The organism is Streptomyces sp. NPDC052023, from assembly GCF_044548465.1.
GTDB lineage: Bacteria > Actinomycetota > Actinomycetes > Streptomycetales > Streptomycetaceae > Streptomyces.
Map to the genome: position 1 here is coordinate 56,312 of NZ_JBIUBW010000005.1, position 202,468 is coordinate 258,779.

The window sequence follows — 202,468 nt, forward strand, 5'->3', positions numbered from 1 at the left end:
AGCGGGAGACGCCCGGCACGAGTGCCATGGCCTGGCAGATGCCGAAGATCAGGCCGTCCCGCACGCCCAGTTCCTTGAGCGTCTTGCGCTCCTTGGCCGCCCGGTGCCGTCCGCCGGTCTCGTCGCGGGCGGCCATCCGGTCGGCGACACCCATGATCACGCCGACCACGATCAGCATCGTGGCCGTGATGCGCAGATCACGGAACGGGCCGACGATCTGGTCCTTCAGCGTGACGCCGAGCACACCGATCGGGATCGAGCCGACGATCACCAGCCAGCCCATCCGGGCGTCGTGGTCCTTGCGCCACGCCTTGTCGTACAGCGAGCGGGTCCACGCCGACAGGATGCGGCCGATGTCCTTGCGGAAGTAGATCAGCACGGCGGCCTCGGTGCCGATCTGGGTGATCGCCGTGAAGGCGGCGCCGGGGTCCTCCCAGCCGGAGAAGGCCGCGGTCAGGCGCAGGTGTGCGCTGGAGGACACGGGAAGGAACTCGGTCAGCCCCTGGACGAGTCCGAGGATGAGTGATTCGAACCAAGACATGAAGTACGGAGTCCAAGTGCCGATCGTGGAACGGACGAAGGACACGCCCCGCCCGCGCGCGCGGTGATCGGGTGTGTTGAGGGGCAGCGTAGCGTCCCGCGCCGACACGCCCGACACAGGGGTTTCCCAGCCGATCGGGGTGATCGGCCCGGAGTGTTGACCCGCCGACGGGGCAGGCCTACTTTGCACACTGGGGAAAGCGCTTGCTATCAGCTTGCCGCGTGCCAAGACCCCGGAGGAGTGTTGATCAGGTTCATGCCCACACCCTCGACGACCACCGCAGCCGGCCACCTTCTCGGCCCCGAGACCCTCCGAGCCCCCTCCGCCCCCGTCCCCGCCCGTCCCGTCAGAACCGCCGTCATCGGCACCGGCGGCATCGCGCGCGGCCGTCACCTCCCCGCGCTGACGCTGCTCGCCGCGGAGGGCTGGACGGAGGTCGTCGCGGCGGTCGACATCGACCGTGCCGCCGTCGAGGCGTTCTGTGCGGAGGGCGGGATTCCGTACGCGTACACCGACATGGGCCGGATGCTGCGTGAGCAGCGGCCCGACCTGGTGACGATCTGCACACCGCCCACACTGCACCGCGAGCAGACGGTCGCCGCGCTGCGCGCCGGTGCCTGGGTGTGGTGCGAGAAGCCGCCCGTGCCCACGCTCGCCGACTTCGACGCCGTCGAGGCCGCCGAGGGCACAGCCGGTGGGCCGTACGCCGCGTTCGTCTTCCAGCACCGGTTCGGCTCGGGCGCCGCCCATGTGCGCCGGCTGCTCGCCGAACGGGCCATGGGCCGGCCCCTGGTCGCGCACTGCCAGACCACCTGGTACCGCAACGCCGCCTACTACGCCGTGCCTTGGCGTGGCCGCTGGCACACCGAGGGCGGCGGGCCCGCCATGGGGCACGGCATCCACCAGATGGATCTGCTGCTCGATCTGCTCGGGCCGTGGAACGAGGTGCGCGCGATGGCCGGCCGGCTGGTGCACGACGTGGAGACCGAGGACGTCTCGACCGCCCTGGTCCGCTTCGGGAACGGCGCGCTGGCGACGGTCGTGAACTCCGTCCTCAGCCCCGACGAGGTGAGCCGTATCCGGGTCGACTGCGAGCGCGCCACCGTCGAACTCACCCACCTGTACGGGCACGCCAACGCCGACTGGCGGATCACGCCGGCACCGGACGTGCCGGCCGAACAGGCCGAAAAATGGCGTGACTTCGGCGTCGACGTGCCGAGCTCGCACCTGGCGCAGCTGCGTGAGCTGATCGCCAGCATGCGGGTCGGCGAACGGCCGCGCAGCAGCGGCCCGGACGGGCGCAAGAGCCTGGAACTGATCACCGCGCTGTACAAGTCGGCCTTCACCGACGCGACCGTCCGGCGGGGCGAGATCGGGCCCGGCGACCCGTACTACACGGCCCTGCACGGGGGCGCGCCCGCCTGGGCGCCCGTCGCCGGCCGGGCCGCCGCGCATCAGGAGGTGCCCGCATGACCGGTCCGCGCATCGCCCACGCGCACGGCGACCGGATCACGGTCACCGAACCCGCCACAGGCGTCGCCCTGTTCAGCTATGTCTACCGGCCCGAGGCGGCCTGGGAGGCGCCGAAGCCCTACCTGCACCCCGTGCGGACCCTGGGCAACGCCGTGGTCACGGACTACCGGCCCCACGACCACCGCTGGCACAAGGGCCTGCAGCTGACGGCCTCCCACCTGTCCGGCCAGAACCTGTGGGGCGGCAACACCTACGTGCACGGCGCGGGCTATCTCGCCCTCCCGGAGCGCGTCGGTTCCATGGCGCACGCCGGTTTCGACGAGGTCGCCTCGTACGGCACCCACGCAGTGATCGAGGAACGGCTCACCTGGCATCCGTACAGCGGCGAACTGTGGGCCGACGAGCGGCGCCGCATCGAGGTGCACGACATCGACCCGGCGGCGGGCTCGTGGGCGCTGACCTGGAGCAGCGCCGTCACCAACCGGCGCCACGAGCCGTTGTTGTTCGGCAGCCCGACCACCGAGGGGCGTGAGAGGGCCGGCTACACGGGCCTGTTCTGGCGGGGACCGCGCGCCTTCCGCGAGGGGCGCGTCCTCGGGCCGGACGGCGAGGGTCCCGGTCTGATGGGCCGGCAGGCGCCCTGGCTGGCGTACACGGGCGAACACGACGGCATCGACGGCCACGCCACCGTCGTGTTCGCGCACGCCCCGGAGAACGACCACACCGGTGCCGGCGGTGGCCACCCCGCCCACTGGTTCGTCCGCAGCGAGCCGTTCGCGGCCGTCGCCCCCTCCTGGGCGTTCCACGACGAACTGGAACTCGCCCCGGGCGACACCCTCGCCCGCCGCTACCGGATCGTCGTCGCCGACGGTGCCTGGGAACGCGATCGGATCGCCAAGTACCTGGAGGAGCACCCGTGGTGAGCACCGAGGGGATGCCCGACGCGTTCGCCGGACTGCCGGGCGGCGTCGCCGTGTCGCACCTGTCCGTCTACGACTGGCAGGCCGCGGACGGGGTGTGCGGCGGAACTCCCCACCTGCATCTGGCCTGTTCGGAGGCGTACGTCGTCACCGGCGGCCGCGGCGCGGTCCAGACGCTCACGGCGTCCGGGTACGGGGTCACACCGCTGGCCGCGGGGACCGTCGCCTGGTTCACGCCGGGCACGATCCACCGGCTGGTCGACGACGACGGCCTGCGTATCACCGTGCTGATGCAGAACAGCGGGCTGCCGGAGGCGGGCGACGCGGTGCTCACCCTGCCGCCGCCCTACCTGACCGACCCGGAGATGTACGCAGCCGTCACCACGATCCCGGCGGACGCGTCCGTAGCCGAGCAGGAGCGCGTCGCCCGCGCCCGGCGCGACCTCGCCCTGGAGGGCTACCGCGTGCTGCGCGCGTCCGGCCCCGAGGCGCTTGCCGAGTTCCACCGGGCCGCGGGGGCGCTGGTACGGCCCCGGCTCGCCGAGTGGCGCGAGCGCTGGCGGCGGGGTGCAGCCGCGGCGGCGACGGCGACGGGGGAGCAACTCGACCGGCTGGAGCGGGGTGACGTGTCCCACTTGGCGGACGCCCTGGTGAGGGCGGAGCGGCCCGTCGGGCGAGGGAGGTTCGGGATGTGCGGGCGGCTCGACGTCTACGACGTCCCCCCGGCCGCCGGGTGAATTGCTCACGAGTGTGGGCGACCCCGGCCGGGGCCTACGCCGTCGCCGGGCCCGTGACGGTCCAGCCCGGGGACTGGGGGTGGGGGGTCAGGTCGCCGTGCTGGACGGTGTCACCGCAGGACCGGCAGGTGACCTGGGGCACCAGTTCGTGTCCGCAGCTGTGCTCCAGGACCATGGGGCGGTCGCCCCTCCTGAGGTGGCGGTCGCCCCAGTCCATGAGGGTGATCAGGACCGGCTGCAGTTCGAGACCCGCCTGGGTGGGCAGGTACTCGAAGCGCTGCGGGCGCTCGCTGTAGGCGCGCTTGGTCAGGATCCCGGCCTCGACCAGGCGGCGCAGCCGGGTGGCCAGGATGTCGCGCGGGGCGCCGATGTTGCGCACGAGCTGGTCGAAGCGGCCGTTTCCCAGGCACACCTCCCGCAGCACCAGCAGGGAGTACTTCTCGCCGACGAGCGCCAGGGCGTCGGCGATCGAGCAGGGGCGGGGGTCCTTGGTGGCGGCCATGCGGCTCAGTCTACGTGAGGGTTTGATTTTCCAACTGGCGGAGTTATGGTGAGTTCGGAATTCCTACTCACTGGTAATCGAGCCGTTGCTCGCCCCGGCGGCCAAGGAGGCCCGCAGCATGCGTGACGCAGTCATCGTCGAAGCCGTACGCACCCCGATCGGCAAGGGCAAGCCGAACGGCTCGCTCGCGCACGTCCACCCCGTCGAACTCCTCGCCCACACCCTGCGCACCCTTGTCGAGCGCTCCGGCGTCGACCCGGCCCTGATCGACGACGTCATCGGCGGCACCGTCGACCAGGTCGGCGAGCAGGCCATGAACACCACCCGGTACGCCGTGCTGTCGGCGGGCTTCCCGGAGAGCGTTCCCGCGACCACCGTCGACCGGCAGTGCGGCTCCTCCCAGCAGGCCGTGCACTTCGCGGCGCAGGGTGTCCTGTCGGGTGCTTACGACATGGTGATCGCGTGCGGCGTCGAGTCCATGAGCCGCGTCCCGATGTGGTCGAACGTCCCGCCCGGCAAGGACCCGTTCGGCCCCGGCGTCGCCGAGCGCTACCCGGAGGGCCTGGTCCCGCAGGGCATCAGCGCCGAGCTCATCGCCGCCAAGTGGTCCCTCACCCGCGCGCAGATGGACGCCTTCGCCGTCTCGTCGCACCGGAAGGCGGCCGAGGCCTGGGACGCCGGCCTGTTCGACGCCGAGGTCGCGCCCCTGGACGGGGTCGCGCGCGACGAGTGCGTACGGCCGGGCAGCAGCACCGAGGTCCTGGCCGGCCTCCGGCCCGCCTACCACGACCCCGGCTTCGCCGAGCGCTTCCCGCAGATCGAGTGGAACGTCACCGCGGGCAACGCGAGCCCCGTCAACGACGGCGCCTCCGCCGTCCTGATCACGTCGGGGGAGACCGCCGCCCGCCTCGGTCTGCGCCCCCTCGCCCGGCTGCACAGCTTCGCCGTCACCGGTTCCGACCCGCTGCTGATGCTCACCGGCGTCGTCCCGGCGACCGAGAAGGTGCTGCGCAAGGCGTCCCTGACCCTGGACGACATCGACCTCTTCGAGGTCAACGAGGCCTTCTCCAGCGTCGTGCTCGCCTGGCAGCAGGAGACCGGTGCGGACCTGGCCAAGGTCAATGTGCACGGCGGCGCCATCGCCCTCGGCCATCCGCTCGGCGCCAGCGGCACCCGGCTGACGACCACGCTGGTGCACGCCATGCGGGAGCGCGGCGCGCGCTACGCCCTGCAGACGATGTGCGAGGCGGGCGGGCTGGCCAACGCGATGATCCTCGAAGCCCCGTAGCCTCCGGGAAGGCGTCGGGCGCGGCAGGGCTTCCGGGAACGCCTCGGCCGAGGTGGGGCTTCCGGGAACGCGTCAGCCGAGGTGGGGCTTCCGGGAACGCGTCAGCCGAGGTGGGGCTTCCGGGAACGCGTCGGCTGCGGTAAGCCTTCCCAGCTTGCGTCAGCCGCGGCGCCCAAGGGCGCGTCAGCCGCGGTGCTCCATCTGAGCGTGCGTCAGCCGCGCAGGTGGTGGCGCTTGCGCCAGGCCACCACCGCGCCCGCCAGCCCCGGAATCGCGATGGCGGCCATCGCGATCAGGAACACCGGCGACGTCGGCGTCGAGGCCCGGGCGCCGGCGACGACGTACGCGGCGGTGTTCGGCAGCGAGCCGAGCGCCGTCGCGAGCAGGAACGGCAGCCAGCCCATCTTCGAGACCGCGGCGCAGTAGTTCGCGGCCCAGAACGGCACGCCCGGGAAGAGCCGCACCGCGAGCATCGAGCGGAAGCCGTGCCGGCTGAACTGCCGGTCGACGGTCTTCAGGAACTTGCCGCGCAGCAGCGGACGCAGTGCGTCCTGACCCAGGAACCGGCCCAGTCCGAAGGCGATCCCGGCGCCGATCACCGAGCCGCCGATCGCCGCGGCGATGCCCAGCTCGGAGCCGAACAGCGCCCCCGCCGCCAGATTGAGCAGCGGACGCGGCACGAACGCCACGGTGATCAGGCCGTAGGCGACCGCGAAGACCATCGCCGCCACGACGCCGCCGAGCTGGGGCGGCCAGCCGTGCGCGAGCAACCGCTGCGGCTCGAAGAGCAGCACCGTCGCCGCGGCCCCGACCAGCAGCGCGACCAGCACGGAGAAGCGGGCCCAGGGCGACAGCAGGAGTCTCGCGCACCGGGCGGCGAAGCCGCGACGGACGGCCGCGGCGCCCCCGGGAACAGGGACGGCGGCGGCGAGGTCGGTGGCGGTGACCGCGAGTTCGGTGGCAGTGGCCCGGGGAGAGGCCGGTGCGGTGCCCCCAGAGCGGGTGTGGGCATCGAGCATTCGGCGACACTAACCGACGGATATGTGTGATCGCCGTATGGTTCGTCTCATGAGCGTCACAGGTGCGCGAACGGCGGGTGTCCCGCGCAGCCCCCTCGCCGACACGCTGATGCAACGGCTCACGGCCACGTACTCCGCCGCGGCCGACCCGGCGCGCGCGGCGCCCATGCAGGCGTACATGAAGGACGTCGCGCCCTTCCTCGGTCTGGCCACGCCGGTGCGCCGCGCCCTGTCCCGCACGGTCGTCGAGGGCACCCCACGCCCGGACGAGACCGACTGCACCGCCGTGGCGCTGCGCTGCTGGCAGTTGCCCGAGCGCGAGTTCCACTACTTCGCCGTCGACTATCTGCGCCGTCATGTGAGCCGCTGCTCGTCCGGTTTCCTGCCCGTCGCACGGCACCTCGTCACCACCGTCCCGTGGTGGGACACCGTCGACCTGCTCGCCGCGCATGTGGTGGGGCCGCTGGTGGCCGCCGACGCCGGGCTCAAGGCCGACATGGACGCGTGGATCGCCGACGACGACCTGTGGGTCGCCCGGACGGCCCTGCTCCACCAACTGCGCTACAAGGAGCGCACGGACACCGAGCGCCTCTTCGCCTACTGCCTGCGCCAGTCCGGGCACCCGGACTTCTTCATCCGCAAGGCGATCGGCTGGTGCCTGCGGGAGTACGCCAAGACCGACCCCGACGCCGTACGAGCCTTCCTCGCGCGGGAGTCCGGGCGCCTCGCGCCGCTGTCGGTGCGGGAGGCCCTGAAGAACATCGGGCCCTGACCCGTGGCGCCCGCCTCCCGCCCAGGCGCGTGCGCCGCCCGATAAATCGGTCGACGCGCGAGACGGTGTCGGCGAGTATCGACCTCATGTTCCGGCACGCCTTCCACCTCGCAGCATCCGCGGTCGCGGATGCCCCGAAGGCTGCCGTCCTGAACCTCCCGGCCGCTGTCGACGGCGCCCGAAGCTGACCCTCCCCGGATCGTCCGGCGGACCCCGCAGGGGGAGGGTCGGCCGGTCACCGGGGTCCCCGCCACCATCGAGACGCTTCGAGGTATCGCCATGCCCAAGACGGCTTACGTGCGCACCAAACCGCACCTGAACATCGGCACCATGGGTCACGTCGACCACGGCAAGACCACCCTGACAGCCGCCATCACCAAGGTCCTCGCCGAGCGCGGCACCGGTACGTTCGTTCCCTTCGACCGCATCGACCGGGCCCCCGAGGAGGCGGCGCGCGGCATCACCATCAACATCGCGCACGTCGAGTACGAGACCGACACCCGGCACTACGCGCACGTCGACATGCCCGGCCACGCCGACTACGTGAAAAACATGGTCACCGGCGCGGCGCAGCTCGACGGGGCGATCCTCGTCGTCTCCGCGCTCGACGGGATCATGCCGCAGACCGCCGAGCACGTGCTGCTCGCCCGCCAGGTGGGCGTCGACCACATCGTCGTCGCCCTCAACAAGGCGGACGCCGGCGACGAGGAGCTCATCGACCTCGTCGAACTGGAGGTGCGGGACCTGCTCACCCAGCACGGCTACGGCGGTGACTCCGTCCCGGTCGTACGGGTCTCCGGGCTACGGGCGCTGGAGGGCGACCCGCGGTGGACGGCGTCCGTCGAGGCGCTGCTGGACGCGGTGGACACCTACGTGCCGATGCCCGAGCGGTACCTGGACGCGCCGTTCCTGATGCCGGTGGAGAACGTGCTCACCATCACCGGGCGCGGCACGGTCGTCACAGGGGCCGTGGAGCGTGGCACGGTGCGGGTCGGAGACCGGGTCGAGGTGCTCGGGGCCGACGTGGCGTCCGTCGTCACCGGCCTGGAGACCTTCGGCAAGCCGATGGACGAGGCGCAGGCCGGGGACAACGTGGCGTTGCTGCTGCGCGGGGTGCCCCGGGACGCCGTGCGCAGGGGGCATGTGGTCGCCGCGCCGGACAGTGTGGTGCCGCGACGGCGGTTCTCCGCGCAGGTGTACCTGCTGTCGGCGCGTGAGGGCGGGCGTACGACGCCGCTCTCCACCGGGTACCGGCCGCAGTTCTACATCCGTACCGCGGACGTGGCCGGTGACATGGACCTCGGTGAGGTGGGAGTCGCGCGGCCCGGCGACACCGTCACCGTGACCGTGGAGCTGGGGCGCGCGGTGCCGCTGGAGCCCGGCCTCGGCTTCGCGATCCGCGAGGGCGGGCGGACGGTCGGCGCGGGCACCGTGACGACGGTGGGCTGAAGCCGCCCGCAGCGTGCGGGGCCGCCTTCGAGGAGGCGGCCCCGTAACGTTCACAGACTCGCGTCGCGGTGGGCCGGCCGGCCGTCCAGGACGGTCAGCAGCACCGGTACGCCGGGCAGTTCGGTCGCCGGCGTGGTGAGCGGGTCCGCGGCGAGGACCGTCAGGCCGGCGCGCTGCCCGAGGGCGATCCGGCCGGCCTTCCGCTCCACGCCGGCGTCAGCACCCTCTACACCGGACCGGTCGCCCACGCGCTCGGCGGCGTGGCCTCGCCGTGCCCGCCGGCCTCGTCGCCGCCTCCGCCCTCTACGCGACGTTCGCGCGCACCGCTCGCTCCCGCGCGTGATCGCGTCGCCGCACACCCCGGCACAATGGAGCCCGTGAGTGAGTCGATACCCGTCAGCCGACCCGTCGATCACGGCACCGCCAAGCTGATGCCGGACGTCGACCGGGAGCGGGCCTGGCTCCTCACGGTCGACGGGGCGCCGCAGTCCTACGTCGACCTCGACGAGCCGACGCATCTGGAGTTCGAGTACATGCGGCGGCTCGGCCATGTGCTGGACGGTGTCGCGGAGGCAGGCCGGCCGCTCGACGTGCTGCACCTCGGAGGCGGCGCCCTCACCCTGCCGCGCTACGTGGCGGCGACCCGGCCCGGTTCGCGACAGGACGTCGTGGAGGCCGACCGGGGGCTGGCGGCGCTGGTCGGTGAGCATCTGCCGGTCGGCGAGGGGTCCGGGATCGCGGTGCACGTCGCCGACGCCCGTGACTGGCTGGCCGGTGCCCCGGCGGACTCGGCGGACGTGATCGTCGGTGACGTCTTCGGCGGTTCACGGGTGCCGGCCGGTTTCACCTCCGTCGGCTACGCCCGGGAGGTCGAGCGGGTGCTGCGTGCCGACGGGATCTACCTGGCCAACCTGGCCGACGCCGCGCCCTTCGCCTTCCTCCGCTCCCAGCTGGCCACGTTCGCCACCTTGTTCCAGGAACTCGCGCTGATCGCGGAACCGGCCGTGCTGCGCGGGCGCCGGTTCGGCAACGCGGTGCTGGTCGCCGCCCACCGTCCGCTCGACACTGCCGCCCTGGCCCGGCGCACCGCCGCCGACGCCTTCCCGGCCCGCGTCGAACACGGGCCCGCCCTGCGCGCGTTCATCGGGCAGGCCCGGCCGGTCAGGGACGAGGACGCCGTACCCTCACCCCAGCCCCCCGACGGGGCGTTCGGCCTCGGCTGAGCCGGCGGGCGCGCCCTTGGCCGCCACCTGGTGGGTACGGCGACGCAGGTTCCGTACGTCCGGGACGCACAGCACCGCCGCCGTGACCACCACCACGAGCGTCGCGCAGCCCCACAGCGCCGCCGTCCGTCCGAACGCCACCTCGGCGGGACCCGCCATGGCCGTCGCCAGCGGCACCATGGCCACCGAGCCGAACCAGTCGTACGCCGTGACGCGCGAGAGCTTGTCCTCCGAGATCTCCTGATGGAGGGCGGTCATCCAGGAGACGCCGAAGATCTCCAGGGTCACCCCGGTCAGGAACATCACCGCACACAGTCCCCAGACCGGCACCGGCACCGCCAGCGCGGCGGACGGCAGCGCCAGCGGGAAGACCCCGAGGGTGCCCGCGAGGAGCAGCCGGCGTGGCTTCCAGCGAGTCATCAGCAACGCGCCGACGACCGTGCCCCCGGCGAAGAAGCCCAGTGCCAGGCCCCAGGGCGCCGCCCCGCCCAGATGGTCCCGGGCGACCAGCGGGCCGTAGACCGCTTCGGCGGCGGCCACCACCGCGTTCGCGATCGAGAACTGCACGACGACGCCCCAGAGCCAGGGCCGCCCGGCGACCTCCCGCCAGCCCTCCCGCAGATCGGCGATCAGCCCGCCGCCCCGCTCGCGCGGCGGGATGTGGCTGACGTCGAGGAACGCGCGCAGCGCCCCGGCGACGGCGAACGCGGCCGCGTCCGCGGCCAGCACCCAGCCGGGGCCGATCGCCGCCACCATCGCACCGCCGAGGGCGGCACCACCCAGGGCGGCGCCCTGCATCGCCATCCGGAACACCGCGAACGCCCGGCTCACCTGATCGCCCTGCACGGAGGACATCAGCATGCCCTCGGCGGCCGGGCTGAAAAACGCCTGTCCCGTTCCGCCGAGCGCGCTCAGCAGCATCATGTGCCACAGCTGGGCCTCGCCGGCCAGGACCAGTACGGCGAACAGCGCCTGCGAGACACAGTTGAGGGCATTGGCCGCGACCATCACGTGGTGCCGGGGCAGCCGGTCCGCGACCGCGCCGCCGATCAGCAGGAAGAGCACCAGCGGCAGGGTGCGGGCGGCGGCCACGAGGCCCACGTCACCGCCGTCGCCGCCCGCCTCCAGCACCGCGAAGGCGGCGGCGACCAGCGCGCCGTTGCTCCCGAGGTGGGTGACGACCGCGGCGGCGGTCAGCAGGCTGTAGTTGCGCCCCGCCCAGGCGGGTCTGCGGGGGCGGGAAGCTCCGGCTGCGGTGTTCACCGGCCGACTATCACCGCCCGACCCCCGACTTGCCAAACCGATTGTCCGTCAGCCTCCGGTGGGCTCCCCGTGCAGCCGCACCGTGCTCAGGATCTGCATGATGGTCGCCTTGGGCACCTCGCCCGTCACGCCCTTGGCGCCGTAGAAGTTCCACGACACGAAGTCGCCGGCGGAGTTCTTGAAGCCGAACGTGACCGCCTTGCCGTCGCTGGCGCACTTGCCCTTCTGGGGCGTGTTCGTCGACTCGGCCCAGGCGATGCTGCCCTCGATGCCCGACTTGGTGGTGTAGGGCTCGGCCTTCTCCTCGAACTTCATGCTCTTCTTGTCCGGCTGGGTGTAGCCGCCGTAGACCCACCAGGGCACCGTGTTGATGGCGACCTCGTCGGTGTCCTTGGCGCCGTCGGCACCCTTGGTGCCCACGGCGGCCAGGTGGGTGTCCTCGGTCCGGCCGTCCTTGTTCTCGTCGGTCGTGCACCACTTCGACTTGTAGTACGCCGGTGCCGACATCACGATCAGCGGTTCGCCGCTGTCGGACTTGTCGTCCTCGAAGCCGATGGTCACCCCCGGCGACTCGACCTCCCAGTCCGCCGGCACGTCGAAGGCGACGCCGCGCTTGGGGTTGATGACGACCTTCCAGCCGTCGATCGTCGGCTTCTCGGTCTCGCTGCTGCGCGGGTTGTCGTCCGACCCCGGCGCGGAGTCGCTCGGCTCCGCGGAGTTCGACGGCGACTGGCTCGTCTTCGCCTTGTCGCCGCCGTCGGCCTTGTCGTCCTTGTCACCGCCGAGGACCAGGAAGCCGGTGACACCGGCGGTCACGACCACGGCGGTGGCCGCGATGATCGCTACCAGCTTCGTCCGGTTGCCGCCGCCGCTCCCGCCGGGCTGCGGCTGCGGCGGTCCCATCGGCGCGGGCGTGCCCCACTGCGGCTGCTGCGCATACGGGTTGGGCTGCTGGTATCCCGACTGCTGATACGGATTCGGCTGCTGGTACCCCGGCTGCTGGTACGGGTTGTTCTGTCCCTGCGGGTTCTGCTCGCCCCCGGGCGGCTGCTGTCCTGGCCACATGAGCGGTAACCCTAGTGGGGCCGGGGACACGATTCGGTCACCGGGTTTTGTCAGGGACGTAGCAATTCAGGATTCGGGGGGCGTGGCGTACGGCCGTTACCGCGCCGAGGACCTGGCGGACCGGCACCTCCGGCACCTCCGGCGTGCCGGGCTGCGGTGGTGGATCCAGGACCTGGGTCGTCGTGACCAGCCCTGGCCTGGGACCCCTCACTCTGGTCAGTCTGCACTACTCGTGGGTAACATGCGGCCATGAGCGCAGATCAGATGTCGATCGGCGAGTTGCTCGCCGCCACGGTGCCGATGGTTCGGACGCTGAACCTGGAGTACCTGGAGACCACTCCGGAGAAGGCCGTACTGGCCCTGCCGGATCAGAGCGAGTACCGCAATCACGTCGGCGGGCCGCACGCGGGTGCCATGTTCACGCTGGGTGAGTCGGCCAGTGGCGCGATCGTGCTGGCCGCGTTCGGCGACCAGCTCTCACGCGCCGTGCCGTTGCCGGTGCATGCCGAGATCGCGTTCAAGAAGATCGCCCTGGGCCCCGTCACGGCCACCGCGACCCTCGGCCGCCCCGCCGCCGAGGTCGTAGCCGAACTGGACGAGGGCAAGCGCCCCGAGTTTCCGGTGGCCGTCGCCATCCAGCGGGAGGACGGTGCGGTCACGACGGAGATGACCGTGGTCTGGACGTTGCGTCCCAACGGCTGACGGGGCTCCTGAAAGGGGGCGGAGCTCCCTGGCGTCATGGCGAAGTGGGCGTCAGGGATTGCTGCGAGAGGCTCTTGCCGACGGCAGGAACAGCTGGGGGACGAGCCCTTCTGCGAGGGCTTCTTCCTGCTCCTGGCGGGATGGCGTCGACGCGAAGGAAAAGGTGAGCAGCATGGCCGTACTTCTCTTGTCCCTCGCCCTCCTGCTCGTCGTCGGCGGATGCGTCTGCATCGTCCGGGCGGCGCGGGGCGGCCCACGCTGGGTGCGCGTGGTGGCCGCCGTGACCGTCGGGGCGGGCGAACTGGTCAGCCGGTCGGGACGATCGCGTCAGCGGTGGGGTGGGGATTCGGGCTCGGGCGACTAGACGCCGTCCGGCGGTCCCAGGCGGCTCGGCTCCTGCATGCCCGGTCAGCGTCTGTGGCTGCACGGCCCGGAAGGGGACGGCATCGCGGCCAGGGGCGATCGTGCCGCCGGCCTGTCCGGGAGCGAGCGGCGGCTCGTGGCACCGATGAGTCCTGTGTTCCGTTGCGGTCTATGTGTCCAGTGGCCGGGCCGTCGGGCGGTCACGCCGGACATCACCCTCAGGTGAGTAGCCGCGATGCGAGGAGTAACCGTGATCATCATTGCCGGGAAGTTGTGGGTGGACGCCGCGGACCGCGACGCCTATCTGGCCGGATGCTCGAAGGTCGTCGAGCAGGCCCGTGCCGCCGCAGGTTGCCTTGATTTCGCCCTGTCCGCCGACCTGATCGAGCCGGACCGGATCAACGTGTACGAGCGTTGGGAGACCGACGAGGCTCTCACCCGCTTCCGTGGCGCGGGTCCGGAGCCCGAGCACGCGGCTCAGATCCGCGACGCGGAAGTGAGCAAGTACCGAATCTCCGCGGTCGAGGCCCCGTAGCCCTTGCGGCCGTCCAGCACGATCTGGACGGGAAGTTGGAGATCGTGTGTGACAACGGGGCTGCTGCACACACAAGTTGGGGGCAAGTCAGGCATCTGTCTTCGAATGCAGGTACGGATACCTTGGGTAACACCCGGCAATTTCCGGCCCATTGAATCCCGGGCTTTCGGACTCCTTGTTTCCAGTACGGCGCATGTGCAAAGGTGTGCCACCCGCGGGCAGCAAAGGCACAGGTCAGACCATAAGTACGCACCAATAGGCACCTGCTTTCCGAAGGAAGCGCATTCCATGCGCTGTCCTCGGCTCGGAAGGAAATGGTTCAGTGCTGCCTCCTTACCCCCCACGCCCGCCGTATCCGCCCCACCTCGGATCACCCCCAGGGGAGTCCGACCGCGATCTCCTCGCCCGCTTCGCCGACCCGGAACCGGACGCCAGGGCCGTCGCACTGCTGATGGCCCGGCACTGGCGCGCGGTCCACGAATACGCCGTCATCTGCCTCGCTGCGTCGACCGTTTCGGCGTCGATGGCCGCGAGCGCGGCGTTCCAGCAGGTGCTCGGCCGCCGGACGGCGGTCGGCGCGTTGCGACCGCAGTTGCTGGTGACCGTCAGGAACACAGTCAGGGAATGGGCCGCCGAGGATGACGTGACGGCTCTGATGCCGGAACTCGGCAAACCCACCGGAGGTCGCGGACTGCGTGCGGTGAGGTCCGTGACGCCCGAAAAGCGACGCCTCGCCGAGCGCGCTTTCCATGCCCTTCCGTCGGCCTCCCAATGCCTGCTCTGGCACACCGAGGTGGAGACGGAACCGATAACCGTACCGGCTGGTCTGCTGGGCATTGACGCCCTTACCGCGTCCTCCGCCCTGGAGCGGGCGCACGAGGAATTCCGGGCCGGGTGCGTGCGCGCCCACCGGGAACTCGCGCCCACCAGGGAATGCCGTTTCTACAACCGTCTCCTGGACGTCCCCATGCGACGCGGCGGCGCCCTGCTGCCCGACGTGCAGCACCATCTGATGCGCTGCCGGTACTGCCGACTGGCCGCTGAACAACTCAGCCACTTCGACGGGGGTCTGGACGCGCTGCTCGCCGAGACCGTGCTCGGCTGGGGCGCGCAGCGCTATCTCGACTCCCGCCCCGGCCGCACCCCGGCCGCGTCGCCCCCGCCGCGTCGGTTGTCCGCCGTCCGTCCACCCGGCGCCGCCCGCCCGGGCGCCGGCGGCCGCCACCGGCCCGCTCAGACCGGTTTCCTCACCATGCCCCGACGGCACGCCAGGGCAGTGGCCGTCGGCGTCGGCCTTGCTTCCCTCGCGCTGCTCGCGACGGTGCTGGCGGCCAGGGGCTGGAGTGATGACAACGGTGTCCCGGGACCCGGCGCCACCTGGGGAGCACCCAGCAGCCGCACCGTCCGCCCCGGCCCGCCGTCCGTTGAGCCGACCGTCGGAACGCCCTCCGCGGTCTCCGTGGAACGCCCTGTCGAGGTCGCCCGGGGTCGTCTGCGCAACCTCGCGGCCGGCCGCTGCCTCGACGGGCGGGGCACCGTCGCCGTACTGGCGGTCTGCACGACCGCCGGCTCACAGCAGTGGTCGTACCAGGACGACGGGCAACTGCGCAGTGTTGCCGCCCCTTCGCTCTGCCTCGGCTCCGGCACCCGCGACGCGGTGGTCGGGCTGGCCGACTGCGGGGCGCGCGCCGGGCAGGTGCAGTACGACCTGACCGTGCGCGGCGAGCTGCTCCTCCGCTGGGCCGGGGGCAAACTCGTCGCCCCCGGCGCGGACGGGGAGTTGGTCGTTGCCGTGCGGGACGGGTCCGCCGAGCAGCGGTGGCGGCTGGAGGCGGTGGGCGAGGAGACGCGCGAGTCCGGCGGGGCAGGGGACGCAGGTGTGCCGGGGGAATCCTCGCTCCGGAGCGCGGACGACCGGGAGCGCGACTCACGCGGTGAGCGGCCGGACGAGCGGCGCGGAGACTCTGATCGGCGCGGGGCCACTCCTCGGCGCGGAGATTCCGACGCGCGCGGCGGCTCTGAGCGGCGGGCGGACTCCCGTGGCGAGTGGCGGGACGACCGGCCCCGAGGCTCCGACCGGCACCGCGGCTCCGACCGGCACCGCGGCTCCCACGGGTACCAGGGCTCCGACCGCAGCCACCCCGAACGGCCCCGAGGCTCCGACCGGCACCGCGGCTCCCACGGGTACCAGGGCTCCGACCGCAGCCACCCCGAACGGCCCCGAGGTTCCGAGGGGCGACACAGAGGCCCTCACCGAAACGCAAGCCCCGACCCCCGCCACAGCGACGACCGCCGTCACAGCGACGACGATCACCACGACAACACCCCTCACGCCGACGCCCGGCACCGAGACGACAACCCACGGCGCCGGGCGCCAGGCAACCCGCCGGACGCCCACGAGACCCGGCTCGCCCAGGCCCGCCGCGTCGGCGACGCGCGGCCCCAGCCCGCCGGTCCGCCCACCCCGCCGCGGCTGGAACCCGCGGGATCCGTGCGACCCGGGACGGTCATCGTGACCCGGTAGGCTCGCGGCGTGCGCCGGGCCTGCGGCGCACGCCGTCCGCACGCGGGGACGCGAATTCGGGAGGAACCGGCCGTGCACGTCCAGGAGTGGCTCGAGACCGTACCCGCGGTCGCCATCTACGCGCTGGTGGGAGTGGTCATCGGCCTGGAGAGCCTGGGCATCCCGCTTCCGGGCGAGATCATCCTGGTCTCCTCGGCGCTGCTCGCCTCGCAGCACGGCGACATCGATCCGTTCGTCCTGGGCGCGTGCGCCAGCGCCGGCGCGATCATCGGCGACTCCATCGGCTACGCGATCGGCCGCAAGGGCGGGCGGCCGCTGCTCGCCTGGCTCGGCAAGAGGTTCCCGAAGCACTTCAGCGAGGCGCACATCGCCACGGCCGAGCGCTCCTTCGAGAAGTGGGGCATGTGGGCCGTCTTCTTCGGCCGCTTCGTCGCCCTGCTCCGCATCTTCGCGGGCCCGCTCGCGGGGGTGCTGCGGATGCCGTACTGGAAGTTCCTGATCGCCAACGTCTTCGGCGGCATCCTGTGGGCGGGCGGCACCACGGCGGTCATCTACTACGTGGGGGTCGTCGCCGAGGCCTGGCTGAAGCGCTTCTCGTGGGTGGGGCTGGTGCTGGCGGTGCTGGTCGGCGTCACCTCGATGCTCGTCATGAAGCGCAAGGCCAAGAAGGTCTCGGAGTCGAGGACGGTGGCCGCGCCGGAGCCCGTCGGCGCCGTGGAGTAGGGCGACGGCCACAGGCGTGGGGGTTGCGTCGTGCTGCTCCCGCGCGGGAGAGCGATCCTCCCCCCGAGCCCGTGCCTGGCCCGCGGAGCGCCCGTCGCCGTCACCCCTCGTGCGTCTCGCGGTGCGCCTTGCCCAACTCGGCGTACATGGTCCCGTTCAGCGTGACCCCCTCCCGCTCCTCGGTGCTCAGTTCCCGCCGCACCTTCGCCGGCACCCCCGCCACCAGCGACCCCGGCGGCACCACCATCCCCTGCGGCACCAGCGCCTGAGCCGCGACGAGTGATCCCGCCCCGATCACCGCGCCGTTGAGCACGGTGGCCCCCATCCCGATCAGGCAGTCGTTCTCGACGGTCGCCCCGTGCACCACGGCGTTGTGCCCGATGGACACCCGCTCACCGACGCTTACCGGGTACCCGGGGTCGGCGTGCAGCGTGCAGTTGTCCTGCACGTTGCTGCTCGCACCCACCGAGATCCGCTCGACGTCCCCCCGCAGCACGGCCCCGTACCAGACGCTCGCCCCGGCCCCCAGCGTCACGTCCCCGATCACCGCGGCCGTCGGGGCGACGAACGCCTCCTGATCGACCCTCGGCTCCTTGCCGCCGATGCCGGTGATCAGCGCCTGGTGCGTCATGCTCAGCTCCCTCGTCGTCGAGTACGAGGGAACGGTACGCCACGCCGTGGGGCGAAGATCACAGGCCCGTGCCCTCATGGCCGCACCGCGCGCTGAGTACCGTGAGCGGGTGCCGAAGCGCAAGAACACGTTCTCATCCTGGCGCCGCCGCCAAGTGCAGCGGGCCCTCCACGCGGGCTGGGCCTGGGTGCAGCGCACGGCGTCCGTCACCGCGGAGCACCCGGGACGGTTCCGCTTCGGTGCGATGGGAACCGGTACCAGGCTCGCCTTCCCGCTCGGCACGGTCTTCGGCGAACCCTGGATCCACCTCGGGGCCCACTGCATCGTCGGCGAGCAGGTCACCCTGACGGCCGGTCTGATGCCCGACCTCGACCTCGGCCCGGAACCGATCCTGCGCATCGGTGACGGGGTGGTCCTCGGCCGGGGCAGCCATGTCATCGCCGACACGACGGTCACCATCGGCAGCGACTGCTACTTCGGGCCGTACGTCTACGTCACGTCCACCAATCACTCGTACGACGATCCGCACCAGCCCATCGGCAAGCAGTGGCCCCGGATGGAACCGGTGGAGATCGGCCCGGGCTGCTGGATCGGCACCGGCGCGGTGATCCTGCCGGGCGCGCGGCTCGGGCGGAACGTGGTGGTGGCCGCGGGTGCGGTGGTACGGGGCGTGGTGCCCGATCACGCCGTCGTGGCGGGGGCGCCCGCCCGGGTCGTACGGCGCTGGACGGCCGTCGACGGCTGGCAGCCGCCGTTGCGGACGCCGGCGCCGGTGCCGATACCGGACGGCGTCACCCCGGAGCAGTTGCGGGCGCTCGCGGATCTCGACGAGGAGACGGTGGAGCGGCTGGCCGAGCTGGAGCCGGAGGCCTGACTAGCCGGTCGCCAGCAGCAGGGTGCCGGCCAGGGCCAGTCCGGCGCCCGCCGCCTGGATCGCGCGCAGCCGTTCGCTGAGCAGGCCGCGTGCGGCCAGTGCCGTCACCACCGGGTACAGCGAGGCGAGTACGGCGGCGACGGTGACGGGGCCTTGCTGGGCGGCGATCGAGTACGTGCCGTTGGCCGCCACGTCCGCCAGTCCGACGAAGGCCAGCGCCGGAAGCGCGCCCCAGGGGAAACCTTCGGCCGGGAGGGCGGGAGAGCCTCGCCGCACCGAGACGTACAGGGCGGTGCCGCCCGCGAGGACGTTGGTGACGCGCTGGACGAACAGGGCGAGGAACAGTCCGGTGAGCGTCGTGGACGCCTCCGCGATCAGGGCCATCACCGCGCCGAAGCCGAACGCCGCGAGCAGGGTGAGCAGGACGGCCTGCCGCTGCACCGGCGCCCCCCTGAACTGCGGCCCGCCCGCGAGCACCACCCCGGCGACGGCGACCACGATGCCGGCGACCTGCAGCAGGCCCGGACGCTCGCCGAGGACCAGACCCACGCCCACCGGCACTGCCACGCCGAGCGACCCGAGCGGTGAGACGACCCCCATCGGGCCGAGGGCGAGCGCCTTGTAGAAGGAGAGCATCGCCACCGGGCCGACGAGGCCGGCGGCCACCGCGAACCAGAGCTGCGCACCCGCCTCGCTCCAGGCCCCGGTCGCGACCACGATCGCGCCGAGCACCACCACCGCGATCGACTGCGAGACGACGACGACCGTCAGCGCGGGTGTACGCCGGGTCAGCAGGCCGCCGCCGAAGTCGGCCAGGCCCCACAGGAGGCTGGTGGCCAGGGCGAAGAGTGCCGTCATCGAGTCGCCTCGCAGTACAGTTCAGTGAACGATTTGGTGCAGCACACCATAGTTCATTCTGTTGAACCCTGTCATCCAAAATATTTGACCGCCTCACTGATGGACGGAATGTGTCGGACCTCGACCTGCTGACCCAGTCCCTGGCCCGGAACGTCAAGCGCTGGCGTGCCGAGCGCGGGTTCACCCTGGACACCCTCGCCGCCCGCGCCGGGGTCAGCCGCGGCATGCTGATCCAGATCGAGCAGGCCCGCACCAACCCCAGCCTCGGTACCGTCGTCAAGATCGGCGATGCGCTGGGCATCAGCATCACCACCCTGCTCGACTACGAGCAGGGCCCCAAGGTCCGTGTCGTCCCCGCCGATCAGGCCGTCCGGATGTGGCACACCGAGGCGGGCAGCTACAACCGGCTGCTCGCCGGCACCGAGGCCCCGGGCCCGCTGGAGCTGTGGGACTGGCGGCTGATGCCGGGCGAGAGCAGCTCCTCCGACCCGCACCCGTCCGGCACGGTCGAACTCGTGCACGTCACCGCCGGCGAGCTGACGCTCACCGTGGACGGCGTCGACCACGCCGTACCGGCCGGCGCGAGCGCCTCCTTCGACGCCTGGTTGCCGCACGCGTACGGCAACCAGGGCGCCGTACCGATGGAGATGGTGCTGGCCGTGTCGGTGCCGCCCGTGCACTGAGACGCGCCGTGGCCGGTCCGGCGGGGGCTGTTAGCGTGCCGCCATGCGCGCACCCATCGGACGCTTCGACCAGGCGACGCCCGCGCCCGACTGCCTCGACGAGCTGACCGGCCCGGTCGCCGAGGCCGTGCGGAACTGGCGCGGCAGCGTACCCGCCGAGCAGATCGTCTACGTCGAGACCGACCCGCAGTGGGCCGACACCGACGTCTTCGTGGAGCACTACGGCCGCGAGCTGCTGGAACAGTCCGCCAACTGCGTGGTCGTCGCGGGCAAGCGCGGCGGCGAGACCACGCTGGCCGCCTGCGTCGTGCTCTCCACCACCCGCGTCGACGTCAACGGTGTCGTCCGCCGGCAGCTGGGCGCCCGCAAGGCCTCGTTCGCCCCGATGGACACGGCGACCGGTGAGAGCGGCATGGAGTACGGCGGCATCACCCCGATCGGGCTGCCCACCGGCTGGCCGGTGCTCGTCGACTCCGCCGTGGTCGACCTGCCGTACGTGCTGGTCGGCAGCGGCAGGCGGCGCGGCAAGCTGCTGGTGCCGGGCAAGGCCTTCGCGGAACTGCCGGGCGCGGTGGTCCTGGAAGGACTGGGCGCGGCCTGACCCGGGCCTCACGCCGAGGCGTGGTGGGCCAGCGGCAGATGCGGGTCCGCCGCACCGGGCGTGTGCGCCGGATCGGCGTGCACAAGGGCCGCGGTGAGATGCGGAACGGCGTGCAGCAGGGCGTGTTCCGCCTCGACGGCGATCGCGTGGGCCTGACGTACCGTCACCTCACCGTCGACCACCAGCGCCACCTCGGCCCGCAGCCGGTGGCCGATCCAGCGCATCCGCAGTTCGCCCACCTCCTGCACGCCCGGCACGGTGCGCAGCGCCTGCTCGGCCCGGTCCACCAATGCCGGGTCGACGGCGTCCAGCACGCGCCGGAACACTTCCCGGGCCGCGTCGCGCAGCACCAGCGTGATCGCCGCCGTGATCGCCAGCCCCACCACCGGGTCGGCCGCTTGCCAGCCCAGGGCCGCGCCACCGGCGCCCAGCAGCACGGCCAGTGACGTGAACCCGTCCGTCCGCGCGTGCAGTCCGTCGGCCACCAGCGCGGCCGAGCCGATCGAGCGGCCGACGCGGATCCGGTAGCGGGCCACCCACTCGTTGCCCGCGAAACCGGCCAGGGCCGCCACGGCGACCGCCGGGATGTGCTGCACCGGACGCGGGTCGAGCAGCCGGTCGACGGCCGTCCATCCCGCGAACGCGGCGGACGCGGCGATCGTCAGCACGATCACGATGCCCGCCAGGTCCTCCGCGCGCCCGTAGCCGTAGGTGAACCGCCTGGTCGCCGCACGACGGCCCAGCACGAAGGCGATCCCGAGCGGTACGGCCGTCAGCGCGTCCGCCGTGTTGTGCACCGTGTCGCCGAGCAGTGCGACCGATCCGGACGCCACGACCACGAGCGCCTGGGCGAGCGCGGTCGCGCCGAGCACCGCGAGCGAGACCCACAGCGCCCGCATGCCGCGTGCCGAGGACTCCAGGGCGGAGTCGACCTTCCCGGCGGTGTCGTGGGAGTGCGGCGTGAGGAGATGGCCCAGGCGGTGCCTGAGGCCGGTGGGCGAGTGGTGATCGTGCTCGTGGTGGTGCCGGTCACTCACGGCGATCCCCTTTCCGGTGCGCGGCGGTGACGGGCGCGCGGCCCTGGTGGTGGACGTACCCGGGCCGGGCCGCCATTATGTGCGTATGAGCGCACGCATGCACCTGTCATCTGCGCACGATGCGCACCCGCGCAGCCCGGGCGAGGAACAGTTCGCGCTCGCCGCCGAACTCCTCTCCCTGCTCGGCGACCGCACCCGCCTCACCCTGCTGCACGCGCTGAGCACGGGCGAGGCCGACGTCTCTACGCTCACCAAGACCTGCGGTGCGGCGCGGCCCGCGGTCAGCCAGCACCTGGCGCGGCTACGGCTGGCAGGGCTGGTGACCACGCGCAAAGAGGGCCGCCGGGTGATCTACTCCCTGCGTGACGGTCATGTGCGCAGGGTCGTGGACGAGGCGCTGAACCACGCCGACCACCGGCTCACCGGACGGCCGGAGCACGACTGACGCCCGGCTGACATCCCGGACGGGCTCAGAGCCCGGGGTCCCTGCCGAGGTACTGCTCCGCGAACGCGGAGGCGGCGGCCGGTGAGGTGAACAGGCGGCGCAGCCGGGCGAGAGTGGTGCCCGCGTGATGGGGGTCGCCGGAGGCGGTGCCGTGGAACACGTCGGACAGCCAGCGGGAGAACTCCTGGTAGTCCCAGACCCGCCTCAGGCAGTCGGCCGAGTAGCCGTGCAGCCCGCTCGCGTCGCCCTTGGTGAGGTGGGCCACGAGCGCGTCGCCGAGCAGGAACGCGTCGTGCAGGGCGAGGTTCATGCCCTTCGCGGCGATCGGGGCGGTGAGATGGGCCGCGTCACCGGCCAGGAACAGCCGCCCGGACGCCATCGGCTCGACCACGTAGTTGTGCATGTCGAGCACCCGCTTCTCGATCAGCCGGCCCTCGGTGAGCGGCGGGGTGTCCCGCGCACCCAGCCGTTCCTGGAGCTCGGCCCAGACGCGCTCGTGAGGCCAGTTGTCCGGGTCGTCGCCGGGCGGGCACTGGAGGTAGTACCGCGTGACCTCGGGGCTGCGGGCCATGTGCCCGGCGAAGCCACGGGGGTGGATGCCGAACACCACGCAGCCGGACGACGGCGGAGCCTCGGCGAGCAGAGCCAGCCAGCCGATGCCGTAGTCGTGGCGCGCGACGCGGACCCGCTCCGGCGGCAGCGCCCCGCGCGTCACGCCGCGCGCCCCGTCGCAGCCCGCCACGAAGTCGCAGCGGATCACCCGGCGTTCGCCGGTCTCCGGGCACACGTACGACACCGCCGCGCGGTCCGAGTCCAGGTCGTGGAGCTGGACGTCCCGCACGCCGAACCGGATGTCGCCGCCGCGCACGTCGGCGTACTCACGCACCAGATCCGTCACGAGCAACGGCTGCGGATAGATCCAGTGGTGCTGCCCCGTCAGTTCCGCGTATGACAGCCGGTGCCGCCCTCCGCCGAAGCGGAACTCGCACTCGGTGTGCCGCTGGGCCCGCTCCAGCAGGTTCCCGGCCAGGCCCCGCCGCTCCAGGCCGCGCACGGCCCACTCCTCCAGCACCCCGGCCCGTGGCCGCTGTTCGATGAACGCCCTGCTCTCCACCTCCAGCACGACACAGTCGACGGACGCGGCCCGCAGGATGTTGCCGAGCGCCAGTCCGGCGGGCCCGGCGCCCACGATGACGACCGGACGCCGTTGCGACGCGGGGGAGTTGGGGTGGGGGGAAGCTATGGCCACGCCGAGCATTATGACGGTGGCCTGTCAGGCAGGCGAGGAGTGGGAGGAGGGGTGCGCCGGGCGGGCTGCCGCTGCCCGTGAGCTCGGGCGCCGCTCGGGCCGGGTACGGCGTGGGCGCCCGCGACGTGGGGCGGGCTATCCGAGGCGCGGTATCTCGATGGCGGGGCAGCGGTCCATCACCATGTCGAGGCCGGCGGCGCGGGTGCGCTCGCAGGCGGCCTCGTCGACGACGCCGAGCTGGAACCAGACAGCCTTGGCGCCCTTGGCGACCGCCTCGTCGGCGACGGCGCCCGCGACGTCGCCGTTGACGAAGACGTCGACCACGTCCACGTCGAAGGGGATGTCGGCGAGGGAGGCGTAGCCCTGCTCGCCGTGCACCGTCTCCGCCTTGGGGTGCACCGGCACGACGCGCTTGCCGAACCGCTGGAGCACCTCGGCGACGCCGTACGCCGCCCGCGCCTGGTTGGACGACAGGCCCACGACGGCCCAGGTGTCGCCGAGCTCGGTGAGAATCCTGCGGACCGTCGCGTCGTCGCCGTACACCAGGGGCCTCCTCGGGCCGAGTCGTCTTCTCGTCACATCGTGCAACGGACGGGCGCACGCCATGATTCCCGCGGCCGTACCGGTCAGAGGAAACCCTGCGCTGTCCGGAACGCGTGCCGTGCGACCGGCCGTGGCTCCGCCTAGGCTCACTGCGTGCTGCGCATCATCGACGCCCGGACCGGAGAACCCGTCGACGCCTCCACGACGCGGCGGGGACTGACCTGTGTGGAGGCCCACGCACCCGCCCACGACGCCACCGCCCTGCGTGTGCTGCTCGTCGCGGACGTGCTGGTCCGCGCCCTGGAACTGGGCGGCACCCCGGTGTGGGGGCTGCTGTCCGGGGCGCGCGGCCGGGCGGAACTGAGGTCGGCCGCCGCCGCCCTGGGAGTCCGGCCCTTCGAGGACCGTTACGACGCCGGGGCCGGACTGGGGGAGCGGCAGGTCATCCATGTGGTGGGGGAGGGCGGGGTGAACCCCGACGGGGTGTGCGTCGCGGTGGCACCCGTGTCCGGCGGTTCCGGGATGCCGCCGGGTGACGACCCCGCGGTGCTGCGCATGGCCTTGCTCCTCCGGCGCCGCGGCGCCCCCGCGCGCGTGGACGACCCGGCCCTCGCCGAGGCCCGTGGCACGCTGGCCCGCTGGCGCAGGGCCGTCGCCGACTGGGCGCGGCGCCCCTCCCGGCCGGTTCCGGAGGAGGTGCGCGGACAACTGCGCACCGCCTGGGAGGACGACCTGGACGTGCCCGCCGTGCTCGGCGTCCTGCACCGGGTGGAGACCGATCCGGGACTGCCGGACGGTGCCCGCTTCGAGACCTACGCGTACGCGGACCGGCTGCTCGGGCTCGAACTGACCCGTGACCTGGGAGCCCCGGCGTGAAGCCGCGCGCGGGAGGCGGCCCGCTGCGCCGGCTGGTCGTGCTGCGGCACGCCAAGTCCGCCTGGCCGCCGGACGTCGACGACCACGAGCGCCCGCTCGCGCCCCGGGGCCGCAGGGACGCGCCGGCCGCCGGTCGCGCGCTGGCCGAGAGCGACTGCCTGCCTGACCTCGCCCTGTGCTCCACAGCGGTACGCGCCCGCCAGACCTGGCAGCTGGCGTCGGCCCAGTGGGCCACCCCGGGACCCGTCCGGTACGACCACGGGCTCTACGGGGCGGAGGTCCCCGACCTGCTGGCGGCCGTGCACACGGTGCAGCCCGAGGTGCGGACACTGCTTCTCGTCGGGCACAACCCCGGCCTTCAGGAACTGGTTCTCGCGCTCGCCGGGGACGGTGTCGGTGACACGCTGGACCGGGTGCGGGTGAAGTACCCCACGTCGGCGATCGCCGTACTGGCCTGCCACGGAAGCGCCTGGGACGCGATGCGGCCCCGGGCCGCGGTGCTGACGGAGATGCTGGTACCCCGGGGGAAGAAGAAGTAGGACGGGCCCCGGGGTGCGATTCCGGGAGACCGGCGTGCTTCCGCCCCGCTCCGCGGTGGGATCGAGGGGGACGCGCGCGTAGCGCTTAGGCTGGCCGGATGCAGGACGAGTACCACACGGTCGCCCGCGCGGGCGTGCACGAAACCGAGGTCAACCGCTCGCGCTTCCTGTGCGCCCTCGCCCCGGCCGCCACCGAGCGGGAGGCACAGGACTTCGTCGCCGCCGTGCGCAAGGAGCACGCCGACGCCACGCACAACTGCTGGGCCTACGTCATCGGCGCCGACGCCGCGATCCAGAAGGCGAGCGACGACGGCGAACCGGGCGGCACCGCCGGCGTCCCCATGCTCCAGATGCTGCTGCGCCGCGACATGCGGTACGTCGTCGCCGTCGTCACCCGCTACTACGGCGGGGTCAAGCTCGGCGCGGGCGGACTCATCCGGGCATACGGCGGCGCGGTCGGCGAGGCCCTCGACGCCCTCGGCACCCGCACCAGGCGCCGCTTCCGGCTGGCCACGGTGACCGTCGACCACCAGCGCGCGGGCAAGGTCCAGAACGACCTGCGCGCCACCGGGCGCGACGTGCGGGACGTGCGGTACGAGGAGGCGGTCACGATCGAGATCGGTCTTCCGGACACCGACGTGGAAGTCTTCCGGGCCTGGCTCGCGGACGTGACCGCGGGAACGGCGGGGTTCGCATTGGGCGGGGAGGCGTACGGGGACGCCTAGTTCGGGGCGCTTTCCGTGTAAACGAGGGGCAAATGCCCGTAACGGACACGGTCGTAGGTCGGCATGACGGGGCGATACGGGAGTAACCGCCCGTGGTGTCAGACCCGGCCGTTAGTCTCGGGGATCATGAGACTGCTGCACACTTCCGACTGGCATCTCGGCCGGGCGTTCCACCGGGTGAGCATGCTCGGCGCCCAGGCCGAGTTCATCGGGCACCTCGTCACGACCGTGCGCGAGCGCGACGTCGACGCGGTGGTCGTGTCGGGAGACGTGTACGACCGGGCGGTGCCGCCGCTGGCCGCGGTGGAGCTGTTCGACGACGCCCTGCACCGGCTCGCCGACCTCGGTGTGCCGACGGTGATGATCTCCGGTAACCACGACTCCGCCCGCCGCCTGGGCGTCGGCGCCGGGCTGATCGGGCGCGCGGGCATCCATCTGCGCACCGAGCCCGCGGCCGCCGGCACACCGGTGGTGCTCCGGGACGCCCACGGCGACGTGGCGTTCTACGGGCTGCCGTATCTCGAACCCGCCCTGGTGAGGGACGAGTTCGGAGTGGAGAAGGCAGGTCATGAGGCGGTGCTCGGCGCCGCCATGGAGCGGGTCCGCGCCGATCTCGCCGCACGCGCGCGCGGCACGCGGTCGGTCGTCCTCGCGCACGCCTTCGTCACCGGCGGTGAGGCCAGCGACAGCGAGCGGGACATCACCGTCGGCGGGGTGGCGGCCGTGCCCTCCGGTGTCTTCGACGGTGTGGACTATGTGGCGCTGGGGCACCTGCACGGCTGCCAGGCCATCACCGAGCGCGTGCGGTACAGCGGTTCCCCGCTCGCGTACTCCTTCTCGGAGGCCGGGCACCGCAAGAGCATGTGGCTGGTCGACCTCGACGCCGAAGGAGCCGTCACCGCCGAGCGCGTCGACTGCCCGGTGCCGCGGCCGCTCGCCCGGATCAGCGGCCGGCTGGAGGAACTGCTCGCCGACCCGGCGCTCGCCCCGCACGCGCAGGCATGGGTGGAGGCGACCCTCACCGACCCGGTGCGGCCGGCCGACCCCATGGCCCGCCTCACCGAGCGCTTCCCGCACACCCTCAGCCTCGTCTTCGCCCCCGAGCGCGCCCCGGAGGATCCCGGGGTGTCCTACGCCAGCCGCCTCGCGGACCGCACCGACCAGCAGATCGCCGAGGACTTCGTGGCGCACGTGCGCGGCGCGGGACCCGACGGCCGTGAACGGGTCGTGCTGCGGGACGCGTTCGACGCCGTCCGTGCCGACCGGACCCTGCGGGAGGTGGCCCGGTGAGGCTGCACCGCCTCGACATCACCGCCTTCGGCCCCTTCGGCGGCGCCCTGAGCGTGGACTTCGACGCACTCTCGGCGGCGGGCCTCTTCCTGCTGCACGGGCCGACGGGCGCGGGCAAGACGTCCGTCCTGGACGCCGTCTGCTACGCCCTCTACGGCTCGGTGCCGGGCGCCCGGCAGACCGGCCAGGGCACCGCCCTGCGCAGCGACCACGCCGCGCCCGGCACGCGCACGTCCGTGACGCTCGAACTGACCGTCGCCGAACGCCGGTTGGAGATCACCAGGCAGCCGCCCTGGGAGCGCCCCAAGAAGCGCGGCACGGGCACCACGCTGGACAAGGCCCAGACCTGGCTGCGGGAGCACGACGCCGGCTCCTGGAAGGATCTCAGCCGATCCCACCAGGAGATCGGCGAGGAGATCACGCAGCTGCTCGGGATGAGCCGGGAGCAGTTCTGCCAGGTGGTCCTGCTGCCGCAGGGCGACTTCGCGCGGTTCCTGCGCGCCGACGCCGAGGCCCGCGGCCGGCTGCTCGGCCGCCTCTTCGACACCCAGCGCTTCGCCGACGTCGAGAAGCGGCTCGCCGAGCGGCGGCGCGCCACCGAGGAGGACGTGCGCGAGGGCGACGCCGAACTGCTCGCCGACGCCCACCGCATGCATCAGGCGGCGGACGGCGCGATGGAACTGCCCGAGCTGACGCCCGGCGATCCGGGGCTTGCCCAGGCTGTGCTGACGGCCGCCGCCGTCGCCCGGAGCACCGCGCGGGAGCAGCTGACGGTGGCCCGATGCCGGCTCGCCGCCGCCGAGTCCGCCCAGGCTCTGGCCGGCCGCGCGCTGGCCGACGTACGCGAAGTCGCCCGCCTCCAGCGGAGGTTCGCCGACGCCCGGGAGCGGGCCCGGGGACTGGCCGAGCGGGGCGAGGCGCACCGGGCGGACCAGCAGCGTATGGAGCGGAGCCGGAAGGCGGAGGCGGTCGCGCCCGCACTGGAGCTGCGGGAGTCGGCCGACGCCGAGCACCGTGCGGCGGCCGCGGCGGAGGCACGCGCGCGTGCCGCGCTGCCCGACAGCTTCGCCGACGCGGACGCCACCGGGCTCGCCGCCGCCGCCCGGCGGACGGCCGAGGAACTGGGCGGGCTCGACGCCGCCCGCCGGGCCGAGCGCAGGCTGGCCGACGTCCGCGCGGAGCGCGCCGACCTGGACCGGCAGGAGCGCGCCGACGAGGACGTGCTGCACGAGGCAGGGACGTGGCTCGCCGGGTGGGACGCGACCCGGGCCGGGCATCAGGACCGTGTCGAGGCCGCCCAGGAGGCGGCCTCGCGCGCCGAGCAGCTCGCCGTGCGCCGCGAACCGGCCCGAAGGCGGCTCGGCGCCGCCCGGATGCGCGACCAGCTGGCCGGGGACACCGAGCAGGCCCAGAAGCAGGCCCTCGCCTCCGGGGAACGCGCCCTCACGGCCCGCGCCCACTGGCTCGACGTCAAGGAACAGCGTCTGAACGGTATCGCCGCCGAGCTGGCCGCGGGCCTGGAGGACGGCGAACCCTGCGCCGTGTGCGGGGCCACCGAACACCCCGCCCCGGCGCGGAAGGTCGCCGGGCACGTCGACCGGGAGGCCGAGGAGCGGGCGCTCGCCGCCTACCAGCGCGCCGAGGAGGCACACGCCGAGAACGAGCGTCGTCTGGGCGTCGTCCGCGAAGCCCTGGCCGCCGCGACCGCCGAGGCGGGCGACACACCTACCCGCCAACTCGCGGAAGAGGCCGAGGAACTGGAGCGGCTGCATGCCCAAGCCCGGCGGGAGGCGTCCGGGCTGCATGCCGCGCGCGAGGAGCTGCGCCGGGCGGAGCAGGAGCACGAGCGCAGGACCGCCGCACGCCGGGAGGCCGAGCTGAGGACGGCGTCCCGGCTGGCCCGCCGTGACGCCCTGGAGCGGGAAAGGACCGCACTGGAAGGAGAGCTGGCGCAGGCTCGCGGCGCGTCGGGGAGCGTCGCCGCGCGCGCTGCCGAGCTGGAGCGCCGGGTGGCGCTGCTCACCGAGGCCGCCGAGGCCGTACGGCTCGCGCAGGACGGCGCCCAGCGCCTCAAGGACGCCGACGCCCGCCTCGCCGACGCCGCCTTCCGCGCCGGTTTCGACACCCCGCAGGCCGCGGCCGCGGCCCTGCTGGACGCCGCGACCCATCGCGAGCTGCAACGACGCTTCGACGCCCGGCAGGCCGAGGAGGCCGCCGTCCGCGCGGTGCTCGCCGAGAGCGACACCGCGACCGCCGCCCAGCGGCCGCCCGCCGACCTCACCGCGGCCGAGGAGGCCGCCGCGCTGGCGGACCAGCGGGTGCGCGACGCCGCGTCCGCCTGCGACGCCGCCGTCCGCCGCTGCGCCGAGCTCGACCGGCTCTCTGCACGCGCCGCCGCCGGGGTGCGACGGCTGGGGCCGCTGCGTGAGGAGTACGACCGGGTGGCACGGATGGCCGGGCTCGCGTCCGGCACCTCCGCGGAGAACGCACGCCGGATGCGACTGGAGTCGTACGTCCTCGCGGCTCGTCTGGAGCAGGTGGCGGCCGCCGCGACCGCACGGTTGCAGCGGATGTCGTCCGGGCGTTACACGCTCGTCCACTCCGACGACCGGTCCGGACGCGGGCGCAGCGGGCTGGGGCTGCATGTCGTCGACGCCTGGACCGGACGGGAGCGGGACACGGCGACGCTGTCGGGCGGCGAGACGTTCTTCGCCTCGCTCGCGCTGGCCCTCGGCCTCGCGGACGTCGTCACGGACGAGGCCGGCGGGGTGCGGCTGGACACCCTCTTCATCGACGAGGGGTTCGGCAGCCTGGACGACCAGACGCTGGACGAGGTGCTGGACGTGCTCGACTCACTGCGTGAGCGGGACCGGAGCGTCGGCATCGTGAGTCATGTGGCCGATCTGCGGCGCCGGATCCACGCGCAGCTGGAGGTGGTGAAGGGGAGGTCGGGGTCGGTGCTGCGGCAGCGGGGCACGGGCTGAACCGGCCTCACTGGCCCAGGGGACGCCGGGGAAGGGGCGAGGAGTAGACGATGCTCGTGGTCACCGAGCCCAGAGCGCCGATCTTGCCGGACACCTCCTCGAGGTGCCGCATGGAGCGGGCGGCGACCTTGATGACGAAGCAGTCGTCGCCCGTCACATGGTGTGCCTCGAGTATCTCGGGCGTCGCGGCGACAAGGTCGTGGAACGGCTTGTAATTGCCGGTCGGATAGCGCAGGCGGACGAACGCCAGGATCGGCAGTCCCAGCCGCTCGGGGTCCACGACGGCGGCGTACCCCTGGATGACGCCCGCCTCCTCCAGCCGCCGCACCCGTTCGGTGACCGCGCTCGCGGACATGGAGACGGCACGTGCCAGCTCGGCGAAACTGGCACGGCCCTCACGCTGGAGGACGTCGAGGATGCGCCAGTCGGTGGCGTCCGGGGAATACGCGGTCATCCCGGATGGATAGCAGGGGAAACCCCGGCCGATCAAGGGATATGCCGGGGATCGCTCCTTCAGGGAGCTGATCGACGGGACGTACATTTCAGGCAGATCCAGCCCCGCCCCGTCCCGGAAAGGCCAAGCCGATGAGCAGCGTCCCGACCGCCGGCCACCCCGTCCTGCGCGTCGCCCCCGCCACACCCGCCGCGGCGGCCGCCCACTTCCGTGCGAGCCTCGCCTTCCACGCGGACGTCTCGGACGTGGCCGCCGCGCTCGCGGCCGACCGCGATCCCGGTTTCGTGGTCGTTGACTCCCGTTCGACGGAGTCGTGGGACCAGGGCCACATCCCCGGCGCCGTCCACCTCCCCACCGCGCTGATCCCCGGGCGGGCCGGGCGGCTCCTCGACAAGTCGGTGCCCGTCGTGACGTACTGCTGGGGTCCCGGGTGCAACGGGGCGACGCGCGCCGCGCTCGCCCTCGCCGAACTCGGCTACCACGTCAAGGAGATGCTCGGCGGCTTCGAGTACTGGGTCCGGGAGGGCTTCGCGTTCGAGACCTGGCAGGGCCGTGAGCGCCGGGACGCCGACGCGCTGACGGCACCGGTGGGGGACTGCGGCTGCTGAGTGGTGGACACCCGCCGGGCGGGCGGGAGCCGGTCGACCAGGAGGGTGGCCCCAGGGGCCGGCGGTGCCGAAAACCGCGTGCGTCCGGCCTGTCCGCTGCCCATCATGGTCGACCATGCCTCACCTGCCTCGTCCCACCCCCGAAGACCTCCGCCGCGACCCCCTGCCGCTGCGCGGCCGTACCGCCCTGGTCACCGGGGCCAGCCGGCGCGCGGGCATCGGGCATGCCGTGGCCCGGCGGCTCGTCGCGTACGGCGCGAGTGTGTATCTGCACCACCATGTCCCGCACGACGCCGCCCTGCCCTGGGGCGCCGACCGGATCGAGGACGTGGTCGCTTCCGTGCGCGCCGCGCTGGGCGACCCCGACGCGCGGGTCGTCGCCGGGCCCGGCGACCTCGCCGATCCGGCCACGCCCGCCGAGCTGATGGCCACCGCCGCCGCGGCGCTGGGCGGACGGCTGGACATCCTCGTCGCCAACCACGCCCTGAGCGGATCCGACGGGCCGCTCGACACGATCGACGCCGGTCTGCTCGACGCGCACTGGGCGGTCGACACACGGTCGGTCGTGTTGCTGGTCCAGGCCTACGCGCGACTGCGGGAGGAGTTGCCGGCGCGGACGCCGGGCGGGCGCGTGGTGATGATGACCTCCGGCCAGGACATCGCCGGCGGTATGCCCGGCGAGATCGCGTACGCCCTCCAGAAGGGCGCGCTCGCCTCGGTCACCCGCTCGCTGGCGACGACGCTCGCCGAGCAGGCGGTCACGGTCAACACCGTCAATCCGGGACCGGTGGACACGGGCTACCTGACCGGCGAGGCCCACGCGGCCGTCGCCACGCGCTTCCCCGCCGGGAGGTGGGGCATGCCTGACGACCCGGCCCGCCTCATCGCCTGGCTCGCGACGGACGAGGCGGACTGGGTCACCGGCCAGGTGATCAACTCGGAAGGCGGCTTGCGCCGTTGACGTGACCGGCGGCCTCAGAGACCGGAGAGCTCGTCCACGAGGTCGTCCAGGCCCAGGGAGCCCTGGGACAGAGCGGCCATGTGCCAGGCCTTGAGGTCGAACGCGTCGCCGTGCCGCTCGCGGGCGTTCTCGCGGCCCAGCAGCCAGGCGCGTTCGCCCAGCTTGTAGCCGATGGCCTGGCCGGGGATCGTGAGGTAGCGGGTCAGCTCGCTCTCCACGAAGTCCGCCGGGCGGCTGCTGTGCGCGCCGAAGAACTCCTGCGCCAGCTCGGGCGTCCAGCGCTCACCCGGGTGGAAGGGGGAGTCCGCCGGGATCTCCAGCTCCAGGTGCATGCCGATGTCGACGATCACGCGGGCGGCCCGCATCATCTGCGCGTCGAGGTAGCCGAGCCGCTGCTCGGGGTCGGTGAGGAAGCCCAGCTCGTCCATCAGCCGCTCCGCGTAGAGCGCCCAGCCCTCGGCGTTGGCGCTGACGCCGCCGATGGTGGCCTGGTAGCGGGAGAGGTCACCGGCGACGTGCGCCCACTGCGCGAGCTGAAGGTGGTGGCCGGGGACCCCCTCGTGGTACCAGGTCGACACCAGGTCGTAGACGGGGAAGCGGGTCTGGCCCATCGTCGGCAGCCAGGTGCGGCCGGGGCGGGAGAAGTCCTCCGAAGGGGGCGTGTAGTAGGGGGCGGCGGCGCTGCCGGGCGGAGCGATGCAGGACTCCACCTTCCGCACCCGCTCCGCGAGTTCGAAGTGCGTGCCGTCCAGCTCCCGGATTGCCTGGTCCATCAGGTCCTGGAGCCACTGCCGGACCTCGTCGACGCCCTCGATGTGCCTGCCGTGCTCGTCGAGGTGGGCGAGCGCCACCCACGGGGTCTCCGCGCCCGGGAGGATCTTCTCGGCCTCCTGCCTCATCTCGCCGAGGATGCGGTGGAACTCGGACCAGCCGTAGGCGTACGCCTCGTCCAGGTCGAGGTCGGTGCCGTTGAAGTAGCGCGACCAGCGGGCGTACCGCTCCCGGCCCACCGTGTTCGGTGCGCCCTCGACCGTCGGCGCGTACACGTCACGCATCCAGTCCCGCAGCTCCACCACGGCCGCGGTCGCTCCGCGGGCCGCCTCGTCCAGTTCGGCGCGCAGCGCCTCGGGGCCGGCGGAGGCGAAGTCCTCGAACCAGCCGCGGCCGCTGCCGTCGGTGTCCGTCCACTCGCCGAGCTGCTCGATGAGCGTCGCCGTCGGGCGCGGGCCCGCGTACAGCTTGCGCTCCAGCCCCAGCGCGAGGGACTCGCGGTAGCCCGCCAACGCGGCGGGTACGGCGCGCAGCCGCTGCGCGATGGCCGCCCAGTCCTCCTCCGTCTCCGCCGGCGTCACCGTGAACACCTCGCGCACCGGGTGCACGATCGTCCCCAGGTTGCCGACCGAGCGCAGACCCTCGTCCGCGTCGTGCACGGCGAGCTCGGCGGTGAGGCGCTCACGCAGCAGGCGTGCGCACCGGCGCTCGATGTCACTGTCCGCGCCGGGCGCGCGCTCGGCCTCGTCGAGCTTCGCGAGCGTGGCCCGCCCCAGCTCGGCGAGCGCCTGCTGGCCCGCGGGCGAAAGGTCGGGCAGGCGGCTCGAACTCTCCTTCACGCCGAGATACGTACCGGTGACCGGGTCGAGGGCGATGAGTTCGTCGACATAGGCGTCGGCGACCTCTCGGGGCAGCGGGCTCTTGGTGTCTGACATGCGGACCATCCTCGTACGAGGGGCCACTGTGCGTCACCCCGATTGTGCCGAGGGCGAATGCGGCAGCAGGGGCCCGCAGTCCCACCGCTGGAAGATCAACCGGGTCTCGACGCGGGCGACTTCGCGGTGGGCCGTGAACTCGTCCAGCACCAGCCGTTGCAGATCCGCCATGTCCGCGACCGCGACATGCACGAGGTAGTCGTCGGGACCGGTGAGGTGGAAGACGGTCAGCGACTCCGGCAACGCCCGGATCCGCTCCACGAACGGCCGCACCAGCTCCCGGCGGTGCGGCCTGACCTGCACGGACAGCAAGGCCTGCAGCCCGCGTCCCAGCTTGGCCGGGTCCAGCCGCAGCTGGTGCCCGAGGATCACACCGGCACGGCGGAGCCGGGTCACCCGGTCCAGGCACGTCGACGGTGCGACGCCCACCTGGGCGGCGAGATCGCGGTAGGTCGTCCGGGCGTCGTTCTGCAACAGCCGCAGCAGATCGAGGTCCACCGGATCCAGTACGACAGATTCGGCCACTGGCCGAACGTAACACGGTTCCGGCCCCTTGTGACCCGGTCGGTGTTCACTCTGCGGGGCATGGAGATGAGAGCGCTGGACGGCGGGGACACCGTCACAGGAGACACGGCACGCGGCGCGGCGGCGGGCGACCGGACCAGGAGGTTCGCCACCGAGGCCGTCCACGCCGGGCGTGACGATCTTGCCCGGCAGGGTCTGCACGCCCCGCCCATCGACCTGTCCACCACGTACCCCTCTTACGACAGCCGGGCCGAGGCCGCCCGCATCGACGCCTTCGCCACCACCGGTGCCGAACCCGACGGTCCGCCCGTCTACGGCCGGCTGGGCAACCCGACCGTCGCCCGGTTCGAAACCGCCCTGGCACGCCTCGAAGGCACCGAGTCCGCCGTAGCCTTCGCCAGCGGCATGGCCGCGCTGAGCGCGGTCCTCCTCGTCCGGGCCTCCCTTGGCCTGCGCCACGTCGTCGCCGTGCGGCCCCTGTACGGCTGCAGCGACCACCTCCTCACGGCCGGCCTGCTCGGCTCGGAGGTCACCTGGACCGACCCGGCCGGCATCGCGGACGCGCTGCGGCCCGACACGGGGCTCGTCCTGGTGGAGTCCCCGGCGAACCCGACGCTCGCGGAAGTCGACCTGCGGGCCGCGGCGCACGCGTGCGGCTCGGTGCCGTTGCTCGTCGACAACACCTTCGCCACACCGGTTCTGCAGCGTCCCGTCGAACAGGGCGCGAGACTGGTGCTGCACAGCGCCACCAAGTACCTCGGCGGGCACGGCGACGTCCTCGCCGGAGTCGTCGCCTGCGACGAGGAGTTCGCGGGACGGCTGCGGCAGGTGCGCTTCGCCACGGGCGGGGTGCTGCATCCGCTGGCCGGCTATCTGCTGCTGCGCGGCCTGTCGACCCTGCCCGTGCGCGTGCGGGCGGCGTCCGGGAACGCCGCCGAACTCGTCCGCCGCCTCGCCGCCGACCCGCGCGTGGCCCGCGTCCACTATCCGAGCATCGGTGGCGCGATGATCGCCTTCGAGGTGCACGGCGACCCGCACGAGGTCATCGCCGGCGTCCGGCTGATCACTCCCGCCGTCAGCCTCGGCAGCGTCGACACCCTCATCCAGCACCCGGCGTCCATCAGCCACCGCATCGTGGACGCGGACGACCGCCGGGGCGCCGGGGTCAGCGACCGGCTGCTCAGGATGTCGGTGGGGCTGGAGGACGTCGAGGACCTGTGGGCCGACCTGGACGGCGCCCTGGGGGAGGGGCCGGTGCCTGCCCGGGCGGCGGCAGGGGTCTGGCACGCCTGAACCACTGCGGCAAGATCTCGGAGACGGCCCGGCGTGTGCCCTTGGGCTGTCCCGGAGTGCGGCTGCGACGGCGCTGCGCCGGACTGTCGAGGGCGCGCCGTCTCTGGGGCGGCTGGAAGAGGCTTCGGGACCTGGCTCGGCGTGTGTCTTGTGCTGTCCCGGGGGTGTGGCTCGGGCGGCGCCGCGTTGGACGGCCGGGGGTGTGCCGCCCCGGGGTGCGGCCGGACGGGGCCTCGGCACCGGCCGGTACCCCGGCGTGTGGCTGGACGAGGCCTCGGGACCGGCCAGGGGCGGCGTGGCCCTTACTGCCCCGAGGCGCGGCTGGGGCGACGGCCTGCGGGGCGGCTCGGGTGAGCCGCCCCGCAGTGTCCGTCAGCTCATTCCCGACCGCTCCGTCCGCCGAGCCGCTCCCCGTCGTACGGCAGTCCCGAACCGACCGGCGTCGCGTCCAGCCGTGCCGTGATCACCAGCGTGCCCTCCTCGATCTGGTAGTCGAGGGGCAGGCCCAGCCCGCGCATCGCGGCGACCATGCCGGTGTTGGAGGACTGCGTCACGGCGTACACGCTCTCGCAGCCCGCCTCGACGGCCATCGACACCAGGCGGCCGAGCAGTTCGGTGCCGATGCCACGGCGCTGCCAGTCGTCCTCGACGAGGAGCGCGACCTCCGTCTCGTCCCCGTCCCACAGCAGGTGGCCCAGCCCGACGATCCGGCCCGACGCGGTCTGCACGGCGAGCGTCCGGCCGAAGCGCGGGCTGAGAAGGTGGTTGAGGTAGCGGTCGGCATCCCCGACCGGCCCGTGGTAGCGCATCGACAGGGTGCGCGCCGAGCACCGGTCGTGCATCGCCTTCGCGGCCTCGAGGTCACCGGTGTCGGCCCGGCGCACGGTGATGGCGTTGCCCTGCGGCAGCGTCAGCACGTCCTGGCTGCGCGGGATGCGCGGCCCCAGCCGGGCGTCCAGCTCCACCAGCGCCCGCGCCCTCGCGAACTCGGTCGGCGTGAACGGCAGATAGGGCCGCTCGACCGTGATCACTCCACCTTCCGGTGCGCGCAGCCGCATCACGGTGTCCTCCAGAACGCCCTCCACCGGCACACCCTCCGTCGTGCGACCGCCGCCCACCGGGGCCGCGGGCAGCGAACGGATCGTGCACCTGCCGAGCAACTGCCGCAACGCGAGCGGCAGCTCGGCGGCGTCCAGCGCCGTGCGCGTGGCGAGGCCCAGGACCCGGGTCGGTGCGTCCACGAGATCGTGCGCGTCGGCACGTTCGACCCACGTGCCCGTACCCCCTGCCCGGGAGGCCGCCCGCGTCAGCTCGGCCGCCGCGAGCCCGGCGGGGGCCCGCAGCAGGAACTCGTCCACCGTGCCGTCACCGAGCGGATGCGTCTGCAGGCTCAGGATGTCGACCCGGTGCCCGGCCAGCTCCGTGCAGAGGGCGGCCAGTGAACCAGGTTCGTCCTTCACCGTCGTGCGCATCCGCCACAGCGCGCCGTCCCTGGACTCGGGTTCCGGGTTCGCCGAGGCCGGCCCGGCCTGCCGCTCCGGAGAGGGCGGCCGGGCGCCGGTATCACTGGTCGGCGGTGCGTGCCCGTGGCGGCGTGACCACCAGGTGTGGAACGCCGCCGTGGCGAGCAGGGCGATCGCGGAGATCACCAGCAGTGCCGGGCCGTCGGGGCCGTGGCCGATCAGGTTCGCCACGGCGTCGGCCACGGCGACGGCGGTGAACAGGGCGGCCAGCTCCACGAGGTCCCGTCGCCAGTGGTGCACGGGGCGGCCATGTTTCGCTCGTGTCACATCAGACATGTCTCGACTCATGCACTCACTGTGAAGGAATCGTGTTGCGTGATCACGAACGCTTTGTGACTGATCGGTAAAGCATGCATCTGTCCCATTTGTTGTTCTTTTTACAACAGCGGGGTCCGGAGTCGACGACCTGCGAGGCCTGTGTGTCCGGCTGCCCCCCCCGGTACCGGCCGGCCTACGTCACGCGGCTACCACCTCACTCAGCACACAGCGCAGCCGACGCGCCTGCGTCGCCAGACGCGAGGAGCCGCGCCGGGCCGCCACCTGGGCCAGGTGCGGCAGGTCGCCCCGCGCCCCGGACCGAGCCGCCGCGCCGAACACGGACGTGCCGCGCACCGGGGGATGACGCCGGTGCGCGGCACGTGGCACGAGGGTACGGGAGCCTCCGTCCGGGAGGGGAACTACTGACCGACCCGCCCGGGACGCAGCACCTTGGTGAACAGCACGGTGCCGTCCTGCTCGCGCAGCCGGACCGTCAACTCGGCGCTGTCGCCGTCGATGTCGACCTCGCCGAAGAACTGGTAGCCCTCCGCGGGGGAGACGTTGGCCGCCGTCGGTGCCTTCACGAACACCCGCTCGGGACCGAAGGTGTTGTCGAGCGCGTTCGCCGGGAAGGCACCGGCGTTCAGCGGGCCGGACACGAACTCCCAGAACGGCTCGAAGTCCGGGAACGCCGCCCGCGACGGGTGGTAGTGCTGCGCCGAGGTGTGGTGCACGTCGGCGGTCAGCCACACCGTGCCCGTGATCCGCCGGTGTTTGACGAACCGCAGCAGTTCCGCGATCTGCAGCTCACGGCCGAGCGGGGCACCCGGGTCGCCCTGGGCGACCGCCTCGATGTTCGGCCTGCCGTCGCCGGTGTCCGGCACGACGAGGCCGAGCGGCATGTCGGAGGCGATCACCTTCCACACCGCACGGGACCGGGTCAGCTCGCGCTTGAGCCACTGCAACTGCTCGCGGCCGAGGATGCCCTGCGCGTCCGTGGTCTGGTCGTCCGTCGAATTGGCGTTGCGGTAGGTGCGCATGTCCAGGACGAAGACGTCCAGCAGCGGGCCGTAGCGCTGCACCCGGTGGACCCGGCCGCCGGGGCGGCGCAGCGTCGAGATGGGGAAGTACTCCGAGAACGCCCGCCGGGCCCGCGCCGCGAGCACGTCGACGTTCTTCTCGGTGTACCGGGTGTCGGCGAGGATCTCTCCCGGATACCAGTTGTTGGTGACCTCGTGGTCGTCCCACTGGATGATCGAGGGGACCTGGGCATTGAACGCGCGGAGGTTCTGGTCGAGCAGGTTGTAGCGGAAGTTGCCGCGGAACTCCGCCAGCGTCTCCGCGACCTTCGCCTTCTCCTCGGTGGTGATGTTCCGCCAGGTCCGTCCGTCGGGCAGTGTCACGGTCTCGGTGAGCGGCCCGTCGGCGTAGACGTTGTCGCCGCTGCACAGGAAGAAGTCCGGGTCCAGGGCGGCCATCGCGTCGTAGATCCGGTAGCCGCCCATCTCCGGGTTGATGCCCCACCCCTGTCCGGCCAGATCGCCGGACCAGACGAACCGCACGCCGTCCCGGCGCCGGGCGGGTGCCGTACGGAAGGTCCCGGTGACCGGCTCGCCGGTACGGCGCGGGTCGTCCGGGTCGGCCAGCAGCACCCGGTAGTGGATCTGCTCGCCGGACGGCAGGCCGTGCAGCGGGGTCGTACCGGTGTAGTCGGAGTCCCGGCCGAGCAGGGGGCCGTACCAGCGGCGCGGAGTGCGGAACGATTCGGTGGCGGAGGTCTCGACGATCATCCTGGCGGGGCGGTCGGAGCGCACCCACACCAGCCCGGAGTGCGCGCTCACGTCGCCCGTCTGCACGCCCCAGCCGGCCTTCGGACGGCCCGACAGGGCGAGGGCCGGCGCCGCGCCGGCACCGGTGGGCAGAGTCAGGGCCGCCGACGCGGCGAGAGAGCCGCGCAGGACACTGCGTCGGCCGGGCAAGGGCAGATGGGACATGGGTGCGCCTCCAGGACGGGACGGGTCCGGCCAGTTGCGATGCCACAACTACTGGGGCGCCGCAGCGCACACGCAAACCGTGAGTGAACACGGGCCCCGTGGGACACAGGAAGGGGGACGCCAAGGCTGTCGCGGCGCGGTGCGGCGGACGTGACGGCGCTGCCCACCAACTCATCTCGGCCGTACGATCCTTGCCGCCTCGGCCATGAGCCGCACCCCTTCCCGGATCCGCTCCGGCGGCACGTGCGCGTACCCCAGGACGAGCCGCACCGTGGCCTCCTCGCTCCCGGGGAGGCCCGCACGCGCGTACGTGCACTCGGACAGCGTCCGCACGGTGACCCCGGCCGCCCCCGCGCGCGTGACGAACCGCTCCTGCGGCCCGTACCGTTCCGGCAGCGACGCGATGACATGGAGTCCCGCCGCGATCCCGGACACCTCGGCGCCGGGGAAGTGCTCGTCGAGCGCGGCCACCAGGGCGTCCCGCCGTTCGCGGTAGGCGCGCCGGCAGCGCCGCAGCTGGCTGTCGTAGTCCCCGTGCTCCAGGAACCGGGCGAACAGCGCCTGGTCGAGGGCGGGGTGGCCGAGATCGAGAGTCCGCTTGCGGGCGACGACGTCGTCGGCCAGCCACTGCGGAACCAGCAGCCAGCCGAGCCGCAGTCCCGGTGCGAGGGACTTGCTGACCGACCCCAGGTAGGCGACGCGTTCGGGGTCGAGTCCCTGGAGCGCGCCCACGGGTGCCCGGTCGTAGCGGAAGTCGCCGTCGTAGTCGTCCTCCAGCACGAGGCCGCCCACCGACCGTGCCCAGTCCAGCAGTTCGGTGCGGCGGCGCGCGGAGTACGCGATCCCGGTCGGGTACTGGTGCGCCGGGGTCGTCACCACGGCACGCACCCCGGACGACCGTAGCGGCCCCATGGCGAGCCCCTCGGCGTCCAGCGGCAGTGGCACGGAGGTGACGCCGGCCGCGGCGTACATGCCGTCGTGCTGCGGGCTGCCGGGATCCTCGACGCCGATCGCGTGCGCCCCGCGCGCGTGCAGCACCATGGCGAGCAGTGTCGTCGCCTGGGTCACGCCGGAGACGACCACGATCCGCTCCGGGTCGGCGACCACGCCCCGGCGGCGGCCCAGCAGTTCGGCCAGTGCGGTGCGCAGCCGGGGGAGCCCGCGCGGGTCGGGGTAGCCGAGTCCGTGGTGGGGCAGCTCCGTCAGCACGTGGCGCTGGGCCGAGGCCCAGGCGGCGCGCGGGAAGAGCGACAGGTCGGGCGTCCCCGGCACGAAGTCGGCGCGCGCACCGGACGTCCGCGGCGCGAGGTCACGCGCGCGGGGGAGGGCGGCTCGTACCGCGTCGCCCACCCAGGTCCCGGCGCCCCGGCCGCTGCGCAGATAGCCTTCCGCCGTCAGCTGCTCGTACGCCTCGGTGACCAGGCCCCGCGACACGCCGAGGTCGGCCGCCAGGTCCCGGCTGGAGGGCAGCCGGGTGCCCGGCGCGAGCCGCCCGGAGCGGACCGCCGTGCGCAGCGCGGCCTGCAGGGAGCGGCCACGTCCGCGTGCGGGGGCCGAGGCGGCGGGCAGCAGCAACTCCCATGCGGCGGGGCCCACATGTGCCGCCCCGTCGGTCTGCGAGGACTTCATGGGCAGGACACTAGCCGGGACCTGCCGGCTCGACCCGGCCCCCGTGGCGGGGCCGTCAACCGGCCCCGACCGGTCTTCGACCATGCGGAGCGAGGCGCCCCGACGCCGCACGACCACCCTGACGAGGTCTCAGGGAGTCTGCCTCACAAGCCTCCGGCTGCCGTCGAGCAGGACGCGGGCGACGAGCGCCGGGTCGTCGTTCATCGGGACGTGACCGCAGCCGGGCAACCGGACCAGCCGCGCCTCGGGCAGGATGTACTTGGCGCGGACGCCCTGCCGGGGCACCAGCAGCCGGTCCCTGCTGCCCCAGGCCACGGTGACCGGGATGCCGGTGATGTCGTCGGTGAACTGCACCTCCCGGCCGCTCCGGAGGGTCTCCGAGAACCCCTGGGCCCGGGCCAGCGCGAGCGTCTCGGCGACCACCGCTTCCGGCGAACGGCGGCCGGGGCGGGCGTAGATGGTGCTCGTCAGCAGCGTACGGCCCAGCGCCGGGCGGGCGAGCGCCTGGACGACGGGCGGGGGCATCCGCCGGGCGATCTGGCGCATCGCCGTGAGCACGGTGAAGGCGTATCGCCGTTCTGCCCGTGACCAGAACCCGGCAGGCGACAGAGCCGTCACGGAGCGCACGAGGTTGTCCCGGCCGAGCTGGAGGGCGAGCAGGCCGCCCAGGGAGTTGCCCGCCACATGCGGCCGTTCGAGCCCGAGCGCCTCGCACAGCGCGGCGAGCACCGCGGTCATCGTCGGCAGGTCGTGCGCCAGGCCGTCCGGGAGCGCCGGGGACTCGCCGCACCCCGGCAGGTCCACGGAGATCACGTCACGCTCGACGGCCAGGACGGGGATCACCGGGTCCCACACCTGCCGGTGGTGACCGATGCCGTGCAGCAGGACCAGCGGTTCCCCGGTGCCCACGCGCGTGTACGCCAGGCTCATGCTGCGCGGGCCGTGCGGGGTGGGAACCGTGAAGGAGACGGTGGAGGACATACAGCTCCTCGTCGAGGACTCGGTGCCGGACATGGTGCAGACACCTTGTCAGCAACGGCTACCGACGGGTAGCCCCCCGTCGCCGTCAACCGTGTGGCCGAACGCCCGGCCCCGCGCGCGACGTTGCCGGCGGCGGAACGAACGACCCACGCGCGCGCGTGTGCGCCGAAACCGCCTGGACACGACCGAACGCGTCGGATGGGATGAGGCGGTGACCGCCGACACCGCCACCGAGGTCTTCGAAGAGCACCGCCCGGTCCTCCTGGGCGTCGCCTACCGCATGCTCGGCCGCGTCGCCGACGCCGAGGACGTGGTCCAGGACGCCTGGCTGCGCTGGTCCGGCGCCGGCCGCGCGGACGTACGGGACCCGCGCGCGTACCTGGTGCGCGTCACCACCCGCCTCGCCCTCGACCGGCTGCGCCGTATCAAGGCCCGCAACGAGGCATACGTCGGCCCCTGGCTGCCCGAGCCGTATCTCACCGAGTTCGGCGACACGGCCCCCGACACCGCCGAACGGGCCGTCCTCGCCGACTCCGTCTCCCTCGCCGTACTCGTCGTACTGGAGTCGCTGTCACCGCTGGAGCGGGTGGTCTTCGTCCTCCGGGAGGCGTTCGGCTATCCCTACGCCGACATCGCCGCCATGCTCGACCGCGCCGAGCCCGCCGTGCGGCAACTGGCCGGCCGGGCCCGCCGGCACGTGGAGGAACGGCGGCCACGCTTCGACGTCGACCCCGCGCAGCGCCGCGACCTCACCGAACGGTTCCTCGCCGCGGCCGGTGGCGGCGACCTGGACGGCCTCATGGCGCTGCTCGCGCCCGACGTCCGTCTCGTCGGCGACAGCGGCGGCAAGTCCAGGGCGCCGCTGCGGGTGCTGGAGAACGCCGACCACGTGGGCCGGTTCATGATCGGTACCGCCGGCAAGGGCGTCCCGGAGATGTCCTACCGGTTCCTGGAGCTCAACGGCGGTCCCGCGGTCCTCGTCCTGTCCGGCGGCAAACCCGACGCCGTGCTCCAGCTGGACGTGCTCGACGGACGCGTCCAGACCGTCTACGTCGTCCGCAACCCCGACAAGCTGCGGTCGCTGGCCACCGCCTAGACGCCGTTGTGTCACATATGTGGCGAGGTACGAACGGCCCATGAACGCTCGGCCCCACATCACCCGTGCGGCGCCCTAGTGATCAATGATTGGTCTTGACCAAGGGTGAGGCCCGTCCTATGGTCGCAGATAAGTACAACAACCTTTAATAAACAAGGGCGCTAAAACGCCGCCGATCCACGGCGATTGCGGAGGACAGGGTGGGGACCACGCAGCTGGAATCGGTGCCGGAACCTAAGTACTGGCATCTCAAGACCGTGCTCACGGAGGCACTGGACTCCGAGTTCTCGGTGGGCGAGGTCCTGCCCAACGAGCGCGACCTCGCCGCCCGCTTCGGCGTCGCCCGCGCCACGCTCCGCCAGGCCCTGGAGCAGCTCGAGCTGGAAGGCAGGCTGCAGCGCCGCCGCGGCGTCGGAACGACCGTCGCCCCGCCGCGCGTGGGCGTGGCCGTCGGCAGCGAACAGCACGACTGGCCCGGCGGTACCGGCGACGCCTGGCAGGCCGTCGACTGCGAGGTCGCGGCCCCGCCGGCCGCGGTCGCCGACGCCCTGGAGACGAGCCGCGACGAGTCCGTGCACATCGTGCGCCGCACCCGTACCACCCACGGCCAGCCCGTCGCCGCCGAGCTGCTCTACATCCCCGGCTCGTCGGTGCCCGACCTGTCCGCCATCGACGCCCCGGCCGGACCGGCACGCGCGCGTGCGGTGCTGCGAGAGCTTCAGCGCATGGAGCTGGAGGGCCAGGACCGCGCGGTCGAACTGGGCTCGGCCCGTGCCGACGACGCCAAGGAACTCGACCGGCTGCCGGGCGCGCCGGTGCTGGTCGTCACCACCCGGTTCCACGCCGCCGGCCGTACCGCGGCGGTCTCCGTCGCGACGTACCGCGCGGACACCTGCCGGCTGACCTTCGGCGACTCGGGCGGTGTGGAGATCCACGAGGGCCCGGAGCGCCGGGCCTCCTGACGCAGCAGGACTCCTCTTCGTTCGTGCCCCGGGGAGGCCCTCCGGGGCGCCGGACGTCATGTCGGCGGATGGGCGCCGTGAGTCCGCCGGTGCCGGACCTCAGCGGCGCGCCGTCACCGTGCCCTCGACCGCGAACAACTGCTCCTCCACGTGGTCCAGGGCCAGCCGCAGCGCCCCCGTCGCCACGGCCGCCTCACCCAGCAGCGACAGCGTGACCTTCGGCGGTCGCAGGCAGTAACGCGCCAGTTCCCGCCGCAGGGGTTCCAGTACGCCGTCCAGGCCCGCCGCCCAGCCGCCGATGACGACCAGCTCCGGGTCGAGGGCCAGCACGAGCGCGGCCACGTCGTGCACGAGCCGCTGAATGAACCGGTCGACGGCGGCCGTCGCCCGCTGATCGCCCTCCCGGGCCTGTGCGAAGACCTTGGCGACCGCCTGCTCGTCCAGCGGATGCAGGGGCTCGTCCGTGGTGGACAGCAGCGTCTCCGGCGTCGCCCCCCGGCCGAGCAGATGCAGCGCGCCGATCTCACCCGCCGCCCCGCCGTATCCCCGGTGCAGCCGCCCGCCGATCAGCGCGCCCGCGCCGGGGCTCAGTCCCGCCAGCACGAACACCACGTCGTCGGAGTCGGTCGCCGACCCCTTCCAGTGCTCGGCGACCGCCGCCGCGTTGGCGTCGTTCTCCACCAGGACCGGGCACTTGAAGGAGCGGCCCAGCCGTTCCCCGAGCCGCAGCCCCGTCCAGCCGGGCAGCGCGGTGCCCAGCCGTACCGTCCCGTCGGCCTCGACGATTCCCGGCGTCGCCACCCCCACCGCCCGCAGCGAGCCCCGCGCGACCCCGGCCCGGCGCAGCAACTCGGCGACGGCGGTGCGCAACCGCTCCAGCCGTTCGTCGGCGTGCGCGGTCTCGTCGATGTCCTTGGCCTGCGCCCCGACGATCCGTCCGTCCAGGTCCGCGAGCAGCGCGGCGACCCGGTGCGGCCCGATCTCCAGACCCAGCAGGTGCCCTGCCTCGGCCCGGAACCGGAACCGCCGCGCCGGTCGCCCCTGGCGCCGGGCGGCACCTTCCTCCGCCGCCGTCTCCACGACGAGACCGGCCTCGATCAGGCCCTCTACGACTCCCTCGACGGTCGGCCGGGACAAGCCGGTCACCCGTGTGATCTCCGTCAGCGTCGCGCAGTCCGTGGCACGCAGCGCGTGCAGCACCACCGCGGAATTGATCCTTCGCAGCAGCGAGGGATCCCCGCCGGTCAGCCGCCCCAACGTCCGTCCTCCCAGCTCGTGCGCGTGTTGGCCGGATCGTACTCGGCACCGGCGGACAGCGGCGAGTGCCGGAGCCCTCCAATCCGCCGACGGGTGTCCTCAGCCGGGCGAGACGAAGCCCGACTCGTACGCCGTGATCACCGCCTGTGTGCGATCCCGCGCCCCGAGCTTCGCCAGCACGGCGCTGACATGCGACTTCACCGTCTCCGTGCCGACGGCCAGCTGCCCGGCGATCTCCGCGTTGGACAGTCCGCGGGTCATCAGCCGCAGCACCTCCGCCTCCCGCTCGGTCAGCCGCGCCCGCTCCAGCGCCGCCCGCGCCGCCGGATTCCCGCCGCTGTCGCCGTACTCCGCGGCCAGTTGCCGTACCGACGCCGGGAAGAGCAGCGAGTCGCCCTCGGCGACCAGCCGCACCGCGTGCACGATCTCGGCCGGCCGGGCCCGCTTCAGCAGAAACCCGGCGGCCCCCGCGCGCAGCGCCGCGTAGACATACTCGTCGCTCTCGAACGTGGTCACCACGAGGATCTTCGGCGGCTCGTCGACCGTCCGCAGCACCGCGCGCGTGGCCTCGATGCCGTCCATCAGCGGCATCCGTACGTCCATGGCGACCACATCCGGCCGCAGCTGCCGCACCAGCGGGATCACCGCCGCCCCGTCGGCCGCCTCGCCGACGACCTCGATGCCGGGCTGCGCCTCCAGCACGGCCCGCAGACCCGCCCTCACGAGAGGTTCGTCGTCGACAAGGAGAACGCTGAGCGGCATCCGGCCAGCGTAGATCAGCGCAGCGGCAGCTCCGCACGCACCTGCCACTCGCCCTCGTCCGGACCCGTGCGGGCCCGGCCGCCGAGCAGGGTCGCGCGCTCGCGTATGCCTCGCAGGCCGCTGCCCTGCCCCGGGCCCGGCGTCGCCCCCGGCAGCGGGTTGCGGACGTCGAGCGCCAAGGTGCCACGCGACACCTCGATCCGCACACGCACCGGGACGGCTCCCGCGTGCCGCAGGACGTTGGTCAGCGACTCCTGGAGGATGCGGTACCCCTCGCGCGAGACAGGTCCCGGCACGGCATCGACAGCGCCGGTCACCTCGGCGTCGACCTTCGCCCCCGACGCCCGTGCCGACTCCAGCAGCCGCTCGGCGTCCGCGAGCGTGGGGCGGGAGCTCGCCGGGCGCTCGGCCTCCCGCAGGACGCCCAGCACCCGCTCCAGGTCCGTGAGTGCGGCCCGCCCGGTCTCCTCGATGGCGTCCAGCGCCCGCTCGGTGAAGGCCGGATCACCCGCCGCCCGCGCCGCGCCCGCCTGCACCACCGCCACGGTGAGCGCGTGGCCGATGGAATCGTGCAACTCGCGCGCGATACGCGTGCGTTCCAGAAGTTGCTCGGTGCGCTCCTCCAGTGCGGCGAGCTGTTCGGCCGCGGAGGGACCGAGGAGACGGCGCGCGGCTGCCGTGATCACGTGGCCGAGGCCGAGCACGGTCGCGTACAGGGCGATCAGGGGAACCGGCGCCAGGACGCCGTACACCCACGGGGGATTCAGGTGCCACAACAGAGGATTGTCGTCGTGCTGCGGATGGCCGAGCGCCGTCGACACCAGGTCGACGGAGGTGACGGGCAGCCAGACCGACGCGTACACGGCCGCGGCGCCGAGGAGCAGCCGGATCTCCAGCCACAGCACCGTGCGCCAGCGGTCCCGCCAGGTCGACGAATGAGCCGTGGAGATCCCCGAGTTCCGCTCACCTGGCGGCAGCAGCAGCAACTGCGCCTGCACGCCCTCGCCCATCCGCACCGCCGGGATCAGCCCGACCGGAACCACCAGCAGCGCGGGCACCCACGGCCTCGACATGTCGATGAAGAGCCACACGCTCACCAGGAACATGGGCACCCACAGGTGCAGCAAGCGTGTGTACGTCGTCCCCCACAGCAAGGGGCGCAGCAATCGGCCCATTTCGTCATCGTGCCGGTCACCACTGACAACGCACCTCCCCCGGGAGGGGGAGACGATCGCCACGGGCGGGGGAGGAGGACGGCCCCGCCCACCGGCCAAGCTGGCGCCATGACCAGCATCCACGTCCAGGACCTCACCAAGGAGTACGGCTCCCGCCGCGCCGTCGACCACCTCACCTTCACCGTCGAGCCTGGCCGCGTCACCGGCTTCCTCGGCCCCAACGGCGCCGGGAAGTCCACGACCATGCGGCTCGTCCTCGGCCTCGACCGGCCCACCTCGGGTGCCGCGACGGTCGGTGGCCGCCCCTACGTCTCGTACCCCGAGCCCCTGCGCCAGGTGGGCGCCCTGCTCGACGCCGGTGCCGCGCACGGGTCCCGCACCGGTCGCGACCATCTGCGCACGCTGGCGGCAGCCAACCGCCTTCCGGTGCGCCGCGTGGACGAGGTGCTGGAGGAGACGGGGCTCGCCCCGGTCGCACGCCGCCGCGTGAAGACGTACTCCCTGGGCATGCGTCAGCGCCTCGGCATCGCGGGGGCCCTGCTCGGCGACCCGGCCGTGATCATGCTCGACGAGCCGTCGAACGGCCTCGACCCCGAAGGCATCGTCTGGATCCGCGGCCTGCTGCGCCGTCTCGCCGACGAGGGACGGACGGTGCTGGTCTCCAGCCATCTGATGAACGAGACGGCCTCGTTCGCCGACCATCTCGTCGTCCTCGGACGCGGCAGGCTGCTCGCGGACATGCCCCTGCCGGAGTTCATCGACGCGCGCGTGCGGCCCGGGGTCCGGGTGCGCACCTCGGATCCGGCCGCCCTGAAGGACGTGCTCGGCCGGCACGGCTACGCGTGGGCCGAGACCGACGGCGGAGCGTGGACCGTGCACCACGCGCGCGTGGAGGACATCGGCCGCCTGGCCTCCGAGGCGCGGGTGCCCCTCCTCGAACTGGCCACCTACGGAGGCACGCTGGAGCAGGCCTACCTCGACCTGACCGCGGCCGAGACCGAGTTCACCGCCCAGCCCCAGGAGGCCTGACCATGCCCTTCCTGCCCGTACTGCACGCCGAGTGGCTGAAGATCCGTACGCTCCGCTCGCTGTGCGGCACGCTGTTCGCGCTGTGCGCCGTGTCCACGGTGTTCTCCGCGCTGGCCGGTACCTCCAGCACGCCGGACCCGGAGTTCGACCCGCTCTCCCACGCGTTGTCGGGCATCCTGCTCGGCCAGATCGCCGCCATCGCCTTCGGTGCCATGGCCGTCTCCGCGGAGTACCACGGGGACGCGCTCCGTCTCTCGCTTGCCGCAGCACCGCGGCGAGGTCGCTGGTTCACGGCCAAGCTGACGGCCATCGCCCTGCCGACGTTGCTCGTCGGGCTGTTCACGACCGCCGCGTCACTCGCCGCGGGGCGGAGCGCGATGGGCGACGCCGCTGCCGGGCTGACTGCCGGTCAGCAGGTACGCGGCGTGGTCGGCGGTGGGCTCTACCTCATGCTGATGGCGCTGTTCGCCGCCGGACTCACCGCCCTGCTGCGCAGCGGCACCGCCGCGCTCGGCATCCTCGTCCCGTTCATCCTGATCGTGTCGTTCGTGATCGGTGACGCGGCAGGCGGGGCGGTGGATTTCATGCCGGACCGAGCCGGGCGGATCGTCATGCACGCGACCTGGGACGGCACCCCCGGGCCGTGGACCGGGCTGGCGGTGACCGCCGTGTGGACGGGGGTGGCGCTGGCGGCGGGTGCGTGGAGCGTACGGCGGCGGGACGCCTGACGCGCCGCCACATGTCAGTGGTGCCAGGTTTACTGGGGACATGAACATCGCGCGGTGCCTGGACACGATCGACCGGCTGTGCTCCCGCCCCTTTCCGGCGGAGCACGGCTGGTCGGACGTCGGCCGAGAAGGACCGGGCTACTTCATCGCGGAATGGGGAGCCGCGGATCCCGACTGCGTGCAGGGGGAGCGCACAGCCGACGACGTCGAAGCCTTCAGGGAGGGAATCGCCCAGCTGCTCGACGCACGATGGGGAGCGAATCCTCCGTGGGGCATGCTCACCCTCCGGGTGCGCGGCGAGCGGGGCGAGGAGATACCGGAGCCGTGGGCGAGCATCAGCGCCCAGGCGGACGACCTGCGGATATGGGAGGCGCCCGGCACGGGCCGGTGGATCGCCCTCGGAGTCGCCCACGCGGCCGGCACGGCAGGGGCCCGCCTGGTGGCCGTCGTGACGGAGGTGGAACCCGAGTGACGGGTCCGCCGATCGAGGTGCGGGAGGTGGACGGGGCTCCCGGTAGCGGGTCGCCGGGGCGTGAGTGCGGCGTAGGCGTGGACTGCCCGCCGCCGCGCGGGTGACGGTCCCGGCGATGTGACGGGCAGGAGACGGGCGCTCAAGGGGCGTGCCGGTCCTCCGAGGCCACCCGTAGCCGTGCGAACTCCTCCGCCATCGTCCCGGCCGTCCAATGCGCGTTCAGCCCGGAGGGGTTGGGCAGCACCCACACCCGGGTGTCGCCGATCGTCCGCGCCTGTGGCCCCACCTGCGCCTTACGGTCGTCGAAGGCGGCCCGGTACGCGGTGACCCCCACCACCGCCAGCCAGCGCGGCCGCAGCCGCGCCACCTTCAGCGCCAGCAGCCGCCCGCCCTCGCGGTACTCCTCGGCGCTCAACTCGTCGGCTCGTGCCGTGGCCCGCGCCACCACGTTCGTGATGCCGAGCCCGTACGACGGCAACGCATCCTGCTCGGCAGGCTTCAGCAGCCGTGGCGTGAAGCCGGAGAGGTGCAGCACCGGCCAGAAGCGGTTGCCGGGGCGGGCGAAGTGGTGGCCCGTCGCCGCGGTCATCAGACCGGGGTTGATGCCGCAGAAGAGCACGCGCAGGCCGTCCGCGACCACGTCGGGGACGAGTCGGTCGCGGGCGGCCTCGAGCTCCTGGGGAGTGAAGCGCGTCAGAGGATCGCTCCCGGCGTGTAGCCCGCGGCCTCGGGCCGCTGCTTCACGATCTCCTCGATCCGGCCGACGACGGTTCCGACCTGGTCGGCGGCGGCGCCGGTGAAGGACAGCTTGTCGGCCATCAGTTCAGCGAGCCCCGTCCGGTCGAGCGGAATGCGCTCGTCGGCGGCGAGCTTGTCCAGCAGCTCGTTGCGCTCGGCGCCCTGCTCACGCATCGCCAGGGCACACGCCACGGCGTTCTCCTTGATCGCCTCGTGCGCGACCTCGCGGCCGACACCCGCCCGCACCGACGCCATGAGCACCTTGGTCGTGGCCAGGAAGGGCAGGTAGCGGTCGAGTTCACGCGCCACGACCGCGGGGAACGCGCCGAACTCGTCCAGCACCGTCAGGAACGTCTCCAGCAGCCCGTCCAGCGCGAAGAACGCGTCCGGGAGCGCGACCCGGCGCACCACCGAGCAGGACACGTCACCCTCGTTCCACTGGTCGCCCGCCAGCTCCCCGGTCATCGACGCGTAGCCGCGCAGGATGACCATCAGGCCGTTCACGCGCTCGCAGGAGCGGGTGTTCATCTTGTGCGGCATCGCGGAGGAGCCGACCTGGCCCGGCTTGAAGCCCTCGGTCACCAGCTCGTGCCCGGCCATCAGCCGGATGGTCTTCGCCAGCGACGAGGGGGCGGCGGCCAGCTGCACGAGCGCGGTGACGACCTCGTAGTCCAGCGAGCGCGGGTACACCTGGCCGACCGAGGTGAACGCCTGCGAGAAGCCCAGGTGCGAAGCGATCCGCTGCTCCAGCTCGGCCAGCTTCGCGGCGTCCCCGCCCAGCAGGTCCAGCATGTCCTGCGCCGTGCCGACCGGGCCCTTGATGCCGCGCAGCGGGTAGCGGCCCAGCAGTTCCTCGACGCGGCCGTGGGCGACGAGCAGCTCGTCGGCGACGGTCGCGAAACGCTTGCCCAGGGTGGTGGCCTGCGCGGCGACGTTGTGTGAACGGCCGGCCATGACCAGCTCGGCGTACTCCCCGGCGAGCTTGCCGAGCCGTGCCAGGACGGCCACCGTGCGGTCGCGCACCAGCTCCAGCGAGAGCCGGATCTGCAGCTGCTCGACGTTCTCGGTGAGGTCGCGGGAGGTCATGCCCTTGTGCACGTGCTCGTGCCCGGCGAGGTCGTTGAACTCCTCGATCCGCGCCTTCACGTCGTGCCGCGTGACCTTCTCGCGCTCGGCGATCGAGGCCAGGTCGACGGTGTCCAGGACGCGCTCGTAGTCGGCGATCGCCGCGTCCGGCACCTCGATGCCGAGGTCCTTCTGGGCCCGCAGCACGGCGAGCCAGAGCTGCCGCTCCAGCTTCACCTTCTGCTCGGGCGACCAGAGCGTGGCGAGCTCGGCGGAGGCGTAGCGTCCGGCGAGGACGTTGGGGATGCGGGGCTTGGCGGGCGCAGAAGTCACGTAACCGGATTCTACTGGCGGTTTGTGCAGGCCAGCGCCACGGGTGGGTTCGTCGGAACCTACGAGACGATCGTCAGCCGGCGGAATCGGCCAACTCGGCCAGTACGTCCCCGTGGCACGGCTCCGGCGCACACCAGCAGGCGAGGGTCCGTCCACGCAGCTCCGGGACCAGGTCGAGCAGCTCCGGACGCTCCAGCAGGTACGCCCGGTACATCGCCATCACCTCGGCCCGGGTGCCGTCCCGCCGCCTCGTCGCCGTGTCGTAGGCGAACGGGTTGTACAGCGGGTGCCGGGGCAGATCCCAGCCGCCCAGCGTCCAGCGGCGGCCGACGTAGACGACGTCCTCGGGGGCGTGTTCCAGCCGGGGGCCGAAGTCGTGGATCCGGCCCCTGAGGTTGATCACCCGCGTGGTCACGCCGGCCTACGCCAGGTCCTCGTACGGCAGCAGGTCGGGCCGCTTCGGCGGGCGGCCGTCACCGGAGGAGCGGCCGCTGAGCCGGCGTCCTATCCACGGCAGCAGGTACTCCCGGGTGAACCGGAGGTCCGCGGCCCGCCGCGTCGCCCACCCGGGCGGCAGTGTGGCCGCCATCGGCACCCGCCAGTGCGGGTCCTCGACCTCGTACCCGAGCCCCTGCCAGACCGCCTCCGCGACCCGGCGATGGCCTTCGGCCGTCAGGTGCAGCCGGTCCACGTCCCACAGGCGCGGGTCGCCGAGCGAGGCCGCCCCGTACAGGTCGACCACCACCGCGCCGTGCCGCGCGGCCAGCTCGTCGACGCAGGCGAACAGCTCCTCCATCCGGGGCCGGAACCGCTGAAGCACCGGGCCCTGCCGCCCCGGGCTGCGCATCAGCACCAGCTGCTTGCAGGCCGGGGCCAGCCGCTCCACGGCCTCCTCCAGCAGCGCGCGCACCCGGCCCATGTCGCACTTGGGCCGCAGGGTGTCGTTGAGCCCGCCGACGAGGGTGATCACATCGGCGCCCATGGCGGCCGCCACGGGCACCTGCTCGTCGACGATCTGCCCGATCAGCTTGCCGCGCACGGCCAGGTTGGCGTACCGGAAGCCGGGCGCGCGGACGGCCATCCGGGCCGCGAGCAGGTCGGCCCAGCCCCGGTAGGTGCCGTCGGGGAGCAGGTCCGACATGCCCTCCGTGAAGGAGTCGCCGACCGCGACGAGGCTGCTGTACGTGGGTGAGGGGTTCGTCTCCATGGCGTCGGAGATGGTATCCCGAGGCGCATACCCGTCGGTCGGTCGCCTCCCGGGACGGCGTGCGCCCCCGGCCTCACGCCCACTGCCCGAACAGCTCCCGCAGTACGTCCTCCATGGTCACCAGCCCCGCCAGCCGCCCGTCGGAGCCCAGCACGGCCGCCACATGTGTACGGCTGCCCCGCATCGCGGTGAGGACGTCGTCCAGCGGCGTGGTCTCCCGCACGCGCGCGATGGGCCGCATGTCCCGCAAGCGGAACGGCGTGTCCCGCGGGGAGGCGTCCAGCGCGTCCTTCACATGCAGATAGCCGACGATCCGGCGCCCCTCGTCCACCACGGGGAAGCGCGAGAACCCGGTCCGGGCCGACAGCCCTTCCAGTTCCTCAGGTGTGATCCCCATGCGCGCGTACACGACGCGCTCCAGCGGGAGCACGACGTCGCGCACGGGCCGGCGGCCCAGTTCGAGGGCGTCGTGCAGCCGCTCCTGCGCCCGGTCGTCGATCAGCCCGGCCGCGCCGGAGTCCTTGACCATCCGGGCCAGCTCGGCATCCGAGAAGGTCGCCGTGACCTCGTCCTTCGTCTCGATCCGCAGCAGCTTCAGCAGCCCGTTCGCGAAGGCGTTGATCGTGAAGATCACCGGGCGCAGCGCCCGGGACAGCGTCACCAGCGGCGGGCCGAGCAGCAGCGCGCTGCGCACCGGCTCGGCGAGCGCGATGTTCTTCGGCACCATCTCGCCGAGCAGCATGTGCAGATACGTGGCAAGCGTCAGGGCGATCACGAAGGACACCGCGTGTCCGGCGCCGCTCGGCACACCCGCCGCGTGGAACACCGGTTCGAGCAGATGGGCGATCGCCGGTTCCGCGACCACACCGAGGACCAGGGTGCACAGCGTGATGCCGAGCTGCGCGGCCGCCATCAGCGCGGAGACGTGCTCCAGCCCCCACAGCACGCTCTTGGCGCGCCGGTCGCCCTGCTCGGCGTACGGCTCGATCTGAGAGCGGCGCACGGAGATCAGCGCGAACTCCGCGCCGACGAAGAAGGCGTTCACCACCAGCGTGGCCAGACCGATGAGCAGCTGTACGACGGTCATGCCCGCGCTCCCTTCTCGTCCGTCTCGTCGTCGAGCGGCGCGTGCAGCAGCACGCGCGCGGCCCGGCGGCCACCGGCGTCCAGCACGTCCAGCCGCCATCCGGCGACCTCGACGCTGTCGCCCACGGCGGGGATACGGCCCAGCTCCGTCGCGACGAGGCCGGCCAGCGTCTCGTACGGCCCCTCCGGCGGCCGCAGGCCGACGCGCGCGAGCTGGTCCATGCGGGCGGCACCGTCCGCCGAGTACAGGGCGTGGCCGTCCTCGTCGGCGCCGACCGGGGCGAGGTCGGGGGTCTCGTGCGGGTCGTGCTCGTCGCGCACCTCGCCGACGACCTCCTCGACGATGTCCTCCAGGGTCGCCACGCCCGCCGTACCGCCGTACTCGTCGATGACCACGGCCATCGTGCGCTTGCCGGACAGCCGGTCGAGAAGCCGGTCCACCGTCAGGGACTCGGGGACGAGCAGCGGTTCGCGCATCATGTCGGCGACCCGCACCCGGGGCCGGCGCTCCGCGGGCAAGGTCAGGATGTCCTTGATGTGGGCGGTGCCCACGACGGAGTCGAGGCTGTCGCGGTAGACCGGGAACCGGGACAGGCCCGTGGCGCGCGTCGCGTTCGCCACGTCCTCGCAGGTCGCCTGCGCGTCCAGGGCGACGACCTGCACGCGCGGCGTCATCACGTTCTGCGCGGTGAGGTCGGCGAGGTTCAGGGTCCGGACGAACAGTTCGGCGGTGTCCGCTTCCAGGGCCCCCTCCCGGGCGGAGTGCCGGGCCAGCGCGGCCAGCTCCTGCGGCCCGCGCGCGGAGGCCAGCTCCTCCGCCGGTTCGATGCCGAGGCGGCGCACCAGGCGGTTCGCCGTGTTGTTGAGGTGGGTGATGAACGGCCGGAAGATCGCGCTGAACCAGCGCTGGGCGTTGCCCACCCGCCGGGCCACGGCCAACGGCGAGGAGATCGCCCAGTTCTTGGGCACCAGCTCGCCCACCACCATCAGGAACACCGTCGACAGGGCCGTGCCCAGCACCAGCGCGATCGACGAGGCCATGGAGGAGGAGATGCCCATGCCGCGCAGCGGCCCCGCGATGAGCCGCGCGATGGACGGCTCGGCGAGCATCCCGACCACCAGGTTGGTGACGGTGATGCCGAGCTGGGCGCCGGAGAGCTGGAAGGTGAGGTTCCGTACGGCCTTGAGGGCGCCGGCGGCCCCCCGGTCGCCGCGCTCCACGGCTCGTTCCAGGTCGCCGCGCTCGACCGTGGTCAGGGAGAACTCGGCGGCGACGAAGGCACCACAGGCGAGCGACAGCAGGATCGCCACGAGCAGAAGGAGCACTTCGGTCATCGGGTCACCTCCGTCCCATGATCCGGCAGGGCGGTGAGGATCGCGCGATGTCTGGCACGGGGAGGCTCGCCCATGGGCGGACGCTCACACCTTTCACGTAGGCCGGTTCCGGGAGAACCGAGTGGCCATTTCAGGGTAAAAGATCGGCAAAGGACATCAGGAGTCGGTCAGCGGCTTCACCCAGCGCCGCCATTGTTCCTCCGGCGAGTACCCGGCCGCCCGCCACGCGCGCTGCCCGGTCTCGTTCCGGGTCAGCACCATCGCGTCCCCGCGGCGGCCGCCGAGGCGTACGAAACGTTCCTCCGCGGCGGTCAGCAGGGCGCCGCCGATGCCCTGGCGCCGGTGCGCCGGATGCACGGCGAGGCGGTAGAGGTGGCAGCGCCAGCCGTCGAAGCCCGCGATGACCGTGCCGACCAGTTCACCCGCCCGCTCGGCCAGGATCAGCGCCTCGGGATCGCGGGCGACCAGCCGCTCCACGCCGTCACGGTCGTCGCTGATGCTGGCGCCTTCGGCGGCGGTCTTCCAGAAGGCCAGCACGGTGTCCAGGTCGTCGGGCGTCGCGGTCCGGATCCGGGGGTCGGTCATGGCGTGATCCCATCACCGCCGGGGACCGCACCGCCCGCGAATTCCAGCATGCGGACAGGCATATGGCCGCCGCCCGGCCGGTGTCTCACCGCCGCGCATTCGTCCGGCCGCACCCTGAAGCTCGCCGCGCTCGCGGTCGTTGGTGCCGCGCCCGGCCGCGACCGGCGCGTACGAGCACCGGCGCGCGGTTCCCAGGCCACGCGGCCCCGCCGTGGCGGCCATCGCACCGAGCACGTCGGGCACCTCCACAGGCCACCCGGTCACCGGCAGGCGCAGCCACCGCACACGAGCACCGGCGGTGAGCACCAGGGCCACCGGTAACCGCCAGGCGCAGCCATCCCCCGCAAGCACCCGCGGGTGTCCACCCCGACGACACGGCACACGCCACGGGCGGCCGTCGCGTGGTCGGCCAGCCCCGGCCCTACGCCGGACCCGCGCGGCTCCGCCGGTCGGCCGGCCGCTCTCACTCGTGTGCGATCGCCGCCAGTATGCTCATCCGCGACGCGCGCAGCGCCGGCAGCAGCGCGGCCACGACCCCCACCACCGCCGAGCCGATCACGACCGCGACGATCGTGCCCCAGGGGATCGCGAGCGCCGTCATGCCCTCCAGCGCCAGCACCTGCTGGGTGCACAGGCCCCACAGCAGCCCCAGCGCCAGCCCGAGCACCGCGCCGAACACCGCGATCACGACCGACTCCAGCCGGATCATCCGCCGCAGCTGCCGCCGGGCGAGCCCGATGGCCCGCAGCAGTCCGATCTCCCGCGTGCGCTCCACGACGGACAGGGCAAGGGTGTTCACCACGCCCAGCACGGCGATGACGATGGCCAGCCCGAGCAGGGCGTACACCAGGTACAGCAGGACCGCGATCTGGTCGTTGACGAGTTGCTTGTAGTCGGCCAGGTCCCGCACCTGCACCTGTGGATACGCCTCCAGCGTGCCCTCCAGCCCGTCGCGCAGGTCGGCCACGGCCGTGCCGGGCGCGCCGTTGACGTACAGCGCGGAGTCCTGGGCGCCCGGCGCGTAACGCTCCAGCGTGGTGAGGCCGAAGTAGATCCCGCCCCGCATGCCGAAGCCCTCGGAGGACTCCTGGTCGGTCAGCGCGCCGACGGTCAGTTCGGCCTCCCGACCGCCCTGGAATTCGACGGGCACCGTGCTGCCGACCCTCAGACCCTGCTCGCGCGCGAAGTCGCGGTCCATCGCCATCCGCCCGGGGGCCAGCGCGGCGGCGCTGTCGCCCTGCGCGTAGGTGACGTTGGCGACCTCGTCGAGCCGCGGGTCGTATCCGGCTGCCGTCGTCTCGATCCGGTCGCCGCCGGGGAGGGCCACCGCGATCGGCGCGAAGCGCGAGCGCACGACCAGGCCGACGCCCTCCGTCCCGCGCACCCGCTCGGTGACCTCCTGAGGGAAGGGCACGAAGTTGGCGTTCTGGAGCACGAAGTCCGCGCCCAGCGTCTGGTCGATCTGCTCTTCGAACGACTTCGTCATCGACGCGCTCGCCACCGACATCCCGCCGACCAGGGCGAGACCCACCATGAGCGCGGCCGCGGTGGCACCCGTACGACGGGGATTGCGCAGCGCGTTGCGCTGGCTCATCCGCCCGATCGAACCGAACAGCGCCGGGAACCACCCGCCCAGCACCCGGATCACCGGCCGCACCAGCAGCGGTCCCGCGATCACGGTCGCGACCAGCGTCAGGACGACGCCGAGGCCCAGCAGCGAGGCAGCCGACCCGACGTCGGACGACGCCACGCAGCCCACCAGCGCGGCCACGCCCGCCACCCCGACGACCGTGCCCACGATCGCACGCGTCCTGAGCGGCCGTCCCACCCCGGCCACTTCGGCGTCCGCGAGCGCCGCCATCGGCGACACGGAGGCGGCACGTCGGGCCGGGAGGTACGCGGCGACGAAGGTGACCCCGACACCGACGACGTACGCCGTCACCGGGGTCGCCCAGCCGACGACCATCTCGGTGGACTTGATGTTCATGCCGAGCAGGCCCATCAGTTCGATCAGCCCGGCCGCGAGACCGATACCGGCGGCCAGACCCAGTGTCGAGCCCACCAGTCCGAGCAGCAGTGCCTCGGTGAGCACCGAGCGGCGCACCTGGCGACGGTCGGCGCCCAGCGCGCGCAGCAGGCCCAGTTCGCGGGTGCGCTGCGCGATCAGCATGGAGAAGGTGTTGACGATCAGGAACACGCCCACCAGCACGGCGATCCCGGCGAAGCCGAGCATCACGTACTTGATGATGTCGAGGAAGCCGCCGAGCTGTTCGACGTCCGACCGGGCCTTCTCGTCCGCGGTGCGCAAGTCGTAGCGGCCGGTGCCGAGTGTGTGCGCCACACGGTCTTTGAGCGACTCGTCGCTGACGCCCGGCGCCGCGTCCACGGTGACGGCGGTGGCGCCCTCCGGGGCGCCGAGGAACTTGGCCTGCGCGGTCGGCGTGTCCACGAACAGCAGCGCGGCGCCGGGGTTGGTGGTGGTGAACGTGACGAGACCGACCACCTCGACCTTGAACGAACCGGGGGCGGCGATCACGTTGAGGGTGTCCCCGAGGCCCACTCCGCTGCGCTCGGCGGTCTCGGAGTCGATCAGCGCCTCGCCGGGCCCGTGCGGAACATGACCCGAGGTCAGCTTTACGGGGCTGCGGTCGGTCGGGTTCCAGTTGTTGCCGAGCGTGGGGGCACCGCCCGTCGGGCTCACCGACTCGTTGCGGTCGTCGACGACGGTGATGTTCTGGACCTCGACCTCGGCGCGGGCGGCGGCCACCCCGTCGATCTGGGCGATCCGCTCGGCGAGCGCGGCCGGCAGGGTCGCCGTGGCGCCGGACGGCACCGCCTCGGCGAGGGTCTCCCTGGGGCTGACGGTGACATCGGCCGCGGTCGACGCGAAGAGCCGGTCGAACGTGCGGCTGACGGTGTCGGAGAAGATCAGGCTGCCCGCGACGAACGCGACGGACAGCAGCACGGCCAGCGCCGAGAGGAGCAGCCGCCCCTTGTGGGCGAGGAAGCTTCTGAGCGTCGCCTTGAGCACCGGTTCATTCTCCCTGGGCGCGTGTGCCGTCGTCGTACTGACGGCGGATCACGTCGAAGCGCTTCATCCGTTCCAGCACCGCCTCGGCCGTCGGCCGCTCCATCTCGTCGACGATCCGTCCGTCGCCGAGGAACAGCACGAGGTCGGAGTGGGCGGCGGCACCGGGGTCGTGGGTGACCATGACGACGGTCTGCCCGAGTCCGTCCACGGCCTCCCGCAGGAAGCCGAGAACCTCCAGACCCGCGCGCGAGTCGAGGTTGCCGGTCGGTTCGTCGGCGAAGATCAGCTCCGGCCGGGAGGCGAGGGCGCGGGCGCAGGCCACGCGCTGCTGCTGACCGCCGGACAGCTGCGACGGGCGGTGCCCCAGCCGGTCCCGCAGCCCGAGGGTGTCGACGACCTGGTCCAGCCACTTCTGGTCGGGCTTCTGGCCCGCGATGTCCATGGGAAGGGTGATGTTCTCCAGCGCGTTCAGCGTCGGGATCAGGTTGAACGACTGGAACATGAACCCGATCCGGTCCCGGCGCAGCCGGGTGAGCTCACGCTCCTTCAGTCCGGTGATCTCGGTGTCGCCGAGCCACACCTGACCCGCCGAGACGCTGTCGAGCCCGGCCAGGCAGTGCATGAGCGTGGACTTGCCGGAGCCCGAGGGGCCCATCACGGCGGTGAAGCGCCCGCGCGCGATGTCGACGTCCACCGAGTCCAGGGCGAGCACCGTCGTCTCGCCCGAGCCGTAGGCCTTGGTCAGGCCCCGGGTGCGGGCGGCGACCCCGCCGGACGAGGCGTGTTCCGGGGCGTGCTTCGCGGCAGGTGTGGACAAGGGTGCCTCCTCGGTCGCTCCTCGCGCGTGGACGTCCCGGGTACCGCGCGGACGGCTTCCCGGCTTGGGCAGACAGTAGTGTGACGCGCGGCACACGCGGTATCCCCCGGAGGTCCCGGGTGTTCTCCTGCCGAGGTCGTGCCCGGGATGCGCGTGTAAGGGGCACGCAAAGTGGCCCCGAGGTTCTCTTGCCGTGCTAGCGCGCGAGCGCTAGCTTCGAGGTATGGCCAAGGCCCAGCTGAACGTCCGCGTCAACGAGGACACCGCCCGCGCGGCACGCGAACGCGCCCTCGCGCGCGGGATGAGCGTCAACCGCTACATCGAGGAACTGGTCAAGCAGGACACCGGCGAGGTCGGCCACACCTTCGTGGAGGCCGCCGCCGACTTCATGAAGAGTTACGAGTCGGTCTTCGCCGAGGAGTTCGGTACCGACCGCGAGGGGCGCGTGGGCGGCAGCCATGTGAAGGCAGGACGTGACGGCCGCACGAGCGAAGGTCGCCGTTGATCCGTTGAGCGACCTCACCATCGACCTCGCCTGGCTTCTGATGCTCGCGGAACAGAAGACGCCGGGGGACCCTCAGGTCACCGACTGGGGAGCCCTGGTCGCCGCCGTCGCGCGCCACCGGGCCGAGATCTTCGACGTCCCCGTCTACGACACCCCGCACACCCGCGCCGCGGCACTGCTCCAGCTGCTGGTCCACGTCCCGGCGCTGGAGCGCTCCAACGCCCTTTTCGCCTCCGCCGTGGCGTACGCCTATCTCGTCGCGAGCGGCGCCAAGGTCGTCACCTCGCCCGAGCAGGTGCGTGATCTGGCCCGGCTGGTCAAGAGCGGCGAGGCGTCGGTGCACGACATCGCGCGCGAGCTGCGCCAGTGGAGCCGGTGAGGAGCCTGCCTACTGCGGCGGTCGCCACGCCGTGCCCAGCACGCAGAACGACGTGGGCAGCACCGGCCCCCGCTCCGGCATCAGCATCCGCCGGTAAGGGCCGAGTTCGAACCCGGCTTCCCGGAGCGCGCCCAGCGGATCCCGGGACAGATGGCAGCCGCCGCTCAGTGGCGGCCACAACGTCCGGTCCAGCGCGCGCTGCGTGAAGCCCATGGCACGGCCGCCGCCTCGCCCGTGCTCGAAGAAACGCACCTGACCGCCCGGCCGCAGCACTCGCCGTACCTCAGCGAGGGCGCGCGGCACGTCCCGCACGCTGCACAGGACCAGCGACAGCACCACCGCGTCGAAGCCCTCGCTCTTGACCGGCAGCGCCTCCGCGGCGCCCGGCACCACGTCGACGGGCACCTCGGCGCGCAGGGCGGCCTCCACCGCCAGCTTGCGCAGACCGCGCTCCGGTTCGATGGCGACGACCTCCGCGACCGTGCCCGGATAGTGCGCGAAGTTCAGGCCGTTGCCCGCGCCGATCTCGATCACCCGCCCGGACAGCCCGGCCAGGAGCCGGTCCCGAACGCCGCCCATGCCCAACCGGGTCTCGGCGGCCACACTGACGCGGGCGTAGTAACGGGCGAACAGCGGGTGGTGCACGGCATCCCGCGCCACCTTGCCGGTGCGGGCGGACCGAAGCGGCATGGAAACCTCCCGGGCAGGACGGGCCATACCGGCATTGTCCCCCGCAAGCGCCCGTTACACCCCCACCGGCACGTCACGCAGCGGCCCCTGCATACCTCGCTGGACACGGCGCAGCCCCCGACGCCGGACGCCCGAGGCTTCGGAGTCGCCGTTCGACCGCAACTCCATCCCCGAGTCGCACGACCTCAACTCGCCGTGTCCTGGCGGACGGAGTCGCCGGCCGGGCGGAGTCACCGTCGTACGCCCCGGGCCGGCTGAAGTCACCCTCGTACACCGCCCTGGCCCGCCAGGGTTCACCGCAAGGCCCGTGGCCCCTCGCGTACCCGGAACGCCTCCGCGTCCCACGTGCCGTCCAGCCGCGGCGCCAGCCATCCCGGTGCCGCCTCGCGGAAGGTCTCCGGGGCCGCTGCCGCCACCCCCGCCGGCAGCGCACCCAGCAGTGGCGCGCCCGCCACCTCCGGCAGGTCCGCCAGATTGCAGCGTGCGGCCAGGTCCGGCTCGGCAGGCCAGCTGCCGATGACCACTCCCGCCAGGTCGAGCCTCCGGGCGCGGATTTCACGCGCCGTCAGCTCGGTGGTGTTCAGCGTGCCCAGCCCGGCCGCGGCCACCACCAGGACGGGCGCCGCGAGCAACCCGGCCGCGTCCGCCAGTGTCCCGCCCGCCGGGTCGAACCGCACCAGCAGCCCGCCCGCGCCCTCCACCAGCACCAGATCGTGCTCGGTGGCCAGCTTGGCTGCGGCCTCGGCGATCTCGTGCGGATGGACCGGCGCCCGCCCCGCCCGCCGGGCCGCGGTGCGGGGCGCCAACGGCTCCGGGTAGCGGGCGAGTTCGCCGGTCGTGACCGGGCCCGCCAGCCGCGCGACCTCCTCGGCGTCCCCGCGCTCATCGGGCCGTACGCCCGTCTGAGCGGCTTTCAGAACGGCGACCGTACGCCCCGCGGCCAGCGCGGAAGCGGCGACCGCCGCCGTGGTGACGGTCTTGCCGACCTCCGTGCCCGTCCCCGTGATCACCAGGATCGCCATGTCATCCCTCCCGCGCGGCCGCGCACACCGCGCGCCCGATCTGTGCCAGGTCGGCGTCACCCGTGATGTACGGCGGCATGGTGTAGACGAGGTCGCGGAACGGCCGCAGCCACACGCCCTCGCGCACGGCGGCGCGCGTCGCCGCCGCCATGTCCACCCCGTGGTCGAGCTGGACGACGCCGATGGCGCCCTGGACCCGCACCTCGCGTACGCCCGCGAGCTCCGTGGCCGGCGCCAGCCCCTCCCGTAGTCCCGCCTCGATCCGCTTGACCTCCGTGCGCCAGTCCTGCCCGAGCAGCAGCTCGATCGAGGCGCAGGCCACCGCCGCCGCCAGCGGATTGCCCATGAACGTCGGTCCGTGCGCCAGCACCGGCACCTCGCCCCGCGAGATGCCGTCGGCCACCCGCGCCGTGCAGAGCGTCGCCGCCATGGTCAGGTAACCGCCCGTCAGCGCCTTGCCCACGCACATCACGTCGGGCGTGACATCCGCGTGTCCGGCCGCGAACAGCTCACCTGTCCGGCCGAAGCCGGTCGCGATCTCGTCGAACACCAGCAGCACGTCGTGCGCGTCGCACGCCTCGCGCAGTACCCGCAGATACGCGGGGGAGTGGAACCGCATCCCGCCCGCACCCTGCACCACCGGCTCGACGACGACGGCGGCCAGTTCACCGGCGTGCCGCTCGATCGTCGCGCGCAGATGTTCCGCGTACGACTCCTCGTACGTGGCCGGCGGCGCGTCGGCGAAGACCTGACGCGGCAGCACCCCGGTCCACAGCTCGTGCATGCCCCCCTCGGGGTCGCACACCGACATCGGCTGCCAGGTGTCGCCGTGGTAGCCGCCGCGCCAGGTGAACAGGCGGTGCTTCTGCGGCCGGCCGAGCGATCGCCAGTACTGCAGGCACATCTTGACCGCGACCTCGACCGACACCGACCCGGAGTCGGCGAGGAACACATGCTCCAGCCCCTCGGGTGACATGTCGACAAGGAGCTTCGCGAGCCGTACCGCCGGCTCGTGCGTGAGCCCGCCGAACATCACGTGGCTCATCCGCGACAACTGCTCGCGCGCGGCCTCGTTCAGCACCGGGTGGTTGTAGCCGTGGATCGCCGACCACCAGGACGACATACCGTCGATCAGCTCGCCCGAGCCGTCCGCGAGCCGCAGCCGGACCCCGCTCGCCGACTCCACGACGAGCGGTTCCTGCCGGCCGGGCATGGGGCCGTACGGATGCCAGACGTGCCGCCGGTCGAGGTCCAGCAGCTCCGGCAGGGGCAGATCAGGCATTGGGCGCGAGGTCCGTTCCGGCACCCCGGCGGCGCACCGCGACCAGGTCCGTACGGGGCTCCGCGGCCTGCGCCACAGCCGCGGAACCGCAGACTCCGCCCCCTTCATGAGAGCCGCACCCGCCGCTCCCGGCACTCGCCTGGGCCCCGCAGCCGCCGCTCTCCGCCTCCGAGTGCACCCCGCACCCGCCGCTGTCCGCACCGTCGTGCGCGCCGCATCCGCCGCTCACCGCGCCCTCGTGGGACCCGCATCCGCCGCCCACCCGGTGCTCCGGCAGCGTCACCTGATCGGCGCCCTCCACCTCGAACCCGGCGTCGGCGATCATCTCCAGGTCCGCCTTGCCCGCCTGGCCCTCGCTGGTGAGGTAGTCGCCGAGGAAGATGGAGTTGGCCAGATGCAGGGCGAGGGGCTGCATGGTGCGCAGATGCACCTCACGGCCGCCCGCGATGCGCACCTCGACGTCGGGGCAGACGAACCGCACCATCGCGAGGATCCGCAGACAGCGCTGCGGGGTGAGATGCCACTCCTTGGCGAGCGGTGTGCCCTCGAACGGGATCAGGAAGTTGACCGGCACCGAGTCCGGGTCCAGCTCACGCAGCGCGAAGACGACGTCGACCAGGTCCTCGTCCGACTCGCCCATGCCCGCGATCAGCCCCGAGCAGGCCGACAGCCCGGCCGCGTGCGCCTTCTGCACGGTGTCGACACGGTCGGCGTAGGTGTGGGTGGTCGTGATGTCCGCGTACGTCCCCTCGGACGTGTTGAGGTTGTGGTTGTAGGCATCCGCGCCGGCCTCGCGCAGCCGCTCCGCCTGGCCGGCGGAGAGCAGGCCGAGGCAGGCGCACACCTCGACGCCCTCGTTCTGCTCCTTGATGGTCCTGATCGTCTCGGAGACCCGGTCGACGTCCCGGTCCGTCGGCCCGCGCCCGCTGGCGACCAGACAGACCCGCTTGGCGCCGCCCGCGAGCCCCGCGGCGGCGGCCTCGGAGGCCTCGCCGGGCTTGAGCCAGGTGTACTTCAGGATGCCGGCCTTGGAGCCGAGCCGTTGGGAGCAGTACGAGCAGTCCTCGGGGCACAGGCCCGACTTGAGGTTGACGAGGTAGTTGAGCTTCACCCGTCGGCCGAACCAGTGGCGGCGCACCTTCCCGGCCGCGGCCACCACATCGAGTACGTCGTCGTCGGAAGTGGCGAGGACGGCCAGTGCTTCCTCGCGGGTCGGCGTCTCGCGCCGAAGCCCCTTGTCCACCAGCGTGTTCAGCAGGTCCATGCAGTGATCCTGTCCTAATCCACCGCTTCCGGCCAAGAGGAGACTTCGTACAACCCCTGCCGCGTGGCGTGTGGGTATTGCCACACCCTGGGCAGCGTTGGGTACCGCTAGTGTCTGTCCACTGCCTACAAAAACACCGGAGGACGGACCCCATGGCGTTCGGCTGGATCGACGAGCAGGCGGAGCTGCGCCGCGGCGCCGGACTCGTACGCACCCTGCGTCCCCGCCCCGCCGACTCGCCGCTGCTGGACCTGGCGAGCAACGACTATCTGGGGCTGGCCCGGCACCCCGAGGTCGTCGAGGGAGCCGCGCGCGCCGCGCGCACATGGGGCGGCGGGGCGACCGGCTCACGCCTGGTCACCGGCACCACCGAACTGCACACGGAGCTCGAACGCGAGCTGGCCGGCTTCTGCGGCTTCGAGGCGGCGCTCGTGTTCTCCTCCGGCTACGCCGCCAACCTCGCCGCGGTCACCGCGCTGGCCCCGCACGGGTCGCTGATCGTCTCCGACGCGGGCAACCACGCCTCGCTCATCGACGGCTGCCGGCTGGCCCGCGGCACCACCCAGGTAGTCGCGCACGCCGACCCGGAGGCGGTGCGCAAGGCGCTGCACACGCATGACGGCCCGGCAGTCGCCGTGTCCGACACGGTCTTCTCGGTGGACGGCGACCAAGCGCCGCTCATCGCTGTGGCCGCGGCGTGCCGGGAGCGTGGCGCCGGGCTGGTCGTCGACGACGCGCACGGTCTCGGCGTGCTCGGCACCGGCGGCCGGGGGGTCCCGTACGCGACAGGTCTCGCGGGCGCGCCCGACGTGGTCGCCACGGTCACGCTGTCGAAGTCGCTGGGCAGCCAGGGCGGCGCCGTGCTCGGTCCGGACCGCGTGATCGACCATCTGGTCAACGCGGCCAGGACGTTCATCTTCGACACCGGTCTGGCTCCGGCCGCCGCGGGCGCGGCGCTCGCGGCGCTGCGGCTGCTGCGCGGTGAGCCCGAGCGGGCGGCGCGGGCGCGGGCGGTGGCGGGTGAGCTGCACAGCCGGCTGACGGCCCTGGGGCTGGCGGCGGTACGGCCGGACGCCGCGGTCGTCTCCGTGCGCGCGCCGTCCCCGGAGAGCGCCGTGCGCTGGGCGGCCGACTGCCGCGCCGAGGGGCTCGCCGTGGGCTGCTTCCGGCCTCCCTCCGTGCCCGACGGCATCTCCCGGCTGCGGCTGACGGCCCGCGCGGACCTCTCCGGGGACCAGATCGAACGCGCTGTACGAGTCATCGGCGACACGCGACCATGAGTCGGCGAACCACGGCCGTGCGTCGCGCTGTGCGGAACTGATCAGGTGATCCTGCCCCGAGGGGCGGATCGCGTGTGAAGCCGGCAGGACCTGTCAGAGGTGAGCCGTGAACCTCGCCCAGCTCCCGGGGGAGAAGAGCAGCGCGGGTCCGGCCGGGTCCTTGGAGTCGCGTACGGCGAGCAGTCCGGCGCACGGGCCAAGGGCCGGCCGGGCCGTCTCGACGCAGTTGTTGGCGCCGGTGCTGTAGCTGCTGCGCAGCCAGTGCACACCGAGCAGTTGAGTGCTGGAAGGTACGTTCCGAGGCAGTGCGGTCATGGTGCCTCCTTACGCGCCGTCACCTATCCCGGCGATGTAGTCCAACGATTCCTCGGGCGAAAGGGCGTGGAACTGAAGGGCGTTGAAGGCCTCGGTGTAGGCCTCTACGTCTTCTTTCCTTTCGAGGTAGAGGCTACTCGTCAAGTGGTCGAGAACCACAACATCCAGATCAGAAGTGCTCGAAAATGAGAAGATAACGAAAGGCCCGGTGATGCCGATGTGGGCCCCAGCGGCGAAGGGCAGCACCTGGAGCCGTACTTGGGGCAGCCGGGCCGCGTCCAGGAGCCGCTCCAGCTGGCGCGCCATCACCTCCGGGCCACCGACCTCACGGCGCAGCACCGCCTCGTCCAGCACCGCGCTCAGCGCGAGCGGGGGGTGCGAGCGCAGCACGTCCTGCCGGGCCAGGCGTACCTCTACCAGGGCGTCCAGCCCGTCCTCGTCCAGGCCCTCGACCGCGGCCCGGGTCACGGCGCGCGCGTATTCGGGGGTCTGGAGCAGGCCCGGGACGACGGAGGTCTCCAGGGTGCGCATGGCGCCGGCCTGCGACTCCAGGCTGATGAAGTCGCGGTAGGTGGGCGGCAGTACACCCTTGTAGGCGTGCCACCAGTGGTCGCGGCCGTGTCCGCCGCCGGAGCCCGCCAACGCCAGCAGGAGATCCCTCAGTCGGGCATCGTCCACCCCGTAGGCATCCAGGAGTAACCGCACATCGGCCGGTTTCACACCGCTGGCGCCGGTCTCGATCCGGCTCACTTTCGACTGGTGCCAGCCCACCAGCCGGGCCGCCTCACCGCTGGTGAGGCCCGCCCGGCCTCGCAGTGTGCGTAATTCGGCGCCCAGTTTCCGGCGGCGCACCGCGGGACCGTGCTGCATGGGCTACTCCTTACTCCTTCCGAGCCGCCCAAATACGCTCTGCCGTCGCAGAGTTCACCGCTTCGAGCGACAGATATATGCATATCTTGGTGGATCGCCACCGCTACCGGGCTTTGAGTGGCAGTCTGGCGAAGAAGCACCAGTCCGGGACCGTACTCGAACCATCCGCTCCGTGTCGGACTGCGGTCCCGTGGGAAAGGGACGACGTCGCCATGGCAGACCATCTGGAAGCATCCGTCACTCTGCCGAGCGATCCCGCCTCGGTCGCCACCGCCCGCACCTACGTCGTCAGCACCCTGGCGGAATGGGGACTGCCGCCGGAGACCGAGGTGGCCGACACGATCCGGCTCATCATCTCCGAACTCGCCACCAACGCCGTCCAGCACACGCTCGGACAGTCACCCACCTTCACGGTCGCCATGCAGCTCGACCGCGACGAGCGGCTGCGCATCGGCGTGACCGACAGCCACCCGCGTTTCCCCAAGCGCCTTCCGGCCGCCGTCCAGCAGGACAACGGACGGGGCATGGTCATCATCCGCTGGCTCACCGCGGAGTGCGGCGGCCGCCTCAGAGTCCGCCCGACCCGCGAGGGAGGCAAGACGGTCTCCATCGAACTGCCCTGGACGGTACCGGCCGGCACGGCCCCGCTTGCGGGCCAGTAGGGGCCTTGGCCTTCCGGCGGGCGCCCGCTCCGGATGGTCGGGCCGGGTGAGTGAGGTGTCCCGGCTGGGCGGCCGACGGGCGGTTCGGCGCACGTGACCGGGTGGTGAGCCGGGAGGCCGGGCCACGCTCCGGGCGGGCGTGCAGTGAGTCGGAGCGCGGGTGGAGGGGCGGGGCTCAGGCCGGGCGGGGCTGCTGTGCCGGCGGCCCGGATGAGCCGGCCGAGGGCGGCGTACCTGGCGGGGTGGGTGAGCCGGGAGGCCGGGGCGGCACGGTGCCGGAGCGGCCGGGGGCCGGCAGGAGCCGGGGGTGCCGGGCGGGGCTGCTGGGCGGCCGAAGGCGCTGCGCAGCAGGGGCGGAAGGCATCCGCAGCGGGAGCCGTACCACCGGCGCGGTCGGCGACCGAGTCGGTGCGACGCGGCTCGCCCGCCGACAGCACTCCTGCCGGGCCGGATGGTCCGGGGTCATGCTGATCGGCGGCGGCCCGGCCGGCTCCGTGAGCGGCAGCCGGGAGCGCCGTCTCCGAGGGCGTGCAGCGACGCCGGCTCGGCGGGCTCGCAGGTGTGCGTCAGCGCCCGGATCCGCCGCACCGTCGGCCACCGGCGCCACCCGGCCCGGCGGTTCTCCCGCCTGGCCGGCGTGGCGCGCCCCGGATCGCGGGCGGGCTGTTGCCGCACACCGCGCCGGCCGTGACCGGCGTAGCGGCGCTACGGGCCTCGCAGCCGGCCCGTGGGCGCGTACGTGCTCCACCTCGGACTCCGGGGGCCCTGTGGGCGCGACGACGGTCCCCTGGGGCCTCCGGCGAGAGGCCGACCCCGGCGGCCGCCTCGCACCCACTGGGCCAAGGCGTCGTCACCCATGCGCCGGCCTGGGCGGGGCGGCGGCGTCCCCTCCGGGCGCCGCCACCGCCACCCGTGGGTCACTTGACCCGGCCGTACCAGACGCTCTTCGTCCAGATCTTCTGCAGCCTCACCACGTCCCCGGTCTTCGGGGCGTGCCAGATCTTCCCCTTCCCGGCGTAGATCCCGACGTGGTACACGTTCGACCCCGAGTGGAAGAACACGAGGTCACCGGCCTTACGGCTCTTCGCCGCGATGTGGCGGGTCTTGTTGTACTGCTGGGCCGCCGTGCGGGGCAGCTTCTTGCCCGCCTTCTTGAACGAGTACAGCGTCAGCCCGGAGCAGTCGAACCTGCGCGGCCCCGTGGCGCCCCACCTGTACGGGGAGCCCTTCTTGGAGGCGGCGATCTGGAGTGCCTTCGTCGCGGGCGTGGCGGCCGCGGCCTCCTGGGCGACGCCCGGAGCCACGACGGAGCCGCCCACGGCGACCAGCGTGAGGGCCGAGGCCGTGCCGGCACGGGCCATCAGCGACGGGACACGATTGAGCGCGGTCATGCGCAACCCTTCGTCAGCCGCCTGTGAAGGATGACCTGTCGGATTCGGGCTGGCGAAGTTGCCCGGCCGCGTTGCCGCGGCTTCACCCCAAGGGACGCTCGGAAACTGGGCTCCGGCGACCCGTCGTGCTTGGGTCCTCCACTCCTGCCGATCCACTCCTGTCGACCGGTCATCCGGGCAGCGGCAGGACTCGGCGTCCGCCCGGATCGCCCCGCCGCGGTGGCGGGGGCTTGTCGTCAGTCAGGGATCTTGACTCACGGAAGTCCGAAAATCCCAACGCAACCGGGGATTTGTGGTGTTACTCACCACTCACCCGTTCGGGTGGACAGCCTGATGTGCGAACAGGTGTCAAGGGCACCACGCCGCCCCGGACCAGCGGTGGAAGGTCCCATTCCGCCCCGAGGCAGGTCTCGTTGCGCAACCGCAAGGGTCCCGAAAAGGGAGGTAAAGGTCCTCCGGACGGCGGTAGCCCTTTTGGTCCGTTTCGACTCCCACCCGGACACCCTGCCGTGTCGCAGCCAGGCGCCGGTCGCCGGCCGGTGGATCAGCCGCGCCTCAACTGTCGGAGCGCGGCGGAACGATGACACGCGCCGTCCGGCGTTCACCGTCCAGCGCGCGGCGCCCGCGCGAGCGTCCGTGCGTGCAGTTCGGTCTCCCCCCGCTGGTGCATCAGCGCGAGCGCGTCGCGCAGTTCGACGGCCTTGCGCGCCAGCGCCTGAGCGGCCCGCAGTCCACGATGCGTGTCCCCGTCGCACGCCGGGTTGATACGCCCGAGCAGGTCCACCACGTCCAGATAGCGGTCGATCAACTCGCTCTCGGCGCGGGTGAGGGCGGGCAGCGGCGGCAGGTCGGGTGGCAGCATCCCCGGCCCACCTCTCGCCCGGCGCGGTGCGGGTGGCCCTGCGGCCGGGGACGATCCGGTCGATCAGGCCGTACGCCAGCGCCTCTTGTGCCGTGAGGATCTTGTCCCGTTCGATGTCCGCGCCCACCTGCGCGGGTGTGCGCCCCGTGTGCCGAGCGAGCATCTCCTCGAGCCGCGTGCGCTCTCGCGCCAACGCCGCCGCCTCGACGGCGAGATCGCCGGCCTGTCCCTCGACGGGCTCGGCCAGCGCCGGCTGACCGAGCACCATCCGCGAGCCGGGCAGTGCGTATCGCTGTCCCGGGGTGCCCGCGGCCAGCAGTGCGGCAGCGGTCGAACAGTGAGATGTCCTGGTCCGGGTCCTGGTGTTCCAGGTGCATGAACTGCGCCATCACATCGTTCGCGGTACGGCTCACGACATCCGGAGTCTTCTGTAAAAAATGTACAGGATGTACGTGACGTTAGAATGGGTCCATGGCCTACGAGATTCCGGTGACGCAAGCCAGGGCTGAGCTCGCCGACCTGATCAACCGGGTGGTGTACGGCGGTGAGCGCGTCGTCGTGACGCGGCACGGCAAGCCTCTCGTCGCCCTCGTCTCCGCCGCCGATCTCGAACGGCTCGACGCGCTGGAGGGCGTCGCGGAGGCGGGTGAGGAGCAGGTGGTCAGCTCCCTCTCCGCCGTGCCCGAGACGGCGTCCGCGCCCCGTGAGCGGCAGCGGTTCGGCATCGCGGCGGAGCACCGCGGGCCCGGTCCCTCGTAGCGGCACATCCCCGGCGCATGCGAAGGCCCGCGGCGGGGCCCGGGAGTGCCGCGAGGCCGGCGACCGCGCTGCTCACCGCGTTCCAGGGGTCACAGTTCGGTTAACGTGCCCGAAACGCATGCCAACTAGCGTGCCCCTCCACGCCGCCGGGGAGTTCGGCCGGTGGCGGCGGCAACCGGGCCCCGCACGGCCCGGAGCGAGGATGTGAGGTGGCACGTGCAACTGACCCCGCACGAGCAGGAGAAGCTGCTGATCCACGTGGCGGCGGACGTCGCCGGCAAGCGCCGGGCCCGCGGGCTGAGACTGAACCACCCCGAGGCCGTCGCCCTCATCACCTCGCACATCCTCGAAGGCGCGCGGGACGGCCGTACCGTCGCCGAACTCATGACTTCCGGACGCGAGTTGCTCACCCGGGACGACGTCATGGAGGGCATCCCCGAGATGATCCACGACGTCCAGGTCGAGGCGACCTTCCCGGACGGCACCAAGCTCGTCACCGTCCATGACCCGATCGTGTGAGGGCGGCGCGATGATTCCCGGAGAGATCCTGTTCGCCGACGGCCCGATCGCCTGCAACGCGGGACGCCCGGTCACCCGCCTCACCGTGCTCAACGCCGCCGACCGGCCCGTCCAGGTCGGCTCCCACTACCACTTCGCCGAGGCCAACCCCGGCCTGGAGTTCGACCGCGCCGCCGCGCGCGGCAAGCGGCTCAACGTCGCCGCCGGTACGGCCGTACGCTTCGAGCCCGGCATCCCGGTCGACGTCGAACTCGTCCCGATCGCCGGCGCCCGAGTGGTGCCCGGACTGCGCGGGGAGACCGGAGGCGCCCTCGATGCCTGAGATCCCGCGTGCCGCGTACGCCGACCTGTTCGGCCCGACGACGGGCGACCGCATCCGGCTCGCCGACACCGATCTGCTCGTCGAGATCGAGGAGGACCGCAGCGGGGGACCCCAACTCGCCGGTGACGAGGCGGTGTTCGGCGGCGGCAAGGTGATCCGCGAGTCCATGGGCCAGGCCCGTGCCACGCGCGCGGAGGGCACTCCCGACACGGTCGTCACGGGTGCCGTGATCATCGACCACTGGGGAATCGTCAAGGCCGACATCGGCATCCGCGACGGCCGGATCACCGGGATCGGCAAGGCGGGCAACCCCGACACCATGGACGGTGTGCATCCGGAGCTGGTCGTCGGCCCGGAGACCGAGGTCATCGCGGGCAACGGGCGGATCGTGACGGCCGGGGCGATCGACGCGCACGTCCACTTCATCTGCCCGCAGATCGCCGACGAGGCGCTGTCCGCGGGCATCACGACCCTCGTCGGCGGCGGCACCGGACCGGCCGAGGGCTCCAAGGCGACCACCGTCACGCCCGGACCCTGGCATCTGGCCCGGATGCTGGAGGCGATGGAGCACTACCCGCTCAACATCGGCCTCCTCGGCAAGGGCAACACCGTCTCCCACGAGGCGATGCTGTCGCAGATCCGCGGCGGCGCACTCGGCCTGAAGCTGCACGAGGACTGGGGCTCCACCCCGGCCGTCATCGACGCCGCGCTGACCGTCGCCGAGCGGACCGGCATCCAGGTCGCCATCCACACCGACACCCTCAACGAGGCCGGCTTCGTCGGCGACACACTGGCAGCGATCGCCGGGCGCGGCATCCACGCCTACCACACCGAGGGCGCGGGCGGCGGTCACGCCCCCGACATCATGACCGTCGTCTCCGAGCCGCATGTGCTGCCCAGTTCGACGAACCCGACGCGGCCGTTCACCGTCAACACCACCGAGGAACACCTCGACATGCTGATGGTGTGCCACCACCTCAACCCGGCGGTGCCGGAGGATCTGGCCTTCGCCGAGTCCCGGATCCGGCCCTCTACGATCGGGGCGGAGGACATACTGCACGACCTGGGCGCGATCTCGATCATCTCGTCGGACTCACAGGCGATGGGCCGGGTCGGCGAGGTCGTCATGCGGACCTGGCAGACCGCCCATGTGATGAAGCGGCGGCGCGGCGCGCTGCCCGGTGACGGACGGGCGGACAACCGCCGGGTACGTCGCTATGTCGCCAAATACACGATCAACCCGGCGCTCGCGCAGGGCCTCGCGCGCGAGGTGGGTTCCGTGGAGCCCGGGAAGCTCGCCGACCTGGTGCTGTGGGAGCCGGCCTTCTTCGGCGTCAGGCCGCACCTCGTCCTCAAGGGCGGGCAGATCGCGTACGCGCAGATGGGCGACGCCAACGCGTCGATTCCGACGCCGCAGCCGATTCTGCCCCGGCCGATGTACGGGGCGATCGGGCGGGCGCCGGGCTCGAACTCGTTCAACTTCGTGGCGCCGCTCGCCGTCGAGGACGGGCTGCCGGAGCGGCTCGGGCTCGGGAAGCGGTTCGTCGCCATCGACTCGACGCGCGGCGTGACCAAGGCCGACATGCGGGAGAACGACGCCCGGCCCGATGTGCGTATCGCCCCCGACAGCTTCGCCGTGCGTATCGACGGGGAGCTGGTCGAGGCGGCCCCGGCGGCCGAACTTCCCATGGCCCAGCGCTACTTCCTGTTCTGAGACGAGGTGCTGGGATGTCACGGACCGCACTCCTCGTCCTGGCCGACGGCCGGTTCCCCGCCGGGGGGCACGCGCACTCCGGCGGGGCCGAGGCCGCGGTGAAGTCGGGCCGCGTCGCCGACGCGGAGAGCCTGGAGGAGTTCTGCCGGGGCCGGCTGCACACGGCGGGGCTGGTGTCGGCCGCCCTCGCCGCGGCGGCGGCGCTCGGTGTCGATCCGCGGGAGCTGGACGCCGCGGCCGATGCGCGGACTCCGTCACCGGCGCTGCGGGTCGCTGCGCGCAGGCTGGGGCGGCAGTTGCTGCGGGCCGCGCGGGCCACCTGGCCGTCGGGTGAGCTGGACGCCGTGGCGCGGGCCTTTCCCAAGGGGGCGCATCAGCCGGTGGTGCTGGGGCTCGCGGCGCGGGCGGCGGGGCTGGGGGAGGCCGATGCCGCCCACTGCGCGGCGTACGAGTGTGTGAGCGGGCCGGCCGGTGCGACGGTGCGGCTGCTGAGTCTGGATCCGTTCGAGGCGTCCGGGGTGCTGGCTCGGCTGGCGCCGGAGGTGGACCGTGTCGCGGAGCGGGCGGTGGAGGTGGCGCGGGATGTCGTGCGCGAGGGGGGCGACGCGTTGCCCGCGGCTTCGGCGCCGCTGCTGGAGATCGGGGCGGAGGTGCATGCGGGGTGGGGGGTGCGGTTGTTCGCGTCGTGAGCCTTTCCCGCCCCCGCCGCCGTACCGGTCCCGTCCCCGGGGGCTCCGCGACGCCGCCCTGCTGGGGGCTGCCGCCGCCGGGGTCCCTGTGCTGGGGGCCGCCGCCGCTGGGTCCTGCAGCGCGGGTTGCCGTACTTCGGGCCCGTGCCCTTCGGGCGCCGCCTCCTGTACTGCGTGGAAGTCGCCCGCTCGGGTCCTGCCCCGGGTGCCTGTCCCCCCGCTGTACCCACACTACGAGGGCTGCCGTCCCCAGTACCCCTGCTCCGGCCGGCGGCCGCCCCCGTGACCTCTGCCCTCGTCCCCGCCACGGGCCCCGCCCCACCCCCCCCCGTTTCCGCCACGAGCCCCCCGTGTCCGCCTCGACGGCCTTGTCCCGTGAACGCCGGGCCGGCTGTCCGTCTCAGCCCCCCAGTAAGGAGCCTTCATGCATCTCGATCACTTTCACGACGGCCCCGGCGCCGTCAGTGCCGACGCGTACCGGTGTGACGGGCGGCGGCGGGCGTTGCGGATCGGGCTCGGGGGGCCCGTCGGATCCGGGAAGACCGCTACCGTCGCCGCGCTCTGCCGGGCCATGCGTGACGAGCTCTCCCTGGCCGTCGTCACGAACGACATCTACACGCGCGAGGACGCCGAGTTCCTGTTGCGGGAGGCCGTGCTGCCGCCGGAGCGGATCACCGCCGTGGAGACGGGGGCCTGTCCGCACACCGCGATCCGGGACGACATCTCCGCCAACCTCGAAGCCGTCGAGGACCTGGAGGACGAGGTCGGGCCGCTGGACCTGATCCTGGTCGAGTCCGGTGGGGACAACCTCACCGCCACCTTCTCCAAGGGCCTCGTCGACGCGCAGGTCTTCGTCATCGACGTGGCCGGCGGAGACGACATCCCCCGCAAGGGCGGCCCCGGCGTCACCACCGCCGACCTGCTCGTCGTCAACAAGACCGACCTCGCCCCCTACGTCGGCTCCGACCTGGCCCGGATGGCCGCCGACGCCAAAGCCCAGCGCGCCGAACTGCCCGTCGTGTTCCAGTCGCTCCGCGAGGACGCCGGCGTGCGGGACGTGGCCGAGTGGGTGCGCGGGCGGCTCGCCGCGTGGACGGCGTGAGCGCGACCGCGACCGGGGTGCACGCCACCGCCCGGATCGCCGCCCGCCCCGACGGACGGGGCGGAACGGCGCTGCCCCTGCTGGCGGGCGGGGGGCCGCTGGCACTGCGCCGGACGCGGGGGAGCGCGGACGAGGCCCGGGTGGTGCTGGTCGGCGCGATGAGCGGCCCCCTCGGTGGCGACCACTTCGTGGTCGAAGCCGGCGTGGAGAAGGGTGCCCGGCTGCACGTCGGGTCGGCCGCCGCCACCCTCGCGCTGCCGGGGCAGGCCAAGGGCGGGGCCCGCTACGACGTCCGCCTCAGCGTGGCAGACGGCGGCGAACTGCACTGGCTTCCCGAGCAGTTGATCGCCGCGCGGGACAGTGACCTGTACGTGCGCACCCGGGCCGACCTCGGCCCGGCCGCCCGTCTCGTCCTGCGCGAGGAGCAGGTGCTCGGCCGCGCCGGTGAGGAACCCGGGCGGCTCACCAGCCGGCTGTCGGTGCGGATCGCCGGGCGGACCGTCCTCGACCAGGAGCTGTCCTGTGGTCCGGGCGCCCCGGGTGGCTGGAACGGCCCGGCAGGGCTGGGCGGCCATCGCGCCGTCGGGCAACTGGTGGTCGTAAGGCCGGAGTTCGCGGAGCGTCCGGCGGCTGTCCGGGTACTGGGGGAGGGCGCCGCCGTGCTGCCGCTCGCCGGGCCCGCCGTGCTGGTGACAGCTGTCGCGGCGGACGCGCTGCGCCTGCGGCGCACACTGGACGAGGCGCTGGCGTCGATCGGGTAACGCCCCGGCCAGCGAACCTGCCTCTCCGGTTATCGGATTGGCAAAGAAGGTGGACGGCCCCTGTCCCCGGCGACCGCACGGCGGACAGGATCACCCGTACGTATCGAACGTATCGAAACGGTGTACGGGAGGCCCCACTTGAGGGACATCAGACCGAAGAGGCGGACGGCGGCGATCGGTTCGGCCGGACTGCTCGTCGCGGCGACGCTGATAGCCGGCGCGGTGGCCGCGCCCACCGCCAGCGCGAGCGCCGACCAAGCCCGCCACGGTCAGGACGCCGAGTCCTGGGGCGTCCGGGTCGCGGCGGCCCGGGCCGCTCAGACCGGCGTGGACTGGGCGGACTGCCCGGCCGACTGGGGGCTGGAGAAGCCGATCCAGTGCGGCTGGGTCACGGTGCCGCTCGACTACGCGAAGCCCTACGGCAAGCAGATCAAGCTCGCCGTCGACCGCGTCGGCAACACCGGCACCGAGGACGAGCGCCTCGGCGCCCTCGTCTACAACCCCGGCGGCCCCGGCGGCTCAGGACTGCGCTTCCCGCGCCGCGTCACCACCGGCAACGCCGTCTGGGCGAAGGTGGCCAAGGCCTACGACTTCGTGGGCTTCGACCCCCGGGGCGTCGGCAAGTCGGCGCCCATCTCCTGCGTCGACCCGCAGGAGTTCGTCAAGGCGCCCAAGCTCGACCCGGTGCCCGGCTCCGAGGCCGACAAGCGCGCCCAGCGCAAGCTCGCCCGGGAGTACGCCGAGGGCTGCCAGGAGCGCAGCGGCGCGATGCTCCCGCACATGACCACGCCGAACACCGCCCGCGACCTCGACGTCATCCGGGCGGCGCTCGGCGAGAAGCGGCTCAACTTCCTCGGCGTCTCGTACGGCACCTACCTCGGCGCGGTCTATGGCACCCTTTTCCCCCGCCATGTGGGCCGCATGGTCGTGGACAGCGTCGTCAACCCGTCGCGGGAGAAGATCTGGTACCAGGCCAACCTGGACCAGGACGTCGCCTTCGAGACGCGCTGGAAGGACTGGCAGGACTGGGTCGCCGAGAACGACGCCGCCTTCCACCTCGGCGACACCCGCGCCGAGGTCCAGGCCCAGTGGCTGAAGCTGCGCGCCACCGCGAAGAAGAACCCCCTCGGTGGCGTCGTGGGCCCGGCGGAGCTGATCTCCTTCTTCCAGAGCGCCCCGTACTACGACTCCTCGTGGGTGCCGGTCGCCACCGTCTTCAGCAAGTACGTCGCCGGTGACACCCAGGCCCTCGTCGACGCGGCCGCCCCCGACCTGTCCGACACGGCGGGCAACGCGGGAGCGGAGAACGGCAACGCCGTCTACACCGCCGTCGAGTGCGCCGACGCCAAGTGGCCCACCAGCTGGCGCAAGTGGGACCGGGACAACACCCGGCTGCACCGCGACCACCCGTTCATGACCTGGGCCAACGCCTGGATGAACCTGCCCTGCGCCACCTGGCCGGCCAAGCAGAACACCCCGCTGGACGTGAGGACCGCCAAGGGCCTGCCCCCGGTCCTGATCGTGCAGTCCGAGCGCGACGCGGCCACCCCGTACGAGGGCGCCCTCGAACTGCACAAGCGCTTCAAGGGCTCGCGCCTGATCACCGAGAAGGACGCAGGATCGCACGGCGTCACCAGCCTGGTGAACTCGTGCGTGAACGACCGGGTGGACGCCTACCTGCTCACCGGCAAGCTGGACGCCAAGGACGTGACGTGCGCCCCGCACGCCACGCCCAAGCCGTAGACAGCGGTCATACGGTGTCAGGGGCGGCCGGCGGACCAGCCGGCCGCCCCTCGGCGAGCCAGGCGTCCTCGGCGGCGTAGTCGAAGAGGTCGCCGTACGCCTGGAACATCTTCGGGTAGGCCTCCCGCCAGTCCCGCCCGGCCAGTCGGCGTTCGATCCACTCGACCGTCTCCGGGAGTGTCTCCGCGTACCGCACCACCGGGCGGTAGCCCAGCTCGCGTTCCGCGGCCGACATGTCGCACACCACGGGCACCGGTACCGACCACGGGCTGTCGCCCACCGACGGTGCGGGCGGCGGACCGTCGACCAGTACCGTCTCCGTCTCGGCGCCCATCACGGCGTCGATCGCGGTGGCGATCTCCAGCACCGGCGGCGCGTCGTCGTCGCAGGCGTTGAGGGCCCGGGAGCCTGGGCGGGCCGCGGCCAGGCGGATCAGTTCGGCCAGGGTGTGCACGCTCACCGGGTGGAAGCGGCTGCGGCCGCCGTACGCCAGGACGCGCCGGGCGCGGCCGTCCAGGTTGCGCTTGACGAAGTACAGCTCACGGGGCGTGCGGCAGTGCGGGCCGTGGACCGCGCCGGCGCGCAGCAGCGTGGTGGGCAACCGGTCGCCGGCCGCCAGCAGTTCCCGCTCCAGGGCCGCCTTGCGGGTGCTGTACGAGGACTCGCCGGGCGTCACCGTGCCCTGGCTCTCGGGCAGCGGCACCGGGTACTCGGGGAAGCCGTCCGGTTCGGCCTGGGTGTCGAAGCCGCGGCCCTTGCCGTCCTCGTACACCGACAAGCTGGAGATCACCACGGCCGAGCCGATCCGCCCGGCAAGGCCCGTCAGCTGCCGCGCGTGCTCGCTTCCGTAGGCGACGACGTCGACGACGAGATCGCAGTCCTCGCCGATCAGCGCGGCCAGTGCCGCGTCGTCGTCCCGGTCGAGCCGGGCCGCGCGCACCTCCGCGGGCCAGGCCGCGTCCCGTCCGCCGCCCCGGGACGCGGCCGTCACGTCCCAGCCGTCATGTGCGAGCGCCCGCACCGCCGGGCGCCCGATCTGGCCTGTCGCTCCGATCACCACAGCACGTCTCATGAGGCGACCGTAGGCCGCTACGACCTGGCGGGCCAGGGAGTTCGGCTGAGAGCAGAGGTCAGCTGAGCGGCATCCGCCGGAACCTCCGCTCCCGCTGCTCCGCCTGCTGCGCGGACTCCGCCTTGACGACGGCCGCGTACTGGTCGACGTACTCCTGTTCGGACAGCATCAGGATGGCGTACATGATCTCGTCGGTGACGGCGCGCAGGACGGCCTTCTCGTTCTCCATGCCGGCGTAGCGGGAGAAGTCCAGAGGCCGGCCGAAGCGGATGACCACGGGGTGGATGCGGGGGACGACCCTGCCCGGCGGCTGGGCCTCGAAGGTGCCGATCATCGCGCACGGGACGACCGGGACCCCGGCCTTGAGGGCCATGACCGCGACGCCGACCTTGCCCTTGTAGAGGCGGCCGTCGTGCGAGCGGGTGCCTTCCGGGTAGATGCCGAGCAGCTCGTCCTTGCTCAGCACCCCGAGGCCCTCGCGGATCGCGGCCTGACCGGCGTCCTTGCCGGAGCGGTCGACCGGGATCTGCCCCGCGCTGCGGAAGAACGCCGCCGTCAGCCGGCCCTTGATGCCGGGCCCGGTGAAGTACTCGGCCTTCGCCAGGAAGGTGATCCGGCGCTTGAGGATCGCCGGCATCAGGAAGTGGTCCGAGAACGACAGATGGTTGCCCGCGACGATCGCGGGTCCCGACGCCGGCACGTGCTCCAGGCCCTCGATCCGGGGCCGGAAGACCAGTCTCAGCAGCGGGCCGAGAAGGACGTATTTGAGCAGGTAGTAGAACAACGGGTGGCTCCTCACTCCGTCGGTTCGGCGCCCCGCAGCGTTCTCGCAGGTCAACCAGCACGTCGTGAGGTGTCAGTCTAGGCGCGGGCGAGAGGGTGGGAAACCGGTACGACGCCGGGGGTGTGCGTCGTACCGGTGGCTCTTCATTCGGTGGCGCCGAGCGACCAGCGCGGGCTGCTGCCGGTGAGGCGGCAGGTGAGGAAGTACAGCGGTATCGGAGGCGTGTAGGGCGAGCCGTCCATCGGGGAGTGGATCAGGCGCGGGTGGCTCGTGCCCGGCCGCGGCCGGGTGGCCGTCCAGGACGGGTCGCCCATCCGGGCGCCGATCGCGTACGTGGTGCTCGGCGGCCAGGTGATGCCGATGTGCGATCCGGACGGGACGATCCACCACCAGTGCCGGTCGTCGGCGAAGACGCAGCCCACCCGGGGGAGGGAGTCCAGGATGCTCGCACCGTGTTCCCGGGGAGTTCCCACGGCGTCGTACCCGAGGCTCGTGGGGAGCTGCGGGGGGATCGGGAGGCGGGACGGCTCACGCCGGACGGGCGTGGGGTGGAGCGTCGTCGCCGAGCGGTACGGGTGCGGGTCACGGCTGTGCGGTCGGAACATGTGGTGCGGATCCTTCGGCCGAGTGGGGGACGGGCCGGGCGGGGGATGCGGTGGAGACGCTCGGTAAGGGGTGGGGGAGGGAGATCTTCAGGTCGGCCCGGACGATGTGTCCGGAGCCGTTCGGGGCGGGTCCGGCTCCCCAGCCGTCGCAGACCGCCTCGACCAGGAGCAGCCCGCGGCCGTTCTGGTCGTCGGGGCAGGCCTGCCGGGGCGCCGGGAGGGTGGAGCCGAGGTTCTCGTCCTCGACCTCGACGCGGAGCCGGAGCCCGGTGGAGTGCAGCCGGCACACGATCCGCGCGCTGCCCGAGTGCGTCACGGCGTTGGTGACCAGCTCGGAGGTGACGAGGACAGCGTTGTCGATGTCGTCGGCGTGGGTGTGCCACGACGTCAGTGTCCGGCGCACGGCCCGCCGGGCCGCGCCGGCCGACTCCGGGGTCGCCGGCAGGACGAAGGTGTGCGCGCGGTGGTCGGGCCGGTCCCCGGCGGCGAGCCGGCCTGGGCCTGGCGGCCCGGGGAGCCGACCGGTGAACACGCCTGCGGGTGCCGGCACAGGGGGTGTCGCCTTCGACGGCGCCCCGAGCGTGTGCTCCGGGCCGGTGAGCGGCAGGGGGCAGGCGGCGGACGGCTGGAGTGCCTGTCGTGCGGCGGGCGGGCGGTCGGGCAGTCCGTGCCCGGGCACACGGTCCAGTGGGTGGGGGAGGGAGGGCGGAGCCAATGCCGTACGCCTTTCGTCTGCCATGTGCGTCATCGCCGTACTGCTGTCGCACCGGCCGGCTGCGCGGGGTGGGGACGGGGGTGCGAACCGCGCCGTGCGACAGCGCGTGGTGACCGGATCTCCCCCAACTGGACCGGTCTGCGGCGCTGTTCAGTGAGCCGAGGACAGTGATCCCACTGTCGCACTCGCCGACAACCGCTCGCAAGCGGCAAGTTGAAAATTGCAATTGGCCAGGTGCATGCTGCTCTCGCCGGTAAATGATCGATGAAACTCCACAAGTGACCGCGTGAGACGGTGGCCCTGGAGCCGACGGTGTGAGGGGGTACGGCGTGACCGCGGAGACCGACTGGGGCGGCGCCCCCTCCGTGCTGCGCATGATCCTCGGCAGACAACTGGAGGAGTTGCGGACCCGGGCCGGACTGACCTACGAGCAGGCGGGCGCGGCCATCGGCGTCAGTCACTCCACGATCCGCCGGATGGAGGCCGCCAAGGTCGCACGCCTCCGGCTCCCGGACGCGGAGAAGCTGCTCCAGATCTACGGCGTGACGGACCAGCAGGAGATCGACACGTTCCTGAAGTCGGTCCGGGAGGCCAACAAGCGCGGCTGGTGGCACACCTACCGGGACGTGCTGCCGGACTGGTTCGCCGCGTACCTGAACCTGGAGCAGGCGGCGTTGCAGATCCGCGCCTACGAGAACCAGTTCGTGCACGGGCTGCTGCAGACGGAGAGCTACGCCCGCGCACTGCTCGGCGCCGGCAACCCGCACGCCCCGGCCGAGGCGACCGAACGCCGGGTCGCGCTGCGGATGCGGCGCCAGGAGCTGCTGAGCCGTCAGGCGCCGCCGCGACTGTGGGTCGTGATGGACGAGACCGTGCTGCGCTGGCCGGTCGGTGGCGCGGAGGTGATGCGCGCGCAGGTCGACCATCTGATCGAGGTGAACCGGCTGCCGCATGTGACCCTCCAGATCATGCGGTTCTCGAACGGCCCGCACCCGGCCATGCGGGCGGGCGCGTTCCACCTCTTCCGGTTCCGGGCGCGTGAACTGCCCGACATCGTCTATCTCAACGGCCTGGTGGGCGCGGTCTACCTGGACAAGAGCGACGACGTCGTGGTGTACCGCGAGGCCCTGGACCGGCTGGGCGCCCAGGCGGCGCCCGCCGGCAAGACCGAGGCCCAACTCGGCGCTATTCGCAAGGAGCTCTGACGTGCACCACCCCACACGCCCCGTACACAACGGCATGCCCGCTCCCGAACTGGGCGCCCAGGGCTGGTCCAAGCCGTGGAGCGACGACGCCGGAGGCGCCTGTGTGGAAGTGCTGAAACTCGCCGACGGGCGGGTCGCCGTCCGCCAGTCGACCGACCCCGAGGGACCGGCGCTGGTCTTCACGCCCCTCGAGGTGTCGAGCTTCCTGACGGGAGTGAAGTCGGGCGAGGCGGACTTCCTGCTCTGATCGGCACCTCGTCCGACGCGCTCTCCTCACCTGTTCCCCGGGCTCATCGACCCCCCGCTGTTGCTGAGCGTTCCCCGCACCCCCCGACCCGAATGGGAGACACGGCGTTGCCTGACAACGGATGGCCGGCCGACCGCATCGACACCGAGAACGCGCACTCCGCGCGGATCTACGACTACATCCTCGGCGGCAAGGACTACTACCCCGCGGACCAGGAGGCGGGCGACGCCATGTCCCGCGAATGGCCCGCCCTGCCCATCCACATGCGGGCCAACCGCGACTGGATGAACCGCGCCGTGCGCTGGCTCGCCGAGGAGGCGGGCATGCGCCAGTTCCTGGACATCGGCACCGGCATACCCACCTCACCGAACCTGCACGAGATCGCGCAGGCGGTGGCGCCCGAGTCGCGCGTCGTCTACGTCGACAACGACCCCATCGTCCTCACCCTCTCGCAGGGCCTGCTGGCCAGCTCCCCCGAGGGGCGGACGGCCTACATCGAGGCCGACTTCCGCGACCCGGGCACCATCCTGGACGCCGCCGAGCTGCGCGACACTCTCGACCTCACGCAGCCGGTGGCCCTCACCGTGATCGCGATCGTCCACTTCATCCTGGACGAGGACGACGCGGTCGCCGTCGTCCGCCGCCTCCTGGAGCCGCTGCCCTCGGGCAGCTACCTGGCGATGTCCATCGGCACGGCCGAGTTCGCGCCGCAGGAGGTGGGCCGCGTCGCCCGCGAGTACGCCGCCCGCAACATGCCGATGCGGCTGCGCACCATCGACGAGGCCCACGAGTTCTTCGACGGCCTGGAACTCGTCGAACCCGGCATCGTCCAGGTCCACAAGTGGCGCCCGGACGGCACGGGCGAGGAGGGCATCCTCGACGAGGACATCGCCATGTACGGGGCGGTGGCGCGCAAGCCGTAGGAGGAATGGCGGGAGCCGTACGCCGGTCGGCACGGTGTCGCCGGCCGGCCGGTGAACCCGCCGCGTCCGCCGGCCGGCCCTGCTCCGGATGAGGACGTGCGGGCCCCGGCGTTCCGTGCCAGGGCGGTGACGGGCCCGCCGCGTCAGTCCGGAAGGCCCGTCAGCGGCTGCTCCGCCCAGATGACCTTGCCGTCGGGGACGAACCGGGTACCCCACCGCTGGGTGAGCTGCGAGACCAGCAGCAGCCCGCGCCCGCCCTCGTCCGTGGTCCGGGGATGGCGCAGATGCGGTGCGGTGGCGCCGCTGTCGAACACCTCGCAGACCAGCGTGCCCGCCCTGATCAGCCGCAGCCGGATCGGGCCGACGGCGTGCCGGATGACGTTGGTGACCAGCTCGCTCACCACCAGCTCGGTGGTGAAGGCGAGTTCGTCCAGCCCCCACTCGGACAGCTGCCGGCAGGCCGTCCTGCGGGCGTCGGCGACCACGGCCGGGTCGACCGGCAGTTCCCAGCTCGCCACCTGGCCGGCGCCGAGCAGCCGGGTGCGTGCCAGCAGCAGGGCCACGTCGTCGTAGGGGCGCGCGGGCACCAGCGCGTCGACCACCGCCCGGCAGCGCTGTTCGAGCGAGGGCGCCGGCCGCTCCAGCGCAGCCCGCAGCCGGTCGCGGCCCACGTCGGTCGCCCACGCCTCGTCGCCGCTGGCCAGCAGCCCGTCGGTGTGCAGCACGAGCGTGCTGCCCTCCGCCAGCGTCACCTCCACCGACTCGAAGGGCGGCCCGCCCACGCCGAGTGCGGGACCCTGCGGAAGATCCATGAACGCGACCTTGCCGTCGGCCCCGATGACCGCCGGCGCCGGATGCCCCGCCGCGGCCATCGTGCACCGCCCCTCGACCGGGTCGTAGACGACGTACAGGCAGCCGGACCCGACGGACTCGGAGCCGCCGGAACCGTCCCCCAGCGGTCCGCCCTGCCAGCCGTCGGCAGCGCCCGCGTCCGGTACGACGCCGTCGTCGGGCGCTCCCATGGCCACCAGGTCGTCGAGATGGCCGAGCACCTCCTCCGGCGTCAGATCCAGCGCCGCGAGGGTGCGTACGGCGGTCCGCAGCCGTCCCATGGCCGCCGCCGCCTGGATGCCGTGCCCGGCCACCTCGCCCACCACGAGGGCGACCCGCGCCCCCGACAGCGGGATCAGGTCGTACCAGTCCCCGCCGAGGCCGGTCAGCTCGTCGGCGGGCCGGTAGCAGGCCGTCACGTCCACGGCCTCCTGCTCCGGCAGCCGGTGCGGCAGCAGGCTGCGCTGCAGCACCAGGGCCGCGTCACGCTCGCGGGTGTAGCGCCGGGCGTTGTCGACGCAGACGGCCGCCCGGGAGACGAGGTCCTCGGCCAGACTCAGGTCGCCCTCGTCGAAGGGCTCGTGCCGGCGGCGCCGGAAGAAGGTGGTGACGCCGAGGGTGACGCCCCGCGCGCGGATCGGCACGATCATCGCGCTGTGCAGGCCCAGCTCCAGGAAGATGGACCGCCGGCCGCCGCGTGTCTCCGTGGTCCACTCCTCGGCGAGCGGGTCGAGCCGTGCCTCACGCCAGGGCATGCCCGTCGTCAGGGAGCGGATCGGCGGCGACCCGGCGAGATACGTCGCCGCCTCGCCGATCCCCACGACGGCGTCCAGCACGGTCCGGTCCAGAGAGCGCTGGCCCACCCGGCGCAACGGCACCCGGTCCGTGTCGCGCGGCGGCCCGGGTTCCGGTTCCCCGCCGCGCAGCACCGACTCCAGCAGGTCGACGGTGACGAAGTCGGCGAGCTCGGGCACCGCCACGTCGGCCAGTTCCTGCGCGGTCAGGGTGATGTCGAGAGTGCGGCCGATGCGCTCGCCCGCCCGGTCGAGCAGGGCCAGGCGCTGGCGGTCGCGGTGCCGGTCGGTGATGTCCTGGACCGTGTAGTAGACGCCCATGGGATGGCCGTGGCCGTCGTCGAGCCGGGTGAACGACATCATCTGCGCGGTCTCACGGAACGGGGCGGCGCGCACATGGCCCACGAGCTCGTAGCCGGCGACGGGATCGCCGGTCGCCAGGACGTGCCGCATCTGCGCCTCGATCGCTTCGGTGTCCAGGCCCGGCTGGATGTCGGCCAGTCGCAGGCCCAGCCTGCGGTCGGGCGGTCCGCCGCCGAACTGGGCGAGGGCCGGGTTCGACCAGACGAAGCGCAGGTCGGTGTCGACGATCGCTATGCCGACCGAGGAGCGGGTCACCATCTGCTCCAGCATGGTGCGGCTCATGTCCCAGCCGGGAGCCCCGGCCAGCTCCGACATCAGCACCAGCCAGCGGGACGGACCCTGCGCCTCCAGCGCCGAGGTGATCCGGACCATCACGCGGAGCGGCGTGCCGTCGGCGCGCCGGGCGGTCAGCAGGCCCGCCCAGCCGCCCTCCCTGCGGCACCGCTCGACCAGCTCCGGCACGCGGGAGGCGTCCTCGGAGGTCAGCAGTTCGGCGATGGCGCGGCCGACGGCCTCGGCGGGCGGGTAACCCAGCAGACGCTGGGCGTCCCTGGTCCAGCTCGTCACGACGCCCCGGGCGTCGAGCAGCACGGGAGCGGCGTCCGCCACGTCGAACGGCCGACGGTCGACGTCGCGCTCCTCGTATGTGCCCACCGTTGACCTCTCTGTCGCTGAGAGTGGTCTACCACCTCTTGCCCCCATCTTCACCCCTGCGGGGGCGGGGTTGCCGCGTGAGCGACCGCCCACCGGAGGACCGGGTGGGCAGACGGCGGCCGTGGCCGCTCCTGGCGCGGCCGGTGCGGGGTGGTCCGGTGGAGGGCGGAACGACGGGCGCGGCCGGAGGGAGCGGAGCGGGGGAGCGGCTCGGGGGAGCGGAACGGGCGGCGCGGCTCGGGGGGCGGAACGGGCGGCGCGGCTCGGGGGAGCGGAACGGGCGGCGCGGGCCGGAGCGCGAAGGTGCTCTCCGGCCCGCTCCGCCCCGCCCCTCAGGCCTGGCCGAGCACTGTCCCCAAGGCATCCAGTGCCGACCGCAGCTCCTCACCGGTGACGGTCAGCGGCGGGGCCAGCCGGATGGTCGACCCGTGGGTGTCCTTCACCAGGACGCCCTCGCGCATCAGGCGTTCGCTGATCTCGCGCCCGCTGCCGATCGCCGGGTCGATGTCGACGCCCGCCCACAGCCCCCGCGCCCGGAACCCGACGACGCCCTTGCCGACCAGCTCCTCCAGGCCGCCCCGCAGCACCACGCCCAGCTCCGCGGCCCGGCGCTGGAAGTCGCCCGTCTCCAGCAGCTCGACGACCGCCGTGCCGACCGCGGCGGCCAGCGGGTTGCCGCCGAACGTCGAACCGTGCTCACCCGGCCGCAGTACCCCGAGCACCTCACGGTTCGCCACCACCGCCGACACCGGGACGATGCCTCCGCCCAGCGCCTTGCCGAGGAGCAGCACGTCGGGGACGACGCCCTCGTGCTCGACGGCGAGCGTCCGGCCCGTACGCCCGAGGCCCGACTGGATCTCGTCCGCGATGAACAGGCACCCCTTGCGCCGGGTCACTTCCCGCACGCCGGCCAGGTAGCCGTCGTCCGGGATGAGCACGCCCGCCTCGCCCTGGATCGGCTCGATCAGCACCGCCGCGGTCGTCTCGTCGACGGCCGCCTCCAGCGCGGTGAGATCGTTGTACGGCACGATCCGGAAGCCCGGCGTGAACGGGCCGAAGCCGGCCCGTGCCGTCTCGTCCGTCGAGAAGCTCACGATCGTCGTCGTACGGCCGTGGAAGTTCTCCGCGGCGACCACGATCGTCGCCCGGTCGGCGGGGACGCCCTTCACGTCGTACGCCCACTTGCGCGCCACCTTGATGCCGCTCTCGACCGCCTCGGCGCCCGTGTTCATGGGCAGCACCATGTCCAGGCCGGTCAGCGCGGCCAGCCGCTCCGCGAACTCGGCCAGCCGGTCGTTGTGGAAGGCGCGGGAGGTCAGGGTCAGACGGTCGAGCTGGCGGTGGGCCGCGTCGATCAGGGCCGGGTGGCGGTGGCCGAAGTTCAGGGCCGAGTAGCCGGCCAGCATGTCGAGGTACCTGCGGCCCTCGACGTCCTGGACCCAGGTGCCCTCGGCGCGTGCCACGACCACGGGCAGCGGATGGTAGTTGTGCGCGAGCACCGGCTTCTCGGCGCGGATCAGCTCGGCGGAGTCGCGGGTACGGGCGGGTGCGGTCATGAACGGATCTCCCGGATTTCCTGGGTGCAGCACTTGATGCCCCCGCCGGCCTTGTGGAACTCCGACAGGTCCACCGGCACGGGCACGTAGCCGCGGTCGGCGAGTTGCGCGGCGAGGCCCTCGGCGCGGGGTGAGATGAAGACGTGGCGCCCGTCGGAGACGGAGTTCAGCCCGAACGCCATCGCGTCCTCCCGGGTGCCGAGCACCGCGTCCGGGTACAGGCGTGCGAGCACCTCGCGGCTGCCGGGCGAGAAGGCGTCCGGGTAGTACGCGATGTTCTCCTCGTCGAGCACGAACAGCGCCGTGTCGAGGTGGTAGAGGTACGGGTCCACCAGGGTCAGGGAGATCACCGGCACGCCGAGGTACTCCTGCACCTCGCGATGTGCCTCGCGGGTGGTGCGGAATCCGGTGCCTGCCAGCATGTACCGGCCCGTCGGGACGAGGTCGCCCTCGCCTTCGCACACGTTCTCCGGGCGGTAGACGTCGAAGCCCGCCCCCTTGAACCAGGTGTCGTAGTGCGTGGACTCGGGGCGCCGCTCGGGCGCGTGGAAGAGGGAGCCGAAGACCCGGCCGTCGACGACGACCGCCGAGTTCGCGGCGAAGACCATGTCCGGCAGACCCGGCACCGGCGGCACGGAGTCGACCGTGTGGCCGTGGTCCTCGTAGACGCGGATCAGCGTCCGCCACTGCTCCTGGGCGAGACCGACGTCGACCTCGGCGTCGGGATGCATCCAGGGGTTGATCGCGTACTGCACGGCGAAGTGTCTGGGTTCGCAGACGAGGAAGCGCCGCCGGCGCGGCACACGGGTTTCGGACACAGAGGGGTCCCTCCGCTTCCTGCGGTGTCGACTGGGGGTGACACCACGGTAGAAACGGCGGGGAAGCGCGACAAGAAACAAAAGCTGCGTGTTCGCGCAGGAATGCTGCGCAGTTCTCGCGCTCAGCGCACGTCTGGTGCGCGCTCCGGTGCGGGCTGGCTCGCACCCGCCTCCGGACTCTCCGGAATCAGATGGGACAGCACCATCACGCTGATCGTCTTGCGGATGAACGGCTCCGTACGGATCCGCTCCAGCACCTCCTCGAAGTGCTCCACGTCCCGGGCCCGCACGTGCAGCAGCGCGTCCGCGCCCCCGGTCACCGTCATCGCGGCCGCGATCTCCGGATAGCCGCGCACCACCTCGGCCAGCCGCCGGGGCGGGGCCGCGCCCTCGCAGTACACCTCCACGTACGCCTCGGTACGCCAGCCCAGCGCCGACGGCTCCACGGTCGCCGTGAACCCCGTGATCACGCCGGTCTCCCGCAGCCGGTCCACCCGGCGCTTCACCGCGGTCGCCGACAACCCGATCGCCGCGCCGATCTCGGCGAAGCTCGTCCTGGAGTTCGCCATCAGCGCGGTGATGATCTTCCGGTCCAGTTCGTCGAAGGGCGCCGGCCTGCTGTTCATGCGGGCACTGTATCCAGCGAGAACGTCCGCGTCCGGGACGTGTGCAGGCGTACGACTTGCTCCTAGACTCCACGTTCATGCTGCGTGCCCTGGCTGTCGACGACGAACGCCCCTCCCTCGAGGAACTCGTGTACCTGCTGAACGCGGACCCGCGGATCGGCAGCGCCGAGGGCGCCGGCGACGCGACCGGGGCACTGCGCCGGATCACCCGCGCCCTGGAGTCCGGACCGGACGGACCCGAGGCCATCGACGTCGTCTTCCTCGACATCAACATGCCCGGCCTCGACGGTCTCGACCTGGCCCGACTGCTGACCGGCTTCGCCCAGCCCCCGCTGGTCGTCTTCGTCACCGCGCACGAGGACTTCGCCGTCCAGGCCTTCGACCTCAAAGCCGTCGACTACGTCCTCAAGCCGGTCCGCAAGGAGCGCCTCGCCGAAGCCGTACGCCGGGCCGCCGAGCAGCGCGGTACCGCCCCGCGCATCCCCGTGCACGAGCCCGACCCCGACCACATCCCCGTGGAACTCGGCGGCGTCACCCGCTTCGTCGCCGTCGACGACATCACCCACGTCGAGGCCCAGGGCGACTACGCCCGGCTGCACACCGCCAAGGGCAGCCACCTGGTGCGCATCCCGCTGTCCGCCCTGGAGGAGCGCTGGCGCTCCCGCGGCTTCGTCCGCATCCACCGCCGTCACCTGGTCGCCCTGCGCCACATCGGCGAACTCCGCCTGGACGCGGGCACGGTCTGCGTCCTGGTCGGTGGCGAGGAACTCCAGGTCAGCCGTCGCCACGCCCGTGAGCTGCGGGACCTTCTCATGAGGAGGGCGTGACGGTGCCCCAGGAACCCGTCGAACGCCGGGTAGTCGTTACCGGCCCACGCCGCGGCGCCGGCCGCGCCCCGGGCTATTACCGCCCGCAGACCGAGATCGACGAGCAGACCACTCTCGGTCACACCTACGTCCGCTCCCTGATGCGCACCCAACTCCGCGCCGCGCTGACGGTGTTCGCCGTCCTCGTCCTGCTCGTCGGACCCCTGCCGCTGGTGTTCGCGACCGCCCCCGACGCCCGCCGCCTGGAGTGGCTGGTCCTCGGCTTCTGCCTGTACGCGCCCCTGGTCCTCCTGGCCCGCTGGTACGTGAGCCGCGCCGAACGCAACGAACGGGACTTCGTCCGCCTCGTCGAGGACCGCTGAGGACGACGCCCCTTGTACTCCGGTTACGCCGTCCCCGCCGTCGCTCTCGTCGTCCTGGCCACCGTCCTCGTCGGCGCCTTCGGCCTGCGCATATCCCGGACCACCTCCGACTTCTACGTCGCCTCCCGCACCGTCGGTCCCCGTCTGAACGCCGCCGCGATCAGCGGCGAGTACCTCTCGGCGGCCTCCTTCCTCGGCATCGCGGGCCTGGTCCTCGTCCAGGGTCCGGACATGCTCTGGTACCCGGTCGGCTACACCGCCGGCTATCTCGTCCTCCTCGTGTTCGTCGCCGCCCCGCTCCGCCGCTCCGGCGCCTACACGCTGCCCGACTTCGCCGAGGCCCGCCTCGCCTCCCCGGCGGTACGGCGGCTCGCGGGCGCCTTCGTGGTCGGCGTCGGCTGGCTGTACCTGCTGCCCCAACTCCAGGGCGCGGGCCTGACGCTGACCGTCCTGACCGGGGCGCCCGACTGGCTGGGCGGGATCATCGTCGCCGTCGTGGTCACCGCGATCGTCGCGGCGGGAGGCATGCGCAGCATCACCTTCGTGCAGGCCTTCCAGTACTGGCTGAAGCTCACCGCTCTGCTGGTGCCCGCGCTCTTCCTCGTCCTCGCCTGGCAGCGGGACGGCGCACCGCGCGACGCCTTCGACGAACCGGCCGCCCTCCGCGAACAACGTGCCGTCCGCGTCGACGACACCCTCGACCTGCGGCTCGACAGCCCGCTGACGGTGACGGTCAGCGGCACGGTCGACGGACGGAAGTACGAGGAGCGGCGGCTTGACCTCCCGGCCGGTACCCACCGCGTCGCCCAGGGCACCCGCCTCACCTTCGACAGGGGGACCCCCGTCCCCACGGCCGGCACCGCGAGCGGCGGCGGAATGGCACCGTCACGGGCGGAGAGCCGCGAGGACCGTCCGCTGTACGCCACGTACGGACTGATCCTCGCCACCTTCCTCGGCACCATGGGCCTGCCGCACGTCGTCGTCCGCTTCTACACCAGCCCGCACGGCGTCGCCGCCCGCCGGACGACGGTCGCCGTGCTCGCCCTGATCGGGGGCTTTTACCTGCTGCCGCCGGTCTACGGCGCCCTCGGCCGCATCTACGCCCCCGAACTCACCCTGACCGGTGACGCGGACGCGGCGGTGCTGCTGCTTCCGGAGCGCATGATCGGCGGCGTGGGCGGCGATCTGCTCGGCGCACTGGTCGCGGGCGGGGCTTTCGCCGCCTTCCTGTCCACGGCGTCGGGGCTGACCATGGCGGTGGCGGGCGTGCTGACCCAGGACGTCCTGCCCACACGGGCCGTGCGGCACTTCCGGCTCGGCACCGTCCTGGCGATGGCGGCGCCCCTCGCGGCGAGCGTGCTGGTCGGAGGGCTGCCGGTGGCGGACGCGGTGGGGCTGGCCTTCGCCGTGTCGGCGTCGTCCTTCTGCCCGCTGCTGGTGCTCGGCATCTGGTGGCGGCGGCTGACCCCGCCCGGCGCGGCGGCCGGGATGCTGGTCGGCGGCGGTTCGGCCTTCCTGGCGGTGGCCGCTACCATGGCGGGCTTCCCCGGCCCCGGCCCGTTGCACGCGCTGCTCGCCTGGCCCGCGCTGTGGTCGGTGCCGCTGGGCTTCCTCACCATGGTGCTGGTGTCGCTCGCGACCGCGAGCCGGGTCCCGCCGGGGACGGCGGCGATCCTCGCGCGGATCCATCTGCCCGAGGAAGTCCGGGCGGAGGTGAAGGCATGACCGGCCACGCGCACGGTTCGAAAGGCCTCGGGAAGCCGAAGGAGGGGACGGCATGAGCGGTTTCCTCGCCGGGCTCTGTGTCGCCGTGCTCCCGCTGCTCGCGGCGGGCTTCTGGCTGGGCCGGCGCACGGCCCGCCCCGAGAGCCTCGGTGGCCTCGGCACTCCCGTCGAGCACGCCACCTTCCAGACCCTGCACGCCGCTTCCCTCGCCGCGCCCCCGCTGCGGGCCGGCCTCACCGGGGAGACGGCCCGCAAATCCGCCCGCAGGCTGCGCTCCCTGCTCGGTACGGACGCGCTGTGCCTCACCGACGACACGCGCGTCCTCGCCTGGGACGGCGTGGGCGCCCACCACCGCGCCGAGATCATGCAACGCCTGACCGGACCCCTGGAAGCCGGCCGCGGCGAGGCCTTCCGCCTGAGCTGCGACGTCCCCGACTGCACCCTGCGCTGGGCGGTGGTCGCCCCGCTCACCGTCGACGACCGGGTGCACGGCGCCCTCGTTGCCTGCGCGCCCCGCGAGTCCGCCGTCCTGGTCAGGGCGGCCGGCGAGGTGGCCCGCTGGGTCTCCGTGCAGCTCGAACTCGCCGACCTGGACCAGTCACGCACCCGCCTCATCGAGGCCGAGATCAAGGCCCTGCGCGCCCAGATCTCCCCGCACTTCATCTTCAACTCGCTCGCGGTGATCGCCTCGTTCGTCCGCACCGACCCCGAGCGCGCACGCGAACTGCTCCTGGAGTTCGCAGACTTCACCCGCTACTCGTTCCGCAGGCACGGCGACTTCACCACTCTCGCCGACGAACTCCACGCCATCGACCACTACCTGGCGCTCGTCCGGGCCCGCTTCGGCGACCGCCTCTCCGTCACGCTCCAGATCGCGCCCGAGGTGCTGCCGGTGGCCCTGCCCTTCCTCTGCCTCCAGCCGCTGGTCGAGAACGCCGTCAAACACGGCCTCGAAGGCAAGGCCGACACGTGCCACATCAGCATCACCGCCCAGGACACCGGCGCCGAGGCCCTCGTGGTGATCGAGGACGACGGCGCCGGTATGGACCCCGACCTGCTGCGCCGCATCCTCGCCGGGGAGGTCAGCCCGTCGGGCGGCATCGGGCTGTCCAACGTCGACGACCGGTTGCGGCAGGTCTACGGCGACGACTACGGCCTCGTCATCGAGACCGCCGCCGGCGCGGGGATGAAGGTCACCGCCCGGCTGCCGAAATACCAGCCGGGGGTGCACTCCGCGGGGCGGCTCACCCGCGAGTGACCGTCCTCGTCAGGTGCTCCGGGTGGCCACCATCCCGAGGGTTATCAGGCCCAGCACGACCCAGCCGAACCACAGCCAGCCGTTGCTGCCGAGCGCCACCGTGTAGGCGGTGACCACGACCAGGCCGCCGACGGTGAGCACCCCCATCGCCTTCGTGGAACCGTCCGTAGAACCGGGCATCGCGACACCCTCCTCATGGTTCGTTCCCTCCCATGGTGCCCCCGTTCTGCTTCCGGACGGGTCGGACGGCGAAATGAGTGCCGGAATTCCCAGGACTCCCGCCCGTCCAGGAACGCACTCGCGACCGGAAGGGGCGAATCCGTGGTCGTCCGGCGCCGCCCTCCGCGCGCACCCCGCGTCCGGCCGGCTCCGCGCCTCGACGAGCATCAGCCGTTGGTCCACCCGAGTGAATCCGGGCGCCTGTCCGTCGCACGTGTCTTCGCTTGAGTCTTCGCATGAGGCCGGCCGAACGCCCTGCTCCGGACACTGTCCAGCGGTCCCGTCGCTGCACGCCTGCCGCGCCTCGCCACCGCGGCCGAGGTCTGTACTTGGAGGTCAGCGGGTGCGTGCGTTCAGTGCGGCCAAATAGGCGTTGTAATCCTCGAGTTCCTTGTCGCCGTCCCGGTCGGCCGCGCGGTCCTTGCGCCGGGCCTGGCGCTGCTCCGAGGCGTGCCACTGGAACAGCAGCGCGATCAGCACCAGCACGGACGGGATCTCACTGAACGCCCAGGCGATGCCGCCGGCCGCGTTCTGGTCGGCGAGGGCGTCGATGCCGAGCGAGGCGGGCGGGTCGGCGTAGGTGCCGACCATCGGCGTCGACGCCATCATCAGCGCGATACCGAAGAACGCGTGGAACGGCATGCCCGCGAACAGCTCCAGCATCCGCATCAGGTGGCCGGGCCGGTGCGGCCCCGGGTCCACGCCGATGATCGGCCAGAAGAACACCAGGCCGGTGGCGAGGAAGTGCACCATCATCGCGATGTGCCCCGGCTTGGAGCCCATCAGGAAGTCGAAGATCGGCGTGAAGTACAGCGCGTACAGGCTCGCGATGAACAGCGGGATCGTGAACACGGGATGCGTGACGATCCGCATGTACCGGCTGTGCAGCAGCGCCAGCAGCAGCTCCCGCGGCCCCTTGTGGCCCCGGGCGGCCGGCGGCAGCGCCCGCAGCGCGAGCGTGATCGGCGCACCGAGCAGGATCAGGATCGGCGACAGCATACTGATCACCATGTGCTGCACCATGTGCACGCTGAACATGACCATGCCGTAGTCGTTCAGCTTGGTGCACATCATCATCCCGATGGACAGCACCCCGGCGGCGAAGGACACGGTCCGCCCCACCGGCCACCCGTCGCCGCGCCGCCGCAGCCGGACGACACCCCACCCGTACAGCGCGAGCCCCAGCAGGCAGGCCACCAGGAAGAACGGCTCCGCCGACCACTGAAGCCCTCGCCCCAGCGTGAACGGCGGCAAGTCCATGGTCATGCCGTGCCCGCTGTGATCCATGCGACGGCTCCTGTTTCGTACGGGTTGTGCTGTCTGTCCGCCCCAAGACTAGAACTGCCCCCGGCCGCGCCTGCGACCGGGGGCAGTGCCGGATGCCGACCGGCACCCGCAGGACCGCTACAGCACGCACTCCGCCTCGGCGTACCGGTCCGACGGCACCGTCTTCAGCGTCTCCACGGCCTCCGCCAGCGGCACCATCACGATGTCCGTCCCGTTCAGCGCGGTCATCTTCCCGAACTCGCCCCGGTGCGCGGCCTGAACCGCATGCCACCCGAACCGCGTGGCGAGCACCCGGTCGTAGGCGGTCGGCGTACCACCGCGCTGCACATGCCCGAGGATGACCGGCCGCGCTTCCTTCCCGAGCCGGTTCTCCAACTCGACGGAAAGCTGCCGCGCGACCCCCGCGAACCTCTCGTGCCCGTAGACGTCCTTGCCGCCCTCGTCGAACGCCATGCTGCCGGGCCGCGGCTTCGCGCCCTCCGCCACGACGACGATCGCGAACCGCTTGCCCGCCTCGAACCGCTCGCCGACCTTCGCGGTCAGCTCGTCGATGTCGAACGGCCGCTCCGGTACGACGATGGCGTGGGCGCCCGCGGCCATGCCCGAGTGCAGGGCGATCCACCCGGTGTGCCGGCCCATGACCTCCACGATCAGCACCCGCTGGTGGGACTCGGCGGTGGTCTTGAGCCGGTCCAGCGCCTCGGTCGCGACGGTCACGGCGGTGTCGAAGCCGAACGTCACGTCGGTCACGGCGATGTCGTTGTCGATCGTCTTCGGCACGCCCACGATGGGCAGCCCGCTGTCCGACAGCAGCCGGGCCGCCTTCAGGGTGCCCTCACCGCCGATCGGGATGATGGCGTCGAGGCCGAGCTCCCGCACGTGCCCCCGGGCCCGCTCCACGCCGTCCCGCAGATGTTCGGGACGGACCCGGGAGGAGCCGAGGATCGTACCGCCGCGGGCGAGGATGCCGCCCACCGCGTCGAGGTCGAGCTTGAGGTAGTCGCACTCCAGGAGGCCCTTCCAGCCGTCCCGGAACCCGATGACCTCGTCGCCGTGGTCGACGACGGCGCGGTGCACGACGGACCGGATGACGGCGTTCAGACCGGGGCAGTCGCCGCCGGAGGTGAGGACACCAATGCGCATAGCCCGTAATACCTTCTCGACGTGGGCCGGGTCCGGACCACGCTGTCCGGCTCGATCCCCGCCACCCTAGCGGCACAGGGGGGCGGGACCGAACCGTGCGTCCGACTGCTGGACGACCGCGCTCACCTGTGCGGACGCCCCGTCAGACGGGCTTGCCGAGCGGTGCTGAAACCGTGCCGGAACGCCTCAGGCGGGCTGCTGCTGCGCCGCCGCGATGCGCTCGTCCCGCAGCGCCTCGTACCAGTGGTCGTCGGTCGGCGGCAGCGCGTTGACGTCGAGCGCCAGCTTCAGCAGCAGATCGGCGATCTGCGGGTTCCGGGCCAGCACCGGGCCGTGCATGTAGGTGCCGAAGACGGTGTCGTTGTACGCGCCCTCCGTGCCGTCGCCCGTGCCGTTGCCGTTGCCGAACCGCACCCGCGCGAGCGGGCGGGCCGTGGGGCCGAGGTGGGTGATGCCCTGGTGGTTCTCGAAGCCGGTCAGCGGGGGCAGGCCCAGCCGCTGGTCGATGTCGCCGAGCACGTCACCGACGCACCGCTCGCCCTCGCCCCGCGTCGAGACCACGTCGAGCAGGCCGAGGCCGGGCTCACGCTGACCGAGGTCGTTGATGAACTCGTGCCCGAGGATCTGGTACCCGGCGCACACGGAGAACACGATCGCCCCGTTCCCCACGGCCCGGTGCAGACCGCCGTCCCGGCGCAGCCGCTCGGCCGCGAGCCGCTGCGGCCGGTCCTCGCCGCCGCCGATCAGGTAGATGTCGCCGGACGTCGGGATGGGCTGGTCGCTGCGCACGTCCAGCCGGGCCACGTCCAGGCCCCGCTGCCGGGCCCGGCGCTCCACGACCAGGACGTTGCCCTGGTCGCCGTACGTGCTGAGCAGGTCCGGGTAGATCCAGACGACCCGCAGTTGGTTGTCGCTCACGAAAGTCCCCTGAAGTCTTGTCAGTTGCCGACGCGGCGGCGCAGGTCCTGGAACGCGGTGTAGTTGGCGATGACCTCGATCCGGCCCGGCGGGGCCTTCTGCACCGCCTCGTCGAGGTTCTCGCAGACCTGGAAGTGCTGGTTCGCCACCTCCAGCCGCACCGCGAGGTCGAGCTTGCGGTCACCGATGACGAAGATCGGGTGGCCGGTCAGCCGCGTGTAGTCGACGTCCCAGAGCCACGAGGTGTCCGTGCCGTCGGCGCCGCGCGCGTTCACGGACAGGATCACCGGGGTCGGGGGCGGGTCGATGAGGGAGAACGTCTCCAGCCACCCGGCCGGGTTCTTGGCGAGCAGCAGCCGCAGGTCGCGCTGCATGAACTGCACCACGTCGTACCGCCCGGCCACCGCCTGCACCTGGTACATCCGCTCGAGGGCGACCTGCGGCGGCACCCCGAACACGGCGGCGACGGCGGCCGAGGAGGTGGCGTTGGCCTTGTTGGCGCGGCCCGGCAGCTGGAGGTGGATCGGCCAGGCGGAGCCGTGCGGGTCGAGGACGTGGTCGCCGGAGAGCGCCCAGCTCGGGGTGGGACGGCGGAAGCCGCACTCGCCGCAGAACCAGTCGTCGCCGGGGCGGCGCATCACACCGCCGCAGGACGGGCAGGACCAGGCGTCGTCCTTCCACATCTGCCCGGCCGCGACCCAGATCACATTGGGGGAGGACGACGCCGCCCACACCACCAGCGGATCGTCCGCGTTGGCGACGACCACGGCCTTGGTGCCGGCGAGCCCCTCGCGCCAGTTCTCGGCGAGCATCCGGGTCTCGGCGGCACGGTCGAGCTGGTCGCGGGAGAGGTTCAGCAGCGCGATGCACTTCGGGTCGGTGTCCCGGGCCACACCGGCCAGGTACTTCTCGTCGACCTCGATGACGCCGAACTTGGCGTCCGAGCCGCCTGCCAGCGCCGAGGTGATGCCGGCGGGCATGTTGGCGCCGAGCGCGTTGGACACCACGGGGCCCGCCGCGCGCAGCGCCTCGGCGATCAGCCGCGTCGTGGTGGTCTTGCCGTTGGTCGCCGACACCAGGATCACGTCCAGGTTCTGGGCGAGCCGGGCCAGGAGGTCGGGATCGAGTTTGAGGGCCACCCGGCCACCGATCACCGAACCGCTGCCGCGTCCCGCCGCGCGGGATGCCGCGGCGACCGCCTTGCCCGCGGTCACGGCCAGCTTGGCCCGCGGCGAGAGCGGGTCCGAGTTGCCTGCCATCAGTTCTCGATCCTCCTTGCGTACGCGCCGCGCCGTAGCATCCGGCAACGTGGTGACGCCTCAGCCTATCGAGATCCACTCACCTGCCCGAATCGCGGCACCGTCACGATCCCCGCGCGCGGGGAGCGCGCCAGCGAGGACCGTACCCTTGCCGGCATGCGACAAGGCTCCATCCCGGGCGCTCACGGGCGTGTCCGGCCCCTCACCCTGCTCGGCGACCCGGTCCTGCACACACCCTGCACGGAAGTCACCGATTTCGGCCCCGAACTCTCCCGCCTCGTGGAGGACTTGTTCGCGACGATGTACGCCGCCCAGGGCGTCGGCCTGGCCGCGAACCAGGTCGGCGAGCCGCTGCGGGTCTTCGTCTTCGACTGCCCCGACGACGATGACGTACGGCACCTGGGGCATGTGGTCAACCCACGCCTGGTCACGGCGGACGGTGTGGTGATCCGTGGCCCGGAGGGCTGTCTGTCCCTGCCGGGCCTGGAGGCGGGCACGGAGCGCCACGACCATGCGGTGGTGGAGGGCGTCACGATGACGGGCGACCCGGTCACGATCCACGGCACCGGCTTCTTCGCCCGCTGTCTGCAGCACGAGTGCGACCATCTGGACGGCACGGTGTACGCGGACCGGGTCCGGGGCCGGCGCCACGGACGCCTGATGCGGCAAGTGGCCCGGGCCTCATGGCACCGGTGAGGCGGCGTCCGTCAGGGGCCGCGGGGGCCGCGCGACAGCTCCCCGCTCCCGGCGCCCGGCCGTCAGAAGCCGGGACCCCCGACCCGGTCCCCCGCGGCAGCGAGCCGGCCCCACAGCAGATCGGCCAGACAGCGCACCAACTCGGTCCGTGAACAGGGCCGTTCCCCCAGCCACCAGTCCCCGGCGGCATGCATCATCCCGACGATCCCGTGTCCCCAGACCCGGGCCAGCCGCTGGCTCTCCGGCCCGAGATCCAGCCGCTCCTCGATCACCTGGGCCAGCTCCTCACCCATCCGCCGCAGCAGCGGCGCCGAGTGCTTGCCCACGTCGAAGCCCTGGTCTCCCGGTGACCCCTCCGCCGGGTGCATCAGGAAGCGGTACACCTGAGGCCGCGCCTCGATCGCCGCGAGGTAGGTGTCGAGGGTGGCCTCCACCCGCTCGCGCCGCTCCGCCGGAGCGTCGAGCGCCGCCCGCAGCGAGTCGAGCAGCGCGTCGGTGTGCCGCTTGGCCAGCGCCGCGTACAGCCCGCCCTTGTCGCCGAAGTGGCGGTAGAGGATCGGCTTCGTGATGCCCGCCTCCGCCGCGATGGCGTTCATCGACGCCTGCGGACCGTCCCGCAGCACGACGCGGTCGGCGGCCTCCAGCAGCTCGCGCCGTCGGCGGTCGGCGGACCGCTGCTGCTCGGTCCGCTGCGTGGTGTCCATGTGCTCTCCCCACCCGTGCTGAATCGGTGACGCCTGCGCAAACTAACACTCAACACCCCCAGAGCCTCGAACGGGCTGCCGAGGAGCCACCGTGAGTTGACTTCGCCTACCCAGCGGTAACAGACTGCGTTACCGCAAGTAACATGCATGTGCGCCGCTGGAGGGGACATGGCCGAGTTCACCATGGAGCTCAACGACGAACAGAAGGAGGTCCGGGACTGGCTGCACGGCTTCGCCGCCGATGTCATCCGCCCCGCGGCCGCCGAATGGGACGAGCGTGAGGAAACTCCCTGGCCGGTCATCCAGGAGGCCGCCAAGGTCGGCATCTACTCCCTCGACTTCTACGCACAGCAGTACTTCGACCCCACCGGCCTCGGCATCCCGATGGCCATGGAGGAGCTCTTCTGGGGAGACGCCGGCATCGCCCTGTCGATCGTCGGGACCGGCCTCGCGGCGGTGGGCGTGCTGGCCAACGGCACCGAGGAGCAGATCGGCACCTGGATCCCCCAGATGTACGGCGACGCGAGCGACGTCAAGGTCGCCGCGTTCTGCTCCTCCGAGCCCGACGCGGGCTCCGACGTGGCGTCCCTGCGCACCCGCGCGGTGTACGACGAGGCCAAGGACGAGTGGGTCATCAACGGCACGAAGACGTGGGCGACCAACGGCGGCATCGCCAACGTCCATGTGGTCGTCGCGGTGGTGGACCCGGAGCTGGGCTCGAAGGGCCACGCCTCCTTCATCGTCCCGCCGGACACCCCGGGACTGTCCCAGGGCCAGAAGTTCAAGAAGCACGGCATCCGCGCCTCCCACACTGCCGAGGTGATCCTCGACAACGTCCGCGTGCCCGGCTCCTGCCTGCTCGGGGGCAAGGAGAAGCTGGACGAGCGGCTGGCGCGCGCCCGTGAGCGGGCACGCAAGGGCGGGGAGCGCGTGAAGAACGCGGCGATGGCCACGTTCGAGGCGTCCCGCCCGGCCGTCGGCGCGATGGCGGTGGGCACCGCCCGGGCCGCGTACGAGGTGGCGCTGGACTACGCGACGACCCGTGAGCAGTTCGGCCGGCCGATCATCGACAACCAGGGCGTGGCGTTCCAGCTCGCGGACATGCGCACGTCCATCGACGCGGCGCGGCTGCTGGTGTGGCGGGCGTCCTGGATGGCGGTGAGCGGCAAGCCGTTCACGGCCGCCGAGGGGTCCATGTCCAAGCTGTTCGCCAGTGAGACGGCGAAGCAGGTCACCGCTCAGGCGATCCAGATACTGGGCGGCAACGGATACACCCGTGAGTACCCGGTGGAGCGGATGCACCGGGACGCCGCGATCTACACGATCTTCGAGGGGACCAGTGAGATCCAGCGCCTGGTGATCGCGCGGACGGTCTCGGGGATGCCGATCCGTTAGGACTGTTCCCACAGCAGGACGCGCATAGATCGTTCCGCCGAAAGCGGCCCTCCCGGACTTCCGGGAGGGCCGCTGCCTCATGCCAAGAACAAGATCGGACTTGATCTGAGAGACGAGGGGGAGATCGTTTCACCCGGGGCTGCTTGAAGGGGGGACACGGGCCGAACTCCCGGCGATCCACGACGGCCTTCAACGAGTTCTCCCACAACCCCTGGAGGTACTCGGCGATCGCCAACTCCATCGCCGGCGCAGATCACCGGGCAGGCCCGGCCCTCGTCACCGGGGAAAGCGCGCCCCGAAAGGCCGGCGTCGCCTGCCACTGCGGGCGCACCCTCCGTGTCACCTTCGACACCGCGGGCGTCAACTGCCCCGACGGCGGGGAGCAGTACGGACAGAGTGAGCACTCCGGCTGCCGCTGGCCGCCCGGTCTGCGGCATGATGCCCACCCGCAACCCGAGGGGGGAGCCATGAGATCTTGCCTGAGGTGGATCCACGGCAGGGACCAGTATGTCCTCGTCGCACGCAGCCCGACCTACATGGGCGAGACCGTCGCCAAGTTCCTCATCCTGGCCTTCCTGATCTGGCTCCCCGTCGACATCCTGGGCTGGCCCGACTGGATCCCGTTCGCGGGAGCGAGCCCCTACCTGTACTGGGAACTGATCCGAGTGCGCGACCCCCTTGGCGAACTCGCCGACCAGCAAGCCGAGCGCGACGAGCACCGCCGGCGCAAGGAGCAGCGAGACCAGCCCTGACACGACCAAGGCCCGCCGCTCGACGCGTGCCTTCGCCGCGCTCACAGCGGCGGCTGCCGTTGGCCGAACGGCGCAACGCGGCCTGAGGGGCCGGCTGGCTCATCCCGGACGAGGGTTCACGATAGTGAATCCATGTAAGCGGTACCGGACTGATACCGCTGAACCGATACCCTGAAAGTGGAGACATTTTCACTCGGTGGCCGGGATGAGCGAGCAGGTCTTCGGCAAGCTCGCCATCGAAGACCGCCCCGGCCCCGTCGCGCGACGGCCAACCTCAGAGCGTCCGCCCTCAGCTTCCGGGAAGGCGGACGCTCGCGCTGTCAGCCGCCGTGGCGTTCCTGCGCCTTCTCTACCCAGAGGTCGCGGACGCTGGTCGTGAGGGTGCCCTCTTGCTGCTCGTAGTGTGAGAGGGCGAGGCCGAGACCGAAGAAGGTGGGCGCCCATTCGCCGACGAAGATGCCCCACCGGTCGGCTCGGGCGAGGCCGCCGACGGGTTCGGCTTTGAGGCTGGTGACCCAGGCGATGACGGAAGCGCCGATGCTGCCGAGGGCGGCCATGTAGGCGTGCTCGCTGCGGATGCCCATGTCGTGGAGTTTCTTGATGATCATTGGGTGGTCTCCGTTCTGTGCGGGTCAGGGGCCGGAGTATCCACAGACGGCTCGCCCTATTCATTCTCTATGGATGCATTTGCGGCGTGGCGTTCGTAGGCGGGCAGTGCTCGGGGCTACTGCGGAGGTCTCCCATGCCCCGAACCATCTGGTCAGGCGCCATCAGCTTCGGTCTCGTCACCGTGCCGGTCAACGTTCAGTCGGCCACCTGGTCCGCTACCGCAAGTACTGCGAGATCGAGGACCGCGAGGTCCGCAGCGACGAGATCGGCAAAGGGTACGAGCTGACCAAGACGCAGGTCATCCCCATCTCCGACGAGGAGCTGAGCCAGCTGCCGCTGCCGACGGCGAAGGGATCGAGATCGTGGCGTTCGTGCCGCTCGACACGGTCGACCCGATCCGGATCGGCGAGGGCTACCACCCGGCGCCGGCGCAGCCTGTCGCGGCCAAGCCGTACAAGCTGCTGGTGCAGGCCCTCTGCCGGGCGTCGAAGGTGGCCGTCGCAAAGTACGCGTGGTCCGGGCGGGGGGGGGCTGGGCCTGCTCCGGATCCACGACGACGTGATCGTCCTGCATGCGATGCGCTGGCCCGACGAGATCCGCGACCCCGCCGAGCTGCTGCCAGGGACTGCTCGATCAGCCAGTCCGGCGGTAGCGGCCGGCGCTCCTCACCGGGGCGGCGCTCCTGCTCTCGCTGCTCGGCCGCCGCGATGGCCCGCCGTACCTCTGCGAGGGATAAAGGAGTGCCGACCCCACGCTGAGGGCGCCCCCCCGTTGTGGGAGTCGGCACAAGCGCACCCCCAGCTCCCGAGCTGGGGGTGCGCTCGTTTCTGGGAGACATTTTGGGAGATGATCATGCAGACGGAACCCCGGGGAAACACCCAGCGAACCCCGGGCAACGCTGACCGAATGCCGGGCAGCGCAGGTCCGATGCCGCCGAACAGCAGGCCATGCACCGGGACGCCGCGATCTACACGATCTTCGAGGGGACCAGTGAGATCCAGCGCCTGGTGATCGCACGGACGGTCTCGGGGATGCCGATCCGCTAACGGTGCCTGAGCGGCGTCAGCTGCTCGATGTCGTACCTCGCCCGGAGCGCCTCGATCGCCGCGTGGTCCGGTGGACCGCCGTCGCGCAGGATCTCCAGCAGTTCCTCGAAGTACCGCTCGTGGTCCGGCGGCGGGGACGCCTGGAAGAACATCTTGGCCGGGCTCTCCGTCGGGTTCGCGAACGCGTGCGGGCAGCCGGGTGGCACGACGATGACCGTGCCCGGGGTCGCCCGGACCACCCGGTTGCCCGAACCGGACTCCCACTTCTGCCAGTTGTCGGGGGTCCGGACGCGCGGCTCGAAGGCGAGCACGTCCAGCTCGCCCTCCAGGACGTAGAACAACTCCTCGCTGCGGGTGTGCACATGGGCACCGACGTCGAACCCTGGAGGGACGATCACCTCGAAGGTGGACGCCATCCGTGAGTGCGTGCCGGTCACCTTGAACGTGACGTGCTGGGCCGGTGTCTGGACGATCCGGCCGTGGCCCGGCGGTACCAGCAGTCCCTCGGTCGCGGTCACGATGTGCTCACCTCACCAGGTCACGGGCAGGGCCTCGGGCCTGCGGATCAACATGCCCTTGCTGAAGGGCACTTCCTCGGGTGGTACCGCCGGCCGGTCCAGGACCGCCTCGCGGCTGGACCGCGGGCCGTCGCTCACGCTCCGCACTTCGCCGCGGCGGGTCACCGGCCACGCCCAGCGCTCCCTGTCGGGCAGCCAGGGGCGCGGCCGCGGTGAGCCTTCTGGCTCATGTCACGCCGGCTCGTCGATCTGCCAGCGCCCCACGGACATCTCCGCGGTGATGCCGGGCCCGAACCCGGCCAGCAGCCCGCGCGCCCGGTGCTCCGCGCCGCCCTCGTCGAACAGCCTGCGCAGCGCGTCCAGGACGACGGCGCTCGCGATGTTGCCGTACTCGGTGAGGGTGGCCCGGCTGAACCGGAAGGCGTGCGGCTCGACCTGGAGGAACTTGCTCAGGTCGTCCAGGATGCGGGGACCGCCGGCGTGGATGATGTAGAAGTCCAGGTCGGAGGCGTCCCAGCCGTGTGCGCCCGCCAGTTCGTGCAGGGCCGGTGCGAGCGGCTCCATGGTGCCGGGCACCCGCTTGTCCAGCAGGAAGTGGAAACCGGTGGCCCGCACGTCGTACGAGATCCAGTCCTCGGTCTTGGGGATCAGGTACGACCCGTTGCGTTCCAGCTTCACACCGGTGCCGCCGCGGCCGCGGACCACGGCGGCGGCCACGCCGTCGCCGAACAGGCCGTTGGACAGCAGTGATCCGACGCCGATGTCGGTGGGCTGGTAGCACAGCGAGCAGAACTCGCAGGCCACGATCAGCACGTTGCACTCCGGGTAGGCCATGCAGAAGTCATGGGCCCGGTTGATCGCCGCGCCGCCGGCCGCACAGCCCAGCTGGGCTATGGGTATCTGGCGGGTGGTGCTGGAGAAGTCCATCTCGTTGATCAGCCAGGCCGTGAGCGAGGGCATCATGAAGCCCGTGCACGACACGTAGATGATCACGTCGATGTCGCTGGTGAGGAGTTCCGCGTCGTCGAGGGCCCGCTGCACGACCGCCGGGACCCGGGCCTTGGCCTCGGACTCGTAGATCTTGTTGCGCGCCTCGAAGCCGGGATGCTTGAGGGTTTCCTCGATCGGCTGCACGATGTGCCGGGTGCGCACGCCGGTGTTCTCGATCAGCCGGAGGGCCAGCGGAAGTTGGGGATGGTCCGCGTGGCGGGAGCGTGCCAGCTCCAGCGTCTCTTCCATCGTGATCACGTGTTCTGGAACGGACACCGAGGGTCTGCACAAAGTCGCCATGAACCGTGCCTGCTTTCGCCGTCCGGAAGCTCTTGAGCCCCGGTCAGAAGGGGGTTCACCTCCGAGAAGGTGTAAACCCACGATCACCCGGGAGCGCCACGATCTCTCGCCGGATTACTCCGTACAGGCGATGACGGATTTCGGTTCCGGACCCCCGCGGCCCACGAAAGGCGCAGGAAATCGGTGCTACGACCCGGCTCCGCTGCTGTGCGCGATGCAGGCCACGTCGATCCGGTCGGCCAGCTTGGCCAGCTCGATGGTCAGCGTCGCCACGGTGTCCTCGTCCAGACCCTCCTGCCCGGCCTCGACGAGACGCAGCCACCTGCCGCCCACCGTGCGGAGCAGCTTGCTCACGTCGGACGCGGCCACCTGCAAGGTACCGCGGTCGTCGACGATCAGAGGCAGGGTCACTTCGCGGTTCACAAAGGGGATCGTAGCCCTGCAACCCTCACGCTCCGTGCCATACGGTCGTGATGTTGCAGAACTCGCGGATTCCGTGCCCGGACAGCTCACGCCCGTACCCGGACCGCTTCACACCCCCGAACGGGAACGCCGGGTGGGACGCGGTCATCCCGTTGACGTAGACACCGCCCGCCTCCAGGTCCCGGACGAACCTGTCGACATCGGACTCCTCGCGCGTCCAGACGTTGGAACTCAGCCCGAACGGCGAGTCGTTGGCGATCAGCACCGCCTCGTCCAGGTCACCCGCCCGGTACAGCGTGGCGACCGGCCCGAACGCCTCCTCGCGGTGGATGCGCATCTCGCGGGTGATGCCGGCGAGGATCGTCGGCGGGTAGTACCAGCCGTCGCCCTCGGGCCGCTCACCGCCGCACAGCACCGTCGCACCGCTGCGCCTGGCGTCGTCCACCAGCTCCTCCAGATCGGCCCTGCCCTGCTCGCTGGCCAGTGGGCCGACCTCCGTCTCCTCCGCCATCGGGTCGCCGACCTTCAGCGCCTTCATGCCCTCGGTGAAGCGCTCCGCGAAGGCGTCGTAGACGTCCGTGTGCACGATGAACCGTTTGGCGGCGATGCACGACTGCCCGTTGTTCTGCACCCGGGCCGTCACCGCGACCTGGGCAGCCCGGTCGATGTCGGCCGAGGGCATCACGAGGAACGGGTCGCTGCCGCCCAGCTCCAGCACCGTCTTCTTGATCATTTCCCCGGAGGTGGAGGCCACCGCCCGGCCCGCGGGCTCGCTGCCGGTCAGGGTCGCCGCCCGGACCCGCTCGTCGCGCAGGATCTCGTCGACCGCGGCGGAGCCGATGAGCAGGGTCTGGAAGCAGCCCTCGGTGAAGCCCGCCCGGTGGAACAGGTCCTCCAGGTAGAGGGCCGTCTGGGGCACGTTCGAGGCGTGCTTGAGCAGGCCGACGTTGCCCGCCATCAGCGCGGGCGCCGCGAAGCGGATCACCTGCCACAGCGGGAAGTTCCACGGCATCACCGCGAGGACCGGCCCGAGCGGCCGGTAGCGGACCCGGACGCGGGAGGCGCCGGAGTCCTCGACGTCGGACCGGGCGGGTTCCTCGTCGGCGAGCAGGCGCTCGGCGTTCGCGGCGTACCAGCGCATCGCCTTGGCGCACTTCGCGGCCTCGGCGCGGGCCTGCTTGACCGGCTTGCCCATCTCGGTGGTCAGGACGCGGGCGATGTCCTGCTGGTTCTCCTCCAGCAGATCCGCCGCCCGGTTCAGCAGCCGCGCGCGGTCGGCGAAGCCGCTCTCCCGGTAGGTGCGGAACGTGGCCTCGGCGAGCTGGATCCGGCGCTCGATCTCCTCGGCGCCCATGGCCTCGTACGTCTTGATCGTCTCGCCGTTCGCCGGATTCACCGTCGCGATGGGCATGGCTGACCTCCTGGGGAGCGACTGTGCTTCGACCTTCCCGCGCGGCGGTGGGCGCCGCAACGCGTGCGGGTCATCCTCGCAACGAGTGCTCCGCCAGCCTGTCCAGAAACGCGGACTGCGCCTTGACGATCACCTCGCGGGCCCGGTCCAGGCCGAACCACGCGACCCGGTCCAGCTCGGGGAACTCCTGGGTGCGTCCCGACTTCGGCGGCCACTCCATCGTGAAGGTGCCGGGGTCGACGGAACCGGGATCGAGGTCGGCCTCCACCGCCCAGGCCGTGACGGTCTTGCCGTTGGTCTGCCGGACCTCCCCGAGAGGCACGGCCTCGCCGTCCGGCGGCGGCAGCCCGAGCTCCTCCTGGAACTCCCGGCGGGCCGCGTCCCACGCGGGCTCCTCGGGGTCGTACTCGCCCTTCGGCACTGTCCAGGCGCCCGCGTCCCGCCGGGACCAGTACGGCCCGCCCATGTGGCCGAGGAGCACCTCCAGGCCGCCGTCGGTGAGCCGGAACAGCAGCAGGCCCGCGCTGTGCCGTGACCTCACGGCCGGACCTCCGGATGCGCGGCCAGCACCGTCTCCACGGTGTCGGCGTCCTCCGGCCGCTTGTCCTCGCGGTAGCGGAGCACACGGGCGAAGCGGAGGGTGACGCCGGCCGGGTAGCGGGTGGACCGCTGCAGGCCGTCATAGGCGATCTCGACGACGAGTTCGGGCCGTACGGTCACCACATAGCCCTCGGAGCCGACGGCCAGATCCTGGAGCCGCTCGGTCTGCCAGGCCAGCATGGCGTCGGTCATGCCCTTGAACGTCTTGCCGAGCATCGCGAAGCCGCCGTCGCCCGTGCGGGCGCCCAGATGCAGGTTGGAGAGCTTGCCGGTGCGGCGGCCGTGACCCCACTCGGCGGCCAGGACCACCAGGTCGAGGGTGTGCACGGGTTTGACCTTCAGCCAGGACGCGCCGCGCCGCCCCGCGCTGTAGGGCGCGTCCAGTGCCTTGATCACGACGCCCTCGTGACCGCGCCGCAGGGTCTCGGCGAGGAAGGACGCGGCGCCGGGCACGTCGCCGGGGCCCGAGACCACGGTCCGCCGTACCCGCATCGGCTCGGGAACCAGCCGGGCCAGCTCCGCGTGCCGCTCCGCGAACGGCAGGTCCAGCAGATCGCGGCCGTCCACGGACAGCGCGTCGAAGAAGACGGGGGAGACCGGGACCGCCCTGGCTGCCGTGGCCACGTCCACCCGCGAGCCGACCCGGCCCGCCGTCTCCTGGAACGAGCGCGGCCGGCCCTCCTCGTCGAAGGCGATCACCTCGCCGTCCAGCACGAACCGCTCCCCGCGCAGCTCCCGCGCGGCGGAGGTCAGCTCGGGCAGCCGGTCGGTGATGTCGTCGAGGGTGCGGGTGTAGAGGCGTACGTCGTCGCCGTCGCGGTGGACCTGGACGCGGATGCCGTCCAGTTTCTCCTCGACGGCGCAGGCGCCGAGCTTGCCGATCGCCTCGGTCACCGAGGACGCGGTGTGCGCGAGCATCGGCAGCACCGGGCGGCCCACGGTCAGGCGGAAACGGTCCAGGGCCCCGGGTCCGTCGGCGAGCAGCGCCTGGGCGACGTCCTGCAGCGACCCGGCCAGCATCACCGCCCGCCGCACGTCCGTGGCGGGCGCCCCGGTCGCCTGCGCCAGCCCCTCGACCGCGACCGCCTCCAGCGCGCCCTGCCGGACCTCCCCCGTGAGCAGGCCGGTCAGAAAGCGCTGCTCGTCCTCGGTGGCGGCGCCCATCAGCTCGCCGACCAGGCGGGACCGCTCCGCCTGGGAGCCGGTGCCGGTGACCTCGCGGAGTGCGGTGAGGCGGGCGTCCACCTCGCGCACGGTCAGGCTCGGACCGGCGGCCGGCTCCACCTGGCGGCCGAGCACCTTCCAGCCGATGCCGAGCCGGCCCTGCGGCAGCCGGCCCGCGAGGTAAGGGATGACCACCGGCACGTCGCCCGGCTCGGCCTCCCCGAAGAGCTCGGCGAGCAGGGCGATCTTGCGGGACCGCGCCGAGGTGGCGGCGACCTCCCGGGACACGTCGGCGAGCCGGGTCAGCAGCATGCAGTCATGGTGCACCGGGGACGGGGGCCTACACCTGGACGGCCGCGTCGAGGTCGGACATCAGCAGCTCCCCGTTGATCGTGGCGCCCGCGCGGTACCCGCCGCTCGCCGCGTTCACGACCTGCTCGGCGAAGCCGGTGGCGTTGCCCGCGGCCCACACGCCCGGCACCGTCGTCTGCCCGGTCGCGTCCACCGCGGCGTACGCGCCGAACGGCGTCTCGTTCAGCTCGGCGCCCAGCCGTTGCAGCAGGCCGGTCTGCGGTACGGCCCGGGGCGCGGTGAACACCACCTCCCGGTCGTGGACCGTGCCGTCCGCCAGCCGCACCCCGGTGAGCCGGTCGTCGCCGACGACCAGCCCCTCGACCGCGCCGGGCACCACCTTGACCCCGGCCGCGGCCAGCCGGCGCAGGTCGTCGTCCAAGAGGTCCCGCTCGGCGAGCCGGTGCAGGAAGAACGTCACGTCCTTCGACCACTGGGTGACGATCAGCGCCTGGTGCACGCTCTGCGGACCGGTGGCGAGGACGCCGAACGCCTGGTCGCGGACCTCCCAGCCATGGCAGTACGGGCAGTGCAGGACGTCCCGGCCGAACCGCTCGGCGACGCCGGGTACGTCCGGCAGTTCGTCCGTGAGGCCGGTGGTGACGACCAGGCGCCGGGCGCGCACCGTCCGGCCGCTCGCCAGTTCCACCGCGAAGTCGTCCTCGCCCCGGGTGACGTCCGCCGCCCGGTCCCGGACCAGCTCCACTCCGTAGCGCGCGATCTCCTCCCTGCCGGTCGCGAGGAACTCGGCGGGCGACATGCCGTCCCGCGACAGATAGCCCTGCATGTGCGCGGCGGGCGCGTTGCGCGGCTCGCCCGCGTCGACGACGAGGGTGCGGCGCCTGGCCCTGCCCAGGACGAGCGCGGCGGACAGGCCTGCCGCGCCGCCGCCGATGACGACCACTTCGTAGGACCCGGTTGTTCCGGTCATGGTGACCACCTCCACGCCAGACGGTCGCGCGCCCGCTGCGGGATTGACAAATGTGTTTGCCGAATCTGCAATGGCGGCATGACGACCGACGATGTCCTGGCAGGGGTGGGGCCGCGGCTGCGGCGGATCCGCAAGGAGCGGGAGGTGACGCTGTCCGGTCTGTCGGAGGTGACCGGCATCTCGGTGAGCACGCTCTCCCGGCTGGAGTCCGGCCTGCGCAAGCCCAGCCTGGAGCTGCTGCTGCCGATCGCGCAGGCCCATCAGGTGCCGCTGGACGAACTGGTCGGCGCGCCCGCCGTCGGCGATCCACGGGTGCGGTCCCAGCCGATCGAGAGGTACGGGCGCGTCCACTGGCCGCTCACCCGTCAGCCGGGCGGGCTCCAGGCGTTCAAGGTGCTGGAGCCGCAGCGCACCCTCGAACCGGAGCCGAGGACCCATGAGGGGTACGAGTGGCTGTATGTGCTGTCCGGGCGGCTGCGGCTGGTGCTGGGCGAGCACGACGTGGTGCTCACGGCGGGGGAGGCGGCCGAGTTCGACACCCGGGTGCCGCACTGGTTCGGGTCGACGGGGGAGGGGCCGGTGGAGTTCCTGAGCCTGTTCGGGCCGCAGGGGGAGCGGATGCACGTACGGGCGCGGCCGAAACAGGCGTGACGCCACGGGGTTCCCGTGCTGCCGGGGCAGCGTGACCTACCCGACTGTTCCCAGCGCGGCAAGCGACCGCTTAGTATGCGGTGGACCCGGTCAGACGACGCAGTCCCCCGTGGAGGCCCCGCATGCAGGCATGGCAGGTGCACGAGAACGGCGAGCCGAGCGAGGTGATGCGCCTCGGCGACGTCCCGGCGCCCACTCCGGGCGACGGCCAGGTCCTGCTGAAGGTGCGCGCCGCGAACATCAACTTCCCCGATGCCCTGCTGTGCCGGGGGCAGTACCAGGTCCGGCCCCCGCTGCCCTTCACGCCCGGCGTGGAGATCTGCGGCGAGACCGAGGACGGCCGCCGCGTCATCGCCAACCCGGCGCTGCCCCACGGCGGTTTCGCCGAGTACGCCGTCGCCGACGCCGCCGCCCTGCTGCCCGCGCCCGCCGCCCTGGACGACGCGGAGGCCGCCGCCCTGCACATCGGCTACCAGACCGGCTGGTTCGGCCTGCACCGGCGGGCCCGGCTGGAGGCCGGCGAGACCCTGCTCGTCCACGCCGCCGCGGGCGGGGTCGGCAGCGCGGCCGTCCAGCTCGGTAAGGCGGCCGGAGCGACGGTCATCGGCGTCGTCGGCGGCGCCGGGAAGGCCGCCGTCGCCCGTGAGCTGGGCTGCGACGTCGTGATCGACCGGCGGGCCGACGACGTCGTCGCGGCGGTGAAGGAGGCCACCGGAGGCCGGGGCGCCGACGTGATCTACGACCCCGTGGGCGGTGACGCGTACACCCAGTCCGCCAAGACGGTCGCCTTCGAGGGCCGGATCGTGGTCGTGGGCTTCGCGAGCGGCACGATCCCGAGCCCCGCGCTCAACCACGCACTCGTGAAGAACTACTCGGTCCTCGGACTGCACTGGGGCCTGTACAACACCAAGAACCCGAAGCTGGTCCAGCACTGCCACGAGCAGCTCACCGAGCTGGCCGCCCGGGGCGCGATCAAGCCCCTGGTGAGTGAGCGGGTGGAGCTGGGCGCAGCCGCGGCCGCCGTGCAGCGGGTCGCCGACGGGGTCACCACGGGCCGGGTCGCCGTCGTCCTGGGGAACGGAGCCACCGCATGACCGACGCAGCCGAACTGCGCCGACGCACCCGGGAGCTGCTGGCCGCGCAGCCACCCGCGGTCACGGACCCCGCCGGCTTTCTGAGGGCCCGCTTCGACGCCGGGCTCGCCTGGGTGCACTACCCCGAGGGCCTCGGCGGACTCGGTGCCCCCCGCGCGCTCCAGGCCGTCGTGGACGCCGAGCTGGAGGCCGCGGGCGCGCCGGACAACGACCCGCGGCGGATCGGCATCGGCCTGGGCATGGCCGCGCCCACGATTCTCCAGTACGGCACCGACGAGCAGAAACAGCGGTATCTGCGGCCCCTGTGGCTGGGGGAGGAGGTCTGGTGCCAGCTGTTCAGCGAGCCCGGCGCCGGATCCGACCTCGCCGCGCTCGGCACCCGGGCGGTGCGTGAGGGCGACGGCTGGGTCGTCAACGGGCAGAAGGTGTGGACGTCCAGCGCGCACGCCGCCCGCTGGGCCATCCTCATCGCCCGCACCGACCCGGACGTGCCCAAGCACCAGGGCATCACGTACTTCATCTGCGACATGACCGACCCCGGTGTCGAGGTGCGGCCGCTGCGCCAGATCACCGGCGAGGCCGAGTTCAACGAGGTGTTCCTGACGGACGTCCGGATTCCGGACACGCGCCGCCTCGGTGAGATCGGCGACGGCTGGCGCGTCGCGCAGACCACCCTCATGAACGAGCGCGTCTCCATCGGCGGCATGCGACTGCCTCGTGAGGGCGGCATGATCGGCCCGGTCTCCAGGACCTGGCGCGAGCGCCCTGAACTGCGCACCCACGATCTCCACCAGCGGCTCCTCACCCTCTGGACGGAGGCGGAGGTGGCCCGGCTCACCGGTGAACGGTTGCGGCAGCAGCTCGTCGCGGGACAGCCGGGCCCCGAGGGCTCCGGCATGAAGCTCGCCTTCGCCCGCCTCAACCAGGAGATCAGCGGCCTGGAGGTCGAACTCCTCGGCGAGGAGGGGCTGCTGTACGACGACTGGACCATGCGCCGTCCCGAGCTGGTGGACTTCACCGGCCGTGACGCCGGATACCGCTATCTCCGCTCCAAGGGCAACAGCATCGAGGGCGGGACCAGCGAGGTGCTGCTGAACATCGTCGCCGAACGTGTCCTCGGACTGCCCGCCGAGCCCCGTACCGACAAGGACGTCGCCTGGAAGGACCTGGCCCGATGACCGATCTTCTCTACTCCGAGGAGGAAGAGGCCCTGCGGTCGGCGGTGCGGGACCTGCTCGCCGACCGCCTCGACCCGGCCGGGGTGATCGCGCGCACCGAGTCGGACACGCCGCACGACGTCTCGCTGTGGAAGACGCTCACCGACGGAATGGCTCTCGCGGGTCTGCTGATCCCGCAGGAGCTCGACGGCCAGGGCGCCTCGCACCGGGAGGCCGCCGTCGTCCTGGAGGAACTCGGGCGAGCGGTCGCGCCCGTGCCGTATCTGACGAGTGCGGTCGTCGCGACGGAGGCGCTGCTGGAGTGCGGAGCCGACGACCTGCTCACGCAGCTGGCGTCCGCGACGCTGGTCGGCGCGCTCGCCGTCGCCCTGCACACCGCTCCCGGTGTCGCCTTCGCCACCGTACGGGTCGAAGACGGCACTCTGCACGGCGAGTTGACGGGCATCGCCGACGCCGCGGGTGCCGATCTGCTGCTGGTGCCCGCGGACGACGGCGGTCTGTACGCGGTCGACGCCTCGGCCGTCACGGTCACTCCGCAGATCTCCCTCGACCTCACCCGGCCCCTCGCGACCGTCGCGCTGAACGGTGTCGCGGGCCGTCGCCTCGCAGACGCCGAGCCGGCCGTCCGGCGTGCCCTGCGGACCGGCGCCGGACTGCTCGCCTCCGAGCAACTCGGGCTCTCCGACTGGGCGCTGACCGAGACCGTCCGCTACCTCAAGGAGCGCAAGCAGTTCAACCGGCCCGTCGGCGGGTTCCAGGCGCTCAAGCACCGGCTCGCCCAGCGGTGGCTGGAGGTCGTCCATCTGCGGGCCGCGGCACGCGCCGCGGCGGACGCGCTGGCGACCGGTGAGGACGTCGACGTGTCCGTGGCGGTGGCCCAGGCATACGCGGCACACGTGGCCGTGCGCGCCGCCGAAGAGGCGCTGCAGCTGCACGGCGGCATCGGAATGACCTGGGAGCACCCGGCACACCTGTATCTGAAGCGGGCCAAGGCGGACTCCCTGGCGTACGGCACCGCGGGCGCCCACCGGGCGGCGCTGGCGGAGCTGGTGGACCTTCAAGCCCCCTGACGGACACCGGGAAAGAGCCGGCGAAGCGCGCGGAAACCCTGAGGAAAGCCCGCCCCACCTGGGGCGGGCTTTTCGGTGCGGGTGCGCCGGTGAAGTGAACTCATGGCGGCGGTCCGGCCAACTCGCCCTTCTCCTGCTGCCAGTTGAAGGGGGATGAGCCGCATACTCTCCCCCAGTCTCGCACTCCGCTCGACCGGGAGCCCCCCATTCGGTTTCCCCGCCCCACCAGGGAGGCAGAGCATGGCCGTCACCACCCGTCGCAGAGCCCTCACCACCTTCGGCGCCGCCCTCGCGGCTGCGGTCGCCCTGCCCGGCGCGAGCGCGCTGGCGGACGACCGGACACACCGCCCCCGCCCCCCGCGGCCGCTGTGGCGCGCCCACGCGCACAACGACTACGAGCACCCCCGGCCGCTCCTCGACGCACTCGACCACCGCTTCGGCAGTGTCGAGGCCGACATCTACCTCGTCGGCGACCAGCTCCTCGTCGCCCACGACCCCGAGGACCTCGACCCGGCCCGCACCCTGGAGTCCCTCTACCTCGACACACTCGCCGCCCGCGTCAAGGCCAACCGCGGATCGGTGTACCGCGGTCACCGCGGCTCGCTGCAGCTGCTGATCGACATCAAGACCGAGGGCGCCTCGACCTACCTCGAACTCGACCGGCATCTGCGCCGCTACCGGCACCTGTTCACGACGTCCGCCCACGGCAAGGTCCTGCCCGGACCGGTCACCGCCGTCGTCTCCGGCGACCGGGCGGCGCGGGTACCGATGGCGGCGCAGAAGGTACGCCGCGCCTTCTACGACGGCCGGCTGGCCGACCTCGGCAGCCCGGCGCCCGCCTCCTTCGTCCCGCTGATCAGCGACAACTGGACGCTGAACTTCACCTGGCGGGGCGCGGGCGAGTTCCCGGCGGCCGAGCGGCAGAAGCTGCACGGCATCACGCGGGCGGCCCACTCACGGGGGCAGAAGGTGCGGTTCTGGGCCACGCCCGACGTGGCCGGGCCGGAACGTGACGCGCTGTGGACCGAGTTGCTCGCCGCGGACGTCGACTTCGTCAACACCGACGACCTGCTCGGTCTGGAAGCGTTCCTGGACGCGCACCGGGCGTAGACCTCGCACGTCCGTCGGTCACGGACATCACACTTTCGGGGGACAGGTCAGCCACCCGGAGGAACCCTCCGCTACGCCACACTTGCGGCCGAACGCCGCGAAGCGGACGTGGCGGAGGAGGTTGACGATGGCCATTTCCATCTCTGTGGTGCTGCTTCTCTTCATCCTGGCGGTGATCTTCGTGCGCAACGGGGGGCTCAAGCTCACGCACGCGATCGTCTGCCTGCTTCTCGGCTTCTACCTGGCGGGTTCGAGCATCGCCCCGACCATCCACAGCGGCCTGACCGCCACGGCCGACATCGTGAGCGGCCTCAGACCATGAGGCCCGCGTGGTGCTGAGCGTCAGTCGCCGTAGAAGACCCCGATCCCGTTCGGCACCGGGCGTTCCACGCCCCCGCTCGGATGGTTGCGCACCGAGACGGTGCTCGCGCCCGGGGCGCGGGCGACCAGCGTCGAGGAGCCACCGCCGTCCAGGCTGAAGGCCTGCACGGAGCCGAGCCGCCGCATCGTGTCCGCCACCTCGGCGACCGTCAGTCCGGTGCGGTACGCGGGGGCGCCGTCCACCGCGAGGAGCAGCACCCGCCGTCCGCCGTCCGCGATGCCCACGGCCGTGCGCACGGCCGCCGTCCGGTCGTCCAGGCCGGGCAGCGGCCGCCCACCCCGCAGCAACGGGCGGCCACCCAGGGCGAAGCGGTACGGGATCCGCGAGGCCGACGCCACCAGCCGCTGCCGCACCCGCACGGCCTCGCCCACCGCGAACTTCCGCAGCCACCGTGCTCCCGCCTCCCGCCCGACCAGCACCGTCGTCCCCTTGGCGATCGGGCCGCTCCCGGGAGTGCCGGCGCTCGCCACCAGCCGGCCGTTCCTGACCGTGACCTCGTGGGTGTCCGTGCTGCACGGCGCCGCACGGTCGGTGTCGGTGCCGCAGGTGGCACGCGCCCGGGAGACAGTGCCCCACGCCGCTGTGAACGCGCCGACGGAGCCGACCGGCAGCGCGTACTGGTTGAGGCCGCCCAGTGCCAGCACCCCCTCCGCTGCGGTCACCGACCCCTTGAGCACCAGGCTGTCCAGCCGGGCCCGCCGGTCGGCCCCGACGCCCACGACGTCCCTGGTGCTCGTGCCCGGTGGGGGCGCCGGGCCGAACCGCTGCCCTTCCGGAACCGCCGCTTTCAGCGCCGTGCCCCGCCGGATCACCGGTCCGACGCTCGCGCCGGTGACGGGGACACCGGGGTGCTGGGTCTCGGTCAGGTGGAAGAAGTCCCCGTTGACCCCGGCCACCGCGCCCTGCGCATCGGCGAGTTGGGAGACGGTCGCCCGCGCGGCCGTCGCCCCGGGGTACAACAGGTCGAGGCGGACGCGCGGGTTGCGCAGGTCGACGTCGAGCACATGGACATACGTCGGCCCCTTCGCCGCCTGGACACCGAACTGCCTGTGCACCACGCCCGGCGCGATCCGGGTTCCCTCCGCGGCGCCGCCGGCCGGGACGGCCCCGACCGGCGAGGCCCCGGCCAGGGCGGCACCGGTCAGCGAGCCGAGGGCCGCGAGCACCGCGAGGAGCGTTCTGCCTGACACGAAGCGACTCTGACGAAGCGTCACCGAACCCCCTGAGGTCTCGTCAAATTTCCCAGGACGCGCGGACGACGCACCAGACGGCAGTGTCCGAAGGGGTGACGGTGGGCCGACGAAGGGGGCGAACGAACAGGCGGGCCTGTATGCCGCGGTGAGGAGGGGTGGGGGAGCGAGGTGCTGGGTGAGGCCTGCCGCGGTGAGATGCCGGCGTTGTCAAGCGGGGGCTCGTGTGGCACGGGCGTGGCGGGCGGCCGACTATGAAGGGCCCGGGTGGGGCACCCGGGCCGCCGCCGCGAGTGGCGTACGGCACGGGGCTTCGGCCAGGGGCTTTTGCCTCAGCGGCGGAGGGAAGGTCGGGCCATGGCGACGATGACCGTTTCCGCGGTTCCGGTGACGCGACCCGGCTGGCGTCGGGCCCTGGTGGCCGGCGGGGCCGGCTTCCTGGGCTCCCACCTGTGCGAACGTCTGCTCGCATGCGGTGTGGGTGTCGACTGCGTGGACAACCTGTCGACCGGGTCGGTGGACCACGTCCGGCACCTCGGCGCACACCCCGGCTTCCGGTTCCTGGAGCTGGACGTCACGGACCCCGGTGCCCCGGACACTCTGGGCGGGCCCTACGACCTGGTCCTGCATCTCGCGGGCCCCGCCTCACCGGCCGACTGCCGGGACCGCCCCATCGAAGCGCTGGACGCCGCCGCTCTCGGCACCCGCAACACGCTGACCGTGGCGGGCCGGGCGGGAGCGCGGTTCCTGCTCGCCTCGACAGGCCACGTGTGCGGAGATCCTCCGGGGCCCGCACTGCCGGAGGAGAAACGGTGCGAGCCCGAGCCCGCCGGGCCGTCGAAGGTGTACGACGTGGCCATGTGCTTCTCCGAGGCCCTGACCGCCGCGTACGCCACCGCACACGGCACAGACGTGGGGATCGTGCGCCTGTACGACACCTATGGCCCGCGGATGCGGGCGGACGGCCCGCTGTCGATCCCGGCCCTCGTGGAGCAGGCCCTGGCGGGTGTGCCGGTCATCGTGGCCGACGACGGCACGGGCGCCCGCTCCCTGTGCTATGTCGGCGACGTGGCCGAGGGTGTCCTGCGGGTCGCCGCGAGCCGGTCCCTGCGGCCCGTCGACATCGGCGGCGGGGACGAGACGACGGTCCAGGAGATCGCCCGTCGGGTGATCGACCTGACCGGTTCCCGCGCCGGGCTGGTGTTCGGTACGGCCCACCCGTCCGATCCTGGCCGGAGGCGGCCCGACCGATCCTTCGCCTCCGAGCTGTTCGGATGGATGCCCAAGGTGTCCTGGCAGGACGGGTTCAAGCGGACCATCGCCCACTTCGCGGGTCGCCGGCCGGACGCGGCCTTCTCCAGCAGCCCCCAGGCGGAGCGCGGCGGCGGACCGCCGGCAGCGGAGGCGGTGCCATGAGGGTGCTGCCCGCATTTCCGGACCCGGGCGCTTGGACGCTGCCGTCGGCCCGGTGCCTCGGCGTCCGCCCCTACGTCTGCATCGGCGTCCGCCGTAGGTGTACCTCAGCGTCCGCCGTACGCGTCGCGCGGAACCAGTCGATCGTGCGCCGCAGGCCGTCCTCCGCCTCCACCCCGGGCTCCCAGCCGAGCTTGTCGCGCGCCGGCGTGATGTCCGGGCAGCTTGCCGCCGGGTCGTCGGCCGGCCGTTCGATGAATCGGATCTCCGAGGAGGTGCCGGTGAGCCGGATGACCAGACGAGCGAGGTCCAGCATGGTGATCTCGTCCGGATTGCCGAAGTCGACCGGACCGCTCATGCCGTGCGCCGCCGCCGCGAGGATGCCCCGGACGGTGTCCTTGACGTAGCACAGCGAACGCGTCTGGCCGCCGTCGCCGGTGACCGTGAGCGGCTCGCCGTCCAGAGCCTGGCTGATGAAGGTCGGCACCGCCCGGCCGTCGTCGCCGCGCATCCTCGGGCCGTAGGTGTGGAACAGCCGCACGATGCAGGTGTCGGTGCCCTTCGCCTCCGCGTGGGCCATGGTGAGCGCCTCGCCGAACCGCTTGGCCTCGACGTAGACACTGCGCGGGCCGACCGGGTCGGCATTGCCCCAGTACCGCTCGTCCTGCGGGTTCTGCCGCGGGTCGCCGTAGACCTCCGACGCCGAGGCGAAAAGGAAGCGGGCGCCGTGGGCATGTGCCAGGTCCAGGGCGTGGCGGGTGCCCAGGCTGCCTGCCTCCATCGTGTGAAGGGGCAGCCGCAGATAGTCGGCCCGGGAGGCCGGAGAGGCCAGGTGCAGTACGAGATCGGGGGGCCGTCTGACGGGCAGGTGTTCGGCGACGTTCGCGTCGACCAGGGTGAATCCGGGGCGGTCGAGGAGCGTCGTGACGTTCTCGGCCCGGCCGGTGCTGAAGTCGTCCACACAGGTGACCGCCGTGCCGGAGTCCAGCAGTGCGGCGCACAGATGCGAGCCGACGAAGCCCGCGCCGCCCGTGACGACGGCGTGCTCCCGGAAACGTGAGGATGCGGTGGTCATTCAGGTCTCCTCTGTATGTGACGACGACGGCCTGTCGGGTGCCTGGCGCCGGTAAGGGATCCTGGTTGTCGCTGTGCCGGCCTCGCCTTCTCTGCCACGCCGCTGAGGGCCCGGGCGGGCCCCGGGGTAACGGGATCAGCGTCCTCCGTCCGGGCCCCGGGAGCCTTGAGGTGTACGGCAACCGGGTGATGCACGCTGGGCGAGCCCTGGGTGGGCGTGGCCGGGGGAGGGCGGGCGTTGGCCGGTGCCGGCCCCGGCCCTGGGAACGGCCGGTCACGGCGCCCTGCCCCAGGAACCGTCGGTGACGCTCCCGGCCCGTGGAGCCGGAGGCGCCCGCGCTGGAGGCCGTGGGCACGGCCCGGGGAGGCCGCCGGCGCCGTCCCGTCAGGGGGCCCGGCGCTGCGATGGTGGCGTGCCTCATCCCGTGAAAGGATGACGCTGCCTGTCGGAAAGTACCTGGTCGAGGGATTTCTCCTCGCCTGGGGGTTTCTCCTGCGCGGGTAAGGCAACCCGGCCCCGGCCCGCGACAGCAACCACAGCGAATCATGGGGTGCCGCCCCGACCTCCGCGGCGCCTTCGCAGCTGTCCCGGACCCCGAACTGCTCGTCAGCTCCTTGGACAGGAGTTCTGGATGACCATCACCACACAGCCTTACCGACCCGCAGGACCGGGGCCGCGTATCGGCCTGCTCGGCTCCTACGGCGGCTTCAACCTCGGCGACGAGGCAATCCTGACCTGCGTCCTCGGCTGCCTGCGCGCTCACCGCCCGCAGGCCCGGCTCGTCGTCTTCAGCCGGAACGCCGAGCACACCCGCAGCCACCAGCCCGCCGCCGACGAGGTGGTCGACTGGGAGGGCGTACCGCAGAAACAGATCCTCGACGTCCTGTCGGGCCTGGATCTGCTGGTGCTCGGGGGTGGCGGCATTCTCTACGACGGCGAGGCGCGCCGCTATCTGCGCCTGGTGGGCGCAGCCCAGGCGCGGGGGGTGCGGACCTTCGCGTACGCCGTCGGCGCGGGCCCGCTGCGTGAGGCCGAGGACCGGGAGGCCGTACGCGCCGTGCTGTCCGCCATGGACGAGGTCGTCGTACGTGACGAGGAGTCCCGGCTGGTGCTGGAGGAGGCCGGGCTCGAACGCGAGGTCACGGTGACCGCCGACCCGGCGCTGCTGCTGCCACCGGAGCCCTTCACCGAGCAGATGATGCGGCAGGAGGGCATCCCCGCCGACACCCGGCTGGTGGGAATGTCGGTCCGCGAACCGGGCCGGGCCGCGGAGAAGCTCGACGAGAGCGACTACCACGCACTCCTCGCCGATGTGGCGGACTTCCTGGTACGACGGCTCGACGCCCACGTGGTCTTCGTGCCGATGGAACGTCAGGACGTCCACCACGCCCACGGCGTGCTCTCCCGGATGACCGCACCGGACCGGGGCCGCATCCTGCACAGCGTCTACAGTCCCGGCCAGGTCCTCGGTTTCATGAACCACCTCGACCTCGCCGTCGGCATGCGCCTGCACTTCGTGATCTTCGCCGCGCTCTCCGGGCTGCCCGTGCTGCCGCTGCCGTACTCCGGCAAGGTCTTCGACTTCTCCCGCCGTATCGGAGCACCGGCGCTGGTCGGCGTGGCGCGCGAACAGGCGGGACTGCTGCTGGCGGAGGTGGACCGGCTCTGGGACGAGTTCCCGCAACGCCGTGACGATCTCGGCGCGCGTGTCCAGTCGCTGCGGGGTGCCGCGCGGGAGACCTGTGTCCGCTGCACCGTGGTCCTCGACGCCCTGGACGAGCGGCCGGAAGCGATGCCGGACGTCGCAAGGCCCGGCCTGCACCTGCTCCAGCCGGGTACCGGAACGGTGACCTGACGCGCGCCGGGCCGACCGCCTTCGGAACCTCTCCGACGGGAAGAACCGATGCCGATCCTGCAACGACCTCCCCAGCCAAGGACCGTCACCCTGCCGCCCCGCGAGGCCCAGCTCGGGGGCCGGACGGAGGTCCTGGTGATCGGCGGCGGACCGGCCGGCACCGCGGCGGCGTGCGCCGCGGCCGACGCCGGCGCCGACGTGGTGCTCGTGGAGCGGTACGGCTTCCTGGGCGGCAACGCCACCGTCGCCCTCGTCATGCCGCTGATGTCCTTCCACAACGAGCAGAAGCAGGCGGTCTTCACCGGGCCGGGCGAGGAAGGCGACCAGTTGCTGCCCACCGATCACGGCGAAGGCGAGGCCGTGGTCGCCGGCTTCCTGTGGCAACTGCTTGACCGGCTGAACGAGCGCGGCGGCTGCATCCCGCCGTCCCTCCAGACCGGCTACACCGTGCCGTTCGACCCCGAGATCTACAAACTCGTCCTTCTCGACCTGCTCGACGAGGCCGGCGTCCGCATGCTCTTCCATTCCTTCGCCTCCTCGGCGTTGCCTCTCGACGACGGCTGGCGGGTCGTCTTCGAGACCAAGTCCGGCCCTGTGGTGATCGACGCCGACGTGGTCGTCGACGGCACGGGCGACGGTGACGTGGCCGCCGCCTGCGGAGCGCCCTGCGAGATCGGCCGGCCCGAGGACGGGCTGGTGCAGCCGATGACGCTGATGTTCCGCGTCGTGGACATGCTGCGGCCCCGGTTCGCCGAGTACGTGCGTGAGCACCCCGACCAGTGGCGGGGCGTACACGGCCTGTGGGACCTCGTGGAGGAGGCCACCAAGGAGGGCGAACTGTGCCTTCCCCGCGAGGACATCCTCTTCTTCGGCACCCCGCACCCCCGCGAGGTGAGCATCAACAGCACCCGCGTCACCCGCGCGCTCGGCATCGACGTGTGGGACCTGAGCCGCGCCGAGTACGTCGCCCGCCGCCAGATGGAACAGATCGGCCACTTCCTGCGCCGCCGCGTCCCAGGCTTCGAGGAGTCGTACGTCGTGCAGAGCGGTACGCAGATCGGCGTACGGGAGACCCGCCGCATCCTCGGCGACTACCACCTCACCGGCCATGACATCCTGGCGGCGCGCTCCTTCCCCGACGTCGTCGCGCACGGTGCCTATCCCGTCGACATCCACAACCCCCGGGGCAGCGGCACCGTCCTCAAACGCGTCCCTCGCGGCCGCTTCTACGACATCCCGCTGCGCTGTCTGCTGCCACGCGACACGGACCACCTGCTCGTCGCGGGCCGCTGCATCTCCGGCTCCCATGTGGCGCACTCCTCCTACCGCGTCATGCCCATCGCCATGGCGACCGGCCAGGCGGCCGGAGTCTGCGCCGCGCTGGCCACCCGGATCAGGCGCAGCCCACGTGAGGTGCCGCATCTCCTCGTCCAGCAGGAGCTGATGCGCCAGGGGGCGCGGTTGCAGCTGCCGGCTGCGGCGACGGCGGAGATCGGTTGATGCGGTGGTGGGTGGAGGTCAGGTGCTTGGGGGCCGTCGTCGCAGCGGCTTCCTCCGGGGCGTGCAGTGCGAGGTGTGTCGGTCAGACGCGGTGGGCGGCGTCGGCCGAGGTGGCGGGTGTGGCCGAGGCCACGAGTCTCAGATAGCGCGGCCAGTCCCAGTGCGCGCCGGGGTCGGTGTGGTCGGTGCCCGGTATCTCGTGGTGGCCGATGATGTGGGCGCGGTCCTTGGGTATGCCGTACTTCGTGCAGATCGCCGCGGTGAGGGTGGCCGACCGCGCGTACATGGCGTCCGTGAAGTAGCCGGGCTGGTCCACCCAGCCCTCGTGTTCGATGCCGATGCTGCGTGTGTTGTGCTCCCAGCTTCCCGCGTGCCAGGCGATGTCGGACTCACGGACGCACTGCGCCACATGTCCGTCGCCGGACCGGACGACGTAGTGCGCGGACACCTTCTTGCGGGGGTGCTGGAAGACGGCCAGGGTCCCGGAGTAGTCGGTCTGCGTGACGTGGATGACCACCAGGTCGACGGCGTGGGTGACGGGGCGGTCGGCCTCCGTGTAGTTGGCGGGACTCGCCGGCTGCCACTCCGCGAGCGGGTGATCGGGAGCCGGTGTCTGCGCACCGGCCCGGGGTCCGGGCAGCAGCGCGTAGGGGACGATGGCCAAGGCGGCGCCTTTGAGGATCCGTCGTCGGTGGGGGAGCGGCCTTGCCTGTTCCATGCGTGTTCGCCTCTCGGCTGAGTCGGCTGGAGAAAGTGGATAGCGGGGCAGTGGGCAACGGGCAGTGGGCAACGGGGCAGTAGGCAACAGGGCAGTAGGCAACAGGGAAGTGGGCAACCGGGGAGGGCGGCGGCCTGCTGAACCGCGCCTCACGTGAATCACGGTACGGCGCGGGGCGGTTGGCTGAAGGCCGTGCCGCCGATCCGTGGATCACCGCGGCGTTGTGGACAACTCGCTCACCCGAACGGGTGGTGGGCAGGGTTCCAGGAGCCCGCAGAACCCGCAGAACCCGCAGAACCCGCAGAACCAGCAGAACCAGCAGAACCAGCAGAACCCGCTGACGAGCCTTACGGAGGGCGTCAGCCCACCGACCGCACCCCCGCGGGATCATCCAGCACCCCGCGCACCACCCAGTGCGCGGCCCCCAGCAACGGCCCCTCAGAACCCAGCCGTGACACGGACACCGGGCAGGCAGGCCCCGTCGTGCGGCGGGACAGTTCGGACCGCAGCGACGGCAGCAGCCAGGGCGCCAGCCCGGCGAGCGCGCCACCCAGAACCACGCTCTCGGGGTCCAGCAGATTCACCGCCCCGGTCAGCGCCACACCGAGCGCCTCCCCCGCCGCGCGCAGGGCGCGCCGCACCTCCTCGTCACCTTCCGTGGCCCGCCCGGCGAGCAGTCCCACGCGGTCCTCACCCGGCTCCAGGCCGGCCGCGCGCAGCACCGCCTCCTCGCCGGCGTACTGCTCCAGGCACCCACGGCCGCCGCAGGCGCACTCCGGCCCGTCGGGCCGGACCGGCACATGCCCCAACTCGCCCGCGAATCCGCGGGTTCCGCGCAGCAGACGGCCGTCCACGACGACGCCCGCGCCGATACCGATCTCGGCCGACACGTGCACGAAGTCACGTGGCGTGCCCTCGCCGAGCCACAGCTCGGCCAGCGCGCCGAAGTTGGCCTCGTTGTCCACCGTCAGCGGCAGCTCCGCCGGCAGCAGGGAACCGAGGTCGGTGTCGTGCCAGCCGAGGTTGGGGGCGCGTACGACGGTGCGGGCGTCACGCGCCACGAGACCGGGCACCGCCAGCGCGAGCCCCGCGGGCCACAGCCCCTCGCGTTCCGCTTCGGCGAGGACCCCGCGTATGAGCGCGGTGAGTTCCTCGATCACCGGCTCGGGGGAGCGGTCGCGATTCGTGCCGTGCCGTACTACTCGCGCGCGCACCTCTCCGCGCAGGTCGACCGCGCAGACGGCGAGATGGTCGACGCCGACCTCCGCGCCGATTCCCGCAGGCCCGCGTCCGCTGACCGCGAGGGCGGAACCGGGTCGGCCACGGCCTACGCGGCCAGGGCGTTCGGGGCCCAGTTCCTCCAGCAGGCCGGACCGGACGAGTTCGTCGACCAAGGTGGAGACCGCCGCACGGGTCAGGCCGATGCGCGAGGCCACCGCGGCCCGCGACAGCGGACCCTCCGCGCCGACCGTGTGCATCACCCGGGCGAGGTTGCGGCGTCGCATGCCTTGCTGGGTGTCCGGCAACGCGCGTCCGGGTCCGGCCGGATGGTCCTTGTGCAGCGGTGCGGTCATGCCCCCGTCCTTCTCCGTAGCCTAGGTCGGTCAGCTCGGTCAGCTCGGTCGCCTCGGCGGTCCTGGTCACCTCAACGGTTCTCGGCGCTCCGTTCCAGCAGCGGAGCCGCGTCGGAGAGTACCCCGGAGATCCTGGCCAGCGTCTCCTCGTCCCGCTCGACCGCGTCCAGCACCGGTCCGTGCGCGGTGTTCCAGCGCCGGGCGACCGCGGCCGGATCCTCGCCGGTGAGCAGCCCGGCCGCCTGGGCAGCCGCGCCGAGCGCGACCAGTTCCCTGGCCTCGGGGACCTGGACGGGGCGCCCCGAGAGCCGTCGTACGGTCTGCTGCCAAGCCGTGCCCCGGGCGCCGCCGCCGATCAGCAGCAACGGCACCGAGGGGTCGGCGTCCTCGTCGAGCACCAGGTCCAGGGCGCCCAGCAGGGCGTGCACGGCACCGTCGTACGCCGCCTGGAGGAGCTGACCGGCGGTGGTGTCGTGGCGCAGGCCGTGCAGGAGCCCCGAGGCGTGCGGAAGGTCAGGGGTGCGTTCGCCGTCCAGGTACGGCAGCAGGGTCACGCCCGTGCCGGGCTCGACGGCCTCGCGGTCCAGGCCCAGCAGGGACGCGACGCGATCGACGGCGAGCGTGCAGTTCAGGGTGCATGCCAGCGGCAGCCAGTCTCCGCGCGCGTCGGCGAAGCCCGCCACCGTGCCGGTCGGGTCGGCGGGGCGGCGCCGCGACACCGCGTAGACCGTGCCGGACGTTCCGAGGCTCATGACGGGAGTGCCGGGGCGCAGTCCCAGGCCCAGCGCGGCGGCGGCGTTGTCGCCGGTGCCGGCCGCGACGAGCGTGCCCTTGGAGAACGGCAGGTCGTGGCTGTCCCGCACGGTGCCCGCCACCTCACCGGGCCGGACGACACGCGGCAGCAGCGCCGGATCCAGAGCCACGCGCGCGAGGATCTCCTCGTCGTACGACTCGCTGCCGGAGGCCCACCAGCCGGTGCCGGAGGCGTCGCCCCGGTCGGTCGTGCCCTGCCCGGTGAGGTGTTCGGTGAGGTAGTCGTGGGGGAGCCGTACCGCCTTGGTGGCGCGCACCGCCTCCGGCTCGTGCTCCGCGAGCCAGGCCCATTTGGTGACGGTGAACGACGCGGCGGGCACGCTGCCCGTGCGGTCCGCCCAGTACTTCGCGCCCCCCAGCTCCTCGACCAGCCGGCGCGCCTGCGGTGCCGAGCGCACGTCGTTCCACAGCAGGGCGGGGCGTACCGGCTCACCGCGTTCGTCCAGTGTGACCAGACCGTGCTGCTGGCCGCCGATGGACACCGCCGCGGCTTCGTGAGCGGGCTCGCCGCACTGGCGCAGTGCCTCGCACAGGGCGTCCCACCACTGCCGTGGATCGCTCTCCCGGCCGGCGCCGGAGGTCACCGTGTGCGGCGCCTGACCGCTCGCCACGACCACACCGGTGGCCGCGTCGACGACCAGCGCCTTGGTGGACTGGGTGGACGTGTCCACGCCGACGACGAGCGGACCCTCGGCTGCTGACATCGGGCTCTCCCTGCTTCTGCGGCTCGTGCCTGGATCTTCCGGGCATGTCTCGGGGGAGACACCTGTGTCTCTTCCCACGGACGAGACACAGTCCACGGACGCGGCGGTCTCTTCCCAGAGACGCGTTCGCATACTAATTTGTAAAGTGCCATGACGAAATAGTCGTGTGCGACAGTCGCAAGCGAGCAAGGGAGCCGCGGCATGAACTACCAGCCCACCCCCGAGGACAGGTTCACCTTCGGCCTGTGGACCGTCGGCTGGCAGGGTAGGGACCCGTTCGGCGACGCCACGCGGCGTGCCCTCGACCCGGTCGAGTCGGTGCAACGCCTGGCCGAGCTCGGTGCCCACGGAGTGACCTTCCACGACGACGACCTGATCCCCTTCGGATCCTCGGACACCGAGCGCGAGTCGCACATCAAGCGCTTCCGCCAGGCCCTGGACGCCACCGGCATGGTCGTCCCGATGGCCACCACCAACCTCTTCACCCACCCCGTCTTCAAGGACGGCGCCTTCACCGCGAACGACCGGGACGTGCGCCGTTTCGCGCTCCGCAAGACCATCCGCAACATCGACCTGGCGGCGGAGCTGGGCGCGCGTACCTACGTCGCCTGGGGTGGGCGCGAGGGCGCCGAATCCGGTGCCGCCAAGGACGTAAGGGATGCCCTCGACCGCATGAAGGAGGCGTTCGACCTCCTCGGCGAGTACGTCACCTCACAGGGCTACGACCTGCGCTTCGCGATCGAACCCAAGCCGAACGAGCCGCGGGGCGACATCCTGCTGCCCACCGTCGGCCACGCCCTGGCGTTCATCGAGCGCCTGGAGCGGCCCGAGCTGTACGGCGTCAATCCGGAGGTCGGGCACGAGCAGATGGCCGGACTGAACTTCCCGCACGGCATCGCGCAGGCCCTGTGGGCGGGCAAGCTCTTCCACATCGACCTCAACGGCCAGTCCGGCATCAAGTACGACCAGGACCTGCGCTTCGGCGCCGGCGACCTGCGCGCCGCCTTCTGGCTGGTCGACCTCCTGGAGAGCGCCGGCTACGACGGCCCGCGCCACTTCGACTTCAAGCCGCCGCGGACCGAGAACCTCGACGGCGTGTGGGCGTCGGCCGCGGGCTGCATGCGCAACTACCTGATCCTGAAGGAGCGTTCGGCCGCCTTCCGCGCCGACCCCGAGGTCCAGGAGGCCTTGCGCGCCTCCCGGCTCGACGAACTGGCCCGGCCCACGGCCGCGGACGGCCTGCAGGCCCTGCTCGCCGACCGCACGGCGTTCGAGGAGTTCGACGTCGAGGAGGCCGCCGCGCGTGGGATGGCGTTCGAGCAGCTCGACCAGCTTGCGATGGACCATCTGCTGGGCGCGCGCGGCTGAGGCGTCCATGGTGTGATCTCCGCGCGGATTGCCACGGAATCGTGCCCTCCACGGCATGAGTCGGTGTCAACCTCCGCGTGGGGGTCGCGGCCAGGGCGGCGCTTTCGGGAGCCTGTCACCATGGCCATGCCGCCCGTACCGCCTCAGCCACCCGGCCCCCCGGGTGACACGCCGCCCCCGGGCGGCGGTTTCGGACCACCCACCACTGAATTCGGATCCGTTCCTCCGCGACGGCGGCGCACCTCGGTCCTCCTGGCCGTGGCCGTGCTCGTGGCGGTCGCGGTCGTCGTCGCGTTCGTGGTTCTTAAAGGATCGGGGAGCGACGAGTCGCCGGACGGGAAGCCGGACACCAGCACTTCGTCCGCGGAGCCGACCTTCAGCCTGCCCACCGAACTGCCGACCGAACTGCCCACCAGGCTACCGACCGGACTGCCGTCGCTTCCGTCGCAGTTCCCCACGGAGCTGCCGAGCGGGATGCCGACCGAGGTGCCGAGCGATCTGGAGTCTCTGATCTCCGGCCTCCCGGTCGACGCACTGCCCTAGCCCGGTGTGGCCATCGGGCGACCCTCAGGCCCTGGTAGGCACGGTCCTGCACGTCATCATCGACGAACAGCGCGAGCAGGCCCGGCTGAGCGCTCTCGACTCGGACTTCAAGATCGCCCGCGAGGAGAGGAGCCGTCCTGCCTCGCAGCGCCCGGGGGCGAGGGGAAGGCCACGGGACCGGACGCCGGGGCATCCTCCGTCGCCGCCAGCGCGGTCGCCGGGTCCTGGTCCCCTCCTCCGACGGGCACCCAGCGGCCGCCTTCGTTCCGGTACGGCCACCAGCGACCGTCGCGCCCCAGCCGCAGCTGGCCCGGTGTGCCCTCGACCGTCCACCGATTGCCCTCCGCGCGTAGAGCGGGGCGCTCGCCGTCGTCCCAGGCCGCTTGCAGGGCGGCACGCGCGCGTGCGAGTGCCTCGCCCTGGACGGCCCACTCCTCTTCGAGCACGGACAGCCCGGCCACGCCGCCGTACTGCCATGCCCGCACGGCTGCCGCCAGCGCGTCCGGGCCCCGCCCGGACCCGTCGGCGAGCCGCTCCGCCAGGGGCGGTTCGGGAGCACCCGCAGCCAGCCGTACGGCGTCCTGCGACACCGTCAGCTCCTCGACGGCGACGCCTGCCCGCAGCGCCTCGGACAGCAGTCGGTGTGCCGTCACCGCGGTACGGGCGGCCAGGAACTCCAGGGCGGCCGGTTCGACGCCGGGAACTGGTGGGGCCTCGGTGTCCAGGGTGGGCGGAAGACCTGGCTCCGCCGGGAGTCCGGGTGGAGCGGGCAAAGCAGGCAGGATGTCGCCCGCAGCGTAAGCCTCCACGGCGTCCACCCCCTCCGGCTCGCTGTGCTCCTCGGGACTCTCCTGCGCCGGCGTCGCAGTGCGGTGCTGCAGGTCGGCGAGCAGTGCCCGTTCGCCGCGCCCGCGCATCAGCAGCAGGACGAAGGGATCCTCGTCGAGCAGGCGGGCCACCTGGTAGCACAGCGCCGCCGTGTGCCCGCAGTGGTCCCAGGCGCCGCAGTCGCAGGTGGGCTCCAGATCACCCATGCCGGGCAGCAGTCCGACACCGGCCGTCGCCGCGTCCTCGACCAGATGCGGCGGCATCTCCCGGTCGAGCAGTGCCGCGACATGCCCGGCCCGTTCGACGGCCATCTCCAGGAAGCGGTCCCACTGCGCGGGGGACAGCTCGTCCAGCAGCACATCGGCCCGGTGCGCCGTATCGTCCCGGCCCTGCACGACAGCCGTGATCCGCCCCGGCCGCACCGACACCGCGCCCACCGCTCCCGCGCGCGCGAGCCGACGGCCCGTCTTGACCTGCGCCGTGTCCAGTGCCGCGTCCTCCAGGGCCTTCAGCCAGGCCCGGCCCCACCAGGTGAGCGCGAAGCCCCTCCCGGGCGCGGGAGGCAACGCGGCGAACGTGCGCTCCGTCTCGTCGTACTGATTCATCGCGTCGCCTCTCGCAGCTCCACCAGATCGGCCAGTTCCGTGTCGGTCAGCTCCGTGAGCGCGGCCTCACCGGAGCCCAGCACGGCGTCGGCCAGCTCCCGTTTGCGATTCAGCATCTCGGCGATGCGGTCCTCGATGGTTCCCTCGGCGATCAGCCGGTGCACCTGTACGGGCCGGTCCTGCCCGATGCGGTACGCGCGGTCCGTCGCCTGCGCTTCGACCGCGGGGTTCCACCAGCGGTCGTAGTGCACGACATGCTCGGCCCGCGTGAGATTCAGGCCCGTGCCCGCCGCCTTCAGCGACAGCAGGAACACGGGAACCTCACCGTCCTGGAAGCGCCGTACCATCGCCTCGCGCGCGGGGACGGGGGTGCCGCCGTGCAGGAACTGCGAGGGCACGCCGCGGGCCGCCAGGTGCCGCTCGATCAGCCGGGCCATGGCCACGTACTGCGTGAAGACCAGAACGCCCGCATCCTCGGAGAGGATCGTGTCGAGCAACTCGTCGAGCAGCTCGAGCTTCCCCGAGCGCCCGGCGATTCTCGGGGCCTCCTCCTTGAGGTACTGCGCCGGGTGGTTGCAGATCTGCTTCAGGCCGGTCAGCAGTTTCATGATGAGCCCGCGCCGCGCCATGTCGCCGGCGTTCGCGATCTCCGCGAGGGTCTCGCGCACCACGGCCTCGTAGAGCCCGGCCTGTTCCGTGGTGAGCGACACCGCGCGGTCGGTCTCCGTCTTCGGCGGCAGCTCGGGCGCGATGCCCGGATCCGACTTGCGGCGGCGCAGCAGGAACGGCCGTACGAGCCGGGACAGCCGTTCCGCGGCGGCCGGGTCCTGGCCTCCCTCCACGGCCTGTGCGTACCGGCTGCGGAACGTGCTGAGGCGACCGAGCAGCCCCGGCGTGGTCCAGTCGAGGATCGCCCACAGCTCCGAGAGGTTGTTCTCGACCGGCGTGCCGGTGAGTGCCACGCGCGCGCGTGCCCCGATGGACCGCAACTCCCGCGCGGTCGCCGAGTACGGGTTCTTCACGTGCTGGGCCTCGTCCGCGACCACGAGACCCCACGGCACCTCGGCGAGCCGCCGCGCGTCGAGCCGCATCGTGCCGTACGTCGTAAGGACGAACTCCCCGTCGGCCACGCCGTCCAGGTCACGCCGGGATCCGTGGAAACGCCGCACCGGTGTGCCGGGCGCGAACCTCTCGATCTCCCGCTGCCAGTTGCCCATCAGGGACGTCGGGCAGACCACGAGGGTGGGACCGGCGGCCGAGTGGTCGGACTGCCGATGAAGATGCAGGGCGATCAAGGTGATCGTCTTGCCGAGCCCCATGTCGTCGGCGAGACAGCAGCCGAGCCCCAGGGACGTCGTCCGGGCCAGCCACGACAACCCGCGCCGCTGATAGTCGCGCAGTTCGGCGGCGAGCGCGACGGGCTGTGCGACCGGTTCCTGGGCCTCCGGGTCCGCCAGCCGTTGGCGCAGCGCCGCCAGCCAACCCGTCGGCTCCACGTCGATCCGGCGGCCGTCGACCTCGGTCGAGCCCGTCAGAGCGGCCCCGAGCGCGTCGAGCGGCGCGATCTTGCGGTCCTGCTGCGCGCGGGCGCGAAGTACCTCCTGAGGGTCGATCAGCACCCACTGGTCCCGCAGCCGCACCGCGGGCCGGTTCGCCTCGGCGAGCTGGTCCAGCTCCTCGCGCGTGAGCTGCCGCCCGCCCAGCGCGAACCTCCAGTCGAACGCGAACAGCGCGTCCGCCGACAGGAACGACGGCATGTCCCGGGAGTGCCGCGCGGGGGCCTTCTCCTCGTCGTCCGGCGGGCCGACGACCGCGCGCGCGGTGAGGTCGCGGGCCAGCTCTCGCGGCCAGTGCACGTCGACGCCGGCGCCGGCGAGAGCCGCCGAGTATTCCCCGAGTAGCTCGGTGACCTCCTCGTCGGTGAGTTCGACGGCGTCCGGCACGGCTGCGGACAGCACAGGAGTGAGCGCGGGCCAGGCCCGCGCCGCGCGCCGCAGAGCGAGCAGCGCGTCCATCCGCGCGCGGGAGCCGAAGGCCCGGCCGGTGGCTCCCGTCCCCGTCCACACCTGGGCGGCGTCCGCGACGAGCGAGGGGTCGCTCACGCTGTGCAACTGGAGCACCGCCCGGAAGGTCGGTGGCCTGTCGGCCCCCGTCGTCAGGCCGCGCACATCGATCCGCAGGGAGATCCGAACGCCCGCGTCGTGACCGGCGGCCACGTCCGCGGCCCACGGCCGCAGCTCGGGCAGATGCTGCGGCTCCGGTACGGCGTAGGCCGGGCCGCCCGTGACGACCGCTGCGGCGGGTGACCGGGGCAGTGTGTCGGCGACCGCGTCCAGGAAAGCGCGCACCAGACGCTCCGGGTGGGGCAGCCGAGGCGGCCCCGTGCCGTCCAGCGGTACGGCGTGCGCCTCGGGCGGCATCGCGGCGGCGAGCCGGCGAACGTTCTCGATGTCCTCCGCACGCAGTGGCCCCGCACGCCAGGCGTCGTTGTCGCCGTGCGACAGGCCGGGCAGCAGCAGGCCCCGGGCGACGTACTGCAGTCCCAGCACGGCGGCGGCTCCCCAGAACACGGCCGCCCGGTGTCCCTGCCCGGCGGCACGCGCGCGCGTGAGGACGGGGAGTGCCGCGCGCACGGGCAGTACGACGGCCGGCACGTCGACCCGTTCCAAGCCGTCTACGCCGGGGAGCACGACGGTCCGTTCCTCGACGGTGCCGCCGGAGAGCAACGTGGCCAGTTCCTCGACGGTGCCGCCGTCCATGACCGGTGCCGCGGTGCCGTCGGGGCGCCAGAAGGCGACGCGTCCGGTGCGGGCCGGGTCACCGGGGACGAACACCGCGCAGCACTGGGCCAGTTCGGAGATTTCGGAGGGGGTTGCCGTGGGAATCCTCTGCACAGATATGGCCGCATTCCTCAAGTTTGACTAGTCGGGGCAAGGTCGCCGATAGTACAACACTGCCTCGATCTGACCGGCATGCTTGAACTGTGACCCCGATCACTTCTGACTCTCAGGGGTGACTAGGGGGCGAGTGTCAGGGATCTCTCAGGGTGCGTCTCAGGGGTGCGGCCGGAACCGCCGGAAACGCGGGCCCGTTTTCAGAACAGAGAGCGGCCGTGGCCGCGAAGGAGGCGACACACATGTCGAAGAACGCGAAGATCGCCGCAGGGGGTGTGGCGGTCGGGCTCATCCTTTTGATCTGGCTGCCTTGGTGGGCCGCGCTGCTCATAGTGCTGGGCGTCCCGGCCGCCGCGTACCTCACGCTGGACCCGTCGCAGCGCCGCAGGCTGCGCCGGGTCACGCGCAAGGAACTCGGCCGCTGACGGTCTACCGGCCCGATGCGGCCCCGTCGTCCAGCGCACACCTGTCGACCACGTCACCGCCCGCGGGCCGGCCTACGGTCCGGTCCGCGGGCGGCCGGGTCCCCCGCTCCACCCACGCGACCAGCGCGTCGAAGGCCGATCGGTAGCAGGGCAGGATCGGCCGCAGCCGGTCGGGATGGGTGTCGTACAGCCCGTCGACATGCGTACCGCCCTGGACCGTGTAGTAGCGGTGCAACGGCCCCCGTCCCCGCCTGTCGACCATGCGCGCGTACACGTCCGAGTCGGCGGCCTTGGGCAGCAGCGTGTCCATGTCCCCGTGCAAGGTGATCAGCGGCTTGCCGATGCGCCCGGTCAGCGCCACCCGGGCCACGGCGCGACGGACGGAGGCCGGGCGCGAGGCGTAGTCGTAGGTCGCGTCCGACGCGCAGGGCGCGAGGATCTCCTCGAGCGTGCTCCCGGCCGACGGCCCGGGGCAGCCCGGGTCGTACGCCGGGTCGAACTCCGCGCGATAGGTCTTCTGCGTGACACCCCAGTAGGCCTTCTCGTGGTAGGGCCACAGGAACTCCGACCCAGGCGCGAAGCCCACGCCGTACATGTCCTCGTCCGACGCTGAGCCGTACGTCCGCGCCACCGCCGTGGGCAGGGAGGTGAGCAGATTCGGGCCGTCCGCCGTCCACAGGGCGCCCTCCCAGTCGACCCCGCCGTCGTAGAGCTCCGGATGGTTCTCCAACTGCCACCGTGTCAGGTAGCCGCCGTTGGAGATGCCCGTCATGTAGGTGCGGCGCGGGGCGTGGCCGTAGCGCTGGGCGACCACCTTGCGCGCAGCGCGCGTGAGCTGCGTCGCGCGGGTGTTCCATTCGGCGATCGCGTCCCCGGCCCGCTCGCCGTCGCGATAGAAGTCGGTGCCGTTGTTGCCCTTGTCGGTCGCGGCGTACGCGTAGCCCTGGGCCAGCACCCGGTCGGAGATCGCCTTGTCCGTCGCGTACTGCCTGCGCGTGCCCGGAGCGCCGGTGACGACGAGGCCGCCGTTCCAGCGGTCCGGCAGCCGTATGACGAACTGCGCGTCATGCCGCCAGCCGTGCGTGGCGTTGAACCGGGACGAGTCGGGGAAGTACCCGTCGACCTGCACGCCCGGCACGCCTGACGGCGTACGCGTGGCTTGTGCCGTCAGCCCCGCCTGGTCGGCCAGGTCGGTGTACGGGGTACCGGCGAGACCGGTGGTGGTCAGGTCAGCCAGACAGGCAGTCTGCTGAAAGGCCGCGCCCGGTACCCGCACGCGGTCCTCGCGCGTGCAGTGGGCACCCCCGCCTCCGTGGGCAAGGGCAGGGGCGGGCGCAGTGAGGGCCCCCGCCAGGAGCGCGGCGGCGAGCAGGGGGACGCCGGGGGACGGACGCATGCGGGCCTCCAGGACACAACGACAGGGCACGGCACGTGCGCCGAGCCGCGGGCTGCCCCATCGTGGAGCGGGCACCGCGTGTCTTCCATGGACTGGCACCACATGCCGTTGAGCTCGGGCATGGGTGTCCGGCACAGGTCGTCAAGCCCCTTGCTGGGCAAGCAGGCGCTGTGTCCCCGGACGACGTCCGCAAGCAGCAGGCCGGAGACGTCCGGCAGGGCAGGAGGTCCGACGGTCGTCGGCTGCAGGAGGCCGGTGCAACCGGCCCAATGCGGCCCTCTGGCCTCCTCAGGTCGGCCGCACCGCCATCTTGTCCAGTGCCTCCAGCAGGGCGGGCAGCTTGGGCCCCCGGCCCACCGGCAGTACCTCGCCGGGCTTGTCATCGAGGAGCAGGAACGCCATGTCGTCCGTCCGCGCCACCAGCGACCAGCCCGGGCCGTCCGCGCGCAGCATGCGCGCGTCGCCCGTGGCGAAGGACGACCGGACCCGGCCCAGGGGCGGCGGCGTGTCCACGTACGCGTGGGCCTCGGCGAGGACGCGCCGGATCGCGCTGCGCTCCGGACCGGCCTGCTCGTCCGGGACGGGTTCGGAGTCGCTTTGGGGGACGACGAATTCCTTGTCGTCGACCTGCTCCCGCCACGACGACCACTGCACCGCGATCTCGTCCGCCCCCAGCCGGCGCTGGGCCGAGCCCCAGCCCGTGGTGTCCGGCGGCGACAGCGGTGCGCAGCCCGCCACCTCAGGGTCGGGATCGTGCGGTGCGGGCACGCCGGGAGCCGCGACGGCGACCGCCAGCGGCCAGCCAGGCAGGGCGGCGACGACGGACCGCTCGTCGGGAGACAGGTCGTACTCCATGCCGCAGTCCCAGGAGGCGATGGCGACCGCGACGAGCGACACGTCGTCGGTGACGACCGTCCATCGCGCACCCTCGCCGTCCTGGCCGAACACGAGGCCGTACCCGTCGGCCAGCGGCGCGATGCCCAGGGCCGCACAGGCCTCGGGGTAGTCGTCGCCCAGCACGCTCGGGAAACGCGCCGGCGTCAGCAGCACCGCCGTGAGCACGTAGAGCGCGTCGTCCTCGGCGGCGACGGCATCCGCATCCGTCCCGGCCATCCCAGCCTCCCCAGGGGTTCGTCCATCGGCGCGCACCCTAGTGCGAGCGGAAGCCGCTTGTCACGACTCCGCGTACCACCGGACCTGCGGTTGTCCGCCCGGACAGGGCCAAAACGACCGCCTGCCGCCCGTCGCTCACACCGCCGGCAGCCCCAGCAGCTCGCGTGCGACCGTCCGCGGCGACTCGTCGCGCTCCCGGGCCAGCGCGATGACGGCCCGGCACGCCAGCTCGTTCACCCCGAAAGACAACGCCTCGGGCGACACCCACGCCGCCGCCTCGTCGATACGGTCCTGGTCGTCCTCCGCACACGCCGACACGTACGCCGCCGCGGCCTCGAAGAGATTGTGCGCACGCCGGTCCGGGCCTGACGTCCGCTCCGCGCGCGCCGCCTCACGGAATCCGCCCCAGACCTTGCGAACCCTGTCGAACACAGTGACCACCTTCCCCGTTTGCGGCTTCCCCCGCCCGACGCTCACCTGCTGCTACTCAACCTAGAGTTGAAGCCGCGGCGGCAGAAGAGGGAAGGCGAGGTGAAGTGCCAGGTGGTCAGGCCTCCCGGACGGCCAGCGCGAGGAACCGGTCGTCCTGATCGACGTACGACGTCATGGTCCAGCCCGAACCCGCCAGCAGCGGCCGGAGATTGGGCTCGGCGCGCAGATCGTCCGGGGTGATGTGACGGCCCTGCCGTGCGGCGAGAGCCGCGCGGCCGATCGGGTGGAAGAGGGCGAGCCTGCCGCCGGGGCGCACCGTGCGCGCCAACTCCCGCAGGTTCCGCGCCGGGTCGGGCAGGTGGGCGATCAGGCCTGCCGCGAACACCGCGTCGAGTGACTCCGAGCGCAGCGGCAGCGCCGCCACGTCGGCTACGAGCAGCCGCCCGTCACGGTCCCGTCCGGCCCGTACGGCGGCCTGCAGCATGGCCGGGGTCAGATCGGCCCCGAGGACCACCCCCGAGGCGCCCACGGCCGCGCGCAGGGGCGGCAGGGCACGTCCGGTGCCGCAGCCCGCGTCGAGAACGCGGTCGCCCTCCCGCAGGCCGAGTTCGGCCACCGCCGCCGCGTAGGCGGGACCGTCGTCGGGAAACCGGCTGTCCCAGCCGGCCGCGCGGGCCGTGAAGAACTCCTGGACGTGCGTACGGTCGTCGCTCATGTTCGTCATGATCCCTCACCAGCACGGAGGACGCCCCGACGCACATGTTCGAGCGGGACGCGATCGTTCAGGTACATATCTGCGTCATATTCCAACACCTTTCGAAATGCGCCCCCTCTGTGCTCCTGTGCCCCCGCTAGCGTCCCTTGGCCATGGGACACCTGGACCACGCCGCCTTGGGCTGGCTGACCCCCGTACTGTCGTACGTCATGGCCTGCACCGGCGCCGCACTGGGCCTGCGCTGCACGGTCCGGGCGCTCGGCGCCACCGGCCGTTCGCGCCGCAACTGGCTGATCACGGCCGCCTCGGCCATCGGCACCGGCATCTGGACCATGCACTTCGTGGCCATGCTCGGCTTCAGCGTCAGCGGGACCGAGATCCGCTACGACGTACCGCTCACCGTCCTCAGCCTGCTCGTGGCCATGATCGTCGTCTGCGCCGGCGTCTTCGCGGTCGGCTACGGAGGCAACCGGGCCCGTGCGCTGCTCATCGGCGGCCTCACCACCGGGCTGGGCGTCGCGAGCATGCACTACCTGGGCATGGCGGCGGTACGCCTGCACGGTGACGTGACGTACGACCCGATGCGTGTCGCCCTCTCCGTCGTGATCGCCGTCGTGGCGGCGACCGCGGCCCTGTGGGCGGCGCTCAACATCAAGTCGCCCGTCGCGGTCACCGTCGCCTCCCTCGTCATGGGCGCGGCCGTGAGCAGCATGCACTACACCGGGATGATCGCGGTGCGCGTGCAGGTCACGCCCTCCGGCGAGGTCCTGCCCGGGGCCACGGCGATGCAGTTCGTCTTCCCCCTCGCCGTCGGCCTCGGGTCCTACCTCTTCCTGACCTCCGCCTTCGTGGCGCTGTCGCCGACAGCCGGGGAGCGCGAGGCATCCGCATCGGCCCAGCAGCCCCTCGGGAGCGGCGCCCACTGACGGCGCAACCCCACCGGACCGCACCCGAACCCCCTTCCGAACGAGGAGGCCATGCGTACCCCCCGTAGGAATTCCGGCACAGGCGCCGAGACGCCGCCCCCGACTCCTGCGCGTGGCCGCCGCGCCCACGCCGGTCCACCGGCCGACGAGAGCCCGCAGGACACCCAGGACACCGAGGTGACGGGTGGACCCACGCGCGCGGGGGAGCGCTGGCACATACGCCCGCGCACCGTGCGCGCCAAGATCGTCTGCTTGCTGATGGTGCCCGTCGTGTCGCTGCTGGCCCTGTGGGCGTACGCCACCGTCAGCACCGTTCAGGACGTCGCCGGGCTGCGGCAGTTGCAGCGCGTGGACTCCGATGTCCGCGCTCCCGTCGCCGCCACCGTGGCCGCGCTCCAGGCCGAGCGCGCCGCCGCCGTCCGGCACGCGACCGACCCCTCGGCCGTGGCCGATGGCGAGCTGCAGCGGCTCGCCAAGCGCACGGACCAGGCCGTAGGGCAGTTGCGGCTCGGCGATCACAACACCGTCGCCGACGGACAGGAACTGCCCGAGGGAGTCGCCCAGCGGCTGGAAGCCTTCGTGGCCGGTACCGAGGGACTGCGGACGCTGCGCGCCGATGTGCTGGACCGGCGCGCCGGGTGGGACGAGGCCTACGAGCAGTACACGAAGACCATCTCCACCGCCTTCGGTGTGGGCGGTGCCCTCACCGGCATCCAGGACGCCGAACTCGGCTCCGACGCGCGCGTGCTGCTGGAGTTCTCCCGCGCGGGTGAGGCCCTGGCCCGGGAGGACGTGCTGCTGTCCAGCGGCAGGCTCGCGGGCCGCCTGGACGGCGAGCGGATGCGGCAGTTCACCGGCGCGGTCGACACCCGCCGCGCCCTCACCGACGCCGCCGTCGCCGACCTGCGCGGCGACGAACGCGCCGCCTGGCGCCAACTCGCCGAGAGCGGGGACTACGCGGCGATGCTCGCCATCGAGGACAAGGTCCTGACGAGCGGACCGGGATCCGCGGCGATCAAGGCCGCGCCCGAAACCGCCTGGGCTCCCGCACACGCGCGCGTGCAGGACGGTATGCGCACCATCGAGCAGGACGCCGCCCGGGGAGTGGCCGACCGGGCCGACCCGTTCGCCCGTGGCCTGCTCACCCCCGCGGGCGCTGCCGTCCTCTTCGGCCTCGCCGCCGTCGCCGCGTCCCTCGTCATCTCGGTGCGCATCGGGCGCGGCCTCGTCGTCGAACTGATCAGCCTGCGCAACGGCGCCCTGGAGATCGCCCGGCGCAAACTCCCCGAGGCCATGCGCAAACTGCGCGCCGGGGAGGAGATCGACGTCCGGGCCGAGGCACCGCCCGGGCCACCCGCGGAGGACGAGGTCGGGCAGGTCGCCGAGGCGCTCGGCACCGTGCACCGGGCCGCGCTGCTCGCCGCGGTGGAACGCGCCGAACTCGCCAGCGGCATCTCCGGCGTGTTCGTCAACCTCGCCCGCCGCAGTCAGGTGCTCGTCCACCGCCAGCTGAGCCTCCTGGACAGCATGGAACGCCGCTCCGACGACCCCAACGAACTGAGCGACCTGTTCCGGCTCGACCACCTCACCACCCGGATGCGGCGCCACGCCGAGAGCCTGATCATCCTCTCCGGCGCGGCTCCCGGCCGGGCCTGGCGCATGCCGGTCTCCCTGACCAACGTGGTCCGCGCGGCCGTCTCCGAGATCGAGGACTACGCGCGCGTGGAGGTACGGCAGCTCCCCGCAGCCCTCGTCATCGGCGCCGCCGTCGCCGACCTGACCCACCTGCTGGCCGAGCTCGTCGAGAACGCCGCCCAGTTCTCACCCCCGCATACGCGCGTGCGCGTCACCGGTGAACACGTGGGCAACGGCTACGCCATCGAGGTCGAGGACCGCGGCCTGGGCATGGGCAACGACACCCTCGCCGAGGCCAACCGCCGTATCGCCCAGTCCGAAGCCCTCGACCTGTTCGACAGCGACCGGCTCGGCCTCTTCGTCGTCAGCAGGCTCGCCGCACGCCACGAGATCAAGGTGCACCTGCGCACGTCCCCCTACGGCGGTACCACCGCGGTCGTTCTGCTGCCCACCGCCCTGCTGCACAGCGGCGTGCCGGAACGTTCCGGCAACCAGGCGACGGACCCGGAACACGCGTACGCGCGCGTGCCGGGCGGCCCCCTCCAGCAGGAAGCCGTCCCCACCACCGGTGAGCGGCCCGCCCTGGTGGCCCCCGCCCCGGACGCGGCGCGGACCGGCCCCGAAACCCCGCCCCCCGGAGTCACCGCCTTGCGCCTGCACCGCCCCCCCGACCCGGACGAAGGATCCGAGGACCTGCCCCGCCGGGTACGGCAGGCCAGCCTCGCCCCGCAACTGCGCGAGCGACGCCCCTCGGACCCGCCGCAGCCGTCCGCCCCCCGTGACGACGACCGGCGCACCCCCGAACTCGTACGCGACCGTATGGCGGCCTACCGCGACGGTTGGGCTCGCGGTGGCGGCCGCCGGCCCGGCCACGGCGCCGCCCCCGACCCCGCAGGCGGCAGTGACAGCAGCGAAGGAGACCCCGCATGATCCAGGATCCCGGCATGAGAGCAGCTCAGCGCTCCGGCGAACTCGACTGGCTGCTGGACGACTTGGTACTGCGCGTGCACGAGGTACGGCACGCCGTGGTGCTCTCCAACGACGGACTCGCTGTCGGCGCCTCGACCGGGCTCGGCCGTGAGGACGCCGAACACCTCGCCGCAGTCGCCTCCGGCTTCCACAGCCTGGCCAAAGGTGCCGGCCGGCATTTCGGCGCCGGGGGCGTGCGCCAGACCATGGTGGAGATGGACGACGCCTTCCTGTTCGTGGCCGCCGCCGGAGACGGCTCCTGCCTGGCCGTCCTCACCGCCGTCACCGCCGACATAGGCCTGGTGGCGTACGAGATGGCACGGCTGATCAAGCGGGTCGGCGAGCACCTCTACACGGCACCGCGTATGAACGCGCGGCCGCCCGCCGCCGGATGAGGCAAGAAGGCGATCCGCACAGATGACCGAGGATTTCAAGGGCACCCCGCAGGAGCAGGGCAGCCAGTGGTACGACGGCGAGGCAGGCCCGCTCGTCCGGCCGTACGCCATGACCGGCGGCCGCACCAAGCCCGGTCCCACCGGAGTGGCCTTCGACCTCATCGCCCTGGTCACGCTCGACCCGGGTGCTCCCCACCTCGACGACGACCCCGCCCTGGGCCCCGAGCACCGGGCCCTTGTCGACCTGTGCCGTACGGAAACCCAGTCGGTCGCCGAACTCGCCGCGGGCGCCGACCTGCCCGTCGGCGTCGTCCGTGTCCTCCTCGGCGACCTCCTGGAACTCGGCCGCGTCACGGTGAGCCGACCCGTACCGCCCGCGCAACTGCCCGACGAACGGATTCTGCGTGAGGTCATCGACGGACTGCGGGCGCTGTAGATGAACGTTCATGACGATCCGCGCGCGTGCGGCCGCAGAGACGGCCGACTTACGCACCTATGCGGGCGCGCAACGCGCTCGAATCGGTCACATCGAACAAAGAGCGGTCCCAGCACCCCGTGGAGTCCGGCCGTTGCCATGATGCTGACTTCTTACACGTGCACCGAAGCCGTGCGCGGACGCCGTGCCCCGGCGCGGCACGCGCGTACCGACGTCGACCCTTGCCGGCACTCCCGAGAGAAGTGATCGATGGTCTCCGAGACGTCCAACGCCACCGAGGGCGAGTCCACCGCCCTGGCGTTGAAGATACTGGTCGCCGGCGGATTCGGCGTGGGCAAGACCACCCTCGTGGGCGCGGTCAGCGAGATCAGGCCCCTGCGCACCGAGGAACTGCTGAGCGAGGCAGGCCAGTTGGTGGACGACACCGATGGCGTGGACCACAAGGTCACGACCACGGTCGCCATGGACTTCGGCCGTATCACCATCCGCTCCGGCCTCTCGCTGTACCTGTTCGGTACACCGGGACAGGACCGCTTCTGGTTCCTGTGGGACGAACTCTCGCAGGGGGCGCTGGGAGCGGTGGTCCTGGCCGACACCCGCCGCCTGGAGGACTGCTTCCCGGCCGTGGACTACTTCGAGCACCGCCACATCCCGTTCGTGGTGGCCGTCAACTGCTTCACCGGCGCCCGCTCCTATGGAGCACAGGACGTCTGCCGCGCACTGGACCTCGACCGGGGAACCCCGGTCGTGCTCTGCGACGCACGCGACCGTGACTCGGGGAAGGAGGTGCTGATCCGGCTCGTCGAGTACGCCGGACGGGTCCACACCGCCCGGCTGCTCGACTCCGTGAGTTGACCGGTCTCCCGGGTTGACCGGCCTCCAGGGGAGGGCTTCAGCCTGCTACGGCCTTCTGCGCCAGGACCTTGTCGATCGTGACCCTGACCAGAAGCTCCCCCGGCTGGCCGTTGCGCGCGCCGATCTCCTCGGCGTTCTCCTCGCCCATGTACCGAGCCGCGATCAGGGTGGCCCAGCGCCGGAGTTCGCCGAGTTCCTCGGAGAGCTGGGCACGCCCCTGCAGGACGACGAAGTCGAACGGTGGGCGGTCGTCGTCCACGCAGAGGGCGACCCGCCCGTCCCGGGCCAGATTGCGCCCCTTCACGCTCCCCTTGGAGGTGCTGAACACCAATTCGTCCCCGTCGAGCAGGAACCAGATCGGCGCCACATGTGGGCTCCCGTCAGCCCTGACGGTAGACAGCTTTGCCGTGCGTGTGCCCTGCGAGACGAAGGCCCGCCATTCCGTGTCAGTCATCTTCTGTGCCATGCCCCCATCCTGCTTGCCCGTCAGCCGGACGTGGTGAAGGCTGGCGGAGAGATCCTCCGGCCAGGGGGAGTCGTCACACGGGGAGATCGCCATCATGGTGCACAAAGGACTGGGCTGGTTGCTGGACGACTTGACCGAGCGCGTGGAACATGTGCGGCACGCCCTCGTCCTGTCCAACGACGGGCTGGTGACAGGGGCGAGCACGGGACTGCGACGCGAGGACGCCGAGCATCTCGCGGCCGTCGCCTCCGGACTGCACAGCCTGGCCAAGGGGTCGGGGCGCCACTTCGGCGCCGGACAGGTGCGCCAGACGATGGTGGAGTTCGACGACGCGGTGCTGTTCGTCACGGCGGCCGGCAGCGGCAGCTGTCTGTGCGTACTCAGCGCCGCGGAGGCCGACATCGGCCAGATCGCCTACGAGATGACACTGCTCGTCAATCGCGTCGGTGAGCACCTCGGCGTGGACGCCCGACAGCCTGAGCGATTTCCCTCCACAGAGCCCTGACCTGCACTTTCTTCAACCCCCATAAAGTTATCCACAGGGTCGCCGCGTGATCGCCCGGAACGGCTACGGTGATGTGACTGCGAGCGCACGGAGCGTGAGCAGAGCCCATCGATCACGACTCCACGGGGGAGAGACGCCATGTCAGGCAACACCGTCACCCAGCCGGACGTCCTCACGTGCACACCGAGCCGCGCCGCTCGCGAACTGGGGCTGAAGCGACGCGAGTTCGACCTCGCGGTGAACCTCGGACGGATCCGCACGCTGCCCGACGAAGGCGGCGGAGGGCGCCGCGTCGCCCACGCCGAGATCGAGCGGTTGCGCTCGGAGGACGGCTTTCCCGAGGCCCTCCTCGAACGGGTGCGGAGTGTGAGCACGAAGGAGGCCGCGCGCCTGATGGACGTGACCGGTGACCGGTTCACGCGTCTGGCCCGGCTCGGGCTGATGGTGCCGGTCGCGTTCTACGTGAACCGCTATCGGACGCTCGTGTGGCTCTATCTGGCCGAGGAGGTCAGGCAGTTCGCGTCCGACGAGCAGAACGGGCCGCTGGTGAAGGGCCGTGTGCTGCCCGAGGGGCTGCGGGCTCGGCTGCGGGACGGAGTGGACCTGCGCGCCCGCAACTGGAGGGGACGGCATCTGGGATTCCTGTTGCGTCAGGCCACGGATCCCTGGGAGCGCGCCGGGGCCCTGGCGGCGCTGCTGGATCCCGTTCAGATCGCGGAGATCGTCAAGGACCCCTACGAGCGCGCCCACGTGCACCGGTTCCGACCGGGGCCGCCCACGCACGGCGCGCCAGGTTCACCGTCGGCGCAGCTCGCCGAGCGGATCATGACTGCCGACGACCCGGACGAGATCAGCTGGCTGCGGGCCGACCTCGCCCATGTGGTGGACGAGGCCCGCGCCCACCGCCCGGCACCGCGCCCGGCACCTCGTGCGGAGCGCCGGGCTGGACACGGGAGCGTGCGCGGTGCGGAACGCGCACACCATGCGCGGGAACTGCCGGTGTCGCGCCGCACCTCTGCCGTCGTGCCCGCGGCGCAGTCCGCTCCCTGCCGGGCGTCACTCGACCGGCGCCCCTTGGCGCGCACGCCCGAACCCCGGCCCGACACGCACGTACGCGTGCGCGTACCCGAGCCGAAGCGCCCCCGTGGCCTGCTGGGCCGGCTTCGCCGCAGAAGCGCGTGAGCGCCTCCCGCGCCCGCGCGGTGGCCTTCCTGCGACGCCCTGAACAATCCTTACAACGCCCTGAACAGTCCTTCCTGGACGACCGACACCAGCAGGCGGCCCTCCAGGTCGTAGATCCGTCCGCGGGCGAGCCCTCGCCCGCCGGTCGCGATCGGTGACTCCTGGTCGTACAGGAACCACTCGTCCGCGCGGAACGGCCGGTGGAACCACATCGCGTGGTCAAGCGACGCCATGTCGAAGCCGCGTGGACCCCACAGAGGCTCGACCGGGATGCGCACGGCGTCGAGCAGGGTCATGTCGCTGGCGTAGGTCAGGGCGCAGGTGTGCACGAGCGGGTCGTCGCCCAGCGGCCCGACCGCGCGCATCCATACGGCGCTGCGCGGCTCGGCGCCCTTGACCTCTTCGGGCGTCCAGCGCAACCGGTCCACATACCGGATGTCGAACGGCTGGCGGCGTGCCATCCGCTCCCACTGCTCCGGCAGCGCGCCCAAATGCTTCCGGATCTCCTCGACGACCGTCGGCAGGGACTCCGGGTCCGGTACCTCGCGGGCCGGCGGCAGCTGGTGCTCGAAGCTCTCTTCCTCAGGTTTGTGAAAGGAGGCGGTGAGATTGAAGATCGTGCGGCCCTCCTGCACGGCCGTGACCCGCCGTGTCGTGAACGACCGCCCGTCCCGGACCCGCTCGACCTGGTACACGATCGGCACGCCGGGCCGCCCCGGGCGCAGGAAGTACGCGTGCAGCGAGTGCACCGGCCGGTCTCCCTCCGTGGTGCGCCCGGCGGCGACCAGCGCCTGGCCGGCCACCTGGCCACCGAAGACTCGCTGCAGCGACTCCTGGGGGCTGCGGCCGCGGAAGATGTTGACCTCGATCTGCTCCAGGTCGAGCAGGTCGACAAGCCTCTCGGCCGGGTTTGTCATGGTTTTCCGTCTCCTGAATTCACAACTGGCCGACGTCGGTGACGCGGACCACGGCACGGCCTTCGGCGTCGGAGGCCGCAAGATCGATCTCGGCGCTGATGCCCCAATCGTGATCGCTGTTGGGGTCGTCGAAGATCTGCCGGACGCGCCACAGCCCGTGCTCCGGCTCCTCCTCGATCAGCAGCAGCTTGGGGCCGCGCGCGTCGGGGCCGGTGCCGAGGTCGTCGTACTCGTCCCAGTACTTGTCCATCACCTCGCCCCAGGCGTCGGCGTCCCAGCCGGACTCGGCGTCCATGTCGCCCAGCTCGGCCACCTGGTCGAGGGCGGCGAGCTCGACCCGGCGGAACATCGCGTTGCGGACCAGGACCCGGAAGGCACGCGCGTTGGAGGTGACCGGCTTGACCTGGTCGGCCTTCTCCTGGGCCTCCTCGGCGGTCATCTCCTCCGGATTGGCCAGTTGCTCCCACTCGTCCAGCAGGCTGGAGTCGACCTGGCGCACCATCTCGCCGAGCCACTCGATCAGGTCCTGAAGGTCCTCGGACTTGAGGTCGTCCGGGATGTTGTGCTCGAGGGCCTTGTACGCCCCGGCCAGGTAGCGCAGCACGATGCCCTCGGTCCGGGCCAGTTCGTAGAAGGAGACCAACTCCGTGAAGGACATCGCCCGTTCGTACATGTCCCGGATCACGGACTTCGGCGACAGCGGATGGTCGCCGACCCACGGGTGACTCTTGCGGTACGTGTTGTACGCGTGGAAGAGCAGTTCCTCCAGCGGCTTCGGGTAGGAGATGTCCTGGAGACGCTCCATGCGCTCCTCGTACTCGACACCGTCCGCCTTCATCGCCGCCACGGCCTCACCGCGCGCCTTGTTCTGCTGGGCGGCGAGGATCTGCCGTGGATCGTCCAGCGTGGACTCGACGACGGACACCATGTCCAGGGCGTAGGACGGCGATTCGGGGTCCAGCAGTTCGAAGGCCGCGAGCGCGAAGGTGGACAGTGGCTGGTTGAGCGCGAAGTCCTGCTGAAGGTCCACGGTGAGACGGACGATGCGGCCCTCGGCATCCGGCTTGTCCAGCTTCTCGACGATGCCGCCGTCCAGCAGCGAGCGGTAGATGGCGATCGCGCGCCGGATGTGCCGCAGCTGCTGCCTGCGCGGCTCGTGGTTGTCCTCCAGGAGGTGCCGCATGGCCTCGAAGGCGTTGCCGGGCCGGGCGATCACGGACAGCAGCATGGTGTGCGTGACCCGGAAGCGGGACGTCAGCGGCTCGGGCTCGGAGGCGATGAGCTTCTCGAAGGTGTCCTCGCTCCAGGCGACGAACCCCTCCGGCGCCTTCTTGCGGACGACCTTCCGGCGCTTCTTCGGGTCGTCCCCCGCCTTGGCGAGCGCCTTCTCGTTCTCGATGACGTGCTCAGGAGCCTGGGCGACCACGAATCCGGCCGTGTCGAAGCCCGCCCGCCCGGCACGCCCGGCGATCTGGTGGAACTCACGTGCGCGCAGCGTGCGCACCCGGCTGCCGTCGTACTTGGTCAGCGCGGTGAACAGCACGGTGCGGATGGGCACGTTGACGCCGACGCCCAGAGTGTCCGTGCCGCAGATGACCTTCAGCAGCCCGGCCTGGGCGAGTTTCTCCACCAGGCGGCGGTACTTGGGCAGCATGCCGGCGTGATGCACACCGATGCCGTGCCGGACATAACGGGAGAGGTTGCGGCCGAACTTGGTGGTGAAGCGGAAGTTGCCGATCAGCTCGGCGATCTGGTCCTTCTCCTCACGCGAGCACATGTTGATGCTCATCAGCGCCTGCGCCCGCTCCACCGCCTGGGCCTGGGTGAAGTGCACGATGTAGACCGGTGCCTGCTTGGTGTCCAGCAGTTCCGTCAGCGTCTCGGTGAGCGGGGTGCGCCGGTACTCGTAGGAGAGCGGTACGGGACGGGTCGCCGAGCGGACCACCGAGGTCGGCCGGCCGGTGCGCCGGGTGAGGTCCTTCTCGAACATCGAGACGTCACCGAGGGTGGCCGACATGAGGACGAACTGCGCCTGCGGCAGTTCGAGGAGCGGGATCTGCCAGGCCCAGCCGCGGTCGGGCTCCGCGTAGAAGTGGAACTCGTCCATGACGACCTGGCCGATGTCCGCGTGCCTGCCGTCGCGCAGCGCGATCGAGGCCAGCACCTCGGCGGTGCAGCAGATGACGGGGGCGTCGGCGTTCACGGAGGCGTCGCCGGTGAGCATGCCGACGTTCTCGGTGCCGAACAGCTTGCACAGCTCGAAGAACTTCTCCGAGACCAGCGCCTTGATCGGGGCCGTGTAGAAGGTGACCTCGTCCCGGGCCAGGGCGGCGAAGTGGGCGCCCGCGGCGATCATGCTCTTGCCGGAGCCGGTGGGCGTCGACACGATCACGTTCGCGCCGGAGACCACCTCGATCAGCGCCTCCTCCTGGTGGGGGTAGAGCGTGAGACCGCGCTCCTGCGCCCACGACTCGAAGGCTTCGTAGAGGGCGTCGGGGTCGGCGGTCTGCGGCAGCTGATCGATGAGGGTCACGCCCCCATCTTGCCTGGCCTCCTGGCCGATGCGGGAATCGGATGCCCGCATGAAGATCGCGAACGCTACGCTGTGTCGCCGACACGACGTCAGCGCATCAAGTCAACTGGACAGCGGCGCACGAGGAATGGGGCGGGCAGCGGCAATGATGGGACCAGCACACTCTCTCTCGGGCGCCGCGGCCTGGCTCGGCGTCGGGGCCGCCGCCACCGCGGCAGGGCATGGGATGCCCTGGCCGGTCCTGCTGTGCGGCGCGCTGATCTGTGCCGGCGCCGCGCTCGCCCCCGACCTCGACCACAAGGCCGCCACCATCTCGCGCTCCTTCGGTCCGCTGTCGCGCTGGCTCTGCGAGATCGTCGACAAGCTCTCGTACGCCGTCTACAAGGCCACGAAAAAGCCGGGCGACCCGCGTCGCTCCGGCGGGCACCGCACACTTACGCACACCTGGCTGTGGGCGGTCCTGACCGGCGCGGGTGCATCGGTGCTGGCGATCACCGGCGGGCGCTGGGCGGTACTGGCGATCCTCTTCGTGCATCTGGTGCTGGCCATCGAGGGCCTGCTGTGGCGGGCGACCCGAGGGGCCAGTGCCGATGTCCTCGTGTGGCTCCTGGCGGCGACGAGCGCCTGGATCATCGCCGGTGTGCTCGACCAGCCGGGCAACGGGGCGGACTGGCTGTTCACGGAGCCGGGCCAGGAGTACCTGTGGCTGGGCCTGCCGATCGTGCTCGGCGCGCTGGTGCACGACATCGGGGACGCGCTCACCGTCTCGGGGTGCCCGATACTCTGGCCGATTCCGGTGGGCCGCAAGCGCTGGTACCCGCTGGGGCCCCCGAAGGCCATGCGGTTCCGGGCGGGCAGCTGGGTGGAGCTCAGGGTGCTGATGCCGGCGTTCATGGTGCTCGGGGGAGTGGGCGGAGCGGCCGCCCTCAACGTGATCTGAGGTCCCGCACGGCGCGTGCGGCGTCAGTCGGAGCTTTGACGGGTCTCTTCCCCGTATCGGCGTTCGAAGCGAGCGACGCGGCCTTCCGTGTCCACCGTGCGTGCCTTGCCGGTGTAGAACGGATGGCTCTCCGAGGAGATCTCCACGTCCACGACGGGGTAGGTCTCGCCGTCGTCCCATTCGATGGTCTGGTCGCTGGTGGCGGTGGACCGGGTCAGAAAGGCGTATCCGGCGGAGCGGTCGCGGAAGACGACCGGGTGGTAGTCGGGGTGCTTGTCCTGCTGCATGGCTGCTCCTGGTGCGGAGGGGACATGGGCATGGGCGACGCGGGCGCGGTGTGCCCGGACTCAGCCGGACAGCGCGTCCTCGTCGACGATGTGGACGGCGGCCTCCTCGGCGGAGGCGGCCGCGCCGTCGATGCCGACGTCTGTGGCGATCAGCGCGGACTCGTCGTCCTCGTGCGCTCCCTCGTCAGGGGCGACGAGCCGCCCGGACCGGGCGGCGCCGACCTCGTTGTCCAGAAGTTCCCCGTCGGTGCCGTCGGCGTCGCCGAGGCCGTCCCCTTCGGGTACGGGCGAATCGGGCAGCTCTTCCGCCAGCCGCTGGTCCAGGGTCTCGCCCCGAACCCGCTCCGCCGCCGTCACGCCGGTGTGCTCCACCGCCCACGGACGCTCCGGAGGGGACCAGCCCCGGTCCAGGGGGTCCCTGACACCGTCGTACTCGAGGGTGTCCTCACCGTCGAGCAGCCCCGTGTCCTCCCGCTGCTCGGATCCGTCGGGCTGGTAGACGTCATCTCCCCATCCGTCGGCGCTGTTCACGGGTACCTCCAGGTGGTGAGGACGGGGCCGCTCCGGCCACGGTCGGCGGCGTGCCGCCGGTGCCGGGGACACAGACTGCGCCCAACGCGCTCCCGCGCATTTCGCGGGCGCTCCCCGAGCCTGCTCCGCTTTCCAGCCTTCCACCCCTGTTCGCCCCTGCGCAACGGCACAGGCACCGACAGCGGGCGGGTCCCCGAGCCGCGAGGGCCGACCAGGGGGTGCCCGGAGCGCGGGGGGCGCGTCGGCTGGTGGGCGGTCGAGCCCGTTGCGGGGCAGGGAGGGCGCTTCGGCTGGTGGGCGGTCGAGCTGGTCGCGGTGCAGGACGCGGGCTTCGGCTGGTGGGCAGGCCAGCCCTCACCCTCACTCTCACCCGTGCCACGACCGCCACAGCGCCGCGTACGCCCCGTTCGCCGCGACCAGCTCCGCATGGCTGCCCAGCTCGCTGATGCGGCCGTTCTCGACCACGGCGATCACGTCGGCGTCGTGGGCTGTGTGCAGGCGGTGGGCGATGGCGACGACGGTGCGGCCGTCGAGGACACGGGCAAGGGAGCGTTCCAGGTGGCGTGCCGCTCGCGGGTCGAGCAGGGACGTCGCCTCGTCCAGGACCAGCGTGTGCGGGTCGGCCAGCACCAGCCTGGCCAGCGCGATCTGCTGAGCCTGTGCCGGGGTGAGCGCGAGTCCGCCCGAGCCGACCTCGGTCTCCAGTCCCTTGTCCAGCGCACGCGCCCACCCGTCCGCGTCGACCGCGCCGAGCGCCGCCCACAGCTCGGCGTCGACGGCGTCCGTACGGGCCAGCAGCAGGTTGTCGCGCAGCGAGCCGACGAAGACGTGGTGCTCCTGGTTGACGAGGGCCACGTGCGAGCGGACGCGCTCCGCGGGCATGCGGGACAGTTCCGCGCCACCGAGGGTGATCCGGCCGTCCCGCGGCGCGTAGATCCCCGCGAGCAGCCGGCCCAGCGTCGACTTGCCCGCGCCGGAGGGGCCCACCAGCGCCAGCCGGGTGCCGGGGGCGACCTCCAGGGACACCTTGCGCAGTACGTCGACGCCCTCGACGTATCCGAAGTGCACCCGGTCGGCGTGCACGGCCCGGCCGTCGGGTGCCAGAGCCGAGTCCCCGGCGTCCGGCTCGATGTCGCGGACCCCGACGAGCCGGGCCAGCGACACCTGGGCGACCTGCAGCTCGTCGTACCAGCGCAGGATCAGACCGACCGGGTCGACGAGCATCTGCGCGATAAGTGCGCCCGTGGTGAGCTGCCCGACGTCGAGCCAGCCCTGGAGCACGAACGCCCCGCCGACCATCAGCACGGAGGCGAGCACGGTCACGTGGGTGACATTGATGACCGGAAACAGCACCGACCGCAGCCAGAGCGTGTAGCGCTCCCAGGCGGTCCATTCCTTGATCCGGCGCTCGGACAGTTCCACCCGGCGGGCGCCGAGCCGGTGTGCCTCGACGGTGCGGCCCGCGTCCACGGTCTCGGCGAGCGCGGCGGCCACGGCGGCGTAGCCGGCGGCCTCCGAACGGTAGGCCGCCGGCGCCCGCCGGAAGTACCAGCGGCAGCCGACGACGAGCAACGGCAGGGCCAGCAGTACGGCGGCCGCGAGCGGGGGTGCGGTGACCACCAGACCACCCAGCAGCAGGGCCACCCACACCGCACCGATCGCCAGCTGGGGCACCGCCTCGCGCATGGCGTTGGCGAGCCGGTCGATGTCGGTGGTGATCCGGGACAGCAGATCACCCGTCCCCGCCCGCTCCAGGACTCCCGGCGGCAGCCCGACCGACCGCACGAGGAAGTCCTCTCGCAGATCGGCCAGCATCCGCTCGCCGAGCATCGCGCCACGCAGCCGCACCTCACGCACGAACACGGCCTGCACGGCCAGCGAGATCAGGAAGAACGCCACCGTGAGGCCCAGATGCACCTCGCGCGCCCCGTCCGACACCCGCTCGACGAGACCGCCCAGCAGGTAGGGGCCCACCATGGACGCGATCACGGCGACCGTGTTGACGGTGACGAGGAGCAGGAAGGCCGTGCGGTGCCGGCGGAACAGTTCGGCCACGTAGGCGCGTACCGTCGCGGGGGCGCCGACAGGCAGGGTGTGCGCCGTCGTCGTGGCCGCCGGGTCGTACGCCGGGGGCGCCACGCCGATCATGCCGTCTCCTCGATCTCGTTCAGCTCGTCCAATTTCTCGTCCAGCGTGCGCAGCTCGCCGGCGTCGAACTCGTCGAGTACGCCGCTCAGCGGGGTCTCCTCCTCGGCCTCCCGGGTCACCACGGCCCGGTACCGGGGCTCCTTGTGCACCAGCTCCCGGTGCACACCGACCGCCGCGATCTCGCCCTCGTGGACGAGGACAACCCGGTCCGCACGGTCCAGCAGCAGCGGCGAGGAGGTGAACACGACCGTGGTGCGCCCGGCCCGCAGATCACGCACGCCACCCGCGATCCGCGCCTCGGTGTGGGAGTCGACGGCGGACGTCGGCTCGTCCAGGACGAGCACCTCCGGGTCGGTGATCAGCGACCGGGCGAGAGCGAGCCGCTGGCGCTGGCCACCGGAGAGGGAACGCCCGCGTTCGGTGATCCGGGCGTCCATCGGGTCGTCGGCGTCGAGCGAGCCCTGCACGAGCGCCGCCAGCACGTCCTCGCACTGCGCGGCCGCCAGTGCTTCCTCCGCGCGGACGTTTCCGGACGCGGGGACGTCGAGCAGTTCGCGCAGGGAGCCCGACAGCAGCACGGGATCCTTGTCCTGGACCAGGACGGCCGTCCGGGCGCGGTCCAGCGGCAGTGCGTCCAGCGGAACGCCGCCGAGCAGCACCGGCGTACCCGCCTCGGAGGGATGCCCGCCGAGACGCTCGGCCAGCCGCCCCGCCGCGTCAGGGTCGCCGCACACCACGGCGGTGAACCGCCCGGACGGCGCGAGCAGCCCAGTCTCCGGGTCGTACAGGTCCCCGGAGGGCAACGCGCCTCGGTCTGCACGGCCCAGTGAGTCGGTGCGCGCGCCAGCGCCGGATGCCTCGGCCGAACCCTCGCGCGCCCCCGCGGCGTCCGTGACCCGCTCCAGGGACAGCACGCGCGCCGCCCGTGTGGCCGAGGGCCGGGAGAAGGAGTAGGCCATCGCGATCTCTTCGAAGTGCCGCAAAGGGTAGGTGAGGAGCATGACCGAGCTGTAGACGGTGACGAGTTCGCCGACGGTGATCCGGCCCTGCCGCGCCAGATGGACGCCGTACCAGACGACCGCGGTCAGCAGCAGGCCGGGCAGGAGCACTTGGATCGCCGAGATCAGCGACCACATCCGGGCGCTGCGCACGGCCGCGTGACGGACCTCCTGCGAGGCTCGGCGGTAGCGGTCGAGGAACAGTTCCTCACCGCCGATGCCACGCAGGACGCGCAGTCCGGCGACGGTGTCCGAGGCGAGCTCGGTCGCGTAACCCGCCTTCTCGCGCTGGAAGTCCGCCCGCCGGGTCGCTCGGGGGAGCAGCGGCAGTACCGCCAGTGCCAGTACGGGCAGGCCGACGGCCACGACGACGCCGAGCGCCGGCTGGTAGACGACGAGGCCGACGCAGACCAGCACGAGGGTGACGGCCGCCGCGGTGAAGCGGGACACGGCCTCCACGAACCAGCCGATCTTCTCGACGTCGCCCGTGGAGACGGCAACGACCTCGCCGGCAGCGACCCGTCGTGTCAGCGCGGAACCCAGATGCGCGGCCTTGCCGGCCAGGAGTTGCTGGACCCGGGCGGCCGCGGTGATCCAGTTGGTGACAGCGGCCCGGTGCAGGAAGGTGTCGCCGAGGGCGTTGCCGGCGCAGGCCAGCACCATCAGCCCACCCGCGAGGGCGAGCCGCGCGCCGGAGCGATCGACCACGGCCTGCACGGCGAAGCCGACGCAGAACGGCAGTGAGGAGACCGACACGAAGTGCAGCAGGCCCCAGGCCAGTGCGATCAGCTGACCGCGCAGCTGGTTCCGGCCCAGCCACCACAGGAAGCGCGGCCCCGAACGCGCGTCCGGCACACCAGGGTCGGGATACGGAAGGTCTTGAATCTGCATGACGTCCCAGTGGCTCATGTCTGGCGGAGGGCGGGGCGGAGGGCGGAGGACGGGCGGCGGTGGGGAGAAGTGGGAACGGGAGGGGCAGCCGCGGTGCCGAGTCGACACAGGGCGGAGTGTGCAGCACCACGGACCGGGCATGCCGGTACCGAGCCGTGAAAGGCTCGCGCCACAACCTGGTACGAGGCAACCGGTTTTCCGACCCGCCGCACAGAACCGGTTACCGCCCGGCCTCCCTCGCACCGCCCCCTGCCCCAGAGGCCTCAGTGCAGACGAGCCCCACTCGTCCGGTATCTGCTGGCACGACCCGGTCACCACCGCTTCCCCCGTCAGCAGGCCGGAAAAGACCACGCGCCGCCGTCACTTCACGGGGGCGACGTGTGGTCCTTCCTCCGGGGAAAAGGATTCAGCACTGCCCCTCACCACCACGCCCGCCATCCACCAGCGTGTCCAGCAGAGTCCCCAGCACCCGACGCTCCACATCCGTCAGCGGCGCCAGGATCTCCTCCGCCGCCGACCTCCGCGCGCCGTGCAGCTCGCGCAGCGTCTCGCGTCCCTCGTCCGTGAGCTCGATCCGGATCACCCGGCGGTTGGCCGGATCCGGCGCCCTGCGCACCTGGCCGTGCGCCTCCAGCCCGTCGACCAGAGACGTCACAGCCCTGGGCACGACCTCCAGCCGCCCCGCCAGATCTGCCATCCGGGGCGGCGCGTCGTACTCCGCAAGCGTGCGCAGGAGACGGGACTGGGCGGGGGTGATGCCGAGGACGCGCTGCTGAAGATGGCGCTTCTGGATCCGGTGCACCCGGCGGGTGAGCCGCAGCAACTGTTCCGCGAGCAGTCCGTCGGGATCGGGCATGGTCATGAGGGAACAATATCAGGATGCCATTCATTGTGAGTATAGGTAACAGTGAGCTATGCTCCACTCAGTCAGCATCGACCTATCCACGTAGGAGCCCATGAAGCCCGACCTTGAGCCCGCCTGGACGCCGCCTGCCGACAGCAATGAGCAGCCGCGGCAGGTGCGCCGCATCCTGAAGCTCTTCCGTCCCTACCGAGGCCGCCTCGCCGTGGTGGGTCTGCTGGTTGCCGCCGCGTCGGTCGTCTCGGTCGCCACGCCCTTCCTCCTGAAGGCGATCCTCGACACCGCGATCCCCCAGGGCCGCACCGGACTGCTCACCCTGCTGGCCCTCGGCATGATCCTCAGCGCCGTGCTGACCAGCGTGTTCGGAGTCCTTCAGACGCTCATCTCCACCACCGTCGGCCAGCGTGTCATGCACGACCTGCGTACCGCGGTCTACGGCCGCCTGCAGCGCATGTCGCTGGCCTTCTTCACCCGCACCCGGACCGGTGAGGTCCAGTCCCGCATCGCCAACGACATCGGTGGCATGCAGGCGACCGTCACATCAACGGCCACCTCCCTGGTCTCCAACTTCACCAGCGTCGTCGCCACCGTCGTCGCGATGCTCGCCCTCGACTGGCGGCTGACCGTCGTCTCGCTGCTCCTGCTGCCGGTGTTCGTATGGATCAGCCGCCGGGTCGGCGACGAACGCAGAAAGATCACCACTCAGCGCCAGAAGCAGATGGCCACGATGGCGGCGACGGTCACCGAGTCGCTCTCGGTCACCGGCATTCTGCTCGGCCGCACGATGGGCCGCGCCGAGTCGCTCACGCGGTCCTTCGCGGACGAGTCGGACCGGCTGGTCGATCTGGAAGTGCGGTCGAACATGGCCGGCCGCTGGCGGATGGCCGTCATCACGATCGTCATGGCCGCCATGCCCGCTGTCATCTACTGGACCGCCGGCCTCGTTCTCCACGTCGGCGGCCCCGGCGTCTCCATCGGCACGATCGTCGCCTTCGTCTCCCTCCAGCAGGGCCTGTTCCGTCCGACGGTCAGCCTGCTGAGCACGGGTGTCCAGATCCAGACGTCACTGGCTCTGTTCCAGCGCATCTTCGAGTATCTCGACCTGCCCGTCGACATCACCGAGAGGGAGCGCCCGACCCATCTCGACCGCGTCGAGGGCGAGGTCCGTTTCGAGGGCGTCGAGTTCCGGTACGACGGGAAGGGCACGCCGATCCTCGACGGCATCGACCTCACCGTCCCGGCCGGCGGCAGCCTCGCGATCGTCGGCCCGACCGGCGCCGGAAAGTCCACGCTGGGCTACCTCGTGCCGCGGTTGTACGACGTCACGGGTGGCCGTGTGACCCTCGACGGGGTCGACGTCCGTGACCTCGACTTCGACACCCTCGCGCGGGCGGTCGGCGTCGTCTCGCAGGAGACGTACCTCTTCCATGCCTCCGTCGCGGACAATCTGCGCTTCGCCAAGCCCGACGCCACCGACGAGGATTTGCACGCGGCAGCCCGGGCGGCCCAGATCCACGACCACATCGCCGCCCTGCCCGACGGTTACGACACGGTCGTCGGCGAGCGCGGTCACCGCTTCTCAGGCGGCGAGAAGCAGCGCCTGGCCATTGCCCGCACCATCCTGCGCGACCCACCCGTGCTGATTCTCGACGAGGCGACGAGCGCCCTGGACACCCGCACCGAGCATGCCGTCCAGGAGGCGATCGACGCGCTGTCGGCCAACCGGACGACGCTCACGATCGCGCACCGGCTGTCCACTGTCCGCAGTGCCGACCAGATCCTCGTCCTGGACTCCGGCAGGGCGGTCGAGCGCGGGACGCACGAGGAACTGCTGGAGCTGGACGGGAGATACGCGGCGTTGGTCCGCCGGGACGCCCAACTGGAGCCGACAAGATGAAGATATGCCGGGTTTGTGACGATATGCGGGTTACCGTGCCCGCATGCAGATGAACACTCCGCCACGGAGCACGACTCGCACGATTCGACTGACGCGCCGGGGCCGTCTCGCCCTCGTCGCGACCGGAGCCGTCGTAGCAGGCACCGCCGTGGCGGTGCCGCTGCTGATCCTGAGAGGCGAGGAGGAGAAGCCGGCCAAGCCGGCCACCCTGGTCATCCCCGAGGGCTGGCGCGCGGGACAGGTCTACGCCGCCGTCGACAAGGCGCTCGGCCTGCCGTCCGGCACGACGAAGAAGGCCGTCCCCCGTGCCCACCTGAAACTGCCGAACGACGCCGGGGGCAACCCGGAGGGCTATCTCTTCCCGGCGACCTATCCGGTGCCGAAGGGGGCGACGCCGGAGAAGATGCTGGCCACGATGGTCGACACCGCCAACGAAAAGTTCAACGGAGCGCCGATCGCCGCCGGTGCGCAGCGCAATGCCATGAACGTCTATCAGGCGGTCACGATCGCGAGCATCGTCCAGGCCGAGGCGGCGACCAAGGCGGACATGGGGAAGGTCGCCCGGGTCATCTTCAACCGGCTGGAGCGCGGTATGCCGCTCCAGATGGACTCCACCATCAACTACGCCCTGAACCGCAACACGCTCAGGACGACGCTGGACGACACACGAATCAACAGCCCCTACAACTCGTACCAGCGCATGGGTCTGCCGCCCACACCCATCGACAACCCCGGCGAGCAGGCGGTGCGCGCCGCGATCACCCCGACGCCGGGGAACTGGCTGTACTTCGTCACGGTCAAGCCGGGCGACACCCGCTTCACGGCCGACTTCGCCCAGCATCAGCGCAATGTCAGCGAGTTCAACGCCCAGCAGCGAAGCCCGAGCGCGTCCCGCTGAGACGACGGGACATCACGACCGGCTCTGCTACTGGGCCGGGTGGCCGGATGTCCCGGGGGACGGGTGGATCACGCGGCGGCTGCATCCTGCTGCGCGCCTTGGTTTCCCTGCTCCCGCTCCGGCTCCGCCGCCCCGGCCAGAAGCCGCCTGATCTCCCGCACCGCCGACCGGCCCGCCCGGTTGGCGCCGATGGTGCTGGCGGACGGGCCGTAGCCGACGAGATGGACCCGTGGGTCGGCGGCCGCACGTGTCCCGTCCACCCGGATCCCGCCGCCCGGCTCGCGTAGCCGCAGGGGCGTCAGGTGCTCGATGGCGGGACGGAAGCCGGTCGCCCAGAGGATGACGTCGGCGTCGACATGCCGCCCGTCCTTCCACTCCACCCCGTCCGGGGTGATGCGGTCGAACATCGGCTGCCGGTCCAGTACCCCGTCCGCCAGCCCCTGCCGAACGGCGTCGTTCAGCGGCAGCCCGGTGACGGAGACCACACTCCTCGGCGGCAGCCCCTGCCGCACCCGCTCCTCGACCAGGGCGACCGCCGCGCGCCCCGCGTTCTCGTCGAAGGGTCCCTCGCGGAAGACAGGCGGGCGGCGGGTCACCCAGGTCGTGGCGGCCGCGTAGGGGGCGATCTCCAGCAGATGCTGGGTACCGGAGGCGCCACCGCCCACCACGACCACCCGCTGCCCGGCGAACGCCTCGGGGCCGGGGTATCGGGCCGTGTGCAACTGCCGGCCGCGAAAGCTCTCCTGGCCCGGGTAGCGCGGCCAGAACGGCCGGTCCCAGGTCCCGGTCGCGTTGATCAGCGCCCGCGTGGCCCAGTCCCCGGCGGAGGTCTCGACGAGCAGCCGCCCGCCGCTGCCTTCCCGGACGGCTCGTACGTCCACCGGGCGGCGTACCCGCAGCTCGAACTCCCGCTCGTAGGTGGCGAAGTACTCCTTGATGACCTCGGACGACGGCCGAGCCGGATCGGCGCCCGTCAGTTCCATCCCCGGCAGGGCGTGCATGCCGTGCACCTTGCCGTAGGTCAGCGAGGGCCACCGGAACTGCCATGCGCCGCCAGGACCGGGGGAATGGTCGAGCACCACGAAGTCCCGGTCCGGCTCGAACCCCGTCCGCCGCAGGTGATAGGCGCCGGCCAGACCTGCCTGACCAGCGCCTATGACGACAACCTCGACCTGGCGCGTGTTATTCACCTTTCTACGAACAGCGCCGCGGCCGTGGATCTTCCCACCGGTCGGTCCGGGCGCCGGGTCACCGTCCGCTCGACACGAGAGCGGCGCACCGGCCACCGGCTCGGGCGCCCTGCCCAGCAGCCCCCGTGCCGCCGGCTCCGGAATCACGCCTCCCCGAACCAGTACGCCTCCTCCAGATGCGGATAGCCGGAGAGCACGAAGTGCTCGATGCCCAGCGCGTGATGTTCCGCGATCCGATCGGCGACCTCGGCGTGACTGCCGACCAGGGCGGTTCCGGCGCCGCCGCGGACGAGGCCGACCCCCGCCCACAGGTTCGGGTAGATCTCCAGCTGCTCCCGCGAGCCCCCGTGCAGCGCGAGCATGCGCCGCTGCCCCACGGACTCGCTGCGCCCGAGGGTGCTCTGCGCCGCGGCGATCGTGTCGGCGTCGAGGTCGTCCGACAGCCGGTGTGCCACTGCCCAGGCTTCGGCGGAGGAGTCGCGCGAGAGGGTGTGCAAGCGGACGCCGAAGCGGACGGCACGGCCCTCCTGGCGGGCCAGCGTACGGATCCAGCCGATCTTCTCCGCGACCTGCGCGGGCGGCTCGCCCCAGGTCAGATACACATCGGCATGCCGTGCCGCGACGGGACCGGCCGCTGCCGGCGACCCGCCGAAGAACAGCTCCGGCACCGGGTCGGGCGGCAGCGCGGTCGTCGCGCCCTGGACGTCGTAGTGCGTGCCGCGGAAGTCGTACGGCCCGCCCTGCCACACCCCGCGCACGACGGACAGGAACTCGTCGGTGCGGGCGTACCTTTCGTCGTGGTCGAGGTGGTCGCCGAAGCGGCGCTGCCCGGCGGAGTCGCCACCGGTGACGACGTTGAGCAGCGGCCGCCCTTGGGTGAGGCGCTGGTAGGTCGCCGCCATTTGCGCGGCCAGGGTCGGCGAGATCACCCCGGGCCGGAAGGCGACGAGGAACTTCAGCCGCTCGGTGTGCTGGGCGAGGGCCACCGAGGTCAGCCGGGCGTCCTCGCACCAGGTTCCCGTCGGCGTCAGCACCGCCTCGAATCCCAGCCGCTCGGCTGCCTTGGCTATCTGGGCGAGATAGCCGAGGTCAGGGGTGCGGACCCCGCCGGTCTTTCCGGGCCCGCCATGTCGTTGAGGGCGCACGCATGACGGTCCACGAGCGTGCGGCCGTCGCCGCCCGTCGGCAGGAACCAGTGGAGGTGAACGGTCATGTCACTTTTCCTTGTAGACGCGGGGAGCGGTGGTCGACGGCAGCAGGCCGCCGTTGTAGCGGGTGTCCACGAACGCGCCGAAGTCGACCTCGCCCGGGATCAGCCGCAGGTCGGCGAAGGTGTCCGCGGTCTCCAGCTCGGACCGGATCAAGGGCTCGTCGACCGCGACCGGTACGCGCGTGCCGTTGACCAGTTGGCGTGCGCGGACGAGCCCTGCGCGACGGCCACGGACCTGCCCTTGAGCTGCTCGGTACCGATCAGCCGGGAATCGTTCGGTACGAGGAGGGAGTTGCCGTCGGACGTGCCGTGCCAGGCCGCCACGACCCGGATCTCCGAGCCGGCGCGGGCGGCGAGCACCCGCGGGGTGTTGCCGACGCCGCCGATGTCGACGGCCTTCGCGTTGACGGCCTCCAGCAGGGGTGGCCCCGAGGTGAAGGTGGACCACTTGATCTTGTAGTCGAGGTCGTCGAGCTCTCCGGCGGCGCGCAGCAGTGCCTCGGAACCACCCTTCTGATCGCCGACGTTGAGAGTGAGGGGGCCTGTGCCGTCGACGTCCGAGCCGGAGTCGACGGCCGAACTGCCGACGCAGGCGGCGAGCAGCACGGCTTCCTCGACGCCGTGCGTGTCGAGCAGCACCGCGCAGCCGCGCCGCTGCCACAGCTCGCCCACCAGCCGCTGGGCCTTGATACGAGTGAGCGCGTCGACGGCGCCGAACGGCTCGTCGAGCAGCAGCAGATCGGGCTCGCGCACCAGCGCCCGGGCCAGGGAGGCGCGCTGGGCCTCGCCGCCGGACAGGTCTTGGGCCAGGCGTTCGTACGGTGAGTCAGGCCGACCTCGTCGAGCGCGTGCTCGGCGACGGCGCGTTCGGGTCTGCCGGGCAGCCCGAGCACGACGATGCGCCACACCCTCTTCCACGGCATCAATCGTGGTGCCTGGAAGGCGACTGCTTTGCGGCGCGGCACCAGGACGGTGCCCTCGATGTCACGGTCGAGGCCGGCGAGTATGCGCAGCAGGGTGGACTTGCCGCAGCCGCTGCGGCCGAGGAGCGCCACGAACTCGCCCTGTTTCACGACCAGTCCGAGGTCGCTGATGACGGCACGGCTGTCGAAGGACCGGGTGAGGCCCTCGACGTGCACCGCCGTGCGGGTGCTCCCCGCGCGGTGAACGTCGGCCGCCATTGCAGCAGCAGCCTTTCGAGAGTGCGGACGACGAAGTCGGCGAGCAGGCCGAGGAAGGCGTAGACGATCAGGCAGACCACGATCACGTCGGTCCGCAGGAAGTCCCGTGCCTGCACCATGAGGAAGCCGATGCCGGCGTCCGCGTTGATCTGCTCGGCGAAGACCAGCGCGAGCCGGGCGATTCCCAGCGAGTAGCGCAGGCCGGTCACCGCACCGGGCAGCGCGCCCGGCAGTACGACATGGCGCACCAGCCCCACCGCGACAGCCCGAGCGACTCACCCGCCTCGATGAGCTGGGCGTCGACACCTCGGATCCCCGCACAGCGACGTAGCGGCACGGCGACATAGCGGCACGGCGACATAGCGCCAGGACGACGTAGCGGCACAGCGACGTAGCAGCACGGCGACGCAGCGCCAGGACGACAGGCCGAAAAGCGCCGGTCAGGGCAACGCGGCGGTGGCAGCAGAGGACTCCCATGCGCTCCCGGACGCCAGCGACCGCTCACAGCGGGATCAGGTCCACCCGGACAGGGGCGGGAGACAAGGGAAACCAGGAAGGGAGAGGGGGCGTCAGCGGCCGCGGCGACACGCGGCGGAAGTCACCCGCAGCAGGTCGATGTGACCGCGCGTGGTGAGCAGAGCTGAACGCAACATGCCGCTGAACGTGGCCAGATGGCATGTTCGCGGTCGATGGCCGTCTCGCGAAGTGGACCGTCCGTATCGGCGTCCGGTCCCTTGGTGCCGGCGTCCGGGCGACCGCGACGGCCGTCCGTGGAGGTGCGCCTCAGTCATGAGTCAGGATGGGGAGCATGGCAGACGCGTTCACCACCCGAGTGCTCCCGGTCTCCTCCGGCTCCGAGGAGACGGTCGTCGACCTCACCCGTGACTGCGAGTCCTTCCTGGGGGAGGTGGCCGCGGGCCGTGACGGCCTGCTCAACGTCTTCGTCCCGCACGCGACCGCCGGAATCGCCCTCATCGAGACCGGCGCCGGCAGTGACGACGACCTCCTCACCGCCCTGCACACGCTGCTCCCCGCCGACGACCGCTGGCAGCACCGGCACGGCAGCCCCGGCCACGGCCGCGACCACGTTCTCCCGGCGATCGTCCCGCCCCACGCGACCCTGCCGGTCGTGGGCGGGCGGCTGGCACTGGGGACGTGGCAGTCGGTGTGCCTGGTCGACACCAACCGGGACAATCCGAACCGGCAGGTGCGGTTGAGCTTCCTGGGCTGACCGAGCCCTCGCCGGGGAAGATCAGCCGAGGACGAGCGGGAGCTTCGAGGCCGGTCCGCCGGGTCCGCCCGGTGCGTCCAGCTCGGCCCTCTCGGCAGCGGTCGCCGCGCGCCGTCCGGTGCCCACCGGCAGGGCGTCGGTGTCGGAGAACGACGCGGGGAACGCGACCCGGCGATCTCCTCCAGCATCTCGCGGGCCCGGGCGAGCCCCTCCGTGGGCGGTCCCGCCAGATGCGGGAGGTGCGCGATCAGGTCGAGATGGTGCAGCGTCCACTCCAGGACGTACGCCGAGAGGAAGTCGCCCGCGGTGAGGACCTGGTCGAGTGTGCCGAACCGGAGGGCGGGGTCGGCGAGTCCGGCGGCTCGGCCGGCGGTGGAGCCGATGTCGTCCAGGTGGAACGTCAGCGGCCAGGGTGCCTCGAAGGCAGCCGCGAGCCGGATGGTCAGCGCGTCGAGGGGGTCGTCGCCGGTCGGAGGGGTGCTGGTGACCTCCCAGTAGGTCACCGCGTCGCGGGTCGGACACGCCTCGGTGGGCGTCGCCCGGGTGATCAGCACGTCCTGGGCGTCGATGACCAGATGGCAGACCAGGTCCCGCACGAGCCGGCCGGCGCAGCCGGAGGGCTGCGCGAAATCCTCGTCCGCGAGCTCGGCGACCGCCGCGCGTAATGCAGCCCAGGAGCGTGAGAAGAGATCCACATCACGAAGGAGTGCGCGGCCGAGGGGCCGGACAAGCACGTTCCCGGCGAGTGCGGCCACCCGCCGGGATGGTTGAAAACTCAACCGATTACACTTTCTGCATAACGGGAATCGCGCGGTCGCTGACCGTGGCAGCGGGCGGAAGGTGGTCTCGATGAGCAACGTGGAAGCGGAGCCTTCGGAGGTACGGTGCGGGGCACTGGTCGACGACCGGCAGCCTGCCGCGGTGCCGCGCGTCGACGTGCTCTCCGCGCGGGAGGTGCCCCTGGGCGGGCCACGGGCGATGCCCGTACGGCGGACGCTGCCGCAGCGTGCCCGGACGCTGATCGGGGCCTGGTGCTTCGCGGACCACTACGGTCCGGACGACGTCTCCCGGACGGGCGGCATGGACGTCGCCCCGCATCCGCACACCGGACTGCAGACGGTGAGCTGGCTGTTCAGCGGCGAGATCGAGCACCGCGACACCCTGGGCAGCCACGCATTCGTCCGGCCCGGCGAGATGAACCTGATGACCGGTGGGTACGGCATCGCTCACACGGAGGTGTCCACCCCGGACACCACCGTCCTGCACGGCGTCCAGTTGTGGGTGGCGTTGCCCGAAGAGCACCGGAACACCGCGCGCGACTTCCAGCACTACGTACCCGAGGCGGTACGGATCGAGGACGCCGAGATCAGGGTCTTCCTGGGGTCACTCGCCGGGGACACCTCGCCGGTGCGAACCTTCTCGCCCCTGCTCGGCGCGGAGATCAACCTCGCGCCGAACGCGGCGATCACCCTGCCCGTGGACACCAGCTTCGAGCACGGCCTCCTCGTCGACAGCGGAGACGTCCGCGTGGCCGGCACGCCGCTTCGCCCGGCGGAGCTGGGCTATGTCCACCCCGGCATCGACTCGCTGACGCTGGCGAACGAGTCGGACGGCCCGGCGCGGACGGTGCTGCTCGGCGGTACCCCGTTCGACGAGGAGATCGTCATGTGGTGGAACTTCGTCGGCCGCAGCCACGAGGACATCGTCCGTGCACGGGAGGACTGGGAGGCGTCCTCCGACCGTTTCGGCACCGTCGAGGGCTACCCGGGCGACCGCCTCCCCGCGCCGAGCCTGCCCAACGCGGTGATCGCGCCGCGCAGGAACCCTCCTCGCCGCTGAGCGCCAAGAAGTTCCCTTGCCGCTGAGGGCTGTATGTCTCAGCCCCTGGCCGCCCCACCGTCGTCACAAGTCGCCCTCCACGTCGCAGCAGCCCTCCCGTCGCACGCGGCGGCCGATCTCCAGCCAGTCCACGGCCGAGGCGGCGTCGCTCAGCGGCGCCGCCGCCTCGAACGCCTCGACCAGCCCCGCCTGCTCGAGGAGGACGTCGCCGCGGAGCACCGCCGTCGTGTGGGGCAGCGTGGTGAATTGGTGTAGGGATCGCCGCCACGATCGTCAGGTCGGCCGGCTTGCCCTCCCAGCGTGCCCAGGTCGTCCTGCACACCGAAGACCCGCGCCGGTAGGAGGGCGGCGGTCCGCAGCGCCTCGGCCGCCGGCAGTCCGGCGCGGTGCAGTGCACGCAGGGCGAGATGCAGATGCAGTCCGACGGGCACGATCGGCTGGTCCGTGCCGAGCGCCACCAGCCCGCCACCGGCGAGAACCCGCCGGCAGACGTCCAACTCCCGGTTCGTGGGTGCTTCCGTCGGCTCCTTCGGCGGCGTGCTCGTGGATGCTTTCGGTGGCCGCTTCGGCGTGCTCGTGGGGTGCTTTCGATGTTCAAGGAAGCTCCCGGTGCGCGGGGTTGATGAGCCGGACGGCACGGAGCGCTGGTGGCAACGTAGGGGGGCGGAACCGGACCGCGACCCCCGCTCCGGCGCATCTCGGCCGATCTTCACCCCGGGTGCGGGGCGGATCAGCGGCATGACCACGCGGTCGTCCTGTTTCCTGCCCTAATCTATGGCGGGTGAACGCACCGGGGGACATGGTCGACGGACGCTTCGAGCTGATCGAACGGCTCGGCAGCGGGGGGATGGGCACGGTCTGGCGGGCCCGGGACACCGTGCTGCACCGCGACGTCGCCCTCAAGGCAGTACGCCCGGACGCCGAGGCGTCCGAGGCCGTGCGGGAGCGGGTCATGCGCGAGGCGAGGGCGCTGGCGCGGCTCAGCAACCCGTATGTGGTGACGATCCACCAGATCGTCGAGGCGGATCCCCACCCGTGGATCGTGATGGAGCTGGTGCCGGGCGTCTCGCTCCAACAGCGACTCAAGGAGGGGCCGTTGGGGCCGGATGAGGCGGCGCGCATCGGCCGTCAGCTGCTCTCCGGATTGCGCGCCGCGCACGCCGCGGGAGTCCAGCACCGGGACGTGAAGCCGGCCAACGTGCTGCTGCGCCCCGACGGCACCGCCGTGCTCACCGACTTCGGCATCGCCGCCCTGCAGGGCGCGAGCGCGCTGACGGTCACCGGCGAACTCGTCGGATCCCCCGAGTACATGGCGCCCGAGCGCGTCCGCGGCCACGGCGACGACCCGGCGGCCGACCTGTGGTCCCTGGGGCTCGTCCTGTACGTGTGCGTGGAAGGTGTCAGTCCCCTGCGCCGCGAGACGACCCTGGCCACGCTTGCCGCGGTGCTCGACGACCCGGTGCCCCCGCCCGTCCGCTCCGGCCCCCTCGCTCCCGTCCTGCAGGCCCTCCTGGTGCGTGACCCGGCGGCACGCCCCGATGCCGGGCAACTGGACGCACTGCTCGCGCAGGTCGAGTCCGGCTCCACACCGAACTGGGCCCAGCCGACACGGACGGTGACACCGCCCCCGCCTCTCGCCCCCACGCCGACGCGCCTGGACACCCCGAGGCCGGGCCGTTCTCCCCGCACCCGTAGGCCGTTCCTCCTCGCCGTCGTCGCGGCCGCCCTGGCCGCCGTCGCGGTCACCGCACTCGCCCTCACACTGTTCACGCCCGACGAGGGGAGGAAGGACGGCAAGCAGACCGTCGGCGCGCAGGGAGGCTCCGCCGACACGACCTCCTCGGCGCCGGCCAACCCCACCGCGTCCCCGAGCCCGACACCGACACCCACCCCGACTCCGACACCCACCCCGACTCCGTCCGCGCCCTCCGCACCGGCCGGGGGCGGCCGCTGGATCGCCCAGCTCCACTCCGAACCGTTCTCCACGGGCACCGCGGTCCGCGACCAGCGCCTCGCGCGGATCCGCGAATCCGTGCCCGAGGCCGCCTTCGTCCGCAGCGACGACTACGCCTCACTGCGCCCCGGCTACTGGGTGATCTACGCCCCGGGCCCGTTCGCCGACGGCCGCGCGGCACTGACCTTCTGCGCCGAACGCGGACGCACGACGGCGAACGCCTGCGTGGGCCGCTACCTGAGCACCACCCCCACCGACTACGCCCTCCAGTGCCGGCCACCGGCTACCAGTCCTACGGGGCGGTGTACGCGGGGGTCTTAGGGGTGCGGGTGAGCGGGTAACGCGTTCAGGCCTCCCGGCACGGCTTCCCTGTCAGCAAGGACTTGCTGCGGCCGGTGTCACATGTCCCTGTTGGGGTCACGACCGCTGTCGGGGAAAGGTTTCCAAGGCTCTTGCCAACCCTGCAGCATCCGTTCCGACCTTGCGAAAGACCAGGGAGAGCAACTGCCGCACTCCCTGCTCGGTGAGTCGCAGCTCCTTCGCCACGACCGCCACCGGCTTACCCAGCGCGGTCATCTCGGCTGCTCGGCGTTCTTGGGCGGTGAGGGTGTCTGTCTGCGAGTAGCGGAGGGGCAAGGGCCGCAGGCCCGCTGCGGAGAGCTCGTCCCGGGCCCGCGTCGCCAGGGCCTCCGCACCGCAGTGCACCGCGCACTCCAGTCCCTGATAGAGCCGGTCAGCGGCTTCCTGCACGCGGTCGTTGCGGGACAGTGCGGCGCCGTGCCCGACCAGCGCACGGGCCAGTTCGTATGCGGCGGGCGACCTCTGGAGTTCGCTCACTGCCTCGGCGTACAGATCCAGTGCGGCCGTCCCGCCGGTCACCTCGGCCTCGGTGTGCAGAGCCTGGCCGATCGCGGAGGCAGCGCCGAAATCACGGGCTCGCTTGACGGCGTCACGCGCGAGCCGGACCGCCCGTTCGGGGGCCTTCGATGCGACGGAGTTCGCCAGGTTCAGCTGCCATGGGCACCATGCGGGATTGCGCCAAGCACGAGCCTCCAGTCGCTCGCCGAGGGTGGTCAGCACGTGTTCGGCCTCGACGTGCCGTCCCTCGGCCAGGAGCAACTCGGAGTAGACCGTCCGCGGGTCGGGGTAGATGACGGCGTTCGGCACCACGTCGCCATAGTGGTACTCGTCGGCGAGCGCGCGGGCGTCGGTGATGCGGCCGCGGGCCAGCAGGATCTGGATGAGAATGCCGATGGCGAACCACTGGGCCGGTACGGCACCCTCGACCTTCTCGGCGATACGCAGACCATCGCGGACGAGGTCCTCCGCCTCGGCGAGGCAGCCGCGCCGGTAGCGGATGTAGCCGGACAGGGTGTTGCCCAGGGCCAGGTGGGACCCGCGCCAGCCCTTGGCGACACACTCGGCGATGCCCTTGGCGAACAGTTCTTCAGCCCGGTGCGGCTGATCGCAGTACATGAATGTGAGGGCGACCGAGACGGGCACCTCGAAGCCCCGGTTCTCGTCGGTCCAGCTCATCCCGCCGCGGAGAGCATCCTCGGCGGCCCCCAGCACGTTCTGGCGGGGCTCGCCACGCACCAGCGCGTCCCAGGCGCGCAGACCCAGGAGGTAGCGCTCCTCCAGACCACGGCCCGGAAGCTGCCGGGCCAGCTTGGTAAGTCTCCGGGAACGGGCGGGGGAGTCGGGCTCGTCGGCACGGAACATGCTCCAGACGAAGTGATCCGCCTGCATACGCAGCCTGATCCGCGCGTTGGGGGTCTGCCGGGCTTCTTGTTCGGCGACGGCCGCTGCCTCCGCCATCTGGTCCGTGTGGGCCAGCGCCTGGGTCAGCCGGTAGACGATGGAGGCGTGCAGCTCGGGTGCCACCCCGGGCTCCGCCAGCGCCTCACGGAGGTGATTGACGGTCGACGCGGGATCCATGAGGAAGGTCGAGGAGGCCAGCTCGTTGAGGAGTTCGGCGCGCTCATCCGGGAGCGGCGGCTCCTGAAGTGCGCGGGTCAGGACCCGCCGTGCGGCTTCCGGAGCGCCGGCCCGCAGGTACTCGCGGGCGGCGTCGCGCAAGCAGGAAACCGCCTGCGCGTTGCCTTCGGCGGGAACCTCCAGCAGATGCCGGGCAGCAGCGGTGGGGCCGAGGCCCGCGGCGCGGACCGCCACCGCGGCGGCGTTGTGCAGGCCGACGCGCAGGTGCGGCGGAATGGCACGGTAGATCGTCGTGGCGATCAGCGGGTGGACGAACTCCAGGCCGGCGCCCGGCCCCGTTCCCTGCGCCAGGATCCGGTGGGCGCGCAACTGCTCGGTCGCCACGGTGGCCTGTTCGCTGCCGATGACCGCGATGGAGGCCGCGAGTTCCGGCGAGATGGACGTGCCGAGAACGGCGGCTGCCCACGCGAAACGGACGGTGGTCGTGCCGAGCCGCGTCAGCTGGTCGAGCAGACCGGGTCCCTTGACAGCGGAGGCCAGGTTGCGCATCGCGGGCAACTCGTCATGGGTGCCCTTCAGCCCGTGCTCACCGAGCCGGATGGCAAGCTCGACCGTTTCGAATGGGCTTCCTCCGGTGACGGTCCAGCATTCGTCGCAGAACATGTCCTCGGCTCCGTCGCCCAGTTCGTGCCGGACGATCCGCGCCACAGCGGTCGCGGTGAGTGGGGCCAGGGCGTAAGGACGGGTGCCGTGCCCCTCGAAGAGGGCGCGGAACGCCGCGGCCTCCAGGGGAAGTTCGTCGGGACGGTATGCGGCGATGATCAGAAGCGGAAGGTCCGCAGCGCGTGGCGCGAAGGAGGCGAGCCAGCCCAGGGACTCGGCGTCGGCCCATTGCAGGTCGTCCAGCAGCAGGACGATGGGCCCCTTCTTCACGGTCAGGCGTGTCATTACCCAGTCGAGGCCGTCGCGCACGCCGGTCGGATCCGGAACGGACGCGGTGCCCGCCGCCTCAAGCCCCAGTGCGGTCGCGACGATGTCGTACCAACTCCCCAGCAGATCCCGCCGGGTGGCCTCGTCCATAGCCGCGAGCGTGGGTTGCATGAGCTGGCGCACCACGCGGAACGCCAGCTCCTGCTCCGACTCGCCGCCCATGCCGGACAACACCGTGAATCCGTGAGCGACCGCTCGGGTGCGGGCCTGTGCCATGAGCGTCGTCTTGCCGAGACCGCCGGAACCGGTGAACGCCAGCAACCCGCCCTGTGGTGTCCGTGGCGCGCCGTCGACAGTGTCACTCAGCTTGGTCAACGCACTGTCGAGAGCCTCGAGTTCCCGGCGGCGCTCCAGCAACGGCTGGTGCTCGCTGTTCGGTTGCCGCAGCCCATTCACCATGTGCCGTACCCGATCTTCTCTCGTCGGCCCTCGGAGGACAGCGCCGAGCGTACGCGCACATCGATGGGCCATGGCCAAACCTGGGTACGAGGACGACAGGGATGGGTGAATCCACCCCTCTAGTGGGTTCGGCGGGTCCTTGCCGGGGTAGTTTGGATCGGATCTGCTCTCAGAGAACTGCGGTCGTCGTGGCCGTTTCCTCGTAGCGAGGTACGGTGCGTGACCAGTAGTAGCAACCGCGTATCCAGCCCACCATGCCCTCCACGTACGCGACGCCGGCGGGGCTGAGTTTTGACTCAATCTCCGCGTAGAGCCTCTCGAATTCCCTGATGGTGCCGTTGATCTGGCGGATGGCCAGCATGACGGCCTCGGACAGCGAGCAGCTGTGTGCCCGTTTGTGGGCCAGGGCCAGATTGATGACTCCGCCCTCGCGTTGTTCCTTCACGGCGGAGTACAGGTCGGGTATCCACACCGCCGCGTCGGCCGAGAGCCGTCCCAGTCGCCGCATGGTGGGGTGGTAGAGCTCTTCCGGGTGCAGTTCGTGGGGCGCGTCGGCTTCGCACAGCGGAGAGAAGGGCTCGACACCTGCGGTCAACGCACGTATCGAGCTGCACAGTCCGATACGTACGGGAAGCGTTTGCGTCTGGGCCACGGATTCGTACAGCAGGCCGTGCACGTACTCGCGGCAGTTCCATGCCCATCGGGCGGCCTGAGCAGGTGTGCACCGTTCCTGCACCCTCCGGTAGAGGTCCGCCAAGGCGGCTCCGAGTGAGGTGGTGGCAGGGGCGTCGTCGCGCAGGATGCCGATGCTCTCGCTCAACATGGGGAGCAGTCGGCACGGTTGTCGGCGGCCGACCTCCTCCGCACGATCGTCGAAGATGAACTGGTAGGCGATCTGATCGGCCACGAGCTGGAGTACGTCGGCAGCCATCGCCGGACTGTTCAAGGCCGCGAGTTCGGCCGGCCGCGTGCGGACGATCATCTCCGCCATGACGGGATCGTCGGTCAGTCCCCAGGTGCGCAACCAGGAGTCGACGCCTGCCGCCGCCTCGCGGGCGTGGGGGTTGATCGCAAAGGGGAAGGGCATGTAGAGGTTTGCCTCGATCAGTTCCTTGAGGCTGCCCATCGGCATTTCGCTCCCGCATGCGACGGGAATGCCCTCATAGATTGTCGACACCGTTGTCACCTGCCATTCGATTGTGGTGGCTGTAATGACGCGGCTCACAGATCATCACCAGCACCCGCGGCCCCAATGTCGCCGCCGGGCGGGGCCGGCTTTCGTGCCCCGACGCCGGCCGCAGACGCCAGTGAGCGGCAATCGTCGCGACCCCCACCATCGCCTCCGCCATGGCGAACCGGTCGCCGATGCATTTGCGGTTCCCCGCGGCGAAAGGCAGCATCGCGCCCTTCGGTACGGCCGACTGCCGCTCCGGGAGCCAGCGTTCGGGAAGGAACCGTTCGGGCTCGGGAAAGGACGAGGCGTCGTGGTGCAGGAGATAGGGGCTGTACAGAACCATCGCCCCGCGCGGCAACGGGTGCCCGCCGAGCTCCGTCTCCCGGGTGGTGATCCGGGTGAAGAGCCAGCCGGGCGGTCGTACCCGCAGCGTCTCGGTGATCACGCACCGGGTGTACTCCAGGCGCGCCAGCTCGTCGTGACCCGGTGCGCGTCCGCCGGGCAGCACCGCGTCGACCTCGCGGTGCAGTGCTTCCTCCGCCTCCGGGCTCACGGCCAGCAGGCTGAACGCCGAGGCCAGGCACATAGCCGTGGTCTCCACCCCGGTGAGCAGGAGGGTGAGGAGCTGGTCGTGGATCTCCTGGTCGGTGATCCCTCGCGGGCCCTCGCCGTGCCCTGGCCCGTCCCCGGCGCTCGCGCCGTCCCGCGCCGCGAGCAGGGTGCCCAGGAGATCCTCGCGCGGCGGAGCCGACCGCCGTTCGGCGATGATCGCGTCGATCAGTGCGTGCAGCCGGCGCAACGCCCCCCGGTAGCGCCGGTTCGCCGGCGTGGGCACCCGGAAGACGGCGTCCAGCGGTACGACCGTGCGGACGAACAGGCCCCGCACCACCTCGGCGAGACATTCCCGCACCATCGCCGCCCGCGCGGCGTCCAGCGAGCCCGAGAACAGCACCCGGCTGGTCACGCGCGTCGTGAGTGTCATCATCGCCCCGGTCACATCGACCTTCCCGCCCGGACGCCACTCACGGCACAGGGCCTCGGCCTCCGCGGCCATCAGCTCGGTGTACGCGGCGATGCGGGACGGGTGGAAGCCGGGCTGCAGAAGCGTGCGTTGGCGACGGTGTTCCGACTGCGGGCAGGTGACGATGCCGTTGCCCATCAGCGCACCGAGCCGGTCGTACTGGGTGCCGCCCTTGTCGAAGGTGTGCGGGTCCATGAGCATCTGATGGACCAGTTGCGGATCGCAGAGCATCCAGGCGCGCCGCGGGCCCAGGCGTAACTCGACCAGATCCCCTTGTGCGGGCAGGGAATTCAGAAAGTCGAGCGGGCGCCGGAACAAGGCGATAGCATGACTGGCGGATGGGAATATGCCTGGTGCAGTACCCACGGTCGATACTCGCGTCGGATCGGTCACGGCACCACTCATCGAATACCCCCTGCCTCAGCCGACACACGGAAAGTCGGTGACTGCTCACCGGCCCCCCGCTCTTGAGTCATTGTTCTGCCCAGTTCAACCCGGGGTCGGCTCCTCGAATGCCCCTTCCCCGGGGGCGCACGGGAGCACAAAGAAGCATCGGTGAACGGCAGTTGATATCGCTTGCACAGAACGGCTATTGACTTCCGCGGAATGCGGTGCGCCGAACGCCGCCTCTCCTCACCGCCCCGGAGCCCCTGCCCGCAGCCCGTCCATCACGATGTCCAGCAGCCGGGTGGCGCGCGCCTGCCAGTCGGTGTCGGGGTCGAGCTGCCAGAGACCTGAGATGGCGAGGGTGAAGTCGTCGGCGGTCACGCCGGGCCGGATGGTGCCGGCCTCCTCGCCGGCGCGCAGCAGGAGTTCGGCGGCGGCCAGTACCGGCGTGGGGCCGGGCTTCTGCGCCCCCGACGCGCTGGTGACCTGCCGGATCGCCTCCGCCAGGCCCGCCTTGGTCATGGCGAACCGGGCGAGGTGGTCCATCCATGCCCGCAGCGCCTCGTCCGGCTCCCGGCACTCCAGCAGTTCGGTGGCGCTGTCGGCGACCTGCTGCATCTCGTGCCGGTAGACCTCCAGGACCAGCGCCTCACGGTTGGGGAAGTTCCGGTAGAACGTGCCCTGCCCGACGCCCGCCTTCTTGGCGATCGCGCTCAGCGGGGCGTCCGCGCAGCGGGTCAGCTCGGTCACGGCGACCTCCAGGATGCGCTCCCGGTTGCGCTGGGCGTCCGAGCGCTGGGGTCCTGCCTTCTTGTCCTGCACTCGTCCTCCCCACGGGCCGTGACCGGAACCCGGTGTTGCTAAGCGGACAGCTGTCCGGTACGTTTTGCGATAGTGGACAGTTGTCCGGTTGGCTCCACCATAGCGGCGAGAGAGTTGTTCTCGCCATGTACAGCGCCATATATCGGCGCCCCCGCCCCACCTCCGACCTCGACCTTCCCGTACCCGTCTCCGTCCGGAGTCCCCGGCTCCGTCGGTCTTCCCCTTCCGGTCCTCCGCTTCCGGTCCTCATCTTCTGTTCTTCCTCTTTCTGTTCTTCCTCGTCCGTGTGCCTCGGATACGTGAAAGAAGGCTGATCATGGCCCCCTCGACGTCCAGCGCCATCACCTTGAACATCAACGGCGAGAAATACCCGCTGTCCGTCGATCACCGCACCACCCTGCTCGACGCGCTGCGTGAGCGCCTCGATCTGACCGGCACGAAAAAGGGCTGTGACCAGGGGCAATGCGGTGCCTGCACGGTCCTGGTGGACGGCCGCCGGGCGGTGTCCTGTCTTCAGCTCGCGGTCGCGGCCGACGGACGGGAGATCACGACCATCGAGGGCGTGGCCGACGGTGACCGGCTGCACCCGGTCCAGCAGGCGTTCCTCGACCTCGACGGCTTCCAGTGCGGCTACTGCACACCGGGACAGATCTGCTCGGCCATCGCCGTCATCGAGGAACACGCGGCCGGCTGGCCGAGCGCCGTCACCGACGACGTACGCCCCGAAGCCGGACCGCCACCCCTGACACCGGAGGAGATCCGTGAGCGGATGAGTGGCAACCTGTGCCGCTGCGCCGCCTACGTGTCGATCGTGCAGGCCGTCAGCCGCGCGGCAGACGAACGCCACGAGACCGAGGAGGCCGCGGCATGAGGGAATTCGGCTATCGGCGGGCCCACGACGTCCCGGGCGCCGTCGCGCTGCTCGGCGACGACCCGGACGCCCGCTTCCTGGGGGGCGGCACCAACCTCGTCGACCTGATGAAGACCGGCGTCGAGCGGCCCGCGCTGCTCGTCGACGTCCGTGAACTGCCCCTCGACCGGATCGAGCCGACCGAGGACGGCGGGCTGCGCATCGGTGCCACCGTCACCAACAGCGATCTCGCCGCCCATCCCGAGATCCGCCGTCGCTACCCGATGCTGACACAGGCGGTGCTGGCCGGCGCCTCGGGCCAATTGCGCAACATGGCCACCGTCGGAGGAAACCTGCTCCAGCGCACCCGCTGCGGCTACTTCGCCGACGTGACCCAGCCCTGCAACAAGCGCGCCCCCGGCACCGGCTGCCCCGCCATCGAGGGCGAGCACCACAACCACGCCATCCTGGGTGCCTCCGAGGCATGCGTGGCCACCCACCCCTCCGACATGGCGGTCGCGCTCGCCGCTCTCGACGCCGTCGTCTGGTACGAAACGGCGGACGGACCCGGCAAGTTGCCGCTCACCGAGTTCTACCTGCCCGTGGGTGACACCCCGCACCTGGAGACCGCCCTGCCGCCGGGCGCGCTGATCACCGGCGTCACCCTGCCGCCCACCCCGGTCGCCGCCCGCTCCCGCTACCGCAAGGTGCGTGAGCGTGCCTCCTACGCCTTCGCGATCGGCTCCCTCGCCGCCGCGCTCGACGTCCACGAGGGAGTCGTACGCGAGGTGCGGCTGGCGTTCGGCGCTGTCGCGTCCCGGCCGTGGCGGGCGCGGACGGCCGAACGCCTGCTGACCGGGGCCCCGGCGGACGCCGAGACCTTCGCCGCCGCGGCGGACGCCGAACTGGCCGCCGCCGAGCCGCTGCCTCACAACCGATACAAGGTGACCCTCATGCGCAACCTCGTGGTCGCCGTGCTGACCGAACTCGCCGGGGAGGCCGACGCCCGATGACCACCGTGACCCGGCCGACGTCCTCCGTCGGCACCGCCCACACCCGTGTCGAGGGCCGTGACAAGGTCACCGGCGCCGCCCGCTACGCGGCGGAGATCCCCTTCGCCGAACTCGCCCACGGCTGGCTGGCGTTGTCCACGGTCGCCCGCGGCCGTATCCGCGCCCTGGAGACCGACCGCGTCCTCGCGATGCCCGGCGTCATCACCGTCCTGCACCACGGCAACGCGCCCCGTCTGGACACCGACCACGTCGGCCTGCTGGGCGTCCCGCCGGACCCGTCGGCCGCCCTGTTCCAGAACGACCGGGTGCCGCACGTCGGCTGGCCGGTGGCGCTGGTCGTCGCCGAGACCTCGGAGGAGGCCCGGGAGGCCGCCGAGGCACTGGTCGTGCACTACGACCAGGAACCGCACGAGGTCGCCTTCTCCGCGGACCACCCCGAGGCGCACCCGCTGGACGGCCACATGCCGGCGGTGACCGCCAAGGGCGAGCTGGAGGCCGCGCTCGCCGCGTCCGCAGTCGTCGTGGACGCCGAGTACACCACCCCGGAGGAGCACCACAGCCCGATGGAGCCGCACGCGGCGACCGCCCGCTGGGACGGCGGGCGCCTCGACCTCGTCGACTCCAACCAGGGCGCCACCTGGGTCCAGGACAGCATCGCGAAGATCTTCTCCCTCGACCCGGGCGCGGTCAGGGTCCGCAGCGAGCACGTCGGCGGCGGATTCGGCAGCAAGGGCGTCCGCGCCCACCAGGTCGCCGCCGTGATGGCCGCCACCGCGCTTCAGCGCCCGGTCCGTGTCGTGCTGACCCGCCGCCAGATGTTCACGCTGGCCGGCCACCGCAGCCCCACCACACAGCGGGTGCGGCTCGGCGCGGACTCCGACGGACGGCTGCGGGCCCTGCAGCACCGCTCCGTCAACCACACGTCGACCGTGTTCGACTACGTCGAGCCCAGCGCCGGTGTGGCCCGGGTGATGTACGACGCCGACGCCCACCACACGGCCAACGAGGTCGTACGGCTCGATGTGCCGACCCCGACGTGGATGCGCGCGCCGGGCGAGGCACCCGGGGCGTTCGCGCTGGAGTCAGCGCTCGACGAACTCGCCGAGAAGTGCGGGATCGACCCGATCGCCCTGCGCGCCCGCAACGAGCCGACGGCCGGACCCGTCTCAGGGCTGCCGTTCAGCAGCCGCAACCTGCTCACCTGCTTCGAGGAGGGCGCCCGCCGCTTCGGCTGGGCGGACCGCGACCCGCGCCCCGGTGTCCGCCGCGAAGGACGCTGGCTGATCGGTACGGGCACGGCGGCGTCCTCGTTCTTCGCCGGAGCCGCGCCCTCGACGGCGGCGATCACGGCGGAGGCGGACGGTACGTTCACGTTGCGCACCGCCGCCGCGGACATCGGCACCGGAGCCCGTACCGCACTCACCCTGGTCGCCGCCGACGCGCTGGAGGTGCCGCCGGAGCGCGTCCGGGTACGGATCGGGGACAGCGACTTCGGGCCGGCGATGATCGCCGGCGGTTCGATGGGCACCCGCTCGTGGGCCTGGTCGATCACGGCGGCAGCCGCCGAGCTGCGCGAACGGCTCGCCCCGGGCGCGGACATCCCGCCGGAGGGCATCACCGTCCGGTCGGACACGACCGCGGCTCTCGGTGCCCTGCCGCAGCGGGAACGGCACTCCTTCGGAGCGCAGTTCGCCGAGGTCGCCGTGGACGTCACCACCGGCGAGGTACGCGTGCGGCGCATGCTCGGCATCTTCGCCGCGGGCCGGATCGTCAACCCGCTGACCGCGCGCAACCAGCTGGTCGGCGGCATGATCTGGGGCATCTCCATGGCCCTGCACGAGGAAGCCGTCCGTGACCGGGCCTCCGGTGGCAACGTCGGCGCCGACCTCGCCGGGTACCACGTGGCCGCGCACGCCGACGTCCCCCACGTCGAGGCGGACTGGGTGGACGACCCCGACCCCGACGACCCCGTCGGCATCAAGGGCATCGGCGAGATCGGCATCGTGGGCGCCGCGGCGGCGGTGGCCAACGCCGTCTGGCACGCGACCGGCGTGCGCCACCGCAACCTGCCCATCCGGCCCGACCGGGTCCTGCTGGCGGCCGACGATGCTTGACATCGCCGAGGTACTCGACCGCTGGGCCGCCGAGGGCCGCGACTTCGCCGTGGCAACGGTCATCTCCGTCTCCGGCAGTGCCCCCCGCGCCCCGGGCGCCGCGCTCGCGGTCGATTCCGAGGGCACGGTCGTCGGTTCGGTCTCCGGTGGCTGCGTCGAGGGCGCCGTGTACGACCTGTGCGTCGAGTCCCTCCGGAGCGGCGGGACAGTCGTCGAACGCTTCGGCTACAGCGACGAGGACGCCTTCGCCGTGGGTCTGACATGCGGCGGCGAGATCGAGGTCCTGATCACGCCGGTCACCCAGGACGCGGAGCTCGTCAGGGACGCGCTGCGGGCCGCGTCCCGGGGGGAGACAGTGGCTCTGGCGCGGGTGACAGGCGGCCCGGAGGAGTTGCTCGGCAGCCCGTTGCTGGTCCACGAGGACGGCACGTACGCACTGGCGGCGCCCGGCGGGGGACAGGGGGCGCTGCGCGACCTGCCGCACCGCACCCGCATCGCGACCGAGGCCCACGCCATGCTGACCGCGGGCCGCACGGGCCCGCTCGAACTGGCCGGGCTGACCTTCTTCGTGGAGTCCGAAGTCCCGCCGCCCCGCATGATCGTCTTCGGGGCGGTCGACTTCGCCGCGGCTCTCGTACGCACCGCCAAGCTCCTCGGTTACCACGTCACGGTCTGCGACGCCCGCCCCGTCTTCGCCACCCGCGCCCGCTTCCCCGAGGCCGACGACATCGTCGTCGACTGGCCGCACCGGTACCTGCGGCAGACCCGTACCGACGCGCGCACGGTCCTCTGCGTCCTCACGCACGACGCCAAGTTCGACGTACCCCTGCTCACCGAGGCTCTGCGGTTGCCCGTGGCGTACATCGGCGCGATGGGGTCCCGCCGCACTCACGAGGACCGGGAGCGGCGGCTGCGGGAAGCAGGCCTGAAGGAGCGGGAGTTGGCCAGGCTGCGCTCACCGATCGGCCTGGACCTGGGAGCCCGTACACCCGAGGAGACCGCGGTGTCCATCGCCGCGGAGATCATCGCGGTCCGGCAGGGCGGCACCGGCCTGCCGCTCACCGGCTCGGGGACGCCGATCCACCGGAAGGAGGGCGCGGTGGCGGCGTAGCGACGTGCTCGGGCCGCTCCCCGTGGGCGAGCGGCCCACCACGCCCGCCCCCGGCATGGTGTGAAGAGACGTTCTCAGGAACGCCCGGCCTTCTTCTCCTTCAGGCGGGCCGCTTCCTTGCGCACCTCGGCCTGCGTGGCCTGCTCCTTCTGCAGCCACTCCGGGCGTTCCTGCTTCAGCGTCTCGATCTGCTCGGTGGTGAGCGGCTCGGTCATCCCGCCGCGTGCGAGACCCGCGATGGAGACGCCCAGCTTCGCCGCGACCACCGGCCGCGGGTGCGGGCCGTTGTGTCGCAGTTCCCGCAGCCACGCGGGCGGGTTCGCCTGGAGCTCGTTCAGCTCGGCGCGCGAGACGACGCCCTCCTGGAACTCGGCGGGGGTGGCGGGGAGGTACACACCCAGCTTCTTCGCCGCGGTCGCGGGCTTCATCGTCTGGGTGGTCTGGTGCGACTTCATGCACTCCAGACTATCCGCCGGATACGAGACATCCGACCACAGCCGGTAACCTGGCGGGGTGACAGGCTCGGAAGCACCCGCTACGTTCCGGCTCGCGTACGTCCCTGGGGCGACACCCGGCAAGTGGGTGCGGATCTGGAACGAACGCCTGCCCGACGTCTCCCTCACCCTTCTCCCGGTCACGGCCGCCGAGGCATCCGATGTGTTGCGCGACGGCGGCGCGGACGCGGGGATCGTGCGCCTGCCCGTGGACCGCACGGTCTTCAGCGCGATCCCCCTCTACACCGAGACGACGGTCGTCGTGGTTCCCAAGGACCATGTGATCACGGCGGCGGACGAGGTGACGCTCGAGGACCTCGCCGACGAGGTCGTCCTCCACCCCCTCGACGACGTCCTCGGCTGGGAGCGGCCGCCCGGCGAGCCCGCGTTCGAGCGCCCCGCCACCACGGGTGACGCCGTCGAACTCGTCGCCGCCGGCATCGGGGTCCTCGCCGTCCCCCAGTCCCTGGCGCGGCTGCATCACCGCCGGGACCTCACCTACCGGCCGCTCGTCGACGCGCCCCAGTCCGGCGTGGCCCTGTCCTGGCCGGAGGGCGCGCACACCGACCTGGTCGAGGACTTCATCGGCATCGTGCGCGGCCGGACGGTGAACAGCACCCGGGGCCGCACCCAGCCGGCCGCCCAGCAGAGCGACAAGCGCCGCGCCGAGTCCGCCACGCGCCGCAAACCGGCCGCGAAGCAGACCCAGCGGTCCGGCACCCCCAAAGGCGCCCGCCGTGGCAAACCCCGCCGCCGTTCCTAGGTGTGTTGTCCCGGACGTCGGTGACACGCGGGACGGGTGAGGCGGGCTCCGGGACGACACACCGGCGCGGGCCGGCGCCCCGGCCCGCGCGGTCAGGCGGTGCGGGCGGTGCGTGACAACCAGTCGTACGCCGCCTGTGCCGTGAACTCCGCCTGACCGCCCCGCACCAGCAGGTCGGCGGTCGCGAACTCCGGGCCGTCCGCCTGGCCGGCGACGTAGGGCAGCGCGATGCAGCGCATGCCAGCCGCGTGGGCGGCGGCCACGCCGGGGGCGGCGTCCTCGACGACCACGCAGTCGGAGGGGCGGGCGCCGAGGCGCCGGGCGGCCTCCAGGAAGACGTCGGGAGCGGGCTTGCCGTGGGCGACCTCGTCGGCCGAGACCAGGGTGCGCAGCTGGGCGTCCAGACCCGTACCGGCCAGGACCGCCGCGATGGCCTCGGGTGCGGAACCCGACGCCACCGCCATCGGGACACCCTCACCGGCCAGCAGCTCCACGAACTTGCGCATCTCCGGGTACGCGCGTGTGGAGGCGCGGGCGAGTTCCAGGTACCGCCGGTTCTTGGCGGCGAGCAACTCGGCCACGGGGGCGCGCAGGCCGTAGCGCCTCCGCCAGTCGACGATCGTGTCCAGCGTGCTGATGCCGACGTAGCGCTCGTGCTCGGCCCAGGTGTACTGCGGCACGCCCTGCCCGGCGAGGGTCAGCCTGCCTGCCTCGTAGTAGTTCGGCTCGCTGTCCACGAGTGTGCCGTCGAGATCGAAGATGACCGAGAGGGTGGCTGGATGGCTCATGGGGTCATGATGTCAAGGGCTGCTTACGTGCCGTCCGCCCGATCGACTCCACCAGCGGCAGCAGCCGGTGCGGGACGCGTTCACGCAGCGCCACCTCGGTGCGGGTGCGGACCACGCCGGGCATGCTGATCAGCTTCTGGATCACGTCTTCGAGGTGCTCGTTGTCGCGCGCCACGACCCGGGTCAGCAGATCGCCGCCGCCCGTGATCGAGAACGCCTCGACGATCTCCGGTACGGCGGCCAGTGCGTCCCCCACCTCGTCCAGGTGGCCCTGCGTGACCTCGACGTGCACGAAGGCCAGCACCGGGTGGCCGAGGGCGGCGGCGGAGAGCGCCGGTCCCGTGCCCGTGATCACACCGTCCCTCTCCAGGCGGTCGAGGCGGGCCTGGAGGGTGCCGCGGGCGATTCCGAGGATGCGGGCGTACTCGCGCACGCTGGTACGCGGCTGCTCCAGCAGCAGCCGCAGGATGCGGGTGTCGAGCTCGTCCACGGCCATGGGACAGACCTCCTCCCGTTGATCATCGTCGACTGTACCAATGGCCCAGTGCCGCGGCACGCGGCCGGACCGTCCGACGTGGGCCGTTGGCCTGACGATGACCTGACGGCCCTGCGCTCTGCTGTACCAATGGTCCAGTCAATCGAGGGCGACTTGAGCCGATGGCGGAACGGATGCTGTCATGGTGGCGTCGATGGCGCTGCGGACACCCGCGGCGCCTTTTTCATGCGGTTCCATGCCGGCTCCATGGCCGGTTCCGCACCGGTTCCAGTGCCGGTTCACAGCAAGGGGGCGGGAAGCAGTGCTGAAGAGGGTGTTCGTGGCGCCGGACCCGGGGCGGGCGCGGCTGCGCTTCGCCGCGCGCGCCGTGCTCGGCATCGGTCTCGCGGTCGTCGTCTGCGGGCTCGCCGGTCACTCCCTCGTCGGCGCCGTCACCGGGGGACTGGCCGCGCTGCTCGCCCTGTTCACGGTCACGGACGCCACGGTGCGGGGGCAGGCGGTCACTACCGCGCTGCTGCCGGTCGTCGGGCTGCCGGTGCTGGCCGCCGCGGCCGGGCTGCACGACCTTCCCGTCGCCCGTGACGTCACCTTCCTCGTCGTGGTCGGCCTGGGCGTCTACGCCCGCCGCTGGGGGCCGCGCGGACACAGCCTCGGCGTGTTCGCGTTCATGACCTTCTTCATCGCGCAGTTCCTGCGGGCGACGCCCGGGCAGTTGCCCGAGTTGTCGGCTGCCGTCCTGCTGTCCGTGCTCGGCGCGGCCGCGGTCCGCTTCGGTCTGTGGTGCTACGAGCGCCGTACGCCCCCGGTCCCGACGGTTGCCCCGGTGGAGGGTTCCGGTCTCTCCCGGATCACCACCCGGCAGGCGATCCAGGCGACCGCCGGCGCGGGGCTCGCGCTGGTCGTCGGCCAGCTGGTGTCCGAGGAGCGCTGGTACTGGGCCGTCGGCGCCACCTGGTGGATCTTCGTCAACACCACGTCGCGGGGGGAGACGCTGGTACGGGGCTTTCGCCGCGTCCTCGGCACGGTGCTCGGCATCGGCCTCGGCCTGCTGGTCGCCGTACCGCTGGACGGGGCCCTCGCCCCGTCGGCCGTGCTCGTCGCGGCGTGCGTGTTCGGCATCTTCTACACGGCCGCCGTGTCCTACACCTGGATGATGCTCTGCGTGACCCTGCTGGCCGAGCTGCTCTACGGCCTGCTGGACCTGCTCGAACCCGCGCTGCTCGCGCTGCGGCTGGCCGAGACCGGCGTGGGGGCGCTGGGTGCCGTGCTGGCGGTGCTCTTCGTGCTGCCGGTCACCACGCACACGGTCAACAACGCCTGGATCCGGCGCGCCCTGCGCTGCGTGCACGCCTGCACCGCCGAGGCCGCGGCCCGGCTCGCCGGTGACGCCGCCGCCGACCCGTCGCCGCGCGTCGCCGAGCTGGAGCAGCTCCTCGGCCGGGTGCGGCTCGCGCTCGCCCCGCTCGTTCACCCGCTGAACCCCATGCTGGGCCGCAAGCGGCGCGCCCGGCAGGTGATCGCCCTGCTCGACGACTGCGCCCGCGAGGTCCGCGGCCTCGTCGCCGTCGCCGCCGACCCGGAGGCCTCCCACGACGTCCGCCTGACCGCGGCCTGCTGGCGCGTGGAGGCCGCGGTGGAGGCGCTCACCGACGGTACGGCGGAGCGCACCGCCTCCCTCGCCCCCGAGCCGCCCGCGCACGAACCGGCCCTCGCCCACCTGCACGGTCTGGAGCGCGCTCTGGCGGAACTCGCCGCGCCCCTGCGCACGCCGTCCGGGTCGCCGCTGGTCGGGGCCTGACGGCTGGTGCCGCGTGCCACCGCGGGCGGGCGGGCCGCGGCGGACCGGCCCGACCTTTCCGCTCGCACAACACTTGGTCTAGACCGCACCCGATCAGCTGCTAGCGTCGCCCGCGAACCGGCAACCGAGAGGGGACAGCGGTGGGAGAAGGCGGGCGGGCGTTCATCGGGTCGTTCACGGCGGCCGGGGGCCGCGGAGTGCTGACGGCGGCCGTGGACGCGGCGAGCGGTGCCCTGACGGTGCGGGGCAGTTTGAACGGTGTGCCCAACCCCTCCTCCCTGGCCCTCTCCGCCGACGGGGACACCCTCTACGCGGTCAGCGAGACGACCGACGGCGCGGTCGCGGCATACCGCGTCACCCGGCCGGAACCCGAACCGGCCGGCCGCCCCGTCCCCGTCGGAGACGGCCCGACCCACCTCACCGTCTTCGCGGGCCATGTCCTGACGGCCGACTACGGCTCCGGCAGCGTCACCGCCGTGCCGCTGCGCCCCGACGGCACCCTGGCCACGGCCCCTTCCGGCGTGCTGCGGCACACCGGCTCCGGTCCGCACACCCTGCGGCAGCAGGGTCCGCACGCCCACCACGTGCAGGCCGACCCGAGCGGCCGCTGGGTCCTCAGCGTCGACCTGGGCACGGACTCGGTACGCGTGTGCCGCCTGGAGGAGGGCACCCTGGCCCTGCACCGGGAGGTCGCCCTGCGCCCCGGCTCCGGCCCTCGCCACCTGGCCTTCCATCCCGGCGGCAGTCATGCCTACGTCGTGAACGAACTCACCCCGACCGTCACCGTCTGCCGGTGGAACGCCCTGGACGGCTCGCTGAAGCCACTCACCGAGACCCGGATCCTGCCCGCCGGCCCGGCCGGGGACGCCTTCCCCTCGGGCGTCGTCGCCTCGCCCGACGGCCGGTTCGTGTGGACCGCGACGCGTGGCGAGGACGTGCTGTCGGCGTTCGCCGTGGCGGGCGACGAGCTGCGGCTGACGGGCACCGTGCCGTGCGGAGGCCACTGGCCACGGGCGATCACCGTGTCCGGCGGATTCCTGTACGTGGCGAACGAGCGCTCCGGCGACGTGACGTGGTTCGCCCTCGACCCCGGCACGGGGCTGCCCCGGCGGGCCGGCTCGGTTGCCGTGCCCGCGGCGTCCTGCGTGGTGATCGGCTGAGGCCCGCGGTACGGGCGCTGAGGCGCGCGGCACAGGCCGAGGGCCCGTCCGGCAGGCGGAACGGGCCCTCGATCCAACGGCTGTCGTACGCCGGGCTCAGCGCACCGGCGTGCCCTGCGGCTGCTGCGGGGCGATGCCCAGCGCCGTCGTGTACTTGGCCAGCGCCAGCTTGCCGATCGCCGGGTACGGGCCGAGCGCCTCGGCGGCGGCGCAGCCCGCCTCCCTCGCCGCCTCCTCGACCAGGACCGGGTCGATCTCCGGGCCGATCAGGTATGGGGCGAGCGCCAGCTGCTGCGAGCCCGAGGAGCGCAGTTGCTCGGCGACGGACGAGATCGAGCCCTCCTGGTCGAGGGCCGCCGCCATCACCGGCACGGCGAGCCGCGCGGCGAGCAGCATGCCGGTGATCCCGGCGGCCTGCACGGCCTCCTCGCCGCCCACGGAGGCCAGGATGATGCCGTCGGCGGCCGTCGCCACGGTGAACAGCCGGGCACGGTCGGCACGGGCCAGACCCGCCTCCGACAGCCGCACGTGCAGGGCCTCTGCGAGCAGCGGGTGCGGGCCGAGCACATCGGTCAGCTCGGCGGCGATCCGGCTGTCCATCACGGCCTGGCGGACCTGGCGCAACAGCGCGCTGTCCGGGCCGGCGAGCAGCGGCACCACGACGGCGACCGGCCCGTCGGGCTCCTTGACGTCCATCCCGGCGGCCCGCGCCTGCTCGAAGCGGGCGGTGCGCTCGTCGGCGGCGTGCGCGAGCACGGCCTGCAGCGTGGGGAACTCCGAGCCGTCCCCGTCGACATAGCCGATCCGGGCGTCCAGGCCGGGGAGCTCGGAGCGGGCGATGCTCACGACCTCCTCGGCGAGGCCGCGCGTGACGGCACTGGGAGTGCCGGGCACCGCGAGGACGAGCGCGGGCGCGCCCTCGGGAGCCGCCAGCGGCTCGGGTCGGCGGTGCCGCCCTGGCTGGCGGGGGCGCGGCATTCGTACTGGCAGGCCGGACGCAGGCCCAGTGGGGGAGCTCATGGCGCCGCATGTTACTGGCTTACTGGGCTCCCCTGTTCGGGGAGGGTGCAGGTGAGCGGTATCCGTCCCATTTTGTCTGATGAGTTACGTACGAAATGGAAGTGATCAGCGGGTTTCCGTACGATGGCCGCTGACGTGAACGGAACGAACAGGTACAACTCGGCGGATCAGTCGCCCTGCGCGCTCGCGACGTACAGCATCTTTTCGTCACGCGGCAGGCTGAGCGCCCCGGTCGCCAACTCGGTCGCGATCCGCACCGAGCCGTGCAGCGGATCGCCCTCCGCGGCGACTCGCCGCGCGTGCGGAAGCCGTCCGGCCAGCTCGTCCTCAAGGGGTACGAGGAGTGCGGCGCCCAGCTTGAACAGGCCACCGGTGATCGCCACTTCGGGCCGGCCCTCCGCCGGGCAGACGGCGGCAGCGGAGTCGGCCATGTGCCGCGCCGCGGCGTGCAGCACGGCCACGGCCACCGGATCGCCCTCGCCCGCGCAGTCCGCCACCCGGGGTGCGAAGGAGGCGAGGACGGCAGGGCGGTCAGGTCGTGGGTACAGCTTGCCCGGCAGTTCCCGCATCGGCCCGAACAACTCCTCGGCGCACTCCAGCAGTCGGGCGGATCCGCCCTCCCGCCCGTCGTACGCGCGCAACGCGGCCTCGAGCCCGGCCCGCCCGATCCAGGCACCACCGCCGCAGTCGCCCAGCAGATGCCCCCAGCCGTCGGCCCTCCGCCAGGACGTGAGGTCGGTGCCGACGGCGATCAGACCCGTACCGGCGGCGACGACGGCACCGGTCCGCGACCCCAGGGCGCCCGCATACGCGGTGACCGCGTCGGCGGCGAGGGCCACGGCCTGGATCCCGCACTCCCGGCGCAGGGCGCCCGGCAGTTCGGCGCGCAGGGCGTCGCCGAGCGTGCTGAAACCGGCGGCGCCGACGGCTGCCGTGCCGAGGGCCGCGATCCCGGCGTCGGCGGTCGAGGCCCGCACCAGGGGCACCAGTTGCTCCATCAGATGCCCGGCGTCGATGCCCCGGTCACCCGTCCGCACCGGCACCCGGGAGTCCCGTGCGGCCAGCGGTCCCCGTTCGACGTCGCCGACGACGACGCGAAGCCCGGAACCGCCGGAGTCGACGGCGAGGAAGCCGCCGGCGCTCGCCGGCGCGCGGCCGAGGGGTGCTCCCGTCACGGCAGACGCCAGTCCACCGGCTGACCTCCCTGACGCATGAGGAGGTCGTTGGCGCGGCTGAACGGGCGCGAGCCGAAGAACCCGCGGTCGGCGGACATGGGGGAGGGGTGCGCCGACTCCACCGAGGGCAGGTCGCCGAGCAGCGGGCGGAGGTTGCGCGCGTCGCGGCCCCAGAGGATGGACACCAGCGGTTTGCCCCGCGCGGCCAGGGCGCGGATGGCCTGCTCGGTGACCTCCTCCCAGCCCTTGCCCCGGTGCGCGGCCGGACGCCTCGGGGCGGTGGTGAGCGCCCTGTTGAGCAGCAGCACGCCCTGCTGGGTCCACGGACTGAGGTCACCGTTGGACGGCTGGGGCAGTCCCAGGTCGGTGTTCAGCTCCCGGTAGATGTTGATCAGACTGCCCGGCAACGGACGCACATCGGGTGCGACGGAGAAGGACAATCCCACCGCGTGCCCCGGAGTCGGATACGGATCCTGTCCGACGATCAGGACGCGTACCTCGTCGAAGGGCTGCTGGAAGGCCCGCAGGACATTCGGCCCGGCCGGGAGATAGGTGCGTCCGGCGGCGATCTCCGCGCGCAGGAAGTCACCCATCTCCGCGATCCGCCCGGCCACGGGTTCCAGGGCCTGCGCCCAGCCCGCTTCGACGATTTCATGCAAGGGTCGTGGTGCCACGGCGTCACCCTACTGCCGTACCGGCAGCGGCGATCAACCAGTGGCCAACACCGCGCGACCCCGAGCCCCCCGTACGCGCCATCAGATCACCGCGGCCCGCACACACAGCACGTCCGGCAGGTGCGACGCCAACTGCCGCCAACTGTCGCCGTCGTCGGCCGAGGCGAACAACTCGCCGTTGCGGTTGCCGAAGTACACGCCCGCCGGGTCCGCGTCGTCGGTGCACAGCGCGTCGCGCAGCACCGTGCCGTAGTGGTCCTCCTGAGGAAGCCCGGCCGTCAGGGGCTCCCACGACTTGCCCGCGTCCGCCGTCCGGAAGACCCGGCACCGCCGGTCGGCGGGCACCCGGTCGGCGTCCGCGTTGATCGGGAAGATGTATGCCGTCTCCGCGCGGTGGGGGTGGGCCGCGGCGGCGAAACCGAAGGTCGAGGGCAGGCCCTCACCGATGTCGGTCCAGTGGGCGCCCGCGTCGTCGCTGCGGTACACACCCCAGTGGTTCTGGAGGTACATCCGGTCCGGCGTCCCCGCGTCCTGCGCGATCTTGTGCACGCACTGGCCGAACTCCGGGTCGGGATCAGGCATGAACACCGCGGAGACACCGGAGTTGGACGGGGCCCAGCTCGCGCCGCCGTCGGTCGTGCGGAACACCCCGGCCGCCGACACCGCGACCGTCAGTGTCTTGGGATCACGCTGGTCGGTGACCACGGTGTGCAGGCCCTCGCCACCCCCGCCCGGCTGCCACTGCGAGCGCGTGGGGTGCTCCCACAGGGGGCGGACCAGCTCGAACGTCTCCCCTCTGTCCTCCGAGCGGTACAGCGCGGCCGGTTCCGTGCCCGCGTAGACCACGTCCGGCTCGGCCGCCGCCGGGTGCAGCTGCCAGACGCGCTCCAGTGAAGCTCCCGTGTCCTTGGGGAACTTCACGGCCGGCTGAGCCGGTTCGGTCCAGGTGCGGCCCAGGTCGTCCGAGTGGAACACCGACGGACCCCAGTGAGCGCTGTCGCCGCCGGCCAGCAGACGCGGGGTGGTGCCGCGGGTGTCGATGGCGACCGAGTACACGGCCTGTGCGTTGAAGTAGGGACTTTCGTCGAACTCCCAGGCGCTCCCGCGCCGGCGCCCGATGAACAGGCCTTTGCGTGTGCCCACGGCGAGCAGTACTTCGGTCATGCCGATCACCTCCGCGACGTCTTTGTCCCAGACACCGGCCAGTCTGCACCCCACCACTGACAGTCACCCCCATCGATGGAGTTGCCGCAGGTCAGTGCGGTGTCGCCGTCACCGCCGCGCGCGCCGGTGGGCGCTGCGCACCGGGGCGTGGAGGGGGCCACCTGGCCTTCGGGGCAGGCCCCGTGCGGGCGGCCTCTGAGTGTCGGCGTGCCGTGCGCCGTATGGGAGGGCGGTGGGGATGTTCGTGCGGCTCGCGAGGAGGAAGCCTTCGATGGCGTTCCGTGGTCGGAAGGTGTGGCTGTGGCGCTGGCGGCGGAACCCGCTCAAGCGACGCTCCGACAGGGTGGAGGCCTGGGTCCTGCTCGGCGTCCGTGCGCTGGCGGCGGCGGCCGCCGTGCTCGCGGGACCGGCGGTGAGCCGGAACGTCGAGCTGGAGCTTGCCCGGGAACGCGTCGAGTGGCGCCGGATCGAGGCACGGCTGTCCGAGTCGGTGCCGGGGTCGTCCCCCACCAGGTCCGGCGCGCCGGACACCGAGCGACTGTGGGCCGAGGTTCGCTGGCCGGCGCCGGACGGCTCCGACCGCACCGGCCAGGCAAAGGTCCGCCCCGGCAGCCCGGCCGGTACGCCGGTCACCGTCTGGATCGACCGGCAGGGCCGTCTGGTCACCGAGCCGACCACGCCTGGCGAGGCCCGCGTCCGCGCCGACCTGATCGGTGCCCTCGCGGGCCTCGGCGCGGCCGCCCTGCCCCTGACGGGCGGCCGTCTGCTCCGCAACCGGCTGGAACGCCGGCGCCTGGACCAGTGGGAGACCGACTGGGCCCGTTTCGACACGCTACGGCGGCGCCGGACGGGTTGAGCCGTTCGTCTGCGCGGGGTGGGCCGGGCCGGTCGAGTGCGTCGGGTGGACCATGGCCTCGACCGCGTCAGGTGGGGCCGCGCAGGACGACCTGTGCCGTGCGCGGCACCAGACGACGAGCCTTTGACACCACGCGCCACGCGCCTCGTGCCGTAGCGAGCCTCACGACCCTGGGCCGTGGCGGAGCCCGGAGCCGCACCGGCCCCGCACGCCCCGAGCCGTGGCGGCGCCACGCGCCCCGTGCCGTAGCGAGCCTCACGACCCTGGGCCGTGGCGGAGCCCCGAGCCCCAAGCCGTGGCGGCGCCTCACGCCCCGAGCCGTGGCGGCGCCCCGCGCCCCGCGCCGTAGCGAGCCTCACGACCCTGGGCCGTGGCGGAGCCCCGAGCCCCAAGCCGTGGCGGCGCCTCACGCCCCGAGCCGTGGCGGCGCCACGAGGCCTGCCCGGCAGAGGCGTCACGAGACCTGCGCCGTAGCGGTCTCACACGACCGACGCCGCAGGTACGCCCGCCGGATCGGACGTGGGCAGCGCCCGCTCCAGGATGGCGCCCAGGTCCGCCCCGTCGGGGAGGGTGCCGAAGGCGTGCCCCCAGTCGCCGCCCAGACGCGTCGCGCAGAACGCGTCGGCGACCGCGGGCGGTGCGTGGCGGACCAGCAGCGACGCCTGCAGGGTGAGCGCCATCAGTTCGACCAGCCGCCGGGCGCCTGCCTGCGACCCCTGCGCCAGCGTGTCCTTGAGCCGCCGTACCGCGCCGTCGAGCCGGGCGTCCGCCCCTTGGGCCGATGTCAGTTCGGCGAACAGCGCATCCGTGGTGCCCGGCTCGCGACTCAACGCCCGCAGCACGTCGAGGGCGTTGACGTTCCCGGAGCCCTCCCAGATGGAGAGCAGGGGCGCCTCGCGATAGTGACGGGGCATGCCCGAATCCTCCACGTAACCGTTGCCGCCGAGGCACTCCAGGGTCTCCGCGGTGAAGGCCGGGCCCCGCTTGGTGACCCAGTACTTGCCCACGGCGGTGGCGATCCGGCGGAACGCCGCCTCGCCAGTGTCCCCGCGCACCGCCCGGTCGGCCGCACCCGCCAGCCGCAGGGTGAGCGTCGTGGCCGCCTCGGACTCCAGCGCCAGGTCGGCCAGCACGTTGCGCATCAGCGGCTGGTCCACCAGGCGCGCCCCGAACGCGCTGCGATGCCGCGCGTGGTGCCCCGCCTCCACCAGGGTCTTGCGCATCAGCGTCGCCGAGGCCATCACGCAGTCCAGCCGTGTGCAGTTGACCATCTCGATGATCGTCTTGACGCCCTGCCCCTCGGGACCGACCAGCCAGGCGACGGTCCCGTCGAACTCGGGCTCGGAGGAGGCGTTGGAGCGGTTGCCGAGCTTGTCCTTCAGGCGCTGGATGCGGAACGTGTTGCGGCTGCCGTCAGGCAGCACGCGCGGCACCAGGAAGCAGGACAGCCCCTCGGGAGCCTGCGCCAGCACCAGGAACACGTCGCACATCGGCGCCGACGTGAACCACTTGTGCCCGCGCAGTGTGTACACGCCGGGCTCGGCGGTGGGCGTGGCGACGGTGGTGTTCGTGCGGACGTCCGAACCGCCCTGCTTCTCGGTCATCCCCATGCCGGCCAGCAGACCGCTCTTGCGCGCCGGAACGTCGAGCTCCGGGTCGTACTCCCGGCCGGTCAGCAGTGGTTCGTAGACCTTCGCGAGGTCCGGCTGACGGCGCAGCGCGGGGACGGCGGCGTACGTCATGGACGTGGGGCAGCCGTGTCCGGCCTCGGTGTGTCCCCACACCAGCCCGCCCGCCGTACGGGCGACATGAGCTCCCTGCCGGTCGTCCGCCCAGGGGGCGCCCGCCAGGCCTTCGGCGACCGCGACGCGCATCAGGTGGTGCCAGCTCGGGTGGAAGTCGACCTCGTCCACCCGGTTGCCGTACCGGTCGTGGGTGCGCAGTACCGGTTCGTGCCGGTTGGCCAGTTCACCCCACTCCTGCGCCTCCTCGCTGCCGGCCTGCCGGCCGAGCCGCCGGATGCCGTTCTCGGCCCACCCGGCTCCCTCGCGCCGCAGCCCCTCCAGCAAGGCTCGGTCGTCGGACGCGTCGTAGGGGGTGAGGGCGGGGGGCTGGTTGGTGACGACGTGGGTGGCGCCACCGGAAGGACCGTCATGTGTCGAGACCATGCGGGGAGTGTTGCACTGAGGCTGCGATCGCAGCAATACTGCAACACGAAATGCGCGCCGTACAGTACGTGACCATGCGCATCGACGAGACGACACCGTCCGGCGCGGTCGAGTTGCGCCCGCTGTCGGCCCGGTCCGTCGTACTGAGCCTCCTGCTCGGTGTCCATCCGCCCGAGCTGCCGGGGCGGGACCTCGCCCGTGCCGTGGAATCCTTCGGCGTCGGCGGCTCCACCTTGCGGGCCGCACTCAGCCGGATGACGGCAGCCGGAGACCTGCTGCGCACGGACACCGGCTACCGGATCGGCGAGCGGCTTCTGGAGCGCCAGCGCCGGCAGGACGACGCCCTGCACCCCCGCACACGCGCGTGGGACGGCGGCTGGGAGATGGCCGTGATCACCGCGACCGGCCGCGGCCCCGCCGAACGCGCCGACCTGCGCGCCCGGCTCACCGCACTCCGGCTTGCCGAACTCCGTGAGGGCGTCTGGCTCCGGCCGGCCAACCTGCGCCGCCCGCTGCCGGACGACCTGACGGCCGTACTCCAGCCCTTCACGGCCCGGCCCGCGCAGCCCGCGCGCGACCTGGCGGCGACCCTGTGGCCGCTGGGCACCTGGGCCGCGACGGCCCGCGCGCTGCTCGGGCACATCGCGCGCGTGGAGCATCCGGCCGACCGTCTCACCGCCCTCGCGGCCGCCCTGCGCCATCTGCTCGCCGACCCCGTGCTGCCGCCCGAACTTCTGGCCGCCGACTGGCCGGGGGCCGCTCTGCGCACCGCTTACGCCGACTACCAGCGCGAGTTGACGGCCGCCGTGCGGCGGATGTGATCCGGCGGCCGTGCGAAGCGCCCCGCCGGTGACCCTTCCGGGGTAAGCGCTTTCCGGGCGCCTCCCTCTCGGGCGTCCGGCCACGTCGAGGGGTGCGGAAACGCGCGCTTCCCGGCGACGCCACGGTCCACGCGGTATCGCGCGATGGTGTGGTGCCCCCATTTATACGACCTTTTCGTCATTCATACGGGTGACCTCTGGCATCAAGGGAACCCGGCGGGGTGACACATGGATCTGCCAGGGAGCGTGAGTGTCATGGCACGGCAGAAGACCTCGCCCGAACTCCCGGCACCACTGCGCGCGCCCGTGACGGCGCTGCGCAAGGTGCCCGGGGCGGAGGCGGTGACCAAGGCGGCCGGTGGAGCGCTGGACGCGGTCGGCACCGTATCGCCGCGCGGCCGTCGCGTGGCGGTGTACACCGGGGCCGGGCTGCTCGGAGTCGCGGGCCTGGTGGAGTGGCCGGTGGCCCTCACGGTGGCGGGGGTGGCCTGGCTGACCCAGCCGAAGCCCGGGCACGAGGGCAACGGGGCGGCCACCACGACGGGCGCCACCAAGGCGACGGCCACCAAGTCGTCCACGGCCAGGCGCACGACATCCAGCGGTGGGAAGACGGCGGCCGCCGGGCGGCGTACGTCGTCGACGAGCAAGCGCACGACCTCCAGTCGTGCGAAGTCGGGCACCTCGGGCGGGCGGAGTTCGTCCAGCGGCGGCCGGCGCAAGGCGAGCGCGAGCGGCAGTTAGGGGACGGCGGGCCGGAGCCCTGAACACCGGCCCGCCTGACATACGAGAAAAGGGCGTGACATGGGGCTTTGGTTGCTGAGGAGCTCATCGGCGGCCGTCTCCGACATCGTCATGGCCGGGCCGCGCCTGCTGGCGCGCGGGACCGCGCCCGCGGTCGGTGCTGCCGCCGGTGCCGTGGCCGGAACCGCGCGCGCCGGGGTGCGCGGCGCGGAGTCCATGGTGCGGGTGTCGCGGGTGGCGCGTGCGGCGCTGCCCGGCGGGGACCGCCACTGGCGCGCCGGCAACCGGGTGCATCTCGCGCTGCGGGCGGCCACCGAGCCCGAGCAGCCGGAGGGCCCCGAGCGGCGGGAGGGACGCGAGCAGCCGAGGCGCCCCGAGCAGCCGGAGAGCTCCGAGCAGTGGGAGGGACGCGAGCAGCCGGACCGCCCCGAGCAGCCGGAAGGATTCGAGCAGCCGGAGGGGCTTGAGCGGCCGGAGCGCCCCGAGCCGCCGGCGGGGCCCGAGCAACCCGCGCAGCCCGAGCAGGAGGAACGGGCAGGTCGCGAGGACCGGGCAGCCGCCACCGCGCGAGCGGCCCGTCGGATGGCCGAGGCCCTCGCCGAGCACCCGGACGTGGCCTACGCCTACTGGGACGGCGGGCTCGCCCGGCTGGTGGTCGTCGCGTGCGAGGCGACGCTGACCGACGGGGTGCTCGAACGGGCCAACGAACTGGCCGACAAGTACAAGCTCGTGCCCGCGGACGTCCCGGTCGAGGAGTTCGCGCATCCCGGCGACCCGGGCGAGGTGCGGACCGTGTCGGCGGCGATCGTGGCCGACGCGGCGGGCATCGTCGCCGCGGTCACCGGGTCCATGCTGCGGCTGCCGCCCTCACCCCGGTTCGTGACCGCGGGCGTCACCCTGCTGCGCGAGAACCCCCGCTTCCGTGGCTGGTTGCGGTCCCGTTTCGGCGCCTCTCGTACGGACCTGATTCTGGCCGTCGCCAACGCGGCCGCCCATGGCGCCGGGCAGTCCCCGACCTCCCTGGTGCTGGACGGCGCCCTGCGTTTCCTCCAGCTCGCGGAGGCGCTGGCGCGCGGTGCCGCCTTCGAGTCGGTGCACGATCAGGTGGTCGGACCCGGACGGGACGACGTCGCCGCGCACCGTTTCCCGCGCCCGCCGCTACGGACCGCGCCCGCGCAGGAGTACGCCGTCCACGCCGAGACCGGCAGCGTGGTGGGAGCCGCCGTGACCCTGCTGGTCAAGCACAGTGGCACCGAAGCGGCCGAGGCCATCCTCGCGGGCTCCCCGAAGGCCGCGCGCTACGGCCCCGCTGCCTTCCACGCGGTCCTGGGCTGCGCACTGGCCCGCACCGGCGTGCTGGTACGCAACATGGACCGGCTGCGGCAACTGGAGACGGCCGGCACGGTCTTCCTGCATCCGAGCGCCCTGCACAGCGCGGACGGCAGCGCGGACCCGATGGCCGAGGCCGTTCTCGACGCGGCACGGCGGGCCGGCCTGCGGGTCGTGGTGGTGGCCGACCCCGCGCTCGGCGAGTTCGCCGCACTCGCGGACCACATCGTCGCCGCCGACCGCGCGCCCGGCGAGGTGGTGGACCGGCTGCGGGGCCGCGGGGGCGTCATCTCGGTCGCCCGGCCCTCCTCCGCCGACGACACCGACGCGCTGTCCGGGCTGCTCGCCGGGGACGTGGCCGTGGCGCTCGCCGACGGGGACTCGGCCGTCGCCTGGGGCGCCGACCTGGTCGCGCCGGGCGGACTCGCCGACGTGTGGCGACTGCTCAGCGCGGTGCCCGCGGCCCGCGGGGTCGGCCGGCGCTCGCAGGTCCTGGCCCGATCCGGCGCCGCCCTGTCCGGGCTGCTGGTCGCCGTGGGCGAGTCGGGGGGCGCCACCCCCGGCGGAATCCCGCTCGTCGGCCTGCGGCACGCGCCCGTAGACATCGGCGCCGCCCTCGCCCTGCTGGGTGGCACGCGAGCGGCCGTCGGCGTGGCGGCGGCCCGTGCGCCGCACCCCAGGCCACGGGTGCCCTGGCACGCCCTGAAGGTGAACGACGTGCGCAAGCGTCTGGAACGCCGCACGGAGGAGCAGCAGACGCCTGTCACCTCCGCGGTCGGCGGGGTTCGCAAGGCGGCGCGCACCGTCGTGCGCGCCCCCGGTATGGCGCCGGTCCGCTGGACACTCGATCTGGGCAGGGCGGTCCGGGGAGAGCTGGACGACCCGCTGACGCCCGTGCTGGCGGTCGGCTCGGCCGCGTCGGCGATCCTCGGCTCCATGGTGGACGCCCTGCTGGTCGTCGGTGCCCTCGACCTGAACGCGCTGGTCGGCGGCGTGCAGCGGCTGCGCGCCGAACGGGCGCTGTCCGGGCTCGTGGCCGAGCAGAAACAGAAGGCCCGCGTCAGCAACGGGGACGCGGGCGGCTCGCACACCGTGGACGCCGCCCGGCTGCACCCCGGGGATGTGATCGAGCTCAAGGTGGACGACGTCGTACCGGCCGACGCGCGCCTGCTGTGGGAGGACGGACTGGAGGTGGACGAGTCGGCGCTGACCGGCGAGTCGCTGCCCGTCGACAAACAGACGGAGCCCACACCGAGTGCCGCCGTCGCCGACCGCCGCTGCATGGTGTTCGAGGGCACCACCGTGGTCGCGGGACAGGCGCGGGCCGTGGTGGTGGAGACCGGCGAGCGCACCGAGGCGGCCCGGGCCGTCCACCTGGCAGCCCGCAAGCCCCCGGCCGCGGGTGTGCAGGCCCGGCTCCAGGAACTCACCAGCAAGGCACTGCCGTTGACGATGGCGGGCGGCGCGGCGGTGACCGGCCTGTCGCTGCTGCGCGGCGCCCCGATCCGGGAGGCGGTCAGCGGTGGGGTGGCGGTCGCGGTGGCCGCCGTCCCCGAAGGGCTGCCGCTGGTGGCCACGGTGGCGCAGCTCGCGGCCGCCCGCAGGCTCAGCCACCGGGGCGTGCTCGTACGCGCGCCGCGCACGCTGGAGGCGCTCGGCCGGATGGACACGGTCTGCTTCGACAAGACCGGCACCCTCACCGAGAACAAGCTGCGGCTGGTGCGGGTGACCGACGCCGACAGCAGGACTTCCACGCCGGAGGAGGCCGCGCAGACCGAGACCATGAGGGTCGCGGTACGTGCCTGTCCGCAGCCGGAGGAGGGACCCGACAAGCCCGTGCACGCCACCGACGAGGCCGTCCTGGACGCCGCCGGGCGTGACCCCGGGTGGGTGCAGACCGAGGGCCGGCCGTTCGAGGCGGGCCGTGGCTACGCCGGTGCCGTGGGCCATTCCGGCGACGGCAAGCGGGTGTTGGTGGTCAAGGGCGCGCCGGAGGTCGTCCTGCCGGCCTGCCGCGACGTCCCCGACCACGCCTACGACAAGGCCCACGACCTCGCCCGGGACGGACTGCGGGTGCTGGCGGTGGCGCAACGACCGCTGGCCGAAGGGGAGAAGGACGCGGAGGCCGGTGAAGCCCCCCTGAAGGGACTGGAGTTCACCGGGCTCCTCGCGCTGGCCGACGTGCCCCGCGAGTCGTCCACCGCGCTCGTGCACGGGTTGCGCGAGGCGGGCGTACGACCGGTGATGCTGACCGGCGACCACCCGCAGACCGCCCGCGCGATCGCCGTCCAGCTGGGGTGGCCGGAGGACACCGACGTGGTCACCGGCGACGAACTGGCCGCCGCGGACCGCTCCGAGCGCGCCCGGATGCTGCACGACGTGGGTGTGGTCGCCCGGGTCGCGCCCGAGCAGAAGCTCCAGGTCATCGAGGCGCTGATGGACTCCGGCCGGGTGGTCGGCATGGTGGGCGACGGCGCCAACGACGCCGCCGCCATCCGCGCCGCCGACATCGGCGTGGGCATCAGCGCCCGCGGTTCCGCCGCCGCCCGCAACGCCGCGGACCTGGTCCTCACCAACGGCGACATGACGGTGCTCGTCGAGGCGGTCTCGGAGGGCCGCGCCCTGTGGCACAGCGTCGCCGACGCCGTCGCCATCCTGATCGGCGGCAACGCGGGTGAGGTCGGCTTCGGCATCGTCGGCAGCCTGCTCGGCGGGACCTCGCCGCTGTCGACCCGTCAGATGCTGTTGGTGAACCTCTTCACGGACCTGTTCCCGGCCATGGCGGTGGCGGTCACGCCCCAGAAGGACGTGCGGGAGGAGGCGAGCGCGGGCAGTGGGCCGTTGGGTACGTCGCTGCTCGGCACGCCGCTCATGCGGCAGATCCGGCACCGGGCGCTGACCACGTGTCTCGGCGCGGTCGCGGCCTGGCTGATCGGCCGGTTCACTACGGGCTCGGTCCGCCGTACGACCACGATGGCCCTGTGCGCCGTGGTCGGCACCCAGCTCGCCCAGACCCTCGCCGACCGCCGCGACAGCCCCTTGGTCCGCCTGACCGTCCTCGGCTCCGCCGTGACCCTGGTCGCCGTGGTGGAAACCCCGGGCGTGAGCCAGGCACTGGGCTGCACGCCGCTCGGGCCGTTCGCCTGGGCGGGCGTCCTGGCCGCCATCGCCCTCGCGGTCGCGGGCCAGCGATCGCTGCCGCACATCGAACGGGCGGTCGTACGCCTGGGCGAGGGGGCACCCGCCGGCCTCAAGGACGTGCTGGCACGCCTCGGCGCCTGAGGGGGCGCCAGGAAGTGCGCGGGTGAGCGACGGCCGACGGCGGACGGCAGCGTGTGAAGGCCCTCTCAAACAGGCCCGCCGGACCCCTCACCGTCAGGTGACAGCCCCCGTCCGTCTCCGCCGGAACCCGCTCACGCCGACCGGTGATACTGCTCCGGCACCCGTACCGCGCCCCCCAGCTCACGAGCCGCGTGCCGTGCCCATGACGGGTTGCGCAGGAGCTCTCGGCCCAGCAGGACGGCGTCCGCCTCGCCGTTGGTGATGATCTTCTCCGCCTGTTCGGCCTCCGTGATGAGCCCGACCGCGGCGACGGGCAGGGAGGTCTCCGCCTTGACCCGGGCGGCGAAGGGGACCTGGTAGCCAGGGTCGGTCGGGATGTGGACGCCGGAGGCGTTGCCGCCGGTGGAGACGTCCAGGAGGTCGATGCCGTGGGTCTGGAGTTCGCGGGCGAAGCGGACCGTGTCGTCCCCGGTCCAGCCGCCCTCCTCCAGCCACTCCGTCGCCGAGACGCGGAAGAACAGCGGCTTGCCGTCCGGCCACACCTCCCGTACGGCGTCGACGACCTCCAGGGCGAACCGGGTCCGGTTCTCGTAGGAGCCGCCGTATGCGTCGATGCGGTGGTTGGAGTACGGCGAGAGGAACTCGTTGATCAGGTAGCCGTGGGCACCGTGGATCTCCGCGATCTCGAACCCGGCCGCCAGCGCCCGCCGCGCCGCGTCCGCGAACTGGCCGACGATCTCATGGATCTGCGCGACCGTCAGTTCGGTGGGCACCGGATGCCGCTCGTCGAACGCCACCGCGCTCGGAGCCACCGGCTGCCACCCGTGGCTGTCCGCCCCGACCGGCGCCCCGCCCTTCCACGGCTGCCCCGTCGACGCCTTGCGCCCGGCGTGGGCGAGCTGGATCGCCGGCACGGTCCCCTGCGAGACGAGGAAACGTGTGATCCGGCGGAACGCCTCGACCTGCGTGTCGTTCCAGATGCCGAGGTCCCACGGGGAGATCCGGCCCTGCGGGCACACCCCGGTCGCCTCCACGATGATCAGCCCCGTACCGCCGGCCGCGCGGGCGGCGTAGTGCGCGAAGTGCCAGTCGTGCGGCACGCCGGCATCGGGCCCCTCGGGTACGGCCGAGTACTGGCACATGGGCGGCATCCACACCCGGTTGGGAATCGTCACATCGCGCAGGGCGAAGGGCTCGAAGAGCGCACTCACGGCGGACTCCAATCATCACGCGGCTGTTGGGCGGCCATCGGCCGGCCGGGTAATACGATAGGTGTCGTAGTACGGTGGCTGTCAAACTACGATGTCTCTCGTACGATGGGATCCCCGGACGAAAAGGAGCCGCAGTGAGGCCCGCAGCCCCCGTCACCAGCAGCCGCGACCTGCCGCACCCGGCCCGTGAGGAGATCCGGCTGGAAGGCGTGCTGCACGCGCTCTCCGACCCGATGCGGCTGCGCATCGTGCGTGAACTCGCCGCCGGCGCCGGCGACGAGCTCTCCTGTTCGCACTTCGACCTGCCGGTCACCAAGTCCACGACCACGCACCACTTCCGGGTGCTGCGGGAGAGTGGCGTGATCCGGCAGGTGTACCGCGGTACGGCCAAGATGAACGGCCTGCGCCAGGAGGACCTGGACGTTCTCTTCCCGGGCCTCCTCGCCAGCCTGCTCGCCGCCGCCGGCCGGCAGGCCACCCGGCTCGGTGCCGCCGGCTGAACCGCCCCTACCAGGAAGGCGGTTGAAGAGCGCGGCCGCACATCGGCGGATCCGCGGGGATCAGGTTGCCAGGTCCGCGGATGACAGCTTCAGCGCGCCGCCCGCTCAACCGGGACGGTCACCGCGCCCGCGTCGATCGTGGGAACGCTGCATTCCCGACGGCGGCCGACTGCCGTGACAGCGTCTCCGTCACGACGCGCCGCGTGCCGCTGCCAGCAGGGATTCCCAGTCCGGCAGCTTGACGACACCGCGCCCGAGTGAGGCTCCGAGCTCGGCCTCCGCGCGTTCGATGGCTCGCCACCCCGACCACTCGACCGGCTCGGCCCCCGCGGCCCGCAGTGCGGCGAGCGGCTCGTCCGGGACGTCCTTCCGTACGAGCACGGCGGCGTCCTCGACCAGCGACAACACCGTCTCCTTGGCGCACGGGCGGTTGGTGCCGATGACGCCCGTGGGGCCGCGCTTGATCCAGCCCGCCACGTACTCGCCCGGCGCGACGACGCCGCCGCGCACCACGCGCCCGGCCAGATGCGGCACGGTGCCGGTGGCCGGATCGAACGGCAGTCCCTCCAGCGGCACTCCGCGATACCCCACCGACCGCAGCACCAACTGGGCCTCGATGTCCTCGTACCGGCCCGTCCCGGTCACCCCGCCCCGTCCGTCCGGCAGCGTCCGCTCGAAGCGCACCGCTCCGACCCGGCCGCCGTCGGCCAGCAACTCCACCGGACGCAAGAAGAAGCGCAGCCGGATCCGGCGCGGCAGATCTTTCGCCGGTTCGGCGGCCCAGCTACGGAGCACCTCGACGTTGCGCCGCTGCACGGCGGGCAGCGCCGACGGGTCCAGGTACGCCGGGTCCAGTGCCAACTCGTCCGGTTCCACGGACACTTCGGTATCCGGCAGCGCGCCGAGCTCGCGCAGCTCCTTGGTGGTGAACCGGGCCTGTGAGGGGCCGCGCCGCCCCACCATCCGGACCTCACTCACCCGGCTCGCGGTCAGCGCGGTGAGCGCCGCGTGCGGCATGTCGGTGGGGCTCAGCTCGGCCGGGCCGCGCGCCAGGATCCGGGTGACGTCCACGGCGACATTCCCCACGCCGATGACCACGGCCGACCGCGCGCCGAGCACGAAACCGTCGGCCAGGGCGTCGGGATGGGCGCTGTACCAGGACACGAACTCGGTCGCCGAGTAACTGCCCGGCAGGTCCTCACCCGGGATCCCGAGGTGGCGGTCGGTCGCGGCGCCCACGCAGTACACCACCGCGTGGTACAGCTCCCGCAGCCGGGCGGCCGGGACCCCGCCGGCGCCGACCTGCACACCGCCGAGGAAGCGCACCCGCTCGTGCTCCAGAACTGCCCGGAGATTGTTCTGCAGTGACTTGATCTTCTCGTGGTCGGGCGCCACGCCGTACCGCACCAGCCCGTAGGGGCAGGGCAGCCGGTCCAGCACGTCGACGAGGACGGTGGGGTCCTGCTGGACGAGCGTCTGGGCGCAATAGACCCCGCTCGGTCCGGAGCCGACGACGGCGACACGCAGCACGGCGGAACTCCTTCGTCCGGTGGGTCACCGGTGGATCGTCCGGTGCAGCACGGGAGATCGCTGATGGGTCCAGCATTGCACCGCCGTGGCTCCGCTGACAGGGTGCCGGACGGCACGAGGTGGCGAGTCCGTCCGAATGGAGTGCCCCGGCCCACCGCCCACCGCCGCCCGCCCGCCGCCCGGCCCCCCTCGCCTGCCCGCCGCCCGGCCCGCGCCTTACCCGCTGCCCGGCCTGCCGCCTGGCCCCGTTGCCTGCGCCGCCCGGCCCCCGCCGCCCGCGCGCCGCCCGGCCCCGCCTTACCCGCTGCCCGGCCTGCCGCCTGGCCGCGTTGCCGCGCGGCGCTCGGCCCCTCGCCTATCCGTTGCCCGCGCGCCGCCCGGCCCCCCCTCGCCTGCCCGCCGCCCGGCCCGCTGCCCTCACCCGCAGCCCTGCCACCGTCCCGCACCCCTGTCCGGCCCGGCCACCGTCCCGCACCCTGTCCGGCCCGGCCACCGCCCCGCACCCCGCACCCCGCCCGGCCACCGCCCCGCCCGCGGCGGCCTCACAGCATCGCGCGCATCCGCGTGATCTCGCTGGTCTGCTGGGCGATCACATCGTCGGCCAGCTCCTCGATCCGGACGTTGTTGCCCTGCGCCTTCACGTCCGCGGCCATCGTGATGGCCCCCTCGTGATGAGTGATCATCAGGGAGAGGAAGAGCCGGTCGAAGGCCTTCCCCCGCGCCGCCCGCAGTTCGGCCAGTTGGGCCTCGGTCGCCATGCCGGGCATCGCGGCATGATCATGACCTCCGCCCTCCTCGGTCTTCCCGTGCTCCTCGAGCCAGCTGCGCATCACTGTGATCTCCGGCTGCTGCGCGGCCTGGATCCGTTCCGCCACCTTCTTCACCTGCGACGACTCGGCTCGGTCCGGGACGAGTCCGGTCATCTCCAGGGCCTGGGAGTGGTGCGCGATCATCATGCGTGTGTAGTCGACGTCGGCGGAGTTGGGGGTGTCGTCGTCGGCGCGCTGCTTCGCCGCGTCCTCGGCGGACAGGGTCCGGTTCGCCTCGCCCGGGCCGCCGGGCACGATCACCGACGGACCGCTCGCTCCGTCCGGCCCGGCGTCCGCGCCGGAGTCGCAGGCTGTGAGCGCGAGCACGGCCGACGCGGTCAGCGGCACCGCGACGCGGACCGCCCGGGCGAAAACCTGCGTTACATCTCGCTGTCCCTCTGTTGATCTGTGCATGGCGAAGACGATACTGCGGGGGTCCGTGAACCGTTCCTCCCGAACGGAAGAAGGGAAGACGCAGTGATCCTGTCGAACGATCCCCGAACGCGGCTCAGACGTCTTGGCGTTGCCACCGCCGCGGCCGGACTGCTGGCCGCACTGCTGACGTCTCAGCCGGCGACCGCGACCCCCGACCCGGGGGACGGGCCGCAGACCGGCAAGGAGGTCTCCCGCAGCACCCAGGCCGAGGTGCGCGAGGCGCTGGAATCGGGTGAGATCCCCGGCCAGGACGAGATCGTCCACTCCGCCAACGTCGAGCACCTCACCAACATCCCCAAGGACGTGCTGCCCAATACCAATTCGGACCTCGCGTTCCAGGGCCGCTACGCCTTCGCCGGCAACTACGACGGCTTCCGCATCTTCGACATCAGCAACCCGCGGGCACCCAGGACGGTCGCCCAGGTGCTGTGCCCCGGCTCGCAGAACGACATCTCCGTCTCAGGCGACCTGCTGTTCCTGTCCACCGACTCCTCGCGCAGCGACAGCAGTTGCAACAGCACCACACAGCCGGTGACCGAGAAGTCCTCCTGGGAGGGCATGAAGGTCTTCGACATCAGCGACAAGCGCAACCCGCGGTACGTCGCCGCCGTCGAGACCGCCTGCGGCTCGCACACCCACACGCTGATCCCCGAGCGCCGCAACGTCTACGTGTACGTCTCCTCGTACTCGCCGAACGCCGCCTACCCCGACTGCCAACCGCCGCACGACGGCATATCGGTCATCAAGGTGCCGCGCCACGCCCCCGAGAAGGCGGCGGTCGTCGGCTTCCCGGTGCTCTTCCCGGGCGAGGGCCCGGACGGTGGCGGCAACCCCGGCGGACCCACCAACCCCGGCGTCTCCAAGACCACCGGCTGCCACGACATCACCGTGCTGCCCTCCAAGGACCTGGCGGCCGGCGCCTGCATGGGTGACGGCATCCTGTTCTCCATCAAGGACCCGGAGCGCCCGAAGGTCATCGACCGCGTGCAGGACAACGTGAACTTCGCGTTCTGGCACTCGGCGACCTTCAACCAGAGGGCGAACAAGGTCGTCTTCACCGACGAGCTCGGTGGCGGCGGCGCGGCCACCTGCAACGCCGAGATCGGCCCGAACCGGGGCGCCGACGGCATCTATGACATCGTCGGCCGGGGAGACCGGCGCGAGCTCGTCTTCCGCAGCTACTACAAGATCCCCCGGCACCAGGCGGACACCGAGAACTGCGTCGCCCACAACGGCTCGCTGATCCCGGTCAGGGGCAGGGACATCATGGTCCAGGCCTGGTACCAGGGCGGTGTGTCCGTCTGGGACTTCACCGACTCCGCCCGTCCCCAGGAGATCGCCTACTTCGAGCGCGGCCCGATCAGCACGGAGCAGCTCACGGGTGGCGGCTCCTGGTCGGCGTACTACTACAACGGCTACATCTACTCGAACGACATGGCGAAGGGCTTCGACGTCCTGAAGCTCGACGACCGGCGCACGGATCCCGCCCGGTGGGTGAAGCTGCGCGAGCTCAATGTGCAGACGCAGCCGGACTACTTCGACTAGGACGGCACATCGCCGTCGGGGGGGGGGGGGGGCCGCCCCCGGCCCCCCCCCCCCCCCCCCCCCCCCCCCCCCGGGGCCCGGCGCCCCCCCCCCCCCCGCCCCCCCCCCGCCG

The 202,468-nt window shown here is 72.3% G+C and carries 186 protein-coding genes, 9 pseudogenes and 1 riboswitch (1 of these 196 only partly in view); of the genes and pseudogenes, 91 read left to right on the forward strand and 104 right to left on the reverse strand.

The annotated features are described in order from the left end of the window. Nucleotides 1–541 carry the 5' portion of an undecaprenyl-diphosphate phosphatase gene (locus tag ACIHCM_RS12865; protein ID WP_399893569.1) on the reverse strand. The gene continues 335 nt to the left of window position 1, outside the view, so only the first 541 of its 876 coding nucleotides appear in the window; its start codon is at nt 539–541; its stop codon lies beyond the left edge, outside the window. A gap of 255 nt (nt 542–796) precedes the next feature. On the opposite strand from ACIHCM_RS12865, the gene ACIHCM_RS12870 reads away from it, so the two are divergent. Genes ACIHCM_RS12870 through ACIHCM_RS12880 form a run of 3 tightly spaced genes read left to right on the forward strand, consistent with a single transcriptional unit; the run spans nt 797 to nt 3,671 of the window. After that, entirely contained in the window at nt 797–2,014 is a 1,218-nt protein-coding gene (locus ACIHCM_RS12870) for a Gfo/Idh/MocA family protein (RefSeq protein ID WP_399893572.1), read from the forward strand. Continuing rightward, nucleotides 2,011–2,937: a PmoA family protein gene (locus ACIHCM_RS12875; protein ID WP_399893575.1), complete on the forward strand. Its 927-nt coding sequence runs from the start codon at nt 2,011–2,013 to the stop codon at nt 2,935–2,937. Before ACIHCM_RS12870 ends, ACIHCM_RS12875 begins: the two co-directional genes overlap by 4 nt. An 11-nt stretch (nt 2,938–2,948) precedes the next feature. Beyond that, the gene (locus ACIHCM_RS12880; RefSeq protein WP_399894592.1) at nt 2,949–3,671 is read left to right on the forward strand and encodes a cupin; all 723 of its coding nucleotides are present in this window, start codon (nt 2,949–2,951) and stop codon (nt 3,669–3,671) included. Between the two features lie 34 nt (nt 3,672–3,705). On the opposite strand, the gene ACIHCM_RS12885 is transcribed toward ACIHCM_RS12880, so the two are convergent. Continuing rightward, nucleotides 3,706–4,173: a winged helix-turn-helix transcriptional regulator gene (locus ACIHCM_RS12885; protein ID WP_399893578.1), complete on the reverse strand. Its 468-nt coding sequence runs from the start codon at nt 4,171–4,173 to the stop codon at nt 3,706–3,708. Between the two features lie 118 nt (nt 4,174–4,291). Here ACIHCM_RS12885 and ACIHCM_RS12890 point away from each other — a divergent pair, with 118 nt between their 5' ends. Next, nucleotides 4,292–5,461 (forward strand): thiolase family protein, encoded by a 1,170-nt coding sequence (locus ACIHCM_RS12890; RefSeq protein ID WP_399893580.1) that lies wholly within the window; start codon nt 4,292–4,294, stop codon nt 5,459–5,461. A 212-nt stretch (nt 5,462–5,673) separates the two neighbouring features. On the opposite strand, the gene ACIHCM_RS12895 is transcribed toward ACIHCM_RS12890, so the two are convergent. Continuing rightward, entirely contained in the window at nt 5,674–6,480 is an 807-nt protein-coding gene (locus tag ACIHCM_RS12895; protein ID WP_399893583.1) for a TVP38/TMEM64 family protein, read from the reverse strand. 49 nt (nt 6,481–6,529) lie between these two features. Between ACIHCM_RS12895 and ACIHCM_RS12900 the strand changes: the two genes are divergently transcribed. After that, nucleotides 6,530–7,252 (forward strand): DNA alkylation repair protein, encoded by a 723-nt coding sequence (locus tag ACIHCM_RS12900; protein WP_399893586.1) that lies wholly within the window; start codon nt 6,530–6,532, stop codon nt 7,250–7,252. A gap of 279 nt (nt 7,253–7,531) precedes the next feature. Beyond that, a complete protein-coding gene (tuf, locus tag ACIHCM_RS12905) occupies nt 7,532–8,701 on the forward strand; it encodes an elongation factor Tu (protein ID WP_399893589.1) in 1,170 nt (389 codons plus the stop codon). Between the two features lie 50 nt (nt 8,702–8,751). On the opposite strand, the gene ACIHCM_RS12910 is transcribed toward tuf, so the two are convergent. After that, nucleotides 8,752–8,910 (reverse strand): hypothetical protein, encoded by a 159-nt coding sequence (locus tag ACIHCM_RS12910; RefSeq protein ID WP_399893592.1) that lies wholly within the window; start codon nt 8,908–8,910, stop codon nt 8,752–8,754. A gap of 168 nt (nt 8,911–9,078) precedes the next feature. Between ACIHCM_RS12910 and ACIHCM_RS12915 the strand changes: the two genes are divergently transcribed. Then, nucleotides 9,079–9,924 (forward strand): spermidine synthase, encoded by an 846-nt coding sequence (locus ACIHCM_RS12915; protein ID WP_399893594.1) that lies wholly within the window; start codon nt 9,079–9,081, stop codon nt 9,922–9,924. Here ACIHCM_RS12915 and ACIHCM_RS12920 read toward each other — a convergent pair. Then, nucleotides 9,886–11,187 carry an MFS transporter gene (locus ACIHCM_RS12920; protein ID WP_399893597.1) on the reverse strand — a complete coding sequence of 434 codons (1,302 nt, stop codon included), beginning with the start codon at nt 11,185–11,187 and terminating at the stop codon, nt 9,886–9,888. The two genes, ACIHCM_RS12915 and ACIHCM_RS12920, sit on opposite strands and share 39 nt — an antisense overlap. Nucleotides 11,188–11,235: 48 nt before the next feature. Further along, on the reverse strand, nt 11,236–12,252 hold the full coding sequence (locus ACIHCM_RS12925; RefSeq protein ID WP_399893599.1) for a hypothetical protein: 1,017 nt from the start codon (nt 12,250–12,252) through the stop codon (nt 11,236–11,238). 264 nt (nt 12,253–12,516) lie between these two features. Between ACIHCM_RS12925 and ACIHCM_RS12930 the strand changes: the two genes are divergently transcribed. The 5 genes from ACIHCM_RS12930 (at nt 12,517) to ACIHCM_RS12950 (ending at nt 17,099) form a co-directional block, all read left to right on the forward strand. Continuing rightward, nucleotides 12,517–12,954 (forward strand): DUF4442 domain-containing protein, encoded by a 438-nt coding sequence (locus ACIHCM_RS12930; protein WP_399894595.1) that lies wholly within the window; start codon nt 12,517–12,519, stop codon nt 12,952–12,954. A 172-nt stretch (nt 12,955–13,126) separates the two neighbouring features. Further along, nucleotides 13,127–13,318, forward strand: coding sequence for a hypothetical protein (locus ACIHCM_RS12935; protein ID WP_399893602.1), 192 nt, complete (start codon nt 13,127–13,129; stop codon nt 13,316–13,318). Between the two features lie 249 nt (nt 13,319–13,567). After that, nucleotides 13,568–13,852 carry a putative quinol monooxygenase gene (locus ACIHCM_RS12940; RefSeq protein ID WP_399893605.1) on the forward strand — a complete coding sequence of 95 codons (285 nt, stop codon included), beginning with the start codon at nt 13,568–13,570 and terminating at the stop codon, nt 13,850–13,852. A gap of 322 nt (nt 13,853–14,174) precedes the next feature. Continuing rightward, entirely contained in the window at nt 14,175–16,376 is a 2,202-nt protein-coding gene (locus ACIHCM_RS12945) for a ricin-type beta-trefoil lectin domain protein (protein ID WP_399893607.1), read from the forward strand. 72 nt (nt 16,377–16,448) lie between these two features. Continuing rightward, nucleotides 16,449–17,099: a DedA family protein gene (locus ACIHCM_RS12950; RefSeq protein WP_399893610.1), complete on the forward strand. Its 651-nt coding sequence runs from the start codon at nt 16,449–16,451 to the stop codon at nt 17,097–17,099. A gap of 100 nt (nt 17,100–17,199) precedes the next feature. On the opposite strand, the gene ACIHCM_RS12955 is transcribed toward ACIHCM_RS12950, so the two are convergent. After that, entirely contained in the window at nt 17,200–17,730 is a 531-nt protein-coding gene (locus tag ACIHCM_RS12955) for a gamma carbonic anhydrase family protein (protein ID WP_399893613.1), read from the reverse strand. 109 nt (nt 17,731–17,839) lie between these two features. Here ACIHCM_RS12955 and ACIHCM_RS12960 point away from each other — a divergent pair, with 109 nt between their 5' ends. Continuing rightward, nucleotides 17,840–18,604, forward strand: coding sequence for an acyltransferase (locus ACIHCM_RS12960; RefSeq protein WP_399894598.1), 765 nt, complete (start codon nt 17,840–17,842; stop codon nt 18,602–18,604). On the opposite strand, the gene ACIHCM_RS12965 is transcribed toward ACIHCM_RS12960, so the two are convergent. Next, complete coding sequence (locus ACIHCM_RS12965; protein ID WP_399893615.1) at nt 18,605–19,462, reverse strand: EamA family transporter; 858 nt, start codon at nt 19,460–19,462, stop codon at nt 18,605–18,607. A 110-nt stretch (nt 19,463–19,572) separates the two neighbouring features. Between ACIHCM_RS12965 and ACIHCM_RS12970 the strand changes: the two genes are divergently transcribed. After that, nucleotides 19,573–20,145 carry a helix-turn-helix domain-containing protein gene (locus ACIHCM_RS12970; protein WP_399893618.1) on the forward strand — a complete coding sequence of 191 codons (573 nt, stop codon included), beginning with the start codon at nt 19,573–19,575 and terminating at the stop codon, nt 20,143–20,145. 43 nt (nt 20,146–20,188) lie between these two features. Next, on the forward strand, nt 20,189–20,746 hold the full coding sequence (locus tag ACIHCM_RS12975; RefSeq protein WP_399893622.1) for a YbaK/EbsC family protein: 558 nt from the start codon (nt 20,189–20,191) through the stop codon (nt 20,744–20,746). Nucleotides 20,747–20,754: 8 nt separating this feature from the next. Here ACIHCM_RS12975 and ACIHCM_RS12980 read toward each other — a convergent pair whose 3' ends face one another. Then, nucleotides 20,755–21,783, reverse strand: a complete 1,029-nt coding sequence (locus ACIHCM_RS12980) for a cation diffusion facilitator family transporter (protein WP_399893625.1) — start codon at nt 21,781–21,783, stop codon at nt 20,755–20,757. 85 nt (nt 21,784–21,868) lie between these two features. On the opposite strand from ACIHCM_RS12980, the gene ACIHCM_RS12985 reads away from it, so the two are divergent. Further along, a complete protein-coding gene (locus ACIHCM_RS12985) occupies nt 21,869–22,228 on the forward strand; it encodes an ArsR/SmtB family transcription factor (RefSeq protein ID WP_399893628.1) in 360 nt (119 codons plus the stop codon). Nucleotides 22,229–22,253: 25 nt separating this feature from the next. Here ACIHCM_RS12985 and ACIHCM_RS12990 read toward each other — a convergent pair whose 3' ends face one another. Beyond that, complete coding sequence (locus ACIHCM_RS12990) at nt 22,254–23,477, reverse strand: 4-hydroxybenzoate 3-monooxygenase (RefSeq protein WP_399893631.1); 1,224 nt, start codon at nt 23,475–23,477, stop codon at nt 22,254–22,256. Between the two features lie 135 nt (nt 23,478–23,612). Then, nucleotides 23,613–24,020: a CoA-binding protein gene (locus ACIHCM_RS12995; protein ID WP_399893634.1), complete on the reverse strand. Its 408-nt coding sequence runs from the start codon at nt 24,018–24,020 to the stop codon at nt 23,613–23,615. A 153-nt stretch (nt 24,021–24,173) separates the two neighbouring features. Here ACIHCM_RS12995 and ACIHCM_RS13000 point away from each other — a divergent pair, with 153 nt between their 5' ends. From ACIHCM_RS13000 to ACIHCM_RS13020, 5 genes are all read left to right on the forward strand, one after another. Then, entirely contained in the window at nt 24,174–24,896 is a 723-nt protein-coding gene (locus tag ACIHCM_RS13000) for a hypothetical protein (RefSeq protein WP_399893636.1), read from the forward strand. Further along, complete coding sequence (locus tag ACIHCM_RS13005) at nt 24,893–25,435, forward strand: SixA phosphatase family protein (RefSeq protein ID WP_399893639.1); 543 nt, start codon at nt 24,893–24,895, stop codon at nt 25,433–25,435. Before ACIHCM_RS13000 ends, ACIHCM_RS13005 begins: the two co-directional genes overlap by 4 nt. 98 nt (nt 25,436–25,533) lie before the next feature. After that, on the forward strand, nt 25,534–26,160 hold the full coding sequence (locus tag ACIHCM_RS13010; protein WP_399893642.1) for a YigZ family protein: 627 nt from the start codon (nt 25,534–25,536) through the stop codon (nt 26,158–26,160). Between the two features lie 126 nt (nt 26,161–26,286). Next, entirely contained in the window at nt 26,287–27,450 is a 1,164-nt protein-coding gene (locus tag ACIHCM_RS13015) for an exonuclease SbcCD subunit D (RefSeq protein WP_399893645.1), read from the forward strand. Beyond that, the gene (locus tag ACIHCM_RS13020) at nt 27,447–30,434 is read left to right on the forward strand and encodes an AAA family ATPase (RefSeq protein ID WP_399893648.1); all 2,988 of its coding nucleotides are present in this window, start codon (nt 27,447–27,449) and stop codon (nt 30,432–30,434) included. Before ACIHCM_RS13015 ends, ACIHCM_RS13020 begins: the two co-directional genes overlap by 4 nt. A 7-nt stretch (nt 30,435–30,441) precedes the next feature. Here the strand turns inward: ACIHCM_RS13020 and ACIHCM_RS13025 are convergent, their stop codons facing one another. Then, nucleotides 30,442–30,888, reverse strand: a complete 447-nt coding sequence (locus ACIHCM_RS13025; RefSeq protein WP_399893651.1) for an Lrp/AsnC family transcriptional regulator — start codon at nt 30,886–30,888, stop codon at nt 30,442–30,444. 131 nt (nt 30,889–31,019) lie between these two features. On the opposite strand from ACIHCM_RS13025, the gene ACIHCM_RS13030 reads away from it, so the two are divergent. Together ACIHCM_RS13030 and ACIHCM_RS13035 are read left to right on the forward strand one after the other, a co-directional pair. Then, nucleotides 31,020–31,496 (forward strand): rhodanese-like domain-containing protein, encoded by a 477-nt coding sequence (locus tag ACIHCM_RS13030; RefSeq protein WP_399893654.1) that lies wholly within the window; start codon nt 31,020–31,022, stop codon nt 31,494–31,496. A gap of 115 nt (nt 31,497–31,611) precedes the next feature. Further along, nucleotides 31,612–32,457: an SDR family oxidoreductase gene (locus ACIHCM_RS13035; protein ID WP_399893657.1), complete on the forward strand. Its 846-nt coding sequence runs from the start codon at nt 31,612–31,614 to the stop codon at nt 32,455–32,457. Between the two features lie 14 nt (nt 32,458–32,471). On the opposite strand, the gene ACIHCM_RS13040 is transcribed toward ACIHCM_RS13035, so the two are convergent. Both ACIHCM_RS13040 and ACIHCM_RS13045 read right to left on the reverse strand, forming a co-directional pair. Beyond that, nucleotides 32,472–34,163 (reverse strand): DUF885 domain-containing protein, encoded by a 1,692-nt coding sequence (locus ACIHCM_RS13040; RefSeq protein ID WP_399893660.1) that lies wholly within the window; start codon nt 34,161–34,163, stop codon nt 32,472–32,474. A gap of 33 nt (nt 34,164–34,196) precedes the next feature. After that, complete coding sequence (locus ACIHCM_RS13045) at nt 34,197–34,688, reverse strand: Lrp/AsnC family transcriptional regulator (protein ID WP_393113721.1); 492 nt, start codon at nt 34,686–34,688, stop codon at nt 34,197–34,199. 60 nt (nt 34,689–34,748) lie between these two features. Between ACIHCM_RS13045 and ACIHCM_RS13050 the strand changes: the two genes are divergently transcribed. Next, a complete protein-coding gene (locus ACIHCM_RS13050) occupies nt 34,749–35,981 on the forward strand; it encodes a trans-sulfuration enzyme family protein (protein WP_399893664.1) in 1,233 nt (410 codons plus the stop codon). A 377-nt stretch (nt 35,982–36,358) separates the two neighbouring features. Here the strand turns inward: ACIHCM_RS13050 and ACIHCM_RS13055 are convergent, their stop codons facing one another. The 5 genes from ACIHCM_RS13055 to ACIHCM_RS13075 form a co-directional block, all read right to left on the reverse strand. Beyond that, the gene (locus ACIHCM_RS13055) at nt 36,359–37,744 is read right to left on the reverse strand and encodes a GNAT family N-acetyltransferase (protein ID WP_399893667.1); all 1,386 of its coding nucleotides are present in this window, start codon (nt 37,742–37,744) and stop codon (nt 36,359–36,361) included. 216 nt (nt 37,745–37,960) lie between these two features. After that, the gene (locus ACIHCM_RS13060) at nt 37,961–38,116 is read right to left on the reverse strand and encodes a hypothetical protein (RefSeq protein ID WP_399893670.1); all 156 of its coding nucleotides are present in this window, start codon (nt 38,114–38,116) and stop codon (nt 37,961–37,963) included. 65 nt (nt 38,117–38,181) lie between these two features. Continuing rightward, a complete protein-coding gene (locus tag ACIHCM_RS13065; protein WP_399893673.1) occupies nt 38,182–39,756 on the reverse strand; it encodes an alkaline phosphatase D family protein in 1,575 nt (524 codons plus the stop codon). Nucleotides 39,757–39,927: 171 nt separating this feature from the next. Next, nucleotides 39,928–41,385 carry a PLP-dependent aminotransferase family protein gene (locus ACIHCM_RS13070; RefSeq protein WP_399893676.1) on the reverse strand — a complete coding sequence of 486 codons (1,458 nt, stop codon included), beginning with the start codon at nt 41,383–41,385 and terminating at the stop codon, nt 39,928–39,930. Nucleotides 41,386–41,514: 129 nt separating this feature from the next. After that, on the reverse strand, nt 41,515–42,366 hold the full coding sequence (locus tag ACIHCM_RS13075; RefSeq protein WP_399894601.1) for an alpha/beta fold hydrolase: 852 nt from the start codon (nt 42,364–42,366) through the stop codon (nt 41,515–41,517). Nucleotides 42,367–42,577: 211 nt separating this feature from the next. Between ACIHCM_RS13075 and ACIHCM_RS13080 the strand changes: the two genes are divergently transcribed. Together ACIHCM_RS13080 and ACIHCM_RS13085 are read left to right on the forward strand one after the other, a co-directional pair. After that, complete coding sequence (locus tag ACIHCM_RS13080) at nt 42,578–43,462, forward strand: RNA polymerase sigma-70 factor (protein ID WP_399893679.1); 885 nt, start codon at nt 42,578–42,580, stop codon at nt 43,460–43,462. A gap of 200 nt (nt 43,463–43,662) precedes the next feature. Next, nucleotides 43,663–44,424, forward strand: a complete 762-nt coding sequence (locus ACIHCM_RS13085) for a GntR family transcriptional regulator (RefSeq protein ID WP_399893682.1) — start codon at nt 43,663–43,665, stop codon at nt 44,422–44,424. A gap of 99 nt (nt 44,425–44,523) precedes the next feature. On the opposite strand, the gene ACIHCM_RS13090 is transcribed toward ACIHCM_RS13085, so the two are convergent. From ACIHCM_RS13090 to ACIHCM_RS13100, 3 genes are all read right to left on the reverse strand, one after another. After that, nucleotides 44,524–45,681: an ROK family transcriptional regulator gene (locus ACIHCM_RS13090; RefSeq protein ID WP_399893686.1), complete on the reverse strand. Its 1,158-nt coding sequence runs from the start codon at nt 45,679–45,681 to the stop codon at nt 44,524–44,526. A gap of 99 nt (nt 45,682–45,780) precedes the next feature. Further along, entirely contained in the window at nt 45,781–46,443 is a 663-nt protein-coding gene (locus ACIHCM_RS13095) for a response regulator (protein ID WP_399893689.1), read from the reverse strand. A 14-nt stretch (nt 46,444–46,457) separates the two neighbouring features. After that, nucleotides 46,458–47,618: a sensor histidine kinase gene (locus ACIHCM_RS13100; RefSeq protein WP_399893692.1), complete on the reverse strand. Its 1,161-nt coding sequence runs from the start codon at nt 47,616–47,618 to the stop codon at nt 46,458–46,460. A gap of 108 nt (nt 47,619–47,726) precedes the next feature. Here ACIHCM_RS13100 and ACIHCM_RS13105 point away from each other — a divergent pair, with 108 nt between their 5' ends. From ACIHCM_RS13105 to ACIHCM_RS13115, 3 genes are read left to right on the forward strand one after another with little or no spacing between them, the layout of a single operon-like run. Continuing rightward, entirely contained in the window at nt 47,727–48,647 is a 921-nt protein-coding gene (locus ACIHCM_RS13105) for an ABC transporter ATP-binding protein (protein ID WP_399893695.1), read from the forward strand. A 2-nt stretch (nt 48,648–48,649) separates the two neighbouring features. Beyond that, nucleotides 48,650–49,375 carry an ABC transporter permease gene (locus tag ACIHCM_RS13110; RefSeq protein WP_399893698.1) on the forward strand — a complete coding sequence of 242 codons (726 nt, stop codon included), beginning with the start codon at nt 48,650–48,652 and terminating at the stop codon, nt 49,373–49,375. Nucleotides 49,376–49,415: 40 nt separating this feature from the next. After that, nucleotides 49,416–49,847: a hypothetical protein gene (locus ACIHCM_RS13115; RefSeq protein ID WP_399893700.1), complete on the forward strand. Its 432-nt coding sequence runs from the start codon at nt 49,416–49,418 to the stop codon at nt 49,845–49,847. A 139-nt stretch (nt 49,848–49,986) separates the two neighbouring features. Here ACIHCM_RS13115 and mug read toward each other — a convergent pair whose 3' ends face one another. The 9 genes from mug to ACIHCM_RS13160 form a co-directional block, all read right to left on the reverse strand. Next, on the reverse strand, nt 49,987–50,544 hold the full coding sequence (gene mug / locus ACIHCM_RS13120; RefSeq protein WP_399894604.1) for a G/U mismatch-specific DNA glycosylase: 558 nt from the start codon (nt 50,542–50,544) through the stop codon (nt 49,987–49,989). Next, nucleotides 50,541–51,983, reverse strand: coding sequence for an adenylosuccinate lyase (gene purB, locus ACIHCM_RS13125; RefSeq protein ID WP_399893703.1), 1,443 nt, complete (start codon nt 51,981–51,983; stop codon nt 50,541–50,543). Before purB ends, mug begins: the two co-directional genes overlap by 4 nt. Nucleotides 51,984–52,056: 73 nt before the next feature. Beyond that, on the reverse strand, nt 52,057–52,398 hold the full coding sequence (locus tag ACIHCM_RS13130) for a DUF4326 domain-containing protein (RefSeq protein ID WP_399893706.1): 342 nt from the start codon (nt 52,396–52,398) through the stop codon (nt 52,057–52,059). A 6-nt stretch (nt 52,399–52,404) separates the two neighbouring features. Further along, nucleotides 52,405–53,190, reverse strand: a complete 786-nt coding sequence (locus ACIHCM_RS13135) for an SGNH/GDSL hydrolase family protein (RefSeq protein ID WP_399893709.1) — start codon at nt 53,188–53,190, stop codon at nt 52,405–52,407. A 73-nt stretch (nt 53,191–53,263) separates the two neighbouring features. Beyond that, nucleotides 53,264–54,277 carry a hemolysin family protein gene (locus ACIHCM_RS13140; protein WP_399893711.1) on the reverse strand — a complete coding sequence of 338 codons (1,014 nt, stop codon included), beginning with the start codon at nt 54,275–54,277 and terminating at the stop codon, nt 53,264–53,266. Beyond that, a complete protein-coding gene (locus tag ACIHCM_RS13145; RefSeq protein ID WP_399893714.1) occupies nt 54,274–55,611 on the reverse strand; it encodes a hemolysin family protein in 1,338 nt (445 codons plus the stop codon). The genes ACIHCM_RS13140 and ACIHCM_RS13145 overlap by 4 nt, the downstream gene beginning before the upstream one ends. A gap of 156 nt (nt 55,612–55,767) precedes the next feature. Then, nucleotides 55,768–56,196, reverse strand: a complete 429-nt coding sequence (locus tag ACIHCM_RS13150) for a GNAT family N-acetyltransferase (protein ID WP_399893717.1) — start codon at nt 56,194–56,196, stop codon at nt 55,768–55,770. Between the two features lie 463 nt (nt 56,197–56,659). After that, on the reverse strand, nt 56,660–59,227 hold the full coding sequence (locus ACIHCM_RS13155; RefSeq protein ID WP_399893721.1) for an ABC transporter permease: 2,568 nt from the start codon (nt 59,225–59,227) through the stop codon (nt 56,660–56,662). A 4-nt stretch (nt 59,228–59,231) separates the two neighbouring features. After that, entirely contained in the window at nt 59,232–60,044 is an 813-nt protein-coding gene (locus ACIHCM_RS13160; RefSeq protein ID WP_399893724.1) for an ABC transporter ATP-binding protein, read from the reverse strand. Nucleotides 60,045–60,267: 223 nt separating this feature from the next. Here ACIHCM_RS13160 and ACIHCM_RS13165 point away from each other — a divergent pair, with 223 nt between their 5' ends. Both ACIHCM_RS13165 and ACIHCM_RS13170 read left to right on the forward strand, forming a co-directional pair. Further along, the gene (locus ACIHCM_RS13165) at nt 60,268–60,549 is read left to right on the forward strand and encodes a toxin-antitoxin system HicB family antitoxin (RefSeq protein ID WP_399893727.1); all 282 of its coding nucleotides are present in this window, start codon (nt 60,268–60,270) and stop codon (nt 60,547–60,549) included. A gap of 4 nt (nt 60,550–60,553) precedes the next feature. Next, entirely contained in the window at nt 60,554–60,928 is a 375-nt protein-coding gene (locus ACIHCM_RS13170; RefSeq protein WP_399893730.1) for a fic family toxin-antitoxin system, toxin component, read from the forward strand. 9 nt (nt 60,929–60,937) lie between these two features. Here the strand turns inward: ACIHCM_RS13170 and ACIHCM_RS13175 are convergent, their stop codons facing one another. From ACIHCM_RS13175 to bioB, 4 genes are all read right to left on the reverse strand, one after another. Continuing rightward, the gene (locus ACIHCM_RS13175; RefSeq protein ID WP_399893733.1) at nt 60,938–61,618 is read right to left on the reverse strand and encodes a class I SAM-dependent methyltransferase; all 681 of its coding nucleotides are present in this window, start codon (nt 61,616–61,618) and stop codon (nt 60,938–60,940) included. Nucleotides 61,619–61,911: 293 nt separating this feature from the next. Next, a complete protein-coding gene (bioD, locus tag ACIHCM_RS13180; RefSeq protein ID WP_399893735.1) occupies nt 61,912–62,640 on the reverse strand; it encodes a dethiobiotin synthase in 729 nt (242 codons plus the stop codon). Between the two features lies 1 nt (nt 62,641). Further along, nucleotides 62,642–63,922, reverse strand: coding sequence for an adenosylmethionine--8-amino-7-oxononanoate transaminase (locus tag ACIHCM_RS13185; protein WP_399893738.1), 1,281 nt, complete (start codon nt 63,920–63,922; stop codon nt 62,642–62,644). Beyond that, entirely contained in the window at nt 63,915–65,186 is a 1,272-nt protein-coding gene (bioB, locus tag ACIHCM_RS13190; protein WP_399893741.1) for a biotin synthase BioB, read from the reverse strand. The genes ACIHCM_RS13185 and bioB overlap by 8 nt, the downstream gene beginning before the upstream one ends. A gap of 152 nt (nt 65,187–65,338) precedes the next feature. On the opposite strand from bioB, the gene ACIHCM_RS13195 reads away from it, so the two are divergent. Next, nucleotides 65,339–66,466 carry an 8-amino-7-oxononanoate synthase gene (locus ACIHCM_RS13195; protein ID WP_399893744.1) on the forward strand — a complete coding sequence of 376 codons (1,128 nt, stop codon included), beginning with the start codon at nt 65,339–65,341 and terminating at the stop codon, nt 66,464–66,466. A 93-nt stretch (nt 66,467–66,559) separates the two neighbouring features. Here the strand turns inward: ACIHCM_RS13195 and ACIHCM_RS13200 are convergent, their stop codons facing one another. Together ACIHCM_RS13200 and ACIHCM_RS13205 are read right to left on the reverse strand one after the other, a co-directional pair. Next, the gene (locus tag ACIHCM_RS13200) at nt 66,560–66,781 is read right to left on the reverse strand and encodes a DUF397 domain-containing protein (protein ID WP_399893746.1); all 222 of its coding nucleotides are present in this window, start codon (nt 66,779–66,781) and stop codon (nt 66,560–66,562) included. A 9-nt stretch (nt 66,782–66,790) separates the two neighbouring features. Further along, complete coding sequence (locus tag ACIHCM_RS13205) at nt 66,791–67,651, reverse strand: helix-turn-helix domain-containing protein (protein WP_399893749.1); 861 nt, start codon at nt 67,649–67,651, stop codon at nt 66,791–66,793. Between the two features lie 212 nt (nt 67,652–67,863). On the opposite strand from ACIHCM_RS13205, the gene ACIHCM_RS13210 reads away from it, so the two are divergent. Continuing rightward, nucleotides 67,864–68,313: an ATP-binding protein gene (locus ACIHCM_RS13210; protein WP_399893752.1), complete on the forward strand. Its 450-nt coding sequence runs from the start codon at nt 67,864–67,866 to the stop codon at nt 68,311–68,313. Nucleotides 68,314–69,230: 917 nt separating this feature from the next. Here the strand turns inward: ACIHCM_RS13210 and ACIHCM_RS13215 are convergent. The 3 genes and pseudogenes from ACIHCM_RS13215 to ACIHCM_RS13225 all read right to left on the reverse strand — a co-directional run. Continuing rightward, the gene (locus ACIHCM_RS13215) at nt 69,231–69,704 is read right to left on the reverse strand and encodes a C40 family peptidase (RefSeq protein ID WP_393113397.1); all 474 of its coding nucleotides are present in this window, start codon (nt 69,702–69,704) and stop codon (nt 69,231–69,233) included. Between the two features lie 3 nt (nt 69,705–69,707). After that, nucleotides 69,708–69,910, reverse strand: a riboswitch (cyclic di-AMP (ydaO/yuaA leader). Nucleotides 69,911–70,259: 349 nt separating this feature from the next. Beyond that, nucleotides 70,260–70,566 (reverse strand): annotated as a pseudogene (locus ACIHCM_RS13220) (hypothetical protein). 10 nt (nt 70,567–70,576) lie between these two features. Next, nucleotides 70,577–70,967, reverse strand: a pseudogene (locus ACIHCM_RS13225) (ATP-dependent Clp protease proteolytic subunit); the annotation flags it as partial. Between the two features lie 70 nt (nt 70,968–71,037). Here ACIHCM_RS13225 and ACIHCM_RS13230 point away from each other — a divergent pair. The 8 genes from ACIHCM_RS13230 to ACIHCM_RS13265 all read left to right on the forward strand — a co-directional run bounded on the left by ACIHCM_RS13230 (nt 71,038) and on the right by ACIHCM_RS13265 (nt 78,175). Then, the gene (locus ACIHCM_RS13230) at nt 71,038–71,325 is read left to right on the forward strand and encodes a type II toxin-antitoxin system Phd/YefM family antitoxin (protein WP_399893755.1); all 288 of its coding nucleotides are present in this window, start codon (nt 71,038–71,040) and stop codon (nt 71,323–71,325) included. Nucleotides 71,326–71,541: 216 nt separating this feature from the next. Continuing rightward, on the forward strand, nt 71,542–71,844 hold the full coding sequence (locus ACIHCM_RS13235; RefSeq protein WP_399893758.1) for an urease subunit gamma: 303 nt from the start codon (nt 71,542–71,544) through the stop codon (nt 71,842–71,844). A 10-nt stretch (nt 71,845–71,854) separates the two neighbouring features. Then, a complete protein-coding gene (locus tag ACIHCM_RS13240; RefSeq protein ID WP_399894607.1) occupies nt 71,855–72,166 on the forward strand; it encodes an urease subunit beta in 312 nt (103 codons plus the stop codon). Then, nucleotides 72,159–73,880: an urease subunit alpha gene (locus tag ACIHCM_RS13245; RefSeq protein ID WP_399893761.1), complete on the forward strand. Its 1,722-nt coding sequence runs from the start codon at nt 72,159–72,161 to the stop codon at nt 73,878–73,880. Before ACIHCM_RS13240 ends, ACIHCM_RS13245 begins: the two co-directional genes overlap by 8 nt. A gap of 14 nt (nt 73,881–73,894) precedes the next feature. Continuing rightward, complete coding sequence (locus ACIHCM_RS13250) at nt 73,895–74,569, forward strand: urease accessory protein UreF (protein ID WP_399893764.1); 675 nt, start codon at nt 73,895–73,897, stop codon at nt 74,567–74,569. Between the two features lie 424 nt (nt 74,570–74,993). Further along, nucleotides 74,994–75,671 (forward strand): urease accessory protein UreG, encoded by a 678-nt coding sequence (gene ureG / locus ACIHCM_RS13255; RefSeq protein ID WP_399893767.1) that lies wholly within the window; start codon nt 74,994–74,996, stop codon nt 75,669–75,671. Beyond that, nucleotides 75,659–76,432: an urease accessory protein UreD gene (locus ACIHCM_RS13260; RefSeq protein WP_399893770.1), complete on the forward strand. Its 774-nt coding sequence runs from the start codon at nt 75,659–75,661 to the stop codon at nt 76,430–76,432. The genes ureG and ACIHCM_RS13260 overlap by 13 nt, the downstream gene beginning before the upstream one ends. Before the next feature lie 138 nt (nt 76,433–76,570). Continuing rightward, nucleotides 76,571–78,175 carry an alpha/beta hydrolase gene (locus tag ACIHCM_RS13265; protein ID WP_399893773.1) on the forward strand — a complete coding sequence of 535 codons (1,605 nt, stop codon included), beginning with the start codon at nt 76,571–76,573 and terminating at the stop codon, nt 78,173–78,175. 7 nt (nt 78,176–78,182) lie between these two features. Here the strand turns inward: ACIHCM_RS13265 and ACIHCM_RS13270 are convergent, their stop codons facing one another. The 4 genes from ACIHCM_RS13270 to ACIHCM_RS13285 form a co-directional block, all read right to left on the reverse strand. Next, nucleotides 78,183–79,235 (reverse strand): NAD-dependent epimerase/dehydratase family protein, encoded by a 1,053-nt coding sequence (locus tag ACIHCM_RS13270; protein ID WP_399894610.1) that lies wholly within the window; start codon nt 79,233–79,235, stop codon nt 78,183–78,185. A 70-nt stretch (nt 79,236–79,305) separates the two neighbouring features. Then, nucleotides 79,306–80,031: a lysophospholipid acyltransferase family protein gene (locus tag ACIHCM_RS13275; protein ID WP_399893776.1), complete on the reverse strand. Its 726-nt coding sequence runs from the start codon at nt 80,029–80,031 to the stop codon at nt 79,306–79,308. A gap of 143 nt (nt 80,032–80,174) precedes the next feature. After that, the gene (locus ACIHCM_RS13280) at nt 80,175–80,636 is read right to left on the reverse strand and encodes a hypothetical protein (protein WP_399893778.1); all 462 of its coding nucleotides are present in this window, start codon (nt 80,634–80,636) and stop codon (nt 80,175–80,177) included. Further along, nucleotides 80,614–81,375: an ATP-binding protein gene (locus ACIHCM_RS13285; RefSeq protein WP_399893781.1), complete on the reverse strand. Its 762-nt coding sequence runs from the start codon at nt 81,373–81,375 to the stop codon at nt 80,614–80,616. Before ACIHCM_RS13285 ends, ACIHCM_RS13280 begins: the two co-directional genes overlap by 23 nt. Before the next feature lie 305 nt (nt 81,376–81,680). On the opposite strand from ACIHCM_RS13285, the gene ACIHCM_RS13290 reads away from it, so the two are divergent. The 3 genes from ACIHCM_RS13290 (at nt 81,681) to ACIHCM_RS13300 (ending at nt 83,726) form a co-directional block, all read left to right on the forward strand. Next, entirely contained in the window at nt 81,681–82,556 is an 876-nt protein-coding gene (locus ACIHCM_RS13290) for a helix-turn-helix domain-containing protein (RefSeq protein ID WP_399893784.1), read from the forward strand. A 34-nt stretch (nt 82,557–82,590) separates the two neighbouring features. Then, nucleotides 82,591–82,803, forward strand: coding sequence for a DUF397 domain-containing protein (locus tag ACIHCM_RS13295; protein ID WP_399894613.1), 213 nt, complete (start codon nt 82,591–82,593; stop codon nt 82,801–82,803). 107 nt (nt 82,804–82,910) lie between these two features. After that, complete coding sequence (locus ACIHCM_RS13300; protein ID WP_399893787.1) at nt 82,911–83,726, forward strand: SAM-dependent methyltransferase; 816 nt, start codon at nt 82,911–82,913, stop codon at nt 83,724–83,726. A 143-nt stretch (nt 83,727–83,869) separates the two neighbouring features. Here ACIHCM_RS13300 and ACIHCM_RS13305 read toward each other — a convergent pair whose 3' ends face one another. The 4 genes from ACIHCM_RS13305 to ACIHCM_RS13320 all read right to left on the reverse strand — a co-directional run bounded on the left by ACIHCM_RS13305 (nt 83,870) and on the right by ACIHCM_RS13320 (nt 89,368). Next, nucleotides 83,870–86,368: a SpoIIE family protein phosphatase gene (locus ACIHCM_RS13305; RefSeq protein WP_399893790.1), complete on the reverse strand. Its 2,499-nt coding sequence runs from the start codon at nt 86,366–86,368 to the stop codon at nt 83,870–83,872. Nucleotides 86,369–86,700: 332 nt separating this feature from the next. Beyond that, nucleotides 86,701–87,924 carry an ornithine--oxo-acid transaminase gene (rocD, locus tag ACIHCM_RS13310; protein ID WP_399893793.1) on the reverse strand — a complete coding sequence of 408 codons (1,224 nt, stop codon included), beginning with the start codon at nt 87,922–87,924 and terminating at the stop codon, nt 86,701–86,703. Further along, nucleotides 87,921–88,742: a dimethylargininase gene (gene ddaH, locus ACIHCM_RS13315; RefSeq protein WP_399893796.1), complete on the reverse strand. Its 822-nt coding sequence runs from the start codon at nt 88,740–88,742 to the stop codon at nt 87,921–87,923. Before ddaH ends, rocD begins: the two co-directional genes overlap by 4 nt. 122 nt (nt 88,743–88,864) lie before the next feature. Then, nucleotides 88,865–89,368 (reverse strand): Lrp/AsnC family transcriptional regulator, encoded by a 504-nt coding sequence (locus ACIHCM_RS13320; RefSeq protein WP_393113378.1) that lies wholly within the window; start codon nt 89,366–89,368, stop codon nt 88,865–88,867. Between the two features lie 77 nt (nt 89,369–89,445). Between ACIHCM_RS13320 and ACIHCM_RS13325 the strand changes: the two genes are divergently transcribed. Genes ACIHCM_RS13325 through ACIHCM_RS13340 form a run of 4 tightly spaced genes read left to right on the forward strand, consistent with a single transcriptional unit; the run spans nt 89,446 to nt 93,540 of the window. Continuing rightward, nucleotides 89,446–90,195: a LytR/AlgR family response regulator transcription factor gene (locus ACIHCM_RS13325; RefSeq protein WP_399893799.1), complete on the forward strand. Its 750-nt coding sequence runs from the start codon at nt 89,446–89,448 to the stop codon at nt 90,193–90,195. A gap of 2 nt (nt 90,196–90,197) precedes the next feature. Further along, on the forward strand, nt 90,198–90,557 hold the full coding sequence (locus ACIHCM_RS13330) for a hypothetical protein (RefSeq protein WP_399893801.1): 360 nt from the start codon (nt 90,198–90,200) through the stop codon (nt 90,555–90,557). A 12-nt stretch (nt 90,558–90,569) separates the two neighbouring features. Next, nucleotides 90,570–92,282 carry a cation acetate symporter gene (locus tag ACIHCM_RS13335; protein ID WP_399893804.1) on the forward strand — a complete coding sequence of 571 codons (1,713 nt, stop codon included), beginning with the start codon at nt 90,570–90,572 and terminating at the stop codon, nt 92,280–92,282. Nucleotides 92,283–92,334: 52 nt separating this feature from the next. Beyond that, nucleotides 92,335–93,540, forward strand: a complete 1,206-nt coding sequence (locus tag ACIHCM_RS13340; RefSeq protein WP_399893807.1) for a sensor histidine kinase — start codon at nt 92,335–92,337, stop codon at nt 93,538–93,540. A 9-nt stretch (nt 93,541–93,549) separates the two neighbouring features. On the opposite strand, the gene ACIHCM_RS13345 is transcribed toward ACIHCM_RS13340, so the two are convergent. The 5 genes from ACIHCM_RS13345 to ACIHCM_RS13365 all read right to left on the reverse strand — a co-directional run bounded on the left by ACIHCM_RS13345 (nt 93,550) and on the right by ACIHCM_RS13365 (nt 98,366). Next, nucleotides 93,550–93,720: a hypothetical protein gene (locus tag ACIHCM_RS13345; protein ID WP_141310231.1), complete on the reverse strand. Its 171-nt coding sequence runs from the start codon at nt 93,718–93,720 to the stop codon at nt 93,550–93,552. A 375-nt stretch (nt 93,721–94,095) separates the two neighbouring features. Continuing rightward, nucleotides 94,096–95,046, reverse strand: coding sequence for a cytochrome c oxidase assembly protein (locus ACIHCM_RS13350; protein WP_399893811.1), 951 nt, complete (start codon nt 95,044–95,046; stop codon nt 94,096–94,098). A 117-nt stretch (nt 95,047–95,163) separates the two neighbouring features. After that, the gene (locus ACIHCM_RS13355; protein WP_399893814.1) at nt 95,164–96,189 is read right to left on the reverse strand and encodes a 6-phosphofructokinase; all 1,026 of its coding nucleotides are present in this window, start codon (nt 96,187–96,189) and stop codon (nt 95,164–95,166) included. 186 nt (nt 96,190–96,375) lie between these two features. Next, entirely contained in the window at nt 96,376–97,107 is a 732-nt protein-coding gene (locus ACIHCM_RS13360) for a type 1 glutamine amidotransferase (RefSeq protein WP_399893817.1), read from the reverse strand. Between the two features lie 20 nt (nt 97,108–97,127). Further along, the gene (locus tag ACIHCM_RS13365) at nt 97,128–98,366 is read right to left on the reverse strand and encodes a MurT ligase domain-containing protein (protein WP_399893820.1); all 1,239 of its coding nucleotides are present in this window, start codon (nt 98,364–98,366) and stop codon (nt 97,128–97,130) included. A 156-nt stretch (nt 98,367–98,522) separates the two neighbouring features. Between ACIHCM_RS13365 and def the strand changes: the two genes are divergently transcribed. Continuing rightward, nucleotides 98,523–99,062 (forward strand): peptide deformylase, encoded by a 540-nt coding sequence (def, locus tag ACIHCM_RS13370; protein WP_399893823.1) that lies wholly within the window; start codon nt 98,523–98,525, stop codon nt 99,060–99,062. Between the two features lie 62 nt (nt 99,063–99,124). On the opposite strand, the gene ACIHCM_RS13375 is transcribed toward def, so the two are convergent. Next, entirely contained in the window at nt 99,125–99,766 is a 642-nt protein-coding gene (locus ACIHCM_RS13375; RefSeq protein WP_399893826.1) for a TetR family transcriptional regulator, read from the reverse strand. Nucleotides 99,767–99,934: 168 nt separating this feature from the next. Here ACIHCM_RS13375 and ACIHCM_RS13380 point away from each other — a divergent pair, with 168 nt between their 5' ends. Next, nucleotides 99,935–101,161 carry an acyl-CoA dehydrogenase family protein gene (locus ACIHCM_RS13380; protein ID WP_399893830.1) on the forward strand — a complete coding sequence of 409 codons (1,227 nt, stop codon included), beginning with the start codon at nt 99,935–99,937 and terminating at the stop codon, nt 101,159–101,161. A gap of 467 nt (nt 101,162–101,628) precedes the next feature. Further along, nucleotides 101,629–101,913, forward strand: a complete 285-nt coding sequence (locus ACIHCM_RS13385; protein WP_399893833.1) for a hypothetical protein — start codon at nt 101,629–101,631, stop codon at nt 101,911–101,913. Nucleotides 101,914–102,233: 320 nt separating this feature from the next. On the opposite strand, the gene ACIHCM_RS13390 is transcribed toward ACIHCM_RS13385, so the two are convergent. Further along, nucleotides 102,234–102,521 carry a hypothetical protein gene (locus ACIHCM_RS13390; protein WP_399893836.1) on the reverse strand — a complete coding sequence of 96 codons (288 nt, stop codon included), beginning with the start codon at nt 102,519–102,521 and terminating at the stop codon, nt 102,234–102,236. A 134-nt stretch (nt 102,522–102,655) separates the two neighbouring features. Between ACIHCM_RS13390 and ACIHCM_RS13395 the strand changes: the two are divergent. Both ACIHCM_RS13395 and ACIHCM_RS13400 read left to right on the forward strand, forming a co-directional pair. Beyond that, nucleotides 102,656–103,143: pseudogene (locus ACIHCM_RS13395) on the forward strand (Ku protein); the annotation flags it as partial. Between the two features lie 320 nt (nt 103,144–103,463). After that, nucleotides 103,464–103,568 (forward strand): annotated as a pseudogene (locus ACIHCM_RS13400) (acyl-CoA dehydrogenase family protein); the annotation flags it as partial. Here ACIHCM_RS13400 and ACIHCM_RS13405 read toward each other — a convergent pair. From ACIHCM_RS13405 to ACIHCM_RS13440, 8 genes are all read right to left on the reverse strand, one after another. Beyond that, complete coding sequence (locus ACIHCM_RS13405; RefSeq protein WP_399893839.1) at nt 103,565–104,086, reverse strand: cupin domain-containing protein; 522 nt, start codon at nt 104,084–104,086, stop codon at nt 103,565–103,567. The pseudogene ACIHCM_RS13400 and the gene ACIHCM_RS13405 sit on opposite strands and share 4 nt — an antisense overlap. Nucleotides 104,087–104,098: 12 nt before the next feature. Further along, on the reverse strand, nt 104,099–104,224 hold the full coding sequence (locus ACIHCM_RS13410; RefSeq protein WP_399893842.1) for a hypothetical protein: 126 nt from the start codon (nt 104,222–104,224) through the stop codon (nt 104,099–104,101). Between the two features lie 93 nt (nt 104,225–104,317). Beyond that, nucleotides 104,318–105,376: a type III polyketide synthase gene (locus tag ACIHCM_RS13415; protein WP_399893845.1), complete on the reverse strand. Its 1,059-nt coding sequence runs from the start codon at nt 105,374–105,376 to the stop codon at nt 104,318–104,320. 186 nt (nt 105,377–105,562) lie between these two features. Continuing rightward, complete coding sequence (locus ACIHCM_RS13420) at nt 105,563–105,799, reverse strand: DUF6213 family protein (RefSeq protein ID WP_393113363.1); 237 nt, start codon at nt 105,797–105,799, stop codon at nt 105,563–105,565. A gap of 25 nt (nt 105,800–105,824) precedes the next feature. Then, nucleotides 105,825–107,210: an NADP-dependent succinic semialdehyde dehydrogenase gene (locus ACIHCM_RS13425; RefSeq protein WP_399893848.1), complete on the reverse strand. Its 1,386-nt coding sequence runs from the start codon at nt 107,208–107,210 to the stop codon at nt 105,825–105,827. Nucleotides 107,211–107,280: 70 nt separating this feature from the next. After that, a complete protein-coding gene (locus ACIHCM_RS13430; protein ID WP_399893851.1) occupies nt 107,281–107,751 on the reverse strand; it encodes an NUDIX domain-containing protein in 471 nt (156 codons plus the stop codon). Then, nucleotides 107,748–109,286 (reverse strand): ATP-dependent DNA ligase, encoded by a 1,539-nt coding sequence (locus ACIHCM_RS13435; protein WP_399893854.1) that lies wholly within the window; start codon nt 109,284–109,286, stop codon nt 107,748–107,750. The genes ACIHCM_RS13430 and ACIHCM_RS13435 overlap by 4 nt, the downstream gene beginning before the upstream one ends. Before the next feature lie 28 nt (nt 109,287–109,314). Beyond that, complete coding sequence (locus tag ACIHCM_RS13440) at nt 109,315–110,256, reverse strand: NAD(P)/FAD-dependent oxidoreductase (RefSeq protein ID WP_399893857.1); 942 nt, start codon at nt 110,254–110,256, stop codon at nt 109,315–109,317. A 78-nt stretch (nt 110,257–110,334) separates the two neighbouring features. Between ACIHCM_RS13440 and ACIHCM_RS13445 the strand changes: the two genes are divergently transcribed. From ACIHCM_RS13445 to ACIHCM_RS13470, 6 genes are all read left to right on the forward strand, one after another. Continuing rightward, on the forward strand, nt 110,335–110,907 hold the full coding sequence (locus ACIHCM_RS13445; RefSeq protein ID WP_399893860.1) for a helix-turn-helix domain-containing protein: 573 nt from the start codon (nt 110,335–110,337) through the stop codon (nt 110,905–110,907). A 122-nt stretch (nt 110,908–111,029) separates the two neighbouring features. Further along, complete coding sequence (locus tag ACIHCM_RS13450; RefSeq protein WP_399893863.1) at nt 111,030–112,001, forward strand: NADPH:quinone oxidoreductase family protein; 972 nt, start codon at nt 111,030–111,032, stop codon at nt 111,999–112,001. Next, complete coding sequence (locus ACIHCM_RS13455; protein ID WP_399893866.1) at nt 111,998–113,179, forward strand: acyl-CoA dehydrogenase family protein; 1,182 nt, start codon at nt 111,998–112,000, stop codon at nt 113,177–113,179. Before ACIHCM_RS13450 ends, ACIHCM_RS13455 begins: the two co-directional genes overlap by 4 nt. Beyond that, nucleotides 113,176–114,249, forward strand: a complete 1,074-nt coding sequence (locus ACIHCM_RS13460; protein WP_399893869.1) for an acyl-CoA dehydrogenase family protein — start codon at nt 113,176–113,178, stop codon at nt 114,247–114,249. The genes ACIHCM_RS13455 and ACIHCM_RS13460 overlap by 4 nt, the downstream gene beginning before the upstream one ends. Before the next feature lie 240 nt (nt 114,250–114,489). Continuing rightward, nucleotides 114,490–115,359, forward strand: coding sequence for a phosphatidylinositol-specific phospholipase C/glycerophosphodiester phosphodiesterase family protein (locus ACIHCM_RS13465; protein ID WP_399893872.1), 870 nt, complete (start codon nt 114,490–114,492; stop codon nt 115,357–115,359). 127 nt (nt 115,360–115,486) lie between these two features. Next, the gene (locus ACIHCM_RS13470) at nt 115,487–115,681 is read left to right on the forward strand and encodes a hypothetical protein (RefSeq protein WP_365445044.1); all 195 of its coding nucleotides are present in this window, start codon (nt 115,487–115,489) and stop codon (nt 115,679–115,681) included. 20 nt (nt 115,682–115,701) lie between these two features. Here ACIHCM_RS13470 and ACIHCM_RS13475 read toward each other — a convergent pair whose 3' ends face one another. Next, entirely contained in the window at nt 115,702–116,955 is a 1,254-nt protein-coding gene (locus ACIHCM_RS13475) for a phosphodiester glycosidase family protein (protein WP_399893875.1), read from the reverse strand. Nucleotides 116,956–117,288: 333 nt separating this feature from the next. Between ACIHCM_RS13475 and ACIHCM_RS13480 the strand changes: the two genes are divergently transcribed. Then, entirely contained in the window at nt 117,289–118,347 is a 1,059-nt protein-coding gene (locus ACIHCM_RS13480) for an NAD-dependent epimerase/dehydratase family protein (protein ID WP_399893878.1), read from the forward strand. A gap of 70 nt (nt 118,348–118,417) precedes the next feature. On the opposite strand, the gene ACIHCM_RS13485 is transcribed toward ACIHCM_RS13480, so the two are convergent. Further along, nucleotides 118,418–119,419, reverse strand: a complete 1,002-nt coding sequence (locus ACIHCM_RS13485; protein WP_399893881.1) for an NAD-dependent epimerase/dehydratase family protein — start codon at nt 119,417–119,419, stop codon at nt 118,418–118,420. 631 nt (nt 119,420–120,050) lie between these two features. Here ACIHCM_RS13485 and ACIHCM_RS13490 point away from each other — a divergent pair. Both ACIHCM_RS13490 and ACIHCM_RS13495 read left to right on the forward strand, forming a co-directional pair. Next, a complete protein-coding gene (locus tag ACIHCM_RS13490) occupies nt 120,051–121,274 on the forward strand; it encodes a polysaccharide pyruvyl transferase family protein (protein ID WP_399893884.1) in 1,224 nt (407 codons plus the stop codon). Between the two features lie 48 nt (nt 121,275–121,322). Further along, nucleotides 121,323–122,774 (forward strand): FAD-dependent oxidoreductase, encoded by a 1,452-nt coding sequence (locus ACIHCM_RS13495; protein ID WP_399893886.1) that lies wholly within the window; start codon nt 121,323–121,325, stop codon nt 122,772–122,774. 82 nt (nt 122,775–122,856) lie between these two features. Here ACIHCM_RS13495 and ACIHCM_RS13500 read toward each other — a convergent pair whose 3' ends face one another. The 3 genes from ACIHCM_RS13500 to xylB form a co-directional block, all read right to left on the reverse strand. Then, a complete protein-coding gene (locus tag ACIHCM_RS13500; RefSeq protein WP_399893889.1) occupies nt 122,857–123,492 on the reverse strand; it encodes an N-acetylmuramoyl-L-alanine amidase in 636 nt (211 codons plus the stop codon). Nucleotides 123,493–123,851: 359 nt separating this feature from the next. Beyond that, nucleotides 123,852–125,066, reverse strand: coding sequence for an ROK family protein (locus tag ACIHCM_RS13505; protein WP_399893892.1), 1,215 nt, complete (start codon nt 125,064–125,066; stop codon nt 123,852–123,854). Between the two features lie 71 nt (nt 125,067–125,137). After that, complete coding sequence (gene xylB / locus ACIHCM_RS13510) at nt 125,138–126,583, reverse strand: xylulokinase (RefSeq protein ID WP_399893895.1); 1,446 nt, start codon at nt 126,581–126,583, stop codon at nt 125,138–125,140. A gap of 201 nt (nt 126,584–126,784) precedes the next feature. Here xylB and xylA point away from each other — a divergent pair, with 201 nt between their 5' ends. Further along, on the forward strand, nt 126,785–127,951 hold the full coding sequence (xylA, locus tag ACIHCM_RS13515) for a xylose isomerase (RefSeq protein ID WP_399893898.1): 1,167 nt from the start codon (nt 126,785–126,787) through the stop codon (nt 127,949–127,951). A gap of 258 nt (nt 127,952–128,209) precedes the next feature. After that, nucleotides 128,210–128,494 (forward strand): hypothetical protein, encoded by a 285-nt coding sequence (locus tag ACIHCM_RS13520; protein WP_399893901.1) that lies wholly within the window; start codon nt 128,210–128,212, stop codon nt 128,492–128,494. Nucleotides 128,495–128,601: 107 nt separating this feature from the next. Here ACIHCM_RS13520 and ACIHCM_RS13525 read toward each other — a convergent pair whose 3' ends face one another. Together ACIHCM_RS13525 and ACIHCM_RS13530 are read right to left on the reverse strand one after the other, a co-directional pair. Next, nucleotides 128,602–129,927: an SWF or SNF family helicase gene (locus ACIHCM_RS13525; RefSeq protein ID WP_399893904.1), complete on the reverse strand. Its 1,326-nt coding sequence runs from the start codon at nt 129,925–129,927 to the stop codon at nt 128,602–128,604. Next, nucleotides 129,924–132,821: an SNF2-related protein gene (locus tag ACIHCM_RS13530; protein ID WP_399893907.1), complete on the reverse strand. Its 2,898-nt coding sequence runs from the start codon at nt 132,819–132,821 to the stop codon at nt 129,924–129,926. The genes ACIHCM_RS13525 and ACIHCM_RS13530 overlap by 4 nt, the downstream gene beginning before the upstream one ends. A gap of 242 nt (nt 132,822–133,063) precedes the next feature. Between ACIHCM_RS13530 and ACIHCM_RS13535 the strand changes: the two genes are divergently transcribed. Further along, nucleotides 133,064–133,246 (forward strand): hypothetical protein, encoded by a 183-nt coding sequence (locus ACIHCM_RS13535; RefSeq protein WP_189704020.1) that lies wholly within the window; start codon nt 133,064–133,066, stop codon nt 133,244–133,246. A gap of 4 nt (nt 133,247–133,250) precedes the next feature. Here ACIHCM_RS13535 and ACIHCM_RS13540 read toward each other — a convergent pair whose 3' ends face one another. From ACIHCM_RS13540 to ACIHCM_RS13555, 4 genes are all read right to left on the reverse strand, one after another. Continuing rightward, nucleotides 133,251–134,642 (reverse strand): tannase/feruloyl esterase family alpha/beta hydrolase, encoded by a 1,392-nt coding sequence (locus tag ACIHCM_RS13540; protein WP_399893911.1) that lies wholly within the window; start codon nt 134,640–134,642, stop codon nt 133,251–133,253. Nucleotides 134,643–134,930: 288 nt separating this feature from the next. Continuing rightward, complete coding sequence (locus ACIHCM_RS13545) at nt 134,931–135,755, reverse strand: hypothetical protein (RefSeq protein WP_399893914.1); 825 nt, start codon at nt 135,753–135,755, stop codon at nt 134,931–134,933. A 135-nt stretch (nt 135,756–135,890) separates the two neighbouring features. After that, a complete protein-coding gene (locus ACIHCM_RS13550; RefSeq protein WP_399893917.1) occupies nt 135,891–136,187 on the reverse strand; it encodes a hypothetical protein in 297 nt (98 codons plus the stop codon). A gap of 115 nt (nt 136,188–136,302) precedes the next feature. Further along, nucleotides 136,303–136,902 (reverse strand): class I SAM-dependent methyltransferase, encoded by a 600-nt coding sequence (locus ACIHCM_RS13555; protein ID WP_399893920.1) that lies wholly within the window; start codon nt 136,900–136,902, stop codon nt 136,303–136,305. Nucleotides 136,903–137,054: 152 nt separating this feature from the next. On the opposite strand from ACIHCM_RS13555, the gene ACIHCM_RS13560 reads away from it, so the two are divergent. The 5 genes from ACIHCM_RS13560 (at nt 137,055) to ACIHCM_RS13580 (ending at nt 142,118) form a co-directional block, all read left to right on the forward strand. After that, a complete protein-coding gene (locus ACIHCM_RS13560; protein ID WP_399893923.1) occupies nt 137,055–137,828 on the forward strand; it encodes an MHYT domain-containing protein in 774 nt (257 codons plus the stop codon). Between the two features lie 51 nt (nt 137,829–137,879). Next, a complete protein-coding gene (locus ACIHCM_RS13565) occupies nt 137,880–140,393 on the forward strand; it encodes a nitrate- and nitrite sensing domain-containing protein (RefSeq protein WP_399893926.1) in 2,514 nt (837 codons plus the stop codon). Further along, nucleotides 140,390–140,827, forward strand: coding sequence for a roadblock/LC7 domain-containing protein (locus ACIHCM_RS13570; RefSeq protein ID WP_399893929.1), 438 nt, complete (start codon nt 140,390–140,392; stop codon nt 140,825–140,827). Before ACIHCM_RS13565 ends, ACIHCM_RS13570 begins: the two co-directional genes overlap by 4 nt. A gap of 22 nt (nt 140,828–140,849) precedes the next feature. Next, a complete protein-coding gene (locus ACIHCM_RS13575; RefSeq protein ID WP_399893932.1) occupies nt 140,850–141,263 on the forward strand; it encodes a DUF742 domain-containing protein in 414 nt (137 codons plus the stop codon). Between the two features lie 249 nt (nt 141,264–141,512). Further along, complete coding sequence (locus ACIHCM_RS13580; RefSeq protein ID WP_399893935.1) at nt 141,513–142,118, forward strand: GTP-binding protein; 606 nt, start codon at nt 141,513–141,515, stop codon at nt 142,116–142,118. Between the two features lie 37 nt (nt 142,119–142,155). On the opposite strand, the gene ACIHCM_RS13585 is transcribed toward ACIHCM_RS13580, so the two are convergent. Further along, the gene (locus tag ACIHCM_RS13585; protein ID WP_399893938.1) at nt 142,156–142,584 is read right to left on the reverse strand and encodes a PPOX class F420-dependent oxidoreductase; all 429 of its coding nucleotides are present in this window, start codon (nt 142,582–142,584) and stop codon (nt 142,156–142,158) included. A gap of 94 nt (nt 142,585–142,678) precedes the next feature. On the opposite strand from ACIHCM_RS13585, the gene ACIHCM_RS13590 reads away from it, so the two are divergent. Both ACIHCM_RS13590 and ACIHCM_RS13595 read left to right on the forward strand, forming a co-directional pair. Beyond that, nucleotides 142,679–143,089 (forward strand): roadblock/LC7 domain-containing protein, encoded by a 411-nt coding sequence (locus ACIHCM_RS13590; protein ID WP_399893940.1) that lies wholly within the window; start codon nt 142,679–142,681, stop codon nt 143,087–143,089. A gap of 138 nt (nt 143,090–143,227) precedes the next feature. Further along, nucleotides 143,228–144,271, forward strand: coding sequence for a DUF6397 family protein (locus ACIHCM_RS13595; protein ID WP_399893943.1), 1,044 nt, complete (start codon nt 143,228–143,230; stop codon nt 144,269–144,271). Nucleotides 144,272–144,321: 50 nt separating this feature from the next. Here the strand turns inward: ACIHCM_RS13595 and ACIHCM_RS13600 are convergent, their stop codons facing one another. Together ACIHCM_RS13600 and ACIHCM_RS13605 are read right to left on the reverse strand one after the other, a co-directional pair. Continuing rightward, a complete protein-coding gene (locus tag ACIHCM_RS13600; RefSeq protein ID WP_399893946.1) occupies nt 144,322–145,188 on the reverse strand; it encodes an acyl-CoA thioesterase in 867 nt (288 codons plus the stop codon). 19 nt (nt 145,189–145,207) lie between these two features. Beyond that, on the reverse strand, nt 145,208–147,721 hold the full coding sequence (locus tag ACIHCM_RS13605; RefSeq protein WP_399893949.1) for a DEAD/DEAH box helicase: 2,514 nt from the start codon (nt 147,719–147,721) through the stop codon (nt 145,208–145,210). 145 nt (nt 147,722–147,866) lie between these two features. On the opposite strand from ACIHCM_RS13605, the gene ACIHCM_RS13610 reads away from it, so the two are divergent. Next, a complete protein-coding gene (locus ACIHCM_RS13610) occupies nt 147,867–148,661 on the forward strand; it encodes a metal-dependent hydrolase (RefSeq protein WP_399893952.1) in 795 nt (264 codons plus the stop codon). A gap of 23 nt (nt 148,662–148,684) precedes the next feature. On the opposite strand, the gene ACIHCM_RS13615 is transcribed toward ACIHCM_RS13610, so the two are convergent. The 5 genes from ACIHCM_RS13615 to ACIHCM_RS13635 form a co-directional block, all read right to left on the reverse strand. Next, nucleotides 148,685–148,948, reverse strand: a complete 264-nt coding sequence (locus tag ACIHCM_RS13615) for a type B 50S ribosomal protein L31 (protein WP_393113439.1) — start codon at nt 148,946–148,948, stop codon at nt 148,685–148,687. 60 nt (nt 148,949–149,008) lie between these two features. Further along, nucleotides 149,009–149,479, reverse strand: a complete 471-nt coding sequence (locus ACIHCM_RS13620; protein WP_399893955.1) for a DUF5709 domain-containing protein — start codon at nt 149,477–149,479, stop codon at nt 149,009–149,011. Between the two features lie 366 nt (nt 149,480–149,845). Further along, the gene (locus ACIHCM_RS13625) at nt 149,846–151,627 is read right to left on the reverse strand and encodes an ABC transporter ATP-binding protein (protein ID WP_399893958.1); all 1,782 of its coding nucleotides are present in this window, start codon (nt 151,625–151,627) and stop codon (nt 149,846–149,848) included. Next, nucleotides 151,624–153,516, reverse strand: a complete 1,893-nt coding sequence (locus tag ACIHCM_RS13630) for an ABC transporter transmembrane domain-containing protein (protein ID WP_399893960.1) — start codon at nt 153,514–153,516, stop codon at nt 151,624–151,626. Before ACIHCM_RS13630 ends, ACIHCM_RS13625 begins: the two co-directional genes overlap by 4 nt. A gap of 406 nt (nt 153,517–153,922) precedes the next feature. Next, nucleotides 153,923–154,378, reverse strand: coding sequence for a MarR family winged helix-turn-helix transcriptional regulator (locus tag ACIHCM_RS13635; RefSeq protein ID WP_399893963.1), 456 nt, complete (start codon nt 154,376–154,378; stop codon nt 153,923–153,925). Nucleotides 154,379–154,472: 94 nt separating this feature from the next. Between ACIHCM_RS13635 and ACIHCM_RS13640 the strand changes: the two genes are divergently transcribed. Together ACIHCM_RS13640 and mltG are read left to right on the forward strand one after the other, a co-directional pair. Continuing rightward, nucleotides 154,473–156,275, forward strand: a complete 1,803-nt coding sequence (locus ACIHCM_RS13640; RefSeq protein ID WP_399893966.1) for an ABC transporter ATP-binding protein — start codon at nt 154,473–154,475, stop codon at nt 156,273–156,275. Between the two features lie 43 nt (nt 156,276–156,318). Then, on the forward strand, nt 156,319–157,173 hold the full coding sequence (gene mltG / locus ACIHCM_RS13645; RefSeq protein WP_399893969.1) for an endolytic transglycosylase MltG: 855 nt from the start codon (nt 156,319–156,321) through the stop codon (nt 157,171–157,173). 68 nt (nt 157,174–157,241) lie between these two features. Here the strand turns inward: mltG and ACIHCM_RS13650 are convergent, their stop codons facing one another. The 5 genes and pseudogenes from ACIHCM_RS13650 to ACIHCM_RS13670 all read right to left on the reverse strand — a co-directional run. After that, a complete protein-coding gene (locus tag ACIHCM_RS13650; protein ID WP_399894616.1) occupies nt 157,242–158,363 on the reverse strand; it encodes an NAD(P)-binding domain-containing protein in 1,122 nt (373 codons plus the stop codon). A 45-nt stretch (nt 158,364–158,408) separates the two neighbouring features. Beyond that, nucleotides 158,409–159,576, reverse strand: a pseudogene (locus tag ACIHCM_RS13655) (LLM class flavin-dependent oxidoreductase); the annotation flags it as partial. Between the two features lies 1 nt (nt 159,577). After that, a pseudogene (locus ACIHCM_RS13660) lies at nt 159,578–160,179 on the reverse strand (hypothetical protein). Continuing rightward, nucleotides 160,168–160,754, reverse strand: a pseudogene (locus ACIHCM_RS13665) (ABC transporter ATP-binding protein); the annotation flags it as partial. The pseudogenes ACIHCM_RS13665 and ACIHCM_RS13660, both read right to left, overlap by 12 nt. After that, a pseudogene (locus ACIHCM_RS13670) lies at nt 160,730–161,073 on the reverse strand (ABC transporter permease subunit); the annotation flags it as partial. The pseudogenes ACIHCM_RS13670 and ACIHCM_RS13665, both read right to left, overlap by 25 nt. A 489-nt stretch (nt 161,074–161,562) precedes the next feature. Between ACIHCM_RS13670 and ACIHCM_RS13675 the strand changes: the two are divergent. Then, on the forward strand, nt 161,563–161,985 hold the full coding sequence (locus ACIHCM_RS13675) for a YjbQ family protein (protein ID WP_399893971.1): 423 nt from the start codon (nt 161,563–161,565) through the stop codon (nt 161,983–161,985). Between the two features lie 21 nt (nt 161,986–162,006). On the opposite strand, the pseudogene ACIHCM_RS13680 reads toward ACIHCM_RS13675, so the two are convergent. Further along, a pseudogene (locus ACIHCM_RS13680) lies at nt 162,007–162,680 on the reverse strand (maleylpyruvate isomerase N-terminal domain-containing protein). Nucleotides 162,681–162,834: 154 nt separating this feature from the next. On the opposite strand from ACIHCM_RS13680, the gene ACIHCM_RS13685 reads away from it, so the two are divergent. After that, complete coding sequence (locus ACIHCM_RS13685) at nt 162,835–163,824, forward strand: pirin family protein (RefSeq protein WP_399893974.1); 990 nt, start codon at nt 162,835–162,837, stop codon at nt 163,822–163,824. Nucleotides 163,825–163,887: 63 nt separating this feature from the next. Here the strand turns inward: ACIHCM_RS13685 and ACIHCM_RS13690 are convergent, their stop codons facing one another. Then, nucleotides 163,888–164,043: a hypothetical protein gene (locus ACIHCM_RS13690; RefSeq protein ID WP_399893977.1), complete on the reverse strand. Its 156-nt coding sequence runs from the start codon at nt 164,041–164,043 to the stop codon at nt 163,888–163,890. A 580-nt stretch (nt 164,044–164,623) separates the two neighbouring features. Between ACIHCM_RS13690 and ACIHCM_RS13695 the strand changes: the two genes are divergently transcribed. Beyond that, nucleotides 164,624–166,099 (forward strand): serine/threonine-protein kinase, encoded by a 1,476-nt coding sequence (locus tag ACIHCM_RS13695; RefSeq protein ID WP_399894619.1) that lies wholly within the window; start codon nt 164,624–164,626, stop codon nt 166,097–166,099. 96 nt (nt 166,100–166,195) lie between these two features. On the opposite strand, the gene ACIHCM_RS13700 is transcribed toward ACIHCM_RS13695, so the two are convergent. The 4 genes from ACIHCM_RS13700 to ACIHCM_RS13715 form a co-directional block, all read right to left on the reverse strand. Continuing rightward, nucleotides 166,196–169,105 carry an ATP-binding protein gene (locus tag ACIHCM_RS13700; protein ID WP_399893980.1) on the reverse strand — a complete coding sequence of 970 codons (2,910 nt, stop codon included), beginning with the start codon at nt 169,103–169,105 and terminating at the stop codon, nt 166,196–166,198. A gap of 169 nt (nt 169,106–169,274) precedes the next feature. Beyond that, nucleotides 169,275–170,282: a (-)-alpha-amorphene synthase gene (locus ACIHCM_RS13705; RefSeq protein ID WP_399893983.1), complete on the reverse strand. Its 1,008-nt coding sequence runs from the start codon at nt 170,280–170,282 to the stop codon at nt 169,275–169,277. Continuing rightward, entirely contained in the window at nt 170,266–171,618 is a 1,353-nt protein-coding gene (locus ACIHCM_RS13710; protein ID WP_399893986.1) for a cytochrome P450, read from the reverse strand. The genes ACIHCM_RS13705 and ACIHCM_RS13710 overlap by 17 nt, the downstream gene beginning before the upstream one ends. A gap of 315 nt (nt 171,619–171,933) precedes the next feature. Beyond that, complete coding sequence (locus tag ACIHCM_RS13715) at nt 171,934–172,509, reverse strand: TetR/AcrR family transcriptional regulator (protein ID WP_399893990.1); 576 nt, start codon at nt 172,507–172,509, stop codon at nt 171,934–171,936. 316 nt (nt 172,510–172,825) lie between these two features. Between ACIHCM_RS13715 and ACIHCM_RS13720 the strand changes: the two genes are divergently transcribed. The 4 genes from ACIHCM_RS13720 to ACIHCM_RS13735 are packed head-to-tail and all read left to right on the forward strand — an operon-like array spanning nt 172,826 to nt 177,597. Continuing rightward, nucleotides 172,826–173,380 (forward strand): (2Fe-2S)-binding protein, encoded by a 555-nt coding sequence (locus tag ACIHCM_RS13720; RefSeq protein ID WP_399893993.1) that lies wholly within the window; start codon nt 172,826–172,828, stop codon nt 173,378–173,380. Continuing rightward, nucleotides 173,377–174,372, forward strand: coding sequence for an FAD binding domain-containing protein (locus tag ACIHCM_RS13725; RefSeq protein WP_399893996.1), 996 nt, complete (start codon nt 173,377–173,379; stop codon nt 174,370–174,372). The genes ACIHCM_RS13720 and ACIHCM_RS13725 overlap by 4 nt, the downstream gene beginning before the upstream one ends. After that, nucleotides 174,369–176,486, forward strand: coding sequence for a xanthine dehydrogenase family protein molybdopterin-binding subunit (locus tag ACIHCM_RS13730; protein ID WP_399893999.1), 2,118 nt, complete (start codon nt 174,369–174,371; stop codon nt 176,484–176,486). Before ACIHCM_RS13725 ends, ACIHCM_RS13730 begins: the two co-directional genes overlap by 4 nt. After that, entirely contained in the window at nt 176,479–177,597 is a 1,119-nt protein-coding gene (locus tag ACIHCM_RS13735) for an XdhC family protein (RefSeq protein ID WP_399894002.1), read from the forward strand. Before ACIHCM_RS13730 ends, ACIHCM_RS13735 begins: the two co-directional genes overlap by 8 nt. 74 nt (nt 177,598–177,671) lie before the next feature. On the opposite strand, the gene ACIHCM_RS13740 is transcribed toward ACIHCM_RS13735, so the two are convergent. Continuing rightward, on the reverse strand, nt 177,672–178,052 hold the full coding sequence (locus ACIHCM_RS13740; protein WP_399894005.1) for a DUF5997 family protein: 381 nt from the start codon (nt 178,050–178,052) through the stop codon (nt 177,672–177,674). A 58-nt stretch (nt 178,053–178,110) separates the two neighbouring features. On the opposite strand from ACIHCM_RS13740, the gene ACIHCM_RS13745 reads away from it, so the two are divergent. After that, on the forward strand, nt 178,111–178,854 hold the full coding sequence (locus tag ACIHCM_RS13745) for a LysR family substrate-binding domain-containing protein (RefSeq protein ID WP_399894008.1): 744 nt from the start codon (nt 178,111–178,113) through the stop codon (nt 178,852–178,854). 92 nt (nt 178,855–178,946) lie between these two features. On the opposite strand, the gene ACIHCM_RS13750 is transcribed toward ACIHCM_RS13745, so the two are convergent. Then, nucleotides 178,947–179,642 (reverse strand): HAD family hydrolase, encoded by a 696-nt coding sequence (locus ACIHCM_RS13750; RefSeq protein WP_399894011.1) that lies wholly within the window; start codon nt 179,640–179,642, stop codon nt 178,947–178,949. 4 nt (nt 179,643–179,646) lie between these two features. Then, nucleotides 179,647–180,138, reverse strand: a complete 492-nt coding sequence (locus ACIHCM_RS13755; protein WP_399894014.1) for an Lrp/AsnC family transcriptional regulator — start codon at nt 180,136–180,138, stop codon at nt 179,647–179,649. Between the two features lie 301 nt (nt 180,139–180,439). Between ACIHCM_RS13755 and ACIHCM_RS13760 the strand changes: the two genes are divergently transcribed. Together ACIHCM_RS13760 and ACIHCM_RS13765 are read left to right on the forward strand one after the other, a co-directional pair. Next, nucleotides 180,440–181,936, forward strand: a complete 1,497-nt coding sequence (locus ACIHCM_RS13760) for an FUSC family protein (protein ID WP_399894017.1) — start codon at nt 180,440–180,442, stop codon at nt 181,934–181,936. Between the two features lie 140 nt (nt 181,937–182,076). Then, complete coding sequence (locus ACIHCM_RS13765; protein WP_399894020.1) at nt 182,077–183,096, forward strand: lactonase family protein; 1,020 nt, start codon at nt 182,077–182,079, stop codon at nt 183,094–183,096. A 96-nt stretch (nt 183,097–183,192) separates the two neighbouring features. On the opposite strand, the gene ACIHCM_RS13770 is transcribed toward ACIHCM_RS13765, so the two are convergent. The 4 genes from ACIHCM_RS13770 to ACIHCM_RS13785 all read right to left on the reverse strand — a co-directional run bounded on the left by ACIHCM_RS13770 (nt 183,193) and on the right by ACIHCM_RS13785 (nt 187,129). Continuing rightward, on the reverse strand, nt 183,193–184,116 hold the full coding sequence (locus ACIHCM_RS13770; RefSeq protein ID WP_399894023.1) for a sirohydrochlorin chelatase: 924 nt from the start codon (nt 184,114–184,116) through the stop codon (nt 183,193–183,195). Between the two features lie 167 nt (nt 184,117–184,283). Beyond that, complete coding sequence (locus ACIHCM_RS13775; protein ID WP_399894025.1) at nt 184,284–185,291, reverse strand: N-acetylglucosamine kinase; 1,008 nt, start codon at nt 185,289–185,291, stop codon at nt 184,284–184,286. Beyond that, nucleotides 185,288–185,965, reverse strand: a complete 678-nt coding sequence (locus ACIHCM_RS13780; protein WP_399894028.1) for a uracil-DNA glycosylase — start codon at nt 185,963–185,965, stop codon at nt 185,288–185,290. Before ACIHCM_RS13780 ends, ACIHCM_RS13775 begins: the two co-directional genes overlap by 4 nt. An 81-nt stretch (nt 185,966–186,046) precedes the next feature. Beyond that, nucleotides 186,047–187,129, reverse strand: a complete 1,083-nt coding sequence (locus ACIHCM_RS13785) for a WD40/YVTN/BNR-like repeat-containing protein (protein ID WP_399894030.1) — start codon at nt 187,127–187,129, stop codon at nt 186,047–186,049. A gap of 271 nt (nt 187,130–187,400) precedes the next feature. Here ACIHCM_RS13785 and ACIHCM_RS13790 point away from each other — a divergent pair, with 271 nt between their 5' ends. Then, nucleotides 187,401–187,985 carry a hypothetical protein gene (locus ACIHCM_RS13790; RefSeq protein WP_399894033.1) on the forward strand — a complete coding sequence of 195 codons (585 nt, stop codon included), beginning with the start codon at nt 187,401–187,403 and terminating at the stop codon, nt 187,983–187,985. 479 nt (nt 187,986–188,464) lie between these two features. On the opposite strand, the gene ACIHCM_RS13795 is transcribed toward ACIHCM_RS13790, so the two are convergent. Beyond that, the gene (locus tag ACIHCM_RS13795) at nt 188,465–190,153 is read right to left on the reverse strand and encodes a DNA alkylation response protein (protein ID WP_399894035.1); all 1,689 of its coding nucleotides are present in this window, start codon (nt 190,151–190,153) and stop codon (nt 188,465–188,467) included. A 50-nt stretch (nt 190,154–190,203) separates the two neighbouring features. On the opposite strand from ACIHCM_RS13795, the gene ACIHCM_RS13800 reads away from it, so the two are divergent. From ACIHCM_RS13800 to ACIHCM_RS13810, 3 genes are all read left to right on the forward strand, one after another. Next, nucleotides 190,204–190,974 carry a PaaX family transcriptional regulator C-terminal domain-containing protein gene (locus ACIHCM_RS13800; RefSeq protein WP_399894038.1) on the forward strand — a complete coding sequence of 257 codons (771 nt, stop codon included), beginning with the start codon at nt 190,204–190,206 and terminating at the stop codon, nt 190,972–190,974. A 255-nt stretch (nt 190,975–191,229) separates the two neighbouring features. Beyond that, entirely contained in the window at nt 191,230–191,715 is a 486-nt protein-coding gene (locus ACIHCM_RS13805; protein WP_399894041.1) for a hypothetical protein, read from the forward strand. A 60-nt stretch (nt 191,716–191,775) separates the two neighbouring features. Then, nucleotides 191,776–196,326 (forward strand): HAD-IC family P-type ATPase, encoded by a 4,551-nt coding sequence (locus ACIHCM_RS13810; protein WP_399894044.1) that lies wholly within the window; start codon nt 191,776–191,778, stop codon nt 196,324–196,326. 131 nt (nt 196,327–196,457) lie between these two features. On the opposite strand, the gene ACIHCM_RS13815 is transcribed toward ACIHCM_RS13810, so the two are convergent. Continuing rightward, the gene (locus ACIHCM_RS13815) at nt 196,458–197,537 is read right to left on the reverse strand and encodes an NADH:flavin oxidoreductase/NADH oxidase (protein WP_399894047.1); all 1,080 of its coding nucleotides are present in this window, start codon (nt 197,535–197,537) and stop codon (nt 196,458–196,460) included. 134 nt (nt 197,538–197,671) lie between these two features. Between ACIHCM_RS13815 and ACIHCM_RS13820 the strand changes: the two genes are divergently transcribed. Beyond that, entirely contained in the window at nt 197,672–198,037 is a 366-nt protein-coding gene (locus tag ACIHCM_RS13820; RefSeq protein ID WP_399894050.1) for an ArsR/SmtB family transcription factor, read from the forward strand. Between the two features lie 189 nt (nt 198,038–198,226). On the opposite strand, the gene ACIHCM_RS13825 is transcribed toward ACIHCM_RS13820, so the two are convergent. Together ACIHCM_RS13825 and ACIHCM_RS13830 are read right to left on the reverse strand one after the other, a co-directional pair. Continuing rightward, complete coding sequence (locus ACIHCM_RS13825) at nt 198,227–199,567, reverse strand: FAD-dependent oxidoreductase (RefSeq protein ID WP_399894053.1); 1,341 nt, start codon at nt 199,565–199,567, stop codon at nt 198,227–198,229. Between the two features lie 542 nt (nt 199,568–200,109). Then, complete coding sequence (locus ACIHCM_RS13830; RefSeq protein ID WP_399894056.1) at nt 200,110–200,790, reverse strand: DUF305 domain-containing protein; 681 nt, start codon at nt 200,788–200,790, stop codon at nt 200,110–200,112. A gap of 63 nt (nt 200,791–200,853) precedes the next feature. Between ACIHCM_RS13830 and ACIHCM_RS13835 the strand changes: the two genes are divergently transcribed. Beyond that, complete coding sequence (locus tag ACIHCM_RS13835; protein ID WP_399894059.1) at nt 200,854–202,356, forward strand: LVIVD repeat-containing protein; 1,503 nt, start codon at nt 200,854–200,856, stop codon at nt 202,354–202,356. The last annotated feature ends 112 nt before the right edge of the window (nt 202,357–202,468 follow it).

Bases quoted from the DNA above. Each gene is read 5' to 3' on its own strand.
- ACIHCM_RS13050 (WP_399893664.1), top strand. From the start codon at position 34,749: ATGGAGATGAGAGCGCTGGACGGCGGGGACACCGTCACAGGAGACACG.
- ACIHCM_RS13470 (WP_365445044.1), top strand. From the start codon at position 115,487: ATGGCCATTTCCATCTCTGTGGTGCTGCTTCTCTTCATCCTGGCGGTG.
- ACIHCM_RS13115 (WP_399893700.1), top strand. From the start codon at position 49,416: ATGAACATCGCGCGGTGCCTGGACACGATCGACCGGCTGTGCTCCCGC.
- ACIHCM_RS13350 (WP_399893811.1), bottom strand. From the start codon at position 95,046: ATGGATCACAGCGGGCACGGCATGACCATGGACTTGCCGCCGTTCACG.
- ACIHCM_RS13810 (WP_399894044.1), top strand. From the start codon at position 191,776: ATGGGGCTTTGGTTGCTGAGGAGCTCATCGGCGGCCGTCTCCGACATC.
- ACIHCM_RS13795 (WP_399894035.1), bottom strand. From the start codon at position 190,153: ATGGTCTCGACACATGACGGTCCTTCCGGTGGCGCCACCCACGTCGTC.
- ACIHCM_RS13740 (WP_399894005.1), bottom strand. From the start codon at position 178,052: ATGAAGTCGCACCAGACCACCCAGACGATGAAGCCCGCGACCGCGGCG.
- ACIHCM_RS13495 (WP_399893886.1), top strand. From the start codon at position 121,323: ATGCCGATCCTGCAACGACCTCCCCAGCCAAGGACCGTCACCCTGCCG.
- ACIHCM_RS13445 (WP_399893860.1), top strand. From the start codon at position 110,335: ATGACGACCGACGATGTCCTGGCAGGGGTGGGGCCGCGGCTGCGGCGG.
- ACIHCM_RS13480 (WP_399893878.1), top strand. From the start codon at position 117,289: ATGGCGACGATGACCGTTTCCGCGGTTCCGGTGACGCGACCCGGCTGG.
- ACIHCM_RS12955 (WP_399893613.1), bottom strand. From the start codon at position 17,730: ATGACGCACCAGGCGCTGATCACCGGCATCGGCGGCAAGGAGCCGAGG.
- ureG (WP_399893767.1), top strand. From the start codon at position 74,994: ATGCATCTCGATCACTTTCACGACGGCCCCGGCGCCGTCAGTGCCGAC.
- ACIHCM_RS13455 (WP_399893866.1), top strand. From the start codon at position 111,998: ATGACCGACGCAGCCGAACTGCGCCGACGCACCCGGGAGCTGCTGGCC.
- ACIHCM_RS13070 (WP_399893676.1), bottom strand. From the start codon at position 41,385: ATGAAGTCCTCGCAGACCGACGGGGCGGCACATGTGGGCCCCGCCGCA.
- rocD (WP_399893793.1), bottom strand. From the start codon at position 87,924: ATGACCGCACCCGCCCGTACCCGCGACTCCGCCGAGCTGATCCGCGCC.
- ACIHCM_RS13215 (WP_393113397.1), bottom strand. From the start codon at position 69,704: ATGACCGCGCTCAATCGTGTCCCGTCGCTGATGGCCCGTGCCGGCACG.
- ACIHCM_RS13345 (WP_141310231.1), bottom strand. From the start codon at position 93,720: ATGCCCGGTTCTACGGACGGTTCCACGAAGGCGATGGGGGTGCTCACC.
- bioD (WP_399893735.1), bottom strand. From the start codon at position 62,640: ATGGCGATCCTGGTGATCACGGGGACGGGCACGGAGGTCGGCAAGACC.
- ACIHCM_RS12880 (WP_399894592.1), top strand. From the start codon at position 2,949: ATGCCCGACGCGTTCGCCGGACTGCCGGGCGGCGTCGCCGTGTCGCAC.
- ACIHCM_RS13415 (WP_399893845.1), bottom strand. From the start codon at position 105,376: ATGGCGACTTTGTGCAGACCCTCGGTGTCCGTTCCAGAACACGTGATC.
- xylB (WP_399893895.1), bottom strand. From the start codon at position 126,583: ATGTCAGCAGCCGAGGGTCCGCTCGTCGTCGGCGTGGACACGTCCACC.
- ACIHCM_RS13150 (WP_399893717.1), bottom strand. From the start codon at position 56,196: ATGACCGACCCCCGGATCCGGACCGCGACGCCCGACGACCTGGACACC.
- ACIHCM_RS13025 (WP_399893651.1), bottom strand. From the start codon at position 30,888: ATGACCGCGTATTCCCCGGACGCCACCGACTGGCGCATCCTCGACGTC.
- ACIHCM_RS13555 (WP_399893920.1), bottom strand. From the start codon at position 136,902: ATGAGCGACGACCGTACGCACGTCCAGGAGTTCTTCACGGCCCGCGCG.
- ACIHCM_RS13770 (WP_399894023.1), bottom strand. From the start codon at position 184,116: ATGAGCTCCCCCACTGGGCCTGCGTCCGGCCTGCCAGTACGAATGCCG.
- ACIHCM_RS13755 (WP_399894014.1), bottom strand. From the start codon at position 180,138: ATGGCCGTGGACGAGCTCGACACCCGCATCCTGCGGCTGCTGCTGGAG.
- ACIHCM_RS13590 (WP_399893940.1), top strand. From the start codon at position 142,679: ATGGTGCACAAAGGACTGGGCTGGTTGCTGGACGACTTGACCGAGCGC.
- ACIHCM_RS12985 (WP_399893628.1), top strand. From the start codon at position 21,869: ATGAGCGCACGCATGCACCTGTCATCTGCGCACGATGCGCACCCGCGC.
- ACIHCM_RS12935 (WP_399893602.1), top strand. From the start codon at position 13,127: ATGGCCGTACTTCTCTTGTCCCTCGCCCTCCTGCTCGTCGTCGGCGGA.
- ACIHCM_RS13030 (WP_399893654.1), top strand. From the start codon at position 31,020: ATGAGCAGCGTCCCGACCGCCGGCCACCCCGTCCTGCGCGTCGCCCCC.
- ACIHCM_RS12930 (WP_399894595.1), top strand. From the start codon at position 12,517: ATGTCGATCGGCGAGTTGCTCGCCGCCACGGTGCCGATGGTTCGGACG.
- ACIHCM_RS13505 (WP_399893892.1), bottom strand. From the start codon at position 125,066: ATGACCGCACCGCTGCACAAGGACCATCCGGCCGGACCCGGACGCGCG.
- ACIHCM_RS12925 (WP_399893599.1), bottom strand. From the start codon at position 12,252: ATGTGGCCAGGACAGCAGCCGCCCGGGGGCGAGCAGAACCCGCAGGGA.
- ACIHCM_RS13145 (WP_399893714.1), bottom strand. From the start codon at position 55,611: ATGACCGAAGTGCTCCTTCTGCTCGTGGCGATCCTGCTGTCGCTCGCC.
- ACIHCM_RS13390 (WP_399893836.1), bottom strand. From the start codon at position 102,521: ATGATCATCAAGAAACTCCACGACATGGGCATCCGCAGCGAGCACGCC.
- ACIHCM_RS12975 (WP_399893622.1), top strand. From the start codon at position 20,189: ATGCGCGCACCCATCGGACGCTTCGACCAGGCGACGCCCGCGCCCGAC.
- ACIHCM_RS13500 (WP_399893889.1), bottom strand. From the start codon at position 123,492: ATGGAACAGGCAAGGCCGCTCCCCCACCGACGACGGATCCTCAAAGGC.
- ACIHCM_RS13010 (WP_399893642.1), top strand. From the start codon at position 25,534: ATGCAGGACGAGTACCACACGGTCGCCCGCGCGGGCGTGCACGAAACC.
- ACIHCM_RS13355 (WP_399893814.1), bottom strand. From the start codon at position 96,189: ATGCGCATTGGTGTCCTCACCTCCGGCGGCGACTGCCCCGGTCTGAAC.
- ACIHCM_RS13065 (WP_399893673.1), bottom strand. From the start codon at position 39,756: ATGTCCCATCTGCCCTTGCCCGGCCGACGCAGTGTCCTGCGCGGCTCT.
- ACIHCM_RS13685 (WP_399893974.1), top strand. From the start codon at position 162,835: ATGAGCAACGTGGAAGCGGAGCCTTCGGAGGTACGGTGCGGGGCACTG.
- ACIHCM_RS13800 (WP_399894038.1), top strand. From the start codon at position 190,204: ATGCGCGCCGTACAGTACGTGACCATGCGCATCGACGAGACGACACCG.
- ACIHCM_RS12870 (WP_399893572.1), top strand. From the start codon at position 797: ATGCCCACACCCTCGACGACCACCGCAGCCGGCCACCTTCTCGGCCCC.
- ACIHCM_RS13545 (WP_399893914.1), bottom strand. From the start codon at position 135,755: ATGGCCGGGACGGATGCGGATGCCGTCGCCGCCGAGGACGACGCGCTC.
- ACIHCM_RS13610 (WP_399893952.1), top strand. From the start codon at position 147,867: ATGATGGGACCAGCACACTCTCTCTCGGGCGCCGCGGCCTGGCTCGGC.
- ACIHCM_RS13595 (WP_399893943.1), top strand. From the start codon at position 143,228: ATGTCAGGCAACACCGTCACCCAGCCGGACGTCCTCACGTGCACACCG.
- ACIHCM_RS13205 (WP_399893749.1), bottom strand. From the start codon at position 67,651: ATGCAGCACGGTCCCGCGGTGCGCCGCCGGAAACTGGGCGCCGAATTA.
- ACIHCM_RS13460 (WP_399893869.1), top strand. From the start codon at position 113,176: ATGACCGATCTTCTCTACTCCGAGGAGGAAGAGGCCCTGCGGTCGGCG.
- mltG (WP_399893969.1), top strand. From the start codon at position 156,319: ATGCAGATGAACACTCCGCCACGGAGCACGACTCGCACGATTCGACTG.
- ACIHCM_RS13565 (WP_399893926.1), top strand. From the start codon at position 137,880: ATGCGTACCCCCCGTAGGAATTCCGGCACAGGCGCCGAGACGCCGCCC.
- bioB (WP_399893741.1), bottom strand. From the start codon at position 65,186: ATGGACCTGCTGAACACGCTGGTGGACAAGGGGCTTCGGCGCGAGACG.
- ACIHCM_RS13200 (WP_399893746.1), bottom strand. From the start codon at position 66,781: ATGACCGCACTGCCTCGGAACGTACCTTCCAGCACTCAACTGCTCGGT.
- ACIHCM_RS13635 (WP_399893963.1), bottom strand. From the start codon at position 154,378: ATGACCATGCCCGATCCCGACGGACTGCTCGCGGAACAGTTGCTGCGG.
- ACIHCM_RS13750 (WP_399894011.1), bottom strand. From the start codon at position 179,642: ATGAGCCATCCAGCCACCCTCTCGGTCATCTTCGATCTCGACGGCACA.
- ACIHCM_RS13570 (WP_399893929.1), top strand. From the start codon at position 140,390: ATGATCCAGGATCCCGGCATGAGAGCAGCTCAGCGCTCCGGCGAACTC.
- ACIHCM_RS13245 (WP_399893761.1), top strand. From the start codon at position 72,159: ATGCCTGAGATCCCGCGTGCCGCGTACGCCGACCTGTTCGGCCCGACG.
- ACIHCM_RS13535 (WP_189704020.1), top strand. From the start codon at position 133,064: ATGTCGAAGAACGCGAAGATCGCCGCAGGGGGTGTGGCGGTCGGGCTC.
- ACIHCM_RS13230 (WP_399893755.1), top strand. From the start codon at position 71,038: ATGGCCTACGAGATTCCGGTGACGCAAGCCAGGGCTGAGCTCGCCGAC.
- ACIHCM_RS13340 (WP_399893807.1), top strand. From the start codon at position 92,335: ATGAGCGGTTTCCTCGCCGGGCTCTGTGTCGCCGTGCTCCCGCTGCTC.
- ACIHCM_RS13540 (WP_399893911.1), bottom strand. From the start codon at position 134,642: ATGCGTCCGTCCCCCGGCGTCCCCCTGCTCGCCGCCGCGCTCCTGGCG.
- ACIHCM_RS12890 (WP_399893580.1), top strand. From the start codon at position 4,292: ATGCGTGACGCAGTCATCGTCGAAGCCGTACGCACCCCGATCGGCAAG.
- ACIHCM_RS13600 (WP_399893946.1), bottom strand. From the start codon at position 145,188: ATGACAAACCCGGCCGAGAGGCTTGTCGACCTGCTCGACCTGGAGCAG.
- ACIHCM_RS13785 (WP_399894030.1), bottom strand. From the start codon at position 187,129: ATGACCGAAGTACTGCTCGCCGTGGGCACACGCAAAGGCCTGTTCATC.
- ACIHCM_RS13320 (WP_393113378.1), bottom strand. From the start codon at position 89,368: ATGAACAGCAGGCCGGCGCCCTTCGACGAACTGGACCGGAAGATCATC.
- ACIHCM_RS13365 (WP_399893820.1), bottom strand. From the start codon at position 98,366: ATGGCAGGCAACTCGGACCCGCTCTCGCCGCGGGCCAAGCTGGCCGTG.
- ACIHCM_RS13240 (WP_399894607.1), top strand. From the start codon at position 71,855: ATGATTCCCGGAGAGATCCTGTTCGCCGACGGCCCGATCGCCTGCAAC.
- ACIHCM_RS13490 (WP_399893884.1), top strand. From the start codon at position 120,051: ATGACCATCACCACACAGCCTTACCGACCCGCAGGACCGGGGCCGCGT.
- ACIHCM_RS12895 (WP_399893583.1), bottom strand. From the start codon at position 6,480: ATGCTCGATGCCCACACCCGCTCTGGGGGCACCGCACCGGCCTCTCCC.
- ACIHCM_RS13625 (WP_399893958.1), bottom strand. From the start codon at position 151,627: ATGATCGGCGTGGCGCCCCCGGCGTACGACCCGGCGGCCACGACGACG.
- ACIHCM_RS13250 (WP_399893764.1), top strand. From the start codon at position 73,895: ATGTCACGGACCGCACTCCTCGTCCTGGCCGACGGCCGGTTCCCCGCC.
- ACIHCM_RS13440 (WP_399893857.1), bottom strand. From the start codon at position 110,256: ATGACCGGAACAACCGGGTCCTACGAAGTGGTCGTCATCGGCGGCGGC.
- ACIHCM_RS13790 (WP_399894033.1), top strand. From the start codon at position 187,401: ATGGCGTTCCGTGGTCGGAAGGTGTGGCTGTGGCGCTGGCGGCGGAAC.
- ACIHCM_RS13425 (WP_399893848.1), bottom strand. From the start codon at position 107,210: ATGCCCATCGCGACGGTGAATCCGGCGAACGGCGAGACGATCAAGACG.
- ACIHCM_RS12885 (WP_399893578.1), bottom strand. From the start codon at position 4,173: ATGGCCGCCACCAAGGACCCCCGCCCCTGCTCGATCGCCGACGCCCTG.
- ACIHCM_RS13615 (WP_393113439.1), bottom strand. From the start codon at position 148,948: ATGCAGCAGGACAAGCACCCCGACTACCACCCGGTCGTCTTCCGCGAC.
- ACIHCM_RS13720 (WP_399893993.1), top strand. From the start codon at position 172,826: ATGGCCCCCTCGACGTCCAGCGCCATCACCTTGAACATCAACGGCGAG.
- ACIHCM_RS12965 (WP_399893615.1), bottom strand. From the start codon at position 19,462: ATGACGGCACTCTTCGCCCTGGCCACCAGCCTCCTGTGGGGCCTGGCC.
- ACIHCM_RS13110 (WP_399893698.1), top strand. From the start codon at position 48,650: ATGCCCTTCCTGCCCGTACTGCACGCCGAGTGGCTGAAGATCCGTACG.
- ACIHCM_RS13095 (WP_399893689.1), bottom strand. From the start codon at position 46,443: ATGCCGCTCAGCGTTCTCCTTGTCGACGACGAACCTCTCGTGAGGGCG.
- ACIHCM_RS13100 (WP_399893692.1), bottom strand. From the start codon at position 47,618: ATGGGCCGATTGCTGCGCCCCTTGCTGTGGGGGACGACGTACACACGC.
- tuf (WP_399893589.1), top strand. From the start codon at position 7,532: ATGCCCAAGACGGCTTACGTGCGCACCAAACCGCACCTGAACATCGGC.
- ACIHCM_RS13015 (WP_399893645.1), top strand. From the start codon at position 26,287: ATGAGACTGCTGCACACTTCCGACTGGCATCTCGGCCGGGCGTTCCAC.
- ACIHCM_RS13485 (WP_399893881.1), bottom strand. From the start codon at position 119,419: ATGACCACCGCATCCTCACGTTTCCGGGAGCACGCCGTCGTCACGGGC.
- ACIHCM_RS13730 (WP_399893999.1), top strand. From the start codon at position 174,369: ATGACCACCGTGACCCGGCCGACGTCCTCCGTCGGCACCGCCCACACC.
- xylA (WP_399893898.1), top strand. From the start codon at position 126,785: ATGAACTACCAGCCCACCCCCGAGGACAGGTTCACCTTCGGCCTGTGG.
- ACIHCM_RS13435 (WP_399893854.1), bottom strand. From the start codon at position 109,286: ATGCTGCTGACCCGGCTCGCCGACGTGTCCCGGGAGGTCGCCGCCACC.
- ACIHCM_RS13675 (WP_399893971.1), top strand. From the start codon at position 161,563: ATGGCAGACGCGTTCACCACCCGAGTGCTCCCGGTCTCCTCCGGCTCC.
- ACIHCM_RS13525 (WP_399893904.1), bottom strand. From the start codon at position 129,927: ATGAATCAGTACGACGAGACGGAGCGCACGTTCGCCGCGTTGCCTCCC.
- ACIHCM_RS13195 (WP_399893744.1), top strand. From the start codon at position 65,339: ATGGCGTTCGGCTGGATCGACGAGCAGGCGGAGCTGCGCCGCGGCGCC.
- ACIHCM_RS13580 (WP_399893935.1), top strand. From the start codon at position 141,513: ATGGTCTCCGAGACGTCCAACGCCACCGAGGGCGAGTCCACCGCCCTG.
- ACIHCM_RS13830 (WP_399894056.1), bottom strand. From the start codon at position 200,790: ATGCACAGATCAACAGAGGGACAGCGAGATGTAACGCAGGTTTTCGCC.
- ACIHCM_RS13700 (WP_399893980.1), bottom strand. From the start codon at position 169,105: ATGGTGAATGGGCTGCGGCAACCGAACAGCGAGCACCAGCCGTTGCTG.
- ACIHCM_RS13175 (WP_399893733.1), bottom strand. From the start codon at position 61,618: ATGCCGCTTCGGTCCGCCCGCACCGGCAAGGTGGCGCGGGATGCCGTG.
- ACIHCM_RS13325 (WP_399893799.1), top strand. From the start codon at position 89,446: ATGCTGCGTGCCCTGGCTGTCGACGACGAACGCCCCTCCCTCGAGGAA.
- ACIHCM_RS13450 (WP_399893863.1), top strand. From the start codon at position 111,030: ATGCAGGCATGGCAGGTGCACGAGAACGGCGAGCCGAGCGAGGTGATG.
- ACIHCM_RS13805 (WP_399894041.1), top strand. From the start codon at position 191,230: ATGGCACGGCAGAAGACCTCGCCCGAACTCCCGGCACCACTGCGCGCG.
- ACIHCM_RS13040 (WP_399893660.1), bottom strand. From the start codon at position 34,163: ATGTCAGACACCAAGAGCCCGCTGCCCCGAGAGGTCGCCGACGCCTAT.
- ACIHCM_RS13575 (WP_399893932.1), top strand. From the start codon at position 140,850: ATGACCGAGGATTTCAAGGGCACCCCGCAGGAGCAGGGCAGCCAGTGG.
- ACIHCM_RS13075 (WP_399894601.1), bottom strand. From the start codon at position 42,366: ATGTCCTCCACCGTCTCCTTCACGGTTCCCACCCCGCACGGCCCGCGC.
- ACIHCM_RS13210 (WP_399893752.1), top strand. From the start codon at position 67,864: ATGGCAGACCATCTGGAAGCATCCGTCACTCTGCCGAGCGATCCCGCC.
- ACIHCM_RS13375 (WP_399893826.1), bottom strand. From the start codon at position 99,766: ATGGACACCACGCAGCGGACCGAGCAGCAGCGGTCCGCCGACCGCCGA.
- ACIHCM_RS12875 (WP_399893575.1), top strand. From the start codon at position 2,011: ATGACCGGTCCGCGCATCGCCCACGCGCACGGCGACCGGATCACGGTC.
- ACIHCM_RS13295 (WP_399894613.1), top strand. From the start codon at position 82,591: ATGCCCGCTCCCGAACTGGGCGCCCAGGGCTGGTCCAAGCCGTGGAGC.
- ACIHCM_RS13135 (WP_399893709.1), bottom strand. From the start codon at position 53,190: ATGGAGACGAACCCCTCACCCACGTACAGCAGCCTCGTCGCGGTCGGC.
- ACIHCM_RS13725 (WP_399893996.1), top strand. From the start codon at position 173,377: ATGAGGGAATTCGGCTATCGGCGGGCCCACGACGTCCCGGGCGCCGTC.
- ACIHCM_RS13165 (WP_399893727.1), top strand. From the start codon at position 60,268: ATGGCCAAGGCCCAGCTGAACGTCCGCGTCAACGAGGACACCGCCCGC.
- ACIHCM_RS13560 (WP_399893923.1), top strand. From the start codon at position 137,055: ATGGGACACCTGGACCACGCCGCCTTGGGCTGGCTGACCCCCGTACTG.
- ACIHCM_RS13695 (WP_399894619.1), top strand. From the start codon at position 164,624: ATGGTCGACGGACGCTTCGAGCTGATCGAACGGCTCGGCAGCGGGGGG.
- ACIHCM_RS13280 (WP_399893778.1), bottom strand. From the start codon at position 80,636: ATGTTCCGACCGCACAGCCGTGACCCGCACCCGTACCGCTCGGCGACG.
- ACIHCM_RS13465 (WP_399893872.1), top strand. From the start codon at position 114,490: ATGGCCGTCACCACCCGTCGCAGAGCCCTCACCACCTTCGGCGCCGCC.
- ACIHCM_RS13380 (WP_399893830.1), top strand. From the start codon at position 99,935: ATGGCCGAGTTCACCATGGAGCTCAACGACGAACAGAAGGAGGTCCGG.
- ACIHCM_RS13630 (WP_399893960.1), bottom strand. From the start codon at position 153,516: ATGCAGATTCAAGACCTTCCGTATCCCGACCCTGGTGTGCCGGACGCG.
- ACIHCM_RS12900 (WP_399893586.1), top strand. From the start codon at position 6,530: ATGAGCGTCACAGGTGCGCGAACGGCGGGTGTCCCGCGCAGCCCCCTC.
- ACIHCM_RS13185 (WP_399893738.1), bottom strand. From the start codon at position 63,922: ATGCCTGATCTGCCCCTGCCGGAGCTGCTGGACCTCGACCGGCGGCAC.
- ACIHCM_RS13735 (WP_399894002.1), top strand. From the start codon at position 176,479: ATGCTTGACATCGCCGAGGTACTCGACCGCTGGGCCGCCGAGGGCCGC.
- ACIHCM_RS13105 (WP_399893695.1), top strand. From the start codon at position 47,727: ATGACCAGCATCCACGTCCAGGACCTCACCAAGGAGTACGGCTCCCGC.
- def (WP_399893823.1), top strand. From the start codon at position 98,523: ATGCGACAAGGCTCCATCCCGGGCGCTCACGGGCGTGTCCGGCCCCTC.
- ACIHCM_RS13385 (WP_399893833.1), top strand. From the start codon at position 101,629: ATGAGATCTTGCCTGAGGTGGATCCACGGCAGGGACCAGTATGTCCTC.
- ACIHCM_RS13640 (WP_399893966.1), top strand. From the start codon at position 154,473: ATGAAGCCCGACCTTGAGCCCGCCTGGACGCCGCCTGCCGACAGCAAT.
- ACIHCM_RS13035 (WP_399893657.1), top strand. From the start codon at position 31,612: ATGCCTCACCTGCCTCGTCCCACCCCCGAAGACCTCCGCCGCGACCCC.
- ACIHCM_RS13140 (WP_399893711.1), bottom strand. From the start codon at position 54,277: ATGACCGTCGTACAGCTGCTCATCGGTCTGGCCACGCTGGTGGTGAAC.
- ACIHCM_RS13285 (WP_399893781.1), bottom strand. From the start codon at position 81,375: ATGGCAGACGAAAGGCGTACGGCATTGGCTCCGCCCTCCCTCCCCCAC.
- ACIHCM_RS13585 (WP_399893938.1), bottom strand. From the start codon at position 142,584: ATGGCACAGAAGATGACTGACACGGAATGGCGGGCCTTCGTCTCGCAG.